The 230686-nt window shown below is 38.1% G+C and carries 222 protein-coding genes, 1 tRNA gene, 1 other RNA gene, 1 pseudogene, 2 riboswitches and 4 other annotated features (2 of these 231 cut by a window edge); of the genes and pseudogenes, 41 read left to right on the top strand and 184 right to left on the bottom strand.

Features of this window, described 5'->3' with window-relative positions; all coding sequences use genetic code 11:
• The 4 genes from aroE to ACIQXI_RS02270 all read right to left on the bottom strand — a co-directional run.
• Positions 1-495: the 5' portion of a shikimate dehydrogenase gene (gene aroE / locus ACIQXI_RS02285; protein ID WP_402921224.1), read on the bottom strand. Its footprint begins 336 nt before the window's first position; the window shows 495 of its 831 coding nt (coding positions 1-495); it begins with the start codon at positions 493-495; the stop codon falls past the left edge of the window.
• A 175-nt stretch (positions 496-670) separates the two neighbouring features.
• Positions 671-1774, bottom strand: coding sequence for a ribosome biogenesis GTPase YqeH (yqeH, locus tag ACIQXI_RS02280; RefSeq protein WP_402921221.1), 1104 nt, complete (start codon positions 1772-1774; stop codon positions 671-673).
• Positions 1771-2292: a YqeG family HAD IIIA-type phosphatase gene (locus ACIQXI_RS02275; RefSeq protein ID WP_402921218.1), complete on the bottom strand. Its 522-nt coding sequence runs from the start codon at positions 2290-2292 to the stop codon at positions 1771-1773. Before ACIQXI_RS02275 ends, yqeH begins: the two co-directional genes overlap by 4 nt.
• A gap of 36 nt (positions 2293-2328) precedes the next feature.
• Entirely contained in the window at positions 2329-3111 is a 783-nt protein-coding gene (locus tag ACIQXI_RS02270) for a phosphatidylserine decarboxylase (RefSeq protein WP_402921215.1), read from the bottom strand.
• Between the two features lie 136 nt (positions 3112-3247).
• On the opposite strand from ACIQXI_RS02270, the gene pssA reads away from it, so the two are divergent.
• Together pssA and sigK are read left to right on the top strand one after the other, a co-directional pair.
• Positions 3248-3748 (top strand): CDP-diacylglycerol--serine O-phosphatidyltransferase, encoded by a 501-nt coding sequence (gene pssA / locus ACIQXI_RS02265; RefSeq protein WP_402925623.1) that lies wholly within the window; start codon positions 3248-3250, stop codon positions 3746-3748.
• Between the two features lie 85 nt (positions 3749-3833).
• The gene (sigK, locus tag ACIQXI_RS02260) at positions 3834-4541 is read left to right on the top strand and encodes an RNA polymerase sporulation sigma factor SigK (RefSeq protein WP_402921212.1); all 708 of its coding nucleotides are present in this window, start codon (positions 3834-3836) and stop codon (positions 4539-4541) included.
• 382 nt (positions 4542-4923) lie between these two features.
• Here sigK and mtnN read toward each other — a convergent pair whose 3' ends face one another.
• From mtnN to recD2, 16 genes are all read right to left on the bottom strand, one after another.
• On the bottom strand, positions 4924-5616 hold the full coding sequence (gene mtnN / locus ACIQXI_RS02255) for a 5'-methylthioadenosine/S-adenosylhomocysteine nucleosidase (RefSeq protein ID WP_402921209.1): 693 nt from the start codon (positions 5614-5616) through the stop codon (positions 4924-4926).
• Positions 5617-5790: 174 nt separating this feature from the next.
• The gene (locus ACIQXI_RS02250; protein WP_402921206.1) at positions 5791-6453 is read right to left on the bottom strand and encodes a YrrS family protein; all 663 of its coding nucleotides are present in this window, start codon (positions 6451-6453) and stop codon (positions 5791-5793) included.
• A gap of 109 nt (positions 6454-6562) precedes the next feature.
• Positions 6563-7051, bottom strand: coding sequence for a transcription elongation factor GreA (gene greA, locus ACIQXI_RS02245; RefSeq protein ID WP_402921203.1), 489 nt, complete (start codon positions 7049-7051; stop codon positions 6563-6565).
• A gap of 185 nt (positions 7052-7236) precedes the next feature.
• The gene (gene udk, locus ACIQXI_RS02240) at positions 7237-7875 is read right to left on the bottom strand and encodes a uridine kinase (protein ID WP_402921201.1); all 639 of its coding nucleotides are present in this window, start codon (positions 7873-7875) and stop codon (positions 7237-7239) included.
• Complete coding sequence (locus ACIQXI_RS02235) at positions 7875-9155, bottom strand: peptidase U32 family protein (RefSeq protein WP_402921198.1); 1281 nt, start codon at positions 9153-9155, stop codon at positions 7875-7877. The genes udk and ACIQXI_RS02235 overlap by 1 nt, the downstream gene beginning before the upstream one ends.
• A gap of 14 nt (positions 9156-9169) precedes the next feature.
• Positions 9170-10102, bottom strand: a complete 933-nt coding sequence (locus ACIQXI_RS02230) for a peptidase U32 family protein (protein ID WP_402921195.1) — start codon at positions 10100-10102, stop codon at positions 9170-9172.
• 5 nt (positions 10103-10107) lie between these two features.
• On the bottom strand, positions 10108-10740 hold the full coding sequence (locus ACIQXI_RS02225) for an O-methyltransferase (protein ID WP_402921192.1): 633 nt from the start codon (positions 10738-10740) through the stop codon (positions 10108-10110).
• Positions 10741-11015: 275 nt separating this feature from the next.
• Entirely contained in the window at positions 11016-12134 is a 1119-nt protein-coding gene (gene mltG / locus ACIQXI_RS02220) for an endolytic transglycosylase MltG (protein WP_402921189.1), read from the bottom strand.
• Between the two features lie 356 nt (positions 12135-12490).
• The gene (locus tag ACIQXI_RS02215) at positions 12491-13018 is read right to left on the bottom strand and encodes a DUF1292 domain-containing protein (RefSeq protein ID WP_402921186.1); all 528 of its coding nucleotides are present in this window, start codon (positions 13016-13018) and stop codon (positions 12491-12493) included.
• 126 nt (positions 13019-13144) lie between these two features.
• The gene (locus ACIQXI_RS02210) at positions 13145-13453 is read right to left on the bottom strand and encodes a DUF1292 domain-containing protein (protein WP_024363115.1); all 309 of its coding nucleotides are present in this window, start codon (positions 13451-13453) and stop codon (positions 13145-13147) included.
• Positions 13454-13470: 17 nt separating this feature from the next.
• Entirely contained in the window at positions 13471-13887 is a 417-nt protein-coding gene (gene ruvX / locus ACIQXI_RS02205; protein ID WP_024363116.1) for a Holliday junction resolvase RuvX, read from the bottom strand.
• A 2-nt stretch (positions 13888-13889) separates the two neighbouring features.
• Positions 13890-14156, bottom strand: coding sequence for an IreB family regulatory phosphoprotein (locus ACIQXI_RS02200; protein WP_024363117.1), 267 nt, complete (start codon positions 14154-14156; stop codon positions 13890-13892).
• A gap of 87 nt (positions 14157-14243) precedes the next feature.
• Positions 14244-16904, bottom strand: a complete 2661-nt coding sequence (gene alaS, locus ACIQXI_RS02195) for an alanine--tRNA ligase (RefSeq protein WP_402921183.1) — start codon at positions 16902-16904, stop codon at positions 14244-14246.
• A gap of 348 nt (positions 16905-17252) precedes the next feature.
• Complete coding sequence (gene hpaB / locus ACIQXI_RS02190; RefSeq protein WP_402921180.1) at positions 17253-18689, bottom strand: 4-hydroxyphenylacetate 3-monooxygenase, oxygenase component; 1437 nt, start codon at positions 18687-18689, stop codon at positions 17253-17255.
• Between the two features lie 416 nt (positions 18690-19105).
• Entirely contained in the window at positions 19106-20809 is a 1704-nt protein-coding gene (locus ACIQXI_RS02185; RefSeq protein WP_402921177.1) for a polysaccharide deacetylase family protein, read from the bottom strand.
• A 21-nt stretch (positions 20810-20830) separates the two neighbouring features.
• The gene (recD2, locus tag ACIQXI_RS02180) at positions 20831-23272 is read right to left on the bottom strand and encodes an SF1B family DNA helicase RecD2 (protein WP_402921174.1); all 2442 of its coding nucleotides are present in this window, start codon (positions 23270-23272) and stop codon (positions 20831-20833) included.
• 191 nt (positions 23273-23463) lie between these two features.
• Between recD2 and hisA the strand changes: the two genes are divergently transcribed.
• The 3 genes from hisA (at position 23464) to ACIQXI_RS02165 (ending at position 25462) form a co-directional block, all read left to right on the top strand.
• Entirely contained in the window at positions 23464-24231 is a 768-nt protein-coding gene (gene hisA / locus ACIQXI_RS02175) for a phosphoribosylformimino-5-aminoimidazole carboxamide ribotide isomerase (protein WP_402921172.1), read from the top strand.
• Positions 24228-24515, top strand: a complete 288-nt coding sequence (locus ACIQXI_RS02170) for a hypothetical protein (RefSeq protein WP_402921169.1) — start codon at positions 24228-24230, stop codon at positions 24513-24515. Before hisA ends, ACIQXI_RS02170 begins: the two co-directional genes overlap by 4 nt.
• Before the next feature lie 206 nt (positions 24516-24721).
• On the top strand, positions 24722-25462 hold the full coding sequence (locus ACIQXI_RS02165; protein ID WP_402921166.1) for a GTP pyrophosphokinase: 741 nt from the start codon (positions 24722-24724) through the stop codon (positions 25460-25462).
• A 205-nt stretch (positions 25463-25667) separates the two neighbouring features.
• On the opposite strand, the gene ACIQXI_RS02160 is transcribed toward ACIQXI_RS02165, so the two are convergent.
• The 4 genes from ACIQXI_RS02160 to cymR form a co-directional block, all read right to left on the bottom strand.
• Positions 25668-26327 (bottom strand): tetratricopeptide repeat protein, encoded by a 660-nt coding sequence (locus ACIQXI_RS02160; protein WP_402921163.1) that lies wholly within the window; start codon positions 26325-26327, stop codon positions 25668-25670.
• A gap of 79 nt (positions 26328-26406) precedes the next feature.
• The gene (gene mnmA, locus ACIQXI_RS02155; protein ID WP_402921160.1) at positions 26407-27531 is read right to left on the bottom strand and encodes a tRNA 2-thiouridine(34) synthase MnmA; all 1125 of its coding nucleotides are present in this window, start codon (positions 27529-27531) and stop codon (positions 26407-26409) included.
• An 88-nt stretch (positions 27532-27619) separates the two neighbouring features.
• Positions 27620-28765 (bottom strand): cysteine desulfurase family protein, encoded by a 1146-nt coding sequence (locus ACIQXI_RS02150; protein WP_402921157.1) that lies wholly within the window; start codon positions 28763-28765, stop codon positions 27620-27622.
• Between the two features lie 95 nt (positions 28766-28860).
• Positions 28861-29280, bottom strand: coding sequence for a cysteine metabolism transcriptional regulator CymR (cymR, locus tag ACIQXI_RS02145; protein WP_402921154.1), 420 nt, complete (start codon positions 29278-29280; stop codon positions 28861-28863).
• Between the two features lie 135 nt (positions 29281-29415).
• On the opposite strand from cymR, the gene ACIQXI_RS02140 reads away from it, so the two are divergent.
• Positions 29416-30705: a replication-associated recombination protein A gene (locus ACIQXI_RS02140; protein WP_402921151.1), complete on the top strand. Its 1290-nt coding sequence runs from the start codon at positions 29416-29418 to the stop codon at positions 30703-30705.
• Between the two features lie 520 nt (positions 30706-31225).
• Here ACIQXI_RS02140 and ACIQXI_RS02135 read toward each other — a convergent pair.
• The 17 genes from ACIQXI_RS02135 to hisS form a co-directional block, all read right to left on the bottom strand.
• Positions 31226-31747, bottom strand: a complete 522-nt coding sequence (locus ACIQXI_RS02135) for a hypothetical protein (RefSeq protein WP_402921149.1) — start codon at positions 31745-31747, stop codon at positions 31226-31228.
• A 222-nt stretch (positions 31748-31969) separates the two neighbouring features.
• A complete protein-coding gene (locus ACIQXI_RS02130) occupies positions 31970-32356 on the bottom strand; it encodes a hypothetical protein (RefSeq protein WP_402921147.1) in 387 nt (128 codons plus the stop codon).
• Between the two features lie 273 nt (positions 32357-32629).
• A complete protein-coding gene (locus ACIQXI_RS02125) occupies positions 32630-33391 on the bottom strand; it encodes a tRNA threonylcarbamoyladenosine dehydratase (RefSeq protein ID WP_402921145.1) in 762 nt (253 codons plus the stop codon).
• Between the two features lie 168 nt (positions 33392-33559).
• Positions 33560-34537, bottom strand: coding sequence for an N-acetylglucosamine kinase (locus ACIQXI_RS02120; RefSeq protein WP_402921142.1), 978 nt, complete (start codon positions 34535-34537; stop codon positions 33560-33562).
• Positions 34538-34611: 74 nt separating this feature from the next.
• Positions 34612-35694, bottom strand: a complete 1083-nt coding sequence (locus tag ACIQXI_RS02115; RefSeq protein WP_402921139.1) for a DUF871 domain-containing protein — start codon at positions 35692-35694, stop codon at positions 34612-34614.
• Positions 35695-35720: 26 nt separating this feature from the next.
• On the bottom strand, positions 35721-37052 hold the full coding sequence (locus ACIQXI_RS02110) for a PTS sugar transporter subunit IIC (RefSeq protein ID WP_402921137.1): 1332 nt from the start codon (positions 37050-37052) through the stop codon (positions 35721-35723).
• 36 nt (positions 37053-37088) lie between these two features.
• The gene (locus ACIQXI_RS02105; protein ID WP_402921135.1) at positions 37089-37409 is read right to left on the bottom strand and encodes a PTS sugar transporter subunit IIA; all 321 of its coding nucleotides are present in this window, start codon (positions 37407-37409) and stop codon (positions 37089-37091) included.
• Positions 37410-37421: 12 nt separating this feature from the next.
• Positions 37422-37733 carry a PTS sugar transporter subunit IIB gene (locus tag ACIQXI_RS02100; protein WP_402921132.1) on the bottom strand — a complete coding sequence of 104 codons (312 nt, stop codon included), beginning with the start codon at positions 37731-37733 and terminating at the stop codon, positions 37422-37424.
• A 247-nt stretch (positions 37734-37980) separates the two neighbouring features.
• Complete coding sequence (locus ACIQXI_RS02095; RefSeq protein ID WP_402921129.1) at positions 37981-39156, bottom strand: GNAT family N-acetyltransferase; 1176 nt, start codon at positions 39154-39156, stop codon at positions 37981-37983.
• A gap of 39 nt (positions 39157-39195) precedes the next feature.
• Positions 39196-40908 carry a phosphoenolpyruvate--protein phosphotransferase gene (gene ptsP, locus ACIQXI_RS02090; RefSeq protein WP_402921127.1) on the bottom strand — a complete coding sequence of 571 codons (1713 nt, stop codon included), beginning with the start codon at positions 40906-40908 and terminating at the stop codon, positions 39196-39198.
• Entirely contained in the window at positions 40902-41171 is a 270-nt protein-coding gene (locus ACIQXI_RS02085) for an HPr family phosphocarrier protein (RefSeq protein WP_402921124.1), read from the bottom strand. The genes ptsP and ACIQXI_RS02085 overlap by 7 nt, the downstream gene beginning before the upstream one ends.
• A 17-nt stretch (positions 41172-41188) precedes the next feature.
• Positions 41189-41908 carry a sugar isomerase domain-containing protein gene (locus ACIQXI_RS02080; protein WP_483869714.1) on the bottom strand — a complete coding sequence of 240 codons (720 nt, stop codon included), beginning with the start codon at positions 41906-41908 and terminating at the stop codon, positions 41189-41191.
• A gap of 4 nt (positions 41909-41912) precedes the next feature.
• The gene (locus ACIQXI_RS02075) at positions 41913-42635 is read right to left on the bottom strand and encodes a GntR family transcriptional regulator (protein ID WP_402921119.1); all 723 of its coding nucleotides are present in this window, start codon (positions 42633-42635) and stop codon (positions 41913-41915) included.
• Between the two features lie 16 nt (positions 42636-42651).
• Complete coding sequence (nagA, locus tag ACIQXI_RS02070) at positions 42652-43833, bottom strand: N-acetylglucosamine-6-phosphate deacetylase (protein ID WP_402921116.1); 1182 nt, start codon at positions 43831-43833, stop codon at positions 42652-42654.
• 377 nt (positions 43834-44210) lie between these two features.
• Positions 44211-44412: non-coding RNA, 6S RNA (gene ssrS / locus ACIQXI_RS02065), on the bottom strand.
• Between the two features lie 137 nt (positions 44413-44549).
• Positions 44550-46319 carry an aspartate--tRNA ligase gene (gene aspS, locus ACIQXI_RS02060; RefSeq protein ID WP_402921113.1) on the bottom strand — a complete coding sequence of 590 codons (1770 nt, stop codon included), beginning with the start codon at positions 46317-46319 and terminating at the stop codon, positions 44550-44552.
• A gap of 18 nt (positions 46320-46337) precedes the next feature.
• Positions 46338-47603, bottom strand: a complete 1266-nt coding sequence (gene hisS / locus ACIQXI_RS02055; RefSeq protein ID WP_402921111.1) for a histidine--tRNA ligase — start codon at positions 47601-47603, stop codon at positions 46338-46340.
• A gap of 120 nt (positions 47604-47723) precedes the next feature.
• Positions 47724-47966, bottom strand: a binding site (T-box leader).
• Positions 47967-48129: 163 nt separating this feature from the next.
• Here hisS and ACIQXI_RS02050 point away from each other — a divergent pair.
• Positions 48130-49710, top strand: a complete 1581-nt coding sequence (locus ACIQXI_RS02050) for an N-acetylmuramoyl-L-alanine amidase family protein (protein WP_402921108.1) — start codon at positions 48130-48132, stop codon at positions 49708-49710.
• Positions 49711-49906: 196 nt separating this feature from the next.
• Here ACIQXI_RS02050 and dtd read toward each other — a convergent pair whose 3' ends face one another.
• The 5 genes from dtd to ACIQXI_RS02025 all read right to left on the bottom strand — a co-directional run bounded on the left by dtd (position 49907) and on the right by ACIQXI_RS02025 (position 56282).
• Entirely contained in the window at positions 49907-50347 is a 441-nt protein-coding gene (dtd, locus tag ACIQXI_RS02045) for a D-aminoacyl-tRNA deacylase (RefSeq protein WP_402921105.1), read from the bottom strand.
• Between the two features lie 70 nt (positions 50348-50417).
• Positions 50418-52613: a RelA/SpoT family protein gene (locus ACIQXI_RS02040; RefSeq protein WP_402921102.1), complete on the bottom strand. Its 2196-nt coding sequence runs from the start codon at positions 52611-52613 to the stop codon at positions 50418-50420.
• A 207-nt stretch (positions 52614-52820) separates the two neighbouring features.
• On the bottom strand, positions 52821-53735 hold the full coding sequence (locus ACIQXI_RS02035; RefSeq protein ID WP_402921099.1) for a pseudouridine-5'-phosphate glycosidase: 915 nt from the start codon (positions 53733-53735) through the stop codon (positions 52821-52823).
• 4 nt (positions 53736-53739) lie between these two features.
• On the bottom strand, positions 53740-54831 hold the full coding sequence (locus tag ACIQXI_RS02030) for a carbohydrate kinase (RefSeq protein WP_402921096.1): 1092 nt from the start codon (positions 54829-54831) through the stop codon (positions 53740-53742).
• A 194-nt stretch (positions 54832-55025) separates the two neighbouring features.
• A complete protein-coding gene (locus tag ACIQXI_RS02025) occupies positions 55026-56282 on the bottom strand; it encodes an MFS transporter (protein WP_402921093.1) in 1257 nt (418 codons plus the stop codon).
• A gap of 157 nt (positions 56283-56439) precedes the next feature.
• On the opposite strand from ACIQXI_RS02025, the gene ACIQXI_RS02020 reads away from it, so the two are divergent.
• A complete protein-coding gene (locus tag ACIQXI_RS02020; RefSeq protein ID WP_402921091.1) occupies positions 56440-56892 on the top strand; it encodes a MarR family winged helix-turn-helix transcriptional regulator in 453 nt (150 codons plus the stop codon).
• A 193-nt stretch (positions 56893-57085) separates the two neighbouring features.
• Here ACIQXI_RS02020 and ACIQXI_RS02015 read toward each other — a convergent pair whose 3' ends face one another.
• The 4 genes from ACIQXI_RS02015 to recJ all read right to left on the bottom strand — a co-directional run bounded on the left by ACIQXI_RS02015 (position 57086) and on the right by recJ (position 61307).
• Entirely contained in the window at positions 57086-57436 is a 351-nt protein-coding gene (locus tag ACIQXI_RS02015; protein WP_402921088.1) for a DUF3139 domain-containing protein, read from the bottom strand.
• Between the two features lie 26 nt (positions 57437-57462).
• Positions 57463-57921: a hypothetical protein gene (locus ACIQXI_RS02010; protein ID WP_402921086.1), complete on the bottom strand. Its 459-nt coding sequence runs from the start codon at positions 57919-57921 to the stop codon at positions 57463-57465.
• Positions 57922-58440: 519 nt separating this feature from the next.
• Complete coding sequence (locus ACIQXI_RS02005) at positions 58441-58953, bottom strand: adenine phosphoribosyltransferase (protein WP_402921083.1); 513 nt, start codon at positions 58951-58953, stop codon at positions 58441-58443.
• 14 nt (positions 58954-58967) lie between these two features.
• Positions 58968-61307 carry a single-stranded-DNA-specific exonuclease RecJ gene (recJ, locus tag ACIQXI_RS02000; protein ID WP_402921081.1) on the bottom strand — a complete coding sequence of 780 codons (2340 nt, stop codon included), beginning with the start codon at positions 61305-61307 and terminating at the stop codon, positions 58968-58970.
• A 186-nt stretch (positions 61308-61493) separates the two neighbouring features.
• Between recJ and ACIQXI_RS01995 the strand changes: the two genes are divergently transcribed.
• Complete coding sequence (locus tag ACIQXI_RS01995; RefSeq protein WP_402921079.1) at positions 61494-61853, top strand: hypothetical protein; 360 nt, start codon at positions 61494-61496, stop codon at positions 61851-61853.
• 128 nt (positions 61854-61981) lie between these two features.
• On the opposite strand, the gene trpA is transcribed toward ACIQXI_RS01995, so the two are convergent.
• The 9 genes from trpA to ACIQXI_RS01950 all read right to left on the bottom strand — a co-directional run bounded on the left by trpA (position 61982) and on the right by ACIQXI_RS01950 (position 71952).
• The gene (trpA, locus tag ACIQXI_RS01990) at positions 61982-62773 is read right to left on the bottom strand and encodes a tryptophan synthase subunit alpha (RefSeq protein WP_402921076.1); all 792 of its coding nucleotides are present in this window, start codon (positions 62771-62773) and stop codon (positions 61982-61984) included.
• Complete coding sequence (trpB, locus tag ACIQXI_RS01985) at positions 62770-63981, bottom strand: tryptophan synthase subunit beta (protein WP_402921074.1); 1212 nt, start codon at positions 63979-63981, stop codon at positions 62770-62772. Before trpB ends, trpA begins: the two co-directional genes overlap by 4 nt.
• On the bottom strand, positions 63981-64595 hold the full coding sequence (locus tag ACIQXI_RS01980) for a phosphoribosylanthranilate isomerase (RefSeq protein WP_402921072.1): 615 nt from the start codon (positions 64593-64595) through the stop codon (positions 63981-63983). The genes trpB and ACIQXI_RS01980 overlap by 1 nt, the downstream gene beginning before the upstream one ends.
• Entirely contained in the window at positions 64592-65383 is a 792-nt protein-coding gene (gene trpC / locus ACIQXI_RS01975; protein WP_402921070.1) for an indole-3-glycerol phosphate synthase TrpC, read from the bottom strand. Before trpC ends, ACIQXI_RS01980 begins: the two co-directional genes overlap by 4 nt.
• Positions 65380-66411: an anthranilate phosphoribosyltransferase gene (gene trpD, locus ACIQXI_RS01970; RefSeq protein WP_402925620.1), complete on the bottom strand. Its 1032-nt coding sequence runs from the start codon at positions 66409-66411 to the stop codon at positions 65380-65382. The genes trpC and trpD overlap by 4 nt, the downstream gene beginning before the upstream one ends.
• Complete coding sequence (locus tag ACIQXI_RS01965; protein WP_402921068.1) at positions 66411-67781, bottom strand: chorismate-binding protein; 1371 nt, start codon at positions 67779-67781, stop codon at positions 66411-66413. The genes trpD and ACIQXI_RS01965 overlap by 1 nt, the downstream gene beginning before the upstream one ends.
• A 101-nt stretch (positions 67782-67882) precedes the next feature.
• Positions 67883-68195: a binding site (T-box leader), on the bottom strand.
• A gap of 345 nt (positions 68196-68540) precedes the next feature.
• Positions 68541-68738 carry a hypothetical protein gene (locus ACIQXI_RS01960; RefSeq protein ID WP_402921066.1) on the bottom strand — a complete coding sequence of 66 codons (198 nt, stop codon included), beginning with the start codon at positions 68736-68738 and terminating at the stop codon, positions 68541-68543.
• Positions 68739-68990: 252 nt separating this feature from the next.
• Complete coding sequence (secDF, locus tag ACIQXI_RS01955) at positions 68991-71258, bottom strand: protein translocase subunit SecDF (RefSeq protein WP_402921063.1); 2268 nt, start codon at positions 71256-71258, stop codon at positions 68991-68993.
• Positions 71259-71613: 355 nt separating this feature from the next.
• Positions 71614-71952, bottom strand: a complete 339-nt coding sequence (locus ACIQXI_RS01950; RefSeq protein WP_402921060.1) for a post-transcriptional regulator — start codon at positions 71950-71952, stop codon at positions 71614-71616.
• 93 nt (positions 71953-72045) lie between these two features.
• Between ACIQXI_RS01950 and ACIQXI_RS01945 the strand changes: the two genes are divergently transcribed.
• Positions 72046-73563 (top strand): putative polysaccharide biosynthesis protein, encoded by a 1518-nt coding sequence (locus ACIQXI_RS01945; protein WP_402921057.1) that lies wholly within the window; start codon positions 72046-72048, stop codon positions 73561-73563.
• Here the strand turns inward: ACIQXI_RS01945 and ACIQXI_RS01940 are convergent.
• The 8 genes from ACIQXI_RS01940 to ACIQXI_RS01905 all read right to left on the bottom strand — a co-directional run bounded on the left by ACIQXI_RS01940 (position 73560) and on the right by ACIQXI_RS01905 (position 80765).
• On the bottom strand, positions 73560-74195 hold the full coding sequence (locus ACIQXI_RS01940; RefSeq protein WP_402921054.1) for a DUF421 domain-containing protein: 636 nt from the start codon (positions 74193-74195) through the stop codon (positions 73560-73562). The two genes, ACIQXI_RS01945 and ACIQXI_RS01940, sit on opposite strands and share 4 nt — an antisense overlap.
• A gap of 141 nt (positions 74196-74336) precedes the next feature.
• Positions 74337-74603, bottom strand: coding sequence for a preprotein translocase subunit YajC (gene yajC / locus ACIQXI_RS01935; protein WP_402925616.1), 267 nt, complete (start codon positions 74601-74603; stop codon positions 74337-74339).
• Positions 74604-74749: 146 nt separating this feature from the next.
• Positions 74750-75895 carry a tRNA guanosine(34) transglycosylase Tgt gene (tgt, locus tag ACIQXI_RS01930; RefSeq protein ID WP_402921051.1) on the bottom strand — a complete coding sequence of 382 codons (1146 nt, stop codon included), beginning with the start codon at positions 75893-75895 and terminating at the stop codon, positions 74750-74752.
• A 91-nt stretch (positions 75896-75986) separates the two neighbouring features.
• Positions 75987-77033, bottom strand: a complete 1047-nt coding sequence (gene queA, locus ACIQXI_RS01925) for a tRNA preQ1(34) S-adenosylmethionine ribosyltransferase-isomerase QueA (RefSeq protein WP_402921048.1) — start codon at positions 77031-77033, stop codon at positions 75987-75989.
• A gap of 18 nt (positions 77034-77051) precedes the next feature.
• Positions 77052-78056 carry a Holliday junction branch migration DNA helicase RuvB gene (gene ruvB, locus ACIQXI_RS01920; RefSeq protein WP_402921045.1) on the bottom strand — a complete coding sequence of 335 codons (1005 nt, stop codon included), beginning with the start codon at positions 78054-78056 and terminating at the stop codon, positions 77052-77054.
• 18 nt (positions 78057-78074) lie between these two features.
• On the bottom strand, positions 78075-78695 hold the full coding sequence (gene ruvA, locus ACIQXI_RS01915; protein ID WP_402921042.1) for a Holliday junction branch migration protein RuvA: 621 nt from the start codon (positions 78693-78695) through the stop codon (positions 78075-78077).
• 113 nt (positions 78696-78808) lie between these two features.
• Complete coding sequence (locus ACIQXI_RS01910; RefSeq protein ID WP_402925614.1) at positions 78809-79642, bottom strand: phosphotransferase; 834 nt, start codon at positions 79640-79642, stop codon at positions 78809-78811.
• Positions 79643-79676: 34 nt separating this feature from the next.
• Positions 79677-80765, bottom strand: a complete 1089-nt coding sequence (locus ACIQXI_RS01905) for a LysM peptidoglycan-binding domain-containing protein (protein WP_402921039.1) — start codon at positions 80763-80765, stop codon at positions 79677-79679.
• Between the two features lie 143 nt (positions 80766-80908).
• On the opposite strand from ACIQXI_RS01905, the gene ACIQXI_RS01900 reads away from it, so the two are divergent.
• The gene (locus tag ACIQXI_RS01900; protein ID WP_402921036.1) at positions 80909-81439 is read left to right on the top strand and encodes a transcription repressor NadR; all 531 of its coding nucleotides are present in this window, start codon (positions 80909-80911) and stop codon (positions 81437-81439) included.
• Between the two features lie 217 nt (positions 81440-81656).
• On the opposite strand, the gene ACIQXI_RS01895 is transcribed toward ACIQXI_RS01900, so the two are convergent.
• From ACIQXI_RS01895 to ACIQXI_RS01810, 18 genes and pseudogenes are all read right to left on the bottom strand, one after another.
• Positions 81657-82049 (bottom strand): thiol-disulfide oxidoreductase DCC family protein, encoded by a 393-nt coding sequence (locus tag ACIQXI_RS01895; protein WP_402921033.1) that lies wholly within the window; start codon positions 82047-82049, stop codon positions 81657-81659.
• Between the two features lie 22 nt (positions 82050-82071).
• Positions 82072-82950 (bottom strand): prephenate dehydratase, encoded by an 879-nt coding sequence (pheA, locus tag ACIQXI_RS01890; protein ID WP_402921030.1) that lies wholly within the window; start codon positions 82948-82950, stop codon positions 82072-82074.
• 328 nt (positions 82951-83278) lie between these two features.
• On the bottom strand, positions 83279-83734 hold the full coding sequence (locus ACIQXI_RS01885) for an ACT domain-containing protein (protein ID WP_402921027.1): 456 nt from the start codon (positions 83732-83734) through the stop codon (positions 83279-83281).
• A 24-nt stretch (positions 83735-83758) separates the two neighbouring features.
• The gene (gene obgE, locus ACIQXI_RS01880; protein WP_402921024.1) at positions 83759-85048 is read right to left on the bottom strand and encodes a GTPase ObgE; all 1290 of its coding nucleotides are present in this window, start codon (positions 85046-85048) and stop codon (positions 83759-83761) included.
• A 5-nt stretch (positions 85049-85053) separates the two neighbouring features.
• Positions 85054-85581: a Spo0B domain-containing protein gene (locus ACIQXI_RS01875; RefSeq protein WP_402921021.1), complete on the bottom strand. Its 528-nt coding sequence runs from the start codon at positions 85579-85581 to the stop codon at positions 85054-85056.
• A gap of 137 nt (positions 85582-85718) precedes the next feature.
• The gene (rpmA, locus tag ACIQXI_RS01870) at positions 85719-86018 is read right to left on the bottom strand and encodes a 50S ribosomal protein L27 (protein ID WP_004226673.1); all 300 of its coding nucleotides are present in this window, start codon (positions 86016-86018) and stop codon (positions 85719-85721) included.
• The gene (locus ACIQXI_RS01865; protein ID WP_402921018.1) at positions 86015-86371 is read right to left on the bottom strand and encodes a ribosomal-processing cysteine protease Prp; all 357 of its coding nucleotides are present in this window, start codon (positions 86369-86371) and stop codon (positions 86015-86017) included. Before ACIQXI_RS01865 ends, rpmA begins: the two co-directional genes overlap by 4 nt.
• A gap of 16 nt (positions 86372-86387) precedes the next feature.
• On the bottom strand, positions 86388-86696 hold the full coding sequence (rplU, locus tag ACIQXI_RS01860) for a 50S ribosomal protein L21 (protein ID WP_010860053.1): 309 nt from the start codon (positions 86694-86696) through the stop codon (positions 86388-86390).
• A gap of 14 nt (positions 86697-86710) precedes the next feature.
• Positions 86711-86786, bottom strand: a sequence feature (ribosomal protein L21 leader region).
• Between the two features lie 45 nt (positions 86787-86831).
• Entirely contained in the window at positions 86832-87443 is a 612-nt protein-coding gene (locus ACIQXI_RS01855; RefSeq protein WP_402921015.1) for a site-2 protease family protein, read from the bottom strand.
• Positions 87433-87987: a peptidoglycan DD-metalloendopeptidase family protein gene (locus ACIQXI_RS01850; protein WP_402921012.1), complete on the bottom strand. Its 555-nt coding sequence runs from the start codon at positions 87985-87987 to the stop codon at positions 87433-87435. Before ACIQXI_RS01850 ends, ACIQXI_RS01855 begins: the two co-directional genes overlap by 11 nt.
• A 126-nt stretch (positions 87988-88113) precedes the next feature.
• Positions 88114-88911, bottom strand: coding sequence for a septum site-determining protein MinD (minD, locus tag ACIQXI_RS01845; protein ID WP_402921009.1), 798 nt, complete (start codon positions 88909-88911; stop codon positions 88114-88116).
• A 1-nt stretch (position 88912) separates the two neighbouring features.
• The gene (gene minC / locus ACIQXI_RS01840; protein WP_402921006.1) at positions 88913-89581 is read right to left on the bottom strand and encodes a septum site-determining protein MinC; all 669 of its coding nucleotides are present in this window, start codon (positions 89579-89581) and stop codon (positions 88913-88915) included.
• Positions 89582-89610: 29 nt separating this feature from the next.
• Positions 89611-90135 (bottom strand): rod shape-determining protein MreD, encoded by a 525-nt coding sequence (gene mreD, locus ACIQXI_RS01835; protein WP_402921003.1) that lies wholly within the window; start codon positions 90133-90135, stop codon positions 89611-89613.
• Entirely contained in the window at positions 90135-91046 is a 912-nt protein-coding gene (mreC, locus tag ACIQXI_RS01830; RefSeq protein WP_402921000.1) for a rod shape-determining protein MreC, read from the bottom strand. Before mreC ends, mreD begins: the two co-directional genes overlap by 1 nt.
• A 13-nt stretch (positions 91047-91059) precedes the next feature.
• Positions 91060-92079, bottom strand: a complete 1020-nt coding sequence (locus tag ACIQXI_RS01825) for a rod shape-determining protein (RefSeq protein ID WP_402920997.1) — start codon at positions 92077-92079, stop codon at positions 91060-91062.
• Positions 92080-92869: 790 nt separating this feature from the next.
• Positions 92870-93028 (bottom strand): annotated as a pseudogene (locus ACIQXI_RS01820) (JAB domain-containing protein); the annotation flags it as partial.
• A gap of 341 nt (positions 93029-93369) precedes the next feature.
• On the bottom strand, positions 93370-94383 hold the full coding sequence (locus tag ACIQXI_RS01815; protein ID WP_402920995.1) for a DUF4236 domain-containing protein: 1014 nt from the start codon (positions 94381-94383) through the stop codon (positions 93370-93372).
• Between the two features lie 571 nt (positions 94384-94954).
• Positions 94955-98251, bottom strand: coding sequence for an nSTAND3 domain-containing NTPase (locus ACIQXI_RS01810; RefSeq protein WP_402920992.1), 3297 nt, complete (start codon positions 98249-98251; stop codon positions 94955-94957).
• Positions 98252-98414: 163 nt separating this feature from the next.
• On the opposite strand from ACIQXI_RS01810, the gene ACIQXI_RS01805 reads away from it, so the two are divergent.
• Complete coding sequence (locus ACIQXI_RS01805) at positions 98415-99107, top strand: AbiTii domain-containing protein (RefSeq protein WP_402920989.1); 693 nt, start codon at positions 98415-98417, stop codon at positions 99105-99107.
• Positions 99108-99431: 324 nt separating this feature from the next.
• Here the strand turns inward: ACIQXI_RS01805 and ACIQXI_RS01800 are convergent, their stop codons facing one another.
• Positions 99432-100739, bottom strand: coding sequence for an RES family NAD+ phosphorylase (locus ACIQXI_RS01800; RefSeq protein ID WP_402920987.1), 1308 nt, complete (start codon positions 100737-100739; stop codon positions 99432-99434).
• 229 nt (positions 100740-100968) lie between these two features.
• Positions 100969-101151, bottom strand: coding sequence for a hypothetical protein (locus tag ACIQXI_RS01795; protein ID WP_402920984.1), 183 nt, complete (start codon positions 101149-101151; stop codon positions 100969-100971).
• A gap of 125 nt (positions 101152-101276) precedes the next feature.
• On the opposite strand from ACIQXI_RS01795, the gene ACIQXI_RS01790 reads away from it, so the two are divergent.
• From ACIQXI_RS01790 to ACIQXI_RS01780, 3 genes are read left to right on the top strand one after another with little or no spacing between them, the layout of a single operon-like run.
• Complete coding sequence (locus ACIQXI_RS01790; RefSeq protein ID WP_483869713.1) at positions 101277-101486, top strand: hypothetical protein; 210 nt, start codon at positions 101277-101279, stop codon at positions 101484-101486.
• Positions 101487-101490: 4 nt separating this feature from the next.
• On the top strand, positions 101491-101742 hold the full coding sequence (locus tag ACIQXI_RS01785; RefSeq protein WP_402920982.1) for a hypothetical protein: 252 nt from the start codon (positions 101491-101493) through the stop codon (positions 101740-101742).
• Positions 101726-102568, top strand: a complete 843-nt coding sequence (locus ACIQXI_RS01780; protein WP_402920979.1) for an AAA family ATPase — start codon at positions 101726-101728, stop codon at positions 102566-102568. Before ACIQXI_RS01785 ends, ACIQXI_RS01780 begins: the two co-directional genes overlap by 17 nt.
• 204 nt (positions 102569-102772) lie before the next feature.
• On the opposite strand, the gene ACIQXI_RS01775 is transcribed toward ACIQXI_RS01780, so the two are convergent.
• The 26 genes from ACIQXI_RS01775 to ACIQXI_RS01650 all read right to left on the bottom strand — a co-directional run bounded on the left by ACIQXI_RS01775 (position 102773) and on the right by ACIQXI_RS01650 (position 137262).
• Positions 102773-103492 (bottom strand): toprim domain-containing protein, encoded by a 720-nt coding sequence (locus ACIQXI_RS01775; RefSeq protein ID WP_402920976.1) that lies wholly within the window; start codon positions 103490-103492, stop codon positions 102773-102775.
• A complete protein-coding gene (locus ACIQXI_RS01770) occupies positions 103455-104930 on the bottom strand; it encodes an AAA family ATPase (protein ID WP_402920974.1) in 1476 nt (491 codons plus the stop codon). Before ACIQXI_RS01770 ends, ACIQXI_RS01775 begins: the two co-directional genes overlap by 38 nt.
• A gap of 821 nt (positions 104931-105751) precedes the next feature.
• Positions 105752-106309 carry a RadC family protein gene (gene radC, locus ACIQXI_RS01765; protein WP_402925609.1) on the bottom strand — a complete coding sequence of 186 codons (558 nt, stop codon included), beginning with the start codon at positions 106307-106309 and terminating at the stop codon, positions 105752-105754.
• Between the two features lie 32 nt (positions 106310-106341).
• Positions 106342-106935 carry a Maf family protein gene (locus tag ACIQXI_RS01760; protein WP_402920971.1) on the bottom strand — a complete coding sequence of 198 codons (594 nt, stop codon included), beginning with the start codon at positions 106933-106935 and terminating at the stop codon, positions 106342-106344.
• Between the two features lie 98 nt (positions 106936-107033).
• Complete coding sequence (locus ACIQXI_RS01755) at positions 107034-107690, bottom strand: hypothetical protein (RefSeq protein WP_402925606.1); 657 nt, start codon at positions 107688-107690, stop codon at positions 107034-107036.
• 312 nt (positions 107691-108002) lie between these two features.
• Positions 108003-109265 carry a bifunctional folylpolyglutamate synthase/dihydrofolate synthase gene (locus tag ACIQXI_RS01750; protein ID WP_402920968.1) on the bottom strand — a complete coding sequence of 421 codons (1263 nt, stop codon included), beginning with the start codon at positions 109263-109265 and terminating at the stop codon, positions 108003-108005.
• Complete coding sequence (locus tag ACIQXI_RS01745; RefSeq protein WP_402920965.1) at positions 109262-110554, bottom strand: bifunctional folylpolyglutamate synthase/dihydrofolate synthase; 1293 nt, start codon at positions 110552-110554, stop codon at positions 109262-109264. The genes ACIQXI_RS01750 and ACIQXI_RS01745 overlap by 4 nt, the downstream gene beginning before the upstream one ends.
• Positions 110555-110695: 141 nt before the next feature.
• Entirely contained in the window at positions 110696-111100 is a 405-nt protein-coding gene (locus tag ACIQXI_RS01740; protein ID WP_402920962.1) for a hypothetical protein, read from the bottom strand.
• A gap of 92 nt (positions 111101-111192) precedes the next feature.
• Positions 111193-111293: riboswitch (cyclic di-GMP riboswitch) on the bottom strand.
• A gap of 125 nt (positions 111294-111418) precedes the next feature.
• Positions 111419-114064, bottom strand: a complete 2646-nt coding sequence (locus ACIQXI_RS01735; RefSeq protein ID WP_402920959.1) for a valine--tRNA ligase — start codon at positions 114062-114064, stop codon at positions 111419-111421.
• A 177-nt stretch (positions 114065-114241) separates the two neighbouring features.
• Positions 114242-114494: a binding site (T-box leader), on the bottom strand.
• 277 nt (positions 114495-114771) lie between these two features.
• Positions 114772-115437 (bottom strand): valyl-tRNA synthetase, encoded by a 666-nt coding sequence (locus tag ACIQXI_RS01730; protein ID WP_402920956.1) that lies wholly within the window; start codon positions 115435-115437, stop codon positions 114772-114774.
• Positions 115438-115732: 295 nt separating this feature from the next.
• A complete protein-coding gene (locus ACIQXI_RS01725; protein WP_402920953.1) occupies positions 115733-116182 on the bottom strand; it encodes an SRPBCC family protein in 450 nt (149 codons plus the stop codon).
• Positions 116183-116306: 124 nt separating this feature from the next.
• On the bottom strand, positions 116307-117599 hold the full coding sequence (gene hemL, locus ACIQXI_RS01720; RefSeq protein ID WP_402920950.1) for a glutamate-1-semialdehyde 2,1-aminomutase: 1293 nt from the start codon (positions 117597-117599) through the stop codon (positions 116307-116309).
• Complete coding sequence (hemB, locus tag ACIQXI_RS01715) at positions 117600-118580, bottom strand: porphobilinogen synthase (RefSeq protein WP_402920947.1); 981 nt, start codon at positions 118578-118580, stop codon at positions 117600-117602.
• A 2-nt stretch (positions 118581-118582) separates the two neighbouring features.
• Entirely contained in the window at positions 118583-119338 is a 756-nt protein-coding gene (locus tag ACIQXI_RS01710; RefSeq protein WP_402920944.1) for a uroporphyrinogen-III synthase, read from the bottom strand.
• Positions 119328-120260 carry a hydroxymethylbilane synthase gene (gene hemC, locus ACIQXI_RS01705; protein ID WP_402920942.1) on the bottom strand — a complete coding sequence of 311 codons (933 nt, stop codon included), beginning with the start codon at positions 120258-120260 and terminating at the stop codon, positions 119328-119330. Before hemC ends, ACIQXI_RS01710 begins: the two co-directional genes overlap by 11 nt.
• Positions 120261-120278: 18 nt before the next feature.
• Positions 120279-121106 carry a cytochrome C assembly family protein gene (locus ACIQXI_RS01700; protein WP_402920939.1) on the bottom strand — a complete coding sequence of 276 codons (828 nt, stop codon included), beginning with the start codon at positions 121104-121106 and terminating at the stop codon, positions 120279-120281.
• Positions 121107-121327: 221 nt separating this feature from the next.
• Positions 121328-122692: a glutamyl-tRNA reductase gene (hemA, locus tag ACIQXI_RS01695; RefSeq protein ID WP_402920936.1), complete on the bottom strand. Its 1365-nt coding sequence runs from the start codon at positions 122690-122692 to the stop codon at positions 121328-121330.
• Positions 122693-123001: 309 nt separating this feature from the next.
• On the bottom strand, positions 123002-125929 hold the full coding sequence (locus ACIQXI_RS01690; protein ID WP_402920934.1) for an S-layer homology domain-containing protein: 2928 nt from the start codon (positions 125927-125929) through the stop codon (positions 123002-123004).
• A gap of 17 nt (positions 125930-125946) precedes the next feature.
• A complete protein-coding gene (locus ACIQXI_RS01685; RefSeq protein ID WP_402920931.1) occupies positions 125947-127395 on the bottom strand; it encodes an S-layer homology domain-containing protein in 1449 nt (482 codons plus the stop codon).
• A gap of 79 nt (positions 127396-127474) precedes the next feature.
• Positions 127475-129127, bottom strand: coding sequence for a hypothetical protein (locus tag ACIQXI_RS01680; protein ID WP_402920928.1), 1653 nt, complete (start codon positions 129125-129127; stop codon positions 127475-127477).
• A gap of 166 nt (positions 129128-129293) precedes the next feature.
• Positions 129294-129467 (bottom strand): YjfB family protein, encoded by a 174-nt coding sequence (locus tag ACIQXI_RS01675; protein ID WP_080653334.1) that lies wholly within the window; start codon positions 129465-129467, stop codon positions 129294-129296.
• A 208-nt stretch (positions 129468-129675) separates the two neighbouring features.
• On the bottom strand, positions 129676-130257 hold the full coding sequence (yihA, locus tag ACIQXI_RS01670; protein WP_024363208.1) for a ribosome biogenesis GTP-binding protein YihA/YsxC: 582 nt from the start codon (positions 130255-130257) through the stop codon (positions 129676-129678).
• Positions 130258-130261: 4 nt separating this feature from the next.
• Positions 130262-132586, bottom strand: coding sequence for an endopeptidase La (gene lon, locus ACIQXI_RS01665; RefSeq protein ID WP_402920926.1), 2325 nt, complete (start codon positions 132584-132586; stop codon positions 130262-130264).
• A 231-nt stretch (positions 132587-132817) separates the two neighbouring features.
• Positions 132818-134089, bottom strand: a complete 1272-nt coding sequence (gene clpX, locus ACIQXI_RS01660) for an ATP-dependent protease ATP-binding subunit ClpX (protein WP_402920923.1) — start codon at positions 134087-134089, stop codon at positions 132818-132820.
• A 603-nt stretch (positions 134090-134692) separates the two neighbouring features.
• A complete protein-coding gene (gene tig / locus ACIQXI_RS01655; protein WP_402920920.1) occupies positions 134693-135982 on the bottom strand; it encodes a trigger factor in 1290 nt (429 codons plus the stop codon).
• A gap of 290 nt (positions 135983-136272) precedes the next feature.
• A complete protein-coding gene (locus tag ACIQXI_RS01650; protein WP_402920917.1) occupies positions 136273-137262 on the bottom strand; it encodes a CDC27 family protein in 990 nt (329 codons plus the stop codon).
• A 198-nt stretch (positions 137263-137460) separates the two neighbouring features.
• On the opposite strand from ACIQXI_RS01650, the gene ACIQXI_RS01645 reads away from it, so the two are divergent.
• The 6 genes from ACIQXI_RS01645 (at position 137461) to qoxD (ending at position 143758) form a co-directional block, all read left to right on the top strand.
• Positions 137461-137925: a hypothetical protein gene (locus ACIQXI_RS01645; protein WP_402920915.1), complete on the top strand. Its 465-nt coding sequence runs from the start codon at positions 137461-137463 to the stop codon at positions 137923-137925.
• A 265-nt stretch (positions 137926-138190) separates the two neighbouring features.
• The gene (locus ACIQXI_RS01640; protein WP_402920912.1) at positions 138191-139033 is read left to right on the top strand and encodes a DUF2785 domain-containing protein; all 843 of its coding nucleotides are present in this window, start codon (positions 138191-138193) and stop codon (positions 139031-139033) included.
• A gap of 933 nt (positions 139034-139966) precedes the next feature.
• Complete coding sequence (qoxA, locus tag ACIQXI_RS01635) at positions 139967-140905, top strand: cytochrome aa3 quinol oxidase subunit II (RefSeq protein WP_402920909.1); 939 nt, start codon at positions 139967-139969, stop codon at positions 140903-140905.
• Between the two features lie 27 nt (positions 140906-140932).
• The gene (gene qoxB / locus ACIQXI_RS01630; RefSeq protein WP_402920906.1) at positions 140933-142876 is read left to right on the top strand and encodes a cytochrome aa3 quinol oxidase subunit I; all 1944 of its coding nucleotides are present in this window, start codon (positions 140933-140935) and stop codon (positions 142874-142876) included.
• 1 nt (position 142877) lies between these two features.
• Positions 142878-143477 carry a cytochrome aa3 quinol oxidase subunit III gene (gene qoxC, locus ACIQXI_RS01625; protein ID WP_402920903.1) on the top strand — a complete coding sequence of 200 codons (600 nt, stop codon included), beginning with the start codon at positions 142878-142880 and terminating at the stop codon, positions 143475-143477.
• Complete coding sequence (gene qoxD, locus ACIQXI_RS01620; protein WP_069508640.1) at positions 143477-143758, top strand: cytochrome aa3 quinol oxidase subunit IV; 282 nt, start codon at positions 143477-143479, stop codon at positions 143756-143758. Before qoxC ends, qoxD begins: the two co-directional genes overlap by 1 nt.
• Before the next feature lie 107 nt (positions 143759-143865).
• On the opposite strand, the gene ACIQXI_RS01615 is transcribed toward qoxD, so the two are convergent.
• Both ACIQXI_RS01615 and ACIQXI_RS01610 read right to left on the bottom strand, forming a co-directional pair.
• Complete coding sequence (locus ACIQXI_RS01615) at positions 143866-144288, bottom strand: universal stress protein (protein WP_402920900.1); 423 nt, start codon at positions 144286-144288, stop codon at positions 143866-143868.
• A 53-nt stretch (positions 144289-144341) separates the two neighbouring features.
• Positions 144342-145421 carry a PQQ-dependent sugar dehydrogenase gene (locus ACIQXI_RS01610; protein ID WP_402920897.1) on the bottom strand — a complete coding sequence of 360 codons (1080 nt, stop codon included), beginning with the start codon at positions 145419-145421 and terminating at the stop codon, positions 144342-144344.
• Positions 145422-145559: 138 nt separating this feature from the next.
• Here ACIQXI_RS01610 and ACIQXI_RS01605 point away from each other — a divergent pair, with 138 nt between their 5' ends.
• On the top strand, positions 145560-145973 hold the full coding sequence (locus ACIQXI_RS01605; protein WP_402920894.1) for an NUDIX hydrolase: 414 nt from the start codon (positions 145560-145562) through the stop codon (positions 145971-145973).
• A gap of 71 nt (positions 145974-146044) precedes the next feature.
• Here the strand turns inward: ACIQXI_RS01605 and ACIQXI_RS01600 are convergent, their stop codons facing one another.
• The 13 genes from ACIQXI_RS01600 to ACIQXI_RS01540 form a co-directional block, all read right to left on the bottom strand.
• Positions 146045-146458 carry a YugN family protein gene (locus tag ACIQXI_RS01600; protein WP_402920892.1) on the bottom strand — a complete coding sequence of 138 codons (414 nt, stop codon included), beginning with the start codon at positions 146456-146458 and terminating at the stop codon, positions 146045-146047.
• 556 nt (positions 146459-147014) lie between these two features.
• Entirely contained in the window at positions 147015-147218 is a 204-nt protein-coding gene (locus ACIQXI_RS01595) for a cold-shock protein (protein ID WP_402920889.1), read from the bottom strand.
• A 235-nt stretch (positions 147219-147453) separates the two neighbouring features.
• Positions 147454-147834 carry an SET domain-containing protein gene (locus ACIQXI_RS01590; protein WP_402920886.1) on the bottom strand — a complete coding sequence of 127 codons (381 nt, stop codon included), beginning with the start codon at positions 147832-147834 and terminating at the stop codon, positions 147454-147456.
• 197 nt (positions 147835-148031) lie between these two features.
• Positions 148032-148199, bottom strand: a complete 168-nt coding sequence (locus tag ACIQXI_RS01585) for a hypothetical protein (RefSeq protein ID WP_402920884.1) — start codon at positions 148197-148199, stop codon at positions 148032-148034.
• Between the two features lie 16 nt (positions 148200-148215).
• Positions 148216-148599: a hypothetical protein gene (locus ACIQXI_RS01580; protein WP_402920881.1), complete on the bottom strand. Its 384-nt coding sequence runs from the start codon at positions 148597-148599 to the stop codon at positions 148216-148218.
• A gap of 274 nt (positions 148600-148873) precedes the next feature.
• On the bottom strand, positions 148874-150082 hold the full coding sequence (locus tag ACIQXI_RS01575; protein WP_402920878.1) for an SH3 domain-containing protein: 1209 nt from the start codon (positions 150080-150082) through the stop codon (positions 148874-148876).
• A gap of 97 nt (positions 150083-150179) precedes the next feature.
• Positions 150180-152573, bottom strand: a complete 2394-nt coding sequence (locus tag ACIQXI_RS01570) for a sensor domain-containing protein (RefSeq protein ID WP_402920875.1) — start codon at positions 152571-152573, stop codon at positions 150180-150182.
• Positions 152574-152585: 12 nt separating this feature from the next.
• Complete coding sequence (locus ACIQXI_RS01565) at positions 152586-153764, bottom strand: beta-ketoacyl synthase N-terminal-like domain-containing protein (RefSeq protein WP_402920873.1); 1179 nt, start codon at positions 153762-153764, stop codon at positions 152586-152588.
• Positions 153765-153972: 208 nt separating this feature from the next.
• On the bottom strand, positions 153973-154173 hold the full coding sequence (locus tag ACIQXI_RS01560; protein WP_402920870.1) for a hypothetical protein: 201 nt from the start codon (positions 154171-154173) through the stop codon (positions 153973-153975).
• 167 nt (positions 154174-154340) lie between these two features.
• Positions 154341-154679, bottom strand: a complete 339-nt coding sequence (locus ACIQXI_RS01555; RefSeq protein ID WP_402920867.1) for a hypothetical protein — start codon at positions 154677-154679, stop codon at positions 154341-154343.
• Between the two features lie 156 nt (positions 154680-154835).
• Positions 154836-156647, bottom strand: a complete 1812-nt coding sequence (locus ACIQXI_RS01550; protein ID WP_402920865.1) for an ABC transporter substrate-binding protein — start codon at positions 156645-156647, stop codon at positions 154836-154838.
• 25 nt (positions 156648-156672) lie between these two features.
• Entirely contained in the window at positions 156673-158169 is a 1497-nt protein-coding gene (locus ACIQXI_RS01545; RefSeq protein ID WP_402920862.1) for an ABC transporter permease, read from the bottom strand.
• A gap of 13 nt (positions 158170-158182) precedes the next feature.
• Positions 158183-159613 (bottom strand): ABC transporter permease, encoded by a 1431-nt coding sequence (locus tag ACIQXI_RS01540; protein ID WP_402920859.1) that lies wholly within the window; start codon positions 159611-159613, stop codon positions 158183-158185.
• 166 nt (positions 159614-159779) lie between these two features.
• Between ACIQXI_RS01540 and ACIQXI_RS01535 the strand changes: the two genes are divergently transcribed.
• Both ACIQXI_RS01535 and ACIQXI_RS01530 read left to right on the top strand, forming a co-directional pair.
• A complete protein-coding gene (locus ACIQXI_RS01535) occupies positions 159780-161516 on the top strand; it encodes an ABC transporter ATP-binding protein (RefSeq protein WP_402920857.1) in 1737 nt (578 codons plus the stop codon).
• A 198-nt stretch (positions 161517-161714) separates the two neighbouring features.
• The gene (locus tag ACIQXI_RS01530) at positions 161715-161888 is read left to right on the top strand and encodes a YjcZ family sporulation protein (protein ID WP_402920854.1); all 174 of its coding nucleotides are present in this window, start codon (positions 161715-161717) and stop codon (positions 161886-161888) included.
• 270 nt (positions 161889-162158) lie between these two features.
• On the opposite strand, the gene ACIQXI_RS01525 is transcribed toward ACIQXI_RS01530, so the two are convergent.
• Genes ACIQXI_RS01525 through ACIQXI_RS01510 form a run of 4 tightly spaced genes read right to left on the bottom strand, consistent with a single transcriptional unit; the run spans position 162159 to position 165444 of the window.
• Positions 162159-162680, bottom strand: a complete 522-nt coding sequence (locus ACIQXI_RS01525; RefSeq protein WP_402920851.1) for an NUDIX hydrolase — start codon at positions 162678-162680, stop codon at positions 162159-162161.
• Between the two features lie 52 nt (positions 162681-162732).
• Positions 162733-163299, bottom strand: coding sequence for a DUF4256 domain-containing protein (locus ACIQXI_RS01520; protein WP_402920849.1), 567 nt, complete (start codon positions 163297-163299; stop codon positions 162733-162735).
• Positions 163300-163345: 46 nt separating this feature from the next.
• A complete protein-coding gene (locus ACIQXI_RS01515; RefSeq protein ID WP_402920847.1) occupies positions 163346-164164 on the bottom strand; it encodes a hypothetical protein in 819 nt (272 codons plus the stop codon).
• Positions 164161-165444, bottom strand: a complete 1284-nt coding sequence (locus ACIQXI_RS01510; RefSeq protein ID WP_402920844.1) for a DNA methyltransferase — start codon at positions 165442-165444, stop codon at positions 164161-164163. Before ACIQXI_RS01510 ends, ACIQXI_RS01515 begins: the two co-directional genes overlap by 4 nt.
• 274 nt (positions 165445-165718) lie before the next feature.
• Here ACIQXI_RS01510 and ACIQXI_RS01505 point away from each other — a divergent pair, with 274 nt between their 5' ends.
• Complete coding sequence (locus tag ACIQXI_RS01505; protein WP_402920841.1) at positions 165719-166147, top strand: hypothetical protein; 429 nt, start codon at positions 165719-165721, stop codon at positions 166145-166147.
• 154 nt (positions 166148-166301) lie between these two features.
• Here ACIQXI_RS01505 and ACIQXI_RS01500 read toward each other — a convergent pair whose 3' ends face one another.
• The 3 genes from ACIQXI_RS01500 to ACIQXI_RS01490 form a co-directional block, all read right to left on the bottom strand.
• Positions 166302-166745 carry a YfmQ family protein gene (locus tag ACIQXI_RS01500; RefSeq protein WP_402920838.1) on the bottom strand — a complete coding sequence of 148 codons (444 nt, stop codon included), beginning with the start codon at positions 166743-166745 and terminating at the stop codon, positions 166302-166304.
• A gap of 483 nt (positions 166746-167228) precedes the next feature.
• Positions 167229-168659 carry a MocR-like pyridoxine biosynthesis transcription factor PdxR gene (pdxR, locus tag ACIQXI_RS01495; RefSeq protein WP_402920835.1) on the bottom strand — a complete coding sequence of 477 codons (1431 nt, stop codon included), beginning with the start codon at positions 168657-168659 and terminating at the stop codon, positions 167229-167231.
• A gap of 280 nt (positions 168660-168939) precedes the next feature.
• A complete protein-coding gene (locus tag ACIQXI_RS01490; protein WP_402920833.1) occupies positions 168940-169938 on the bottom strand; it encodes a choloylglycine hydrolase family protein in 999 nt (332 codons plus the stop codon).
• A gap of 121 nt (positions 169939-170059) precedes the next feature.
• Here ACIQXI_RS01490 and ACIQXI_RS01485 point away from each other — a divergent pair, with 121 nt between their 5' ends.
• Complete coding sequence (locus tag ACIQXI_RS01485; protein WP_402920830.1) at positions 170060-170290, top strand: phosphoglycerate mutase; 231 nt, start codon at positions 170060-170062, stop codon at positions 170288-170290.
• A gap of 256 nt (positions 170291-170546) precedes the next feature.
• Here ACIQXI_RS01485 and ACIQXI_RS01480 read toward each other — a convergent pair whose 3' ends face one another.
• Positions 170547-171731, bottom strand: coding sequence for an MFS transporter (locus ACIQXI_RS01480; protein ID WP_402920827.1), 1185 nt, complete (start codon positions 171729-171731; stop codon positions 170547-170549).
• Between the two features lie 108 nt (positions 171732-171839).
• On the opposite strand from ACIQXI_RS01480, the gene ACIQXI_RS01475 reads away from it, so the two are divergent.
• Complete coding sequence (locus tag ACIQXI_RS01475; RefSeq protein ID WP_402920824.1) at positions 171840-172223, top strand: winged helix-turn-helix transcriptional regulator; 384 nt, start codon at positions 171840-171842, stop codon at positions 172221-172223.
• A gap of 54 nt (positions 172224-172277) precedes the next feature.
• Here ACIQXI_RS01475 and ACIQXI_RS01470 read toward each other — a convergent pair whose 3' ends face one another.
• Complete coding sequence (locus ACIQXI_RS01470) at positions 172278-173123, bottom strand: aldo/keto reductase (RefSeq protein WP_402920821.1); 846 nt, start codon at positions 173121-173123, stop codon at positions 172278-172280.
• A gap of 253 nt (positions 173124-173376) precedes the next feature.
• Complete coding sequence (locus ACIQXI_RS01465) at positions 173377-173604, bottom strand: hypothetical protein (protein ID WP_402920819.1); 228 nt, start codon at positions 173602-173604, stop codon at positions 173377-173379.
• 229 nt (positions 173605-173833) lie between these two features.
• On the opposite strand from ACIQXI_RS01465, the gene ACIQXI_RS01460 reads away from it, so the two are divergent.
• Positions 173834-175216 (top strand): SMI1/KNR4 family protein, encoded by a 1383-nt coding sequence (locus ACIQXI_RS01460; RefSeq protein ID WP_402920816.1) that lies wholly within the window; start codon positions 173834-173836, stop codon positions 175214-175216.
• Positions 175217-175315: 99 nt separating this feature from the next.
• On the opposite strand, the gene ACIQXI_RS01455 is transcribed toward ACIQXI_RS01460, so the two are convergent.
• The 13 genes from ACIQXI_RS01455 to pnuC form a co-directional block, all read right to left on the bottom strand.
• Positions 175316-176605 (bottom strand): DUF1963 domain-containing protein, encoded by a 1290-nt coding sequence (locus tag ACIQXI_RS01455; protein WP_402920814.1) that lies wholly within the window; start codon positions 176603-176605, stop codon positions 175316-175318.
• 51 nt (positions 176606-176656) lie between these two features.
• Positions 176657-177079 carry a DUF6678 family protein gene (locus ACIQXI_RS01450; protein ID WP_402920811.1) on the bottom strand — a complete coding sequence of 141 codons (423 nt, stop codon included), beginning with the start codon at positions 177077-177079 and terminating at the stop codon, positions 176657-176659.
• Positions 177080-177226: 147 nt separating this feature from the next.
• Positions 177227-177478 carry a hypothetical protein gene (locus ACIQXI_RS01445; protein ID WP_402920808.1) on the bottom strand — a complete coding sequence of 84 codons (252 nt, stop codon included), beginning with the start codon at positions 177476-177478 and terminating at the stop codon, positions 177227-177229.
• 44 nt (positions 177479-177522) lie between these two features.
• Positions 177523-178539: a hypothetical protein gene (locus ACIQXI_RS01440; RefSeq protein ID WP_402920805.1), complete on the bottom strand. Its 1017-nt coding sequence runs from the start codon at positions 178537-178539 to the stop codon at positions 177523-177525.
• A gap of 17 nt (positions 178540-178556) precedes the next feature.
• Positions 178557-179612, bottom strand: a complete 1056-nt coding sequence (locus ACIQXI_RS01435; protein ID WP_402920802.1) for an ankyrin repeat domain-containing protein — start codon at positions 179610-179612, stop codon at positions 178557-178559.
• 217 nt (positions 179613-179829) lie between these two features.
• On the bottom strand, positions 179830-180207 hold the full coding sequence (locus tag ACIQXI_RS01430) for an Imm10 family immunity protein (RefSeq protein WP_402920799.1): 378 nt from the start codon (positions 180205-180207) through the stop codon (positions 179830-179832).
• 345 nt (positions 180208-180552) lie between these two features.
• The gene (locus ACIQXI_RS01425) at positions 180553-180861 is read right to left on the bottom strand and encodes a hypothetical protein (RefSeq protein ID WP_402920796.1); all 309 of its coding nucleotides are present in this window, start codon (positions 180859-180861) and stop codon (positions 180553-180555) included.
• Complete coding sequence (locus tag ACIQXI_RS01420) at positions 180848-181261, bottom strand: DUF6508 domain-containing protein (protein WP_402920793.1); 414 nt, start codon at positions 181259-181261, stop codon at positions 180848-180850. The genes ACIQXI_RS01425 and ACIQXI_RS01420 overlap by 14 nt, the downstream gene beginning before the upstream one ends.
• Positions 181262-181316: 55 nt before the next feature.
• Complete coding sequence (locus ACIQXI_RS01415; protein ID WP_402920791.1) at positions 181317-181601, bottom strand: hypothetical protein; 285 nt, start codon at positions 181599-181601, stop codon at positions 181317-181319.
• A gap of 41 nt (positions 181602-181642) precedes the next feature.
• Positions 181643-182200, bottom strand: a complete 558-nt coding sequence (locus tag ACIQXI_RS01410; RefSeq protein ID WP_402920788.1) for a riboflavin biosynthesis intermediates N-glycosidase — start codon at positions 182198-182200, stop codon at positions 181643-181645.
• Positions 182197-183090: an NUDIX hydrolase gene (locus ACIQXI_RS01405; RefSeq protein ID WP_402920785.1), complete on the bottom strand. Its 894-nt coding sequence runs from the start codon at positions 183088-183090 to the stop codon at positions 182197-182199. Before ACIQXI_RS01405 ends, ACIQXI_RS01410 begins: the two co-directional genes overlap by 4 nt.
• A gap of 36 nt (positions 183091-183126) precedes the next feature.
• Positions 183127-184128: an AAA family ATPase gene (locus ACIQXI_RS01400; protein ID WP_402920782.1), complete on the bottom strand. Its 1002-nt coding sequence runs from the start codon at positions 184126-184128 to the stop codon at positions 183127-183129.
• The gene (gene pnuC, locus ACIQXI_RS01395; protein ID WP_402920780.1) at positions 184125-184805 is read right to left on the bottom strand and encodes a nicotinamide riboside transporter PnuC; all 681 of its coding nucleotides are present in this window, start codon (positions 184803-184805) and stop codon (positions 184125-184127) included. Before pnuC ends, ACIQXI_RS01400 begins: the two co-directional genes overlap by 4 nt.
• Positions 184806-185134: 329 nt before the next feature.
• Between pnuC and ACIQXI_RS01390 the strand changes: the two genes are divergently transcribed.
• The 5 genes from ACIQXI_RS01390 (at position 185135) to ACIQXI_RS01370 (ending at position 189168) form a co-directional block, all read left to right on the top strand.
• On the top strand, positions 185135-185626 hold the full coding sequence (locus ACIQXI_RS01390; protein ID WP_402920777.1) for a hypothetical protein: 492 nt from the start codon (positions 185135-185137) through the stop codon (positions 185624-185626).
• A 419-nt stretch (positions 185627-186045) separates the two neighbouring features.
• Complete coding sequence (locus tag ACIQXI_RS01385; protein WP_016993944.1) at positions 186046-186255, top strand: hypothetical protein; 210 nt, start codon at positions 186046-186048, stop codon at positions 186253-186255.
• Between the two features lie 12 nt (positions 186256-186267).
• Positions 186268-186630: a spore coat protein gene (locus ACIQXI_RS01380; protein WP_402920774.1), complete on the top strand. Its 363-nt coding sequence runs from the start codon at positions 186268-186270 to the stop codon at positions 186628-186630.
• 21 nt (positions 186631-186651) lie between these two features.
• On the top strand, positions 186652-187788 hold the full coding sequence (locus ACIQXI_RS01375) for a zinc-dependent alcohol dehydrogenase (RefSeq protein ID WP_402920771.1): 1137 nt from the start codon (positions 186652-186654) through the stop codon (positions 187786-187788).
• A 567-nt stretch (positions 187789-188355) separates the two neighbouring features.
• Positions 188356-189168: a hypothetical protein gene (locus ACIQXI_RS01370; RefSeq protein WP_402920768.1), complete on the top strand. Its 813-nt coding sequence runs from the start codon at positions 188356-188358 to the stop codon at positions 189166-189168.
• A 405-nt stretch (positions 189169-189573) separates the two neighbouring features.
• Here the strand turns inward: ACIQXI_RS01370 and ACIQXI_RS01365 are convergent.
• A tRNA-Arg gene (locus ACIQXI_RS01365) sits at positions 189574-189647 on the bottom strand.
• Positions 189648-189872: 225 nt separating this feature from the next.
• On the opposite strand from ACIQXI_RS01365, the gene ACIQXI_RS01360 reads away from it, so the two are divergent.
• Both ACIQXI_RS01360 and ACIQXI_RS01355 read left to right on the top strand, forming a co-directional pair.
• Positions 189873-190622 (top strand): SDR family NAD(P)-dependent oxidoreductase, encoded by a 750-nt coding sequence (locus ACIQXI_RS01360; RefSeq protein ID WP_402920765.1) that lies wholly within the window; start codon positions 189873-189875, stop codon positions 190620-190622.
• Between the two features lie 80 nt (positions 190623-190702).
• Entirely contained in the window at positions 190703-191371 is a 669-nt protein-coding gene (locus ACIQXI_RS01355) for a hypothetical protein (protein ID WP_402920762.1), read from the top strand.
• A gap of 79 nt (positions 191372-191450) precedes the next feature.
• On the opposite strand, the gene ACIQXI_RS01350 is transcribed toward ACIQXI_RS01355, so the two are convergent.
• The 5 genes from ACIQXI_RS01350 to rph form a co-directional block, all read right to left on the bottom strand.
• Positions 191451-191615 carry a DUF2639 domain-containing protein gene (locus ACIQXI_RS01350; RefSeq protein ID WP_402920760.1) on the bottom strand — a complete coding sequence of 55 codons (165 nt, stop codon included), beginning with the start codon at positions 191613-191615 and terminating at the stop codon, positions 191451-191453.
• A gap of 155 nt (positions 191616-191770) precedes the next feature.
• Entirely contained in the window at positions 191771-193240 is a 1470-nt protein-coding gene (locus ACIQXI_RS01345) for a protein adenylyltransferase SelO (protein ID WP_402920757.1), read from the bottom strand.
• A 142-nt stretch (positions 193241-193382) separates the two neighbouring features.
• Complete coding sequence (locus tag ACIQXI_RS01340; protein WP_402920755.1) at positions 193383-193886, bottom strand: metallophosphoesterase; 504 nt, start codon at positions 193884-193886, stop codon at positions 193383-193385.
• Between the two features lie 12 nt (positions 193887-193898).
• The gene (locus ACIQXI_RS01335; RefSeq protein ID WP_402920752.1) at positions 193899-194492 is read right to left on the bottom strand and encodes an XTP/dITP diphosphatase; all 594 of its coding nucleotides are present in this window, start codon (positions 194490-194492) and stop codon (positions 193899-193901) included.
• A 1-nt stretch (position 194493) separates the two neighbouring features.
• Positions 194494-195243 (bottom strand): ribonuclease PH, encoded by a 750-nt coding sequence (gene rph / locus ACIQXI_RS01330; RefSeq protein ID WP_402920749.1) that lies wholly within the window; start codon positions 195241-195243, stop codon positions 194494-194496.
• A gap of 174 nt (positions 195244-195417) precedes the next feature.
• Between rph and trhA the strand changes: the two genes are divergently transcribed.
• Complete coding sequence (gene trhA / locus ACIQXI_RS01325) at positions 195418-196059, top strand: PAQR family membrane homeostasis protein TrhA (RefSeq protein WP_402920746.1); 642 nt, start codon at positions 195418-195420, stop codon at positions 196057-196059.
• A 46-nt stretch (positions 196060-196105) separates the two neighbouring features.
• Here the strand turns inward: trhA and racE are convergent, their stop codons facing one another.
• The 7 genes from racE to ACIQXI_RS01290 all read right to left on the bottom strand — a co-directional run bounded on the left by racE (position 196106) and on the right by ACIQXI_RS01290 (position 201757).
• Positions 196106-196903 carry a glutamate racemase gene (gene racE, locus ACIQXI_RS01320; protein WP_402920743.1) on the bottom strand — a complete coding sequence of 266 codons (798 nt, stop codon included), beginning with the start codon at positions 196901-196903 and terminating at the stop codon, positions 196106-196108.
• A 10-nt stretch (positions 196904-196913) separates the two neighbouring features.
• Entirely contained in the window at positions 196914-197366 is a 453-nt protein-coding gene (locus tag ACIQXI_RS01315) for a MarR family winged helix-turn-helix transcriptional regulator (protein WP_402920740.1), read from the bottom strand.
• Positions 197367-197440: 74 nt separating this feature from the next.
• The gene (locus tag ACIQXI_RS01310) at positions 197441-197662 is read right to left on the bottom strand and encodes a helix-turn-helix domain-containing protein (protein ID WP_004226437.1); all 222 of its coding nucleotides are present in this window, start codon (positions 197660-197662) and stop codon (positions 197441-197443) included.
• 203 nt (positions 197663-197865) lie between these two features.
• Entirely contained in the window at positions 197866-198324 is a 459-nt protein-coding gene (locus ACIQXI_RS01305) for an acyl-CoA thioesterase (RefSeq protein ID WP_402920737.1), read from the bottom strand.
• A gap of 212 nt (positions 198325-198536) precedes the next feature.
• On the bottom strand, positions 198537-199316 hold the full coding sequence (sdhB, locus tag ACIQXI_RS01300; protein WP_402920735.1) for a succinate dehydrogenase iron-sulfur subunit: 780 nt from the start codon (positions 199314-199316) through the stop codon (positions 198537-198539).
• A 5-nt stretch (positions 199317-199321) separates the two neighbouring features.
• Complete coding sequence (gene sdhA, locus ACIQXI_RS01295; protein ID WP_402920732.1) at positions 199322-201076, bottom strand: succinate dehydrogenase flavoprotein subunit; 1755 nt, start codon at positions 201074-201076, stop codon at positions 199322-199324.
• 72 nt (positions 201077-201148) lie between these two features.
• A complete protein-coding gene (locus ACIQXI_RS01290; protein ID WP_402920729.1) occupies positions 201149-201757 on the bottom strand; it encodes a succinate dehydrogenase cytochrome b558 subunit in 609 nt (202 codons plus the stop codon).
• Positions 201758-202027: 270 nt separating this feature from the next.
• On the opposite strand from ACIQXI_RS01290, the gene ACIQXI_RS01285 reads away from it, so the two are divergent.
• A complete protein-coding gene (locus ACIQXI_RS01285; RefSeq protein WP_402920726.1) occupies positions 202028-202462 on the top strand; it encodes a YslB family protein in 435 nt (144 codons plus the stop codon).
• 157 nt (positions 202463-202619) lie between these two features.
• Here the strand turns inward: ACIQXI_RS01285 and ACIQXI_RS01280 are convergent, their stop codons facing one another.
• The 13 genes from ACIQXI_RS01280 to zapA all read right to left on the bottom strand — a co-directional run bounded on the left by ACIQXI_RS01280 (position 202620) and on the right by zapA (position 217893).
• On the bottom strand, positions 202620-203852 hold the full coding sequence (locus ACIQXI_RS01280) for an aspartate kinase (RefSeq protein ID WP_402920723.1): 1233 nt from the start codon (positions 203850-203852) through the stop codon (positions 202620-202622).
• A 103-nt stretch (positions 203853-203955) separates the two neighbouring features.
• Positions 203956-204134: riboswitch (Lysine riboswitch) on the bottom strand.
• 107 nt (positions 204135-204241) lie between these two features.
• Positions 204242-206032: an excinuclease ABC subunit UvrC gene (gene uvrC / locus ACIQXI_RS01275; protein WP_402920720.1), complete on the bottom strand. Its 1791-nt coding sequence runs from the start codon at positions 206030-206032 to the stop codon at positions 204242-204244.
• Between the two features lie 141 nt (positions 206033-206173).
• Positions 206174-206485: a thioredoxin gene (gene trxA / locus ACIQXI_RS01270; protein ID WP_024363864.1), complete on the bottom strand. Its 312-nt coding sequence runs from the start codon at positions 206483-206485 to the stop codon at positions 206174-206176.
• A gap of 177 nt (positions 206486-206662) precedes the next feature.
• A complete protein-coding gene (locus tag ACIQXI_RS01265; RefSeq protein ID WP_402920717.1) occupies positions 206663-207640 on the bottom strand; it encodes an electron transfer flavoprotein subunit alpha/FixB family protein in 978 nt (325 codons plus the stop codon).
• A gap of 46 nt (positions 207641-207686) precedes the next feature.
• The gene (locus ACIQXI_RS01260) at positions 207687-208460 is read right to left on the bottom strand and encodes an electron transfer flavoprotein subunit beta/FixA family protein (RefSeq protein ID WP_402920714.1); all 774 of its coding nucleotides are present in this window, start codon (positions 208458-208460) and stop codon (positions 207687-207689) included.
• Positions 208461-208570: 110 nt separating this feature from the next.
• Positions 208571-209344: an enoyl-CoA hydratase gene (locus ACIQXI_RS01255; protein WP_402920711.1), complete on the bottom strand. Its 774-nt coding sequence runs from the start codon at positions 209342-209344 to the stop codon at positions 208571-208573.
• 14 nt (positions 209345-209358) lie between these two features.
• Positions 209359-209940 (bottom strand): fatty acid metabolism transcriptional regulator FadR, encoded by a 582-nt coding sequence (locus tag ACIQXI_RS01250; RefSeq protein WP_402920708.1) that lies wholly within the window; start codon positions 209938-209940, stop codon positions 209359-209361.
• 179 nt (positions 209941-210119) lie between these two features.
• Positions 210120-211811 (bottom strand): AMP-binding protein, encoded by a 1692-nt coding sequence (locus ACIQXI_RS01245; protein WP_402920705.1) that lies wholly within the window; start codon positions 211809-211811, stop codon positions 210120-210122.
• Between the two features lie 548 nt (positions 211812-212359).
• The gene (locus ACIQXI_RS01240) at positions 212360-212773 is read right to left on the bottom strand and encodes a DUF350 domain-containing protein (protein WP_010860124.1); all 414 of its coding nucleotides are present in this window, start codon (positions 212771-212773) and stop codon (positions 212360-212362) included.
• Between the two features lie 21 nt (positions 212774-212794).
• Entirely contained in the window at positions 212795-215161 is a 2367-nt protein-coding gene (locus ACIQXI_RS01235; RefSeq protein ID WP_402920702.1) for an endonuclease MutS2, read from the bottom strand.
• An 18-nt stretch (positions 215162-215179) separates the two neighbouring features.
• Positions 215180-216889, bottom strand: coding sequence for a DNA polymerase/3'-5' exonuclease PolX (gene polX, locus ACIQXI_RS01230; RefSeq protein WP_402920700.1), 1710 nt, complete (start codon positions 216887-216889; stop codon positions 215180-215182).
• Between the two features lie 192 nt (positions 216890-217081).
• Positions 217082-217627 (bottom strand): CvpA family protein, encoded by a 546-nt coding sequence (locus ACIQXI_RS01225; protein WP_402920697.1) that lies wholly within the window; start codon positions 217625-217627, stop codon positions 217082-217084.
• A 5-nt stretch (positions 217628-217632) separates the two neighbouring features.
• The gene (zapA, locus tag ACIQXI_RS01220; RefSeq protein WP_402920695.1) at positions 217633-217893 is read right to left on the bottom strand and encodes a cell division protein ZapA; all 261 of its coding nucleotides are present in this window, start codon (positions 217891-217893) and stop codon (positions 217633-217635) included.
• 135 nt (positions 217894-218028) lie between these two features.
• On the opposite strand from zapA, the gene rnhC reads away from it, so the two are divergent.
• Positions 218029-218955 carry a ribonuclease HIII gene (gene rnhC, locus ACIQXI_RS01215; RefSeq protein ID WP_402920692.1) on the top strand — a complete coding sequence of 309 codons (927 nt, stop codon included), beginning with the start codon at positions 218029-218031 and terminating at the stop codon, positions 218953-218955.
• A 262-nt stretch (positions 218956-219217) separates the two neighbouring features.
• Here the strand turns inward: rnhC and pheT are convergent, their stop codons facing one another.
• The 6 genes from pheT to ACIQXI_RS01185 all read right to left on the bottom strand — a co-directional run bounded on the left by pheT (position 219218) and on the right by ACIQXI_RS01185 (position 227372).
• Positions 219218-221635 carry a phenylalanine--tRNA ligase subunit beta gene (gene pheT, locus ACIQXI_RS01210; protein ID WP_402920690.1) on the bottom strand — a complete coding sequence of 806 codons (2418 nt, stop codon included), beginning with the start codon at positions 221633-221635 and terminating at the stop codon, positions 219218-219220.
• A 12-nt stretch (positions 221636-221647) separates the two neighbouring features.
• On the bottom strand, positions 221648-222685 hold the full coding sequence (gene pheS, locus ACIQXI_RS01205; RefSeq protein WP_402920687.1) for a phenylalanine--tRNA ligase subunit alpha: 1038 nt from the start codon (positions 222683-222685) through the stop codon (positions 221648-221650).
• Positions 222686-223215: 530 nt separating this feature from the next.
• Positions 223216-223980 carry a TrmH family RNA methyltransferase gene (locus ACIQXI_RS01200; RefSeq protein ID WP_402920684.1) on the bottom strand — a complete coding sequence of 255 codons (765 nt, stop codon included), beginning with the start codon at positions 223978-223980 and terminating at the stop codon, positions 223216-223218.
• Positions 223981-224064: 84 nt separating this feature from the next.
• Positions 224065-225057 carry a sensor domain-containing diguanylate cyclase gene (locus tag ACIQXI_RS01195; RefSeq protein ID WP_402920681.1) on the bottom strand — a complete coding sequence of 331 codons (993 nt, stop codon included), beginning with the start codon at positions 225055-225057 and terminating at the stop codon, positions 224065-224067.
• Between the two features lie 29 nt (positions 225058-225086).
• Positions 225087-225881 (bottom strand): alpha/beta fold hydrolase, encoded by a 795-nt coding sequence (locus ACIQXI_RS01190; protein WP_402920678.1) that lies wholly within the window; start codon positions 225879-225881, stop codon positions 225087-225089.
• Positions 225882-226022: 141 nt separating this feature from the next.
• On the bottom strand, positions 226023-227372 hold the full coding sequence (locus ACIQXI_RS01185; protein WP_402920676.1) for an FAD-binding oxidoreductase: 1350 nt from the start codon (positions 227370-227372) through the stop codon (positions 226023-226025).
• Between the two features lie 158 nt (positions 227373-227530).
• Here ACIQXI_RS01185 and ACIQXI_RS01180 point away from each other — a divergent pair, with 158 nt between their 5' ends.
• From ACIQXI_RS01180 to ACIQXI_RS01170, 3 genes are all read left to right on the top strand, one after another.
• Positions 227531-228928 carry a glycoside hydrolase family 18 protein gene (locus ACIQXI_RS01180; RefSeq protein WP_402920673.1) on the top strand — a complete coding sequence of 466 codons (1398 nt, stop codon included), beginning with the start codon at positions 227531-227533 and terminating at the stop codon, positions 228926-228928.
• A 151-nt stretch (positions 228929-229079) separates the two neighbouring features.
• Positions 229080-229238: a YfhD family protein gene (locus ACIQXI_RS01175; protein ID WP_172772364.1), complete on the top strand. Its 159-nt coding sequence runs from the start codon at positions 229080-229082 to the stop codon at positions 229236-229238.
• Positions 229239-229250: 12 nt separating this feature from the next.
• Positions 229251-229442 (top strand): small, acid-soluble spore protein, H family, encoded by a 192-nt coding sequence (locus tag ACIQXI_RS01170; RefSeq protein ID WP_402920671.1) that lies wholly within the window; start codon positions 229251-229253, stop codon positions 229440-229442.
• Between the two features lie 91 nt (positions 229443-229533).
• Here ACIQXI_RS01170 and ACIQXI_RS01165 read toward each other — a convergent pair whose 3' ends face one another.
• Positions 229534-230686, bottom strand: partial view of a putative bifunctional diguanylate cyclase/phosphodiesterase gene (locus ACIQXI_RS01165; RefSeq protein WP_402920668.1) — the 3' portion only. The gene runs 998 nt beyond the window's last position; the window shows 1153 of its 2151 coding nt (coding positions 999-2151); its start codon lies beyond the right edge, outside the window; the stop codon is at positions 229534-229536.

Genomic DNA, 230686 nt, shown 5'->3' with positions numbered 1-230686 from the left:
TAATTCATCAATTATTGCCTGTGCATTGCCCACTGTACGGTTGGCAATCGTTAAATTCGTGTACCCTTGTTGTTGCATGGCAAAGGCGATACCACGGGCTGCTCCGCCTGCTCCAATTAACAGCACGGGTTTGTCTTTATGGGATTGGCCGACCGCTTCTTCTAGTGAGCGCACAAAACCAAGTCCATCTGTATTGTAACCTTTTAACTTACCATCTCGTGTGCGTACAACGGTATTGACCGCGCCCATTTTTTGCGCTAACTCATCTAGCTCATCTAAATAAGGAATGATTGCTGTTTTATGCGGAATGGTTACATTCCAACCACTTGCACCTAAAGTTTTTAAAGCAACAACAGCTGCCTCTAACTGATCTGATGTCACATGTACTGGAATATAAGTAGCATCGATTGCCATTTCCTCATACCAACTATTATGCATTGCTGGTGATTTAGAATGCTCAATCGGATCGCCAATGACTGCAAACCACTTCTTCATGTCCTAGACCCTCTTCTCTTCTTATCTCTATCATGAAATACCCTTGCATAAATTGCATTCAATTTTTCGAGCCTGCTCGGGTAAGCTCTTAATAAAATGTAATCGTGGGCATTCACAGTTGTTTATTGCATTAGACATGCATCCTTCACTTTACCGCCATGAAGGATGCAGCTCGTTAAATAAGTGATGGACGAATGGATACTTGTACACCTTTTGGCGCATATGCAGCAATGACGACATTGGCATGCTGTACTGTAATCCAACCAAGACCAGAAAAAACAACATCTGTTTTTGCTTCTTTAATTGAAAACTCATGACGAACTAATTCTGGTAGCTTGTCGATAAAGTCTGCAGTTGGCGGTGCTAGTAATTCACCCTTATGCTCTGCGTATAACGCATCGGCTTTTTCTAACTTTGTGCGGTGGATTGGCAGATCATTTGCCACATGGATTGTAAATGCTGAACGTTCACCTTGTATAAAATCAAAGCGTGCAAGTGCACCAATAAATAACGATTGACCTGGATTTTGCTGATACACTTTCGGCTTAATTTCTTTTTTGGGCATAATATATTTTAGTTCACTTGCATCAATATAATGTGCCATTTGATGGTGATTAATAATCCCAGGCGTATCATATAATGCACTACCATCATCGAGTGGAATTTCAATCATATCCAATGTAGTACCAGGGAAATGAGAGGTAGTAATAACTTCTCCTTCACCCGTAGCCTGTTTGATGACGCGGTTAATAAACGTGGATTTCCCGACATTTGTACAACCTACTACGTAAACGTTTTGGCCATTGCGATATTGATCAATAGCCTCCATAGCTTCAGCCATTCCTTTGCCTTTATGTGCACTAACTAGTAGCACATCTATTGGTTGTAAGCCTAATGCCTTTGCCTCACGTTTAAGCCAGTTAATAACCTTTTTCGGTTTTACTGATTTCGGTAGTAAATCGGCTTTATTTGCTACTAATAGCACTGGGTTTTTGCCAACAAAGCGATGCAGCCCTGGCAACCAGCTACCATTGAAGTCAAAAATATCAACGATTTTTACGATTAAGCCTTGCTGTGTTCCAAGACCATTTAAAATACGTAGAAAGTCGTCATCTGTTAATGACACAGGTTGAATTTCATTGTAATTTTTCAAACGGAAGCAACGTTGGCAAATGACCACGTCTTTTTCTAATGATGATGGGGGTGCGTACCCTACTGCTGTTTTATCTTCTGTTTGAATTGTCGTACCACAGCCAATACAATTTGGCATTTCGTTCATTCTTTTTCCTCCCAAGTAATTATTCCTTTACGTTTTAAATCATTGAACACACGACGCTCAACGAAACGATTAAATTTTGTTACGAGCCCATCCGATTGTGCAACTGGTTTTACTAAAATAGTATGCAGTCCTAAACGGTTGGCACCCATTACATCTGTTAATAGCTGGTCTCCTACCATTACTACTTCATTTGGACGTAATCCTAATTGTATTACGGCACTGTAAAAGGCATTACGAAGAGGCTTTCTCGCTTTATGAATATAAGGAATTTCAAGCGGATCAGCAAAATGCTTTACGCGTGCTTCTTTATTATTCGATGCAATAATAATGCGAATACCTGCTTCCTTCATAATACGTAGCCAAATAATGAGCTCTTCTGTGGCATCTGCACGATCCCATTCCACAAGGGTATTATCTAAATCTGTAATAATCCCTTTAATGCCTAGTTCTTGAAGCTTTTCTGGTGTAATTTCAAAAATGCTTGTCACAAATTCATCTGGTAATAAAAAATTATACAAAATAGCGACCCCTAATCTAAACGTATTATTCGACCATTATAGCATATTTGCAAAGGCTTCACCCATGCGAATTGGACTTCCTTGCACAACATTATCCGTAAATGTAATGGCATCTTTTTCAAATAGCATCACGACTGTTGAACCAAAGGAGAAATAACCGACTTCTTCACCTTTTTGCCATTGCGCCGATGTATTTGTCAGCACGATTGAGTTAACAAAGGTAGCACCGACTTTTATAAAGGCCACATGCTGCTCATTTGCCACTTTTAACTCTGTTACAAGACGATAGTTGTGGGAAATTGGCTTTTTGCCATATGTCAGTCCAAGCTGATTGACTGGGAAAGATGTTTGGCCAAGTGTATATTGGCGTAAAACTGTGCCATCAATTGGGCTATGGATACGATGATAATCAGCAGGACTTAAATAAAATACAATAAAATGTCCATCAGCATATTGTGCAGCGCGATCTTTATTGCCTAGTAAATCTTCCAGGGCATATGGCTTGCCTTTGACAAGAAAAGTCATATCCCATTCGATGCGTCCGAATGATTCCACTTTTGCATCCACTGGACTCGTGAAGACTAAAGGATTTTGGTCAACTGGTCGTGCATCCGTTAAAAGCTCTCTTGTAAAAAAATCATGCAAACTTGAAAATTGTTGCGGTTTTTTTGAAACTTCTTCAAGGTTAATATCGTATATTTTCATATAGCTTGGAATTATTCGCTTACTCCACTTCGCTTTAGCAATAGTTTGTAAAAGCTGGGAAGATTGTTTGCCATTCGTTAATTCTATTAAGCGTTGGTATAGTTTTTCTTTCATAAAGCAAAACCCCTATCGATTAAATTAGACTGTCAATTTTTTCGCATCCGAAGTATAATGGTACAATATCTTAAGTGCAAAGGAGTGATCCGCCTTGTTTTTTTATCACAAGTTGGTGGATACGACGGTTAAGAAAATGAAATCGCACGCAGCAAACTTCATTACTATTAGTAATATGTCTTTTGGTGGCGCGGCTATAATGGCCACTTTACATGAATACTATAGCTATAGCGTCTTGTTTATCTTTATTGCTGCTCTTCTCGATCGTTATGATGGGAAAGTAGCGCGCGCGCTCGGACAAGTGTCTGAGTTAGGTAAACAATTAGATTCTATGAGTGATATTATATCATTTGGTGTAGCACCTGCATTATTAATGTATGAAGTTGTGCTCGTAGACTTTGGTTTCGCGGGCATGATGATGACCGTTCTTTATATCGTCTGCGGTGCGATGCGATTAGCTCGCTTCAACATTAGTGAAGCAAACGGTTATTTTACTGGGCTACCGATTACAGCTGCTGGTACGCTATTAACTTTAACGTATTTTGCGTCAAATACGTTCCACCCAGCTTTTTATCTTTTCTTTCTTCCCATTTTAGCGTTACTAATGATTAGTACATTCACGTTAAAAAAAGTGTAACAGCATTTGCTGTTGCACTTTTTTTCATTGAACGCCGTTTCTTAACATATACTGTCGAAAAATGGGGAAAGGATGAAATCATTCAATGAGCGGAATTTTTACTTCTATGTTGCAGTTATGGTTTGAAATCCCTGCACTATTCGGTTACTTAAAGGGGCAAACATTCCATAAACCCTTTTCTAAAGAAGAGGAAGCTGCTTGTATTGAACGATTTTTAGGTGGTGATGAGCAAGCGCGTCTTGATTTAATCGAGCGCAATATGCGACTAGTTGCACATGTGGTTAAGAAATTCCATCCAAAGCATGAGCAACTCGATGACTATATTTCCATTGGTACAATCGGTCTGATGAAAGCTGTTGAAAGTTATACCCCTGATAAAAAAACACGCCTCGCTACGTACGCAGCTCGCTGTATTGAAAATGAAATTTTAATGCACTTACGGACACAGAAAAAAGTACAAAAGGATGTATCTTTATTTGAACCAGTTGGTACCGATAAAGATGGCAATGCATTGCAAATAGGTGACATGCTACAATTGGATGAAGAAAGTGCAACAGAAAAATTAGAACATAAAGAGCATGTTGCACAGCTGTATCAATATTTGCATATGCTGGATGACCGTGAGCTTGAAATTGTCACACTCCGCTATGGCTTAAATCAACACGATGCCTTAACACAAAAAGAAATTGCTGCCCGTTTAAATATTTCTCGAAGTTATGTATCTCGCATTGAAAAGCGAGCACTCATTAAACTCTATCAATTTTACAAAAGAGATCAAAAGTCTATTGAGTAATTTATTGTAATGTGTTATTCATAAAAATTCAATGTCGAAAATTATGAAATTGTTTTCCTCCGGCCAACTAGGGCCTCACAGCCCTTCTATGCCGTCGTATTTCACGGTAGTTTCTTTGACAACAAAAAGCTCCTTTTTAGCTTTAACAGCCTCAAAGGAGCTTTCTAAACAGGATTAATGAGTCGTATCTGTAAGCTCAGCCGAAATAAGCGTACCGATTAGCATCGTAATGATGACAACACCTGCTGTTAAAAATAGCATCATAAATACCTCCCATCTAACTATGAAGAGCATTAATTATTGCCATTGTAGCATTGCAGAGATGTTACGACTGTGATTTTTCTCACTCTTAAACTGTTGATTTTGTCTATTTCATGTAAATTTAGAGAGAGGCAATCGCTTTTAAGACAATTTGTGTAGAGTGCTTCGCTGCTACTGGTAAGAACTCATCAAAGCTGATGTTCGATTCTTTTCCGGCAATATCTGATAATGCGCGAATAACAACGAATGGTGTGCCGAATTGATAGCATACTTGAGCAACAGCGGCCGCTTCCATTTCAACAGCTTTCATTTGAGGAAAATGTTGACGCACGGCTTCCACACGTACAGGATCATTCATAAAAGCATCGCCTGAACAAATTAAACCAATACCATATTGGTGTTCTCCAACTGCTTTTACGGCTTCTTCTGCCACTTTCATTAGCTTAGCATCTGATTGGAAAGCAGCAGGCATACCAGCCATTTGACCAATTTCATAACCGAATATCGTGACATCGACATCATGATGGCGTACTTCATCAGAAATCACAACTGCCCCTACTTCTAGTGACTCATCATAGCCACCAGCAGAACCCGTATTAATTACTACATCTGGTTTGAATTCATGCAATAATATTGTTGTAGACATTGCCGCATTGACTTTGCCAATACCGCTTTTTAATAAAACGATTTCTTTTCCTTCATACGTCCCTGTTGTGTATTCACTGCCTGCAATGGTTGTACTTGACGCATCCTCCAAAGATGCACGTAATAACTCCACTTCTTCTTCCATTGCACCAATAACTGCGATTTTCATGAATTCATTTCTTCCCTTCTAGTATCCTACTTACTTAATTGATGCCATTGTCAAATCGGCATCTGAATTTGCTTCATCCTTCACAATCAATAAAACATCAAGCGATTGTTGCACTATTAAAGGTAGCACATTTTTAGTCAATAAAGATAAAAATATTAAAATCAGCCACTTTCGTTAATAGGCCCCTTCTAACGTATTCAATTGTTCTAGTTTCACAGGTAGCCAGCCTTCGTTATCAATCCATTCCATGCTGACACGATACATCTCACTTTTATCTTTTGTAGAAACCGTCGCAATTGCTTTATTAGCACCACCATTATTTTGCACACGCCAAACAATCATATTATCATTTGTAATACCGGTAACAGCAGTAACAGTCGCAAGCTTCTCAGCCCAATCCACAGATTGACTATCATATGATGACACATGGGCACCTGTTTGCGTTGTAGGCGTTGGTTTCCAATTTTTATCTGTCACAACACGCTCCACGATAGGATCGTCTGACGTTGTTTCTACTGCCGTATTTTGCTCAGGTTGCTGTTCTTCCTCTGATTGTTGGTCTTCCTCACCAGATTGCTCATCCTCAGTTCGCTGATCGTCTTTATCTGAGCTATCATTCTTTGTTGGAGGTTCCTTGTCACCATCGTCGTTCTTTTGCTCCTGAACCGCTTCCTCGTTCACGTCATCTTGTGCGTCATCTTGCCACTTAAACACATACATTGCCGTTAAAACAATCAGTATTATGACTATGCCAATTAAAACATTCAATATTTTATCTAGCTTTTTATTGCGAGATGGCTGTAAATGACGACTGCTTCGTGTTTGTCGTTCACTCATGAAGTCTCCCCCTCTCTAGCCATTATTCTATCAAGTTCCACTCCGCTTGCAAAATAAAAACAGTTAGCTTCCCCTAAGAAAGAGAAGCTAACTGCTTGTACAACTGTAATTATTTAATTGAAAGAATTTTTACTTTCATCTCGCCGCCAGGTGTTTGTACTACTACTTCTTCACCTTCTGCTTTGCCAAGTAAGCCTTTGGCAATTGGTGATTCATTCGAGATGCGGAATTCCATTGGGTCTGCCTCAGCTGAACCGACAATCGTATAAGATTCTTCATCAGAAGCTGGTTTACCATCGATAAGTTCAACGAATGTAACCGTTTTCCCAAGAGAAACTACACTGTTGTCTGTTTCATCTTCAGTAATAATGACCGCGTTGCGAATCATTGATTTTAATGTAGAAATACGACCCTCTAAAAAGGCTTGTTCTTCTTTTGCTGAATCGTACTCAGCGTTTTCAGAAAGATCTCCGAAATCACGTGCAATTTTAATACGTTCTACGATTTCTTTACGTGTTTCTGTTTCTAATTTTACTAATTCTTCTTCTAATTTTCGTTTACCCTCTGCAGTCATTGGGTACTGTTTTTCGTTTGACAAAGTACTTCACTCCTTATTTCATCAATATAAAAACACAAAACTCGATCAAATGCTTAGTTAATGCACTTAATCGAATTTTATTATTTTTAATCCATTTCAAAATACGCTTTGACCTAATAGTATGCATGCCTTACAAAAATATGCTTTGAAATTCATGTAAATATTGTCAATACCACTCTATCTTATTACAATACGTTGTCAGTTTCAAGAATAGTTTTAATTTTCGTTACCATCAAATCAATGGCAACTCCATTTTCTCCACCTTCAGGAATAATGATATCAGCATAACGTTTAGTCGGTTCAATGAACATATTATGCATTGGGCGCACGGCGGATAAATACTGCTCTATGACAGAATCTGTAGTACGTCCACGCTCTTTAATATCTCGGAGAATACGACGAATAATGCGTAAATCAGAATCCGTATCAACAAATAGTTTAATGTCCATTAAATTACGTAAGTCCGCATCCTCTAATACTAAAATTCCTTCTAGTATAATGACATCTACTGGCTCTACATGGATAACTTCTTCAGCACGTGTATGCTGTACATAGTCATAAACAGGCTTGTCAATAGGCTGACGCTTTAATAATGTTTTTATATGGTCAATTAATAAATCATTATCAAACGCTAAAGGATGATCATAATTCGTCCCTAAACGCTCTTCAAATGTTAAATGACTTTGGTCTTTGTAGTAATAATCTTGTTCAATTACAACGACAGAATGCTCGCGGAAAACATCATAAATAGCACGTGTCACACTCGTTTTACCTGAGCATGAACCACCAGCGATTCCGATGACAACAGGACGCTTGATTGCCATTAATTATTCTCCTTTCGCATCATGTTATGCGGTTGAAGTGGTGTCTCACATTTAAATTTAACGATTTGTAATGGATGACGAGCCGCATCTAGACTATTGCCATCCTCATCCCAAATTTCTCCCATTGTCATGCGGAAATTTTCGATTTCAGGACCAAAAAATTCTACTTCATCACCAGGTTTAAAATAGTTACGTTGTTGCATCGTTACGATTTTTGTCTCTGGGTCATGCGCTAAAATAAGCCCTGCAAATTCGTACGTTGTCTTACGACCATGCTCACCAAACATTTGCTCCTCGTGTCCTGGTGCATCATGGAAAAATGCCTCCGCAGTGTCACGGTTCGCACATTTGTCTAACTCTTCTAACCATTCACGTTTAATTTTAAAGTTTTCAGGATCTGCACAATAAGCATCAATCACTTTGCGATAAACAGATACAACTGTAGCGACGTAGTGAATAGATTTCATGCGACCTTCTACTTTCAATGAGTCAATGCCAAGTTCAATCATATGCGGAATCGCTTCAATTAACTTTAAATCTTTCGGACTCATTGCAAACGGTGCATGATTATCATCGAAAAGCGCCTTTTCCTCACCATCTTCTAGTTCGTAAAGATCATAGTCCCATCGACAAGATTGGCAGCAGCCACCGCGATTCGAGTCACGTGCTGTCATATGGTTTGACAGTACACAACGGCCTGAATAAGCGATACACATAGCGCCATGAACGAATGCTTCGATTTCAATATCGACCTTTTCCTTCATAAGCTTCATTTCTTCGCCGCCAACTTCACGCGCTAACACCACTCGATGTAAGCCTTCTTCTTTCCAATATTGCACAGCTTTCCAGTTTGATAAAGACTGTTGTGTCGAAAGATGAATTTCAAGTTTCGGTGCAGCCGTGCGACATGTTTCAATAATAAGCGGATCCGCAACAATAATGCCGGTAACGCCAGCTGATTCAATATCTTTTAAGTATTGCTCTAAGCCATCCATGTTTTCATTATGGGCAAAAATATTCGTTGTTACGTAAATTTTCGCACCGTATTGATTGGCAAAATCGACACCTTCACGCATCTCTTCAATAGAGAAATTATCCGCGTTGGAACGTAAGCCGAATTCACGGCCGCCAATAAATACTGCGTCTGCACCATAGTGAACAGCTACTTTTAATTTTTCTAAGCTACCTGCAGGGGCAAGTAGTTCAGGTTTTTTTGTAATGACGCGCTTGCCGTCAACTATTTCACGAATTTTGTCATTTTGTTCTAATGCCAATGCCATGTTCTTGCCACCTCCTAGTAAACTGTTTCTTTGAAGATAAAGCCAGTATCGAGTGGTCGAATAGCAGGCTGGATTTCTTCAATTTTAGCCAATAGATCATCTTTAATATCGTCGTATGCATCTTCAGATTCGTCAAAATATGTGTCAATTGCTTGACGATATGCTTCCGTTACAGTGACTACATAGGCTGGCGTTTGTAAGACACCTTCGATTTTAAGTGAATCGATGCCTGCTTCAAACAACTCGCCCAACTCATCAATAATACACATATCATTTGGACTGAATATATGCGTACCGTTGGCATCCTCATAAATAGGGTACTTATTGTTACGCTCGTCATCATGAAGGAACATATTACGGTTTTCTTGGCGGTTTTCAATCTCCATCACTTTATCTTGGTATAAGAAATAATGACCAAGTAACGGACGTTTTGATTGGAACATACATGTCATGCCATGAACTTGTACTTCCACTTCGACTTCCGCATTTTCTTTAATTTCTAGTACTTCTTCTAATGAAAGCTCACGTGCTAGCACTGCTCGTGTTGCACCACGTTTACCCCAGTAGTTAGCAGTAAACCAGTTTGTCGCTGTTGTTTCTGGGTTCCAGTGTAATGGAATTGTCACACCTTGCTCACGACGCACAATAATTACTGCAGGGTCACCGTAAATTAAACGGTCAACACCAATACGTTGCATTTCTTTTAAGTATTCGCCTAAGGCATCTAGTTTTTCATTATGGAAAAGTGCATTCACTGCAACATAAACCTTTTTGCCTGCTGCATGAATTAACTTTGTTGCTTCTTCTACTTCGCTGACAGAAAATTCTCCTGCTAGACGAAGACCAAATTGTTGTTCCCCAATGACAAAAGCATCTGCTCCAGCTGTTAACAATGCTTTAACATGGTCCACTGATTGCGGTGTGACAAGCAATTCAGGTTTTTTCATAGTCGTCACCTCTTCAAACATAATAATAAGCCATCACCGACTGGTAAGAATGCACTTGTATAGTCCGGATGGTGCATAATCCAATCAGTAAAGTTTTTTAAATTTCGAATCATAGTCCGCTTGCGACGTGGCACGTCCTTCAAGTCCAAATCCGACAAGCCATGCATATACATATTGTCGATATACAAGACGCCCCCGGACTTTACAAGAGGAGCATATTTTTCGAAAAATCGTTGATATTGTCCCTTCGCTGCATCAATAAAAATCGCATCGAAAGTTGTGTCAATTGCCTTATCATCCACTTCTAAGGCATCGCCTTCAATTACTGTAATACGATTTGCAACTGATGATCGTGCAATATAAGCTCTTGCTTTTGCCACACGCTCTTCATCACGTTCAATCGTCACAATATGAACATTCGGCAAAGCGTCTGCCATACGGATTGCTGAGTAGCCAATTGCCGTGCCAATTTCTAATATTTTTGACGGATTTTGAATACGAAGCAATTGATTGAGTGCATCGATTCCAGCTAGTTGCATAATTGGGACATGATTTTCTTCCGCATATGCTTCCATTTCTAAAAGCAAGTCATTACGTGGTTGAATAAATGATTGTATATATGCATCCGATAATTCCATTGTAAAATTCACCCTCATTTAAAAGGAAACGAGCACTTTCCCGTTGTCCAAACTTCATCGTCACTTTCCTACAAAAAGAAAAAGACCAAACGTGATGTCTTGGTACTTTGCCATACAAAAATGAGCAATTGTTTGTCGATTGCACGAAACAATTGCCACCACGTATTAATTGATTAAAAATCACAATTTATAATAGCACGAAAATAGAAGGAAAGCTATTTTTCTTTCCTTCTACCCATTTTAGTGTGCTATATTTCGCCACTAATTACTTACAACTACTTAATATATTGAGCTTTCTTTTGCAAATGCTCATCATATGTTTTCGAGAAGTGGTTAACTCCATCTTTATCTGCTAAGAAATAAAGATAATCCGTTTTGCTCGGATTTAACGCTGCTTCAATCGATGTTTTTCCTGCACCAGCAATTGGGCCTGGCGGTAAGCCTTTATTTTTGTAAGTGTTATAAGCATTTTCTACTTCTAAATCTTCATATAACACGCGGTCTTTATGTGAACCAAGTGCATATAAAACAGTTGGGTCTGTTTGTAATGGCATCCCTTGTTCAATACGATTATAGAATACGCTTGCGATTGTTTCACGATCTGTTTGCGCTGTAGCTTCTTCCTCTAATAAAGAGGCAAATGTTAATAGTTGATGAACAGACATTTGTTTTTCCGCTAGTACTTCACTGTAATTTTTCACAACATTATTCATCGCCGCTACCATTTCTTCCGCAATTGATTCTAATGAAGGCTTTTCTTCAAAATACGAATAGGTTGCAGGGAATAAATAACCTTCTAAGTCATAGCGAATATTGTCCGCTAAAACTGCGTCTGTCACTAGTTCCGGATAATTAGCCATCATTTTTTGAACAAATTCTTCACTTGTCACTAAATCCATAAATTCTTTTTGTGTATATGGCGTTTTCTTTTCAACGATTTTGCCAATTTGATCTAATGTCAGACCTTCTGGCACTGTCATTGTAAAGATTGGTTCACGATACACCTTCCCTGTTTTTAAGCTTTCGATAAGCTCGTCCAGTGTCATTGCTTGCGTTAAATCATAATTACCTGCTTGGAATTGTGATTCATTTTTAAACTTTGCATAGTATTTAAAGACTTTTGCATCTTTAATAACGCCCTTTTTCTCCAATAAAGCCGAAATCGAGCTTAAACTAGAACCAATTGGAACTTCCACAGCTATGGTTTTTGTTGCATCCGGGTCCACTGGTTTTAGTGCGCTTTTTACGTAGTTGTAACCCATTAATCCGATAATGCCAAATACTAAGACAAACGTAATGGCTATAATAGCTACTATTTTTCTCACGACTTTTACCTCAGACTTTTTTTTCTGCATTTTTGTAAACATTTCTTGCTTCTTTGAACCGTTATCCACGGGTTTCCCCCCTATCACTATTCAATATCATACTAGAAATCAACTTTTACGACAAACAGAAATGGATAATTCGGGGGAATTTGCACTTATAAAAACATCTTTGTCCATTCCTATCGCTGATAAAATCGCGCAAATCGCTTGTAGCAGCCGTACAAACGCCGGTAAAACCGTGCGAATCGCCGATAGGTGCAACCAATCGCCGGTAGCAGCCCTATAGTCAACACTAGCCCTTATTTAATCACTATGGTCGCGTAAGTACACAACAAAGTTAGACGTTCACCTAGGAGTCGTTACGGGCTTTATCTTGATAAAAAAAGTATACTCGAAGCCATCGAGTATACGTTAGACCATACTATCTACAAATCATTCAAAATATCTTCGACAAAATCCCATTCTTCATCTGTTTCAATCGGTAGCAAATCCTCAATTGATCCATCTGCTCCAGGTACATACTGTGCAGCGAAAATATCTCGCTCTTCCATCGGCTCATCTGAGACAGCAACATAGAGAACATAGGATTTAGCAAATTGTTCAGAAGCAAATGTATGAATGACTTCGCACAGCTGATCTGTTCCATCCTCATTCGTCACCGTAATAAGTTGTGGTTCTTCCTGGAATTCATCAAGCAGTGTGAGCACTACTTCATTAATCATTTCCCATTCACTTTCTGATTCAACAGGCTGTAAATTAGTCATTTCACCGTTGTTATCATCATAATCAAATGTCATCGCTGAAATATCTCCAGGAATTTCTTGTCCATTTTCATCGATTAGTGAAAACAACACGTATGATTTTTCCTCCGCATCAAATGTAAAAACAACACGACATGTTTGCTCTTTACCATTTTCACCGATTATGATAAATTCTTGCGTTTCTTCGTTCATTTGTAGTCCTCCCTTTACTCTCTATGTGTTTATTCTTACTACTTAAGTATGCAAAGTAGATGGCGTAAAAAAAGAACAAGGACCGCTTGTGCCATCCTTGTTCCTTACACTCTGAAATGAAAACAATTATTCTTCGTCTTCGTCCTCTAAAGCGTTTAAAACGTCTTCTACCATGTCCCACTCTGCTTCTGTTTCAATCGGTGTTAATTCGCCATCTTCACCGTTTTCAGATGGTACAAATGAAGATACGAAGATTTCTACAGAACCATCCTCATCTTCTTCAGCGCCTACCATTGAGTAAAATACGTAAGATTTGCCGAATTCAGGAGACTCGTGAACGTGAATTACTTCGCAAAGCTGCTCGTTTCCGTTTTCATCAATCACTGTAATGTGTTGTACATGTAGTTCTTCTTCATGGTTGTGCTCGTGTGCCATGTTTGCCACCTCATTAATTAATTTTTGCTATCTAAATAGCCTTGTAAAATCATCACAGCCGCCATTTTATCAATGACTTGCTTGCGTTTTTTGCGACTTACGTCCGCTTCGATTAGCATGCGCTCGGCAGCCATCGTCGTCAAACGCTCATCCCAAAGTTTAACCGGTAGTGAGAAAGTTTCTTCTAATAACTTTTTATAGTTTTCAGAAGCTTCACCACGCGGTCCTACCGTATTATTCATGTTTTTCGGGAATCCTACAACAAATTCAGTGATAGTATATTCCTTCACTAGCTCAGCAATACGGTCGATGCCGAATTCGCCATTTGCTTCATCAATTTTTACGGTTTCAATACCTTGGGCCGTCCAGCCAAGAGCGTCGCTTATTGCAACGCCAACTGTTTTCGACCCAACGTCTAATCCCATAATTCTCATTTCTAGCCCTCGTTATTCTTTTTGATATAAAATTTAACAAGCTCTTCTAGAATTTCGTCACGCTCTAGCTTGCGAATTAAATTACGAGCATCCTGATGGCGAGGAATATACGCCGGATCACCAGAAAGTAAGTAACCGACAATCTGATTGATAGGATTATATCCCTTTTCCTCTAGTGAAGAATGTACTTTCAACATTACCTGCTTGACTTCCTGTTCCATTGATTCTTCTGGAAAATTAAATTTCATCGTTTGATCAAATGAACTCATGACCAGCACCTCGCTTTCAGAAATAAGGAGATGTGCAAAGAAGCTCATCTCCAATTTCTCTTTATTATAACCGATTTTGCGTATTAATTAAATGGATTTAACGTAATCATACACAGAAAGTAGCGCTTCATCAAGTTTTGATGCTTCTTTTGCACCTGCCATCGCCATATCTGGACGACCGCCACCTTTACCGCCACAAGCTTCTGCCACCATTTTCACAATATTTCCTGCATGGTAATTGCCACCAACTAAATCTTTTGTGACACCTGCACATAACATCACTTTATCGCCATCAACTGCTCCTAATACGAGAACTGCTTTGGTCATTTTACCTTTTAAATCATCCATCATTTGACGCAGTTGATTATTATCTTTTGCTTCCACTTTTGTTGACAGTACTGTGACATCTCCAAAAGTTTGTGCAGCATCGACAATTGCACCTGCTTGCGCATTAGCAATTTTTTGTGATAATCCTTCATTTTCGCGTTGTAATTCTTTGTAGTCTGCTTGTAAAGCATGCACTTTTGTCACAATATCTTTCGGATTTGCTTTTAATAGTGCTGCTGCATCATTTAACAGCGCCTCTTCTTCTTTCACTGCCTCATACGCTACTTTACCTGTTACAGCCTCAATACGACGTGTTCCTGCGCCAATACCACCTTCAGAAACAATTTTAAAGAAGCCTATTTCAGAAGAACGTTTTACATGGATACCACCACAAAGTTCGATTGAATAATCACCAATGGAAACGACGCGAACGATGTCTCCGTATTTCTCACCGAATAATGCCATTGCGCCCATTGCTCTTGCTTCATCAATCGCTTTTTCTTCAATCACGACTTCAATATCTTCCCACACTTTTTCATTAACAATACGTTCAATTTGTTGTAATTCTTCTTTTGTTACTTGACCAAAGTGAGAGAAGTCGAAACGTAAACGATCTGGGCCAACATACGAGCCTGCTTGGTTTACATGATCTCCTAAAATATCTTTTAGCGCACGTTGCATAATATGTGTTGCTGTATGGTTTTTAATAATGAGATTACGCTCATCACGATTAACAACCGCTTTTACCGCATCTTCAACATGCATCTCACCTGATTCTACAAGTACAGTGTGTAAAGGTTGGCCATTTGGTGCTTTTTGTACATCTTTAACGATTGCCGTAAAACTGTCATTGGCAATTACACCGCTATCTGCGATTTGTCCACCCATTTCAGCATAGAATGGCGTTTTTGCTAAGACAACCAACGCTTCTTGCCCTTCTGAAGCGACCTTCGCTACTTGTCCATTGACAATTATTGCAGCAACTTCAGTTTCTACTGATAATGTATCATAGCCAACAAATTCACTTGCCACTGTTAAGTTTGCTAACACTTCATTTTGCACTTGCATAGAATCGACGTCTTGACGGGCTGCACGTGCACGCTCACGTTGCTCGTTCATAGCCACTTCGAAACCTTCGTGATCTACTTTCATGCCAACTTCTTCCGCATATTCTTCTGTTAATTCAATCGGGAAGCCATAAGTGTCATAAAGACGGAATGCATCTGCACCCGGAATATAATCATGTCCCGCTGCTTTTTGTGCTTCAACAACTTCGTTAAAGATTGCAAGACCGCCATCTAATGTTTCATGGAAGCGAATTTCCTCGTTTTTAATAACACGTTGGATAAATTCACATTTTTCCGTTACTTCTGGGTAGAAATCAACCATAATGGCACCCACTGTAGGTACTAATTCAAACATAAATGGTTTTTCAATGCCAATTTGTTTTGCATAACGTACTGCACGGCGCAGTAAACGACGTAATACATACCCACGCCCCTCATTTGAAGGAAGTGCGCCATCTCCAATAGCAAATGCTACAGTACGAATATGGTCTGCAATCACTTTGAATGGTGTATTAATATCTTCTTCAGAGCCGAAGATTTCACTTAACGCTACTTCACCAGGACGTTTGTATTTTCGATTAGCAAATTGCTCAATTCTTTCAATAATTGGCATAAATAAATCTGTGTCAAAGTTTGTTGGAACATTTTGTACTACAGAAACGATACGTTCTAAGCCCATTCCTGTATCAATATTTTGCTTCGGTAATGGTGTATAAGTACCATCTGGATTGTGGTTGAATTGAGAGAACACTAAGTTCCAAATTTCTAAATAACGCTCGTTTTCACCACCAGGATACATTTCTGGATCATTTTCATCTGTGCCATATTCTTCTCCACGGTCATAGAAAATCTCAGAGTTTGGACCAGATGGACCTTCACCGATGTCCCAGAAGTTGCCTTCTAAACGAATTAAACGTTCTTCTGGAATGCCAATTTCATTATGCCAAACATCATACGCTTCTTGGTCTTCTGGATGAATCGTAATCGATAAAAGCTCAGGATCAAAGCCCATCCACTTTTTATCCGTTAAAAATTCCCATGCATAATGAATAGCTTCTTTTTTGAAGTAATCACCAATAGAGAAGTTCCCTAGCATTTCAAAGAATGTATGGTGGCGCGCTGTTTTCCCTACATTTTCAATATCGTTTGTACGAATTGATTTTTGTGCATTGGTAATACGTGGATTATCAGGAATGATACGACCATCAAAATATGGTTTCAAAGTTGCTACACCTGAGTTAATCCAAAGTAATGAAGGGTCATTAATTGGCACAAGAGGTGCTGACGGTTCATGGTGATGTCCTTTTTCTTTAAAAAATTCTAAATACATACGGCGAATTTCTACTGCTTTCATGTGAAAAGTTCCTCCTCTAATAGTGGAAAATTACGATATGTCTCCGCTTATACGCATAAAAAAGCCCTCATCCCAAAAAGGGACGAGGACTTTGTGTATTGTCTCGCGGTACCACCCTAGTTGTAAGTATCTACATACTTACCTCTTTAGCACTTGTAACGTAAGTGAACGGCAGGGATTAACTGCACTCTGGAGTAGCTTTCGGCACTTGTGGACGTGAGGATTTTTTCAGCCTAGAAATCCCTTTCTTCTACACGCACAAATACTTACTTGTTCCATCATCGTTTTTTCTCTTTTATAACGCACATTATAAAAAAATTATGTTCTTCTGTCAATCATTGCAATACATTAATGGTCATTTTTAAGAAAGTTTTCTACTCGTTGGACAAATTGTTCCCGATTATACGATTGATAAAGCAAGCCTGATAAGCGGACAGGATCTCCGAAGAAAAATCGTTCATATAACGTCTGTCTTGTGCCAAATGTACTCATCGTTAAATCCCATGCTAGGCGGAATTTTTTTACACGCTCTTCTCCACCATCTTTAAATGACTGTAAATAATGCTCTAAGTCACCATCATCTGCGGCAAATGCTTTTTCACTTGGAATGGACATTAATCCGCTTGCACCTAGCAATTGGATAATTTCCGTAAAGGTTGGATAAACTTTCGGGAACACATGAATGGCCACTTGTAATGTTGGCTGATCAGGTCTTAAAAAGCCATAATCATCCCTTTTTGCCTCTAGTTCCGACTTTAGTAATAAAGCCTTCATCGTTTCTAACGACACAATAATGTCCACTACTTTTTGTTGTACATGCTGATAATCGCCGATATTTATCGTATCTACAATGGATTGTACGACACCTAAAACAAATTCAGTTTTAGCAATTTGACGAGATAATACTTGATGTAAGGAATAGGCTTGGAAGCCACTGATATTCATAAAGCTATTTGCGACTTCGTTATTTTCATAATAAAATACGCGCTCCCATGGGACAATGACATTATCAAAAACAACAATGGCATCCATTTCTTCAAAGCGAGCGCTTAATGGATAATCGTATGTCGATTGACCGCCGACAAATGATTGTCGACATAAAAATTTTAAGCCTTTTGTATTACTCGGTATAGAAAAGCCAAAGCCCTTTTCTTTATCAACTCCGTTTGTTGATAACACAAGGAGTTCGTCCGTTATACCACCTTGTGTTGCAAGCAATCTTGCCCCTTTAATTACTAAGCCTTGACTCGTTTTATCTACAATTTTAGCTGCTATGATCACATCTTCATCTTCATAATAAAATCTTTGGCGGTTTACTTGTGGCTCAATAAATGTATGGGTCATAGTTAAATCATTTTCACGTGCATATTCATAAAATTTTAACAAATGATCCGCAAAACAATTGGGCTTACCTTTTAAATATTCAGCTGCTGAGGCTAATGCCATTAATGTGGTGTTCATATAATCAGGACTTCTTCCCATAAATCCATGATTAGATAAAGCCCACTGCCGAGCAGCATGACGTCTTTTCACTAAATCTTCAGCCGTTGTTACTTGCAAAAAGGACATCCCAACCCGCTGCTGACTCGTTGGTGACACATAAGTCAAACTGTCACGTAACTTGTCATCATGCTGCAAATCAAAAAGCTTTGCCTGACTTTGCATAACACCTTTAAATGCAGGATGTTCAGAAACATTACCTGTAACAACTTCCCCATCTATTGATATATACGTTTGCAATGCATCGATGCGTTCAATATATTGCTGGCCTGTAATTGCTGGCATACATTCACCCCTAAAAGATTACCTATGTTTTTAATTCTCATGTAGTATATGACCTTTTAGGCTGAATCGTTCCTTTGCTACTTTTACAAGCTCTAAATACGCAGCCGAAAAAAAAAATAAAGAAGTGTTAGATGGTCAAAGCATTCTAACACTTCTTTACTATGTGGTTGATGCCCGCTACTGCGGTGCTTTGCACTCAGCACACGTAAGCCGCATCCCTCGCTTACGCGCAGAATGCCCTCACGTTGCGTGCGTTCTGAGCAGGAGTCACCGCCTTCACTACCATCAACTAGAATTCAAATGTAAATATCATCTTGTCTAAAGAAGAAGTTTTCAGTTCTTCTCAACACTATCACTTTTAAAAATCATTTGTACTTTTCGCAACGGTTACAATAGTAAAGGCGACTATTGTGTAATTATTGTGCGTAAGGTGAGACCATTTTTTTGTATTGCGCAAGGCTCGTTTGTTGATCGCTGTATAGGCGTTTAATTTGGTATACGTCATCATATGGATTGTTATAACCTGGTCTTGTTGAAAAAGCCATTGCAAACCCAGCTTCTTTTACTGCATAAATTGTATTGGTCGTATATTGTCCAAATGGATAAGCAAATGCTTTCGCTTCAGGAATAATGGTTAAACTGCGCTTCAAGTCTTGTACAACTTCATGATAAGGGATAAGTAGCATTTTACCTTTATTGCCAATCATATCGTGTAAATTATAGGTGTGCGATTCATACGTAAAGACATCTTGCATACTCGCCATGTCTTGCCGTGAAAGTGCCTGTAAATCATTATAATTAAACAGTTGCTCCGCCGGCGAATATTCATTACGATAAGTAATTAAAAATTGTGTTGCCTGAAAGCCATATTTTTTTAATATTGGGTAGGCATATTCTCGTGTAGATAATAAACCATCATCAAAAGTTAGAACAATGGAATATGCAGGCAATGTAATTTCATTGCGCATAAAGCGCAATAAATCCGCCGTACTTACCGTTTCAAATTTTTTATCTTTCAAGTACTTCATTTCATTCGCAAATTGTGTATCGGTCATGGTCGTACTAACGTTTGTAAAGCGTCCAAGTTCATGTGCTTTTAATAAATGGTGATACATCATTACAGGCACACCACGATCTAAAGCTACCTTAGAGCTGTGAATATACCCTTCACGTCCTCCAATCGTAGTCACATACCAATTGGCCTCTTTTCGTAATATAGGGTAACGTCGATTGATATCAAGCTTTGCAAATGGCTGTAACTTATTTGCCGTACGGTCATAAATTTCGCTATTTCCTGAAATCGGAATAAAATATTGATTATTTACCGCATTATCCTTGCCACTATTTTTATAATTAGCTGTATTAACAAACTTTACTTTGGCCTTTTCAGCATAGACAAATGTCTTGCCCCAACGCACTTGAACATATGTTTCATCTCCTACGCTGGCCACTTCAAGTTGCTGACCTTTTAACAGCGTGGCAATTGCCATCGGTTGTTCTCGACGAAGATCATAAAGAATTGTATTTTCTAACGCTTCAATATAACCATTTTGTTTACTCGGTGGTGTGGGTGTTGGCGTGGGTGTTGGTTTTGGCTTTTCACTTGGCTTTGTAGTATCTGTAGTTTGCTGGCCTTTTTCTTCTTTCACAACACTACTATGTACATAACCTAGTCGTCCGTTCACCGCAATTCCATACCAACTGCCCATTTTGCTATAAATAGGAAATTGAACACCTTCTGATAAAGTTGCAAACTGCACTAGCTTATTGCCTGTATTATCATAAATAGGCGTTACTTTTGTTGCTACAATAAAGTCTTTTATTTTAGCAACAGACGGAACAGTATTTTTATATGTAGCGGCAGGGACAACGGTTGTGTAACGTTTATCCACGTATCCGTAATTACCCCCCCAACGAATTTGCCACCAATTGGCTCCATAATCTTTTGTTACTTCAAATGTTTGTCCTGCCGATAATGTTCCGACTTGTTCAAGCGCGCCCGAACGATTATCAAAGACTGTTGCTTCCTCATTCACTTGTATCACAATATTGCTAGCATGTGCCTTTTGTGCAAATGGCAATAACAGCAGAACTAGAAGCATTAATACAATGCGTTTCACTTTCTTCACCTCATAAAGTTTTCATTCATCCATAAAATCGTACGGAGAAATACCGTCCATACCAATCATCGGATGTATAGAAGGAAGCGTTTCTACAGTAAGCTGCAGAACAGCTATAGAAGCCTCTTGTTGGTCTTCTACTTCCTTTGTTTCCCCTGTTATCTCTTCTACTTCCACAACCTCATTAAATGCTTCCATTGGGTTTAGCCTTGCTCGAAGAGAGGTAAATCGTTGCAAATCATCTGTTCGTTGTAAGCCATTCGCTAAGACATCTGGCTCACCGCATAAAATTAAGAAGTTTTTCGCCCGTGTAATACCTGTATACAATAAATTACGACGAAGCATTTTAGAGTAGCCACGCACAACCGGCATAATGACCGTTTGAAACTCTGAGCCCTGTGATTTATGAATAGAACAGCAATAAGCCAATGTTAACTGATTCAAGTCGCTACGTTGGTAAGTAACTTCGATGCCGTCAAATGACACGACTAGCAAATCTTGCTTATCAATCGTTTCTTTTGCTTTAATAATACTGATAACTTCTCCCATATCTCCGTTAAAGACATTACTTTCTGGCTGGTTTACTAGCTGAAGTACTTTATCTTTAATGCGATATGTAACATCGCCAAAGACAAGCTCCTTCCTTGAACCTGTATCATTCGGATTTACTAGATCTTGTATCATTTTATTTAAATTATCAATACCAGCCGGTCCTTTATACATTGGCGCCAAAACTTGAATATTACGGATTTCCTGGCCTTTTGCCACCGCACTTTTTACAACTTGCGTAACAACGTTTGCCACTTGATCTGATGAAGCTTTAATAAATGAACGATCCGATGTTTTCATTGTCAAATCTTGCGGGATAGTACCTCGCTTAATTTGATGGGCAAGCTCAATAATGGTTGAACCTTCCGCTTGTCGATAAACATCTGTCAATTCAACAGTAGGGATTTGTTTTGAGGCAAGTAAATCTTTCAGTACTTGGCCTGGTCCTACTGGAGGTAACTGATCCTGATCTCCTACAAATACGACTTGAACATCCTCATGCAAGGATTTTAATAATTGATGGGCAAGCCATGTATCCACCATCGACATTTCATCGACAATAATCAGTTTACCAGTTACTTCACGCTCCGTTTCTTCTTCTTTCTCCTGCCCAGTAAAGCCTAGCAAGCGGTGAATTGTCATAGCTGGTAATTCCGTTGATTCTGCTAAGCGTTTAGCAGCTCGACCTGTTGGCGCACATAAAATAATCGGGAATGGCTCTTCTTTTTGTGCATACTCCTTAGGATTGAGCGATAGGCCATGAAGCTTGGCGTATACTTCTACGATACCTCTGACAACTGTCGTTTTCCCTGTTCCAGGACCTCCCGTTAGTATCATCACAGCCGAATTAAGCGCTTGTTCAATCGCATTTGCTTGCGTTTCAGCATATGTAACATTGAGAAACGCTTCCGTATCACCGATAGCCTTGCGAATTTCATCTTTACTAAAATGTTTCGCCTGACTATTGCGTTCAGTTAAGGCAATAATTTTTGATGCAATGCCAATCTCTGAAAAATAGAGGGATGGCAAATATAGTCTTGTTTCTTCACCGTATATTTTATTGTCATCGCGCATTTCAATACATGCTTTAGAAATTGCTTCAAATGGAATTTCTTGACGCTGGCTTTGCTCAAGCATACCTTTTACTTGCGGTAATACATGCTCTGCATCTAAAAATACATGACCATCCGATAATGCAGCTGTATTTAGAATATGTAAAATAGCCGCCTTAATACGGTCTGGGTGATTGCCCGTAATACCTAATTTTGCACCAAGCTCATCTGCCCGGAAAAACCCAACACCATCGACATCTTCAATAAGTCGATACGGATTTTCCGTCAAAAAATCAATCGTTTCTGTACGATACGTTTGATAAATTTTCATACCGAGTTGTGGGCCAAATCCCCATTCGTTCAGTTGGATCATAACCCGTTCCAAGCCAAGATTTTGCTCAATCGTACGATGGATAACTTCCTTTTTTTCCGCAGATAAACGAGGTACTGCATCAAGGACATTCGGATCTTCTAATATACGACGGATTGCATTTGCACCAAGTTTTTCAACAATTGTTTCAGCGGTTTTCTTGCCAATTCCAACGAATAAGTCACTTGATAAGTAGTGAACGATTCCTTGCTCAGTAGCGGGCACTTCTTTCGTAAACGTCTCAACTTGAAATTGTACACCATATTTTGGATGTTGTCTCATAATACCTGTAAAACGGTATTGTTCATCCATTTGCAGTTGAGGAAAATAACCAACTACTATAATTTCCTTATCGTCATATTGCAAATTGGTTTCTTGAATTTTCACCCGTACGATAGAGTACATATTTTGCGAATTATGAAAAATGGAGACAATAGGACGTCCGAGAATAAATAGCTTATTCAGCTCAAATAAATTCAGATTTTCAGTCATTATCGATTCGCCCCTTCTCATTGATTTCAATCTTTTTATTTTACCACAGCAAGTTAAGAAAAATCGTTTTATCAACAAAATCCTAAAAATTTTTAACATAATTTTGACAAATGATGATTTACCGCTATTTTAACACTAAGCATGCTATGATATTAATTATGAACTCGTTGTTTGGAAGGAATGTGGAGCGATTGGAATTTAGACCATGCATTGATTTACACGATGGCAAAGTAAAACAAATTGTTGGAAGTACGCTAGGGCACACAGATCAAGCAGTGATTGAAAATTTTATTTCTGATTATGACGCGAGCTATTATGCGAAGATGTTTGCTGACGACCACTTAGTGGGTGGTCATGTGATTATGCTTGGCAGTGGCAATGAACAAGCCGCATTAGCCGCCTTGTCTGCTTATCCTGGTGGCTTACAAGTAGGGGGGGGCATTACTTCAGAAAACGCAAAAAAATACATAGATGCTGGTGCTTCGCATGTTATTGTGACCTCTTATATTTTTCATGATGGCAAACTAGATGTACAGCGTTTAGAACAACTTGTACAGGCGATTGGTAAAAAACACTTGGTGATCGATTTGAGTTGCAAAATGCGCGATGATAAATGGTTTGTTGTGACAGATAAATGGACGAAATTTAGTGACTTTGAAGTGAACGCAAAGACCATTGCCTATATCGAGCAATTTTGTGATGAGTTATTAATACACGCTGTCGACGTAGAAGGAAAAAAAGGTGGTATGCAGGAAAGTCTTGTGCAAGACTTAGCTGCTTGGACATCCATTCCAACAACTTATGCGGGCGGTGTGCGGTCTTTGGCCGATTTAGAAAAATTTAAAACTATATCCAATGGTAAGCTTCATGTCACAATTGGGAGCTCTCTTTCAATTTTCGGAGGAGATTTACCATATAAAGAAGTTGTACACTATTGTAAAAAAGGCGGGATACTGTGAAACTTATTTATAATGAATATGTATTTCCATTTAAAGAGACCAATTTAGAACGAATTATTGATGGCAAATATTTCAAAGTAAATACATTAGATGACTCTTTATCATTACAAATCCAATTGGATAACGAACAAATGTTACTGGAGTTTTCTAAATCATTAAAAGCAACTTGTAGCTTTCTGCGCGATCAAGAAACAGAGCCTTATATCGGCACTTATATCGACTTACAATTATTTGTTGATGAATTTAATAAGCGTTACAATTTAAATGCTAAAATTATTGTTTAACATTACGTAGACACAATACTTCGAGAGCTCCATCTTTCGAAATATTGTGTTTTTTTACTAGCGAATCGTCACTATACTTGAGGTGCATAGTAAAAGTAGAGCACAAATTTTTCATTATCCCGTCTTTTTGATAAGCTTGCATGTAGCAATACTACTTTAGCCAACATGGCAAGAATGACTTTTCGAAAGAAAGGATTTATTAAACTATGAAAAATGAACTGGAAGCTATTACTTATAAAACACTTCAAACTGAACTTACTCGCTTCTTTTTGGCTTATAGATCTGCAATTAACGAAATTGAAACGAAAATTAATATTCTACAAGAAGAATTTAAACTTATTCATGAATATAATCCAATTGAACATGTCTCTACTCGATTAAAATCACCCAAAAGCATATTAATCAAAATGCAAAAAAAAGAGCTCCTTCCTGACATCGCTAGTATTCGCGACAACATTCGTGATATAGCGGGCGTCCGCATTACATGCTCTTTTGTCGAAGATATTTATAAAATAAGTGCGATGCTGCAAGCGCAAAATGATATTGAAGTCGTCGAAGTAAAAGATTATATTGCTTATCCGAAAGATAATGGCTATCAAAGCTTGCACCTTATTATTAAAATTCCAATTTTTATGTCTGACCGAATGGAAAAAGTCTATACGGAAATACAAATACGAACGATTGCAATGGATTTTTGGGCAAGTCTTGAACATAAAATTTACTATAAATATAACAAAGAGGTACCCGCACATATTCGCATGGAATTAAAAGAAGCAGCACTACAAGCTGCTGAATTAGATCGTAAAATGGAACGACTTAATAAGGAAATCAATATTTTAAAGGCCAACGAACAAGAGCCATCACTTTTAGAAACAACACCGATTGCCCATTTAGCACAATATTTATCGCAGCTCACATTTGATAAGACAGTTAAAGATAGCAAATAATGACTCAAGCTGAACAAAAGAGAAAAAGTGTTAGATTGACTGAAATCAATCTAACACTTTTCACACCGTTGATGTCTGCTACGGCGGTGCTTTCCGCAGGAGTCACTGCCTTCGCTACCATCAACTAGAGTTCTATTCTTGCAAAAGAAAGAATGGGTGACAACTTTGTCCTTGTTTCATATCTTCAAGTTTAGCCTCACCAGCTTTAATTAAATCGTTGGGCAATCATATCGTAAATATAACGTGCTTGGTCATATTCTGGTTGAATCGTAAATGCCTGCTTCAAATGATACATCGCGTCTTCTGTTTGTTCAGTAGAGACTGCATATAAAACTCCTAAATTATAATGAGCATCTGCATTATTCCAATCCTGTTCGATTAAATAATCTAATTCCTTTTTACCTTCTTCAAACATTTCTAATGCACAGAGCACGATTGCATATGCCAGGCGAATTTGTGTATCATCGGGCGCAATTTCAGCCGCTCGTTGTAAATAAGGCAATGCAAGCTTCGGATTTTCCATTCGCTCAAAACATTTCCCCATCATATAATAGACATCAGCACCTGCTATTTTGTGCTGTACCGCGTGCTCATATAGTTTTAACGCCTCTGCATATCGTTCAGCATTATAATATAAATTGGCTAAACCATAATACGCAGTAGCAGCTGTTTCATCTACAGTTATTGCCTTTTGAAAGAAACGTTCAGCTCGCTCTGTATCATCTAATACAGCTAATAAATTCCCAAAGTTCACATAACCAATCGCATTGTCCGGCTCTGCTTCAATTGCTTGGGTAAATAGTTGTGCAGCTTCCTCATACCGCTTCTCTTGAAAAGCCTGAATGCCCTGCTCATTAAAATCCAAATTCATTCACCTCTATGTAGCGAAAAGACTGCAAATCTTATCGCTTTTTCATTCTAGTATATTGCAGTCGTTTCACATTTTATCCAACATATGTTAGTTTTTCGTTATTTTTAAAAACTTCATCGATTGTTCCGCCACCTAAGCAAACTTCTCCGTCATATAAAACAACAGCTTGTCCTGGTGTAATGGCACGAACTGGTTCAGCAAACACAATATGTGTACGACCGTCTTCTAAAATTTCTACCTCTACAGGTGTATCTGTTTGGCGGTAGCGGAATTTCGCAGTACATGAAAATTTCCCGGGCAATTTTTTTGTCGAAGTATAGCCCATTTTCACAGCTGTTAATGATGTTGAATACAATGCATCGTTATGGAATCCTTGTCCGACAAGCAATACATTGCGTTCTAAATCTTTTCCAAGTACGAACCAAGGCTCACCGTCTCCACCTATGCCAAGGCCATGTCGTTGCCCTAATGTATAGTACATTAAACCATCATGTTGGCCCATGACAACGCCATCCATTGTTTCCATTTTTCCAGGCTGAGCAGGTAAGTATTGACTTAAAAATTCTTTGAAATTACGCTCTCCAATAAAGCAAATTCCTGTAGAATCCTTTTTCTTAGCTGTAGCAAGACCAGCCTCTTCTGCAATCTTACGCACTTCTTTTTTCTCAATATCTCCGATTGGGAACATAACGTGCGCTAATTGCTCTTGTGATAATTGGTTCAGGAAATATGTTTGATCCTTATTGTCATCAATACCACGGAGCATACGGACTTCGCCATCAGCACTACGATCAATGCGTGCATAATGACCTGTTGCTAAATAATCAGCACCAAGATCCATGGCATGTTCTAGGAATGCTTTAAATTTAATTTCCTTATTGCACATAACATCTGGATTTGGTGTACGTCCTGCTTTATATTCTTCTAAAAAGTATGTGAAAACTTTATCCCAATATTGCTTTTCAAAATTGACTGCATAATAAGGAATGCCAATTTGATTACATACTTTAATTACATCTTCATAATCTTCTGTTGCTGTACAAACGCCATTTTCGTCCGTATCATCCCAGTTTTTCATAAAAATACCAATAACTTCATATCCTTGTTGCTTTAATAAATAGGCAGCAACAGAAGAGTCTACCCCACCTGACATGCCGACGACGACACGAATTTGTGAAGGGTCACGTGTTTCGATCATTGTGGTCACCTTTTCTTTTTTCAATTCATTTAAACCGAATATTGCATTGCGCGAACAAAGCATCGATTGACATTATAAAATAGCCAAATTATTTTGCGAGCTTTTTCACAATTGCCGCTGTTTTTTCTGCTGCTTGGCGCACAGCCTCTTCCGTTAAGCCTTGTCCAAAGCTAAAGCGTATTGAGTTACGTAACTCCTCTGCACCTTGTCCATACATGGCAACTAACACATGTGAAGGATCAATTGTACCTGCTGTGCAGGCAGAACCGCTCGATGCATAAATACCAGCCATATCAAGGTTTACTAAAAATGACTCTACCTCTGTATTAGCAAAGCTGACGTTCAAGACGTGTGGAAGGACTTGTTCAGTATCGCCGTTCACATGAAATACTAGCTTCTCCTGTGTAAAGACTTCAAGCATAATTTGTTTAAAGCGATTGTACAGTGTTCGCTTATCATCGCGCAACTCACTTGCATTTTGAGCTGCGGTTGCAAAGCCTATGACAGCAGGTATATTTTCAGTACCTGCACGGCGTTTTTTCTCTTGAGCACCGCCAAGCGCATAACTAGCAAGAGGTGTACCTGTTTTCTGATAAAGGAAGCCAATTCCTTTTGGCCCATTTATTTTATGGGCAGATACACTTAATAAATCAACTTGTAAAGCTTCAACATTAATTGTCTCTAAGCCATAAGCTTGCACAGCATCTGTATGGAACGTCGCCTTATGCTCACGCAACAACTCACCTATTTCAGCAATTGGCTGAATTGAACCGACTTCGTTATTACCATACATAATGGTTACGAGAATAGTATCTTCACGAAGCGCTTCTTTCACCGCTTCTACCGTGATTCGTCCATTGGTATCCACTGGCAAATACGTCACTTCAAATCCATCACGCTCTAACTTCTCACAAGTATGTAACACCGCATGATGTTCAATCTGAGTTGTAATGATATGCTTTCCTTCAGCAGCACGGGCTGTCACCGTTCCAATAATCGCTGTATTATCTGCCTCTGTACCGCCGCTTGTTAAAATAATTTCCCCTGACTTAGCACCTATCGATTGTGCAAGAACATCTCGCGCATTGTCTAAATATTTACGCGCCTCTCGTCCTGCCCCGTGAATACTCGACGCGTTGCCATATACATTACGCATCGCTAAGGTCATGGCGTCTATTACCTTGTCATTCATTGGCGATGTCGCTGCATGATCAAGATAGATGTATGAATTCATGTTGAAAACTCCTTTATACGCAAACACTAAAGCACGGTTAATGATAGCGCCGTTTGTTCATGGTTTATCCTTTAAAGTGCTTTAGCATAAAAATTTTAAATATAGAACATATAGCCGTCTACTACATTTTCTTCTGTATGCTGGGCTAAATCTTCAATCGATGTTGTATCTAACACGTTTTTCACCGCATCTCGGATTCGAAGCCAAAGCTCACGTTGAGGTGCTTCCTCATTTTCGATACCCTCTACTGGCTGAATTGGCCCTTCTAAAACACTGATTACATTGGCTGCAGAGATTTCACTTGGTGGATTTGCAAGCATATAACCACCATAAGCACCGCGCACACTTTTTACTAACCCTGAATTGCGCAATGGCGATACAAGTTGCTCTAAGTAAGCTTCTGACAGCTCCTTTTCAGCAGCAATTTTACGCAGTGGTATTGGCCCTTCCCCATAATGTTTTGCCAATTCAATCATAATCGTGAGACCGTAACGGCCCTTTGTCGAAATTTTCATTTTATCACCCTCAATTAGTCTAGTCAAAATACTACCAACAGTATATCATAATCTCCGCTTGAAGAACTCGGAAATACACTTAGGACGTTATGATATACTATCATTTAGAACAAATGGACGAAAGGGGATATTCTTTTGCATAATGAACCACTTGCATATCGGATGCGCCCATTAACGCTAGATGAAATCATCGGTCAACAAGATTTTGTCGGTCCTGATACTGCGCTTTACAAAATGATTCAAAATGGACATGTTCCATCGATGTTATTATACGGTGAGCCAGGCATAGGGAAAACCTCTATAGCCAATGCCATAGCTGGAAGCTCTAAACTACCCTTTTTCGCACTGAATGCGACACGGGCTGGTAAAAAGGACGTTGAAGATATTGTCCAAGAAGCTCGAATTTCCGGCAAAGTCATACTGTTTTTAGATGAAATACACCGTTTTAATAAACTACAACAAGATACATTACTTCCACACGTAGAAAATGGCTCGATTGTTTTAATTGGGGCAACAACTGAAAACCCTTATCATGATGTAAACCCTGCGATTCGCTCGCGTTGTGGGGAAATTCATCAGCTAAAGAAATTAACAACAGCTAATTTAGTTGAACTTATTCAAAAGGCACTGACAGATGACAAACGCGGACTAGGAAAATATCATTTTGCACTGATAGATTCCCAAATAGAGCATATTGCGACAGCCGCGAATGGAGATGCACGTAAAGCTTTAACATTACTCGAATCAATCTATTATGCGAGCGATGAAGTAAATGGACAAACAGTCGCAGCTGATCATATTATTGAGCACCTTATTGGCCGCATTGGTGTTTATGGCGATAAAAACGGCTCACAATTTTATAATTTACTATCTGCCTTACAAAAATCAGTGCGAGGCAGTGATACGAATGCAGCATTATATTATTTAGCGCATTTACTGGAAACAGGTGATTTAGTTGCAGTGAGTCGCCGTTTGCTTGTCATGGCCTATGAAGATATCGGGCTTGCTAACCCGCAAATCGGGGCGCATATGCTTGCCGCTGTTCAGGCAGCCGAACGCCTTGGATTACCAGAAGCACGCATCCCTTTAGCAAGTGCTGTTATAGAAATGTGCCTTGCTTCAAAATCTAATTCAGCTTTAGTGGCGATTGATGCTGCAATTGCTAGTATCCACGCCGGAAAAACGGGCGATATTCCCCATCATTTACGCGATGCACATTATGAAGGGGCCAAAGATTTAGGTCATGTTGGCTATCAATATCCGCATAACAGCCCCATCGGTACGTTTGGCGGCTGGGTAGATCAACAATACTTACCCGACGAACTTGTTGGGACAGAGTTTTATCAACCTGTAATTGCAGGAGAAGAAAAAAGAATGGCAAGCATTTACGACAAGCTGAAAACTTTCCGCAACAGTAAAAAGTAATGCTGAAGGTGCCAGGCACTCAAACAATTTACTATGCTAGCCATGTATTTGATAATTTCCTAAGTAAAAATCCACACAGACTCCTGCGGGATCGCACGCAATGTAAGACGCAACTATCGGCGCCTTAGCGACGGTTGCGGCTTACATCGTGCCCGCGGAAAGCGTAGTGGATTTTTACGATTTAAAAAGCTGTTAGGGTGCTTAGGAATTGCTCAGGTGCCAAGCACTTTTTTTGCACCCTCCTTGCAAGCAAGTAACCTAAGTAAAAATCCACGTAGACTCCTGCGGGATCGCACGCAATGTAAGACGCAACTATCGGCGCCTTAGCGACGGTTGCGGCTTACATCGTGCCCGCGGAAAGCGTAGTGGATTTTTACGATTTAGAAATCCCTTATTATACGAAGAGACATCGAAATAGGAGCACCTAGCACAGCAATCTATCAATTAACGAGTCGGTTCCATTAAAATGACATAAAAAAACCATTGTCGCTATGTTCTTCGACAATGGTTGAACCCCTCATTATGAATGTATCATTTCTTTCTCAACAAACATTTTAAATTGATGTAAACATTGCTTGACGTCACCTTTTTGAGCAAGCACATTATTTTTTAAAGTCGTTACCTTATCAGAATCTTCAACAACCTCGTCATACAGGGCAATAATAGCAGTCAATAACTCTTCGTTTTCTTCCTGCTCAATGCTCGGTAAAGAATAGGCAGCATTCGTTAATAAACGTTCTACTTTTTCAGGTGTTTGTTGTAACTCATTTGAAGAATAATAAATAGACGCTGCTAAAAAATAACATAGTTTGGCACTGCAATCGATAAACAAATGCCAATACGTATTAGCTTTTGGCAGTTCACCTGCTCTAGCCTCTAAATATTCCTTATAAAATGTCATAACTTGTGTATATAAAGGCGATAAAGCTCTCATAGCTTTTTTGTAATTATTGGACGTATCCAAATAGTCAAATACAATACTATTCATTTTCTCTTGAAGCTTGACAATATCTAAATGATCACGAATTACTTGTATTTCCATTGTATCACTCTCCCATGTTCTCATTTGTTTTAACAAACGCCATTTCTACTTCCCCTAAGCAGACTTGAACATTCCAAACAAACCGACCTTTTGTATATATATATTGGAATTATTCAAATTATAGCAATAAACTAAAAGAAGAAGTGAGCACATGAAAAAAATAAGGCATTTTCGTGAATTATTAGCATTTTGTGTACGTAAGAATAAATTTTTTTGGTAAAATTAAACTCTTTGTATATAAGTATCAAATAAAAATTGTTCTTTATCACGATCAATTATTTCAATAATGCTACCGTTTGCATATTTTTTAATCCGTTGTTTTGGACTATAAAAATACACATTATTTGTAATTAACCACTGGCTTAACGTCAGCTCTGTCGCCGCTTGTTGTTCTGTTAAAATCTTTTTATGACGCAGTATATCCGCCATTTTGTAAAAACCATCAGATAGTTCATAAGCAGATACATCGAAATTAAAAACAGGTGTCACCACTTGTCCAATATCAAAAATATGTATCGTCTTTCTCGCCTCATCAATCGCTAACTCCACTGTGCTAATTTCATCGAATAGATTCAATCCTCTATATTCCATTTGATAAATTTGCTCCATAATTAATGAATGCCCCCCTTTTATAACAGCCCTATTGTAACATAGAAAAAGTGCAAGACTGTCGCACAATTAACATAAGGAAGCATTTTTAGTCATTATTACTGCTGATTTTCTTGTCTAAAAGAAAAGAATCTGCTGATTTTCTTAAAAAAAGTAAGCGTTGCTCGTCACACAACGATAATTCGTTGGTACAAGCTAGCGACTTTCCCAGGGAAAACCTTGCAGATTCTTCTTTTAATTGTTAGTTAACAGCACAAATAGGATGCGTTTGTGTTAGCCTTGCACACGCGTTATTTTCACATCTTCTACAATTTTATTAACGACCCAACTTGCGGCGATTAATCCCGCAACAGAAGGAACAAAAGCGTTAGATGAAGGGGGCATTTTCGCTTTACGGATAGCTGCATCAGGTTTTCCGACATGCTCTACGACATCTGGACGTACGACAATTGGGCTTTCATCAGAGAAAACAACAGTTACTCCTTTGTGAATACCATCTTTACGTAATTTTGTACGAATCACTTTTGCTAATGGATCGGTATGCGTTTTAGAAATATCCGCAATAGTAAAGCGGGTTGGGTCCATTTTATTGGCCGCACCCATACTTGAAATAATCGGGATGTTACGCTTTAAGCATTCTTTCATAATATGGATTTTATAAATAACCGTATCACTAGCGTCAATAACATAGTCGATGCCTTGTGCAAAAAATTCTTCATACGTTTCTTCCGTGTAAAACATGTGCATATCAATGACTTCACACTCTGGATTAATATCGGCAATGCGCTCTTTCATCACACCAGATTTTGATTTACCGACCGTTGATAGATACGCTACTAATTGACGGTTGACGTTTGTAATGTCTACATTATCTTTATCAACTAAAATAATGCGACCAATCCCACTGCGCGCACATGCTTCCGCTGCAAATGAGCCGACACCGCCGACACCTAGAATGGCTACTGTTGTATTTTTTAATTTATCGAGTCCCTCAGTCCCTATCGCGAGCTCGTTACGAGAAAATTGATGTAACATCCTTACACACTCCATCTATCGAATTTTTATTAGTAAACCTAGTTATATACTAAGATAAAATCAAACCTATATTACATTCTATCATGATATTGTTCAAGTGGAAATTGTCAAAAACATACGCGCAAGTGTTGTACTAAAAAATTCGAATTAAATATTTTCCCATTCCAATTAGCCCATTTTCGTACGATTGGCTTGAAATGCTTGAACAAACTGCCTATCTAATTGTATTTGTGCCATTTTAAATGCCCCTACAACTGCCCCACCAATCGGCTCTAATGTAGGTAACATAAAACGCAATGGTAGCTGATTTACTAACGCGCATTGTTGAAGCCGAGGCACAATCATCTTGTTATTTGCAAAAACACTGCCCGCTAATACGACTGGCACATCCCCTTGCGCCCACTCCATACTGGCATAGCATGTTTTTATCGCTTGGAAGTATTTATCACAAACGTCTTGCACGATTCGTTTTGCTATGTCATCGCCTTGCTGTGCAATCTGAAAAACATATTTGCCAAGCGGTGCAATAACTGTTCTTGGATGTTCTGCCCCATAAACCGACTCGATTACTTGTGGCACACATTCAACCGCAAAATGTTGTACTATTACTTCCGTTAATGCTGTAGGTTGTGCTCGCTGATCGTAATTTTGAAAAATTGCCTTTAATGCTTGAATACCTAAATCATAGCCGCTTCCTTCATCATCAAAAAGATACCCCCAGCCGCCCACACGATTGCACTTACCTTGATGATTAAAGCCCATCGTAATGGCTCCTGTACCAGCTATTTGCACGATGCCTGCTTGTCCCAGTGTACCCGCATAGAGTGCTATTAAAGCATCATTTTCAATAACAACGGTCGTCGACGTATCAACATATTGTCGAATAATACGCTCGACTATGCCTTCTGCTTGCTTTTCCTTGACCCCAGCCATACCCGCAAAGCAACTATGTATAGCCGTAAAGAGGTGTGGCGTCTGCTTCCGCAAATTTTGTAACAGGTCATGAACTGTTGCCTCAAAGTCATGTGCATCCATTGCTGTAGGATTACTACGTGACGTCATTACTTGAGCATAAATCGTACCCTGTTCATCACAAATTACGGCACATGTTTTGGTGCCCCCTCCATCGATCGCCAACACGTACATTTTATTTGCTCCTTTCTATACGAAAAAGGATTAAGCACAAGTTGTTGTCGGCTTAATCCCTTTTTCTATCGCAATTATTTTGTAAAACCAAATGACGCCCACGGTTGAATTTGCGCTAGTAAGAAGCGTTCTTCTTCCACTACTTTTGCCACGACATTGGTAGAGCCCGCATTTGGCATTTCCTTTAATACAATTTGCAACTCACCTTTATAACGTACATCCAAATTGTTATCGATTGTAACATCACCTGGTTGCAATGCGTGTGTATCATGGACAGGGAATTCGCCATTTTTATATTTTACGCGTGATTGCGTGCTGCGAATGACGTAATCCGATACGTCCCCACGATTGAAATGTGGCTCCTTGAATAATACAGTTTCCTCTAAAACGGTCGTTTCAGCACACGGTACAACTTTCAGCTCCAACTTATGACGATTTAATTGTCCCAATGCTTTTAGCTCTTCTTCCGAGGCATACATATTGCCAATAATACAATCATCGATTAAGCCTGTATGCCATAAATCTTTTGCTTGCACAGTAATCGGTAAATCGCGATGCTCTTCAAGTGTTGGTAGACCATGCTCGGTTTTTTCCCAAGGACCGTATAGTGCATGTTGAGAAGAAATCATCGCCGCTGTTCGGATATGATTGGCTTTAAAATTTTTCGATGTGGCAATAAAATGCTGGCGTGACAAACCTGTAAATCGTCTTGGATAAAAATTATGACAGCCTATAATATGATCACGGTTCGCTTGGTAGGATACGATATTATTGACATATTTCGTGCCATTACTAATATTGAGTTCAATTTTTAATTGACTATCATCGAATGACATGAATGCTTCCTCTTGACCTGAGAACCCCATATCTAAGCGCAATGCCGCCAAATGGTAGTGCTCTTTAAAATAGGCAATATCTTTATAAGTTAAGCCTAACTCTGTAAAAACAGCCGGTGCAATATCAGCAGAAATATCAAAGCCTAGCTGTTGGGCAAAATAATTGATTTGCTGTAATTTACGTTTCTCCTTGTCATCATTTAAAGATAAGAGACATGTAAAAATACGGTCAAAACCATTTTCATGTGCTAGCTGCACATACTGTTGCATTTCTTCTAGCGTGCTATGCTGTGGATAGAGTGAAATTCCTAACCTTCTCAATCGATAATACCTCCAATGCTAAGCGATTACACTTCTACTTTTGGATTCTCTGTTATACTTTCAGGCTGTAGTGCTTGTGATTGCTCTGCCTTTTTTTGCTCTTGTTTTGCAATTCGATTCGCCATTGCTAAGAATGGCAAGTAAATACAAACTGATATTACAATTAACACTAGACTTAAAACAGCTCCAGCCCAAGATTGTGTTACTAAAAATCCATTAATAATCGGCGGTGTAGTCCAAGGAGCTGCAACAGTTGCCGCAGGAACCCAACCCCACTTTGTTACAAAGAACGCAATTGTTACGTTTACCATTGGCGTTAAAATAAATGGTATAAATAAAATCGGATTTAAGACGATTGGTAAACCAAATAGTAACGGCTCATTAATATTGAAGAGCCCTGGTGCCGCGGATAATTTTCCAACAGTATTATATTGCTTATTTTTCCGTGCAATAATGAAAATCGCGATAATAAGTGCAATTGTTGTACCCGATCCACCCATATTGACGAATGCATCAAAGAATGGCTTATTCACGATATAAGGTGCAACTTTACCAGCAGAAATGGCTGCAACGTTGGCATCAATTGCAGGTAAATTAATCGTTTGCATAAATGGATCAATAATATTCGCACCATGAACACCTAGCGTCCATAAGAATGCTGGTATAAAAGCTAAGATTAATGCCGCAACCCACGTATTTGTTAAGCCCATAAACGGCTCCTGAACCGTAGAGTAGAATGAACCCACAATATCCGGAATGTCAAAACCTGCAGAAATAATTGTACGAATTAATGCGAATACCCCAATTGTAATAATTGCTGGCAGCAATGCTGCAAATGATTTCGAAACGGCTGGTGGTACACCATCTGGCATTTTAATAAGTAGTTTACTATTGCCTGATAATCTACAAAATACTTCAGTGGATAACAAGGACACAATGATGGCTATAAATATCCCGCCTGTTCCAGTTGTTAAGCCTGTTAAACCGCCTTCTCCAAACGTACCGAATGTCATATAGCTAGAAAGACTAATAACCCCGGCCGACAGACCGTCTTTGTTATAACTTTTGGCTAAGTTATAAGCAATGGAGAACGCGAGTAACAGCGACAGAATCCCAAATGTCGCACCCCAAATATTACCGCCCCATTGCGTCCATGTTTCATGCTTCCAAATGGAGTCCAGTGCATTTTGATAAAAATCAATTGGTAAATTATTAATTAAAACAGCTAACGAGCCTACAATTGTCAGTGGCATAATTGTAATAAAACCGTCACGAATGGCAACTAGATGACGTTGACTCCCAACTCTTGCAGCGACCGGCACAAATTTTTCTTCTAAAAATCGGAACATTCCACACACTCCCTTTGCTTTTTATTGTGACATCAAAAATTGATGTTATTCCCCTTTGATTTGTTCATACAGTTCAATCATTTCTTGCGCTAGATCCCTAAATGTGATGGCATTCATTAAGTGATCTTGCGCATGAATTAGCAGCATGGATACCTCCACTTTTTCTCCCCTTGCTTCTTGCGTTAACAATGCTGTTTGTGAATGATGAGCTTCAACTAATGCTTCATTTGCTTGCTTTATTTTTTCCTTTGCTTCCGCAATTTGACCCTTTTTCGCTAGCTGAAGTGCCTCCATGCATTCACTTTTTGTATTACCACTATGGACAATTAATCCCATTATGGACTGCATCATTGCTGTTTCTTCCATTGACTTGCCTCCTCACCCAATCAGCTTCAATGCTTGTTTTAAGACATTTTCACCGTTCATCATGCCGTAATCCGCCATATTGATAACATCAATCGGGAAATTTAATTCTTTAAATTTTGTTTCAAATGTTGATTTTAAGTAACGAACTTGCGGCCCAAGCAATAGTACATCCGCCTTTTTATTTGCTAAAACGGAATCTACCTCACTTTCAGCTATGGCAAAAATATCAGCCTCAATATTTTGTTCCTGCGCAGCCTTCTGCATTTTGGAAACTAGTAAACTCGTGCTCATCCCTGCAACACACACTAACATAATATTTTTCATCGTCAGCACTCCTTTGTTGTCTTTATTTGTTTTAGTACCATTTCTTAATTTGACGACTGTCTTGAAATCGCTTTCTTATAATGAGAATAGCACCAATTGGTATATACCACAATATAGTTTTTTCTCCATTTTATTCCGATTGTTAGCTCAAGAAATAAGTGGGCTATTGCTTCGATACTTGTTAATAAATGGATTACCCCAACTGGTATAGTCCAGAAAAAACTACAAAAAAATTTTATTTTCCCACTTAAAAATATTCATAAAACATTGGCTGCTTTGCCGGAATTGCTTTGTTCCAATGACTGATTACCTCATCTGCAAGCTCTTGATTGCCAAAAGTAATAGCATCTTTCACTGTTAAATAACCAACCATCATGGCGGAAAATAAGTTGATTGGTAATGTTAGCATATGCTTTTCAGATTCGGAATTTGCCTCAATTATGGACACATGACCATCTTTATTTATCTTGAAAATATGCTCGTTCCACGGACAAAAGTGATCCTCAAGACGTACGTACAAAGTTTGTTGTAATTCCGCCCAAGGATAGCGTTGCATAAAAGAAAAAGCATCTACAATTCTGACCATAACGTCTTGTATCACTTTTTTCGGGAATTGCGGATTAGCAAAATTAAACCCAAAATGACGGTCATTAGCCGTAATGCCTTCAATCGTGTGGACACTGGCTGCATGAGCTGTTACAAAACGCCACAGGGCTTGTTCAGCGGCTGGATTATCGGCGATTAAATCATGAATCGTAAAGATGCCATCTTGAATGGTATAGCGTAGATAACCCGCTATGTCACTTGCTAGATAACATGCCGCAAAGTGACTTTCAGGCGACCTTCTTTCAATACGCTTCCACCACGCCGCGTCACGTAACATACTGCCATTTGTAACGCTTGCTTGCTCATTATGAAAGCTTTGTATTGCTTCAAAAAGTGTCTTATCTGGCCATTCAAAGCTCATCCGCTTCACCACATCTAATTGTTTACCGAAATCGGGAAACTGTGCTTGAGGAATGGCATAATGCAACTTATCAACAAATAATTCCCAGCCGAAATAGCGGTAAAAAGAAACTGAAAAGGGCGCTAATACAGAAATAGTTTGCCCCTGTTGGCGCATTTCCTTTAGGGAGGCCGTCATTAGTTTTTTTATTATCCCTCGCTGACGGTACTCCGGATAGGTAGCTACAAATCCTATCCCACCCATGTCGTAATTTTCACCATGTATCGTCATATTTAGCGGAAGGATAAGTAGTTGCCCAACGACCTTATCGCCGTCGTAGGCGCCTAATGTTGTGCTATGTTCAATCCAATAGTGAAAATCGTCGCGACGTGCACCGCTATATTTATTTGGAAAACAATAATCTCGTAAGCGATGAATTTGTTGGTAATCCTCTGCTGGAACGTTTCGTATGTCCATAACACCCTCCTAATTTTCAGAATATTCAAAACAAATAACTTAAATGCTTACATTTTGTTGGATATATGCCTCCACATCCGTGGCTGTACCTAGCATTAAAATACGCTCCATATGTGGCACTAACTGCTTGTGTGAAAGTTTAGCTATGTGTGCTCTCGTTTTCAAAATAGCAGAAGCATTCATAGAAAACTCATCTAAGCCCATTGCGAGTAATATAGGAATTGCTATACTATCTGCTGCCATTTCTCCGCACATCCCTACCCATTTCCCCTGTTTATGGGCAGCATCAATAACATTTTTAATTAACCTTAATACAGCTGGATGATAGGGCTGATATAAATACGAAACATTTTCATTCATGCGATCTGTTGCTAACGTATATTGAATTAAATCATTTGTCCCTATGGAGAAAAAATCGACTTCCTGTGCAAATAAATCAGCAATCATCGCAGCGGCTGGAATTTCTACCATTATGCCAACTTCAATTGTTGCAGCTACGGCAACGCCTTGTGCTTGCAATTGCGCTTTTTCCTCTAAAAAGATTCTCTTCGCCATGCGCCATTCATCCAACGTGGCAATCATTGGGAACATAATTTTCAAATCGCCATACACACTGGCTCTTAGCAATGCACGTAACTGTGTGCGAAATATTGCTTGTTGGTCTAAACAAATACGAATAGCTCTATAGCCTAAAAAAGGATTCATCTCTGCGGGTAACTGTAAATAAGGAAGATGTTTGTCACCACCAATATCCAATGTTCGTACGACTGTTGGCTTACCCTGCATTTTTTCAAGTACCGTTCGATAAGCATGGAACTGTTCCTCTTCGTTAGGGAGTTCCTGCCGTCCCATATACAAAAACTCTGTCCGGAATAAGCCTATGCCATCCCCAGCAACATCCATGACCTTTTCTACATCCTCAGGCTTGCCGATATTTCCAGCAATCTCTATATGACATCCGTCTGCACTAATGCTCGGTTGTGTACGATAGTGCAAAAGTTCGCTTCGTTCTTGCTGAAGCATTTGTTGCTGTTGCTCATAAAATGCTGTTATTTCTGGTGTAGCATTTAGAATGATTTTGCCATTTGCGCCATCCATAATAATAGCTGAGCCATGTTTGATTACCTGTGTGGCCGTTTTTGCACCAACAATGGCTGGAATATCTAACGAGCGCGCAAGAATAGCAGAATGCGACGTTCTACCACCAATATCGGTGATAAAACCTTTCACATATTGAGGGTCTAACTGTGCCGTCATGGATGGTGTTAAATCTTCGGCTACAATAATAACATCTGTCGACAAGCGACTTATATCAAGCATCTCAACTTGTAATAGATGAGCGAGTAAGCGCTTCGACACATCTTTGATATCAGCCGCCCGCTCTTGCATATAGACATTGTCCATTCCTTCAAACAATGCAATAAACATATTCGATACTTCATGTAGTGCATATTCCGCATTACAGCCTGTTTTAATTTTTTCTTCAATAGCTGCTAACATTTCTGGGTCTTCTAACAATAATAAATGTGCAACAAAAATGGCCGCCTTGTCCTCGCCGAATTTATTCCGAGCATTTGTTAAAATTTCTTGTAAATCTGCCTTCGTTTGCACTAGCGCAGTTTTTAAACGCTCCAACTCTGCCTCTACATCTGTAATCACCTTTTGCTCGAATGACAAATCTGGTTCAACTAAACAATATGCATTAGCAAATGCAATGCCTTCCGAAACGGCAATACCTTGAATTTCTAACATTCCTCACCAATCCCTTTAGTTACAATAACATCTGTCACTGTTTGCATAAGCTGTTTTGCATCTTCCCCTTGCGCCGTAATCGTAATCGTACTTCCCGTTACGATTCCTTGCGCCATCACTCCCATAATGGACTTTAAATTGACTGACTTATCATTGTAGGTTAACTGAACATCACACGCAAAAGGTGTCACAGCTGTTACTAGCAACGCTGTTGGTCGAGCATGTAAACCTTCTGGTGTTGTAATTTTAAAAGTTTTTTTCATCGATATCCCTCCAAAATTTACTCAAAATTAATACGAGATTGATAGTTTGCAATCATCATCTCATTGTGATGCTTATTCGATTCAACATTATTACTTTCGAAAACAGGCAATACTTCCTGACAATTAGCCAATATTTCGATAACTTGACTGAATAACGCTTGCAAAATAGCAGAACCAATCACTGTGGAAGCTGGTGCATACTGCATTTGTTGATGATGCAATAGACCATCTCCTATAGGAATATGAGTGTTAATGACCATATCAACAACATCCTCTAAGCGCTTTCCACTGCTATGACGCGTTCGTTGCTCACGATATTGCAGCGATTGCATAGACATAACAAGGACACCTGACTGTTTTGCTAGTAACGCCGCATCTATTGGGGCATTATTACGTCCCGAGGTGGAAATAACGATGCAAACATCATGCTCTTCAAAATGAAAAGCATCCTTATGTCTAGCTATAATTGTTGGGTCTTTTTCATTTTTAGACGATGTTAAAGCCCCTGCATGTAAAGTTAACGGTTCAACTGTAATGGGACGTACAGGCACAAGCCCTCCAGCACGGTAAAAGGCATCTTGCGCTAACAGATGTGAATGTCCACTCCCAAATAATTGGACGATTCCACCACGTTGAAGACGTGAAACAATCATTTGTGCTGCTTCTGCTAATAGCGTATTTTCCTGCTCTAGCACAAGATCTAAAAGCCTCTGTAGTTCATGAAAATAAGCACGCATCTTATCACCTTTTAATTTCACTAATAAATTTGTATCGATCAGCTCGATAAGTACTTCGCACAAGTTCGAAAGGCACACCATCTGCTAAATAACTTGTTCGTTTAATAATTAAAACCGGTGCAGCACTATTTATTTGTAAATACTTCCCATCTTCCTTTGCCACAATAGCTGCTTCCATTTGTTGAATAGCATTGCCGATTTTTTGATGGAATTTCGCTTCAATAAGCGCATACAACGAACCCATTATTTTCTTTTCATCTAATTCAGGATATACTTTCACTGGAATATAGGTTCTTTCAATTGCCATCGGTTTTGAATTAGCACTGCGTATCCTCGTCACGAAGAATACTTCCTCACCCGGATCTAGCATGAGATCGCCTGCAATATCTATTGGCGGGACAATTTTTTCAAACCGCAGTACTTTACTACTCGGTTCCATTCCTCTTGCACGCATATCTTCTGTGAAACTTGTTAACCCCATTAATGGCTGTTCCAATTTTGGATTAGCGACATACGTCCCCCTGCCCTTTTCACGATACAGCAATCCGCTATTCACTAAATTGGTAATGGATTGACGGACGGTCATTCTACTAACATCAAATTGCACGGAAAGCTCTCGTTCTGATGGAATATTTTCACCAATTTTATATTCCTCTAAATAAATCCGTTGCTTTAAGATTTCTTCTATTTGTATATAAATTGGTATATGAGAATTTTTATCTAACAAGCCTTGCACCTTCCTATCACATGTTTACTGTACATTTCTCAAATACAACTTTTCCCTGACAAATAGTTTTTTCTATATTTAAATGTTGATCTAACAAAATGACATCCGCATCATAGCCTTCTGCAATACGGCCTTTAGTACTGAATTGTAGCTGTTGTGCCGCATTTGCTGAGGACATGGCTACAAGCTCTGGCAACGAACAGTTTGTGACCGTTTTCATATTTTTCACTGCTTGCTCCATCGTTAAGACACTACCAGCTAATGCGCCATTTGGTAAATGGGCACCGCTTGCTGTGACATGTACCGTTTGACCACCTAAATCATAGTCGCCATATTGTAAGCCTTTCGCACGCATCGCATCGGTAATTAAAATAATTCCTTCGGCTCCTTTTACTTTGTAGGCAAGTTTCACAGCACTTGGATGGCAATGGACAAAATCTGCAATAATCTCCACTTTGACAGCATCTTCAACGAGTACAGCACCTACAACCCCTGGATCTCGATGATGGAATGGTCGCATTTGATTGTATAAATGTGTTGCCTGTCTCACACCAGCCGCTACTGCTTGCTCTACTTCTTCAAGCATGGCGTCTGAATGTCCAATTGATACAATTACCCCTTGCTTATGGAGCTCTTCAACAAATGCCATACCACCTTCTAGCTCAGGTGCAACGGTAATTTGTTTAATGCGGTTGTTACTTAATTGTTGCCAAGAAGCAAACTGTTCGCTAGATGGCATAATCATATAATCGATTGGCTGCGCTCCAGCTCGCTTCGTTGAAACATAAGGGCCTTCAACATGGACACCTAACAACTGTGCCTCACCGTCCCCATTTTCAAAATGTGCAATGGTCTCCAATGCATTTTCAATCGCTTTAGGCGCTTGTGTCATTGTCGTAGCAAGAAAGCCTGTAACCCCTTCTTGTACTAATGAACTCGCCATCTGATGAAGCGCTTGCTGTGAAGCATCCATTGCATCATGGCCTGCTGAACCATGTATATGCATATCAATATAGCCGGGGAATAATAGCCAGTCTTTGCCCTTGCCCTCAATATATTGTTGTGCCTTATCAAATAATGCTTCGCCAACTTTAATTATCTTGCCATCTTCTATGAATACATCCCCGGTAAACGGCTTGTCATCATAGTTAACGATTGTTACATTGGAAATTAATAATGTGTTGCTCAAGTGGAACACCTCCGTTGTACTATTTTTAGGAAGTATACTGTTTCAAGGTATGACAAACTAGTTTGGTATAGTTGTCTATACCAATTATAGTATGCCAGTAGTAAAATAAAAAGTGAATTTTACAATTTTTATTATTTTTCTTTTTATTTAACATTTTTTTGCGGTTTTCTAGGCTTGCATCGCAAAAAATTAGACAAAAAACAAGAAAAAGAGTTAGATTGACTTTGGTCAATCTAACTCTTTTATTCTATGGCGGTGCTTCCCGCGGTACAAGCGCAGGCTCGTTGCGTCTTACATGGTGTACTGGTCACGCAGGAGTCTCCGTCACCACTATTATCGATAGTAGACGCTGTTAATATGTTGTAATGCTAGTACTCTATGTATGGACGAATCCCGATTGTGCCGTAATGCCAATGTAACATTCGTTTTGAACCCGCAATTTGCAGGTGGGTGCCCGCTTTATAGCTTTAAACGTCCCTCTCCAATGGGGCTTGTTTGCCACTACAAAATTAGATGGCTCCCGACGATATAGTGTTCGGTCAAAACTGTTAAATAGAGTCAGCAGTTAGACAAACACATCAGGATTCGTATTACAGATATCATAACACCATATTTCTGATAATTCAAACGATTTCTAAGAAAAAATCAATAACTTCTAAAAAACACAAAAAATACCTAGATTTCCAACATTTTTTGCTAGATTATCTAGGTATTTTTTATTGTTTTTATCGTTTAAATGTTTTAATCGCTAAGCTCAATTCGCTTAATTGATCTGGAGAAACCTCACTTGGAGCATCTGTTAATAAGCAACTTGCACTTGCCGTTTTCGGGAATGCAATTGTATCACGTAAATTCGTACGTCCTGCAAGTAACATAACGAAACGGTCAAGACCAAATGCAAGACCTGCATGTGGAGGAACGCCGTATTCAAATGCTTCTAATAGGAAGCCGAATTGCGCTTGTGCTTCTTCTTCCGTGAAACCAAGTAGTTTAAACATTTTTTCTTGTAAATCACGCTCATAAATACGTAGTGAACCACCGCCAAGCTCATAACCGTTTAACACGATATCGTAAGCTTGTGCACGTACTGCAGCAGGATTTGTATCCATTAACTCGATATCTTCGTCAAATGGACGTGTGAATGGATGGTGGGCTGCTTTGAAGCGACCATCTTCTTCTGAGTACTCGAATAACGGCCAGTCTGTAATCCATAAGAAGGCAAATTGTGATTCATCGATTAAGCCTAAATCTTGACCTAATTTTGTACGAAGAGCACCTAGAGATGCTGCAACGACATCTGCTTTGTCGGCTACGAATACTAAAATATCACCGATTTCAGCACCCATACGCTCGATTAACGCAGCCGCTAATGCTTCATCGAAGAATTTTGCGATTGGACCATTTAGCCCTTCTTCTGTTACTTTCAACCAAGCAAGGCCTTTTGCACCGTAAATCCCAACGAATTTTGTCAGCTCGTCCATATCTTTACGAGAGTATTTATCTGCCGCGCCTTTAATGTTGATACTTTTCACTTGTTTGCCTTGTGCTACTGTATCAGCGAACACTTTGAAATCACAGCCATCAAACACATCGTTTAACGCAACTAATTCTAAACCGAAGCGAACATCTGGTTTATCTGAGCCATAACGATCCATTGCTTCTTGGTATTTCATGCGTTGGAACGGTGCAGGAATGTCAATACCTTTTACATCTTTCATCACTGCTTGAATTAAACGTTCGTTCATTTCTAAAACTTCTTCTTGTGTTAAGAAGCTTGTTTCGATATCCACTTGTGTAAATTCAGGTTGGCGGTCAGCACGTAAGTCTTCATCGCGGAAACAACGCGCAATTTGGAAATACTTTTCAAATCCAGCTACCATTAATAATTGTTTAAATAATTGTGGTGATTGTGGTAATGCATAAAACTCACCTTCATGAACACGTGATGGCACTAAATAGTCACGCGCACCTTCTGGCGTAGATTTTGTTAAAATCGGCGTTTCAACTTCTAGGAAGCCTTCATTTTGTAAAAAGTTACGAATTGTACGTGTAACGTCTGAACGCATTTTAAATGTATCGAACATCGCTGGACGGCGTAAATCTAAGTAACGATATTTTAAACGTAAATCTTCTGATACGTCTGTACGATCTTCAATTTGGAAAGGTGTTGTCTTCGCTGTATTAATAACGATTAAGCTTGTCGCTTCTACTTCAATTTTACCGTTCGGCACATTTGGATTGATTTGATCTTCAGAACGAAGCAGTACTTTTCCTTCTACTTCGATTACGTATTCGCTACGCACTTTATCTGCTAAAGCGTGCGCTTCAGCTACATCAGGACTAAAGACAACTTGTGTAATACCAGTACGGTCACGTAAGTCGATAAAGATTAATCCACCTAAATCGCGACGACGTTGCACCCAACCTTTTAATACAACGTGTTCGCCTTGTAACGTTTCAGAAAGCTCGTTACTAGCATGTGTTCTTTTTGCCATTTTGTATTTCCTCCAACATCATTTATTTAATAAGTAGTTCACTAATTCTGAGAAAGCCACTTTTTGTTGCTCCCCAGATGCCATATGTTTTACTGTTGCTGCTTGCTCTTCTATTTCTGTTTCGCCTAAGACGATTGTATATTTAGCACCTAAGCGGTCCGCAGATTTCATTTGAGCTTTCATTTTACGATCCAAATAATCCATGTCCGTTGAAATACCTTTTGCACGGAATGAACTTGTTAGCTCTACTGCTTTTAGCTTCGCTTCATCCCCCATGGCAATCATGTAAACTTCCAGAGCTGATTCTGTATCAAGCTCCACTGCTTCCGCTTCAAGCGCTAATAATAAACGCTCGATACTTAACGCAAAGCCAATGCCCGGTACATTTGGACCACCAATTTCTTCTACAAGGCCATTATAACGACCACCGCCACAAAGCGTTGTAATGGCGCCAAAGCCATCTGCTGTTGACATAATTTCAAACGTCGTATGGTTGTAGTAGTCAAGTCCGCGAACTAAGTTTGGATCTACTTCATAAGAAATACCTAGCGTATCAAGATACGTTTTTACTTGGGCAAAATACGCTGCAGAATCTTCTGTTAAAAAATCAGTTAAAGCAGGAGCCGTTGCCATTAATGGGTGCTCACGGTCCACTTTGCAATCTAAAATACGCAGTGGATTTTTTTGTAAACGATTTTGACAATCCGAGCAGAATTCATGAATATGTGGCTCAAAATGATTAATTAACGCTGTGCGGTGTGCATCACGCGTTATTTTATCACCAAGTGAATTAATGACTAATTTCAAATCCTTTAAGCCTGTTGATTCATAAATGTCCATTGCTAATGCAATGACTTCTGCATCGATGGCAGGATCTGCTGAGCCAATTGCTTCAACGCCGAATTGCACAAATTGACGATAACGACCAGCTTGTTGACGTTCATAACGGAACATTGGCCCTAAATAAGAAAGCTTTACAGGTTGATCAGGTGCACCAAACATTTTATGCTCAACATATGCACGTACAACGCCAGCTGTATTTTCAGGTCGCAATGTTAATGAACGACCACCTCGGTCTTCAAATGTATACATTTCTTTTTGCACTACATCCGTTGTTTCACCAACACCGCGTGCAAATAAATCAGTTTGTTCAAAAATAGGTGTACGAATTTCGTTATAGCGATAAACACGACATATATCACGAATAATCGCTTCGACTTTTTGCCATTTCTCAGATTGTCCTGGCAATATATCTTGTGTCCCTCGTGGCACTTTAAAACTCATGTAATGACCTCCTTTTCCAATTGCTTATGAAGCAGCCTTCATATGTAAAGAGCATTGTGAACAACCTTTGTACCTGAGAAAGAAAGCCAACAAAAAAAGCCCTCGCCACCTTGCACTATTGCAAGGGACGAGAGCTGTATATGCTTCCGCGGTTCCACCCTAGTTGACGCAAAAATGATATTACGTCCTCCTCATAATCGGGTAACGGCCGATTCCGTTTTTTCCTACTAAGCATCCCTGTTCAGAAAAAAGCCTCTCAAGTGTTATTCGCCCTATACGTTTTTGTAGGAAAGATTGCAGCCTAAGTCTTTCCCTCTCTTTTCCAATAGAGGTATATGCTACTTGCTTGGTCATAAGCGGTTAATCATTTTTTGATTACCCTTTATGTTAGTCACTACGTATGATAATGTCAACTGTTTTCTTATTTTTCGAAAGTCAGTTGTTAAAAAAACGATTTCTGTTACCATTTTCCCTCGAATTTTATCATAAAAGCATGGTAAAATAGAACAAGAAAAGGAGGGGTCCGATGACGACAAAACTTATACATAGAATCATTACCTTTGTCCTAATATTAGCGTTAATGATCCCGAGTATTAGCAACATAGAAAGGGCATTTGCTAATACAGGTGATCTAAAAGTAACTGGAACCATACTTCATTTACGCGAAGGACCTGGGCTCTCTTACCCGATTATTACAACTTTAGAGGAAGGAGATTCGCTGACTTCGATTGGTCGTGAGGGTGACTGGATTCAAGTCAAAGCAGGTAATTACGAAGGATGGGTCGCCTCTTGGCTAACAGCTTCAATCAATGAGGAACAAACGGTTGATAAAACAGTTATTTCTCAAGTTGACCGTCTGAATATTCGAACTGAACCAGATATTTCATCACCAGTTCTTGGACAACTATCAACAGGCAATCAGGCCGCTTTAATAACTGAAAATGGTGCATGGGCAAAAATCAACTGGAATGGCCTAGTTGGTTGGGTTTCGTCTGATTATGTGACAATCAATGAAGCAACTGAAAAAACAACGCCAGAAGAAGTAGTAGAGGTATCTACAACAACCGAACCTAAAAGCACTACTTTTACAATTTTAGTGGATACACTGAATGTCCGTAAAAAGCCAGATTTAACATCAAAAAAAGTGGGAACTGTTTCGAATGGGCAGTCCTTTAAAGTACTAGCACAAGAGCATAACTGGGTGCAAATTCAATACGACGATAAAAAAGCGGGTTGGGTATATAGTTTCTACGGGACATTTTCAAATACGGTGAAAACAGTTTCAACAACTACATCATCTTCACCAGCATCTACATCAGCACTTGAATCTGTCACGATTATTTATAATGGGACAAACTTACGGACGGATGCGTCTACCACGGCAGACGTTGTAGAACGTGTCGATGCCGGCCAAACGTATCCAATTGTAGGGGCTAAAGATGATTTTTACGAAATTCAATTAGCAGATCAAACCGCATTCGTGGCAAACTGGGTAGTCTCGACATCACAAAATAGCGCAACGGCGGTTAGCACGCCACAGTCTGAACCTCGAAAAAAAGGCACTTTAAACGGACTAACGATTGTAGTGGATGCTGGTCATGGTGGCAATGACCACGGTACAACTGGACAGCGAGGCACGGATGAGAAGGATATTACATTAAAAACAGCATCGCTTCTTGCTTCCAAATTAAGTGCGGCAGGTGCCAATGTTGTGATGACACGGGAATCAGATGAATATGTTGCACTGCGCAAACGAGTGTCGATAGCACACCAACATGAGGCTGATGCTTTTATTAGTATTCACTATGATGCTACTGATAATAGCTCTGTTTCTGGTTTTACCTCCTATTATTTAAATTACAACCAAAAAGGGCTAGCCGAAGCAATTCATAATGGGCTAGCTAGCAAAATCAGCTTAAAGGATAGAGGTACACAGGAAGGAAACTATTTAGTACTTCGTGAAAACCGACAAAAAGCAGTACTGCTCGAGTTAGGTTTTCTTAGTAACGCGAATGAAGAGCGAATTATTACAACGGCAAAATTCCGAGAACAAGCGACACTTGGAATTTACCAAGGTATTTTAGATTACTTTAATGCAAATGAATAACATAGAGGCTAGGACAAATTAAAAAAAGTGTTAGATTGATTGCCGTCAATCTAACACTTTTTGCTTTGCCGTAAATGGCTACCGTTTCTTGGTTCCTCCAATGGCATCACCGCAAGCTATATGCATTTTGCAGTAGTTCCCGCTATCCTCAAGCAACATGTCCTTATTGAATAACCAGGTATGGTAGAATGTCACGTTATTTTGACTCAAGCAAAATGGTCACTGGCCCATCATTTGTCAATGCTACGTCCATCATTGCACCAAAAATACCTGTCTCTACTTGTAATCCATAAGCACGTAAAGCCTCGTTAAAAGCTTCCCACAACGGTTTAGCGATTTCCGGCCTTGCAGCACTCGTAAAACTTGGACGATTGCCCTTTTTAACATCACCATACAATGTAAATTGGGATACAGATAGAATCGCACCACCATGCTCTAAAATGGAATGATTCATTTTCCCTTCTTGATCTTCCCATAAGCGTAGATGCGCGATTTTTTTTGCTAAATAAGCAACATCCTCTGCTGTATCGTCATGTGTAATGCCCACTAGAAGCACATAGCCGTGGTCAATTGCACCAGTAACTTCTCCTTGTACTGTGACAGATGCTGCCTTACTACGCTGTAAAACTACTTTCATACTGTAAAACCCCTCACTCTAGCAAATCTGTTCCACACGGCATTTTAACTGTAATGAAACAATGCGCCAATTAGTTAATAACACGTTGTACGGAATAGATATCCGGTGTTTGTTTAATGCGCTCAACAACCTTGTGCAAATGAGAAATATTTGATATCGAAATCGTTAAATGTATGGTTGCAATTTTATCGCGGTCTGCACGGCCACTCACCGCTAAAATATTTGTTTTCGTTTCGCTAACGATTTGCATCACTTCATTTAATATACCTGGTCTATCAAATGCAGAAACTTCGATATCAACAGGATACTCTTTTTTCTCTGGTGTCAGCCCATGCTCCCATTCAACCTCAATGATACGCTCCTGCTCATCCTCAATTAGGATATTTGGACAGTCTGCGCGGTGTACAGAAACGCCTCGCCCTTTCGTAATAAAGCCGACAATGTCATCTCCAGGTACAGGTGTACAGCAACGAGATAATCGAATAAGCATATTATCAATGCCTTTAACAATAACGCCTGATTCTGTACGTTTTTGTGGCAGCGAGTTTTTCATTTTTTGTTCAATTTTTTCAAGCGCTTCTTCTTGTTCACGCTCTTTTCGACGTTTTTCGGCTAAGCGATTGACCACTTGTTGTGCCGTTATACCATTCATACCAACCGCAGCATATAAGTCTTCTTCATTTGTATAATTAAATTTATCGCAAACACGTTTTAAGTTTTCCGCTGACATCGTTTCTTTCATATCGAAATCTTGTGAGCGAATTTCTTTTTCAATCATCTCTTTCCCTTTGATGATATTTTCCTCACGAAGATGACGCTTGAAAAATTGCTTAATTTTATTTTTTGCTTGTGAAGATTGCGCAATTTTTAACCAGTCGCGACTCGGACCAAATGACTGCTTCGATGTTAAAATCTCAATGATGTCACCTGTTTTTAATGGTGTATCTAGCGGTACCATCTTACCATTGATTTTGGCTCCAATTGTACGATTGCCGACTTCTGAGTGCACACGGTATGCGAAATCGATAGGTACAGAACCAGCAGGCAATTCAATAACATCTCCTTCAGGTGTAAAAACGTACACCATATCAGAAAATAAATCGAATTTTAACGATTCCATAAACTCTTCTGCGTTGGAAGACTCGTTTTGGAATTCTAAAATTTCTCTAAACCACGTTAATTTTTGATCGACATTTTGCTTTTCAATATCAATCTTTTTCCCTTCTTTATAAGCCCAGTGAGCTGCAATCCCGTACTCTGCAATTTTATGCATTTCTTTCGTACGAATTTGCACTTCTAATGGGTCACCGTAAGGACCAATAACGGTCGTATGCAACGATTGATATAAGTTTTGCTTTGGCATCGCAATATAATCTTTAAAGCGACCAGGCATCGGCTTCCACAATGTATGGACAATTCCTAACACTGCATAGCAATCTTTTATGCTATCAACAAGAACGCGAATGGCTAATAAATCATAAATTTCATTAAATTGTTTTTTTTGCAGCACCATTTTTCGATAAATGCTGTAAATATGCTTTGGACGCCCATACACATCCGCATCAATTTCAACTTCAGAAAGCTGGGATTTCATTTCCCCCATAACATTGTCTAAATAAGCTTCACGTTCATCACGTTTCTTTTTCATCAGGCTGACAATACGGTAATATTGCTGTGGATTTAAATATCGAAGTGCAGTATCCTCCAGCTCCCATTTTACTGTCGAAATCCCTAGACGGTGTGCAAGTGGTGCAAAAATTTCAAGTGTTTCTTTTGAAATACGGCGTTGTTTCTCAGCAGGTAAATGCTTTAACGTTCGCATATTATGCAGACGGTCTGCAAGCTTAATCAAGATAACGCGAATATCTTGTGCCATCGCGACAAACATTTTGCGGTGATTTTCCGCCTGCTGTGCTTCTTTCGATAAATATTTGATTTTCCCAAGCTTCGTCACACCGTCAACGAGCATTGCTACTTCCTCACCAAATTCACGCACTAAATCATCACGTGTAAATTCCGTATCTTCCACAACATCGTGTAAAAAACCGGCTGCCACGGTTGCCGGATCCATTTGTAATTCAGCTAAAATACCGGCAACTTGCACTGGGTGAATGATATACGGTTCACCAGAGCTACGGAATTGCTCAATATGCGCATCTCTCGCCAATTCATATGCTTTTTTCACGAATGCGACATTTTCCTCATTCATGTAGGATTTGACTAACTCAAAAACGTCCTCAGGAGTCAAAATTTGCTCTTTCGCCATAACATGTCCACCTTGCTCGTCAAATTTTTCAGATTAGATATAAACTTTATTGTATAAAAAATAGAGGGCGATTGTAAAGGGACTGTGTCATTTAGTTTAGATAATATCGTGAACAGTTTGTGTTAATGAGAAAAAAATACATTTTAATGAACAAAAAGACCCTTTGCAAAGCCAATTAGCTTTGCAAAGGGTCTTGTTATTTACTAGTTAGTTTGCTTTGTTGTAAGCAACCGCAATTTTCGCGCCAACTACTGCATTGTTTTTCACTAATGCAATGTTCGCTTCAAGGCTCTTACCTTCTGTTAATTCTTTTACTTTGCCAAGTAAGAATGGTGTTACGTTTTTACCTTGAATACCATTTTCTTCAGCTTCTACTAAAGCTTTTTCAATGATATTTGTGATAAATGCGTGCTCAAGCGCATCCGCTTCTGGGATTGGGTTAGCAATAACAGCGCCACCTTGTAAGCCTAGATCCCATTTAGCACGTAACATTGCTGCTACTTCTTCTGGTGTATCAAGTTTGAAGTTTACATCAAATCCACTTTGACGAGTGTAGAATGCAGGAAGTTCTGCAGTGCCGTAGCCAACTACTGGTACACCTTTCGTTTCAAGATATTCTAGTGTTAAACCGATATCTAAAATAGATTTCGCACCTGCACAAATAACAGCTACATTTGTTTGGGCTAATTCTTCTAAGTCTGCTGAAATATCCATTGTTGTTTCAGCACCACGGTGTACACCACCGATACCGCCTGTTACGAAAATTTCAATGCCTGCTAGCTCTGCACAAATCATTGTTGCAGCAACAGTTGTTGCACCTAATTTTTTTGTAGCTAATAAATAGCCTAGGTCACGGCGAGAAGTTTTCGCAACGCCTTGTGCATTACCAAACATTTCAAGTTCTTCATCAGATAAACCGATTTTAATTTTACCGTCAATTAATGCGATCGTTGCAGGTACTGCACCGTTATCACGGATAATTTGCTCTACTTCACGTGCTGTTTGCACATTTTGTGGGTACGGCATACCGTGTGAGATAATTGTTGATTCTAATGCAACAATTGGTAGACCTTTCGCTTGTCCTGCTTTTACTTCTTCTGATAATACGATGAATTCTTTCATGATGTTATTCCTCCATTTCACTTTTCAACAATTCTTCTGACAATTCAGGTCTTACTGTGTACGGCGACGCCAATGTATTTTTAGCATTTGTTAAGCCTGCATCAATACACATGTCAAAGGATTGACCCCTTAACCAACCGTGAATAACAGCACTTACAAATGCATCACCTGCACCCGTTACATCTTCAATTCTGTCGATTGCTTTCGCGCCAAAATGACGTGGTGCAATCTCTGTCGAAGCAGCATAAACACCTTTGCTACCTGCAGTAATAATGACATGCTCGGCACCTAATTGAAGAAGCTTGTGAATCGCTTTTTCATAGCCTGCCTCATCCACAATTGTATGACCTACAATTGTCTCAGCTTCGTCAGTATTACAAATAAACCAAGTCACGCCCTGCAATGTATCCGGTAATCGATTCATTTTTGGTGACGATACCGGTACAATGACAAATGGAATTGCCCGCGCAATCGCTACTTGTTGGATGTAAGCTACCGTTTCTTTCGGACAATTTAAATCCATAATAAAGCAGCCTGCATTCATTAGCATGGCCTCGTTTTTCTTCAATAAACTCGGCACTAATAAATCATAAACATCCATGTTCGCAACAGCTAAGGCAAGCTCACCTTGCTCGTCCATAATCGCAGTATAAGAACCCGTTGTGGCTTCTGGTAACTGCTCGACATAACGCAAATTCATAAACGACTCTGATGCTTCTTGGATTACTTGCCAATCTGCATCCTTACCAGCTGTCGTGAGTAACGTTACCTCATGATTAAGTCGACCTAAATTTTCCGCAATATTGCGACCAACCCCACCTACACTGAATGAGGAGCTAGCAGGATTGGAAGTACCAAATTGCACGGCCCCTTTTACATGAAATTTACGATCGAGATTAGCTCCGCCGATACAAATAATTTCATTTTCCTCAGGTAAAATATAAGCACGGCCAACAATTTTCCCTTGCTTCGTTAAGCTCGACACTAAGTTTGCAAGTACTGGACGGGACAGATTCATCTTATCTGCCATCTCTTGCTGAGACATAAACGGATTTTTGCGAATTAAAGCCAGTACCGCTTGTTCTCTTTCATTCATAGCATCACCTTTTATTATATTTGTTTGTATTATAAACTTTTGTTTGAATAAAGTCAAACTTTTCTTATTCTTGCCTTTCTAAAAGGCTTTGACAGCAAAAAAATAGCACGCTAGATAACTACCTAGCATACTATTTGTACTTTTCATGTTGTTTATACGATTATGTTTAATCGGTAGAATTTATACCTCAGACTTTAGTGAGCTAATTTAGTCAGCTTTTGTTTTTTCACAATAATAACAAATAGACTTGCTAATAAACAAAAAACACCTGCTAAGAAAAATGCCCATGTGTACGAATTGAAAAATTTATAGATTAAACCCCCTCCGTAAGCTGCTACTGCAGCGCCAGCTTGATGGGAGGCGAAAATCCATCCATAAATGATGCCACTTTTTTGTGCACCAAAAATTTGTCTAGAAATACCGATTGTTGGCGGTACAGTAGCAATCCAATCTAAACCATAAAATGCCGTGAACAGTATAAGCAATGTTATTGAGCCTTGCGCTAGGGCAAACGGAAGGAAAACTAATGAGGCTCCTCTTAAAAGATAATACCAAAACAGTAACCAACGATTATCGAAACGATCAGATAGCCAGCCTGATAATGTTGTGCCAACTAAGTTAAACACGCCCATGAATGAAAGAAAGGAAGCGGCTGTTACTAAAGGAATGCCAAAACTAATACAATAAGATACAAAATGGGTTCCGATTAAACCACTTGTAGATAAACCGCAAATAAAAAAACTGCCAGCCAACAGCCAAAATTCTTTTACTTTCACCGCTTCAAATAAACCATTAAAGGCAATAATGATTGGATTTTTCTTATTTGCTACTAGACTTTCTGCTCTTTCTTCCTCTAGCCCATATGGTAGAAGACCGACATCCGTCGGTTTATTTTTCATAAACAGTAAAATCATCATAAACATGATGGAACTTAACACGATAATTAATACTATTGCCCATCGCCATGAGGATTTTTCAATAATCATAGCTAATATCGGCAGAAGCACTAATTGTCCCGTTGCAGTACTTGCTGTTAATATGCCTAGCGCAAGTCCTCTTCGTTTCTCGAACCAATTATTTGCTACAAAAGGACTTAATACAGTTAGAAATAGACTGGCTCCAAGACCAATAATAAAGCCCCAAATAATCATTAATTGCCACGCTTGCTGCATCAATAACGTAAGCGCAATGCCCACTATTAAGACTGCCATAGCCGCTAGCATCATTTTTTTTAAGCCAATAACTTCGAGTAGTGCTGCCATAAATGGACCAGAAATACCATATAAGAAAAGACTAATAGCAAAAGCCATAGCTATAACCGAGCGATCCCAGCCAAATTCCTGTTCAAATGGAGCGAGAAAAACACCGGAAGAAGATAAGGTGATGCCCGCTACAATAATCGAGAAAAAAGTGATAACTAAAATAATCCAACTGTAATGAATACGTTTCATAAGCCACCTGCATTTCGATAAAAATAGTAATTTTTTCAATATTTAAACTATATGTATATACATATAGTTTAATGAATTAGTATTTTGGTTGTCAAGAAAAAAATTCCATTTAGTGGTACAATAATTATTAACGATAAAGTGAAAAGGAGATCTAGTTATGGAGAGAAATTACATAGACATTGACTATACTCAAATTTGCGTATGTGCAAATCTTAGAAAAAAAACTAGGGTCGTTACGCAACTGTATGATAAAGTACTTGAACCTACTAATTTAAAAGTTACGCAATACTCGATGCTAGCAAATATCGCCCAACATAAAGCAGTTACAGTAAGTCAATTAGGTGAAATTCTATTACTTGATCAGACTACCATCACTCGTAATGTCAATCTTTTGAAAAAAAATGGCTATGTAGAAGTGAAGCGTAATCCACAAGATGGGCGAACAAAAACGATCTCTTTAACGACTACAGGCCTCCAAAAATTAACGGAAGCAGCTCCTATTTGGATGGATATTCAGGAGAAAATCATCCATGATATTGGACTCGAAAAATATAAAGACTTTTATGAAACGCTAAAAAAAATTCAACATGTCGTAAAATCCTACGAATAATTATCAGAATTGTTTGAGTGCCTGGCACTTGGATGATATTTCTGAGGTAAATGCACAAAAAACCCTACAATTCGTCGTTAAATCACAAAGAGCCCGTGGTATTTCTACTAGAAATACCACGGGCTCTTGTTAATAATGTTACTTAGTGCTATTTAGTCGTATACAAAACTTTAAAACCTTTATGTACCCTGAATTAGGAACGATTGTTTTTATAAGGGTCATAATTTTTCAAATCTTCTATTGGGACTTTTATTCCGCGAATATCATAATACTCAAACTGTCCTTTAATATCATGTGCAAAATAAAGATATACTATATTAGGCTCATTTTGAAAAGTTACTTTTACATAATAATTAGGTATCCCGGTAGTCCATTTACTTTCAATCATAAAAATATCAGATTCATCGTAACCTTTTTCCTCAATTAGATAATCCATTACTTTATTAAGTGAAATATGCTTTTTTACTTGAATGTACACAAAAGGTGTTAAACATAATAGAAGTACAATAGACAGGATAATTAAAAATTTTTTAATAATTACCACTCTCCCTAATATAGTGAAAGCTTGTTTTATTTAGTAGTGAACGAACCTACATTAGTAAAAATACTAGCATTTTTAATGTGACCAGGTGTTACGAAGGCTGTACTAGAACCTGTTAGACCTAAATTAGTAATATCTCCAGAATTGCTATAGAAAAATGCTTGCCAAATAAACTTAGAACAGTAATTAGGAGAAAGTGTGTTCAATGGCTGTAAATTAATAATATCATAAACTTTAGCATAAGAATAAGCATACGCTGCCCAATCCGCAGCCCCTTGTCCTCCAGAACGAGGTCGGTAAATATAAATTGTTTCATTTGCTCCATGTCGACTACTATAGGTTTCGACTGTATCTCTCTTCCCAGCCACTTCATCTACAGGATTAACATGATATATTCTATAGTCAGGACCGACAATACCTACATGTCCAACAATTTTTGTAGACGTCACTAATGATTTTGTAGAATATAAAACATCCCCTATTTTCATTAATGTTTTTGTGCCAGGATAGTAGTTTTCATTTTCTACAGCATTAGGGGAAATCCAATTATTCGGAATTTCTATCTGATCAGCATAAATAATCTCGGTATTCTGCTGCCTCTAGTTTTCGAACTAAATGGTCTTGTGGCACCAATTGGTCAATTGTCAGCATTTCTAATTATTCACGTTCATTGATTTGATTCTTCGTCATCATTTTCCATCATCTCAAATAGATTAATTTATTTTATAGTAGACGGTTAGCATTACATATAAAGTTGATTGGAGCGGAGGGCGGGCGACTCCTGCGGGAACGCACAGTACGTAAGACGCAACAGACCGCGCGTTAGCGAGGGTTGCGGCTTACGATGTGCCCGCGGAAAGCGACCGCCCATAGCGGAAAGCAACGGCAGTAGTCAACACTTTTATATTATTTTTTTTTAAAAAAAGGACTGTAGGCAAACTCGAAAATCTTCGAGTTTGTCTACAGTCTGAAGCTGTCCCAATTATAGCGACAGCTTTTTTTTAGTATTAGTATTGAATTAACGTTTTCACGTTTAAATCGCCTAATTTTGCACGACCATTTAGTTCGTTTAGTTCGATTAAGAAGGCACAGCCTACAACTTCTCCACCTAATTCCTCAATTAAGCGTACAGTTGCTTCTACTGTCCCACCAGTTGCTAATAAATCATCACAAATAAGCACCTTTTGACCTGGTTTGATGGCATCTTTGTGCATTGTTAATGTATCTTTACCATACTCTAAACCGTAATCTGCACTAATTACTTCACGTGGCAATTTTCCAGGTTTACGAACTGGCGCAAAGCCAATTTCCAGCGCATAGGCAACCGGGCAACCGATAATAAAGCCACGAGCTTCAGGACCTACGATAATTTCTGCCCCTACTTCCTTGGCGTATTCTACGATTTGATCCGTTGCATATTTGTAAGCTGGACCGTTATCCATAATTGTTGTAATATCTTTGAAACTAATGCCTTCTTTTGGCCAGTTCTCAACCGTTGTCACGTATTGCTTTAAATCCATAGTACTTACTCCTCCTACGAAATGGTATTCGCATATAAATTTAATCGTTCATCAAACCATTGTTTTAACTCTATATAAGGTGCATAGACAAGTTTTTGTTCCAATTCAATCTGTTCTGAACGTTGTTTGTAAGACGGTGCCTCCGTTAATGCCGTTTTCGGTACATTGACGTTGACAGTCGTCAGTCCACTCTCCATTTTAACAAAATTAAGTTCAAAAAACACCTGTGTCATAAATTTTAATGCTTCTAATGGCCAACCCGTATGCTTAGCCAAATCTGACAAATGCATGTCCAATGGAAATGCAGGACGTTGCTTTAGAAATTTATAGTACCACGCAAATTGTTCACGACTAGGCATGCCATTGAAATACTGTGAATCCGGCATATAAAAATGAGCATAAATACGCGTAGGTGCAGTTTTTTGTAAAACATTTTCTAATAATTGAACATGCTGCGGTAAATCCAGCAACACAATATAATCGGTTTGCTCCACATTGGCTAACATCTCATCAATCAATATAATGGGCACACCAAGCAATGATTGATAGTAGCTAATCGTCTCTGGACGGAACGCAAAAAAGTTTGCTTCCTCTTTTGGCACTGTATGTAGCCAACGTGATGTTTGACGAATGCCACGAATATCAAATAATTGCCATTCTGTCGTTTGGACATCCTCAATCATAAATTGTGGCTTTTTTCGCCCTTGCCACTCATTAATTTGAAGATCACCTGTAAACGATACTTTTACACCATATGTCAGCTCATTGTACAGATGCCCTTTATTAAAGCCTACACTATCCAATTTCTCCAAACCGTCTGTTAATTCCATCTTAATATGATTTTCAGCGGCGCCAATTTTACGCATAGTGGCAATTTCCACATCTTCAAGCACGTACACTGGTTTCGGGAAATCTGTACCGAATGGGCCAAGTGTTGCAATCTCTTCAATAGCATCCACGGAAATTTCATCTATTTTAAGTGGGATATCAATTGACAAAATCGGTGTTAGTTGCTCTTCTGTTAAACATTCTCTTGCCTGTGCATCCAAGCGCGCTCGCAGTTCATCCACATGTTCTAGCGGTAACGTCATTCCTGCTGCCATTGGATGTCCGCCAAAATGCGGTAAAATATCTCTATTTTTCGCCAACTCATTATACAAATGGAATCCTTCGATACTACGTGCAGACCCTTTTGCTGTCCCCTTCTCAAAATCTAAGGAGAGCACAATGGTTGGACGATAATAAAGCTCAACAAGTCTCGAAGCGACAATCCCTACAACGCCAGCATTCCAGCCTTCTCCCGCTACAACTAACACAAGAGAGTCTCCAATTTTCTCATCTGCTTCAATAAGAGCAATTGCCTCATCTGTAATACTTTTGACAATATCTTTGCGCTCTGTATTACAGCCATTTAATTGTTTAGCCAGTGCTGCTGCCTTTGTTGTATCTTCTGCCATTAATAACTCGACAGCAGGAGAGGCTTCGCCAAGTCGCCCCACTGCATTTAAACGTGGTCCAAAATAAAAGCCAATTGTTTCTTCATTTATTGTGGCTTGCTCAGCACTTGCCACCTCACACATCGCCTGTATCCAAGGGCTAAGTGAACGACGCATTTCTTCAATGCCACGCTTCACAAGATAGCGATTTTCGTCCACTAACGGTACTAAATCAGCCACAGTCCCGATCGCTACAAACTCAAATAAATGTGTTGGTAGCTCTCCGTATAGGGCATGCGCTAATTTAAACGCCACCCCAACTCCTGCCAGCTCACCAAATGGATAATGCCCTTCTGGTACACGCGGATGTAAAATGATATCCGCTGGTGGCAATTCCTCACCTGGTTCATGGTGATCTGTTACGATGACATCCATCCCAAGTTCTTTTGCCACTCGAATCGGTTCAAGACCTGAGATGCCATTATCCACCGTTATGATTAATTGAACGCCCTCTTCATAGGCTTCACGAAATAATGTTTCACTCGGTCCATAGCCGTGTAAAAAGCGATTTGGTATTTTAAAAGACACATCTGCACCAAGGTCTAGCAATACATTGAGCATTACTGTTGTACTTGTCACTCCATCGGCATCATAGTCTCCATAAACTAATATTTTCTCATTGTTTTCAAGTGCTTGCTGAATGCGCGCGACTGCTTCTGTCATGCCATGCATTAAAAATGGGTCGTGGATATTCGCTTCTGTCATATTTAATAAGCTTTCTGCCTCAGCTGATGTTGTACAGCCTCGTGCCGCCAAAATTTTTGCCGCAATTGCAGAAAGGTGTAAGTCATTTTGTAATGTTTGTACAAGTTGTGCGTCGGGACGCTCTACCTGCCATCTTTTTTTCGATAAAATCATTTCTCTCACTTCCTCACGAAGGCTATTATACCGAAAATCAAGCACGTACGCACTACTCACTAACTTACTAGTTTTATCCTGATTGAATAAATTATCTACAAAACAATCATGGAAGTGCAAAACTATTATTCACATATAATATATTATTCGCTATAATCATTTAGATGTATGAGAGAAAGTAGGTAAGTGATGATTGAAATTTTTTGGCTATGCTATTTAGGATTTTTAGCAATAGCTTTAATTGGAATATTTTTAAAAGAGGGCTATAAAACTTCTTTTGGTATAGTTGATTTTGTTTTTTCTTTAATAACATGGATCGGTCTATTTTGTTACGTTGCTCATTATCAATTCCTTCCACTAGTTGTATGGAAATTGGTCTTTATCTTTGGCTTACTATTTGATGTTGGCTATAGTTATAAAAAGTTTAATGAAGAAGTACGTTATGATGGTGAACCATTCTATGTTAAACTAGCTATTTTCGGCATCACATTGAGCATCCTGATTGGCCCATTATATGTTGGATTATTCAATTATGCTTTTAAATAATTATCACATAAGACAAAAAGTGTTAGTTTGACTACAGTCAATCTAACACTTTTTAGCTATGTCGTTAATATTCGCTTATTCAACCCAAGAAAAGTGCCAGGCACCCAAACAATTTACAAACAATTCTATTAACGCGCTGACGTCTCAGGCACACCTTTTGACGCTGCGACTAATGCTTCGACTTTAGCGACATTGCCTTCATGTAAAGCCGCTACAATTGCACTGCCAACGATTACGCCATCGCCAAGTGCTGCCATGCTCACAACTTGCTGTGGTGTTGAAATACCAAAACCAGCTAAAACCGGAATATCACACATTTCACGTAACCGTTCAAAATGACCTTCTAAATCATCCGCAAAGCTTGCACGCGCCCCCGTAATACCGTTTACTGTTACTGCATAGACAAAACCTTGACTAGCCGCCGCAATACGAGCAATTCGCTCTGGGGGACTTGTTAACGATACAAGCTGTACAATATCGACGCCATGGGGATTTAACGTTTGACGTAAAATAGCACTTTCCTCTAAAGGTACGTCAGGTACAATTAAGCCCTTTATCCCCCCTGCCGCACAAGCGCGTGCAAACTCTTCCAAGCCATAAGCTAATACAGGATTAAAATAAGTCATGACGACTAATGGCACTGTGATTTCTTGACGGAATGAGGCTAGTGCTTCTAAAACATTACGCAATGTTACACCTTGCGCTAAAGCACGTTCTCCTGCTTGTTCAATGGTAGGCCCGTCTGCAACAGGATCTGTAAAGGGAATACCCACTTCAATCGCTGTAACACCCATCTTTTGTAATGATAATATTGTAGGCTTTAATGTTGAGAGTCCACCATCTCCTGCCATAATATATGGAACAAATGCTTTATTACCAACGTTTTTCACATGTTCAATTGCTTGCTGTAACATTATCATAATTCCTCACCTCCAAGTACTGCACGCACAGTATGGACATCCTTATCACCACGACCTGATAAGCAAACAACAATAATATCATGTGCATCCATTTCTTTTGCCAGCTTTGCTGTATAGGCAATCGCATGGGCACTTTCCAACGCTGGTAAAATCCCCTCTGTACGGCTTAGTAATTGTAAACCTTTAAGCGCCTCTTCATCTGTAATAGAATCAAACTTGGCGCGGCCGATATCATGTAAATAACAATGCTCTGGCCCCTTGCCAGGATAATCAAGTCCAGCTGAAATGGAATGTGCCTCCTGCACAAAGCCATTGTCATCTTGTAGTAAATACATATACGCTCCGTGTAAAACGCCTAACTGGCCGCCGGCAATAGCTGCTGCATGCTTGCCGCTATCAAGACCGCTACCAGCCGCTTCTACACCATATAATGCAACTGCTTCATCATCTACAAATGGATGGAACATGCCAATTGCATTGCTACCGCCACCTATACATGCAACCACCGCATTTGGTAATCGTCCTTCTTTTGCCAGTATTTGCGCTCTTGTTTCCACACCGATTATACGTTGGAAGTCACGCACAATTTTCGGGAATGGATGTGGCCCTAATGCTGAACCTAAAATATAATGGGTATCTTCGACATTCGTCACCCAATAACGTAGTGCCGCATTGACTGCATCTTTCAGCGTTTTTGACCCTGTTTCCACCGACTCTACTTTTGTACCAAGTAGCTCCATTCGGAATACATTTAATTGTTGGCGTTTAATATCCTCGGCGCCCATAAAAACAACACATTCTAAATTTAACAATGCACAAGCAGTAGCAGTTGCTACACCATGTTGTCCTGCACCCGTTTCCGCCACTATTTTCTTTTTCCCCATACGTTTGGCAAGAAGCGCTTGCCCAATTGCATTATTAATTTTATGGGCGCCAGTATGATTTAAATCTTCACGCTTTAAGTAAATTTTCGCTCCTGCAAGTTCTTGTGTTAAATTTTCTGCATAATATAGCGGTGTTTCACGTCCTACATATTCCCGTAAGTAATAAGCTAGCTCGTCTGTGAATGTTGAATCTGCCATTGCCTCGTCAAATGCCACTTCTAGTTCAATTAAAGCAGTCATTAATGTTTCGGGCACATACTGCCCACCAAATTTCCCGTAACGTCCTTCCTTTGTCGGTACACTATTTGCTATTGAAACTACCATTATAAGCTCCCCCTTTTTACTGCATGTAAAAACGTTGCTATTTTTTTCGTATCCTTACTACCCTCTGTCTCCACACCACTAGAAACATCTACCATGTAAGGGCCGACAAGTGACAATGCCTCATGAATATTTTCTATTTTTAAGCCACCTGCTAAAATTAACTTTTCATGTGGAATGCCAGCTGTCTCAAGCAATGTCCAATCAAACGTATGGCCACTGCCACCTTTATAGTCCGTGCCAGGCGCATCGAATAAATAGTAGTCGACATCATAGCTAGTAGCTGCTTGCACATCTTCAGCGCAATGGACAGACAATGCTTTAATGGAAGGATAACCTTGCTGAACAATAAACTCTGGCGTTTCCTCACCATGATATTGCACATAATCTAATGGCACGCTAGAGACTGCCACACGTAGTTCCTCAGGCGTCGGATTGACAAAAACACCAATTTTCCGTACACCTTCAGGTACATGCTTTGCTAATTGTTGAGCCTGCTCAATGGATACTTGACGTCTACTTGGGGCAAAAACAAAACCAATGGCATCGGCTCCTGCTCGCACGGCAGCTTGCACATGTTGGACTTCTTTCAATCCACAAATTTTGACCTTCGTCATACGGATGCCTCCGCTTTAGGTACTTGTAATAGTTGCAGTGCAGCTCCTGCATCGCCACTACGCATTAACGATTCACCTACAAGAACAGCACTTGCCCCCATCGCCGCCACCTTATTAGCATCTTCGTTATTCCAAATACCACTTTCACTAATGAGCACACGTTGCTCCCCAAACGGAAAGACTGCTGCAATGTCTTTTGTCCGTGCTAGATCGACTTCAAATGTGCGTAAATCTCGATTGTTCACACCAATTAGCTTTGCCCCTACAGTGAGTGCCCGCTCCAGCTCCTCGACATCGTGAACTTCAACTAACACTTCTAGATGTAAACTAGTGGCGTATTGATATAAATCTTGCAACGTTGCATCGTCAAGTGCTGCGACAATTAATAAAATAATGGATGCACCAGCTGCTTTCGCATAGCAAATTTGTACTCGGTCAATCATAAAATCTTTACAAAGAAGTGGTGTTTGAACTGCGTTCGCAACGGCTGCTAAATCTTCATATGAACCTTGAAAAAACGTCTTATCCGTTAAAACCGAAATGGCAGCTGCGCCAGCGTTGGCATAGATTTTTGCCTGTTTTACTGGATTAGCTCCCTCCGCAATAAGACCTTTCGATGGAGAAGCACGTTTCATTTCTGCAATCACTTGCAAAGTATCAGCCATTTTTAACGTTGTAAGTAAAGAATCGCGCTTGCTGTCGTTACTAGTCGTCAATGGATTTGACTGTGCAAGTAATTCGGCTACTTCTATTTTTTTCTGTTCGATAATTTTCGTTAATATATTCATTGCCCAATCTCCACCTCTTTAATGTTCTCACTATAAGCGACTACTGCTTGTAATTTCTGTAATGCACGACCACTGAAAATACTTTCCTTCGCCATCTCCACACCTTCTTTGACGGTGTGGGCTATGCCGTGGCTAAACAAACCAATTCCTGCATTTAATAAGACCGTGTCAAAATAGGCACTTTGTTCCCCCGCCAGCAACTTGCGCATAATAGCTGCATTATCGTGTGCATCTCCACCGCGAATTGCTTCTAAAGGGGCATAGGGAAGTCCGACATCCTCTGCTGTTAAAGAAAATGGAATTAAGTCCCCCTTATCCACTAAAACAAAGGTATTTTGACCAGCAAGTGATGCTTCATCCAATCCTTTAGGGCCCGAAACGACAAGTGCTCGCTGCCTGCCAAGCATTTGCAAAACCGAAGCATATTCCATCACAAAGTTTGGACGATTTATTCCTGTAAATTGTGTTGCTAAAGGGACTGGATTTGTTAGTGGGCCGACGAGATTAAAAATTGTTGGTTGCCCTAAAGCTCTGCGTACCTCTCCGATTCGCTTCAATTTCGGATGCACATTCGGTGCATATAGAAAGGCAATGCCTTCTTTCTCTAAGAGTGCAGTCGTTTGTTCAATCGAAATATTTGTGTGAATGCCTAAAGCTTCTAACACATCCGCACTACCTGATGCAGAAGAAATTTTACGATTACCATGTTTGGCCATTTTCACACCCGCGCCTGCCAAGACAAAGGCTGAAGCAGTACTAATATTAAATGTATTTAAGCCATCGCCCCCTGTACCGCAGTTATCCATATATAGGCCATCTTGCGCTGGTACTTGCAGTGCAAACGAACGCATCACCGTTGCTAACGCCGCTACTTCATGAGCTGTTTCGCCTTTTTGGGATAAGCTGATTAAAAAATGGGCAATGTCTTGTTGGGGCGTTTCCTGTTGGAACATCCATTGCGCCGCTTCAAACATTTCCTCATACATTAAATGTTGGCGCTGCATTACCTTTCGTTGAATATTTTCCATCATTCCACTCCACCTCCATTTTCTAAATGATGTAAAAACAACTGTTGTTCTGTATTTATTTGTTTCACTACATTCTGGACATTTGAATATTTGGTCACTATGACAGTCGATTGCATATGCATTGCCTCCTGTTCAATAACAATTGATTTGCCTGTTAATGCAAAATCTAAATGTCCATTAAAGCCGATAAAGCCAATAGCGCCACCAAAAACGGCTGGTAAATTTTGATCTATTTTTTCTAAATGACGTTCTTTAAGTTGTGCAGGTATACTGCTTACTGGGGGTAACGTGGCCGCCAGTACATCTACTGCGTGAAGCATCGGCAAAAGTTGCCCCTCGACTTGTGATGTCATATGCAATGCTTGCTTTAAGCGCTCAATTCTCATCGCGTCAATGACCTCGATAGAATCACGATAACAAACAGTTGCGAGCTCCTGTTGTACAGCCGTAACAAGAACTGTATGTGATTTCCTCACCTCAGCATTGTCGTACAATTTGCTTTCATGTTCTAAATCTTCAACAGTAGTCCCCCCTCGTGGATAAAAGCCTTCCGTTGGGGACGCAATAACGCGTTGGCCTTTTACTTGAATTAAACTTTCCGGTGATGTCCCTAGCACAATATGGTCATCAAATGTTACATAATACATATACGGTGCAGGATTTTTTTTTCGTAATTGACGATAGAGTGCAAATGCATCGCCCTTGATAGTTGCTAAGTATTGTTGAGACAGGACTACATGACAACGCTCATCGTTTAATGTGTTCGTTAAATTTGTAATAAACTCTTCCCGCTGTTGATTTGATACCGTCTTTAACGCTTGATAGAACCATGTTGTTTCTTCCCCTTCCTTGCCTGTTAACAACTGCTGTGCCAATTCTTCTAAGTTGGGTTCTTTTGTTTCAGCATCAATGTTCGTATAGATTAATGTCACTTCATCCGTTACATGGTCAAAAACGACAATCGTTTCATACACATGGAAATGGACATCTGGAAACGTCAACATCTCTTCATTACTTGCTATGCTGTTCGTAGCATGCTTGCCTATATAACCGATAGCGCCACCTGAAAATGGAAACTCTGTCGTATTGGAAATACGTGGCATTAAGCGCTTCAACAAGGTGAAAAGGTCGCCTTTATGTGTATACGTTTGCCCTGTTTTATAGGAGAATTCTTGGATTTCGTCCCCCACACCTTTATATGTTTTTCGTGGATTGGCACCGATGAAAGAAAAACGTCCTGCGCCTTCATGTTGTGCTGAACTTTCTAGCAAAAATTTATGCGTACCTTGTAAGCGTCTAAATATTAAAATAGGTGTTAACGAATCCCCATTAATCGTTTTCATCTTTGTTCTAGAACTTGTTGTTTGCATATCGACAAAACTCCTTTATGAATAAATAATTTCGCATATTACGAGTTTGGAGAAATATAAAACAAAACAAAAAAGCCCTCTGCAAAAAGGAATTCCTAATTGCAGAGGACGATCATGACCGCGTTGCCACCTCATATTAGAGCATTATGCTCTCACTTATGTGCTTCATTTTTACCTATCGTAAATAAAATCTAGCGCTGTGTTTTTATGCGCAAGATTTACAGGCATACCCCTAAAAGACAGTTGTAGGTCAACTGTTCAAATGGAAGCACCCCCGATAACGTGGGGAATCCGTTTGCTATTCTGCATAGCAACTCTCATAAGTCCATTCACATAAGCTACAAATCAGTTTTCACCGCCCACTGACTCTCTAAATTGCACACTTATGCTACTACTCTTATTCAACAATTTCTCAGCTATTCTCGTCTATGCTCTGCTCATCTGTTCTTAGGCTAATCTCGCTCCCGAGACTTTCTACCATATCCGAACGAAAAGTTAGCCTTATTCTATGCCAACCTACAATAATTGTCAACCAATTCTGACGAAAAGATGATTTTCTTTTTTCCTTCTTTATTGCCATCTAAGCACTAAACCTTTCTTGTTCATAGACACTAAGCTTTTCGTTTCAGTATGCTCGCTTTTCGCGGAGTATGGCGTAAGCCTCCTCCTGGGCAGACCTCCACTACATAATATTGCGTAATATCCATAAAAAAAGCGGCTGTAGATAGTTTCGTCTACAGCCTGAAAACACTAGTTTGCCTAGTATTTGTGATTATTTTTTTCTACTTTCACTTTATTATTTTTAGATAATAGCACCATTAAAATGGTGGCTGCCAACACTAAAATTACTAGTAGAATCATTCTTTTAATTAAATCTAGCTCATTATTAATTATTAAAAAACCTGTTGCTAACCCAACAACGATAGCTAAAAACGTCATTAAAAAGCTTGTCTTCATAAATCATCCCTCTTTCTCTAATTTGTTTTTATGATGAAGCTGAAACTTTTGAGCATAGATAAAATACATATACCCTAAAAAGCCTTTAATAAGTTATTAACCTTGCACACGTTACAGGAAGAACATCTTGTTCATTCTAATTTAGCAAAACTTATTTTTTTAATCAATTAACACCCTAGCTGCCAGTAGTTTTCAAACGCACAAAAAGAGCCCTCTCAACAATAGTTGAGAATGGCTCTTTTAATGTTGTGATTAAACAGTAGGTTCGTCAGTTCCCCATTGTTTTTTCTCTTTTTTACGTAATTGACCATCTGATTTTTTCATCTCACGCACTTTTAATGAGTACCAGATTTGGGCTGCAATACAGATAGATGAATACATCCCTGTAATTAAACCAATTAATAACGCAATAGAGAATGTTTCAATAGATGGTGCACCGAAAATAAGAAGTGACACCACTACGATAATTACTGTTAACACCGTATTAACCGAACGGCCCATCGTTTGACGTAACGATTTATTAACAATGTTTGCTAAAACTTCACGGTCTTTAATTGTATCGTATTGCTCTAAGTTTTCACGCATCCGGTCAAATGTAACAATGGTATCGTTAATAGAGTAACCAACAATTGTCAGGACGGCTGCGATAAACGTAATGTCTACTTCTAAACGCATAAAACTAAAGACAGCAATAATTAGGAATACGTCATGCAGAAGCGATACAATCGCACCAACACCCATGCGCCATTCAAAGCGAATTGCTACATAAATGATGATACCTAGTGCAGCAAGTACTAATGCTTTAATAGCATTTTTTACAAGCTCTTTACCGATTGTAGGAGAAACGGTACTTACGCCAGGCTCATGGCCATATTTCTCGCCTGCAACTTTTTTGAATTTTAAAATGTCACTTTGTGATAAATCATCTTTATAACGGATAACCGCCATTTTACTTTTCTCACCTGAAAGGACAATATCATCAGATGGGAAACCGATGCTAGACACATAAGTTGAAACTTCTTCTTTTGTTAACGTTTGATCCGCTTCAATTTGCACGCGCGTACCGCTTGAGAAGTCAATCCCAAGATTCAAACGGAAAATACCTAGTACGATAATCCCGGCAACAAAAATAGCCATAGAGAACGTATAGAATTTTTTGCGGTTGTGTACAAAGTCAAAACGGTCAAATTTCGTTGATAAATCTAATGTACCGATATTTTCATCCAAGCTATGTTGTTTAGATTTTGGAATACCAAACCATGCTGGATTATTAAAGTAACCGCTGTTCACAAGCAATCCAAGTAGCACACGAGAACCCCAAACAGCTGTTAGGAAGCTTAGTAAAATACTAATAATTAATGTTGTTGCAAATCCTTTAACAGAACTTGTCCCGAAATAGAATAATACTGCTGCTGCTAATAATGTTGTTAACTGTGCATCGACAATCGCTGATAACGATTGTTTGGAACCAAGCTGGAATGCTTGTTTGACAGAATAACCAACACGTAGCTCTTCTCGAATACGTTCTGCGGCAAGAATATTGGCATCGACTGCCATCCCTATACCGAGCACGATCGCGGCAATACCAGGCAATGTCAAAACAGCATTAATCCAGTCGAACACAACAAGGACTAGGAATGTAAAGACTGCAAGGGTAATGATTGAAATAAAACCAGGTAAACGGTAGTAGAATAGCATAAATAGGAAGATGACTATTACACCGACAATACCTGCAAACACTGTGCTTTTCAATGCTTGGTCACCAAATTGAGCGCCTACTGATGTAGAATATATCTCCTTCAGCTTCACTGGTAGTGCCCCTGCATTTAAAATACCTGCTAAATTTTTTGTTTCCTCAACAGTAAAATTACCGCTAATCATAACATCCGTTGTATTTAATGTTTGGCTAACTGTTGCTGCAGATGCATAGCGAGGTTTCGCTTTTTGTGATTCTGCTTTATAAGAATCGACACCTTCTTCAAAGTCTAACCAAACAACAAGTAAATTTTGGCCTTGTGGTTTGGCAGCAATTTTACTTGTAATATCCGCAAATTTTTTCGCATCTTTTAACGTTAATGACACAATAGGACGGTTTTGTTGGTCAAAGGAATCCTTCGCACCATCAGCTTTTAAATCATCACCATCTAATAGTAAATTATCATCGACATCACGGAATGTTAAATTCGCAGAAGTAGATAACATTTTACGAGCGGATTCTTGATCTTCAACCCCCGCTAATTGCACACGAATACGGTTTTTGTCTTCAACCTGAATGCTCGGTTCACTTACGCCGAGTGCATTGACACGGTTGCCGAGAGCTGTTGCCGTTGCCGTAACAATTTCCGGTGTAATTTTTTGTCCTTCTTTTAATTCTTTGACCTCATAAAGTACTTCAAACCCGCCTTGTAAATCAAGACCAAGCTTAATGTCCTTTAAGACGCCTTGTGCAGTCGTACCCATGGTTGAAAAGAATAACACCATTAGCAGCACGAACGCCACAATTCGACTTCTTAATTTCATCTATAAATCCTCCTCGAATTGGTGCAAGGGCATCCCTTACACTGCAAACAAGTATACTAGCAATACCTTTTGAAACCTGAATTCCTCCTTTTCCTCTAGAATCATGTAGCCTGTGCTTCAAAAGGTTTGCTTACTTATTTCAATCGTTCAATAACGCGCAATTCCCGTACTAATAGAAGATGTACTTCCATTTCATTATGAATAGTAAGCGGAACATTTATGTAGGGAAATAAAAAACCCTTACCACTTTTACTGCCTGTTTTTTTCGACATGGCTTGTACAAAGTAAAAAAGCGCAACACACTTATTATGAAACACGTTGCGCTTGGTGTCAATTCAACACTGTAGTATTCTTATTAATCTTTTACAGAACCGACAAATTCTTCTTGTGTTTTTAATGGCCCAAGCAATGATTTTAATTCTTCCGTGTTTATTTCTGCAAACCAATCATCACTTTGCAAAAACTCTACTTGGTTGAAAGATACAATATCAGAAGGTGATACTGCAAAAATAGTAGCGATAATCTCATATAAGCGCATTTGTTCAATATTTTTTTTGCGCCATTTCTTTTCTACACAAAAACGCCATAATTCTTCTGCGGTGATCGCATCATATTTATAATACCGAAACTCTGCAATCTTACTATCAATTGCCGGACGAATTTTTTCAAATAGTTGTGCATGTTGCATACTCATTTTGAATCATCTCCAATCAAAGTTGTATCGTAAGAAGTAATTGCATACAAATAGTGTAAATGAATTTTTGCGGCTTGAGAAGGGACGGATGGCATGAGTTCTTTTGTTCGAGGTACACTATTTTTAATGTTTGTTATTTTTTTATCTAAACTTTTTGGCTTCTTTTATAGAATGCAGTTTATGCGTATTGCGGGTGAAGAAGCAGTCGGCATTTATATGACCGCCTATCCTGCATTTATTTTCTTCATCTCACTCATTCAACTTGGACTACCTATCGCTGTTGCTAAAATTGTAGCAGAATTACTAGCAAAAAATAAGCGAGAAAGCATTTTTGGCGTTATGCGTACAGCAATCATTTGGTCATTTATTGGTATGATTGTTTTTATGCCACTCCTTGCACTGACAATACCTTATATTTCTACTACGCTGTTACATAATGAACAAACAACTATTACACTGTGGATTGCACTCTTTGCTGTGCCTGTTTCAGTTGGTTCAGGATTACTACGCGCTTATTTACAAGGCGTTGCGAAAATCACACCAACTGCTTGGGCACAAATGCTTGAACAAGTTGTTCGTATTGGATTTATTACCTTTATGTTACCGCTAGTTGCTGCTTATAATAATGCCGCTATTACTGCAGCATCTGCCATGGGAATTACGCTGTTAGCCGAAGTCGTTGCTTTCTTGTATTTATGGCTCCATTACACGGTTTCTAAGAAAAAATTATTACCTAAAAAGAGCAAAGTGGAATCCTACCCTGCTTCACCTATGCTTCGGGTTGCGGTGCCTTCAGCAGGAAGCAAGCTCTTTGGCTCTTTCACTTGGTTTTTAGAGCCTATCATTTTTTTAAAGGCATTGACGATGGCAGGATTGACTGCATCGGCTGCTACCATTTTATATGGCGTTATTTCCGGTGTTTTAGTGCCCCTACTACTATTTCCTGCTTTTGTCTCTACCGCATTGTCCATTGTCCTGATCCCTGCAGTTAGTGATGCCGTCGCACGCCAACATAACGCACTATTACAAGAGCGAATTTCTGTTTCGTTACGCCTATCTTCCTTGGTCGGTTGCTTCGCTGCCACGTACTTTTTCGTGCACGGGGACGACTTAGCAATGAAATTATTTCATTTAGAAGAAAATAGAGGCTATGTGAAAATTTTAGCTCCCATTTTTTATTTTTATTATATTCAAAGTCCACTTCATTCAATTTTACAAGCCGTTGGTGAAGCTCGTGCTGCCATGATGAATTCGATTTATGGTGGTCTTGGAAAATTGTTCGTTATGTTTGTACTGGCCTCCCAACCTGGCATTCAGGAAAAAGGCGCAGTAGTGGCAATTGGCTTTGGCGTTTTATTAACATCGTTCTTGCATATCGCGACCGTGAGACAACGCAAAAATTTACGTGCGGGCTTCCGCATGTTTGTTGTTCCTTATAGTTGTTTTATTGCAGTTTGTATTGCTCAATATTTCTTTATGCAAATAATGCCACTACCATTGCTTTTAAGTAGCTGTGTTACTTTATTTTTACTATTTACGCTATTATTAATGACTAACCAATTACGTTTTACAGACTTCCACTATCTTCGTAAATTAGCGAAGAAGGTTTAATGTTCCTTCAATTGGATATGAAGTCGACTGTCCTCCCATATACAAAAGAACACAGTATTACTATCATGGATATTGTTTTTAGCTAACTCAGCCATTAACCAATCCACATCTTTATGGATTAGTAATAAATGTCGATCTTGTATATCACCATCAATAATAAGTGGATAGACAAATGCCTTTTCATCTTTTTTATACACTGAAAGATTGCCTGAAGGCTCTAAATAGGCATACGCTATTTCAGTCACAGAAGAGATCCCATTTTCTCGTAGTTGCTGACATAGATCATCTAAATTATAGCGATGCTTGCGCATTTCACTTTCTTGGATGATCCCGTCTTTTACGAGCAGAGCTGGATCTCCGTCAACTAAATCACGTATTTTTTTATTTTTTAATGATAGATAAGCACTTAATATTTGGATAAAGAGCAAAATAATAATTGGTAAAATGGCATTAAATAATGGATTTTCGTAATCATCAAGTGCAAAAGCTGCAACTTCTGCAATTAAGACGAACACGACTAAATCAATTACGGATAGTTCACCCACTTCACGCTTACCCATTAAACGAAAGACGATTAGTATAAACACATATAAAAAGCATGTTCTAAATATAATTGTCAAATATTCTTCCATACAGACACCCCCACCTTATCAAGGTGACCGTATCGGCAGCTTTTTATACAAAAAGCCATGTCAAAAATGTATTCTTTTCGACATAGCTTTGAAAATTGCAAAGGCGTTGTCCAAAATTATTTGGGACAACGCCTTATAAGATTATGCTTGGTCCTTTACGACACGTCCAATTGCTTGGCGGTCAAATTTAACGCGCACATTATCAGCGATCACTAACGTGACACCAGTGTCCTCGATTGAGTCAATAACACCATGCAAGCCACCGATTGTAATAACTTTATCTCCGCGCTGTAAGCTACTTTGCATATTTTGTGTTTCTTGCTGTCTCTTTTTAGCAGGACGGATTAAAATGAACCACATTGCCACGAACATTAAAATGATCGGTGCAAAACCTAATATCGATTCCATATTCAATTACTAGCCCCCTTTCCAAATCTCACTTTTTTAGTATAGACTATTTCACCCTAAAAAAGCGATGGACAAGCCCAAAAATTTTCTATATTATCAATAGTTTTTCTATAACAGGTAAATATTCGCTAAACCACATTCCATTTTTAGAAGTTTTTTGCATCCGGTCCGTTAAAACCGTATTTTTCAAAAAACGCTTCACGAAAATCACCAAGGCGATCTTCACGAATAGCCTGACGCACTTGCTTCATAAGATTCAGTAAAAAATGTAAGTTGTGATAAGAAGTTAAACGAATACCAAATGTCTCTTCTGTACGTATTAAATGACGTACATAAGCACGAGAATAGTTTTTACACGTATAGCAATCACAGTTTGGATCAATAGGACCGAAATCACGTGCATATTTAGCATTTTTCACGACTAAACGGCCTTCTGATGTCATTAATGTCCCATTACGAGCAATTCGCGTTGGTAATACGCAGTCAAACATATCAATGCCGCGAATTGCACCATCGATAAGCGAATCTGGTGAACCAACACCCATTAAATAACGAGGCTTATTTTCTGGCATTAATGGTGTTGTAAATTCTAGCACTCGATTCATGACATCTTTCGGCTCACCAACTGATAAACCACCGATTGCATATCCTGGGAAATCAAGCTCTACTAAAGCTTCCGCTGAACGGCGGCGTAATTCTTCGTATTCTCCACCTTGAATAATGCCAAATAAACCTTGATCTTCTGGACGTGCGTGCGCTTCTTTGCAACGTTTTGCCCAGCGAGTTGTTCGGTCAACAGATTTTAACATATAGTCATAGGTTGCAGGATAAGGTGGGCATTCATCAAACGCCATCATAATATCTGATCCTAAATCATTTTGAATTTCCATCGCTTTTTCTGGGCTTAAAAACAGCTTATCCCCGTTTAAATGATTGCGGAAATGGACGCCTTCCTCTTCAATCTTACGGAATTGGCTTAGCGAGAATACTTGGAAGCCACCTGAATCCGTTAAAATTGGACGATCCCAGTTCATAAATTTATGCAAGCCGCCTGCTTCTTTCACAATATCATTACCTGGACGCAGCCATAAATGATACGTATTTGATAAAATAATGCCCGCATTCATTTCTTTTAATTCCTCTGGGGACATTGTTTTAACAGTTGCTTGCGTGCCCACAGGCATAAATGCTGGCGTTTCAAATGAGCCGTGTGGAGTATGCACGATGCCAAGTCGTGCCCCTGTTTGCTTACATGTATGAAGTAATTCATAACGAATTGCTGGTTGTGTCATAAAATAATAAATCCTCTCTTATCTAAAGTAAAAACAGTACTTCGATGTTATTCTTGATTATTCTTTTGAACAAATCATTTTTTACAAAAGTTTATTTTTGTTGTGAACGTGGACGTATAAACATAGCGTCGCCAAAACTAAAGAAGCGATATTTTTCTTCCACAGCTTGATTGTAGGCGCTTAAAATCGTATCCTTCGTCGCAAGTGTACTAACGAGCATCACTAATGTCGATTTTGGTAAATGGAAGTTTGTAATTAAACCATCCACAATTGTAAATTGATAGCCTGGATAAATGAAAATTGATGTCCACCCTTGCTCTGCACGCACTTCCCCATATTTAGAGCCAATAGTTTCAAGCGTACGAGTAGATGTTGTACCGACAGCGATAACATGTCCTCCATTTGCTTTCACACGGTTAATGGTAGCTGCCGCTTCTTCTGTCACACTGTAAAATTCAGCATGCATTTCATGATTTTCGATAGAGTCTACGCTCACTGGACGGAATGTCCCAAGACCAACATGCAATGTGATAAAAACAATTTCAACGCCTTTAGCACGCACTTGTTCTAATAATTCTTGCGTAAAATGAAGCCCTGCTGTTGGTGCTGCAGCCGAGCCACGCTCTTTCGCATAGACTGTTTGATAACGCTCACTATCATCTAATTTTTCTCGAATATAGGGTGGCAATGGCATTTCGCCAAGTTGCTCTAATATTTCATAAAAAATACCATCGTATTGAAACTCAAACATACGACCGCCGTGATCTAGCTCAGCTGTACAAGTAGCAGTTAATAAACCGTCACCAAATGTCACAACAGTTCCCACTTTCACGCGTTTCGCCGGCTTGACAAGTGTTTCCCATTCATCAGTGCCTGCAGTTTGCTTTAAAAGCAACACTTCAATATGTGCACCTGTTTCTTCTTTCACACCCATTAAACGTGCCGGTAATACTCTTGTATCATTCAATACAAGACAGTCACCTGCTTGTAGTTCATCTACTATATGAGCGAAGTGATGATGCTCAACTTTTTCTGAGCCCGGTGTCACGACCATTAAACGACTTGCCGTACGATCGACAAGTGGGGTTTGTGCAATAAGCTCCTCTGGTAATTCAAAATCAAAATCTTCTACACGCATGAAAAAAACTTCCTTCTTTTATGTTTGTTGTGGATAGTCATATCCAAAATGTTCGTAAGCAAGATGCGTTGCAACACGCCCACGCGGAGTACGTTGAATAAAGCCTATTTGCATTAAATAAGGCTCGTACACATCTTCTATCGTTACACGTTCTTCACCGATGGAGGCAGCAAGCGTATCTAAACCTACTGGGCCACCACGGAAGCGCTCAATCATATTGGTCACAAGCTTATGGTCAATATGGTCAAGCCCTCTAGGATCGACTTGTAAAAGCTCTAGCGCTTGCTTGGCAAGGTCCTCCGTTATCATACCATCTCCAAGCACTTGTGCATAATCTCGCACTCGTTTTAGTAAACGGTTTGCGATTCGGGGTGTACCACGTGAGCGCCTTGCCATTTCACTTGCTGCTACTTGTTCAATATCCACATCAAATAAATGGGCACTTCTGACAACAATTTCAGCAAGTGATGGATTATCGTAATACTCTAATCGTAGCAGTACACCAAACCGGTCTCGCAATGGAGCAGACAATGCGCCCGCTCTTGTCGTTGCCCCAACGAGGGTAAACGGTGGCAAATCAAGACGGACAGAACGGGCTTCAGGGCCTTTTCCAACAACTATGTCTAAACAAAAATCCTCCATTGCTGGGTACAGCACCTCTTCAATTGCACGTGGGAGACGATGAATTTCATCAATAAATAACACATCTCCCGGTTCCAGCGAGCTTAAAATTGCCGCTAAATCTCCTGGACGTTCAATGGCAGGACCACTCGTCATACGAACATTAACATTCATTTCATTTGCAATTACCACGGCTAATGTCGTCTTTCCCAATCCAGGAGGACCATATAATAGTACATGATCTAAACTTTCCTGACGAAGCTTCGCCGCTTCAATGAAAATTTGTAAATTCTCTTTTACCTTCTGTTGCCCAATATACTGTGTTAATTTTTGAGGTCTTAGAGATAATTCAAATTGTTCATCGTATTTGCCCGCTTCACTTGCTATCATGCGTTCTGACATGTACCTGCCCCCCTTTTGTTATTTTAACTTTAATAGCAGCTGCAATGCTTGCTTCATGTAGGCATCTGTTGTTTCAAGTTTGTCATTGTCTTCAAGTTGCGGTCGGATTTTTGCAAGCTCTTTTTCTGAATAACCAAGTGCCATTAATGCTAAAATGGCTTCTTCTAGTTCATGCTTATGCGGATTGACACCAAATAACGGTAACTCATCTTCTGCACTAGGTAACTCAATTGTCTCTAGTAAAGAGCCAAGTTTACCTTTTAAATCTAGAATCATTTGACGAGCAGTCTTTTTGCCGACACCTGGGAATTTCACTAAAAATGCTTCGTCTTCACGTTCGATGGCGCTAATTACTTGTTGTGGATTGCCAGTTGCTAAAATCGCTAGCGCACCTTTAGGTCCAATACCCGACACTAAAATTAATTTGCGGAATAGTTCTCGTTGATCCAAATTTGGAAAGCCATACAATACTTGAGCATCTTCACGAACATGCAATTGAACGTAAATTTGTTGTTCTGCTGCTGACGTTCGAAAGGCAAATGGATTCGGTGTATTCAGTTGCCACCCAATGCCATGTTGCTCAAGTACGATATACTCAGGCGTTATACGTACTATTTGTCCTTTTAAATAATCATACATGGTAAATCCCTCACATTCATCGTCTTCGATTATAGCATATAGCGAACGAATGCTCGACTATATTCAATGGCGAAAATGCCGTTCACATACAAAAATGACCGCCTCGGAGACGGTCATTTCTTCATCACTCTATCAATATCGTACCACAGTTTTGGCCAGTATGTTAAGGCTCGCTTCGTAAACGGTATTAAATAATCTAAAAAAACTAGCTGTTGTTCCAACGGCAAGTCTATAGCAAATAACCATTCTCGCAACAGCTCATTCGGAAATTTTAAGCGATGGTACTTTCTCTTATCTAACCGTTGAAGCTCTGGTAATTCTTTTAAAAGACTATCAAAATCATAATCTACTGCCGGCAACACTCGATGCAACCATAATATATATTCATCATCTGCTTCTCCTAGGTGTGCTAAATCAAAATCAATTAAGCGCAATTCACCATCTGTACACCATAAGAAATTATGATGAACAACATCGCCATGCAACAGTGTTATATCTTTTTCCGGCACATCTTCTAGTTCCATTAACTGCAAAGCCTTTTCACTAAAGTGAATAATTTGCTCCACTTCTTCTTTTGTTAAAAATGCACGAAATTCACTCCGTCTGCTTTTAAAGCGCATGTGTCGCATCTGCCATTTTAAAAGCTGTGAGAAGGTATGCAGACCTGGTACTCGTTGCCACGCAATTTTTTGATTTGTATCATGTAAGGAATTTAATAGCTTAAGCGATTGTTCTCTATCTTTTTTATGGGCAAAATTCGCACTGTGACTTCCCTCTTGCCACATTTGAACGATTAGTTGCTCATCATCACTTTTAACTAAAGGCAGGACGAGTGAGGGCTCTAGTCGTCCAAGTTGGCGATGAATTGCCCTCACCTTATTCGCTATTTCTAGCTGTTTTGCTCGTTTTACAAAATAATGCTTGGATTGATATTTATACTTCCAAATATTAGGTTTTACTTCCTCGACAATATACGCTTTTTTACCATCGATAAGGCGTCATCCCGCCTGGGAAATAGTGCGGTGACATCCATGGTCCTCCTGAAGGACATGGCGGCGGGCAGTGACAAGGGTCAAATTGCCAATTAGGCATTGGCATCATGACAGGTTGTGATCCACATCCACAAGGTTGCCCCATACCATGTTGTGCACCACATCCGCAAGTTTGACCCATGCCATGTTGTGCGCCGCATCCGCAAGATTGGCCCATGCCATGTTGTGCGCCACATCCGCAAGTTTGACCCATCGGCATCATTGGCATCATTGGCATCTGATCGTATTGTGGTTGCATTTGTGGCTCATTAAAGAATGGTGATGAGCTCGATTCTAAGAAATTCGCACCTTCAACTTGTTGTGGCATCGGATGTTGTGGCATTGCACATGGCATAGGTTGTTGTGGCATTGCATAAGCCTCAACTTGCGGTTGCATAGGCATATGCCACCACATTTGCTGATGCATTGGATGATGCATTGGCTGATGACAGCTAGAGCAATGTGGCACCATTGGCATTTGTGGTACATAGTGAACCGGTGGTGGTGCTGGTGCTGGCGGCGGTGGCGGCGGTGCTGGCTGAGCTACTGGTGGCGCTGGCGGCGGTGGTGCTGGTTGCGGCATCTGCGGCATCTGCGGCATTACTAATTGTTGATTCCAGCTCAATTCTACTGGCTGTGGCATCCACATCGGTTGCTGTGGTTGCGGCATTGGCATCGGCATCGGGATTGGTATAGGAATCATCTGTGGCTCAGGCATTGGCATTGGTGCTGGTGGTTGAATAACAATAGGTGGTGGTGCAGGCATCGGCTTTTGCACCTCTTTTTTGATACTTTCCTTGCTTGGTCTTGGCTGTGTAGGCATCTCTTTATGCATTTGCGATTCCTTATGTGTTTCTTTATGTGGCTCTCTATGTGTCTCTTTGTTTATTTTTTCAGGCAAAATAATTTCCATGCCGGGAACAATATAATCAGGGTTGGCAAGATGAGCATTGAGTCGCTTTAAGTCCTCAAACGAAATACCGTACTCCTTCGCAATCTTCCACAATGTATCTCCCTTTTGAACAATATGAATACGCAATTTTTTCCTCCCTTCCTCTCTACGTATCATATGTTCAATGTTTCATTTGGATACAAAAAATTCGCGCATGGTGGAAATGCTTCATGGTACACTAATGCTTAAGGAATAACGTTTCCTTTATTACTAAGCAGAGGTGATCTTTTATGAAAAAAATGTTAGGCGAGGAACGCCGACTGCAACTTTTAGAAATGCTAAAAAAAAGTAACACACCTATCACTGGGACAGACTTTGCTAAATTTGCTAATGTTTCTAGACAAGTCATTGTCAATGATATGACATTATTAAAAGCTAGAAATGAACCCATTATTGCAACTAGCCAAGGTTATATTTATATGCATCAAGAGCAACTTGTTCATACTGTTGAACGAACAATCCCATGTTTTCACTCACCTGAAGACGCCAAAGATGAATTGCTAACAATTGTGGACTGCGGTGGTACGGTGAAAAATGTCATTGTTGAGCATCCCATCTACGGTGAAATTACCGCTTCTTTCATGGTCTCCAATCGGCATGAAGTTGAACAATTTGTACAGCGTGTAAACGACACACAGGCTAGCTACTTATCTGCACTTACAGGCGGCACTCATCTTCATGTTATTTCAGCACCTTCTGTTGAAACTTTAGACTTAATTGAACAAACCTTGCAAAAAAAAGGCTATCTCGTGACTGATTAACAATTCACAGCTACGTACAGAATTGACAACGAATTCAGAATTGTTTGGGTGCCTGTCACTCAACATCAGAAGCCGCAACTGTCGCATTCGCGTCTCCAGTTGCGGCTTTTATTTTGTACATTTCCAAAAGTTCACGTACATTTTCACTTTAAATGAGATGCACCAATTAAACTGACATTAAATTCAGAATTGTTTGCGTGCCTGTCACTCTAAAAAGTCACTCCAGAAATCGCTCTCGTTGTGACGGTGTTGGTAATTGACAGACTTGCTTTTGGCCAAATAGGCGATAACGATTTTTAGCAAAAAGCTTATATGCGGCATTGCGTATAAAATTTGGTATAACAATCAGTCCGTAGCACACTGGCCATAAGCCATCTAAACGGCGACTAATTTTCAGTGCCGCTGTTGACTCAACATAAAATTTTCCTTGCTCAATGTAAACAACACTATCTATATTTACAGGTATTTTGTATTGTGCTAGTAACGCCTGCCCAACGTCACTCTGAAGCGAAGCAAATTTGAAAAATGCAGCTCGGTCGCGCTTCATTATAAATTGCACACTGCTATTACAAAAATGACAAACGCCATCAAATAATATAATGCCACCCACACAATTCACCTCTTCTAGCTTTTTATTCCTCGTCTGATGTTAAATACGTAAAGTATGTACCAAGGGATTTTACTTTGCAGCCAAGAGCCGCTAGCTCCTCCATTGCCCCTCGCATCATTGGTTCTTTTTCATCTGCTAAAACATCAATCATAAAGAAATAATCGCCAAGACCTGTTTTTAATGGCCGTGATTCAATTTTACTTAAATTTAATTGGCGCCATGCAAATACGGATAAAACTTGGTGTAAAGCCCCTGATCGGTCTGTCGGCAATGTAATCATAAAAGTTGTTTTTGCTTGCCCTTCTGATAACTCCTGTGGCAGCCGTTTGTTTTGCTTGGATAACACAAAGAAGCGAGTATGGTTAAAATGAAAATCATGGATATTGTCTTGCACGATATCTAGTCCGTATTTCGCTGCTGCTGCTGCATTCCCTACGGCTGCAATACAGTCATCTGGATTTTCCGAAACAAATTTTGCTGCCGCCGCTGTTGATGTAGTTTGATGTAACGGTACATCACTGAAACGGTAAAATAAATATTTATGGCACTGTGCCAACGCATGTGGATGTGAATAGACCCCTTTAATTGCTTGCCAATTGTCCTTTTGCGCTTTATTGACCATTAAATGTTGTTGAATTTTTAGTTGTAGCTCACCAGTCACATAAAGTGTTGCCTCATGGAATAGATAATCGAGCGTCAATGGGACTGAGCCCTCCAGTGCATTTTCTAAAGGTACTACTGCTAAATCTACCTTGCCCTCTGCTACTGCCTCAATGCATTCAGGTATCGTTGCACATGGGACAAGCCAATCAGTTGGGAAGATAGATTTTGTTGCTAAATATGTAAATGATGCTTCTGGTCCTAAAAATGCAATTCGTTTCTCCCACTGCTGCTCTGTCATTGAAAATGACCTCCTTCACTATAACTTATAGAATATGAAACATTTTTAATGTTTGGAAAACTCCGCATAAAAAGAAAAGGCTTTATATAAGCCCCGTAAAAATATGATTGTGATTCCTATATTCACTTTAAAATACCGTGAATTAAATCAATATACAAAAATAATTTCGCAGTACTTCTGCATTATAGCGACTTAAGCGAGACCTCACAGAGGCTTGACTTCAGCTTCAGCGAGGCTTGCTCATCGCATGCGGAAAGGGAGCGAAATTTTGTATTAACAGCTACTAATATTCACTGTAACAGACAAAGGGGCATTGCAAACTGCCCCTTTACAATGCACCAGAACTAATAACCTCAGCTGACTCTACAAAATCTAATCGTTTAAGTTGTTGTATTAAGTCATCGAGTTCAGAAGTCATACTCGTCACATCTAAAGACAACGTCACATTCGCACGTCCTTGAATCGGTATTGTTTGATGGATTGTCAGTACATTACAATGTGAATTTGTGACAGTTTCCAATAGCTTAGCTAATGTTCCTTTTCGATCTTGAAGCTGTAAAAAGACAGTTAAAATACGCTCTTGTACAATTGAATGAAAAGGAAAAACAGCATCGCGATATTTATAAAACGCACTTCGCGATAAATCTACTTGCTTTACCGCATCCCAGATGGAGGAAACAGTACCACTTGAAAGTAAGTGTTTTGCCTCCAACGTTTTTTGCATAGCATCTGTTAATACATCTTCACGAACTAAATAATATCGCTGATTCGCAACATTTTTCATACGCTTCCCCCTAAAACTCCTGTTCTAATCTATAAATTCAAACTCAAATTCTTGCAGACGAACTGTATCACCATTTTGTGCACCACGCTCGCGTAATGCCTCATCCACACCCATACCACGTAATTGACGAGCGAAACGACGAATACCATCTTCACGACTAAAGTCTGTCATTTTAAATAGACGTTCAATCGAATAGCCAGTAATAATAAATGCACCATCATCATCACGTGTAATCTCGAAGCCTTCACCTTGTGATTCATGCTTGTACATCACTGTAGCGTCTGATTGCTCCTCTACATCCTCAAATAATGGGAATTCCGGCGTTACTTCAAGTAAATCTGCGATTGCAAATAATAATTCTTTTAAGCCTTGGCGTGAAATCGCTGAGATTGGGAAGATTTGTACATCCTCTCCTACCTTTTTGCGGAATTCCACTAAATTTTCTTCTGCTTCTGGCATATCCATTTTATTAGCTACAATAATTTGAGGACGCTCTGTTAAACGTAGATTATATTGTTTTAACTCCTCGTTAATTGTTAAATAATCTTCGTACGGGTCACGACCTTCCATTCCTGACATATCGATCACATGAACAATGACACGTGTACGTTCGATATGACGTAAAAATTGATGTCCTAACCCTACTCCTTCATGCGCACCTTCAATTAGTCCTGGTAAGTCAGCCATGGCAAAGCTTCGGTGATCCTCTGTTTCAATCATGCCTAAATTCGGTACGATTGTCGTAAAATGATAAGCACCGATTTTTGGTTTTGCTGCAGACACAACAGATAACAGCGTTGATTTACCAACACTTGGGAAACCTACTAAGCCAACATCTGCTAATACTTTTAATTCTAATATAACATTTAATTCTTGTCCTGGCTCCCCTTTTTCAGAAAGTTCAGGCGCTGGATTCGCCGGTGTTGCAAAGCGGGAATTTCCGCGTCCACCACGACCTGCTTTGGCGATAATCGCTTGTTGACCATGCTCTACTAAGTCTGCGATAACTTCCCCTGTTTCTTCATTCATTACAACTGTACCTGGTGGCACTTTGACAATTAAATCTTCAGCGCGTTTACCGTGCATCCCTTTACTCATCCCGTGCTCACCACGGTCTGCTTTGAAATGGCGTTTATAACGGAAATCCATTAACGTACGTAGGCCTTCTTCTACTTCAAATACAACGTTACCTCCGTGACCGCCATCACCACCAGCGGGACCACCATTTGGTACATATTTTTCACGGCGGAAGGCGACCATTCCATCACCGCCATCGCCACCTTTTACATATATCTTGACGTGATCGACAAACATTTAATTCACTCCCTATTTGCACTCAACACATATTGCCAGCACGTATTCGTCTGCACAATTGTTTGAATGTCGAATTGTTTCAAACCTTTTTCGGTGAATGCATCTGCACTCCACAGTCCATTTAGCGTAAACGTCAAAACAAATGTATGATCGTCTACACGTACATCGAGCGCTAGGCTCTGCTCCGTAAACGGATCTAATGTATCATAAACATGCATAACTGTTTTGTTTAAGTACTCTACAACATCCTTGTCAATATTATTCGTGACTGGTTTTTTGATCTCACCATTAAGCTCCAGCGGTAACGCAGGAAAGCGCCACCCTGCTGTTTGTAGCCACTCCATTGTTTGTGGTAATTGTAGACGATTCATGATAGACAATACTCGCAGTTGTTCCGAATAGTGCTGGATAAGTTCTTTTGATTCATCAATTCTACCTAAATCTAAATTCATGCGAATTAGTTGAAGTTGATTCACATAATCATGATTTGCAAAACGTAATACCTCACTAATGGTTAGTGATTGATTGTTCATCCCATTCACTCCAATAAAGTTATCTTAACTAGTATAACAAGTTTTGATGTATTTTTCCCTTAATTCTTCATTGAAATTTAGCCAAAAAAAGGACTGCAATAAATGCAGTCCTCCGCTTTATGTTTACTGTATTAAAATTAAGCTTCTTGTGGAGCTGGGTATACAGATACTTGTTTGCGATCGCGACCTAAGCGTTCGAACTTAACAACGCCATCAACTTTAGCAAATAGTGTATCATCACCACCACGACCTACGTTTGTACCTGGGTAAATTTTTGTACCGCGTTGACGGTAAAGAATTGAACCACCAGTTACGAATTGGCCATCAGCACGTTTAGCGCCAAGACGTTTAGACTCAGAGTCACGTCCGTTTTTAGTAGAACCTACCCCTTTTTTCGATGCGAAAAGTTGAAGGTCTAATGCTAATAACAATTTCATTCTGTTGCACCTCCTACTTGGTTGTAGTTGATTTGGATATATTGTCCGTAATTTTGCACCATAGAATACACTTGAGCAGTCATTACTTGGACAATCAATTGTAGTTTTGTATCAATTTCAGGTTCTAAATCTGTCGGTAAATCTACCTTAAGATAGCCTCCACCTTCAGCTGCTTGTTCAACTTCTGGTTGTAATTGTAGTAGAGCATAAATCGCATTTACCGTACCAATGGCAATAGTAGATGCTCCTGCACATACTAAATCTTTACCAGATTCGTCGTACTCAGCATGTCCTGAAAATTCAAATGCAGACACATGTCTATTTTCATCATGATGTATCGTAACTTTTATCAAGTGTTACACCTCACAATTAAGCATTGATTGATTCAACAACTAATTTTGTATAAGGTTGACGGTGACCTTGTTTACGACGGTAGTTCTTTTTAGCTTTCAATTTGAAAACAACGATTTTCTTTTGACGGCCTTCTTTAACAGCTTTAGCTGTTACAGTAGCGCCTTCTACGAATGGAGCTCCAACTTTAACGTTTTCGCCACCTACGAATAGAACTTTATCGAAAGTTACAACCTCGTCAGCTTCTACGCCTAATTTCTCAACATAGATTTCTTGACCAGCTTCTACTTTGATTTGTTTACCACCAGTTTCAATAATTGCGTACATTTTACTGCACCTCCTCTTAGACTCAGACTCGCCTGTTTATAAAGGTGATCGAATGATACTTAAACCTTATCAGAGCGGTTGTAGTAGCACGGGTGCTACAAACAATAACATTAAAATACTACCACATGAATTCTATCACGTCAACCTGTTCATTACATATTTCTCAAATGCTAAACGGTATTTTCGATAGTTCCATTCTTTTAGCACTTGTAGCCATATAAATAAGCAAAGAATCGCTAGAAAAACGGATTGTGGCAAAGTCATTAAAGTTATAATAAATAGTATAGTAGCAAAAATGAGAGAAAGCGAGTAATAATATTCAAATAAGCGCGCACTTGGATAAACTAAAAATAAACTTGCCAGGATGATCCTTCCTCCGTCTAGTGGAATGATTGGCAATAAATTAATAATTAGTAACACCAACTGCACATTCACGAGTCGAGTCGCAATTAAATCTGGCATGAAAAAAGCAAGGCCAATCCCCAGTATTGTGGCGATTGGTCCTCCTAATGCAATCCAAAGTAGTGAAGATGCTTGCACAGCTGCTGGATTTTCAAATTCAATTTCCCCTCCATACGGTGCAATAACACATGATTTTATTTTCACGCCGCATAGCATCGCGGCCAATAAATGGCCTGCTTCATGCCATAGCAATGAAGTTAATATAATTGCATAATAAGCAATTTGGCCACTGAAAATCATGACCAATATCAGAGGGATACAAAGTAAATGCAATTTAACTTTCATCGTTCTCCGTCTTTTCAAGCCACTGCACAATTTGTTCTAAATTATAATGGGTATTATCTTTTTCAATTGAGATATAAAGTTGGCCTGTCTGCTTCATACCGATTAAGTCATTAGCCTGCACGTTCGTGTATGGTAGTTGTGCTAAACTATCGAGCATTCCATAAGATACCGTTGTGCCATCCTCATAGCTAATTGTCATTGTTTTCCCAGTATATTTAGTATGACCCGTAAAAACAACGAGACCGCTTTGCCCTGAATAGACAGGGAGACCAACATCATATTGTAACAAAAACCCCTCTTTAAAAACTTGCGCATTCGTAAACGTTAATAGTTCAGTTTGCCCAATATCGCTCGAAACCATAATTGTTTCTTCTTCTTTTTTTAACAAACTTTTACCGAGCTCACTTAAATAGGTTATATCTGCTGATGTCGTGACAAGCTTTCGTATAGGCGTCTTCATTACACCTTGATCTTCTAATCGAATTACAAGCATGATTGCAGCCACAAGTAAGATCATGACCATCCATTTCCATTTTTTAAACAAGCTCTCATCCTTTTTTCACACTATATGAGGCGGCATGTCCATTCATGCACGAAAAAGTGCCAGGCACTCACACAATTCTCACACAATTAAAAAACCTTTCCGTGCATAGGCACGAAAAGGTTGAGATTATCTTGAAAATAATGCTTTTAGTTTTGAGAACATACCGCGATGCTCATCTTCAATTGCCATTAGCGGCACAGATTCACCTAATATACGACGGGCAATATTACGGTAGCCTAAAGATGCTTTATTTGTCGGGTCCATAACGACCGGTTCACCTTTATTTGATGAGGAAATAACACCTTCACTATCGACGATAATACCTAATAGGTCAATTGACAAATGTGTTGTAATCTCATTAACGTCCAGTGTATCGCCGTTTTTCATCATATGCTGACGAATACGATTAATAATAAGTTTAGGTGCTGTAATGTCCTCTTGTTCAAGCAGACCAATAATGCGATCCGCATCCCGCACTGCAGAGATTTCTGGTGTTGTTACGACAATTGCATGATCTGCACCGGCAACTGCATTGCGATAACCTTGCTCAATACCAGCAGGACAATCAATTAAAACATAATCATAGTCTCTCTTTAACTCTTCTACTAAGCTCTCCATTTGCTCAGGTGTAACAGCATTTTTATCTGTCGTTTGAGCAGCAGGTAATAAAAATAGTTTATCATCTACACGTTTATCTTTAATTAATGCTTGATGGATTTTACAGCGACCTTCCACAACATCAACTAAATCATAAATAATGCGGTTTTCAAGACCTAGAATAACATCTAGATTTCTTAAGCCGATATCTGTATCTACTAAACATACTTTTTTCCCTTGCAGAGCCAATGCAGTCCCGAGGTTAGCCGTTGTTGTCGTTTTACCGACACCGCCCTTACCTGAAGTTATGACGATCGCTTCTCCCACACTAGCTTCCTCCCTTAGACCCATTTAATAATGGTCGGATATTTTTTAACGCATGAATTTGATCGTATGCAATACGCCCATCATAGCCGATAAATGCACAAGCCATGTCTGCTTGGTTAATAGCTTTTACATGCTCGTCTGACATGACTTCAACTTGATCAGCAATCATAATATGTGTGGCTTCTAAACGAGAGGCAGCAATAATTGCCTCCTTATTCCCCTGTACACCTGCATGCACAATTCCCTTTAGTCTGCCAAGCACATATACATTACCACCTGCTTCTACTCGACCGTTCGGATTCACATTCCCCACAATTACAATATCCCCCGAGGCACGTAGAACTTGTCCCGATCTGACCACTCCTACATATGTATCTTGTTGGCTTTCTATCATTTTCTTGTTGCTTTCATGGACAGTCAGTACTTCACTTTGCACTTTTGCTACAATTAACTCTTCTGATTCTTGAACAATTTTTACAAGCTCTTTTACCTGTTCATCCGAACAGTATCGATAGCCTAAATGTAATTGTACATCTACTTTACCATCGATACCGCCTTCTGAAACTTTTCGTTTTAACTCTTCTACTAACTCGGTATACGAACATTGATCGTCTAAACGGAGAACAAAACCGTCCTTTGTTCCCTTCATATTAACTAATTGTTTTTTCATGAATGCCTCACCTCACGTTGCTCTTGATATTAAGAAACTTCACGTGCTCTCTGTAAGACACGCGCATTAATTAGATACTTGAAGGCCCAACCAAGAATCATTAAAAATAAAGTATTGGCAATGATTGTTGGCAGTAGTCGTGATTGTAAGAAATCCGTTAACGGTATCGTTGTAAAAGCGATTAGATAGAAGAATTGATAGAGTACAAATTCTAAAATTGCTACTAAAACAACTGAAATAGTTGTTGTCACAACTAAGTGCTGATGAATTATCTTCACGATAGACCCTGCTAAAAAACAAATTAGCGGATAGAGTACCGAATATAATCCAATAATATCAATGTAAAACACATCATACAAGACACCAAAAAAAAGTCCATACATTACCGCACGTTGACGGCTGTAATAGATGGAGATAAATATTAAGTATAAAATTAAAAATCGGGGTACTAGATAGTAGATATGCCCACTCACTTCAATCGGTGAAAGCATGGCAAACACTGGTTCTAGTAGAAATAGTACTACTGCAACAGAGGGAATAAGAAAACGAACCATTACTTTTCCCCCTCTTCAGTAGCCTTTTGTGGATTTGTTAAATCTTCATTCGATGAGTCCCCATCAGAACCATCAATCACTGTTATGGATCTTTTAGCTATGACAACATTTTCTAAAATCGAAAAATCTGCAGATGGTTTTACATAAGCCATTTTTGTTAAACCAAAATCATCTGTGCTTACTTCAGTAATTTCTCCGATTGGTACACCTTTAGGGAAAATACCACCTAAACCAGAAGAAACTACTTTTTCGCCTTCTTTCACATTTAAGCTAGAATCGATTCGCTTCATAATGAGTTCATTTCGTTCTTTATCAAAGCCCTCGATTAAACCGTAAGCCTCTTTTTCTCCTAAAACCATCGCAGAAACACGATAGTTAGGATTATTTGTATATAAAAGCTCTACTTCAGAGGTGAATGGAGTCACCAACGTAATTTTACCAACTAGCCCTTTCGCTGTCATAACTGCCATGTTTTTTTCTACTCCATGAGAAGAACCTTTATTTAAAATAATTTTTTCTTCCCATTGGTCAGGATTTCTAGCAATAACCGTCGCTTGAATTGGATCAAAAGCTTTTAAACTAGCTGAATTAGAAAGTTCTAGTAGCTTTTCATTTTCAGATTTTAATACCAATGCTTCGGCTTGAACAGCTGCAAAGTCTTCTAAGCGTGCTTTTAAACGTTTATTTTCTTCGTACGTGTTTAAGAGGGAGTCAATATTATTAAAAATACCTGTTATGTAATTCGCCGGCTTCGCAACAATAGATTGTGCGACGCCGACAGTATCTTTAATAATTTGCTCTGGTAAAGTTGCATTCGTCCGATCTCGTAATGAGAAGCTAATCAATGCCACAAGAAAAACCATGCCCACTAGTAGCAGTATTACTTTCTTATTGAAAAAAAACTGTGGCATTGCCTAAACCTCCTTACCCTTTTACTTGTTGTTGACGAATTAAATCAATATGATCTAAAGCTTTACCTGTCCCAATAGCTACACAGTCTAATGGATCTTCAGCAATAAACACAGGCATATTTGTTTCTTTACTAATAACTTTGTCTAAATTCGTTAATAATGCGCCACCGCCTGTTAAAACAATACCTCGCTCCATAACGTCAGCAGATAATTCTGGTGGTGTTTGTTCCAATGTTTTTCGTACACCGTCAATAATAGACGATACCGCTTCACGCAATGATTCTGAAATTTCATGAGAAGAAATTTCAATCGTTTTTGGTAAACCTGTTAAAAGGTCACGACCTCGAATTTCCATTTTTTCTTCAGGGCCTTCAGCAAATGCTGTACCGATTTCCATTTTCACTGCTTCTGCAGTACGTTCACCAATCGTTAAGTTATACGTTTTACGGATATATGAAATAATGGCTTGATCCATTGCATCCCCACCGATACGAACTGACTCACTTGTTACGATACCGCCTAATGAGATAACTGCTACTTCAGTTGTACCACCACCGATATCAACAACCATAGACCCTGTTGGATCCCAAACTGGTAAGTTCGCACCAATAGCTGCTGCAAATGGTTCTTCAATTGTAAATGCTTCTTTTGCGCCTGCTTGACGTGAGGCATCAATTACTGCACGTTGTTCAACCGATGTAATACCGTATGGCACACAAATCATTACATTCGGTTTTTTCCAATTACCGCCAGAATTTTTACAAGCTTCTTTTAAATAATATTCGATCATCGCCGTTGTAATATCATAATCAGCAATAACCCCATCTTTCATCGGACGAATCGCCACGATAGATCCAGGTGTACGACCAATCATATTTTTCGCATCATTACCAACTGCAACGATGTCCCCTGTTTTTGTATTTTTCGCTACTACAGAAGGCTCGCGTAAAACGATCCCCTTCCCTTTAATAAAAACTAATGTATTCGCTGTGCCAAGGTCAATCCCGACATCTTTACTACCTAATCCAAACAAATTGTGTACTCCCTTTCTATTTAAGCCATACTATCGTTGACATAAAATCATACCGTTCATTATAACGGATAAACGCAAGAATTTGTAGTGCCACATACCTCTTCTTGCAGAAATCTTACTATTTTAATTCCCTCTTAAACTAAATATAGTACGTATAGATTAGCATATTATTTTTTTTCATGTAAGACAACGGATTATAGGCTACCAATTTTTGTGAATGCTATAATATTTCTACGAATACAATAACGTCATCCAACAAAAAAGGTTCATTATAAATTGAACTATTATTAAAAATGATATAACTATACTATCTTTAGATTATACTATAAAAACTTTATCATATAAAAATCGCCACAGTCTACAGAAGTATTTACGGTCTCATGCAAAAAAAGAAGACCTTTTTTGCATACGCGCTGACAATAGAAAAAGTGTTAGATTGACTGTCATCAATCTAACACTTTTCTCTAGTCGTTGATGTATGCTTCAGTTAATGCTTCCAGCTTAAGCACACAGAAAGCCAAAATTTTACTATATTACTTGTTCTAAAAAAGAAGTCAACACGCTCGCTACCATCAACGAATGCGCTTCTCTATTGAAAGTGTCGCTAGTTTTCTAGCTGTGCACGTAGCCTAAGATGCAGGTTGCTTGGCATATCGTTTGTTCCTTCTTAGCAGATGAGGCCCTGTACTTCACTATGTACAAATCTTTTAGGCTCTCCTAGTCGTGCATAAACAGAACAACTTCTCCACTTTACCTAGCATAATTTGTTAGACTTTTTTGTAGGCTAACGCTAAATAAAACCTTTTTCTTTTAAGCTAATAAATTGATGGTCACCGATAATGACGTGATCCAATAACTCAATACCAATAATATAGCCTGCTTCCTGAATTCTTTTGGTTACTTCAATATCCTCCGGACTCGGTGTTGGCACACCACTTGGATGGAAATGGTTTAGTTCGTATTAAGTATGTTCATAAATTAATTTATTTCTAGAAACATTACTTTATAATTTTGAATCCAACTTTTCATATGTAAATTACTTAATTTATTTCTTTTATATATCTTAGAAATTATTTAAATCTACTTCAAAGAATTTTATTAGTTAAATTTCAAAAAAGCCCTTGTGACCAAGGACTTTTTTGACAATAAGGGACATTTCCTTAGTATATTTTAAGTGACGGACCCAATTAACTAGAGATAAATGCCCTATAACTTTCCAACGACTATTTGATAATTATTGCCCAGAGAACCCAGCTAAATACATGTTGGCTTTGCCAAACGAGTTTGGATTCAGTTATTAATGTTTGTATTTGAAAACATAAGAACCGTATTCAAACCATACGTAGATTTTAATTCTATTTGTCCATATAAACAAATTGGCAATTGCACGTTATCTTTAAAACGCTTATCTGGTCCCCCATTTTTGTTTACATACTTCCAAGTATGCCCTACTACTTTTGCATCCATCGGTACAACTTCACTCTCAATGAAATTAGTAGTATGAGTATATGTATTTATATCTGAATAATTAAGTACACCCACCTTGTTTTTTTGTATGATAAATAATTTGTCTGGCAAAAATACAAGTGTTTCTTTGCCCGCTATAAAAGTAGCAGCAGGTGTATTTGCTTGAAAAGGAAATGGTACTTTTTTAGTGCCAATGCAAGGTGTTCTCTTAACTTCATTAGAAGCACCAGAAGAATACTTCCTGTCAATAACTTTGTTTGACTGCATTATTCTCCAAATCTTCTTGCTATCAGTAACATTGAGCATAGGTTCTATACGTTTAGCTACAACTTCTTTCTGATCTTCGTCGATTATATACTCTAAATCCACCAGCCCCTTTGTTTTAACATAAATTTTAAGGCCAACAAAACCAAAGAAGAGTATTAAAAATATGGGCATACTAAAACTCACCAATAATGTTAACCAAATCCCTATATTAGAAATTCTATTTACCATTAGTGTCTTTCGGATAGCCGATAGTATGTCTTCTAATCCTTCAGATACCATATTCGTTGTTACACTATTAACAATTTCTTTGGTCTCATAATGATTTTTATGAATGTCATTATTGTATTGCTGTGGTTTTATATTATTGTTGTTTCTTCCGTTTCCCTTGCCTGTTTCGTCTACAAAAGATATTCCCGTTCCAGGAATAGAAGCTGTCCTACGAGTAGTTCCTTTTGCAGTTTTTGTTACTCTGTAGCCTTTAACGCCCCAACTGTAACCAACTCCTGAATTGCTAATGTTAACCCTGAATCCACCACCTAAATTGATGCTTTTTCTATATCTAATTCCCATGATGATACCTCCATTACTCAATTAAGTTTGAATGTGGTAATCATATATTTTTTTGTAATATTTTACAATAAAAACTCAGAGGTTGTATTGAGACACGCAGGGAAAGTTTCACAATTGACTATCATCTGTTTTTTTACTTCTTCCGAAAATAGGAGGATATCTTGAATAATTTCTTCATATTTTATATTTAAAGTAGATGAAATGATTGTAATTGTCCTCTTCAAAAATACCTAGAGAAAGAAGTAAATGCCAGTATGTTTTTTTATATTAGGTTATTAGGTTCTACCAAGATAAAAAGACGTTTTAAACTTTGTTCTAAATAATAAATTTTCCTCTCTAATTCTTGAAATTTTTTTGCTGTTCATCTTTCACGTTAATTCCTCGCGCACCCATAATATGGCGCTTTTTGGAGTAACGTATTGACTTCTTACAATATCAACAAGAACATAAGAGAAAAATCCTGTTTAATACTAAAACAGGATTTTAATCAAATATCATTCCAAACTATTAGTTCCTTTTTATTAATTATTAGACTTTGTTTTAAAGCTAATGTCAGCTTCTTTACTAAGTATTAAATAACTAAATCTATACTTAACGTGCTCTCTTTACCTTTTGTCCATTTATAATTATCTATTTCAGCTATTACATAATTTAAAAAAGCAGACAACTCTACGTTATCAGAAATCAAAACGATTTCCTTCAATAAATCCCTAAAAAGATTCACTGATTTTCTTTCTCTATGATGTTCAAACTGCGAGTCCATAAAATAAGATTTTAAAGTTGTTTTTATATCATCTATTTTTAATGACTTACTAATACCATTTATGAACTCTGGATAGATTTTTATAATTTGAATTAATAAATTTGGTGTATCATCCCACTCTATCGGATGCATTAATAATAAATTTTTTATAATAAAGTTTTCATTTTGTTTTATTATCTCCTTACATTTATACAGGTTCTTTTTAGAATATTTTTCCAAAAAATATGCAGCTGTATTTGCAGAATTCCCATCTCTATTGAACAAAACTATTTTTTTTGATTTTTCATGAACTTTATCCATTATTGGTAGTGCAGCAATTGCTATTTGTGGCTGAAGATATTCCATTTCATCTAAATGACTTTCAATAATAGTATATACATCGTCTCTAAAAGCATTTAGCATTGCAACAAGCAGAATTAAATCTCTAGGTTGCGTATCCCATAGCCCACTGGTAGTTTTTTTAAGCCTAGTTAAATCTATTTTAGTTATGGCATTCTTTACTTTATTTTCATCTACAGAAATAATACTAGTAATTAAGTCGTAGATAAAACTCCATTCTCTTCCCAAACCATTCATTATACTTTCAGTTAAATATTCTTCAGCTATTCTATCCGAAAATGCTTTTAGACGTTCTTTTTGCTTTCTATTTCTTCTTGGCTTAGTAAATAGTTCATCTCCCCAAAATATATATCTAAATGAATAATCAAGTAGTGAGTTTATAGATTCAGGAAAATTGTATTTAAAGTTTTTCTCAAAACTATCTAGAGCAGAATAATATTCTGATATCGCATAATCTTCATCGTATAGAAATAGTGCTACTAACATTTTCGTTGTCGATTGTACATTATCTAAAGGACAATTTTTTAATGCAGAAGAGATTTCAGTTTTTGGTAGATGTATTTTAAATTTCTCCACCCATTTTTTAGTTTGACCAATCCTTAATCGATCTAAGAAGTTAGCCCAAACATACAAACTAGAAGCATTTGCTTCAATTTCAGATAAATTCTTAATAATGTTTTCTATGTTTAAAGAGTTAACAAAATCCTTTTTCAAAGCCTTATCTTCATTAAAAAAGTTATTTAACAGATTGCTATTTGCATATGCTGTAATTTGATTAGTGTTTTCTATAATTTTTCTGAAATCTAAAGGTTTATTCTCAAAAATATATTTAAAATTATACTTATTATTAGCACTTAATAAACGCTCCATTACAAAGCTACCAAATCTAATACTTTCACTTTCTGTTTCAATAAACCATCTATTTATTAACTCAGAGATTATTTCTTCAGTGAAAATCTTTTTATGGAATACAGTAGAAATATTAAAGGCCCTCGTTAGATTTATAAAAAGATTAATTCCTTGAAAACTAATTTGTTCATCTAATATCTTTTCTTGAATTAATTGAATAAATTTATCTTTCTCTTTAGGGTCTGATTCCGAATAAAATTTAATCACTAATCTACAAGCCATTTGTAAATGTAATGTTCGATAGCCAGTTTCTTTTATGATCATCTTTTGCTTTTCTAAAAAACTCAAATTATGTTCTACCTTTTGCTGAGACTGTTCCCATTCTTTGCTTACTTCAACTAAATTTCCAAATGATATTTCTTTATCAATGGACACTAGCTGATGGACCGCAATTAATGCCAATGTAATATCGCTTCTTCCTTGTTTTTTTATTATAAAGAAATTGGTACTTATGCTATTCCAGCCACCTCGTAAATAAAAGTTAAATAACCAAGGTGTTTCCTCTCTTTTAGCTCCTTCTAATAAGTATTCATAAGGCGTTTCCAAATATAAATTACCTATCTTGATATCCTCACGTATTCTATTCAAAATTGGCACGATAGTCTTTTCATTCGCTTTATAATGAGTGAATAAAGTTTCTATAGCTGACTCCCTAGTAATTATTATGTTTTCAAGTTCTAAATCAATATCACTGGAAATTGTCATAGTTATAATTAATTTCTTATCTTCAGTAACTTTATCTATTACTCTTTCAAGTAATAGTCTATCGATTTGATGTGCATCATCAATAATATAAACAGTTTTATAATTCGAACTTGATAAATTTAATTCGGTTTCGACAGATTCATTTATTAACTTCTTAATTTCCCAACCTAATTTCCTATAATCATTAGCCAGCTGATAACTCATTATCGATTTACCAAAGCCTGGTTCACTTTTAATGATCACAAACCCTATTGTTTCTAATCTTTTACTAGCTATATTAATTTGAGGAAATCTTGCACATGAATCTACATCCGTAGGCCTTAACCTATAACCAAGTATTGCATTTTCAATACCTTTTTTATTGTTAAAGTCTACATTCTCCCAAACATTATTTGGATTGCTTGGTATTTTATTCACTAAGTAATTTATAGCTTTCGATGCAGTAAGTGCTATTGAGTCTGTTGAGAAGGGAGAAATTCTAAAAACTTTACTATCCTTATAATTAGGCTTTAAAGCCTTCTCTACAAATACTTTATCGCTCTCAGAATATCCCAATATAACTATATCTAAAAAATAGTCTTTCTTTATAGAATTAATTATTCCTAATTCTTCATCTGTAATATCACCATCTTCATTCGGTAACAACCAACGACCTTCTAAATTCCTTACATCTCCATGAGGTTTAATTAACTGAATTCTATTTGAATTAATTCCAGTACCATAAATACGTTCCCAAGATGTTTCAAGTAAATCATCCCAATTCAAAGAAACAACTAATTTTATGTACCCATTATGAATTAATTTACAAATCCCTTCATGCACTTCCGAAATATTTTTATTATGATGATCATTAATAGATTTAAACTGCTCTTTTAAATAATACAATGCATTCTCATTATTTTTAATAAAATCGAATGATTGCATGATTTTTTGAGTATCGGAGCCTATAATATCTTTTGCATCTATATTCTCATCAAATCCCATTTCTATTTTTAATTCTTTATATTTATCAATAACTCTCCAGATAAAAGTTGGAAATTGCGCATAAAGTGGCATACCTGATTCATATGAGCCTCCTGCACCAATAACTAATATTGCACCATGTACACGCATATCATCAGCTAATTCATCTATACGAGCGATATAATCCATACAGGTTCCTCCATTCTTATAATATTTAGATTCACGATAAATATTTTTGATAATTATAATATAAAATATTATATCCTATTATATTTTATATTTTCCCATAAGTTACTTTTAACCCCTATATTGGTTTATAATATTAATATTGAACAACGAAAGGAGTCCATAGATGGCTAGAAGCAATTTGTTAAAAGATGTTGTCAGTAATAGCGTTAGTTTAGAGAACATTCTACTTAGACTTAAAATAATTTTAAGTGATTTAGAAGATGGCAGTATTTTAGAATGGATTGATGGTGAAGTTAGCGGATATAAAGAATATGATAGCGTACCTCAATACAGAATAATTGAAGGAAGAGCTAAGGGGACATTCTTGGTAAATCAGAGTGCAAAGTACACTAATGCTCTCGTACCATTGAACTTCACAAGATTACCTGGAGAGTATATTCAAGAAATGTTAACTCTTAACGTCCGAGACGGAATCTCAACAATAGAAAAAAACCTCATTTCGGAAAACAGAGATCAACTTGGCCGACCAATCCCTACAGAATTATGTCACAGCATTTCAACACCCCAACTACAAATTGTAGCTATGGATGTTATGTATGCTGCTAATGATTTCGAAAGTATAATTACCTATGTTAAGAATAAAGTTGTAGATATAATTTTAACTCTTGAAAAAAACTTTAGCACCGAAGCTATTGATACATTAGATATTTCAGAGACGATAGATAAATCTCCTAATATCAAACCCGAGTTAGTATCTGTAATTCATAATCTAGTATATAACGATAGATCAGTAGAAATCGGTGATAACAATAAAGTTTCTCGATCTAAAATTGGCTCATTTTTTAAGGGGAAATGAATTATGAAGATTAAAATTGGTAATAATAACAAAATATCTAATTCATTTATTGGTGAAAAAAATGAACTCGTATCAGAAAAAAATCATTCCAAAAGTTGGTTCGAACGGCATCCAATCTTAGTATCGATGTTCATAACGTTTATATTTGGATTCTTATTCTTATTTTCATTTTGGGACAAAATAATTAATTACATTGAAAATCAATTTAATTAAAAATGCTAGGACATCAGATAAACATGTCCTAGCATTTTAAGAGCTTGACACAAAACATGATTTTACATTTATGTTAAATATTTTTCAACTAATTGCATTTTTTGTTTTTCTTTAAGTTTGCCATCTACCTTCTTTAAAAACAATATAATCCTCTTCATTTTCATAATCAAATTTCGAATCAAATTTTTCATTAACAGTTTCAAATTTCACTTTTTCTACCCTCTTCAAAACACTACTACCTTGTTTGTATTCTGCCTTGTTAGGGTTAAAAATCACTAAATTGTATCCATTATTATTAGAAATCGAGCTATTAAAACAAATTCCATCAAATCCAATTTTTCTAAATACTTCAGTAATTAGTTGCGTAAATAGATAGCCTTCTTTTTCCTCTGGTGTAATTGGTATAGAAAATTTTGCTGCTATATTACTTAATAAGACATAATCATCTAGTAATCTATCATTCTTAAAAAAATGCAGTAGATTTATTTTTCGAAAATCAGCAATTCTTATATCTTCCAATAAACTAAATTCTCCAATTGAAACATAATTACTTGGGTGAGGTCTTATTTCAGATATAGCCGTTTCACTATCTGAACTTAAATATAAATAGGAGACATTAACCCTGTTCAACCGACCTGCTGTTGCTTTCGGTGGTGGTGGGCAAGAAATATCTGCACCCATATATGGTACTTTAATTACTCTATCATTAAAATCAACATCAAAATCTATCCCGCTATCCTGATAAGCTATATGGTTGTTATACCCAATTCTAGCACGGAAATATGACATCTGCTTAGTAAAATCCCTATTATTTTCTATGAAATGAGATAAGGCTAGAAACTTCTCTATTAATTCAGATTCTAATATAAAATGATTCTCACTTTGAAGTCTCAATTCATAATTAGTAAAGAGTGAAGATACATCCTTCGTCAATTTAATAAAAGGGGAATACCCTTCATTTGCTCTTTCTCTACCACTCAAGGTTGAGGGTCCGTTAAATAAGGACACTTCATTGCCTTCATGTTGGTCAGTAAATAAATTCTTCTCAAATATAGTTTCAAAAAGTAGATCTATTCTATGACAACCATATCCCTCTTCAAGTTCTACCCAATCAAACTCATCATTTTCGTTATATATATGGGTTAATATAGGATTTTCAATATATAATAAATGTGGTAAATTGTTAACTCCTCCCCAAAAGCTACTATATTCAAATTCTGAAAAATAAATTCTTACCAATGCCCTTACTAATGTTCTTATTTCCTTGTTCCAATAAAAATCAACTGTCATAAGATTTTCTTTTTTACATAATATACATGTTTGATTGTAAATACCTTTTTCATTTATATACTTCTTCAAAAATTCATCTTTTGCACAGTTTGTACAGATACTTAAGATATTAATTTTAAAATCTTGCATAATAATTACCACCTTATGGATTCTTGTTACTTGTAATCTAAACTATTATTAGGAATAATATTCAATATATTTCATTACTCATTCACCCAATTTTACCATAAAAATTAAATATGTTTGTTTGGATTTTCAATTAAATGAACTTATTGTTGAATAAAAAAACTGCATTCCATACAGGTTTTATCAAACTCGTAAAAGCACCCTGAGTAGTCATCGGTTAACCGAACCTCTCTTACCGAATGTTTGTATAAACATCACTAACAAAACAACAATAATCACTATTTAACGCACCTAAACCCGCTTTATCAATAAGTTCATCAATACGTTTTATTAATTCCTCCATTCTTTCCTTTGGAACAATGTAACCCCCATTTTCAGCAATAATAATTTTTCTTCTTTCTTTTTTGTTATCCAATAGTCACACCCCCGGTTCATTATAATTTACATAAATAAGCAAATTATTCGAATTTCACATATAAAGATGATATACAAGTTATTCTTAGATTTAACATTAATACATTTAAAAATGCATATAGCTTGATGGATCTACCTAAAATGAAACTTAATTATTATGCCATAAAAGTAGGAGAAGCAAAAGAAACGGATCTAAATGTTGAAAATGAAATGGCTGTCGATGGGCAAACTGCTCGTCTTTCACCAATAGAAGTATTAGGACATGTTGAAAGTACTGATCAAAATCGCGACTATTTAAAACTATATGATGTAATTCTTGCTGGCGTGGAGGTATAGTGTATTGAAATTTAGAATATTTAATGGTCCGAAGAAAGAATTTGATAAAATGGTCCCCATTGAAAATGTTTTAACACTTTCAAATTTAGTAAGATCGCTGGACCCAAAAGAAACTTCATTTTCAGAGTCCTATGGTTGTTATACATTAGCAGTATATTCAGATGAGTATTCAGGTGTTGCAGACTTTTTCATTGAAGGTTTTTTAATTTATAGCTTATTATTTGCTGAAAAATTTGGGTATGAAGAGGCTACATAATCCACCCGCGAAAATCTTACATCAACTTCAAACATCGCAAACTGAATTAGAAATTTCCATACATGATTATAAGTACTCTAAGTTAAACTTGAGTCATTTAAGAGCTATAAAACAGGACTTTGATAATATTATTTATGGACAATCTAATGTTAAAAATGAGCTTCTCGCATCATTATACAGTATGACTAACAAAGGGGAGCACAAACCAACAGTAATTATGCTGTATGGCCCTACTAGTGTAGGGAAAACGGAGACAGCTAAATTTGTAAATAAGGCAGTTAATTCAAAGAAAAAATTGTTTAGAAAACAGTTATCAATGTTTCATAATGAAAACTTTATGAATTATATATTTGGTGATAAAAGCAATTCCTTTGCCAAAGATTTATTAGATAGGGAAACAAATATCATTTTGTTAGATGAATTTGATAAAGCTCACCCAATGTTTTATAGCGCATTTTATCAATTATTTGATGAAGGTGTTTACACTGACAAGTTTTATGAGGTTAATTTAGAAAATACAATCATTTTTTGTACTTCAAATTATCGAGATGAAAAAGAAATAAGAAAAAACTTGGGTGACCCAATTTACTCACGCATTGACCATCTTATTAAATTTGATGAGCTTAGTGATATTGCAAAAAAAACTATTATAGATAGAGTCTATGAAGAGGAGTTAACTAAATTTAGTGAAGATGATCAAAGAGAAATTGAAAAGTTAGATATTAAGTATAAACTTAAAAATAAGGTTACTTTACTGAGTAATGCTAGAGAAATTAGAAAAATTATGATACAAACAATGTCATATACCCTTATTGATAAATTATAAATTTTAATTGATTCTGATAACTGGAAATATATATATATATTAGTTTACAAGTAGTGATTATTAGAGCTTGAGAGGTGGTTCTGCTTTATTGTAGTGAAATCACACAATTTTTTAGCAGAATTAATAAGTATGGTCTTACTCAATAGTAATAATAAAATCCAAGTAGTCATATATAAGACTACTTGGATTTTAAGTATGTATTATTTACTCACTGAAATCTTTAATGAATATATTTACATTTGAAACTCCATTACTAAAAAAATCAGTTTCATTAGAAATTAAATGCCATGATTCCTCATAGTTATCTGACACTTTATTTGAGTCATCATTAACAAATTGCTTAAAATCTTCTAGATTAGGATATTTTTCAACAAAATTGTCGACACACTCCCACTTATCATCTATATCTTCAATTATTTCATTACTAAGAAAATGTTCTAGATTAAGTGAATAAAAATATAATCGGTATTTAATACCGTTTATTTCATTTGTATTAATTAGAATATCTTGTTGATCTTTTTTATTTTTCCATGTTTCAAATAATTTGTTTTTAGAATACTTATTTTTAACGATAATTCTTTTTCTATGGCTATCAAAGTAATAGGTTTTATCACCAAAGTAACCCTTAGGTTGTATATGATAGTCATGCAAAGGAATATATATCCCATCTATATCGCATAGTTGAATAATATAGAAAATATCTTCATCTGTAAGGAAGTATTCTTGTTTAACTTCTTCTGTAACTTCCTTAATAATTTCGGTAGCTTCCTTCCCGAAGTTCTCTTCTTTGGTAAAGACATCGCCTCTAGTGACATGAATTTTAACTCTTTCTGGATCAACAATCTCCTTTATATATGAACTAAATACAGCTAAATCCGTATCACCTTCAACTATTAAAATCAAAACCTTTTTCTGTGGATTCATTAATTTTACTCTCCTGTAAATTTTTTTTCATTTTTTTATAAGTTCTTCTGAAATTATTTTGAATAGAAAAAGTATCTGTTTGAGCATATAAGTTCTCGGAGAACCCACCTAATTGAATTGCTTTTAAATATACAGCTCTTAAATTGTTGGTCTTCTTAACATTAGTAATTTTTATATAACGATTATCAGGGTTAGTGGTTGTAAATACAATTTCCTCAGGATTAAGTACTTCTAAAGCTCGTAAATTATGTGAAGTAAATATTAGCAGCCCTTTAGCGCTAGAAGACATAACAGATACAAGTTCACCTAGTAAATATTCAAATATCCCACTGTCAAATTCATCTATAACTGCTGTTGCATTCGGTGTATTATAGACACTAATAAGAGTACTTAATATAGAAACAATTTTTTTAATCCCATCTGATTCACATCTAAATGGGAATTTGTGTCCATTTCTATTAGCCATGATCTCTATAGAATATCCGTCATTTCCGTCTTCTAACTTTCTTTTTTCGAGTTCTTCAATTTCTATTGTAAGATCTGGAATTATATTTGGTAATACACCATTTATTTGTTCAAATATTATATTAGCTAGTTCAAAGTGTTTTTTCGAAATAATAGAACTTTTATTAGATGGTAAAGGTAAAGTTCCAGATGCATTTGATGAAGCATTGATACCAACAGAGAAAGAAATAGGAAGAAGTATGTTAGTATAAATCATACCTGAAAAATCATTCGAGTATATAAATAAGTTTCTAGCAAAATCAATAGAGAGTAAATTTAGAACCTCTCGCAATTCGTCTAGCATCCTTTTATTTTTATATTCCTTTATAAATTTCCTCATTCCAGTCCCAAATATAAAGGATTCTTGGTTTGAAATTGACATAGCTTTAACATATTCTAATTTACTAGAATTGATTTTGTTTTTAGGAAACAGATTTTTTGTAATTAATGGATAGTCTTCATTTTCGCTCTCATAACCTAGTAACACTTTTTTTCGACTGTTTGTTTCTAAATTTCTAGTTTCTAACTTTTCGGAAACAACCTTAATAGATATTTCACCTTTTTCGTTCTCTTCATTTATTAGGTTTTCGTTTCTCAAATCTTCGCTGGTAGCTCTTCTTAGCTCAACTTTATAATATATTTCTCTTTCTTTAGGAACTTCAAATATTATTTCAATTGTTGCTTCAGAACTCAAAGGTAATAAGTCTATTACGTTCTTTTGCATTTTTCTTCCGATAAAAAGTGTTTTAATTATATCAAGTGCATTTACCAATGCAGTTTTTCCTGAGCCATTTTGACCATATAAACCAATAATATTAAGAGGTTTATCATTTTTGAAAAAATCTATAGTTCCACTATTTATATTTTTAATGTTTTCAAGGCGAATTTGTTTGATTTTAATTGTTTTATTAATCTTCTCTAAATGGTTATACATCATCATTTCCTCCTTAAGGTTAATCTTATATTAAAGTATATTGTTTGAAATTTCAATTCACAGAAAAAGAATTATTTATTCCTTTTTCACATTTATTATTGAGTTTTATTCACCCTTTTATACATCTTATTTAAAACTTATTTATGTTATATTGCAAAATTCAATCGAATCTCTACTTTTAAATCGTTATCTTATGCCCAGTTTTTAGGGAAAGGAGTATATTCTTTTTGTCATTCCTAAAAGATTATGTATTATATGGATTTCGGTATGTTTTTCTATTCAACCTCTTATAATCATTTTTTATTACTTTATTTTTGTTTTAAATATCTCTATCTGTCCACTAAGGAAATAACAGCCTTCTCTTTATTATCACCTTACTCGTGATTTACTTTTATTCACCTTATTACTAAAAATATGTGGAAATGGATAAAAACATACATAAAAGTATAAGATGTTGATATTAAGCTAAAGGGACAATTATCTTTATAATAACTGTGTTTTAAAACAATTTAAGAATAATGTATACATTCATATACAAATAAGATTAGGGGTGATTAAAATAGCTGAGACATTCCGTCGTGGTAAAATTGAAGATTATATTAACAGATTAGAATTAAGAAAAGAGATTCTGATTAGGCAATTAAGACAAAATGAATTAGCATGTTTAAGAGAAAATCTAATTGGACAAATACAATCCATAGATTTTATTTTAAATGAATTAATAAAAGAATTTAATATAAATGTGTAATTGAAGAGTATACAAATGTATACTTTTTTAATTTCGCCTAAAATGATTAGGCGAAATTAAAAAAAGCTCTAGTTCACAATAAAATGGTTTTTCGCCTAAAATAATGTTTGCCTATTTGCGATAAAATAATCGAGGCAGCAGAACGTTTGACAGCTTCGCGAAAAATTTCTCTTGGATGTACAATGGAAGCATTCAAACCGCCGATAAAAATCGTCTTTTTATGCATAATTTGATTTTTCACATCGAGAAAAAGGACAACAAAATGTTCCTGACTCAGTGAGGTCATATCCGGCATTAAATAGGCAGCGGCATCTTGCGGAGAACGAACTGTATACTTGTCATCATTTTGCTTTTGAGATAGGCGCCTTCCTAGCTCTATTGCAGCTAAAATTTGTATTGCCTTTACCTCCCCAATACCTTTTATAGCAAAAATTTCTTCAATTGTTGCATGTTTTAAATGATGTAAGCGTTCGAATGTACTTAGAACACGGTTTGCAAGTACAAGGACTGACTCCTCTTTCGTGCCTGTCCTTAATAAGATGGCCAGTAGCTCCTGATTCGATAAACTCATTGCACCTTGCCTTAAAAGTCTTTCATGTGGTCGATCTGCTATATTAACGTCGCGAATCATCATATCTGGTAAAACATCTGTTGACAACTGCTTCACTCCTTCGCAAATTGGATAATCTGTCGTGCCACCAATTGCGCAAACAACGCTGCAAGTGGTAAGCCCACAACATTGTTATAATCTCCTTCAATTCGCTCAACTAATAAAGTCCCCGCTGTTTGAATACCGTAGCCGCCAGCCTTATCATAAGAATCTCCGGATGCTACATACGCTTCGATAAGTTCTTGCGATAAAGTACGGAATACAACAGCCGTTTCTTCAACAATGGTTGTTTCTAATCCACTTGGTTCAATAATGGCTACAGCAGTCATGACCGCATGACGCTTGCCTGATAAACGCGATAAGTGAGAAATTGCTTCCTCACGTGTTTTCGGCTTATGCAGTAGTTCATCATCAAAAACGACAATCGTATCTGCACCGATAATCGTGGCATTTGGCACTTTTTTTGCGACATCGCGTGTTTTTAGAAGTGCCACACCTTTTACATAATCTTGCATCGTGGTTGCTTGGACGCTTGTCTCTTCTACATCACTCGTGACAATTTCAAACGGAAGGTCTAGCATAGCCAGTAATTCCTTTCGTCGTGGTGAAGCGGAAGCAAGCACTAATTTATGATTTGTTTCAAACATGATTTCACCATTCCTCCTTGTCTCTATCATAACGGAGAATAAGGTATTTGAAAATTTTCAAAAAAGCAAGATAATGCACTTTTAACGCTATTTTCTAGTTAAAATTTTGTTTGAAGACAAGCATTTTTAGACTTATAATGGGCGAAAATCTGTAAGCGAATAACGCTTGAATCACTGGAAATAGTCGTGGCAGCCTTGCCAATACTTTGCCAATCTGCCGGAAGGGTTGAATCCTTTGTCGCTTCGCTAAAATTTAATTTTTTAGTATTTTTATCAGCTAATACATTAATTACTTCAGCGATTGTCGCCTCTTTACAACTGTCGCCATTGACGCTAAATGCTTTTTTAAATGTTGGGGGATCTTTTAAAAAAACTAAGTCATTTTCATCTGTTACCACGCTTGTCCACACATAGTATTTCCCGTCTACTTCTACAACGGCACTTTCTTGCAATGTAGGATGCTCAGCAACGAAAGCACTCGCACTTTGGTAATTAGAAAAAACACCTGCTTGACTCGCATAAAACATCGTGGAGTTAGCAGTACCTCCTGCCGTCGGTATTGTCTCCGAATTTGAATTTGAATCTGCACCAGCTTCTGCTTGTCCGCTTTCATTTTGTGCTACTTCACTGTCCTTTTTTAAAGAAAGTTGGGTACTTGCTTGAAGAACGCCTAAAAAAATGGCTACACCAAACAGCCCGACAATGCCACCAATTAACATTGCGCGCACAACTTGTTTTCTTATTACCTGACTCACAATTTTCAAACGATCATCACCTCTTGTTTCAACCTATCAAAATGAACGTAAAAAAAGACGAGACTGCTGTCGCCTCGTCTAAAAAATTTATCGCTAATTCCTAGCAAAATTCGTCTTAATTTTCAATGCTCGTCAGCTTAAGAAATCAGGCCTATTTTGTAGATTCCCCCTATTTGACGGCGAAAGCAGAACATAATACAAGGGCAACAAACACAACACCTGCTAGAAATCATAAGTTGCTTTCGGTAGAAGTATGACGAATTGTTTGTCCTGCTAGCAAAGTCATATACATAATTTGACTTCATATCGTAATTATTTTTTGTTTGGTGCAAGCAATTGCCTACGCACCTCTGTTAATAAATATAAAGAGCCTGAAACAATTGTTCTACATCTCTTCTGTGATTGCTGTTGTAAAAATGAAATTGTATCACTTAAAATCGCTTTTTGCTGGGCATTGCTTATTGCTAACAATTCTTGTGCAGCCATCGCACGTGGATTGGCAAAATCAACGAAATAAAATTGATCACTGATTTGCTCAAAGTTTTGTAACACTTCTTTGACATCTTTATCGCCCAAAATGCCTATCACGAAAGTAATCGACTCATTAGGATACTGTTGACGAATCGTTGCTACCAATTGTTCTGCACTAGCAGGATTATGGGCACCGTCAAATATAATATAGGGCATGACTTCTTCAAATCGGCCTAGGATGCGAGCACCTTCAATACCGCGACGTATGCTTTCCACATCCACGGCAATATTTCGTACAGCAGCCACTTCGATAAAAGCAGTAATAGCCAATGCCATATTATTCGCTTGATGCGGCCCTTTCATTTGGCGTGTAAGATTCGTGATATATAAATGTTGGTCATCATTTTTATAGCACTCATTATGGTGCTTTTGCTCAATTGTAAATTGTTGATTTAACGCAAAAATAGGTGCTTGATTTGCATGAGCTACTTGCTCAATAACTGTCTTCGCTTCTCTTGGTACTTCACCGATTACGACAGGACGCTGTGGCTTAATAATCCCTGCTTTATGTTGGGCAATACTTTCGATTGTCGATCCTAAAAATTTTGTATGTTCAAGGGCAATACTTGGAATAATAGAGACGATTGGTAGCACTACATTCGTACTATCTAATAAGCCCCCCATTCCCGCTTCGATTAAGGCAATATCGACATCACAATTCACAAAATGCAAAAATGCAGCGACTGTTAAAAGTTCGAAATCCGTTAGTTTTCCACTGAGCCCAGCATGTTTCATCTGTTGAAAAACACAATCCATCTCTGCCTGTGAAATACATTGTTGTGTTACTTGAATTTGGTCATGCACATCAACAATACAAGGAGACATAAACTTCCCTACTTTTAGGCCATGCTCATGCGCAATCGACTCTAAAAATGTGAGGGTTGAGCCTTTACCATTCGTCCCTGCAAGATGCACAATTTGCAATTTCCTTTCAGGGTTCCCAACTAACGCTAAGGCTTCTTCTATAGCTGTTAGTCCAGGCTTAATAACATCATCACTTGTTAAAGACCATCGTTTTTTATAGTCATCAAATAAAGGAATCATCGCATTTCCTCCTGCAACCACTGGCGCACTTCCGCTATAAAATAAAGTGAACCTGTAATAACGGCAATATCTTGACGCTCCTTGTTGTGAATAACCTCACGGACAATGGTTTGCCAATTCGTATCATACTGTTTGTCCTTGTGTGTTGACAGCTTCGCTAATTGTTCAGCTGGCATGGCATTTGGCAAAGCAATTTGTGTAAAGGACATAGATGTTGCGACTGTATCCATTAAAGCAATACTATTGGCATGATCCTTATCAGAAAGCGCCGCGTAAATGAAGTGATATGGTTGATTTGGATAGACCGTTTGCAGTGTTTGAATTAACGCAGCTGTTCCTTCTGAATTATGTGCACCATCTAGCACAATATAATTTGCAAACTGTTCGAAGCGCCCTGCCCACTGAGCATGTTGTAGTGCCTGACGAATAGATTGTTCAGATAGGGCAACATGACCTTGCTCGTGTAATATATTCATCGCGGTAATGGCCAGACTAGCATTTGCCATTTGATGCGCGCCCGCCATTTTTAATTGAAGCCCATTGATGGCAACTTTAGCACTACGATAATCGAATGATTGACTAGTCATCTCCTGCTGATGTGCCACGACTGTAAAATCCTGTCCTAACACCAAACATTGCGCGTGACGCTCTTTAGCAACCTTTTGAATAACAGCAAGTGCTTCTTCATTTTTAACCCCTACCACAACGGGTACACCTTCTTTAATAATCCCCGCCTTTTCAAAAGCTACCTTGGCAAACGTATCACCTAAAAATGCTGTATGTTCCAATGAAATCGTTGTAATAATGGACACGAGTGGCGTTATGACATTGGTCGCATCTAAACGACCGCCTAGCCCTGTTTCAATAAGTGCAAAATCCACTTGTTCCTCAGCAAAATATTGGAACATAATAAGTGTTACGACTTCAAAAAAGCTAGGATAGTCGCCAGCGTAATGTGCTTCAATTATTGAAGCAATATTGTTCATATACTGTAAAAATTGCTCGTCAGAAATTTGACCTCCATTTATCGTCATACGTTCATTGACGCGTGATAAATGGGGCGAAGTAAAGGCACCTACTCGGTAGCCTTCATTCTCTAACATTTCCCGCAACACATTAACCGTGGAACCTTTGCCATTGGACCCTGCTAAATGGATCGTTCGTAATGTGTCCTGTGGGTTTCCTAAATGAGCCAATACTTCACGCATCATTACTAATGGCTCACGTTTATGGTCAACCGCCTTTAATGAAAAAATAAAATCTGTACATGCTTTTATCGTTGTAAACAAAAGAAACACTCCCTCTCACTCTAGTATAAAGGGTGCCAGGCACACAAACAATTCAGACACAATTTTAAAAACACACAGAAAATCACTAAAGGAGTGAGCATCTGTGTGTTTTTAACTAGTTTTTTTCAAAAAAACAGCAAATTATTGTAATTGATGAACGCCTAATAATGCACCCATATCGTCTAAAATAATTTTTGCATCATTATTTAATAGCGGCAAAACATCTGGTCGTTGTACTAAATCAAGCGAGTTTTTTAATGTTCTTTTTAACATTGAAATATCAAAATTTGAACAGTATTCATTGATTTTATTAATAATAAGCAAATCTGTACGCGTTAACGTTTTCTTTGCAGCATTTTGTTCGTTGCTACTATTCGCCAATACATGTTTAATTAATACACGTCCACTTGCGTTTAATAGGCGATAGTACTTCGCTTCGGAAAGCTTTAGTAGATTCGCCTCAATCAATCCTCTTGCATTAACAAAATCTAAATCATCACAGGCTTTGTTTACCTTTACAACAATTGTTCCAATATTTCCTGACATGTTAAACCTCCTGTTATCCTTTTTCACCTTAAAGAAAAAAGACCATTCTATTAAACATAGAATAGCCATAAAAATTAAGAAACATTACATTTCATGGTAACCAGGCGCTCGTAGCGAAAAAAATACTGCATCTTTTCACCTTAGATCCTAGGCTTTGCGTCCTAACCTTTCGGATAGTTTGCCTTTATCTATTTTACTAACTATATTGTATAATACTATACAATATTTCCTAACTCAACACATATCTTTCGACGCATAACAAGAAAAACAGCAGGGGACTATTTCGTCACCTGCTGTTTTTTACAAATTACAATGCAATTACATATTTTTCAATTCTTCTAAACGTTTTAATACAACTGCATGTTTTTCTTCATAGTCCGCTAATTTTTCGCGTTCTGCGTTTACCAATGCTTCAGGTGCTTTGGAAACGAATTTCTCATTCGATAGCTTACCTGTAACAAGCTTTACTTCTTTCGCCCATTTTTCTAATTCTTTTTCTAGACGAGCGATTTCTTCCTCTAGATTAATTAACCCTACAAGTGGTAAAAATAGCTCAGCACCCGTCACCACGGCTGTCATAGATTGACTTGGCGCCTCTAAGCCTTCACCAATTGTTAACGGCTCAGGATTACAGAATTTTTCTAAATAGCTTTTATTCGCTTCTAGAATAGCAACAGTTGCTGCATCTTTTGCAGAAATAAATAATGGTACTTTTTTGCTCATTGGTGTATTAACTTCCGCACGAATATTACGCACCGAACGTATAATATCCATAAGGAGCTTCATATTGTCTGCTTCCTCAGCAAAATGAAGGTCTGTGCGCACAGTTGGCCATGCTGCCACCGTAATGGACTCACCTTCATGCGGTAAGTGTTGCCAAATTTCTTCTGTAATGAATGGCATAAGCGGATGTAGTAGACGCATCGTTTGGTCTAGTACGTAAGCTAAAATTGAACGAGTCGTTTTCTTCGCTGCTTCATCTTCACCATTCAATGGTAATTTCGCCATTTCAATATACCAAGAACAGAAATCATCCCAAATAAAGTTGTATAGCTCACGGCCAACTTCACCAAATTCATAGCGTTCTGCTAATGATGTTACACGTTCAATCGTTTCATTTAAGCGTGTTAAAATCCACTTATCTGCTACTGATTTTTCACCAGTTAAGTCGATTTCATCATATGTCATACCATCCATATTCATAAGTGCGAAACGGGAAGCATTCCAAATTTTATTCGCAAAGTTCCATACAGACTCTACTTTTTCTGTTGTATATCGTAAATCTTGACCTGGCGATGAACCTGTTGCTAAGAAATAACGCAGTGAGTCTGCACCGTAGTTCTCAATAACATCCATAGGGTCTACACCATTGCCAAGTGACTTACTCATCTTACGTCCTTCACCATCACGTACTAGTCCGTGGATTAATACGTCTTTGAAAGGGCGTTGTCCTGTAAATTCAATACCTTGGAAGATCATACGGGATACCCAGAAGAAAATAATATCGTAACCCGTTACAAGCGTACTTGTTGGATAATAACGTTGATATTCTTCATTTGCCTCATCAGGCCAGCCCATTGTAGAAAATGGCCATAGTGCAGATGAGAACCATGTATCTAATACATCTTCATCCTGTGTCCAATTTTCTGCATCAGAAGGTGCTTCTTTCCCTACGTAAATCTCACCTGTTTCATTATGATACCAAGCTGGGATTTGATGTCCCCACCATAATTGACGAGAAATACACCAGTCACGAATATTTTCCATCCAACGAGAATAAGTGTTTTCAAAACGTGATGGAACAAAGTTTACTTTACCTTCCTCGTCTTTTTGCAGTTCTAAAGAAGCATCTGCAAGTGGTTGCATTTTTACGAACCACTGTGCCGAAAGGTAAGGCTCTACCACCGCACCAGAACGTTCAGAGTGCCCTACAGAGTGCATATGCTCTTCAATATTGATTAGGACACCTGCTTCTTGTAAATCTTTAACGATTTGTTTACGGCATTCGAAACGATCCATCCCATTGTATTTACCGGCTAGTTCATTCATTGTACCGTCTTCGTTCATTACCAAAATACGTTCTAAGTTATGACGGTTACCAACTTCAAAGTCGTTCGGGTCATGAGCTGGTGTCATTTTTACTACGCCTGTACCAAATTCCATATCAACGTAATCGTCTGCTACGATAGGAATTTCACGGCCAACGATTGGTAAAATAACCGTTTTACCAATTAAGTGTTGGTAGCGCTCATCTTTCGGGTGTACCGCTACACCAGAGTCACCAAGCATTGTTTCAGGGCGTGTCGTTGCCACTTCCACATAGCCTGAACCATCTACTAGCGGGTATTTCATGTGGTAGAATGCACCTTGTACATCCTGATAGATTACTTCAATATCTGATAAGGCTGTTTTTGCTGCAGGATCCCAGTTAATAATACGTTCGCCACGATAAATTAAGCCCTTTTCATATAATTGAACGAATACCGTTTTAACGGCATCAGATAGTCCTTCGTCTAATGTGAAACGCTCGCGAGAATAATCTAATGCAAGGCCAAGCTTCGCCCATTGCGCGCGGATGTGCCCAGCATACTCTTCTTTCCATTCCCAAGTTTTTTCTAGGAATTTTTCACGGCCTAAATCATAACGTGTAATATTATCTTCACGTAGTTTTGCTTCTACTTTTGCTTGTGTTGCAATACCTGCATGGTCCATTCCAGGTAACCAAAGGGCATCGTACCCTTGCATGCGCTTCATACGGATTAAAATATCTTGAAGCGTTGTATCCCATGCGTGACCTAGGTGCAATTTACCCGTTACGTTCGGCGGTGGAATAACGATGGAATAAGGTTCTTTTCCGCTTTCAGGCTGTGCTTCGAAAAATTTACCTTGTAACCACCATTCATAGCGACCCGTTTCAATTGACTGCGGATCATATTTTGTCGGCATTGAAATGTTTTCTGTCATATAGACTCCTCCTGTTGTTAAAAAATATTTGTCATGTTAGCTTTGGCAAACTTTAAGACCACTCGCCTTAATATTGCAGTGTATGCACACCGCATAAATCAGTGACTATTGCCTGTGGCTTATTTGCTAATCATATGTATCCATCTTTTTAGCAAATAAAAAAACTCCTATCGTCAACAAAAGGACGAAGGAGTTTAAGTTCGCGGTACCACCTTTAATTCCAGCAGCATTAAGTTATATACTTACATATCATAAGCTTAAGACAGCTGGCTCTCAATTCGTTAACGGTGTTTAACCGGCTTTAACTACTATTAGTTCACTAAAGCTGCTCGAGGGCTACGTTCAATTAAGTACAGATAGAAACTTTTCAGCTACCGTTTCCTCTCTAAAAATGCACAAATAATTTACTCTTCCCTGTCATAGCATCCATATTCGACTTTCAAAATATTGTACCGCAAAATCATCTATTTTATCAAGTGATTTAGTTAATTTCAGCTAGTCTTACAAAGTAAATAGAAAAGGAAGTGATTATTCAAATGCGACGACGTAAGTATAACCCTTGGCTTTTACCACCATGGCTTCGACAATTCCGATTTTATTGTAGAACAATCATTGTACCAATTTGTGGTTTTCAGTTTATACGTGTCATCATCATCCCAACTTCTGGCGACCTTATCATCTTATTACTTTTACTGCTTCTATGCTATTTACTTTTGAAAGACATCATTTGATATACGAACTTTAAGCGGTGTATAGCCTTCTGTTAAGTCCCAGATCATCGAAGGTACTTCATTCCAGGAACTTGATTCACGCACGGCTGTGTGGCTGGAAGATTCTCTTAGCACTATTTTTTGCTCGGCTGGTGCTGATGGCTTAGCTTTTACAGTTGCTTCTACAGATGTCGGTTGCTTTACTTGAACAGTTTGCTCAACAAACGTAGATTCTTCCACTGGCGCTACAACAAGCTGTTCTTCTAAAGCACTGATATTTTCTACTACTGGCACTGCCTCACTAAATGTACTCGTCACGGTCCATTCTAATTGGCACGTTTGATTGGACAATACCGGACGAACGTCCTTTACCATAATATCTTTAATGGCTGCATCTTTTGGTAAATCTACATTTAATGGCACTGCATATTCGAAATAACCTGTGTCACCTTGTACATCGAGTGCATCAATACTAATTAAATCATCCGCATCCATAAAAGATTGCATGTCTTGAAAATCAAAGCGTACATGCGCTGTAATATGATAAATACCATTTAATCTCAGTGAATCTTCTAATTGCATTGACTGCCATTGTGGCTTTATTTGTACAGTTGCAATTTCTGTAGGGCAACCGTACCCCGGAAAACAAAATGTCTCACGCATCTTCCAAGTTTTCTGTTCGATAATAATCCCTCCCTTTGCATCATATGAATCACAAAAGGAATGTATGCTAGTCAATAACGGGTAAACAAAGAAAAAGTGTTACATTGATTGTCATCAATCTAACACTTTTTCATCGTTGAAGTCCGCTAGGTAGTTGCTTGCTGATGGATTATCGGCGATTTGCATACATTTATCAGCGGTTTCGACTGTTTTAACGGCGATTCACCCGCTTTTATCAGCGATTCCCTTAGAGCTACCACTTTGCCACCATTAGCTTCCTACCATCTGTGAATGCTTATACCGTCGTTACCATTTTAATTTTATTCGCTACGCGATCAGTCAACATTTGTGTAGCTTTCGGTACGATTGGTTTAAAGATTGGGTTTAGTACAGGTCCAGCTAAGCCCCCTGCCGTAACTTCCAAAAAGCCTGTCATTTTTGTATTGTTTGCATCAATGCTTTCTGCTAGGAAATAGCCGTTTCCTGTAAAATTATCTGATAGACCTTTTAATTCGAAAGTTACTTTTGAAGGTGCTGTCCACTCTAAAATTGTAATCTCTACTTCTACTGTTTTTTTCAGTACACCAACATTACCTTTGAATGTCCACGTAGAGTGTTTTTCATCTAGCATCGTATGTGCGTTATAACCTGGGACAAGCTTTGCCCATTTTTCCATGTCACTAACAAATTCCCAAACATGTTCAATTGCTACGGGTACTTCTACTGTATGTGTGCCTGTTGCCATTTTAAAACCACTACTTTCTTTTCTGAATAGCTCTATTATAAACTAAAACGCCCACTATTTGGCTATGCTGAAAGTTTTAATTTTGACAAAAAAAAGCCACCCCAAAAGGATGGCTGTAAGTATGTTATTGTGCTAATTGTGCAAACACTTTATGGAAGGCATCAACTGTTTTCGCGATATGCTCCTCAGTATGTGCTGTCGAAATAAACAATCCTTCAAATTGTGAAGGTGGCAAGAAAACCCCTTCTTCTGCCATTAAGCGGAAGTATTCAGCAAATAATTGTAAATCTGACGTTTTCGCTGAAGCAAAATCGATGACATCTTCATTTGTAAAGAAGAAACCAATCATTGAACCAGCTCGATTTACAGTATGTGGAATATTATAGGTTGAAGCTGCTGCTCGGAAACCTGCTTCTAATTGATCCCCTAATTTTTTGAAATATTCATAGGAATTTGCATCAAGGCGAGATAATGTTTCATAACCCGCAGTCATAGCTAATGGATTACCTGATAATGTCCCCGCTTGATAAATCGGACCAGCTGGTGCTACTTGTTCCATCACTTCTTTTTTACCAGCGAAAGCACCTACAGGAAGCCCACCACCAATTACTTTTCCAAGCGTTGTCATATCTGGTGTTACGCCAAAGTAACCTTGTGCACAACCATAATCGACGCGGAAACCTGTCATAACCTCATCAAAGATTAATAATGCCCCGTGTTTAGTTGTTAGTTCTCGTAAACCTTCAAGGAATCCTGGTTGTGGTGGAACTACACCCATATTTCCTGCTACTGGCTCAACGATAACTGCTGCAAGCTCAGACCCGAATTTTTCGAATACTTGTTTTGCACCTTGTAAATCATTATACGCTACAGTTAATGTATTACGCGCAATGTCTGCTGGAACACCTGGGCTATCAGGTAAGCCTAATGTTGCAACACCTGATCCAGCTTTAATTAGCAATGAATCGCCGTGCCCGTGATAAGAACCTTCAAATTTTAAAATTTTATCGCGGCCTGTCACACCACGCGCTACACGTAATGCAGACATCGTCGCCTCTGTTCCAGAGGATACAAAACGAATCATTTCCATGCCTGGTAGACGCTCCAGCACTAACTTAGCTAAACGATTTTCTGTATAGCTCGGTGCACCGAACGAAGAACCTTTTGCTGCTGTTTCAGCGATAGCTTGTACAACATCTGGATGAGTGTGTCCTAAAATTAAAGGTCCCCATGATAATACGTAGTCGATGTATTCATTGCCATCAATATCTGTAATTATTGCACCGTGCCCTGATTCCATGAAGATAGGGTCCATATTCACAGATTTAAATGCACGAACAGGACTACTAACACCGCCTGGCATTAAGTGAATTGCTTCTGCATATGCTTGTTTTGATTTTTCGTAAGAACGCGCCATTTATTTTCCCTCCAACCAACGTGCTACATCTTTAGCGTGATACGTAATAATTAAATCTGAACCTGCTCGTTTCATACCTAACAATGTCTCCAACACTACTTTTTTCTCTTCAATCCAGCCATTAATAGCTGCAGCTTTAATCATTGCATATTCACCTGATACGTTATAGGCAACAATCGGTAATGTATAGTTATTTTTCATATCTCGAATAATATCTAAATAGCTAAGGGCCGGCTTCACGATTAAGAAATCTGCACCTTCTTCAATATCTGATTCAGCTTCACGGAATGCTTCCATACGGTTTGCTGGATCCATTTGGTATGATTTACGATCACCAAACTGTGGCGCGCCATCCGCTGCATCACGGAAAGGACCATAGTAGCTTGATGCATATTTAACGGCATATGACATAATTGGTACATTTTCAAAGCCAGCTTCGTCAAGACCGGTACGAATCGCAGCAACAAAGCCATCCATCATATTCGATGGCGCAATAATATCTGCTCCTGCTTTTGCTTGAGATACTGCCGTGCGTGCTAACACATCAAGAGAAGCGTCATTTAAAATCTGCTCGCCCTCAATTAAGCCACAATGTCCATGGTCTGTAAACTCACATAGGCATGTATCTGCAATCACTAAAAGTTCCGGATAACGCTCTTTAATAAGGCGTGTAGCTTCTTGCACAATTCCATGATCATGGAAGGCTCCTGTGCCTACTGCATCTTTTTCTGCTGGTAAGCCGAATAAAATAACAGCTGGGATACCTAAAGCAACCACTTCATCAACTTCAGCACCTAGGTTATCTAACGAAAACTGAAAAACACCTGGCATAGAAGGAACTTCATTTTTAATATTTTCGCCTTCTATAACGAAAATGGGATAAATTAAGTCCTCTTTGTGTAAATAAGTTTCTTTTACCATAGATCGAATCGTTGCATTTGCGCGTAAACGACGATGTCTGTGAAATTGTAAATTTGTCATGTTCATTCCTCTACTTTCGTTAATTCCTCGATGACTGCTTGCATTGTATAAACACTCGGCATAATGTCAACAGTAGCACCGTGGTTTATAATAGCTGCTTCTGTAATATGACCAATTGCCGCCACACGTACCGCTTCCCAACCAATAACGGAAGCAACCTCCATTGCATAGACATCGACAGCGGAGGGGCTTGCAAAGATGACTGTGACATCTAGATGTTGCTGAATACAGTCAATAATTACTTGTTTTTGGTCGTGGCGCTCAATCGTTTCATAAACCGTCCATTCCTTTAATTTAAAGGGCAAACCTTCCTTTAATGTTTTTTTCGCTTTTTCTCCACGAATAAATAAACATGTTGGCTTGTCCCCTGCAATTAGTGGAAACTCTTTAACAAATACATCTGCACTAAATACCGAAGGCATAAAGCTCACTTGAAAACCTAACTTCTCTAATGCCTCCGTAGTTTTTGTTCCTATCGATGCAATTTTCCCTTGAAAATGACTTGCACGTAATTGACTGCGAGTCATCTTCTTTGCAAAAGCATCGACCGCATTTTGACTCGTAAAAATGAGCCAGTTAAATTGGCGCGCACATTCTAAATGCATGCCGTCATTTCTATCAATAATTTCGCAAGTTTCTATTAATGGGGCAAAGACTGCCTGACCACCTAACGTAGAAATATCTTCAACAACTGTTGCTGTTTTAGACGTTCCGGTTAAAATAATTGTTTTACCTTGTAAAGGTAAATTATTTTGCATCTTGCTCTGCCTTCACACGTTGAATTAACGCATAGGCACCTTGCTTCGTTAACATCTCCGCAAGTTCATTTCCGATTGCTTGTGCATCAGTACCCATCACCGTCTCTTTATAAATAACCGATGCATCCGGTGCGGCAACTAAGCCTGTCAGTGTAATTTGTTCCCCATTTAACTTAGCATAACCTGCGATAGGTACTTGGCAACCACCGTCCATAGCAGCTAAGAAAGCTCGTTCTGCATGCGCTTCTTGCCATGTCGCATTATCTGTTATTTTTGCAAGTTCCGCTAATAGTTCTGTATCGTCTTTACGGCATTCAATCCCTAAGGAGCCTTGCGCAACCGCTGGCAGACAATCCTCAACAGATAAAAATTCTGTTACGACATCATCACTCCACCCAAGTCGTTTTAATCCTGCTGCGGCTAAAATAATAGCATCGTATTCTTCCGTTTCAAGCTTTGCTAAACGAGTATCTACATTGCCACGAATCCATTTGATTTCAATGTCTGGACGCATCGTTAAGAGTTGAGCACTACGTCGAAGGGAACTTGTCCCCACTACCGCTCCTGCAGGAAGATCTGCAAATTTCACATGACCTTTAGAAATAAATGCATCACGCGCATCCTCTCGAGGAGGTATGCAACCAATGACTAAACCTTCAGGTAGCACTGCAGGCATATCTTTCATAGAATGGACAGCAAAATCAATTTCTTTATCGAAAAGCGCCTGTTCAATTTCTTTTACAAAAAGCCCTTTACCGCCAACTTTAGAAAGTTGAACATCTAAAATTTGATCGCCTTTTGTCACAATTTCTTTTACTTCAAATTCAAACGGCGCACCTGCTGCCTTTAGTTCATTGATGAACCAATTTGTTTGCGTTAATGCTAATTTACTTCTCCTAGAACCTACAATAATTTTTCTCAACAGTCTCCAACCTTTCTTCTAATACCATAAATGGAATCGAGATAAGCTACTTCCTAAAAAGAAGTTTACGACCACCAATAAATACGCATAAATATGTACCCATGCATAATTAGTGCCAGTCAACTTACTTTTACGATTCACATATAAAATACAGCAATATAATACTAAAATGATAAAGGAACCTATTATCTTCGCATCAAAGATCGATAAACTCTCTAACCTTAATAATGCCCATTCAAACCCTAAAATTAAACTAATAAATAACATTGGAATACCTATAAAAAATGAAACATTCATCCAACTGCTCGTTTGCTGTAGTGATGGCAAACGCGTCCATAATTGAGACCATTTCTTCTTTTTTAATAAGCGATATAAAACTAAATATAATATCGCAAAAACAAAAGTTAACGTGAACGCAGCATATGATAAAATCGCAAATGATATATGAATAAATAGCATTTCCGAAATTAATGTATCTCCTACTGCTCCTGTTGGTCTTTTTGGCATGAATGTAAAGATACTAGCAAAAATAAAACCTAATATATTAATAATAAATACTGGTAAATCGACTCTCGCTATACAGTGGAGAATAATCGATAATGTGACAAGCAACCAAGAATAGAAAAGGATTCCCTCGTACAAAGATAAAATCGGGAAACGCTTCGTTTCTATAAAGGTTAATATAATAATGGCACTTTGAATTACCCATACAAATGAAACAAGCCAAAAAGCAATTCGCCTTGCACGTACTTGCTTATAAAAATAATCAGTGAAATAAAACACTAGACTAATCGCATACAAAACGATCATCACTTCGTAGAGTCTTGTCATTGTCAAATCAGCCAATGGACATCCCTTCTTTATATCAAAAAGTGCTAAAGTTACTATAAACAGTATCCCAGCCTAAAAAAGACGTTTTCGTATCTTTAGTTTACCATACAGATACGAAAACGCCTCATGTAATTTCAAGTTCGCACACGCCAGTAAAAGCACCAAATTCGTGGTTTCACCTTACATGACTCACTTTGTGAGCCTCAAAGATTGTGGAGCTCGAATGTCTAGACATCTTAGAAAGAGTACTTTGGTTCAGTAGGTGTTTGCGATGACTGTAAACGTTCTTTACGCTCAAGCTCTTGCTTGTTCATCATATCCACTTCTACTTCCACAGCATCCTCAATGCCGAAAATTTGTTGGAATAAACGTAACTGTTCATTTGCTTTTGGTGAGTTGGCCATTTCTTTAGCTTGTAGAATAGGCTCTTTTAACAATTGATTTATAATTGATTTTGTATGCTTGCTTAAAATCTTACGTTCACGATCCGTTAACTCTGGCATTTTATTTTCAATGCTGAACATTGTTTCTTCTTGGATTTGGTTTGCTTTTTTACGTAATGCCGAGATAACTGGCACGACACCCAGTGTAGCAAACCAATCTTTAAATTGTACAACTTCTTTATGAATCATTTGCGTAATTTCAGATGCCGCACGTTCACGCTCTGCTAAGTTCGCTTCTACAATACCTTGTAAATCATCGATATCATATAAGAACACATTAGGTAGATCGCCAACACGTGGATCAATATCACGTGGTACCGCAATATCAACCATAAATAACGGTTTCCCTTTACGTAAACGTTCAACAAGTTGCATTAATTCATAATCAATAACAAAATCAGTTGCACCTGTAGACGTAATTAAAATGTCCGCTTCAAGTAGCGAGCATTGTAATTCCCTCATCGATTTTGCTTGGCCCTGGAATTTTGCTGCTAAAGTTTCTGCTTTTTCAAACGTACGGTTAATAACGGTTACTTTTCCAACGCCATTGCCATATAAATTTTCTATAGCTAGTTCACCCATTTTGCCTGCGCCTAAAATAGCAACATGCTTGCGTTGTAAAGATCCGAAAATTTTCTTTGCTAATTCTACTGCTGCATAGGAAACAGAAACTGCATTTTCGCCAATTGCTGTTTCACTATGTGCACGTTTGGCAAATGTCACCGCTTGTTTAAATAACTGATTGTAGACCGTACCTGTCGTCCCAATCTCTTGTCCATTTAAGAAGCTTTTCTTCACTTGTCCTAAAATTTGCGTTTCACCAAGCACCATTGAATCAATTCCAGCAGTTACTTTAAACAAATGTTCTAATGCCTCATCTTCTTCTCGAATTGTTAAATAAGAAGAAAAAGTCTCCACAGGCAAGTTGAACCAATCTGCTAAAAATTGCTTTACATAGTGTCGTCCAGTATGCAATTGATCGACTACTGCATAGATTTCTGTACGATTACAAGTAGAAACGATTACGTTTTCCAATATACTTTTTTGTTGTTGCAGCGCTTCCATTGCTTGTGGTAGCTCGCTCTCTATGAAAGATAGCTTTTCACGAATTTCAACTGGCGCTGATTTATAATTCAAGCCTACTACAATGGTATGCATGAATAACACCTCACACGTTCTAATTCACAAGTCTCATTATAGCACAGTTCGACAATAGTTCACCTAAAATTTGTGAACATGTCATGAAGAACTATAACTCGTTTTTAAATTAGAATTATTATAAACTGAGTTTAACAAATTATACGTTGTGTTTCAAATTTAAAAACTGCACTTAAAGCGAGGCACTTTCTGCTTAGTAAAAATAGAAAACGATGGTTCCATCATATAGTGTAAAAAAGACTGTAGTACGACTCACCTATATTAGTGAGTGCGTCTACAGTCTAGCTAGCGCTATAATAACGCCTTTAATTAATTTGTAATTGTTACCGTTTGTTGCGAGATAATGTTGCCATCTTTATCATAAGCAAGATATTCAATGTCACTATTCACTTTAAAGTCATTCATAGTTTGGACATTTTTCGTCAACATAAACACACTATCACTGCGTTTTTGAAGTTCAAATTGCACATCGCCACTTACAGACGAATAACGTACAACGACTTTGGCTACATTTGAACAATTACTATCAATTCTTGCGTTCATCGTAATATAGCCTTTTCTTATCGTAACTGTTGCTTCTTCAAATAAATCATCTGGATTGATACAACTTGAAGGTGACGTTTTACATAAGATAGAATCAATTATTTTTTGAGCGACCTGATGGAATTGGTAATTATCAATGGCATGATAGTAAATGCCTCCAGTTTCCTCAGCTACTTGTGAAAGCGTCGCCTCATTTATTTGATTTTTCTTACCCATACTTACTGTATAAATTTTAATACCTTTCTTTTTCGCATCATTGATAACTTTAGTCATTTTGGATTTGCTAGTTTTTCCATCAGACACGACAACAATGGATTTGGACGTTTTTGTATCATTTGAGAATTTCGTAAGAGCTAATTCTATGCCTGTAAAAATATCGGTAGCGCCCTTCTCTTTCGACGTACGATATAAGTCTTTCTTCAAGACATTTTCTGCACTACCTTCTCCTAATACAGTGGCACTTGTATTCGTTTCAATGACTATATTATTTTTAGCTTGGATTTGGTTGATTAATTCTACCATTTTTTTGCCGCGATAATTCGTTTGGTCAATACGCTTCATAGATGATGAGTAATCGACAACGTATGCGACTTCAGTAGATAATGTACAAGCATTTTTACTAAAGTAAGGATTTGTATAAATGTCTTTCGTAATTGTTTTATCTGTAATCTCTTTTAACATCGTTGCATAACGTGGATCTACTTTATTAACGAGCGTAGCTTCTATTTTAGACTTTCCATAGATGATGGAGTCAAAATAAGCTACTGCAGTCCCTGGACCACCAGTATTATTCAAATAATCTGAAGTGTTCGTAACAAAGGATGCCGTTTTCTCCACACCATCAAATTTAATTTTAACAGTTCCTTGATAGTCCGTAATAATTTCTCCGCCCGGACGTACTAACGTTACCATTACTTGTGTATATCGATCTTTCCCGTTTGGTCTTGAAGCTGCATCCGCACTTTCTTTCAACGCCTCAACACGTTTTTTATAGGCTTCTACTTGTCCTAATAATTTACCACCTTGGTATTTTAATAACACTGTGCGTTCATAATTACTTAAGCTCATTAGTATCGCATAAATTTTCATGACACTATCATAGTGCTCTAATGTTAAATTCTTTTCTTCCGGCATATATTTCGGGCTCATTAATTGGATAATGGCACCAACCGGATTAATATTTTCAACTTGTGACGCAATATTATCATCGATTCCTTGGATGCGATAGATTGGACGGCCATCTTCTGAAATCATGTACATAATTTCTGTTTTAGCTGGAGACGTCACTGAATCTTTTAAACGGTCATTCAGTATTTTTTCAAATAAGTACACAGAGATATTGTAGTTTTCAAATTGTAAAATGGCATTCTCATAACCTACAGCTGGATACTTCGGATCTGAACCACCATACTGTAAATAAATATTTTCTACTGCCCCTAAGGCATTTGTAACATTTGTTTGTTGGCCAATGCTAAATTTCTTATCATCCGCATCAGGATCTAATGGCACTGGACCATAAACATCAATTAGATTTTCTGTGAAAAACTCCGGTGGCTTTTCGTACTGCACATAAGGTGGCGTTACACTGCCGTTATCGTCTGTATTCGTTGGGTCATACACTTTAAAATCGATGCGCAGTTCTGGCTGTGGTAAATAACGAACATGTGCATTTAATTTTTCACCTACAAGACATTTCATACTAGGGTCTGTATTATTAATGAGTTCAAATGTGATTGTGTCACGCACAGATTTTGTTAGCTTTTTCGCTTTAACAAATGCTGTTACAGTGGAACCATCTGATTGTACGTTACGCACAGACTCCCCAGCTGCATTGACAATATCTGCTCCGTATGCAGACGTTACACGGAACGTATAAGACTTATCATCGGCAATTGGGTCACCATTACATGCTTTAAGAGATACTGTAATTGGCGTCATATCTTCCCCATTTGCAATTAAATCTGGCTTTTCCACTTCAATGCTTTGTAATGCGTTATTAACATTGTCAGGACCTGTAAAATCACTGTCATTATCTGTAGGCACTTCAAAGTCACCGCTATTAGAGCCCATAAAACCTGCTGGTAACGTAATCTTATCATTATCGCGACCTGCAGCAGAGCGTTTCAATCCTTCTACAGCAAAGGAATCATTTTGAACTATACGATATAAAAATACTGCTGCATCACCGCGCGATAATTTCGTAGACGGGTTAAAATCAGCAAATGTTTTTTTACCTGTAGTTCCAGTTGAAATATCCTTTGTATATAAATATTGAACTGCTTGTGGTTCATCTAAATCTAATCCTTTAAACGCAGCATAGATACGTGCAAAATGGCCACGCGTAATAGACTTCGAACGATTCGCCATTACATGTGTTCCATCAAATGGCAAATAAAAATCACTATAAAAATTATAAGCAACGCTGTCGTTATACGATAACGCATAGTTTTTATCCAGCTTTGCCATCATTGTCACAAGTTCTCGTTCGGTTACTTGTTCATTTGGTAAAAAGTTATTCGCACTGTTTAATGATAATAAATCATTATCGACCGCCCACGAAATAGCTTTGTATTTACTGCTGGATGTCGGGACATCTTTAATCGTTGTAGCAGCAAGAGAGACCGTTGGTGTTACAGTCATAAAGGCTAGTAATAAACTAGCCAATACGAGCAATGCCTTTTGCGCAAATTTCATTTATTTCAGTCCTTTCATTAGTTAAAGAATAAAATATCATCTCGATAGTTTTGTTTTAAATCATCCTCTAAATAGTTTAAGAAGCGTTCAAGTACAACGGATGCTTGTGCGCGAGTTAACGGTTGATTTGGATTGAATCGGCCAGTTACCGGATCTCCTGTCATGAGACCAAGCTCATTGACAATATAAATGCCATCTCTTGAGTAGTCCGGAATTTGTGCATCATCTACAAACTTCGTTACATAACCAGGTTCTGGCGCTTTATTTTCAAGCCCTAATGCACGTACAAAAATTGCAGCAGCTTGCGCGCGTGTAATGGCATTATCTGGTTTGAAATAATCCGGTGTTACACCTTTAATAATGCCTTTGTTCACAGCTGATTCAATATAACCATAATCTTTGATTGTACGCTTCACGTCTTTAAAAACGCTGGTAGTCGGTTTTTTTGTAGGCTTTTCATCCAACACACGAAGGTCGACTGCTTTCCCAATCGCAATTGTAAAGTCAATTCGTTTCATTGGTGTATTTGGGGAAAAGAAATTACTTGTATCCGAATAAATCCCTAATGAATATAGCTTGTCAATTGCGCTTTTTGCATAGTGATTCGATAAATCACGGAATTTAGGAATAATGAGACGTTCAATCGTCGGCGTATATTCTGCATTCAAATCAACTTTGCCTTTTTGTCCAGAAGCTAAGTCATACGTATATTCTGAAATGACATCCTTTTCACTAACAACTGCATAGCCCCCATCAAAACTAGCTAAACTACCTGGGTTTTCCTCATAGTTAAGAACACGCGATTTACTCGTTGAATGACGATTTTTAACATGACTTGTTGTGCCATCACTATACGTATAAACTGATTCTGTAATTTGCGTTTCAGTAGCACCCCAGAAATTTTCATAGCCTGCATGACGGCTATCTGTATCTATTGTTACCGTATTGGTTTTAGCATTTTTGCCTGAGCCAGTCTGATAAGTAAATGTCTTTCTCGAAATAACATTACCGGAAAAATAATCAGAGGCTGCACGGTTATCTGTCACAGTTCCTTGAGAAAATTGGTAGTCGGCTAATGTATACGTTATTTTTCCTACTACAATTTTTTCAGAATATTTTTTTACAACCCCATTGGATGTTTTTTGTCCAATCGTATCATAATTGACAACATCTGATTCATACGCAATATTTCTCGTTAATGTCGCTCCATTACTTGCAGTTAGTTTTAAATTATACGTTTCTGTTAACTTTCCTTTTGTTTCTTTTTGTGTAATTTTAATATCTTTACTCGTACCTTTAAAAATGATAGGCGTCCCAGTAATGAACACTGCTTCCTCATATGTATATTCATTTTTTACAGCACCCGTCGTTTCCACCGATGCGGCAGAGGCATCTGCGAGCATACTCGTCCCCATAGCGAACACCATAACAATGGCAAACAGTACTTTCATTAAATGTTTTCGCATCTGTTCTTTTTCCCTCTCTTTCTTCCCGTGCATATGCACAGATGAAGCTATCTCATAATACAGAGATAGCTTCTATCTATTAATCAACTAAAATGAAATGTGCTTTTACAAATCGGTCAGATAATACAACTAGACGATCAGATGGTTCCAAATCAGATGGTTGAATTACTTTCCCTGCTTTTATAAGCGTCGCTTGATCAATATTCATATCGACCATTTCGCCCGCTTCATACCAACGGCCGTTTTGCCATTGACTGACACTTTTCACATTAATCGTAGCTGGATATGTTGATTTTACTGACTGTAATTTACCTACTAACATGAGTGGGGCTACTGGTTTTGCATTATCTAACATGTGTAATGCTTGTACGTGCCCGTTGTTGACATAGAAGTAGCCATAATCACCTTCAGATAAATACAGTTCAATATCTGGCATCACGCTATATGTTTTATTACCATCATCAACCATTGCCTTTGTTGAATTACTAACAGATAATACGGTACTTGCTGTTTTTTTGAACACATTTGATTCAATTTTCATTGCATCATCAATTTTAATTAGATAACCATCCGCTTGAGCTAAACGTCCATAATATAATTCATGGGATGCTAAGTTTGGTGACATAAAGCTATCACTCGTTACTTCCACAACTTGTGCATAATGATCACGAGCAGCACCATCAGTTATGACAAACGCCGTTCCATATGCCAATAATCCTGTTGGTTGAATAAAACGACCATTACGAATTAGGATCGAGCCATCATGGAAATACAGCGTGCCAGCAGATTTAAGTTTTAATAATTGATAGTCTGTATCAACTGAAATCATTGGCTCATAGTACGTGCGTTCATTGTTTTTCAAGACGACAATCTTTTCAATGACCTCTTTGCCAAATTGTTTAACCGTTGCATAATAGGCTACACTACCAACGTAATTTTTCAATTGGCCTTTTTCGATTTTTGTATTGCCAACGTAAATTGGCACTTTGCTCGAAAAGTTCATTGTTGAAAGAGCTGTTGTCGTTGTAGAACCAAATTGCCAGTTTACAAAGGCATTCTGATTTTTCACCGTTAATTTGTTGGTATTAATATTAACCGCTTGAATTTCACCTTTATAAAGATTTTCAACTACGCTTCCTGTCTCGCTAATATCGACTTTTGTGACAATAGAAGTGCTGGTATTTTTTAAGTGAAGTTTTACCCGATCACCTATATACATTCCACTAATATCAATCGATGAGGAACCCTTTTGGAAAGCAGTGTCCTTATTTAAATAATATGTAGTTTCTTTTCCGATATCTGGTTTCACCATAACAAACAAACCTTTTGGGTCAATGCTTGTAATGACGCCTGCAACGGTTCTTGCATTTTGTGCGATTACCGTCGATTCCTCAGACATATTGGACGTACCACGAAGCTCAACTACACTACGAAGTGAAATTTGCGCTTCTACTTTCATGCCCATTTTAAAGCCTTCAATCGTTGTTTCTGTGTTATTAATGTACAGGCGAGCATTGTTATTGATATTGTACGTAACTTGACGACCGCTAGTATTTTCTAATGTGATTTTACTAAGTTGTTTTTCTACTTGCCCGTTTGCATTTGTATATTCTGAATAGGTTACATCTACGAAGGTTCCTGTTACTAACTGTGCGGCTTGGACAGTTGGTAATGATGGCAAACTAAATGCCATTAATAATAGAACAATCAATATGTATGGAATCTTCTTCAACAATTCCCGCCTCCTTAAAAAAATGTTATTTATAAATAGTATATCGTATTATTGGTAGTTTTTCGTATTTAAAAAGTTACATTTTAACGTGCTTTTCTATTATTTTAAATCTACCATTAGACATAAAGGTAGAGGTAGCTTCCAACTTCAAGCTACCTTGCCATCATCATACTTGGATGTCAATTGTATGTCCTGCTGTTGGATGTGGAGCATCTAACATTTCAACTAACTGTTCAGTATTTTGTTGTTGCATCTCCATTGCTTGTTTCGTAACAGCTAAAGAGACATTTTGCATAAGATTTGATTGATTCATTGCGATTGATAAAGCTGCAATATCCATTTTAGTCCACCTCCTATATGATTTATCGGCTCCATTTAGCATTCATCAAGTCATTTCCACATATTTGTCCACAACTTTTAAACTAGTAGTAGTAGAGCTTCAGTTGCTCTTTTACATAACCGGGCGGCGAAATAAGCGATAAATTCTCATTTTTCCACAATAAAAAAACATCTACTGTGCTACATAAGACGCAATAGATGTTTTTTGATTACATTTTATTTTCAATCGTACGCCAAGCTTCTTCAAAACCGATACCTTTTTCAGAAGAGAATACGATAAGCGGATCATTTTTATCCATATCAAGTGTTTCCTTGACAACTTTTTTGTGCTTATCCCACTTACCTTTTGGAATTTTATCTGCCTTCGTTGCAATCACGATACAGGGGATACTGTAATGTTTTAAAAAATCGTACATCATACGATCATCAGCAGTTGGAGGATGACGTAAATCAACGATTTGTACGACCGCTTTTAATTCTTCACGGCCAGTAATATAACGTTCGATCATTTTCCCCCACGCTTCACGCTCTGTTTTAGAAACTTTGGCATAACCGTATCCCGGAACATCCACGAAAAACAGTTGTTCTTCTATTTTGTAAAAATTTAGCGTTTGAGTCTTCCCAGGTTTAGAAGAAATACGCGCTAACGCTTTACGCCCAATCATACGGTTAATGAATGATGATTTCCCAACATTTGAGCGACCTGCTAGTGCAAATTCTGGCAGTCCATCTTCTGGGTATTGGTCCGGTCTTACTGCACTTATGACCATTTCGACATTATGGACTTTCATTTCCTTAAAAACCTCCGTCCAGTGCATATGCTAATACTTCATCAGCAGATGACACTAGTTTAAATGTTAATTGTTCGCGTACACTTTCAGGAATATCTTCAATATCTCGTTCATTATCTTTTGGACAAATAATCGTCGTTAATCCTGCTCTATGTGCGCTTAATGTTTTTTCCTTCAATCCGCCGATTGGTAATACACGGCCACGCAGTGTAATTTCACCTGTCATACCTACTTCACGACGAATCGGACGATGTAAAATTGCTGAAACAATGGCTGTAGCCATCGTAATACCTGCTGACGGGCCATCTTTCGGTACTGCTCCCTCAGGAACATGGATGTGGATATCATGTGTTTCAAAATATTCTGAGTCAACATCGAGCTCTTCTATTTTTGTTCGTACATATGATAACGCAGTTTGCGCAGATTCCTTCATGACATCTCCGAGTTTCCCGGTTAGCTGGATTTTACCCTTACCAGGCGTTAAGGATACCTCAATTTGCAACGTGTCACCACCGACAGTAGTATAAGCGAGCCCTGTTGCTACACCAACTTGATTTTCTTCTTCCGCTTGTCCATAGCGGAAACGGTGCTTACCAAGATAGTCGACTAATGATTTCGAGCTAACTGTAACACGTTTCTTTTCACCAGAAACAATAACTTTAGCAATTTTACGGCAAAGTGTGGCGATTTGACGCTCAAGGCCACGGACACCTGCTTCACGTGTGTAATAGCGTATAATGTCCAACACTGCTTCATCCTTAATTACCACTTGCGTTTTCTTCAAGCCATGCTCTTTTAATTGCTTTGGAATTAAATGATTTTTTGTTATTTGTGCCTTTTCAATTTCTGTATAACCAGCAATCGAAATGACTTCCATACGGTCTAATAAAGGTCCTGGAATGGTGCTTAAATCATTTGCTGTGGCAATAAATAAGACGTTTGATAAATCGTACGGTTCTTCGATGTAATGATCGCTAAACGTATTGTTTTGAGCCGGGTCTAGCACTTCCAACATCGCAGCTGCAGGGTCTCCCCTAAAATCATTCGACATTTTATCAATTTCATCGAGTAAAAATACCGGATTAATCGTACCCGCTTTTTTCATTCCTTGAATAATACGGCCTGGCATTGCTCCGACATACGTACGACGATGTCCTCGAATTTCAGACTCATCGCGCACTCCACCTAAAGAAATTCGAATAAATTTACGATCTAAACTTTCCGCTATGGAGCGTGCTAACGAAGTTTTACCAACCCCTGGAGGGCCCGCCAAACAAAGAATCGGTCCACGTAAAGAATTTTTCAACTGACGCACAGCTAAATATTCAAGTACGCGCTCCTTCACTTTTTCTAAACCATCATGATCACGGTTTAAAATTTCCTCTGCATGTGCAATATTCATGCGATCTTCAGTTGCCTCTGTCCAAGGTAAGGCCACTAACCAGTCAATATAGTTACGAATGACGCCACTTTCCGCACTTGCACTAGGTAGCTTTTCGTAACGATCAAGCTCTTTTAACGCTACTTCTTTTGTCGATTCAGGCATCCCTACTTCTTCGATTTGCTTACGCAATTCAGCGACTTCACCAGTTTTCCCTTCACGATCTCCAAGTTCTGTTTGGATAGCCTTCATTTGTTCGCGTAAGTAATATTCCTTTTGCGTACGCTCCATTGACTGCTTTACTTTTGTATTAATTTTCTTTTCAAGGTCCAGTACCTCTTGCTCATCATGCAAACGAATAATTAAGTGATCTAATCGTTTCTTGACATTAAGCATTTCTAAAACTTCTTGTTTATCCGCAATTTTGATTGGTAAATGCGAGGCAATAATATCAGCAAGACGGCTTGGTTCTTCAATGTCAGCCACAGTATTGATTGTTTCTGTTGTTATTTTGTTGGAGGATTTTGCGTAGCGTTCAAAATATGTTAACAATGTACGCATTAACGCCTGCGTTTCCACATCTTTTTCCACTTTGTCCTCTTTAACATCAATATCAACAACTGTATATTTATCGAATGCTTGATAGTTGGACCACGTTGCACGCGCTACACCTTCCACTAAAATACGTAGCGTGCCATTTGGCAATTTTAGCATTTGCTTTACATAAGCCATTGTACCAACTTGATATAAATCCTGTTCTTCTGGCTGTTCATCGTGCATTTCTTTTTGTGTTACCAATAAAATCAATTGGTCCTCTAACATCGCATGTTCTAGCGCCGCTACAGAACGATTTCTACCCACATCAATATGTAACACCATCGACGGGTATACTAAAAGTCCACGTAAAGGCAATAATGGTACATTTGTTGTTTTTTGAATTGTTACCATGCGGGTATTCACCTCCGTCAAAATTTTCTTGTTCACAATCCCGCGCTTCTAGTATGTGTTTAAAAAACCGATTCACACTATCTATTCAAACGAGCCAAAAATTTCATCTATTTACAGTCGTCAGCTTTATGTATGAATAAAAAGCTGACTCTCGATATGTGCGAACATTGCACAATCGAAGTCAGCTAAGTTACTCTTTTTTTCATAACAATAGACAGCTACGTCTGTTTATTATGCCGAAGTTTTTGTGTCGCTACCTTCATCGAGTTCAGTGCCATCTTCAAGAAGCAATTTCGGTTTCTCTTTATCCGTAATTGTTTTTGCCGTAATGATACATTTTTTCACGTCATCACGTGATGGTAGTTCGTACATTACTTCCAGCATTGTTGACTCAATAATTGAACGAAGACCACGTGCACCTGTTTTACGCTCAATTGCTTCCTTTGCAATTTCAGAAAGGGCACCTTCATCAAACTCAAGCTCAACACCATCTAGCTCCAGCATTTTTTGATATTGCTTCGCTAGCGCATTTTTTGGTTCCGTCAAAATTTGTACAAGTGCAGCCTCATTCAGTTGTTCTAGGCTTGCAAGTACCGGTAAACGACCGATGAATTCCGGAATCAGACCAAACTTCAACAAATCTTCTGGAATTAATTTCGACATTAATGAACCTTCGTCCACTTCTTCCTTATTAGGATCTGAGCCGAAACCAATTACTTTTTCACCTTGACGACGTTTAATAATGGATTCAATACCATCAAAAGCACCGCCTACGATAAATAAAATATTTGTTGTATCGATTTGTAAAAACTCTTGGTGTGGATGCTTACGTCCGCCTTGTGGAGGTACACTTGCAACAGTGCCTTCTAAAATTTTAAGTAACGCCTGTTGAACCCCTTCACCAGAAACATCGCGCGTAATCGAAGGATTTTCTGATTTACGTGCAACTTTGTCGATTTCATCGATATAGATAATCCCTTTTTCTGCACGTTCGATATCATAATCTGCTGATTGAATTAATTTTAATAAAATATTTTCAACGTCTTCACCCACATACCCAGCTTCTGTTAAAGAAGTAGCATCTGCAATTGCGAAAGGAACGTTTAGTATACGTGCTAAAGTTTGAGCTAATAATGTTTTACCGCTACCAGTTGGGCCGATTAACACAATGTTCGATTTTGCTAATTCCACATCATCAATTTTACTATTTGTATTGATGCGTTTGTAGTGATTGTAAACCGCAACCGCTAAGGCTTTTTTAGCACGCTCTTGTCCAATTACATATTCATTTAAAATCGATAAGATCTCTTTTGGTTTCGGAATATCTTGAAAATCGATTTCTTCCTCAACACCTAGTTCTTCTACAACGATTTCTGAACAAAGTTCGATACATTCATCACAAATATAAACACCGGGACCTGCAACTAGTTTACGTACTTGTTCTTGTGGCTTGCCACAGAATGAGCATTTTAAATTGCCTTTTTCATCATTAAATTTGAACAATATGTTTCACCCCTATTCAAGCTACAATCTTACAAGATTATTGAACCATTATCAAATAAATTGATTGTAACATTTACGTCATGGCGCAAATGCCTCTAGATTTTGAATTATTTTCAAGTTTTCAAGCAGCAGGACAGTTAGCTAAGTAATGGCAGCATTTGCGCATAAACCATTAACCGCTGTTTGCTCGTTTTCATGCCGATAATTCGTGTTGATGCGACCAGTTTGACTAACCCATGACCACTGCCTGATATTTAGCTTCATTGCTCAGAAGTTGAAGCTCCCTCAATCGTAAAACCTAAGTGCATTCTTTCTTCATTAATGAAGGCGATAGTACTACTGCTACTTTTCGGCTTTACTACAAATGAAGTTAAAATTTAGCATCGTGTAATAAGTTTAACAACAATACTATGTATAAGATATTAACTAAAGTTGCCTCCAAAAGTATAACAGTTAGTAAAAATCAGACTAACTTTTTGTCTCCTCGACTGTGAGAGGTTGGGGCCCCTTTAGCCTAAACTAAAAAGCTATGTGTGATAAAACAAGGTACGGTTTAACGCCGTACCTTGTCTTGTTATTTTTTTATCTAGTTACGTAAAAATCTTATTCAGTAATTTTAGCGTTTTCCACTAAAAATTCAACTGTTTTTTGAATTTTAATATCATTTTCAAGAACAGCAGTACCGCCAAGAGCGCCAGTAATTTGTTCTTTTGTCATGTTGAATTGAGCAGCCATTTTTTCTAATTCAGCTTCGATATCAGCTTCAGTAGCTTCAATTTTTTCTGCATCAGCAATTGCTTCAAGTGTTAAAGAAACACGTACGCGATTTTCTGCTTCTTCTTTCATTTGACCACGTAAATCTTCTTCTGATTGACCAGAGAATTGGTAGTAAAGATCTAAGTTCATACCTTGCATTTGTAAACGTTGACCAAACTCTTGTAACATGCGATCTGTTTCTGAGTTAATCATACCAGCTGGTACTTCGAACTCTGCATTGTCAGCAGCTTTTTCTACTAATTCGTCACGAAGTGTTGCATCTGATTCTGCTTGTTTTTGAGAAGCAGTTTGTTCTTTAATTTTTGCACGTAATGCTTCTACGCCTTCAACTTCTGGATCTAATTCTTTTGCAAACTCATCGTTAAGCTCTGGAAGAACTTTTGTTTTAACTTCTTTCACAGTTACTTTGAAAGTAGCTTCTTTACCAGCTAATTCAGCAGCATGGTATTCTTCTGGGAAAGTAACAGCAACATCTTTTTCTTCGCCAGCTTTAACGCCTACTAATTGCTCTTCAAATCCAGGAATGAATGAACCTGAACCGATTTCTAATGGGTAATCTTCACCTTTACCACCTTCGAAAGCTTCTTCACCTACAAAACCTTCAAAGTCAATTACAGCTGTATCGCCTTCTACGATAGCTTCATCTTCTTTAATTTCAAGTTCAGCTTTACGTGCTAATTGTTCTTGAATTTGCGCTTCAACTTCTTCTTCTGTTACTTCAACTGGAAGTTTCGTAACTTCTAAGCCTTTGTATTCGCCAAGTTTTGGTTCTGGTTTCACTGTTACTTGAGCAGTGAATGAGAAATCTTGACCGTGTACGAAGTTTTCTGTACCAGAAATTTCTGGGTAATCAACTGGCATAATACCAGCTTCGTCGATAGCTTTTGAATAAGATTCTGGCACGATGATTTCTAAAGCATCTTGATATAAAGATTCAATTCCAAAACGTTGTTCAAACATTTTACGAGGCATTTTACCTTTACGGAAACCTGGTACGTTAATTTGTTTTACAACTTTTTTGAATGCTTGGTCCATTGCTGCATCAACTTCTGCAGCTGGTACTTCGATTGTTAGAGTACCGATATTACCTTCTTGTTTTTCCCATTTTGCTGACATGTATAAATACCTCCAAAATAATCTAGTTTCAATTACCATAACGTAATTGCGTCCGGATTTCGATCTCTCGATAACTTTTTGTAAAAATCCGCAACATGTGTCAAAGACTTAGTATAAAGTAATAGTTTTAAACACCTTACACAACACTAAAAACCTTTGACATTTATCCACCTACTTTGTCAAGAAGGGGATATCGGTTGAATCAAGTTTAAATGTTAGACAATTTATTCGTAACTACGATTTTGACAACCATTTTAGTATATCATAGATGCGTATAGTTTCAACTTATTTCATACTTCATGGAGTTCTGTTAGTTTTTCTAACATTTGTAAAAAGTCGATAATTTCATCGTCCATTTCTTGACCATTGCCAAGCATTGCTTGAACAAAATCGATGTAACTATTAGCTATATCCTCCGCTTTAAATGGATGCCATTCAAAAGGATATGTCACAATGGCATGCTTAGCCATTAAATATTGTACCATTTCTAACGTTGATGGGTCTTGCTCTAATTTAGATTCTATCATTTTTTTCACTTCAACATACTGCTGTAGTTGATTAGGCAACGCCAGTTGCGTTGGATTGATTACTGTTGTTTGTTCAAATTTCGTAACAGCCACTTCCAGTGATACCTCTTGTTCAACAAGTAAAATAAGAGCAAGACTTTGGACAAATGGATGGATATCCGCGCATTCGATAATGGCCTTTAACGCCATTTTTAACTGCCTTACATTCGTATCCATTAATCGATGCAGTCGCAAAGACTGTTCATTTGGCGTTAATGCCTTAAATTTTGCTAAATCATACTCTTGCTCTTCTATTAACTCTTGTACATCTTCTCTTTGTTGAAGGTTTTTAGCCACTTCACTATTAATTTGTTTTAAACGTTCAAACTTTTCTAGTTGGGCTTCTGGAAGTACCTTTTCTTCAATTAAGGTAGTAATAATCGCTTCTACTTGGTGGTATTCCTTCAATTGCATACAAATGGTAATATATAGCTCCATCACTTCCACATACATAGAGGTGCCCATAGCTAATAACTGCTCACATACTTCTTTTGCTTTTACATATTGCTTTAGTTCATATAATGAATATGCATAGACACTTAAGGCTTTTTCATCCCCATTTTCATATAGAAACGCCTTCTCAAAGCACGCGATAGCATTTTCATATTGATATTTTTCCGCGAACATATGGCCCTCCCGAATTAACATTTCAGTTGCGCCAGGAAAAACAACAACATTGTCATGTTTAATAACATGACGCTTTTGCTTTGCCATTTCACTCACCTCTTTAACTCTACATTTTTAAAATTGTTTATTATTTACAAAAATAATTGAATTTCTATTCATATTTTTCAATAAATTGAATTATAATTAATAATACCCACCATAAAGATGCTTCATAACAAATAGTTCTTCAACTACATAACCATAGTCAACTAGAAGAAAACAAGTTGTTCACAAGGAGTGTAAGTCATGCCATTAACGGATACATTTACTGAATTTGATAGTCGTATCTCCCCAGCATTTGAGTCACTATCAATTAAAGTTATATCAATCACAACAGCACACGGCCCACAACAAGATTATTCAATTGACTTCGAGTTTTTTACGCACACAAAAATCAATCCATTTTCGCAAGAAGCAACGACACATATTTCGAGTATTCAAGGACATATCCCCGGTTCCATTTCAATCGGGCATCATCAGGATTCACTTTTTATTATTCCCCAAAGTGTCGATATTGAATGCAATTATAAAATTCTGCACATCGATACAAAAGATATGGAACGAATTTTACAGCATCCTCAACCCACTCTCCATTACAGTGAGTGGATTTTAGATGCCATTAAAAACGCAAGTATTTTGGTAGACTTAAAAACAAATCAAAATTCAGTTATCGAATGGCCACTTGGCATAAAATCAGCTGTTATATTATAGGAAGCTAAACAAAATTCGTGTATGTACATCATGCTTTTGCAACCGACTAGCGCATAATCAATTCCTTTGTCTTAGACATACTTTAAGTATGTCTTTTTGTCGTCCTTCAACACTAATCCTATTTTCGTTGCGCTATAATCATATCAGCTTTCCAATGATTCCGGTATTCCTATTGTGAAAGTAACCATTAAAAAATACACATCTGATAAATTTCTTTCGTAAAGCATGTATAATAACAATTAGATTTACAATTGGAGGCATTTTCATGGATATAAAAGAAGCATTACAATCATTTTCTTCTATGACAAGTTCAGCACGACAAGCGTTTTTTCAAAAAGAGGGCGACTGGCTGCTAAAGGAAATGTTAGCACACATCGGTTCTACAGATGAAAAACTTCGCGATCGTCTTATATACAGAACATTTGTCGACTTGCTCAGTGATAATTTTCTAAGTCCACAGCAACTTCAATATTTGTTTGATACGGCAACAAGTGATGATTTCTTATATGCCGATATCGGCGAACAGATAGGGGACAGTGTCTTTACACGTTCTTTTTCTGCATTACTTGTTGCTAACATACTAACTAAAGATAGTGAACTTCTTATTCTAGATGATAGTCACTTACAATTGTTCTTCAAAAAAATTGGCCGTTATATGTTACTTGAAAAGGATACAAGAGGATACGTGGAAGGAAAAGGTTGGGCTCATAGCCTCGCACACGGTGCCGATTTAGCTGCTGCAACAATCAGACATCCTAAGTTTGATTGTCAACATGCGCCCGCCATTTTACATGCTCTAAAACTAGTAACTTGGAAAGATGTAGTTTATGTCAACGATGAGGAAGAACGCTTTGTAAATATTTTCGAGGCATTATTAGAACGCAACTATTCCGAGGATGCATTATCCGAGTGGGTGGAGCAAGCTTTTGATAAGTTTGAATTGCACTTAGTCACACAAGGCTACAACGAAAGCTTTTTCAGCGGACGAACTTGCACTTTAAATACGATGAAGACTTTGTTTTTCGCTTTAAAAATGAGAAATTTAGCCCCGAAACTTCAAAACACACTGTATATACATGTAGCAAAGTGGCTCAAGCTCGGTTCTTAAAATACTTTTAGATGTCAGGACAAAACAGCAAAAGTGTTAGATTGATCGCCATCAATCTAACACTTTTTATATTTCAGTTAAAGTCCACGAATGCTACAATGCTCACATTTCCCATGTACTCATTATATGAACTAACATAATATGTGCAATTTCAATATTGACCCATCACTACTTTTAAACTATTCCAACTTATGACATTACCGAGAATGAGCCGTAATATCGATATACTAATATTTGTAATTTATAGAAATCATTCAATTATTTTAACATAATTTTAATCAAGTCCCAAAATACCCCTTAATAATGATTCCTTTCATAGAAAATTTATCCTTTAAGGCATACAAAACTGTCTTTTTATATACTCCTTTTTTTAAAAAAATGCAACTAAAAACAATCAAAAACATTGTTGTGCCACGGATTTTATTACAAATCATCGTCTAAAATGTGAAATGATAAATTTCACAAAAAAAATATTTACTTAGTTAAATATGATAAACGCAGTATTTTCAACGTTTATACAGTGCTAAATTATTATAACCTTAAAATACCAATAGCAAAATAGCTTTTTTTGTTCAAAAAATGTTCATATTCACCCCCTATTCGTTATCAATTTTATAATTAATTATTTTTTTTTCTAGTGAAGCGGGCGTATAATCCTATATGCAAACAAAGACATGATGTGACCATCGACATTGAATTTTTGTCTAATTCATGGTGCAATCATCATCGTGTTTATGAACGCTTGCAACAGACCAATCAAATACTAGACTTTACGTTTCATATAGAAACATGCAATTGTCTTTGTAAACACAACAGTACTTGATTGGTACATCAGTAAAAAGAGGTGACCTCAATACCCACTATTTGTAAATGTGCATCAATACTACTACACATTAAATTTATGAATAGCCGTTTTATAGAAAGGAGTCAAACATGAATAAAAAATTAAGCTTAATGTTTTTAGCATTTGGCGCTATCGCAATCCTTTCTGGATGTGAACCATTAACAGTTTTCAATCCAAAAGGACCGAATGCTCAAACATTATCAAACACAATTATTTTATCCATTATTACAATGGCAGTTATTTTACTAGTCGTGTATGTGCTTTTCGCGTTTATGTTAACAAAATATCGTGCATCTAAAGCATCTGCCGATTATGAGCCACCTCATGAAGAAGGTAGTCACGTATTAGAGATTACGTGGACAGTTATTCCTATTATTATCGTAGCATTCCTAGCAATTGTTACTGTTAAGACAACTAGTACGGTAGAATCATCACCAGAAGGTTATGACAATAAAGAACCTCTAGTTATTTATGCAGCATCTTCAAACTGGAAATGGCACTTTAGCTATCCAGAACAAGGTATTGAGACTGTGAACTATGTAAACATTCCAACTGATCGTCCAATCGAATTCAAATTGTATTCTTTCGGACCAATCACAAGTTTCTGGATTCCACAGTTAGCTGGTCAAAAATATGCGATGAGTGACATGTTAACAACTATTCACCTTGCAGCTGATGAAGTTGGCTCGTTCATGGGTCGTAACTCTAACTTTAACGGTCGTGGATTTGCGGAAATGGAATTTGAAGCACAATCTATGACACAAGCAGACTTCGATCAATGGGTTAAGGACGTAAAAGCGAACGAAAAACCATTAACTGAAGAAAAATTCAAAGAACTATTAGCAGCTGAACATGTAGGTCGTTCAAGCTACTCATCTACTCACTTAGATTTCAGCCCAGCACCAATGGCACATGGTGATATGGATATGGGGGGTATGGATCATAGCGACATGGATATGTCTGATGAAGACATGAATCATGAAGATATGGACCATTCAACTGATGCCGAATCAACACATTCACACTAATTTTCAAATTTGAAAGGAGCGCATCCTATGAGTATGGAAGAATTATTCCATCCACTGCAAGAACCGATGATTTTAGCGGCAGCTATCAGTATCGTAGTTGGTGCAGTTGTTGTCGTAGCAGGCCTTACGTATTTTAAAAAATGGGGCTACTTCTATAAAAACTGGCTATCAACAGTCGATCATAAAAAAATCGGTATTATGTATATCGCCGTAGCATTATTAATGCTATTCCGCGGTGGTATCGACGCACTTTTAATGCGTGCACAAACAGCTGTTCCTGATAACGGACTTCTTGATGCACAACATTATAACGAGATTTTCACTACACATGGTTTAATCATGATTCTATTTATGGCGATGCCATTTGTTATCGGTTTAATGAACATCGTTATTCCATTACAAATTGGTGCACGCGACGTTGCATTCCCACGCCTTAATGCAGTTAGCTTCTGGGCATTCGCTGCAGGTTGTGGTTTACTGAACCTATCATTCATTATTGGTGGTTCTCCGGATGCAGGTTGGACAGCTTACTTCCCATTAGCAAGCACAGATTTCAGTCCAACTGTAGGGAATAACTATTATTCTTTAGCACTACAATTATCAGGTATTGGTACGTTATTAACGGGTGTGAACTTCATCACAACGATCTTTAAAATGCGTGCTCCTGGTATGACATTAATGAAAATGCCAATGTTCTCTTGGTCAATTTTAATTACAAACGTTATTATCGTATTCGCGTTCCCAGTATTAACTGTTGCGCTTGCATTAATGATGTTAGACCGTCAATTCGGTACAAAATTCTTTGCTATGACAGACGGTGGTATGGACATGCTTTGGGCCAACCTATTCTGGGTTTGGGGACATCCTGAAGTTTATATCGTTATCCTACCTGCCTTCGGTATATTCTCTGAAGTTATTGCGACATTCGCACGTAAAAACTTATACGGTTATAAATCAATGGTAATGAGTATGGTTGTCATTTCATTACTATCATTCTTAGTATGGGCCCACCACTTCTATACAATGGGTCACGGCGTTATGGTAAACAGTGTATTCTCTATTACAACAATGGCGATTGCTGTTCCAACCGGGGTTAAGATGTTCAACTGGTTGCTCACAATGAGACACGGTAAGATTCAATTCACTACCCCAATGCTTTATGCACTAGGCTTTATTCCAATCTTCACTATTGGTGGGGTTACAGGGGTAATGCTAGCAATGGCAAGTGCCGACTATCAATATCACAATACGATGTTCTTAGTTGCCCACTTCCACTATGTATTAATTCCAGGTACAGTATTTGGTGTACTTGCAGGTTACCACTTCTGGTGGCCAAAAATGTTCGGTTTCCGTTTAAACGAAAAATTAGGGAAAGCTGGTTTCTGGTTTATCGCTATCAGCTTCAACGTAACATTCTTCCCTCTATTCATTTTAGGTTTAGATGGTTATGCTCGTCGTATGTACACATACTCAGCTTCAACTGGTTACGGTCCTTTAAACATGCTATCGTTCATCGGTGCACTTGGACTTGCAGTCGGCTTTGCGTTAATCTGTTATAACATTTACTACAGCTGGAAACATATGCCTCGTAACGAGAAAGCAGATGTTTGGGATGGTCGTTCATTAGAATGGGCTACTCACTCTCCAGTTCCTGAATACAACTTTGCAGTAGTACCAACTATTTCTCGTTTAGACGAGTTCTGGTTCGCGAAAAAAGAAGGTCGCGATATTACTGCTGGTAAAATTGAAAAGATCCACATGCCTAACAATACAGGTACTCCATTCTGGACAAGTGGTTTCTTATTCCTAGCAGCATTCTTCGCTGTATTTAGTCTATGGATTCCAGCCATTATCAGCATGCTTGTTGTATTTGGCTTCATGGCTCATCGTTCATTTGAAGATGATCATGGTCGTTACATTTCAGTTGAAGAAATTATGGAGACTGAAAAAAGTTTGAGAGGTGATAAATAATATGAAAATCGATTCTTCACTTCCATTAGAATATAGTACAGAGGAAAACCGCTTAAAGATTTTTGGTTTCTGGATCTTCCTTGGCGCCGAAATCATGTTATTCGCTACACTCTTTGCTGTCTATTTCACGCTTCACACTCGTACAGGTAGTGGCCCAGACGGTGCTGAGATTTTCGAGTTAACACCAGTTTTACTAGAAACATTCTTACTACTAGCAAGTAGTTTCACAATTGGTCTTGGCGTACACGCTATGCGTCTTGGCAATAAAAAAGCAATGATGACATTCTTCATCATTACACTTATTTTAGGTATTGGTTTCTTAGGTATTGAGATCGATGAGTTCTTCACTTATGTTCATGAAGGTGCAACGATTACAACAAGTGCATTTTTATCTTCATTAATGACTTTACTTGGTACGCACGGTGCCCACGTAACATTTGGTTTCTTCTGGGGCGTGGCAATTTTAATCCAAGTGGCTCGTCGTGGCTTAAACCCACAAACGGCTAACAAAGCGTTTATCTTCTCACTGTACTGGCACTTCCTAGACGTAGTTTGGATTTTCATCTTCAGCTTCGTCTACTTGAAAGGACTGATTAGCTGATGAAGGAATTATTCCCAAAACAACATGTGATGGGCTTCGGCTTCTCACTGTTACTAACAATTATCGCTTTAGCAGTTGTGAAATTTGATATGTCTTACAACATGGCATTTGCAATCCTATTAGTGACTGCACTTGCACAAGCAACTGTTCAATTAGTATTATTCATGCACATCGGTGAATCTGAAGATAAGAAAACATTATATACAACAATCTTATATTCAGTATTCGTCGCTGTTGTGACAATCCTTGGTACATTATTCGCAATGATCTGGGGTTACTAATAAAAAGAGCCGAGAAAATGGTCATCATTTTCTCGGCCTTTTTTTATCGCTAACTTTCGCAATCTCCTAAATTGATTCTCTTGGTATGAACAATACTTTATACTAACTTAACGAACAATCAAGACATCACATGAAGCCATACGGACGATACGTTCAGCAACTGAGCCAAGTACCATTTTCTCTAATTGATTTAACCCTGTTGCACCACATACAAGTAAGTCAACAGCAGGAAGTTGAGTCAAAATACTTTTCGGTGATCCGGTTTCTACAATCGCTAATACTTCCGTTACATGTGCTGCTAGCGCATCTTGTTTTAAGTTTTCTATTTTACTAAAATGCTCTTCTTTTAATTTCTCCGCATATTTTAAGTCATATGCTGTAATCGCACCAAACGATTTTGTGTCAATTACATTAACTAATTGTAGTGTTGCCCCATACTCTATTGCTAATTTTACCGCCCTTTCATAGGCTTTAATCGACTGTTGTGAAAAATCGATAGCAACAGCGATTGTCTTATAATTCGTGGCCATTATTGCTCTCCTCCATCTTTTGCTTAGAATTCAAAGTTTTCAAAATCATTATATCATAGTGGTATTCGATATAATTTATCATCATTATTTTGTGGGTTTCCACGTCCATCTGTATTATTACTGACAAAATAAAGATACTCCTCATCTATTAAAATATCTCGAATCCTCCCAAGCCCGGTAATTAGTTCTCTTTGTGTATTCGTAGCAAGATTAAATTCCAGTATCGCAGTACCTCTTAATGCAGCCACATACAACTTGTTATCAAAATAAGCCATACCGGAAGGAGCCCATGTTGTATGACTGCCTGACGTAAATAATGGAGCTATCATGCCTTGGTGTGTTTCCGTCCCTTCAATAATTGGCCAACCATAGTTTTGACCTGCTTCGATGTTATTTATTTCATCATTTGCACTGTTACCATGCTCACTAGCATATAACACGCCATCTGACGACCATGCTAACCCTTGAGGATTACGATGCCCATAACTGTAGACTACTGAATTCGGAAATGGATTATCCTGTGGCACAGAGCCATCTAAATTCAAACGCAAAATTTTCCCTTCTAAGGATGATGGGTCTTGTGCGACTGACGCTTGCACAGCATCCCCCACTGTTGCGTATAGCTTGCCATCAGGGCCCAATTTCAGGCGTCCACCATGATGAAAGGTACCACTTACAATATGATCAAGTAGCAATTGCTCTTCATGCCAAACATCGCCCTCTTGTCGAAGTGTCACAATACGATTAAACTGTTTATCACCATGGACATACGTATAATAAGCGTACGCAAGCTTTGATTGTCTAAAATCTGGCGCCAAGACAAACCCTAATAATCCGGCTTCAGCTGCTGTCGCCAATTCCTTTTTCAAACGAACTTGTTGTCTGTCCATTGTGCCCTCTTGTATTTTTACAATATGCCCTGTTCGCTCTGTAATGTAAAACATATTTTCAAGCTTTTCAATTGCCCATGGTATGTCTAAATTATCTGCAATTACTTCTATCTCCACATTGTTTAGTGTTTGAATAGCTGTATCATTCTCCTGCGCCTGATTTTTTGATTGCGGTTGGCTATTTGCTGAACACCCTACCATCATAATCATCATTAATAACAGAAAACCGCTTCTTCTCTTCAATCACATTCCCTCATTTCTCTAAAGTTATTTTATTACAAATCTAGCCCTATTATTTAAAACACTGTTTACTTTCCATTTAAATTCCAATAAACTATTATGTACATATTTAGCTTAAAAAAGAAATGAAAAGGAGAGACAATGGAAGAAGTTAAAGTCGTCTATGCATTAATTAGAAATCACAATAATCATGTATTAATGGTTCTCAATCATGAAGGACATTGGTCCCTTCCTGGTGGAAAAGTGGAAGCGCACGAAACACTGATTGAAGCTACTATTCGGGAAGTTAAAGAAGAAACTGGCTATAATATAGAAGTAGGAAAGTTACTCGCGGTAAATGAAGCCAAATTGACTCTTCGAAATCATCATGCTTTATTTTTTACATTTGAAGCGCAAATAATAAATGGTGAGGAAGAAATAACATTGCCTGATGAAATAGCGCAAATTGAATGGGCTGCTATTGACATAGCCAACCTTCGAATGCCTTATTATATAGGTGGAATGAACAAGCTTGATCATCATCATGCACTTTATCACTATGAAGGTCTTGTATAATTTGACGTTTTTAAGCAAAATAAAAGCCACTACTTTTAAAAAGTGTGACTAACGTTATGTTGGTGTAAAGTCTAGTGAAAATAAGGAAGAACTTTTTCCGTAACTACCTTTTCACCAACTTGTATCCATTTACTTTTATCATGGATATGTCCATCTTTATCAAGCGGTTCTTGGAATTGACTCGCTCCTGTTGCATCAAGCAATGAGCCCTCATCATAATCTAAGCCTACATTTACAACATGCTTAATAACAAAAGGGTTTTGAAAGCGAATTTGCGCATCATAAAAATCTAGTTCTCCTTGTGTTACGATAAAAGGTACACGCAAATAGATTGTTTCGCCTCCCTCACTCGATAAAATTGTATCAAAGCTCCCTTTGTGATACTCCCAATTGCCTCCAATAGTAAACCCATGTCTCTCAATATGATCACGTAAATAGCCAAAACCAATTTCTTTGCCAACAATACTCGATTCAATTTGTAACAATGGTATACCCTCCTTTACTTTGACTTCAGTCTATCCTAAAGATATCAATACCAAACCAACTTCTCCATATCCAAAAAAAATTGATGGAGGTAAAAAGAAACAAGTATTAGCTTGGCTAAAGTCAATCTTTTTGCTACATCATTGTTGTTCGCTACAGTGGTACTTTCCTTACAGCGCCACGCTACCCTTGCTCAAACAAAAAAGCCGTGTTTTATGTTGGAGTTACCTACTTCTCTCCCCAACAACTGGATTTAGCTTCTAAATTTTATAGTGATTGTTAAAAACATGATGGCTGTATGGAGCTTACAAATTGAGGACAAGTTTAAAGGCCTTTATTCACTTCTCTATTAACTTTTTATCTAAGCTAAAGAAAAGTATCAATTAATTATTAAAAGGCGCTAAACAAGCATTTAAGAGGCTTTAATTGGCGAGCAAATTGTTATTAACTTTAATACAACTAATATACGCTCCATGTTACAGGAAAAAGAAAAAACTGTAGGCAAACTCAAATTTCTTTGAGTTCGTCTACAGTCAATTATCGTTAGTTTAATAAAAATTAAAGTTTTACGATGTTTGTAGCTTGAGGACCACGTTGGCCATCTTCTACTGAAAATTCAACTTTTTGACCTTCGTCAAGTGTTTTGAAACCATCACCTTGGATAGCTGAGAAGTGAGCGAATACATCGTTTCCGCCTTCTACTTCGATGAAACCAAAACCTTTTTCTGCGTTAAACCATTTTACTGTACCTTGTTGTGTCATTTAAATGACCTCCATATAATTGTATTTAATAATATCCGATTTCCTCAAAAGAAAAAAATTCACATATTACAAAAAGTACCGAATACACGATGACTCTTTGTAACATGTGAATTCATTGTTTCTTCGTAAACCATTTTATTAACTTCATTATATTATATAAAATCTCATTTGTCTAGTGCTAACATAAAAAAATCCCCGAACAAGTTACTTGTTCGGAAATTCGCTACTGTAATCCTTATTTTTCCTCGTTAAACCACAGTTGATCTTGATTATCTACTTCGCCATTATAATTAATACATATTTCTTCCCCTGCTTTAATATCTTTGTAAGCAAAGAAATCGAATGTTTGGTTTCTAAAATTAATCTCATACGTTGCATTCGGTTCATATGAATGATTAAACAACATTCCATAGCCTAGCAGTATTGCGGATTGTCCTATGCCATATTCAAAAGCATAGTCAGCAAGCAAAGTTTGCTCAATGTATTGATGTTGTTCATTTGGATATGAAATAACAGGTGCTTCGTGTAAAAGTGCTCCTTTTGGGATATCACATGTAGCAAATACCCCTCTATTGAATTCTCCATCACTTATTGGAGATGTTTTAATTTCAATCATAATTTGTTTGTCTCCTACTCACTTTTAAAATATACTTACTAACTGTACCACTAATTTGGTCCATGAGCGCATTTTTTTGTTTTTTTTGAACATTTTTTTCAAGTTAAATACATAAAATAGACATTTCATACAATATGAATAGCAAAAACATAAAAAAATCATGCAGCATTCCTATTGAAAGGCGCTGCACGAGAAAATTAATTTTTAACTTTATTGTTTAATAAATGATTAATAATAACAATGATAATTATTAATCCTATAAAAGTACCTGTACGGTTTGGTTCAATGGAGAAAAATGTTGGAAGGACGTATAAATTGACTATAAAAATTATAGTTGCTAATAGTAATAAAAATCGATATATCATTTATAGTCTTCACTCCTTACTGTCTCCAAGGTACTCCTACAAGCTCATATATATTCCCAGATGAATCTAGATATAAAGAAGCTCTAGTTCCTGCCCATGTTATTTCTCCACTAGTTTTTCCATGACAAGTTGCTCTTTTTAACCTAATCATATTGTTTGGTTTATTATCGTACACATCTTCTTCTGAATACTCGACTGTTTTTGTTCTAACTCCATTCTCGATTAAATATTTATTTACAGCTATTTTTTCATCTCTTGTATTCTCATTCAATATCAAACTTTCATATTCATAAAGAATTCCGTCATCTTCAATAATTGAAAATATAGTTTTTAATTCACTTGTTTCAATAAAGTTTAGATTATTTAAAACTTCTTCTATTTCTTGATTGGTTAACTCCATATTATTCTCTAACTACTATTAGCCTCTGCGTTTCCAACATAATTAAACATTGGAAAGAATGTGGAAAGCAATAAATTTAATGATAACAAAATACATATTTTTGTTTCATATAAAAAAATCCTCCCCATAAAATATTTTTATTTATTATAAATTCTCATTACGAATATTTCAATTTTTTTGCTAATTCAACATTTTACTAAAGAGCGTTTTCGTTCAATAACAGAAACACTTCTTTTAAATCAACAAATTATACAGACTTTCCTAATAGATCATGCTACAGTTGAATCCAATAATTGTAACGACCCTTCACTAAACCTTTTGCAATAATGTAGTCACCAGCTATGACAACATTTTCAAATGTTTTATAATTACCTGTTATATTTAACGCAAATTGCTCATAAATTTTGCTCACTTTTTGCGCTTGGCCATTAATATAGAATGTATCATTTACTTTTAACGGGAACTGAATCATCAATTTTTCATCTTGAAGTTCGCTTTCTAAATGATAGGTTAGCTTCTTATTCACGACTGTATAGCTAAGTGCACCATCTAATTGTTTGCCTCCACTAATTTCGTCATCATTTACTAGTTGGATCGTTCCTTGCCAGCCATTACTAGAAGTCGGTGAAAACTCGGCTAAATAGTAATCTGGTGCTGTTTGTGATAAAGAAATCTTTTGCGTTGCATCAAATAAAATGGCCGACGGTTCAGCTAAACTTAGTAATTCCTTATCAACGATTGGCGTCTTTGACAAAGCACTTGCAGGGAGGTATCCATATACTTTATTTTTAGACACATATGCGCGTCCATCAGTTGTTGTGAAATAGACTGCAACCGATGTCCCAGGTTTTAATGACTGACTTTGCCATCCCGGACGAACAGATAAATCCACTATTTGTTTTACATATTGTATTGTTCCTTCAGGTAAATTCGAAACATAGTCTTGTGGTACATAGCCCCATACATAATCGATTGTCGTATCCGTTCTCGGATTGTATTCTACTTTTACATAATCCCCGCTTACTTCGACTACTTTAAAAACAGCTCCATATGGCGCTTGCATCATCGTTTTTGCTGAACGATTCGGGGCTTCTTTAAGCGAAACACCTTTTGCAGAATTAGCAAAAATAGTTGTTCCAACAGTAAACTTCACTCCTGATACTTGTTGTTGAATCGCTAACGGTACTTCCTTATAAATAACTAAATCTGTTGCTTGTACACGATAGCCTCCGCTCATTTTATATACTTTACCAACAGTCGAATACTCATGACCATAAACGCGGTAAAATTCCCCTTTTTTCACAACGAGTGATGTAAATGTGCCATCAGCATTTTTTTTATATATTTTCACATCTTTTGAAAAGGTCAATTTACCCGTTTGCCCTTTCGTAATCTCCGCTCCATCCCAGATAACTTTTGCTTCGGTAGTAGTTTGAAAACTGATACATAGAATAAAAGTCAATAATACAATCCATTTTTTCATACTTATCACTGCTCCTTCTAATCTATTGTGATGGTTACAAACAAAGGCTCTCTCCTATAGAGAAAGCCCCGCGAAATTCACATGCTTTTTGCGTACATCAGTTGACCGTAAGCCATTGCATTTTAAATGCTGTAACAGGGAGCGGTTTGCTAAACAGATAACCTTGTGCATAATCACAGCCTATTTCAGCTAAAAATTGATATTCCTCCGCGCCTTCTACTCCTTCAGCTATTACTTTTAAATCCAACTGTTTAGCTATTGCTACAATTGTTTTGACAAGTGCTTTGTTTTCATCATCTTGATTCATTCCAATGACAAAGGATTTATCAATTTTCAAATTATCCAATGGATATTTATTTAAATAACTAAGCGATGAATAGCCTGTGCCAAAATCATCCATCGACAAACTAATACCAAGTTGTTTTAATTCGAATAATTTTTCAATCATAGACTCCGCATACATTGCAATACTTTCCGTAATTTCTAGAACAATGTAAGATGCGTCAAGTGAAGCATTCACTATCGCATTTCTCACTTGTTCTACAAATGTTGGTTCAAGCAACTGCTTGACTGATACATTTATACTTACTTTCAATTGTGTATTTGATTCCTTATGCCAAGAGGCAGTTTGGGCAATAGCTGTATTCAATATCCATTTACCGATTGGAATAATCAATCCTGTTTCTTCCATAATAGAAATGAATTCATCGGGTGTAACATGACCAAGAACCTCATTGTTCCATCTAATAAGCGATTCCATGCCAATAATATTATTGGTTTTCACATCCATAATTGGCTGATAATAAAGTTCAAATTCCTCATTATCTAATGCTGTACGTAACTGCTTTTCAATCATCATCTTGCGGTAGAAATGTTGTTGCATTTCTGAAGTGAATAACTGATAGTTATTTTTGCCGCGTTCTTTAACATAGTACATCGCTGTATCTGCATGTTTTATTAATGTATTGGCATCATAACCATCATTCGGGAATGTGCTAATCCCAATACTTGGCGTAATAAAGAACTCGCTGCCAGCAATCCAAAAGCCTGTTATAAATTGTGCCAATAATTCTTTAGCAAATGCCTCGCTTTCAACGGCATTGTAATTAGGAAGTAAAATTGTAAATTCATCTCCACCAAGACGATAAATATTTGCCTCGCTATGTTTTTCTTGGAGCAATATTTCAATGCGTCTTGATACTTCAATTAATAAAAGATCCCCAACATCGTGACCGAGAGTGTCGTTGATATATTTAAAACGATCTAAATCGAAAAATAATATACCATTTTCACTCGACTCTAATTTCGCCTTTTCTAACAGGGCAATTAAATCCTCATTAAACATTCTTCTATTCGGTAACCCCGTTAAGGCATCATGATTCGCTTGAAATTTGATGTCATCTTCATATTGCTTGCGCTCCGTAATATCTGTTGAGACTGCAAGCAACGCTGAACGCTCGTTTAACTGAATCGGTACTTTCACTGTTTGTACCCAGACTACTTCTCCAGATGCTGTTGTAATAGCTTCCTCTTTAATAAAATGCTTTTCAGGTAGCTTGAACGTCTTCTTCTCTCGATCGATACATTCTTCCTCATCTGTCAATTCCGCTAATAAATCACCATCTGTTTTACCAAGCATGTCTTGAAAACTAAAACCCATTAACTGAGCATAAGATTTATTCATTAATGTATAGCGACCATTTTCATCTTGCGCGTAAATGTAATTAGGATTTAAATCAATGACTCTAAATAAGAACTGCTTTTGCTCATATAACTTTTTATTCATATTATTTACAATAGCCAGATGCATTCGACTCGATAAAATCAGGATCGATATAGCAAAAACCAAAATGGCAATTGAACTTGGATACAATCTTGAACTTGGAAACATATTTAAATAGCCAATCGCAAAGCCAATGGCAGTGAAAATATTAAAATATAATAAAAAAGAACGTTCACTTTTATTTTGTACATCCAAACTAATTAACAAACAAATAATCACTGTGACGATAAAAAGAAAGACATTAAAATTAAAAATCCATGCTAACTGTCCATCCACGGGAAAATAAAATTTACTAATATCTATTTGAATTAGATCTAATTGACGAATCCCCTTAGGGCTCCATCCGATTATGTAAACAAGTAATGCAAATGCATAAGATAGGACCACAGTCGTACGATTAACAATACAACCCCATTTTTTCTGATACTCTTTTGGTAGCATATCGTGCACAATGGTATATCCAACATAAAAAATTGTTGGTGTTAACATTATAGAACCAAAACGAAAAAGCTTAAAGAATAGCATAATGGTCTCACGGTTAAACAATTCAACTGCATATAAAAATGACACATCAATGTGCCAAAACGAAGCTAACAGAAGGAATAAGAAAATAATTTTTGAAAGTTTATTTTTTTTGAATAACACTAAAATCGTAATTCCAACACAGACTGGAATACAAGATAACAAAAGTAAAAAAATAAAAAACATATAAAGAGCCTCCTATGTAAGTGTCAGTAATAAACAAGCATTATTCCCGCTACTTCCATGAGTAGTTATACATACAGACTCTACTGCTTGGTACTTCGTTTCAAAAACGATTGGTGTATCCTCAAAGCCATGCCCAGTTGTTTTAATGGTAGGCGGTATAAAACCGTATTCCATTGACAACAACGATGCAATGATTTGCATGGCTCCCATCGCTCCAAATGTGTGGCCTATCATTCCTTTTATGGACGTAATCGGCACATCATTACCAAAAGTCTCTTTTAAAATCAATCGCTCGATCTGATCATTTATGTCTATACCAAGTGCCTGACTGTTAACATAGCTTGGTTTCGTAGTTCCAATTGTTTCTTGAAAAACATCCAGCATATGTCTACCTGAAATATCGGAAGTTAATAGTTTTTGTCCTTCATTTCTTGAAATGACACGTTCAACTTTGCCATATATTTTCTGTCCACGTGCATTTGCAGATTGTCTCCGCTCTAACACCAATACGCCAGCACCCTCTGATAAAACAAAACCGCTATGCTGCGTTGAAAACGGTACACCGGCTTTTTCAATTAAAGTCTCCGTAGAAAGTGATCTTATTTTTTTAAAGCCATTTATAGTCCATTGGCCTAAAGGGGCCTCTGTGCCTCCAACAATACAAGCATCTACAGTTCCAGATTCTAATAGCTGTTTCCCTATTAAGATAGCATCTAAACTTGCAGTACAGCCCGTAGTTACTGTAAAGGCAGAACCATTTGAACCGATAGCTTCCGCAACAGCATTTGAAAGCGTATGGGTATCAACAAGGGAAACCCCATGTACCGGGAATTTCTTTAAATCAAATGCATCCTTTGCATATTGTTCAATTTCGAGAATTGCACCAGCAGATGTCCCCATAATTACCGCTATTCGATGGGGTTGAAAATCATGCAATTTTGACATGTCCGATGCATCCAAGGCAGCGGCAACAGCCATTCTGACAGAACGCGGATATCGCCGGTAATTGACGCCATTGATCTCTAGAAAACTATCTTCTACTATTCCTGCCACAATATTAGCATGTGACTGATGATCATTGTGTAAAATGCTCTGTGTACAAATACCCTTTTCTAGTACATTTAAAAAACTATTTTTATCTAATATTCCAGGCGCTTTTATGCCATATCCTGTTATGACTATGTCGTCCAATACTATCACCTTCACATTTCGACTTTATTTTATTATATACAACAAAAATAGACATAGTCTATATTGACAAGTCATAAGTTCTATGTGAATGTTTTAAATGGATAATTTGTATCACTTTTAAGCAAAATACCGTAATAATTTAAGAAGGAATTTTCTTTTCAGCTAATAGTTTACAAGGTAGATTAACATAAATTGTGAAGTGCTAGGATTAATTGACGATTCTTTGGTTATATTCAACCCATTTTTCCATCTCTCGTTCAACAGCTCGATTTTGCCATTCAAACCACATGCCACTACATTCACTGCAATGACTTTCTACTCCGCTTTTACGATGCGCATCTTTACATGTAAAGACGGTTTTTTTACGACAGCTGTAGCAGTAAAGTTCTTTATCTTGATAAAAATCCAACGCAATCAACTCCATGTTTTTACATGAAGTTTTAGCCAAGTAGCTTGTATTTTATTCGTCCTACTGCTTTAGAAGTTGCACTTCCCCTTTTTGGCATCACCTTTTGAAAATGAAAAACCTTTCCAACCATTAAATAAGTGGTTAGAAAGGCTTTTATGACTATAGTATTACGTTTCACTAGGTGGAATAATGCCTGCAATTAATAGGAGAAAGAATACTAATCCAATTAAACAAAATAGTGCTGAGGCAAAAAATATCGGACCTTTCTTTGCAATATATTGCTCACTTTTTTGCATGATGCCCGTTTGTGCAGTAACTTGAACTTCATTGTATCGAGCCATTGGCCCACCACTACTTAAAAAGTAGAAAATTCCTCCTGCAATAACAAAACCAACAAAAAACATAATTTCAATAAATCTGATAGAAAAAAATGATGCAATACAATACGTAATAATAGCTTCTACAATCAACGTCACAAATATTATCATACTATTTTTCTTGCGCATAACTACTCCCCCCTTTCGCTTTCTCCTCCTTATACGATTTAATTAGCATTTAGTTCCATTTTTTTAAAAAATACATTGTTAGTCAACATTCAAAGAAAAACACTTCAAACCCTATTGATTAGGATGTGAAGTGCTCTATATAAAGTGCCTATTACCTTATTTACTTGCTTTATATGCACTTAGGAATTCTTTTACCTTCGATGTATCAGCTGTTAATTTTAAACCTGTATCAACAAGTGGTGAAACAGTGGATACTGCTGGCTTTTTATTACCTTGGTAATAACTAATAAATTCATCTTGGTTGATCGAATACAGAATAGCTTTACGCAAGTCTACCGATTCAGATACTTCACGACCTTTTGGGTTAATTAATAAATATGAGACAGCATTACTGTCAGCTGTTTTTAACGTTAAGTTTGCATCGCCTTTGACTACGTCAATTTTCGTTTCTGGTACAGATTGTAATACGTCAATCTCTCCATTACGCAATGCAGAAAGTGCGCTGTCGTTATCTTCAATGAAACGTACACTAATGTTATTTATTTTTGGTTCGTTTTCCGTACCTACTTGATAAGCTGGATTTTTGACAAATGTTGCTTCATAATCATTTTTTTGCACTAAAATATAAGGTCCAGATGCCGCTAAGTGATTTGCATATGTTGCCCCTTCTGTAACAGTTGCTTGGTCACCGTACGCAACATTGACATTTGGATCATAGCTTGCAACGTCAAATGTGTTAATTGCTTTAACTGCCGCTTCTGACACGATGCCCCCTGATTGGTGCGCTAAATAGTTTAGTACTTGCGGGAAAGGATTTGGCGTTGTAATTTTCACGACTTGATATTTACCTGCCGCATTGTCTACACTCGCTTCATCCGTCACAACTTGCGCAATCGCTGCTGGCAGTTTATCAGATAATTCATCTAAGACTGATTTCCCATCAGCTGTTTTCACTGCTTCAAGCGCCGTAATATCTGAAACAATTTCTACAGAATCAATATTTTCATGGATAGAGTATGTGCGGTGATCTGGCACTGAATTTTGATCTTTCGCACGCTCTAATGAGAATACTACATCTTCAGCAGAAACTAAATCGCCCGTATCTACCGCTTTACCATTATCCACTTTCGCAAAATGTATATCGTCACGTAATACAAAATAGTATTCTTGGTTATTTTCAGATATAGCGTGATTATAAGATAGTGAGCCTGTTGATACAACCTCATCCGTATCCGATAAGTTCACTAATCGCACATACATATTCGTATTTAGTGTATTAATAGAACCATCATTTCCTTTAATCGGGTCAAGAGAAGTTAAAGAAGAAATCCCTTGGTGTAATACTAATGTATCTGTCGCATTTTTCGCCGTATCTTTAAATGCAATAGATTCCCATGCTTGTGCACGTGATTTTGGTAAACGTACCGTATCTGGGTTTACTTTTGTCGAATAAATACCTTGGAACTTTTGAGAAATGTATAATGGTGCAATATACGCATTATCAAATACTAATGCTTGCTCCAGCTCTTTATATTTCTCTTTTGCAGCATCGCCCGTTAACGTACTTGCTTCATCAATTAATTTATCGACTGTCGCATCGGCAGTGACACTATAATCGCCACCTGTTTTGAATAAACCTCTTACGGCATAGTCTGGATTACCTGTTACTGTCGTCCAGCTAGAAATCGCCACATCATAGTTTCCAGCATCTTTTTGAGCCGAGTAAGAACCGAAATCAGGTTGAATATTTAACTTTACATCAAAGCCATTTTTCACTAATTGATCGCGTACAATATTCATATCCTGCTCTTGAGAAGCCATACCTAGCACTTCAATGACGGGTTTGGTACTTGCTGAATCGGCCTTATCCCCTTTATTTTCAACATTTGATTTCGTTTCTACACAGCCAGCTAAAGCGACCGCAGCAACGGTTGCCGATGCAGCAACAGTAAATAATTTTTTGTTCATCTGTCTATTCCTCCAATATATTTATTTAGTTTGTTTTAGGATCAAGTGCATCTCGTAGCCCATCACCGAAAAAGTTAAACGATAAGACGAGTAGCATAATACATAGCCCTGGGAAAATCGCTACATACGAATTAGTTTCTAAATACGTACTACCAACTTTTAAAATATTGCCCCACTCTGGTATATGCGGCTCTACGCCAAGTCCAAGGAAGCTTAAACTACTCGTTGAAATAACCGCTCCACCAATTGTTAATGTCGCCTTGACAATCATTGGTGCAAGTGAGTTCGGTACAATATGCTTAAAAATAATAGCCGCATCCGATACTCCGAGCGCTCTTGCCGATTCAACAAATTCATAATTGGCAATTTGCATAACATTCGCGCGCATCGTCCGTGCATATGTCGGGATGGCCCCTACACTCAATGCGATAATTAAATTCACTGTGTTTGCACCAAACGCTGCAATAATAGCAATCGCCAGTAAGATACCTGGGATAGCGTACAAAATATCTAGTAAGCGCATAATGATATTATCTGTATTTTTTCCGTAATAGCCTGAAAATGCACCAAGTGCGCCTCCTATTACGGCTGGAATAATCGTTGAAAAGAAGCCTACAATTAAGGAGATTTGAGCACCAAACACGATTCTTGAAAACAAATCTCTACCGAAATTATCCGTTCCTAGTGGATAATCTAAAGAAGGTGTTTGCAATAATGCACTGTAATTGTTTTGCACGGCAAAGTCATAATCAAATGTCCATGAACTAACGACCGATAGTGAGAACATAAAAATAATGAAAAACATACCAAATACAGCCATCGTATTGCGCAATATTTTATTCCATATTTTTTGCCATTTTTCAACTGCTGACGGATCTGTATTGCGTGCTTTTTTTATTAATGTCCAGCCGAGCAAGACTGAAAATATATTGCCCGTTACAACAGGTACTAGTAAGACAACGCCAAGTGGCATCATCCATTTAGGCGCATTGCTTAACGTAACATTTCGTGCGACGAGTACAGCCATTACCGCATAGAGTACTGCCAGTACTAAAAATGCACCCATCGCTAATAAAAATGTATCTACCACATACGGTTTAAATAAATTTAATGCTGAAATAACAAGAATAAAAATTTGGGTAATGAATGCATAGACAGCAAAAGTATATTCTGCTGTTTTATTTTTTGTTGCTAACATAAAACCGAAGCCTGCTGCAAATACATTGCCCACAAGTACGGTTAGCATTAATGGGTAACCTAGCAATCTTGTTCGTCGTTGAATTTCTCGTTGTTGTGCTAAATCCTTTTTGATTCGCCACGTTGCCAACCATATATATAAAGTCGTACAGGCATAAATAACAAATAGCCCAAGGACATAAGGTCGCCAAATACCATTAGAAAAATTAACACTATTAAGTAAAAACAGCACTGAAAAAATAGCAGAAAAGACAATGGTAAACTGTGCATTGACATATTCTTGTGTTATTTTCATAAGCAGCTTTACATTTGATATGAATTTCACAATATACCCTCTCCTAAGATTTCTTCATTTTTGAACGAATGCGTGGATCAAAAAACGCATAAAGCACATCTATCACCATATTGACAATGGAAATGGTAATGGCAATATAGACAACCCCACCAAGAATGGCCGGAATATCAGGAATAAACTGTTTATCGACAATATAGCTTCCGATACCGCTAATATTAAATACTTTTTCTGTAACCGAAGCACCGCCAAGCATCCCGCCAAATAACAGGCCAATTACTGTTACAATCGGAATCATTGCATTCCGAATCGCATGTTTTGTGATGACTTTGCGCTCACTCAAGCCTTTCGCTTTTGCGGTAATAATATAATCCTCATGAATAACTTCAAGCATGCTCGACCTTGTCATTCGCGCAATGGATGCAGTAATAGAAGTACCTAATACAACAACCGGCATGACAATGGATAACCAATTGTTTGGATTATACGTAGCTGGGAACCATTGCAGTTTTAACGAAAACGTTAAGATAAAAATAAGCCCTTGCCAGAAGCTTGGTATGGATAAACCAATAAGTGCGATGAACATAAAGGCATAATCTGCGAAGGAATTCGGTCTTACGGCAGAAATAATGCCAACAGGAATGGCAATTGCTATCGCCATTAACAATGAAAATAGCGCAATTTCTAATGTAACTGGAAACTTATTCATAATACTTTGCGTAATATTTTCTTTACCTTCAAATGAAGTGCCTAAGTCAAACGTAAATAGTCCAGACAAAGAATGCCAAAGCTGCACTAAATAAGGCTGATCTAATCCATAAATTTTATTAAAATTCGCCACTTGCTCAGGTGTTGCCTCGATACCTAGCAAATTACGTGCTGGATCAAATGGCGATAAATATAAAATTGTAAAAACTAAGGTCGCTACCCCTACAATAACAAACGCACTTTGGAATAAACGTTCAACGATAAAACGACTAAACGCATTGCTACATAAAACAAGAAAACAATACATGAAAATACCCGGAATAAATGTTACGGCAAGAAAAATAGGATTCTCGAGTAGTTTACTAAAATAATTGGTATAGGATTGTTTTGCTATCCCATCGCTTGTAAGTATTTTCTCTACTTCTCTCTTAAGCTTTTGTTCAGTTAATTGATTCACTACCGAGGCAAGTTGCTGGTCATTTAGCGATTGCTTAAAAAATGCTGCCTTCGTTTGTTCCTGTTGCCTATAATCCCCTTCCCATGCTTGCATTTTCCCTTGCGCGATAAGTTGTTCTTTCGTTTGTACAAACTTATGAGCATATGAATGTTTATCCTTTTTTAACAAATATAAAAAATATGTAACAACATGCACTGGAAATCCTAGTAAAAATAACACAAAAGAATAACTACTTTTTGTCGTCATTTCATTAAAAATTTGCTTAAAATAATAACTTTCATTAAACTTTCTAATATTCTGAAAATTATTCATGTATTTCCTCCTTTCTTCGCTTACTATAGTAGTAAGGGATGAAAATAAAATAAGATCATTTACATCATACGCTATATTGTACAATACCTACCTGTATAGTATAGTATGTATGAACGACCACATTTCGTCAATAACAATATTTCAAATTTATTAAAGGATGAGCACGATGACTGAGAAAATTCTTGAAATACAAGATTTACGCGTTTCTTTTATTACGGGAGAAAGCGAGTTTGAAGCTGTAAAAGGAATTAACTTTTATGTCAATAAAGGGGAAACAGTCGGCATTGTAGGGGAATCTGGTAGCGGTAAAAGTGTAACGGCTCGCTCTATTATGCGCCTACTTCCATCCCCCCCATCTTTTTTAAAGTCGGGTACAATTCTTTTTCAAGGGGAAAATTTAGTGACGCAATCTGAAAAGCAAATGGAAGCCATCCGAGGAAAAGATATAAGTATGATTTTCCAAGACCCGATGACTTCTACGAATCCAACAATTCGCGTCGGTGAACAAATTGCTGAGGGTCTAATGAAGCATCAAAAAATGTCCAAAAAGGAAGCCTACGACAAAACGATTGAATTGTTAAAATTAGTTGGCATAAAAAATAGTGAGGAACGTTATCAACAGTACCCACACGAATTTAGTGGCGGTATGCGACAACGTGTTATGATTACGATGGCCCTTGCCTGCAACCCTTCTCTTTTAATAGCAGATGAGCCAACAACGGCACTTGATGTCACAATCCAAGCACAGATTTTGAGCATTATGAAGCAAATGCAAGAACGTTTAGGTACTTCTATTATTTTAATTACACATGATTTGGGCGTCGTTGCTGGAATGTGCGATCGGGTGATTGTTATGAAAGAAGGAGAAATTGTAGAGGAAGGCACGACGGAAGAGATATTTGCCAATCCGCAGCATCCTTATACAAAACGTCTGTTAAATGCTCTGCCGAAGCTTCATGAAAAAAAAGAGCCAAAGCAACCACCAAATATTGAAGCGGGTACAGATGTCAATGTACCATTAGTTGAAGTGCGCAATCTTTCTAAGTACTTCGATTTAAAGAAGGGTGAACTTTTAAAGGCAGTTGATGACTTATCTTTCCGTATTTATCCTGGAGAGACACTCGGCCTCGTTGGGGAATCTGGTTCTGGCAAGTCCACAACAGGACGCACCATTTTACAGCTCCATGAACCAACAGATGGCGAAGTGTTGTATAAAGGTGTGCCGGTTACACGCTTATCTAAAAGTGAATTGAAAAGTATGCGCCGTCATATGCAAATTATTTTCCAAGATCCTTACTCATCACTAAATCCTCGCAAAAAGGTGCTCGATATTATCGGTGAAGCTTTGGATGTACATAAATTAACGAATTCAGCAGAAGGACGTCGCGCCCGTGTAGAAGAATTACTGGAACTAGTAGGCTTAAAAAAAGAGCATGCTTTACGCTATCCACATGAATTTAGCGGAGGGCAACGTCAACGTATCGGTATTGCGCGCGCATTAGCTGTCGAGCCAAATTTTATTGTCTGTGATGAACCGCTGTCCGCTCTCGATGTGTCGATTCAAAAGCAAGTGGTAGATTTACTAAAAGACTTACAACAACGATTAGGTTTAACATATCTATTTATCGCGCATGATTTGTCGATGGTGAAACATATTAGTGATCGCGTTGCCGTCATGTATGGAGGGAAAATTGTGGAATTAGCTGAAAGTGAAGAACTCTATGCGAACCCACAACATCCTTATACTAAAATGCTACTGCATTCCATACCAATTCCGAACCCAGCCATTGAAAAACAGAAGAAACGGCAAGTGATGTCCGAGGAAGAGTTGATGATTAATCGTTTTAATTTAGACAACACACAGCTTGTCGAAGTATCAAAGGACCATTGGGTGGCGATGTAGCCAATAGTACTATCTAGTGGCGATTTTGAAGGTTTTCGTGGCGTTTTCCGAGAATTTCGTGGCAATTCCAGTCGATATAATGGCGATTCTCGTATTTCTATGATTCTAGTAAATGGATTTTTCTTAACCAAATGGATAAACACCCCTCCACTTCTTACCATTGTACATATTATAGATGGAAGAAAGGAGGGATTTTCCATGGGATACTACGGTGGAAACGTTGGTGGCAACTGGAATAATAATTATTGTGGAAATAACTATGAGTATGGTAATAACAACGGATACGGTTCAACATTTGCACTAATCGTTGTGTTATTTATTCTTTTAATTATTGTCGGCGCTACTTTTATCAATAATAGAGAAGATTGCTAATATAAATATACAGATTTATCGCACCTCTCTAATAGCAAAGGGTTACTCCCAGCCTGGTGACCCTTTTTATAATTTTGACTAATCATGCGTGCAGACATCAAGTACTTTAAAGGGAAAATAGACGACTTGTTGTTTTATTCTGTATGTATTACTTACTCCTTCGAACTATATTCGTTTCAATTATGCTACGAAAACATGAAAACAGTCACTCATGCAACTAGTGCAATGAAGTGACTGTTTTTCTTTATATCTTCTATGAACCACTCAACCTCACTTTAAATGCTGACCGTAATATTTTTTCAACGCTTTTAATACAAATGTTTCTCGAGGTAGCCATCTATTGTTCTGTGATTCATTCAGTAGGCTTTCATTTTGTTTAATCGCATCATCTAAGGATACCCACTTTGCTGTGAATTGCTGAGCCAATTCGTAAGCTTCTAATTGTTGGTCAATTTTCTGTTCATCTATAAGCTCACATAAATAATAGTGGGACATCATCTGAAATAATTGGTTGTCGTCATCCACGTCTACAGTTTTTTCACTAATAAAACCTACCTTCGTTTGAACGCGACAATTCACATATCCTGTTTCTTCTTTTACTTCCCGAACCAGCCCTTGACTATGGGTTTCATTGTCCTCGAGACCCCCACCTGGAAATTTATAATCACCCTTCTCCGAATGTACGAGTAAAATTTTCTGGTTATTTATTATAATTGCCCTAACCGCTTCTCTATAAATAGTGTTCGTGCAATGGTTACTAGTTGTTTGCTCAAATATTTGGCTGAAAATCAAATTATCACTCCCTTGATAAATAAAAAAGAGCTGTTGCAACAGCTCTTAACACTCAGACTTTTAGCGCGCCACGGAAGCCTCTCGCAGCATAGTAGGAATCTGCACCATTATGGTACATAAAGACCGTATCATAGCGACGATCACAAAAGATGGCACCACCAAGTTTTCGAATATGTGCAGGTGTTTGCACCCAACTGGATGTTTTTAAATCAAAAGTGCCTAATTCTTGCAACGTTCGGTATTGTTCCTCTGTTAATAGTTCAATGCCCATAGCCGTGGCCATATCGATTACGGTATTTTCGGGCTGGTGCTTCTTCCTTGATTCTAATGCTTCCCGATCATAACAAAAACTTCTGCGACCTTTCGGGCTTTCAGGTGCACAATCATAAAAAACGAATTCACCTGTATTGTCATCATAAGCAACTACATCTGGCTCCCCGCCCGTCACTTCCATTTCATTGAGCGACCATAGTTTGTCCGTCTGCGCTTCGATTTTTGCTTGGACATCTGCCCAGTTAAGCCCTTGATGACGATTCATATTTTTCTCGAATCGGTCTTGCAACGTGTGAAGTAATTGCTCACGTTGTTCGAGTGTTAACTCATTATTATTCGTTGACATCGTTGTGTCCCCCTCATTATTTAAAGTCATGTGGATAATGTGATGATTACTTATCCTTCAGTAAACCTTCTGTACTTAAGATATACTTTGTCTGCTGTTCAATACTTGAAAACGACTCAGTCGCAAAAAACACACCATTAATATGTTCATCTTTTAACCTTGTTTGTAAATTAATATGTTCACTTGTAAAAGGGTAATAAATAATGGAATAAAAGCTCGCATTCGGACAAATTTTTTTAAATTTTCTTGCCTTATTTATAATTTCATCTGCCCTTTTATGAATATCTTGTTTCGCTTCAATTCTCCTTACATCAATTCCTATTTTAAATGGTGCACTTGATGGATGTACAGCATCTAATTGAAAGTTTTCTCCATCACATTCAAATTTTATTTTTTTAAAATCCTCCGTTACAGCATGCTTTTTTAAAATCGTAAGAATAGCTTTCTCCCAACTACCTTTAAATTTTCTAATTTCTTTATCTACATAAAACCATCTATCCAACTCACAAATGGCAGGGATGGCGAGTTCATTTGGCAACATTGGTTTTATATAACCTGCTAAAATAGCGGCTTTATCCTCTGCTAACTTTTCACCATAAGTGTCAATTGAAATATCTAAATCACGCTTAATCGCTCGTCCCGCAACATTGACTGTAGCAAGGATTGATTTTACTACAATAGGGAATGCACTAAATGCTTTTGCTAATTCGCCAGCAGTCATATTGCCAAAATGAATAAACGGTACTTCTTTCTTAAAGATAAAAGGTTCAAATGCTTGTAATAATGCATTTTCAACGATAGTTTGTCTTTGAGGCACCCCATCAACTTGTGCTACTTGATCTCTATGGCTACTATAGTCCGTCAACTTTTCCCCTTCTTTCTAATAAGTACAGCATCTTCAAAGTAAATTTTATTTTTCACATATTTAGACGATTTCGTATTTACATTAGCTAAATGATGTCTCACAACATCCCGTTTAATTATCTCTGCTTCTAAATGAAGTGACTGTGCCATTTCCACATACATTTCCCCTAATTTCGCTTCTACATCTTTGTAATACGAGGATTGTACGACAAGACAAGCATAGCCATTTGGTTTTAACACTCGTTTTATTTCGAGTAAGGAAGCAAATGCATCTCTAAAATACTGTAAAAATATAGGGAGGTAATAACTTTTAGAGGCTTTAGCATGATGTTCTTTCACCTGATTCAAAAAAGTGCAAATAGATTGTCCCCATTTATCGTTCATCACGATGTTTTTATCAGCTATTACAGGAGCACCCATCGTAGCTCTTCGAACTCTATCAAAATCAGTATGTTTTCTATAACCTAAAAACAATAATTCTGGTTTCGTTGAAACAGCGTAATCAATCCGCGTTAAGTACGGTGGAGAAGTAATAATATAGTCTGCTGCACAATCAGGAAGAACCATTTTTCTACTGTCCCCTTCATAAAATGAAGGGATGGCATTTTCAAAATTAAAAATATTAGAGAAATATGTCTCTAAATCTTTTATCATGGCATTTACATAATGACAAAATAAATGATATGTATCGATTTCGTTCACTTTCGAGCTTTCATTTATGAGCCACGTTGGATTTTTACCCTTTTTGAATTTGCCTACGTCTCGTAAGCATCTAAATAAAACAGCAACGAAAAAAGCTCGTAAAGTATCGGTTAATGTTTGATTGGACAGGCTACTTTGCTGTTTACAAACATCCTCAATCGCTTGTTGAATCTTATTTAACGTATTTAAATCTTCCGCACTGATAAATTCTAGCGTATCCTCATTATGTAAAAATTCATCTTGGTTTAGTTTTGTAGTAGAGGCTTTTTCCGTAATATCATAGCCAATTTCCTCGAGATTATAGTCAATTAATTGTCTCGTTTTAGCTTTTGAAAAAATGACCATGACAGGGTTAATATCTATACCTAAAGACTTGATACCTCTCTTTTGGCACACTAATGCCGTCGTTCCACTGCCCATCCATGGATCTAGCACAATCGAGCTTTCATTTGCACCAAAATAATCGAGCATATCTTCAACGAAGTTCTCTGAGTAGCTAGCGTAATAGGGATGCCAATTATGAATACCGATTCGTTCATTCTTCCCTCGCTTAGCTGATCTAATATTTTCTGCTAACATATTGACTGACACCATCCATTCAAACACAATGTATTAGAAATAATTTACCAAACTATAAAAATTAGTAAGAAAATTACATGTAATTCATGTATTATTAGGGGTAGTACAACTGCCAGTGGGCAGACACTCATTTTATAAGACGAGTTTATCGGCAAAAACAGCCCTCGTCAATTTGCAAATAATACGCTATAAAAATATTATTATTTTTCATAAAAGAATTGCAAATGCTATTTTTACTTAAGAAATTATTTCAAAAGGATAGAGAGGTATTAAGTTGAAAATATCAACTGTAAAATTAACGCTTGTTTCACTTTTACTGATAATCGGGATTGCAAGTTTCTTTGCCCTGAAAAACCACGATTATACTGCCACAGATATACTAGAAGACGCTAATTTTAATACCGAATATCCAGCTGTCACAGTGCATCAAGTCGATAGCAACAGTAAAAGCACTTTCCATGAAATTAAGTTAACAAAAAAAACACAACAGGAGTTACTAGAAGCTTTTCACAGTACAACATTTGAAAAAGCATCAGCAACCTCGCTTACATACGATTACCGCATTGAATTCATGTTGGCTAAAGGTTATGTGATATTACTTGATACAGACAATAAAAAACTGACTGTCAGTGGTACAAATGAACACTATGCCATAACAAGTGACAACGCTTTTCTCTCTATTTTAGAACGGGAGACAAAATAAAAAAAGTGTTCGATAGATTGACCGCAATCTATCGAACACTTTTTCTTTTTAACGTTTACTCTACATAGCGTGGCTTTTGTACTACGTTTTATGCATTCTTTGAAAACTAGTCGGCTGAACTGTACCCCGCAACTAGTTATAGTAATGTATTCTACTAATGCAAACCTTCTGTAGACAATGAATAATTTTGCAGATAATCTGAACTTACACTATAAGAAACAACTTTATCCTTATATTTCTTCACTACATCCACGTGGTTATCATAATTAAAAACTAAGAAATGGATATCTTTGTTGCCCTTTTTTTGGTTGATGACGTATGGTGTCACATTCGACTCTGGCTCTAAAAATAATTTTTCATTGCCTGGGAAAATATAATGCTTTTTTAAAAAGGATGCTTGATTAAAATAGTCAGTAAATCGATTTTTTTCGGCTTCTTCTAAATTTTTACCGTTATAGGTTACTGTCACATCTTTTGCATTCAATTTTTTATGCAGCTCAAATTTGCTTACAGTCCATGCCACAGCTATACTAGGAGGACTCATGATTAATTTAACAATCGATCCAATGACTACTGTCAAAATTAAACCCCATGTCATATCATATCAACTCTTTCAATCTTTTTATTATGTGAATAGCAAATAATGTTTCACTAGTTGGATGTATATCATCCACTTCTCCATGATAAAAGGATTTATCGTGATAATAACCATCCACTTTAGCGCTTTTTTAACCATCCACTTCTATCAACTTTTTTCAGTCTTCCTTGAGTATTTGGACTAAAAAACAGCCTATTCAACACCATACCACATAGGGTTTGAATAGCAAATGAAAGTATTGTGACATAATAAAAATAGAGCATTGCTCCAACCTGAGGATTGGAGGGCTGCTCTATTTTCTTGCGTTTCTGCTAGAGTGGGAACGACTCTAGATGATGAAATGAACGCGGTACAAAATATAATAAAAGTTAGCCGCATTCTATATGTTCTTTCAGCAGCTAATGCTTTTCCCTTTGTTCATCATACAACTTTTCTAAAGCATTCAAACCATCCACTCCTTCACATTTTTCGTCATCCATTTATCTATAAACTACTCAAAGCTTGTGCAAACCTTTTAATTCCTTCGTCAATCGATTGTTCATCTTCTCTTGCGAAAGTGAAACGCACAAAACCATGTTGGGAGCCCATTGTAGAACCTGGCACATAAATAACACCTCTTTTAATGGAAGCCTCTAGCAATTGGGTTTCATTAAAATCTTTAAGAACTTTACACCATATATGAATACCACCTTGCGGCACCGTATATTCCACAACACCCTTTAAATGCGCGTTTAGACTTTGTATAATTTGATTTCTTCTTTTTTCTAATTTTTTCACTAAACCATTCATATGGTTATCAAAATTTTCTGATGCTAAAAAGTCATTAGCTATCCACTGCGTGTAGCTAGCATGACCAAAGTCAATTTGTTGCTTTGCATCCGATAATCTTTCAATTACGGATGTAGGACCTATAATCCACCCTATTCTTAAACCTGAAGCTACAATTTTCGATAAAGAGCTAATGTATAATACGTTACCATTGATATCCATTGATTTAAGAGGCGCTATTTTATCGCCAGAAAAAGCAGTTACACTATAAGGATCGTCTTCTACTACTGGAATCCCAAGCTTTGAAGAAATATCTAAAATGGCTTGTCTTTTCTTTTGACTTAAGATGTAGCCCGTTGGATTTTGAAAATATGGATTTAAAAAAATCATTTTAATGCGGTGTTTTTTATATAATAACGCAACATCTTCGGGTTGGATGCCATCTTTCATTACCGGTAAATAATAGATTTGGATACCTGCAGATCGAAATGTCGGTAGATTGAAATTATATGAAGGATCTTCAATGGCAATAGCATCACCTGGCTTTAATAAACATTGGACAATTAAATGTAATGCTTGTTGCGCCCCTGATGTTATTAGGATAGAAGAAGGATTCGTATCAATATCGCGATAGTCTTTCACGTGTTTGGCAATCGTAGATCTAAGATTTTCATTGCCTTGTGGATGGTCGTATCCTAAGCTCCCAATAAATGATCGTGTGGCAGTAATCTCGCTTAAAAACCTTTTAGGGAAAAGGTCTTCTGATAACTCCCCCGAAGCTAAATTAATTAACTTATGTTCAACAGCTTCTTTTCGTATTTTTTGTGTGACAGGTAAACTAGGTAAAAAAGAACCCGCTTCAATATAGCGATTCCAACTTGGAATACGTTTTTTAGTAATTCCCCATATATCTTTACTAATGGTCGTACCGCTACCTCTAGTTCGTTCAATTAGCCCTAACGATTCCAATACATCATACGCATGTACAACAGTACTGCGATTTAAATTGAATGTATTTGCTAAATATCTTTCTGATGGCAATGGTTTATCAGCTGGAAATGTACCATCTGCAATGCCCTTTTCTATATACTCTGCCAGTTGTTTATAAATAGCTTTCTTCGCTTGTCTATCCGGTTTCCAATCCATCTATATGCACCTCATCATTTCTATCAAACTGTCTTTTTGCACGATGATGCAAGCTAAAAGATTATATAGTAATATAGGTTTGTTTGTCACAAACGAGCCACTTCACCACTATTTTAGCCATCCACTTTACAATTCAACCGTTACCCTAATGGCAGTGCTAGCGCAATTTATTTAACAAATGGCGAAGAAAATTCCTTTTTTTATCCGAGCTAACTCTAGACAAAAACGTAAATAGGCCAGTTGCTCTATAATAAACAGCAACTGGCCAGTATGTTAGTCCTTAATTTAACGGTTTTATATCCTGTTGTCGATCCCATTCAAAAAGCATTAAATCATGGCTATTTAAATCCTCCTTTAATAAGGATACAACGGCAATTCGACTATTATCATAATGCTTAAAATAATAATTTTTACTTTGTGCACACATCGCAGAAGTGTAGATTGTATAATCTGGGCTTCCTTCTTTATTCAATACAACACCTTTCGGGATATTTACCGAGGAGAGAATATGGAACAATGTCGTGACGCCATCAACTTCATTTTTCGCCTGGTTCGTATACTTCTTCCAATAGGCCACACGGAGAAATCGAGCAGATGGTGTGAAGTCCCCTGGTATACCTAGCGCCCCTGCCCCTTGGCCAAATGGTGTCAATGTTAAATCGCCCATTGTAATATCGTGTGGAGGATTTGGGGTAACACCAATATAAGCTCTTAAATTTGTTTGGTGCCATTCATAACCAGGGCTATTGGTCATAACCCCAATCGTATGTCGGTGAATGGTTATACCTGATTGATCGGGTTCTATGACAACCGTTTCACCAGAAGTATCCGTAAATGTATAGTGAAGTGGAGGCGCAAAGCCCAGTATATTATTTGCCTCATTTAATAACGTAAAAGTACTTATTTTGTTTATTACATCATCGATTGATACACAACTTCCTAGCACTTGGGATACTACATATATTGGATTAATGCCTCTTGTGCCTTCTTTCGCTTTGTCTGAATAGGTCGCAAAGGAAGCGTAATAAAGCATTGCCCCTATCAATCCTTTTTCATTAACACCATCGTACATAACGGGCGAACTAAGTTCCGTGCTGCCCATGCCGATAAATGCATAAGGATTGCTAATAATGAGCTCATTTCCTTCAAGCAATCGAATGCCATATTTCCGTGGCACAATCACCACTTTACTATCTGACTCTATTGTAAAATCCATTGTTCTAGCAAATAATGTTTGTTCATCTGTTGTCCGTATGGATAAGCTACTACACCCTAACATGCAAACACTCCTTCTTTCTTATTTAGGTTGGGGAACATTATCGCTTACAAAAATTTCATCCAACATAACAAGTTGGTTAATTATTCCTAATATTGTATTATGTTCTTAGGGGTGATTAGTAATGGATGAAATCGACATTATCAACAAGGAAGCAATTAAAACTGATTTGGCGCTCATTAAATCTTGTTTACGATTAATAAATCAAACAGTCACTTTAAGTAAACGCAGAGGGGAAACATTTCACGCATCAGAAAATGAAGAATTACATATGTTAATTTCCAAAATTGATCGGGACTTGAACAAAATCAAATACAATATCCAATATGAAACATCGTCTCCGTTCAACCGTTAAAAGAAATTCCTCTTTAAAAAAGAAGCCATCAAGAGCTTCCTAAGCCAATACTAATGATGATATGACGACAACTCCGAAAAGTTGTCGTCATTGTTACTATTATGCACTGTATGTAAATGAAGCATTCGCAAAATTTGCTCAACAACTAACCTCGCTAATACACTATTATTGACAAATCCCTTTTTCTATAGCGCTCCAATTGGAGATTTTCCTTAAATAAAAAAGGAAGCTTCGATAAGCCTCCTTTTTTACAACATCACTTTTCCTTTTTTTCAATAAGTAACCATAAAAGAGTCACTATCGCTGCAAACATTACCATCAGAAATCCATAAAGCGGTGTCTGTGCTAATGATTGATGGTTAATAATAATGCCGCCAACATAGGACCCTAAAAATATACCTATATTGAAAGCAGCAATATTTAATGCAGAAGCCATAGATATAGCTGATGGCACATATTTTTCAGCCAGCATGACTGCATACAATTGCAAGCCTGGGACATTCATAAACATAAAGAGTCCCATAAGTAGCACCACCAGCAATCCGATAACAGGTGACGCAAGCGTAAAACTAATGCCAAGTAATGCAATGGCAAGCCCAACAAAAATAATAAAGATTGAACGTAATGGATTTTTATTTGCGAATTGTCCGCCGAGTGTATTACCAATCGCTACACAAATACCGTAAACAATTAAAATGATAACAACAGCATGTGGTGAATATCCCATATATTGCTCTAAAATAGGTGAAATATAAGTATAGGCAACAAAGGCTCCACCATAGCCAATGGCAGTAATAAAAAGTATTAATAACATACGGAAATTACCTAATACTTTGCCAATATCACGTAATGAGATTGGATTACCCTTTGATAATTGACTAGGCACAAACAATGCATTACTAATAAAACCGATAACGCCAATGACGACAATAAAGATAAAAGACAGACGCCAGTTCATTACTTGTCCAATAAATGTACCAAGTGGGACACCTGTTACTGTAGCTAATGTTAAACCAGTAAACATAAAGGCAATAGCACTTGCTCGTTTATTCGGTTCAACTACATCTGCTGCAATAACAGATGCAATCGACATAAAGACACCATGTGCTAATGCAGAAATAATGCGCCCTATAATCAGGACAGAAAATGTAGGTGCTAAAGCTGCTGTTAAATTACCAACTATAAAAATGGCCATAACGAGCAATAATACTGTTTTGCGACTAAGGCGTGAAGTTAAAGCTGTTAATAATGGCGCTCCAACCGTAACACCGAGTGCATATATCGAAACGGTTAAGCCTGCTGTACTTAACGTTATCCCAAAGCTCTCTTTAATTAATGGTAGAAGCCCAACACTAATAAATTCAGTGGACCCTATACCAAATGCACTAATTGCTAGTGCTAGCAATATTAATTTAGCATTTGGTTTTGTTGAGTGTGACATATAAAATCTATCTCCTTTGATTTTCCTTTTCATGTGTAGTACTATCCATACATACTTAAATGATCTATATAGTACATTTAGTTACTTTTAAATATGGCGGGGGTTACAATGCAAAAAATATATAATATTGGTGTGGAGGCGACACTGGAAGTAATCGGTGGAAAATGGAAACCGGTCATTCTGTGTCATTTAAACCACCATGGAAAAATTCGAACAAATGAATTTCGGCGATTAATTCCAAAAATTTCTCAAAAAATGCTTACTAGTCAATTAAGAGAATTAGAGCAGGCTGGACTAATCAATCGCAAAGTCTTCAATCAAGTACCACCAAAAGTTGAATATTCCTTAACGCCTTATGGTGAAGGAATGGAACCTATTTTGAACATGCTTTGCACTTGGGGCGAAAACCATGTTGAAGTATTACAGGAAAAAGGCGAAGATGTTATTTTAAAACAACGTGATGAAGATATCGCGATGCAACAAACATCGTAATGAGGGAAGAAAGAGACTGTCACATATTAGACAGTCTCTTTACCTTTTGCGTGCTTATAGAGCAAAGTCGAATTCATCTGGGTTTGGTCCAACACGTTGTTCAAGATTCATCGCATTGATGATTGCCATTTCTTCATCTGTTAATGTAAAATCAAAAACATCAGCATTTTGCATCATGCGTTCTCTACGCACAGATTTAGGAATTGTAATGACCCCATGTTGTACATCCCAACGTAAAATAACTTGAGCAATTGATTTTCCATATTTAGTAGCGATTTGTGCAATCGTGGCATCTTTAAGAAGCCCACCTTGCATGAGTGGTGCCCATGCTTCTAATTGAATTTGGTGCTTATCACAAAATGCGCGCAGCTCCACTTGCTGTAAGCGTGGATGAAATTCTACTTGGTTGATAACAGGTCTTATACGCGCAAATGTTAATAAATTTTCCAAATGTGCAACAGTAAAATTACATACGCCGATTGCTTTAATCTTCCCTTGATTATATAAATCTTCAAGCGCTCTCCAAGATTCTACATACTTTTCTTTACCTGGCCAGTGGATAAGATAAAGATCTAAATAATCTAATCCTAGTTTTTGTAGGCTCTCTTCATATGCAGTCACAGTTTCTTCATAGCTTAATCCGTCATTCCATACTTTTGATGTAATAAATAAGTCTTCACGACGTAAACCAGTAGATGCTAATGCTAGTTTAATACCTTGCCCTACGCCCGCTTCATTGCCATAAATAGCAGCCGTATCAATACTGCGATAACCAACCTCGATAGCGTTTTTCACCATGTCAGCAGTGGCATCATTTTCTACTTGAAAAACCCCTAATCCCATACCAGGCATTTGTAAGCCGTTATTTAATGTGATTGTATCTTGTAAATGTTGAATCATTTTTATTCCTCCAATATGTGTTTCTTAATTGCTTTCCTATTATGCAGTCCAGATAGCGTCAAAAAAAGTACGCACAATTTTGTTTCATAGTAACGTCGAGGTAACATTTGTGAATTGGCAATGATGAGCGGGCTAAATTTTTTTCTTTAATTGTTAAATGAATTAGTAAAATAAATAACTAGCAATAGAGATAACTGAACAATGAACAAAATAAAAAGCCACTCCCATATCGGAAGTGACTTCAGTTATTCGATTAATCAAAAGTGACTACGTTTTGCACGACGGTTACTTTATAGACCTCTTTCGTACTAATAAAGATTGTTTTAAAATTTTCAGTTTCGGTAAATGCATACCACGACTTGTTATTGAAGCCATTAGACATATCTTCCACAAATGTTTCTTGTCCAATATTATTTTTAATTTTATATTCTTCCTCACGACTTTCATTGAAGTAAAACTTCACTGTGTATTCATAATCCATGACCAACACCCCCTGTCTATCCTTAGCATGGGACAAATGGGGAGGAAGTAATCATTAGGAGGATAAGTATAAAAGACACATCGTATTTTTTATTAAGTCCTGCATATTTTATGCCTGCTGCTATTACTTGTCCCGTTACACTTATGGTAATCTTCTAGAATCTATGATTCATAGATGGTACAATTTTCAAGGAATAGAATTTCAGATAGAAAATCATTTGGAGGTAGACATGGAACAAAAGCTTATTGAGCAATTGAACGAGTGGCATGAAGTAGACGAACATCAGCAAATTGTTGATTCGCTTTTAGCAATTCCTGAAGAAGAGCGGGACTATCAATCCATTAGCATGTTAGCTAGAGCCTATAATAATCTAGGGCTTTACGAAGAAGCGCTTAATCATTTTTCTAACATAGCTGAAGCTGGTAAACTGGATTCGCTATGGCATTATCGGGTAGGCTTTGCTCTTTATCATCTACAGCGATATAAGGAAGCAACGCAAGCTTTTAGCGAGTCAAATCAATTATTGCCTGGAGATCCAAGTACAGAGTATTTTTTAAGAGAGAGTACTCGTAAAGCAAACAAGCAACAAAAAGAGGAACTACGGCTTGCTAAAAAGAAAGACTCCATAGCACGTGGCGATTTTGCAGCGCACAAGAGTCCTTTTTCAGACATGTCTCTAGCAGATTTTTGGGATGATAGTGAATACGCAAAATCATCCTATCAATGTGAGCCACCGACAGACGAACTAATCGATTCAATAGAGAAAGAACTTGGCTATAAGCTCCCCGCCTCTTATATTGCCTTAATGAAACAGCACAATGGTGGGGTACCGAAGAACACTTGCTTTCCAACTGAGGAGCCGACTTCCTGGGCTGAGGACCATATTGCCATTACTGGTATTATGGGTATCGGGCGCGAGAAAGGCTATGCCCTGTGCGGAGACCTAGGTAGTCCGTTTATGATTGAGGAATGGGGATATCCAGACATAGGAGTAGTAATCTGTGACTGTCCATCAGCGGGTCATGATGTCGTGATGTTAGACTATCGAGCTTGTGGTAAGGATGGTGAGCCTGAAGTGATTCATGTCGATCAAGAAGATGATTATGAAATCACTTTCCTTGCCGATAATTTTGAAGCATTTATTAGAGGTTTAGTGAGTGAAGAGCGCTATGATACTTCTGAACAAGACAAAGAAGATGCACTCGCTAAAGTAGCGCACGGTAAGTTTTCTCCTATGTTGGAAGAGTTATGCGCTCGCGTAACCGAAGTAGAACAAGTGGAACGAAAAATCCGCAGCATCTGTACACAAATTGTCGAAGAGAAAGGCCATTTCAGTTTTCATGCAGATGCATTATCCTATGTCATGTATGATGTGCAGTTTTGGTTATATACCAAGTCGTATCCGGATACTACTTACGATCAATATGTATCCGCTTATCAGAACATCATCGCATTTGGCGGAGAATTCGGGCAAGGTGGCTATGCTCCAGGCTTTATTACAGATTGGCTGGAACGACGTAAGAAGGAAGGACGTATCGTCCAGAGTCACGGGAAGATTCACTTTACCGATAGCTATAAAGATGCCGTAATAAATATGTTAAAAGAAGCCTAATGGCTGTATAGATGTAAGCTTAAAATGAAAAAAGCCTGCTTTCATAGCGGGCTCTTCTTATGTTTTGTTTTACTTTATTCCTTAAAGGCTAATCGGTCATCAACTTTGCTGATATGCCGTTGCTGTCATTTTGTCTGTTGGACATAAAAACATATAAAAAATACCTTCTGCATATTGGTCGAAATCCGCATAATCAATCTGCCCGATATATTGCATTCTTCGTTCACAACAAGGACAAACTGGATACTCCGGCTCTTGTACCCAAGTTGGATGACCGCCAATCTGCGAATCCAATTGTGACATCGTCCAAACCGCAGCATAATACGGTGATTGCGGCTCATATGAAAGAACTAAACTAGGTGTCGTTTCCGCTTCGCTGATTAGGTTATCTATATCTGGAAGATAATCAGGTTCTTGATTGTGGCGGCTCCAAACAGGCACACCATGATTGTCCAACTCCATGTATATAGTGCTAAAGCCCCCACATACATCACAAGTTATGACCTGTAGGTTCTCTATCTGCAAGTTTAAATATCGTAATGCCGGGTGGGAGGTAGCTACGTCCATCAACTTCATTAACTTCCTATTGCACCATGGACATGTTGAATGGCTTGACTCTAGAAAATGGGCATGATGTTTTTCATTGGCATCTTCACCCTGTTGGTCTACTTGTCTAATCGCATAACATAAAGGGTTTATTAAATTTCGCTTCTTTCCGTCTGGTGTAAGCTCCCATCCTCCATCAAGCGCATACGTTTCAGGCGTTACAAACAACTGCTCCACCCATGTTGGAGGCTGCATTTGCCATTCCCGAAACTGCTCTGTAACAGCAGTATCACCGATCCATCCGAGTACTAAAAGGAGAAAATTACGGTTGTCTTCATCCCATTTCACTTGACCTAAAAGCTGATTCCGAATGTTTTGTGAAGCATCTTTAAAAAGAATCGGATTATTAAACATGCCGCGCTCTATCAGTGCAGGCAAAGCAACGGATATATTAACATCCCGGTAACACACCAGTGATAATAAAATATCTTGTGCTTCACTTTTATTGTTAACAGCGAGTAATTCCAATGCATATTTCAACATACTGTCCGCTTCTTGGTCTGATAAAGATATGTACACCTGCTCCATGCGTAATGGAAACGAAACATATTGGACAAGGGGGTCATACTTTCTAGGCGCATGCATCACCTTGAGAATGTCAACATAATCTGTTAATCCTTCATAGAGATTGACCGTTTTGCGGTGCTGTTCAATATATGCTTGTTGTTTTTTTCGTTCCTGCTCTTGATAGCAGGGCATGCAGATTCCGCCTGTCTTGGCTGCGGTGCTCGGCAAAATTGTTGCATTGCAACCTTCCGTCTTACATGGTATTCGTTCTGTCATATTAGATTCCCCCCTTTATTGTCAGCAGCTAACATTGCCTGCCACTGGGCTTCATGATGTTAATATACTTGTATCTACTAGGTAGCCGTAAATGTAATAGGTATCGTTCTCTAGCCGGTATGGAATGGATAATGACTTTAATATATGAACAAAATCATCTGTGATATCAATCAGTTCTGGTGAAATGAGTCTACCTCGATGTTTCAAATACCTTGGCCTTACTCTAATCCATTCGACACTGTAAAATGGTTCAATGCCCTCTTCCCAATCTCCCCAATACCACACATCCGTTTCAAATTCTTCTGGGTGTCGGATTTCTTCTAACAAATACTTGCATTGGTATGGTGGCGGAAATAATAACGTATTTATAACGGCATCTTGCAGTTCTCGCCACTTTGTATTATTCATAATCGAAACTAAATTTCTCTCTGCAATGGCCTCCATTACTTTCATTTTGTTTTGGTTTGCTATCATATTAAAACCTCAGTTCGATAAGTTATTGTATGAATCGCATAGGACTAGCTTGGAAATCGCTTTGCCAAGTTCCAGTGAACATTCACAACATGCAGTGAAATGAGAGAAGCTGCCAAACTCCACAGTTTCACTGCTGAATCCAGCATATCAAGGTGTCGAGCCCTTTCGCTCATGGTATAGCCCGAACGCATAAGCTCCATTTAACACATTCTCTTGTAACCGATCGACAGAAATATTGGAAAGTTGATGATCCCCTACATGATCTCCATCATTCAATAATTGATTATATGTTGCCGCGTTTACGCTGACGCCTACCGCCTCAAAAAAAGACAATCCGATGTTTAAAGAGTTGATCGCGCTAATATTCTCAGTATGATAAATCGCGATTCCTGTAATCAAGCCAGGCACCTCATATTTTTCATGAGTAACAGTATTATTAGGTGTTATTGTTCGCCCAGAGTTTCTAATACTAACGTTAGAATATTCCTACCCTCATTCTTAAGATCACCGTTCAAATACTCTTTCATATATGGGATGGCTTGTGCTCCAAGCGCAACGAGTTGTTCATAGGCTTCATAATCTGTTCGCCAAAAACTTTTCATACTACCTTCTCCAAATTCTCCTCCTTCGATCACATTGACCCAATGTTTTACTTGTTGATCAAGGGAGAGTTGGTGGATAGCATCGACAGCGGACTGAAATTCCTGATCTTTACTCTTTAGGTCAGGCATTGCTTTATACAATTGGTCTAAGGGTACACAGTTTCTGACAAGTTGGCTTAGTGTCAAATAATCACCACCAACGCCATCCGCCGCTGATACGTAGGCAATAAAGTCCTCTGTTTGCTTTAATTGTTTTAAATCGTGCTGCAAGCGATGAATGACATCAATGGCAATTAAAAATAGCTCCGAATCGATTAACGTCTTTTCAAATATATAATTCTCCTTATTGCTTAAATACTCAGGCGTTTCTTGGCTAATACAGCTGTACATTTCAAGATAGCTTTCAAGACGATTTGGCATCTCTTCAAACATAAAAGGATAATCACCTTCACTAAATTTACATGAACGATAGACCTGCTCTTTTGTTTGATTATAAATCTCGTCACCCGTTCTCCTATAATTTTCTTGATAACTTTCGTAACACTCTGCAACACTTTGCTCTAAAGAAGCGCGATTATTAATGTAGACTAAATAACTACCATTATAGCTATCAGTATAGATAGAGAAAGTATAGACATCCTTGTTTCTTCCTTCTTCTATATAGCTCGTGATAGCCAATTTGCAGAAGTCATAAAGCGCATTTTCAATATCGTTTCTGCTAACGAATATCCCTTCATAAGAAGCAACTGTCGAGATTTCCTGAATAGTTTGATCTGTTGAGCAAAGTAGAAAAACACCCTTACCTTCCAATGCTCTTGTCCCACTGATTAACCTTCCAATTTGAACATCATAACTCATTGTGATATACATCCCCTTTACCGTTTATAGTCGGGCTGTTCCAACGTAATAGGATTCACATTACTAAGCACCCAGCTTACTGCTAGTTCACATAGTCTCGCTGGCTCATCATCACCATGTCCATTGTGAAGTGCCCTGATTAATATTTCTGCCTCCTGAAGTGCAGCATCATTTAATGGTGTACCCATGCTAAAGTAATGATTTAGACGATTAAGCATTTTACGATATTGATTATCCCAGTTAACTCCACCGTTATCTAAAATTTCGTACGACACTTTACCCGTAATACGGATAACCTCACCCTGTACCGTTTTCGCATGTCCTTGGGATGGTATTAATAAACGCCATAGTTCATGATGTTGTGCCTGCCATCCCTTCGTAGATACTGTTATTGGAGAGACGCCATCATGCATCGTTCTTAGCCCTACTGGTGGGACATCAAAGAGTTCATATAGCTGTAATAGTGCTTCATCTGTTTGTGTAAAATAGTCTTTGTTAAAGCCTTCTCTATGGAATTCAAAGTCTGTTCCAATTCGCTTTATAGATTTTTTCATTTCCTCCGTTACGGTTACGCCAGCATGAAGCAAAATATCGGCAACTTTCGCCATATTGACGATATCAATGTTTTTACACATGGCCAAAGCTTTTTCTAAAGGCGTCTGCTTCATGTTATTTTCTACGTTAATATTTGCCCCTTTGGCAACCAACGTCTGAACAGCATGTGGATGACAAAAACCTGCAGCGGCAAATAAAGGTGTCTCGTCTTGATAATCACTAGCTTCTATATCTGCACCTAGGTTAATCAGCAATTCCATCGTATCGTTTGAAGTTATTGCATGTTTATGTAGAGCCGTTCTTCCATAACTGTCACTAGCATTAATATCCGCTCCCTGTTCCACGAGCCAGCGCACCAATTCATGCGGTATATTGAAAAAGCTCAAGGCTGTTTCTTTACTGTAACCGCCACGAGCATTTAATTCGCATTGCATAAATGCCTGTTGTAATGCTGATAGATCACCTGCTTCAATTAGTTCATCGAAATTTTTCGGTAAGGTCTTTTTCTTCTTGCCCATCTTTATTTTCTCTCCTTACGTCTCGTTTTTCATTTTCCTTTATAACTAAATTTTACCACTCATTCATTTCTTGTCTATTTCCTGCAGCCGAAATAGTGCCATACGAAGGTGAAAAACTCTATCATCAAGCCTTTATACCTGGAGCGTGTCCGGGAAAGTTGGAGAATGTCTGAGGGGTGTCTTAAGAGGGGCGCTATTCTTTAGTACATTCTTGAATCTATTTCACTTCAATAACTATCTCTTGCTCGGCATTAAGCTTATGAAAGTGACTAATTAAAGAATTAAATTGATTTTCATCTAATGCATACTCAATGTCTATGGAATCAGTGCCCAGTGAATTTGCAGTCTCTTTTGATAAAATAATAGAAATTAATTTTTGGCTAAGTCTGATCCTTACTATTCCTCCATACGCTGCTCTATTTTCACTATTAAGTGTAATATGAACCTTATTGAGCATCGGTATGTCATCAATAAATAACGACTTTTGAAATAACACATAGTCTTTCGTGTTAAATTCATCATCTGCAAAACCAATGATTATTGTCTCATCCTCAATACTAAAATAAACAAATGACGCTTTTAGTAAAATGGACATTGAATTGCTCCCTCCCCCAACATCTAGTTTAATTCGCAAAGCCGCATAGCAAGATACAATTAGACTTTTTATCGTGTATTTCTGCTTGCCAATAATGCAGATCATTAATTTCTCTATACTCTAGTTCTTTAGCTAGCTTTTTTACATTGGTCCTAAATGGCTTTTTCAAAAATACAACAATGCTATCAGGGGGCCATCCTTCCCACGTCTCCGTAATTTCATTCCCAAGCAATAATTCATTGTGTAATATAGCTTTCAATTTTGCTGAAAGGCCTTCAATATGTTCTTGCGTGATATTGTTATAGATAGCTATCCCTCGTTTCTTTTTATTAATCTTAACGATAATTAAATAAATCCGTCTTCGGGTTCACCAACCTCAAACCCTACTATTTTGGTTGCCTCCACTTTAAATCGCTCTATCCAAGAATGCCAATCTTCCATTTCCATCTGTGCAAAAAAGGATAACCCACTTGGTTCTACTGAGGCCATAATAAAAACATCATCCTCTTCCTGCCCAAACCAATAAGGAATGCCATTTGTATATCCTATCCACCCGGGCATACGCTCGTATACATTCGTCATCCTGTCCCACACTTCAGATGGTAAGTTATACCATATATTTAAATTGCATTGTTGTGCTTTACTGATACTCATTTGTGTCCCCCCTCTCCATTAATTCTTTAAGCCTTGTTAGTATCTTTGTTACATGTCCATTGATAATGACGCCTTCAAATAGTCCTTCCGTAAATCGATCTCCACGTATATAACTGGTCATCAATTTTCGAAGTGAAGCTAAATCTGCTTTCATAACATGCTCTTCTAAATCATTTGCAATTTGCTTAAAAGCTTCATTTTCATGCAACCAACTCTTCCAATCGAATACAATGAGAAAATCTGTATTACATAGTTCATCGTGAAATTGTCGGATTTCTTCACATGCAAGCATATTCCTTTTTTCGTTTTCACTCGGCATTGCGTCTAGCCTTTGGAAAAAATCAAGAAATTTAACTAACTTAATTAACGTTTCATTGTTTATTTCTGGAAGCTGCGACAACCTATTCACCTCAATTCAAATTTTAGGAATTCATAGTTCTAAACAGCAATTTCCTTTATTCATTTTCTAAATCACGAAGAAGTGACGTATCCAATTTCTCTTTCCCTAAATAACCGCTACATATAACTGGGCGGTTAATGATGTCATACAGTTTTTTTAGATCTGAAATATCCTCTTTCGTCCATGTTTCAAATGAGTCAAATTCCGCCTTCGAAATTTGATGGTACTCAGGGGAGTCTGTTACCCCTGTTAAAACCTCATAGGCATAAATACTTTCGCCAAACTTGCCGACAGATTGGTATCTTCCTGTTTTTAAACGGACATATTCGGTATATCTCAAGGTCAACACCACCCTTTCTTTATTTTCTCTTACCGTAATCCTTACTTCTCATGCTTTAGCAACTCGTCTCGCGCTTCCATCAGCGCGAACCCTAGCAGGTTTGTGCCCCGCCATTTCATTGGATTCTCCACATCTAGATTCGACTGACCCATACCTATTCCCCATATACGGTCTCTCGGGCTTGCTTCGACTAGGATGCGGTTCTTCGTTGATTTAAGATAATCAGCCAGTTGCGGATTTTGCGAAAATTTCGCTAAGCTTGCTCTTTTGACAATGCCATAGCATTCCTTATCCCAAATAGCTTTGTCAAAGTTTCGAACCGCACGCCCAAAAGCTTTCATCTCTTTTGGATGCTTCGCTTGAAGGATAGACGCAAGCATTTCGTCATCCCCAAACAACCTTGCCTTCTCAGCCATCATAAACTGCTCGGCGCAAGAATATTGCGTTCCTTCTACTGTAAACGGGCACATCCACCATTGACTGAAGCAGCTTTTATCGACAATCCCGACCTTAGAAGGCGTATGCCCCCAAAAAAACAAAAATTTAAACTTTTGTCCCTTGCTATATGCTATTTTTAATTCATCTATCTTGTAAATCATCCTTCATCCTCCCAATTTCTCCGATACAAGCGAGATGGCCGATGCCCTGCATTTTCGGTGTATTGATCAGTCTCCGCCACAAGATCGGCCACTTTACGTCGGAATGCCGCCTTCAACAGTTCTTTATCCAACACGACCTCATAAACTTGCTGTAGTTCTGTTAAAGTAAATAACTTCGGCATTAAATGCAGTGCAATATCCGTATAATTTACTTTGCCCCGCAACCGTTCAATAGCACAGGCAATCATCTTTGCATGGTCAAATGCTAATCCTTCATTCGAGACAATCTTAAAATCTGTACCAGTCGATGTCGTCTTCGCAGTAATTGTCTTTGCTACGACCGCTGAAAGTTCTTCTTCTTCACTCCTTAATATAAGTTCGTATTCCAGCGTTTTCATGTAGCCGTCCTCAATTAGCACTTTTTCTTCCTTCAGTGGTCGATAAGTGACTTTGAACCAGGCAGCGTCTACCGCATCATCGCCTGCCTTTAGTTCCAACTTATCGCTATTAATCAAAGCCATGTAGCTGCAGCTTATCACCCACGTTCTTGGGTCACGCCCAATATCGCTAAAGGTATACAACTGCTCCAAATAGACGTCTTCTACGCCCGTCTCCTCTTGTAATTCCCTTACTGCTGCCTGCTCCGTCGTCTCATTTGAGCGGACAAAGCCCCCAGGTAGCGCCCATTTGCCTATGAAAGGATGCCCTGCACGACGAATCAGTAGAACGCGTAGCTCTTTTTCCGGTAGTTTGCGATAACTGTCCGCCTCCTCTTCCGTCACAGTAAAAATAACCATATCCGTCGTCACTGAAGGACGCTCATAGTCTCCTACCTTGTACTGTTGCAAAAATTCACGTTCTGTCAGTCCATCTTTATCTAACAAATCCAATTGACTTGCCTCCTTTATATTGATGCATTAAGTTTTTTACTCTCCGAAATAGTTTCCATAGGGCGCAAACTTCGCCAGTACTTCGTCAACTTTGTGTATACGTTCCTCCAGGCTTCCTCGTAGCGTAATATAAGGAATCCGTCGCTCCTTCAAATCAGCGATAATCTGTTTATGGAAAACATGCCGCTTCTGATCTCCGCTGCGGTCCCACGTATCATCATAAGGTATATCGTCATCGCATAGGAAAAACAAATCGTAGCGCTGAGCATTCTCTAAAGCGAGCCTTGTTAACAAATCCGGGGCCTTGCCGTGGTAATCTTGTGCAAACATATACGTCGTAATGGCATTCGTATCGACAAAAAGATAGCGGTTCGCAGCCAGCAATGCCTGTTCTTCACGCTCAATATGACCGACCGCAATGTCATCGAACGCTTCAAAGGCAATTCGGCGGTCCACTTGATGTTCAGTCCAATAATCACGACCATATTCGCTTGCGAACGTCGTGCCATACCGCTGAGCAAGTGCTTCAGTAATTGTCGACTTACCTGTGGACATGGCGCCAACGAAAACAACTTTCGTAATTAAGTCTCTATATACAATATCACTAACAAAATCTCTGTATTTATAAGGATTGGAACGAACCATCGTTGCTGAAATAGGCACTAGCTCGCGCGCTTCATCCACTCGTCTATCTACCGCCCCCAAAGCGACGCTCATATGTTCACCGTAAAACTCACTTGAGTAAAAATGCGTTACTTGCTCCCCGTTCAGCACACCGAGTATATACTGCTCTTCCCGAATCTCATGCTCTCTATCATCCGAATAGCCGTCTGGACCATCCCAAGCTTCGATTACTCGCACTTGCGGATAGAGCTTGCGAATCCAATTTGCTCGGATATGAAGCGGAATTGGGCTGACCGTCGTTTCGTAAATAATGACGATCAATTCATCTACCTCTTGTAACGCCGTTTCAATCATAAACTGATGCCCTTTATGCAGCGGGGCAAACTTCCCCAGTGTAAGTCCTAGCGTTTTCATAGCGCCACCTCCTTAACCACTTTATTCCAAGTATAGTATCCATAAAACGCGTTGACCAGATATGCGCTCCACATCACTATCATCAGCAAGCCATCACCACTACCATCCAGCATCCGAATCACCCACAACAACACTGTGAAAAGATTTAGCACGATATAAACTAGCCACTGTTCCTTAAATCTTCGAACCATTAATATCGTCGCTACAATAGAAAGCACTGTCGTAGTTGCATCGATGTAAGGCGAATTTTGACCTGGAATGAATGACAGCCCAAAGCCTATTAGCAAGCAGCCGATCACACTGCCCATACCAATTAGCAGCAATCCTCTTGGATCCAGTTGTCGCATAACTAGCTTGCCATCTTCTTGGCGGTTATTTTTCCACATGTAAAAGCCAATGACATTCATCGGAACGAAAAATAGTAAATTTAGCATTACCTCTCCAAACAAACCATTGATAAAAGCCAAATACGTGTAACCGACCGTATTGTACATACCGAATACATAACTCATCAAGTTGCCTTTCGCCGCAAGCACTACGCATAACACACCGGTAATAAAAACTGTAAATCCAAATAAGGAATCCTTTGACATCACCGTAAACCCGACAGCGATTGCAGTAAACAGCACTAACCATGTCATTTCAAAAACATTCCAGCTTCCTACTATCTTCTTCATCTTGCATCCCTCCATTTTTGATAAAGCAATTTTTCTTAGTATCATTTTGTTAATAACATTTTGTTACTATCAAAATTAACAGAAAATCTTGCAAAGGTCAAGAAAATATTTCCTGTTTTTTTGTAGGATGATGATTTTTATTATTTGGTAATGGTGCAATATGGGGACATAAATCGTCTCAAAACCGTTTCATCGCTACGTCCATACTTACTTCTTCACATGGTACACTTTGGAAATGATACCAGTTATACTAAAGAGGATGTGTAAAAGGGGAAATTGGAACGCTCGAAGCAATCGAACTATCAAGCTCAGCAATGGAGGTAGATTAGATGGATGATAAAAGCTCAAAAATGGAAACTTATTTGAATACGAAGGATATTGCCAAACGTAATACGTTATTAAAGCAATTAGTATTTGACTTACCAGAGGACGGAAAGGACTTTTTTCTAAAAGCTTATAAAAAGGAACGTTATTTAGATATGCGGCTGACTGCCATTAGAGGTTATGCTGCCTTTGCAAGTGAAGAAGAGGTAACCCTTTTAATGAAAAAAATGTTGGAAATCTTACAAAAGCGTCCGGAAAGTACCCCATATAATTATCAGGAATATGAAATTTTACGATCTGCTTTTTTAATCCCTTACTTGCTAGACAACTATTCTTATAACTGTTTTCATAACTTTAATGAACAGTTAAAAAAGCAATACGATGCCATGCCCGAAGTTTTCAAAGGCATCTTTACATGCGACGCTAAAGGTGAACATATCCAACTCATTCCCCCAGCAGTCGTCCAAAAAAACATTGAACATTTCTTACGAGGTTGAATAACGGTACTCAAAGCTAGCGCTATTTAGCATTTCGTTCGTACTATTCAATACAACTGGATTTTACTCCGTGATCATTTGATTGATAGAAACACTATATTAAGTGCCAAATAATGGACTTGTATGCATGACTTAACTTCATGTTGCAAGTCTTTTTTCATTCGTACTCGCAGCTGACTAGGAAGTATAGTATCGACTGTGGCACATCTCCTTTTTTCCTATTAAATTGTGGTCATTGACTTACCCTCGTCTTATACCAATATATTTTTCTTTTCATATTATCACGGTAATATCGCCATTTAACATTTGAAATTCTTACTATCAATATAGTTTTAGAAATACAGTTCTATAGCGAATTTGTATAAATAGACTTGCTATAGGGCAAACTTTTTAAAGAAAAAACTGGAGGTGCAAATGACGTGTTTGAGAAAAAATTAGCGCTTCATGAAACAATGGAATTTCATGAAGTCATTAACTTTATGACAACAAGTTTACTTAAATCGAAACTGAGTCAAGGTGTGGTCTTTGATGACGATTTAAGAGCATTATTAGATAAAAATGTAAAATTATCGACTCCAGCACTCACTGCTATGGTTAAGCTCTACTCTAAATCAGAATTAGAATATTAGGAGGACAATGCTATGAAAGACTATTTAGATCCTATCAATTCAATTGGCATGCCTGAGCTAACTGATTCGGGGGTTGCTCTGGAGTTTTTACTTACAACAAAGACCGGTATTAGAAATCTTTCCATTGCCTTAACAGAAACAGCTTCCCCTGCTCTTCAAAAAATCCTAAGAACTCAACTCGATGTCATGGTTGATTTATATTTCGAAATTTCTGAGCTGATGGTAAAAAAAGAATGGTTAAAACCTTATGATCTAGAAGGGCAAAAAGAATTGGATATTAAATCTGCAGAAAATGCGATTAGTATTGCACAGTTGGATTTATTCCCTAAAAACATGAATCGAAAAGGATTGTTCCCTACTCCACCGAAAAAATAAACGAAAAAGAGGGATTTTATAATGAAAGCTGTCACTTTTCAAGGTATAAAAAATGTTGAGGTTAAAGAAGTACAAGATCCTAAAATAAAAAAAGCTGATGATATTATTGTTCGTTTAACGACTACTGCCATTTGTGGGTCAGACTTGCATTTAATCCACGGAATGATTCCGAATATCGGAAAGGACTATGTCATTGGCCATGAACCGATGGGCATTGTAGAAGAAGTTGGCAAGGATGTGACAAAGGTTAAAAAGGGCGACCGAATTATCATCCCTTTTAATATTGCATGCGGTGAATGCTGGTTTTGCAATCATGAATTAGAAAGTCAGTGTGATAATGCAAACGATAATGGCGAAATGGGTGCTTATTTTGGTTATTCAGATACAACAGGCGGTTTTCCGGGAGGACAGGCAGAGTATATGCGTGTTCCATATGGCAATTTTATTCCGTTCAAAATTCCAGAGCAATCCGAAGTGCCTGATGAAAGTCTTGTGCTCCTTGCCGATGCTGCCTCTACTGCTTATTGGAGTGTAGAAAATGCCGGAGTAAAGAAAGGTGATACTGTCGTTATTCTTGGCTGCGGACCCGTTGGACTATTAGCACAAAAATTTGCTTGGTTGAAAGGTGCCGAAAGAGTCATCGCAGTTGACTATATTGGGTATCGTCTTAAACATGCAAAGAAAACAAATAACGTTGAAATCGTTAATTTTGAAGACCATGAAAATTGTGGTGAATATTTAAAAGAGATCACCAAAGGCGGTGCAGACGTTGTCATTGATTGTGTCGGGATGAGCGGAAAAATGACGCCTCTCGAATTTCTGGCCAGTGGCGTAAAACTCCAAAGTGGTGCTATGGGCGCCATTGTCACTGCCAGTCAAGCAGTACGTAAAGGCGGCACTATCCAAATTACCGGTGTTTATGGTGGTCGATACAATGCCTTCCCACTCGGAGATATTTTCCAGCGTAATGTGTCAATTCGTACTGGACAGGCCCCCGTTGTTCATCTCATGCCTCATGTCTATAACTTAATCGCTGACGGTAAAGTGAATGCCGGAGATATCATTACACACGTCCTCCCTCTTGAAAAAGCAAAACATGGTTATGAAATATTCGATACAAAACAGGAAGACTGTATTAAAGTGGTTTTGAAACCTTAAATATAGCGGTAAAAATGAAAAGCGCCTCAAACCCTTGATATTAAAGGATTTGAAGCGCTTTTTAGTTGGTTCAAACTTGTTCTATCTGAACCTTTAGACGTCCTTGGACAAAAACATTGATAAATCAATGACTATAATGTTTACCTTTTTTATACCCTACTTTTTTTTAGACAACCTATTTCTGTGTAGTATTTAATATTTATTCTTCTGCCCATTTAACATCATGTAATTTTTAATTAAAATAACAATATAAATTGAAAGATGGTGTTATTTTATGTAAAACTGAAGAAATCAAAATCCCACTAATTAAAACAGGAAAAACTGTAGCTGAAGCACTTGGGACATCATTACAAAACTTGTCTAATAAAATTTGCAGTGTCGATTTTAAAGTGATTGAATTAGAGAAAGTAGCAAAAATATGCTTAGTAAAATTCCAATATAACTCCTTATTAGAATATAAAACAAAATATAACAAAAAAGTAAACAGATAACTAAATGGTTGTCTGTTTTTTCATATATACTTTTAACAACATTTTCCCTAAAATGGATATGAAGGGAGATTTTTATATGGATAATTTATTTATGATTTTATTTTTAATTAGCTTATTGGCTTTACCTGTGTTTGCCGTTAGGTCAGTTATTGCATTTGTAAAGAAGGATGGTATGAAAGGGAAGAAAATGCTGAAATTCAGTGGTATTTCTTTTGCCGCTGTAATCGTTACAACTATAGGCTTTGCAGCTACGGCAGACACTGTAGAAACTACTAAAAAAGAAGAGAAAAAAGTGGAAACTGTAGCTAAAGTTAAAGAAGAGGAGAAAGAGAAACCAGAAGAAAAGGCTACACGTGAAGCTAAAGAAGCTGAAGAAAAAGCCTTAGCAGCACAAAAAGCTAAAGAAGAAGCTGAGGCTAAAGAGAAAGAAAAAGCGAAGGAAACTGAAAAACAGGTAGAATATTTTAAAACAAATACCCAACCATTTATCAATGAACTTACAAGTTCTTATGATAAAGGTTGGAATGATGTGTGGCAACCTACTTTTGAAGCGATAAGTGCAGGAAATACAGATATATATAAAGCTTATGAAAATATGAAAGCCTTAAAAAATTATTACAGAAATTTAAGCACCAATATGAATAATATTCCTGTTGAGGGTTTATCTAAAAAACACCAAAAATCACTTAAAGGCGCTATGAATGACCTTAGCTATGCTGCTGTAAGTAGACAAATGGCTGCGGAAAAATCTATGAAAATGTTTGATGAAGGTAACTATTCTCCTTCTCACATGGATAAAATAAAATCAGATATCGCTTCTGCTGATTCTCGGATGTTGTCTGCTGTAGTTGTAATCACTTCAGTAAAGGCTGAGTTAGGAATAGAATAAGAATCACATTGGATAAAGTCACTCAATAGAGTGGCTTCTTATTTTTATCTAAATAAATTAGTTAGGAAATTTTCCACTTTAGTTTTAAGAGCTCGAAGGATTTACAATATGGTGTGTAATGACAGTGGGTCATTAGGACACTCAATTATTCAAACAACACTGGACAATTATTCACTCATACTAAAAGAATTGGAAAAACGCGATGAAGAAATTGCAATTAACATTTATTCATCCTAATTTTTTGTTCACCTTGTTTACATTTTGTTACCTAATTTATATTTTATATGTTTTTCTATGCGATTTTTGAAATCTTTAAAAGAAAAGAAAAACGCCTAAAACCCAGTATTCTCAAGGTTTTAAGCGTTTTTCTTTTTGGTTTAAAATCAATCTACGTTTTGCTAAAAACGTCCCAGGAGGGATTCGAACCCCCGACCGACGGCTTAGAAGGCCGTTGCTCTATCCTGCTGAGCTACTGAGACATGATGTGTTTTCCTAAATAACTTTTCTCTTAGGAAAGACAATATTTATTATATGTCGTTTATAACATAAAGTCAACATTAATTTTACTATGAAGGCAAGGTTTGCCTTGCATCTATTATATACCCATTTATTATATGAATCTATATCTTTCTTTATGCGCTTTTAATACAGTACAATCACATTTTTTGCTAAAATAATGAAAACGTAAAAGAGGAGGTATGCGTATGTTTGAACAATCTGTTGTAGTGGTGACAGGTGGTGCACAAGGCATTGGTAAAGGCATTGTGCAGGCCTATGCACAGCGTGGTGCTAAGGTGGTCATAGCAGATGTCAATGCAACGCTTGGGAAACAATTAGCGCATGAATTGCAGGCGCAAGGTTATGCGGTGTTATTTATTGAGACGGATGTTGCGAAAGAACAGGATATCGTCGCCTTAATGGTACAAACAGTTCAACATTTTGGTACGATTACAATTTTAGTGAATAATGCGGGTAAGTTTCAACACGTATCTCCATATGATATTACGTTCGCGCAGTGGCAAGATATGTTGCATACTAATTTAACGAGTGTTTTATTTTGTTCGCGAGAAGCAGCAAAAATAATGCGGACAAATGAACAAGGTGGTTCCATTGTTTCTCTAGCCTCTACACGGGCGTTTATGTCTGAGCCCCATACGGAAGCATATGCCGCTTCAAAGGGCGGTATTGTGGCGTTAACACATGCTTTAGCACGTTCTTTGGGGCCAGATCAAATTACGGTTAACTGTATTTCTCCTGGATGGATTGAAACGGGGGATTATGAACAGTTACGGACGATTGATCATGCCCAACATGTATCTGGACGTGTTGGTATGCCGGAGGATGTTGCGCTAGCTTGTTTGTATTTAACAAATCCCGCAAATCGCTTTGTTACAGGTATTAATCTAACTGTCGATGGTGGTATGACGAAGAAAATGATTTATGAAGATGAATGAACGCTCTTTAATTATGCACATTAAAAGATCGCGTCGAGTACTCTACAATAGAATGAATTTTTTGAGGGAGTGAACATGCGGTGTTTCCTTATGCAAATGGCTCTTACGGGAATTCTTTAAGTGCCCTTTATACTGCTCCATCCAACCAGTATACGGCGCCTATTCGGCACTTTTTACAACCGCAACAGGATAATCGAAAGTGTATAAGTAAAGCAGAATCTGATTTTATGGCGATGAATCGTCTGTTGTGGATGGAGCATGTCAATTGGACGAGGATGACGATTATTAGCATTGTCTTCGGTTTGCCTGATTTACCGTTTGTGCAAGCACGTCTGTTACGCAACGCGACGGATTTAGGCAATTGTCTGCGCCCATTTTACGGCGATCAAATAGCCGATCGCTATGCAGCACTAATCAAAGAGCACCTAGTTATTGCAGCACAGTTGGTCACAGCAGCGAATAAAGGTGATGCAGCAACAGCAGCTGCAAAAGAAAAGGAATGGTATCGTAATGCCGATGAAATTGCTGTCTTTTTAAGTACGATTAATCCTTATTTGACGAAAGAAGCCGTACAGCAAATGTTTTATAGCCATCTAGCTTTAACGAAAAAAGAAGCGGTGACGATGATTCAAAAAGATTATCAAACGGATGTGCAAGTATTTGATGAAATCGAAGCAGAGGCACTCGCCATGTCGGATATGATTGCAATGGCCATTGTCATGCAGTTTTGCTACCGCTTTTATTCATAATGGCTCCAATAAAAAACCAGATTCATAGACAATGCTTGTTGTCCATCAATCTGGTTTTACGAATATTTAGTGCCCGAAGCTATGATTGCTCTATATCTGTTTGGTGTGTCTCGACATAGCGGTAATATAAATTACGTAATTCTGATTCTTTAAACTTCCCTAGATGGGTTTTTAATTGAGGATGCACTAAAATCCCCTTTGCGCGTAGCTCCTTGACAAACCAACCTTTAGAATATTGATGCACGTTGCACAGTCCCCTTTTCTGTTATTCATACATAACGTATGCTCAAAGGTTTTGCGCTGTTACCGTTCTCCTTTTCATAAAAGAAAAAGTGTTAGATTGATTGCAGTCAATCTAACACTTTTTGGATTTGCTCAGCATAGTTAGCTTTTAGTCGTTTATGTGCCACAAAATGTTTGGTATGGACAGTCTGTTAGGGCTGGGAGCTTTGTATACTCTTCTTGCTCAGCTGTATAAGCGTATGGTTGGGATAATGCTTGTAATAGCTTATTCATTACTTGATAGTCGCCTTGTGTAACAGCGGCTTCTAACGCCTCTTCTACTCGATGGTTGCGAGGAATAATAGCCGGATTATTATCGCGCATTAACTGTTGAGATGCCGCTTCACTTTCCTCTTGTCTTTGGCGTCTTGCTTGCCACTGTTCATACCATTTTTTAAATTCTGCACACTCAAATAGCGTTGTGCCTTGACATTTATTTAACGTCAGCGCCCGGAACGTATTCGTATAGTCTGCTTCGTACTTTTCCATGAGGGTTAGTAGTTCATCTACCAATTTTCCATCCTGCTGTTCTTCGTTATAAATCCCCAGTTTAGCGCGCATGCCCTTTAGCCAGTTTGTATTATACAATTGTGGATATTGCTGAATCACTTCTTGAGCCAATGTTACTGCCTCTTCTTCGTTATCATGAATAAGTGGTAGCAGTGATTCCGCAAATCGCGCAATATTCCAAGCGCCAATAGGTGGCTGATTGCCGTAAGCATAGCGACCTTGGCGATCGATTGAACTAAACACGGTTGCTGGATTGTACGTATCCATAAAAGCACAAGGGCCATAATCAATAGTTTCGCCACTAATCGTCATATTATCCGTATTCATCACACCGTGGATAAAGCCAACTAACTGCCATTTTGCAATAAGTTTAGCTTGTCTCTCCATCACTGCCTGAAGCAACTTTAAATAACGATTCCCTTGTGTCATGTCAATCATTGAATAATGCCGTTCGATGGCGTAATCAGCTAGTATTTGAAGCTCTTCCTCGCTACCCCATTGTGCCGCAAACTGAAATGTTCCGACACGCAAGTGACTGCTCGCAACACGCGTTAAAATTGCACCGGGCAGTTCCGTTTCACGTTGAATTGTTTCTCCCGTTGTGACGACAGCTAAACTACGTGAAGTCGGAATGCCGAGTGCATGCATCGCTTCGCTTATAATATATTCCCGAAGCATGGGACCGAGTGCCGCACGCCCATCTCCGCCTCGCGAAAAGGGAGTGCGACCTGAACCTTTGAGGCCAATATCATAGCGTTGCCCTGTAGGTGTAATTTGTTCTCCTAGCAGCAATGCTCGACCGTCACCTAACATATTAAAATGCCCAAATTGATGTCCTGCGTAGGCCTGTGCAAGCGGTAATGCGCCATTAGGTATGTCATTGCCTCCAAGCATGGCAATGCCCTCTTGACATTTCAGTGCCTCACTATTTAAGCCAAGGGACTTAGCAACAGCTTCATTAAAAATGACCAATTGTGGTGATTGCACAGGATTTAATTGCACAGGGCTATAAAATATACTTGGAAGCCGCGCATAGCTATTATCAAAATTCCATCCAAAGTTGTTTTCCTTTGTCATTTTATCCCCCTTTTCTTTAGTTTTACTACTATATTGCAATTCATGCTTGGTCGTCACGCCCAATCCATATATCGCACATAAATATAAAAACGCTTAAACTTTCTTATGGTAGAATGTTAAGCGTTTTTATATCTTTTATACCTTAATTCCGTCTAAATGTGTGCTTCGAAATGCATTCATTGTCATCAGTAAAAAAATCCACCTGAAAATAATCATCTTGTATATCGATAAGCGCAAAGCTTTTTTCATTGCGCCCTCTCGGCTTCAATAGACTGCCTGGATTAATAAATAGAACATCATCAATCATTTCGGCGCCGAGTACATGTGAATGGCCGAAGCAGGCTATTTGCGCGTCGACTTCTTTTGCTCGATATGACAATGATAAAATGGATGATTTAACATTAAATAAATGACCATGTGTGGCAAAAACGATCGCATCCCCCACTTGAAGGACGACTTCATCTGGATAAGCTTTATCGATATCACAGTTTCCACGTACTTTTTTCATGCCATCTAGTGCAACATGAGAAAAGGGCAGTTCACTATCGCCACAATGAATCATTGTTTCAATAGATGGATAAAAACTGCGTACTTTATCAATGACATGGCTATCTCCATGAGTATCACTCATCACTAATAGTTGCATGGATATCACCTCTTACTTAATAAGATTTGGCAATTGTTCCTTTAGCTTGCGAATGGCATTTCCACGGTGCGAAATAGCACCCTTTTCTTCAGGTGTTAACTCAGCCATCATACGATTTAAGCTTGGTACGAAAAAGACTGGGTCGTAGCCAAAGCCATTTGAACCGCGTTTCTCACGTGCAATGACACCTTCACAAGTACCAAATACTGTTGTTGTGTCAAAATCAGGACCTGCAATGGCAATGCAGCAGCAAAAGCGAGCTGTACGTTTAGCATCTTCTACGTCTTGTAAATTATGCAGTAGTTTTACCATATTGGCCTCGTCATCGTGATCTCCTGCATAACGCGCTGAATAGACACCAGGTTCACCATTTAACGCATCGACAGCTAGGCCGCTATCATCTGCAATAACAATAGAACCTAACTCTTTTGCTAAAGCTTCTGCCTTTAACACTGCATTTTCTTCAAAAGTTGTGCCTGTTTCTTCTATTTCCATATTTGGCGCAACATCAAACATCGTTACCACTTCATAACCAAGTGGCGCAAATAATGCTTCAAAGTCTTTCGCCTTGCCTTTATTTTTTGTCGCAATTACAACTTGTTTCATCTTAATCATTTCCTCCTACTTTAAGAGCAATTTCACCAAGTGCTTGTTTTTGTAGCTCAATCAACTCTTGGATTCCCTTTTCACCTAATGCAAGCAAGTCATTTAATTCCTCACGTGAGAAGGTTGCTTCTTCCCCTGTGCCTTGCAATTCTACAAAGCGACCTGCACCAGTCATCACGATATTCATATCAACTGCTGCATCGACATCTTCTACATAATTTAAGTCTAGAACAGCCCCTTGTTCGGCAACAATGCCAACACTTGTAGCCGCTAAAAAATCTGTTACAGGGAATTTTTCTAATTGTTTTTCTTCAGCAAGCTTAGCAATTGCTTGTGTCATAGCGACAAATGCACCTGTAATGGATGCGGTACGTGTACCACCGTCCGCTTGAATGACGTCACAGTCGATCCATACAGTACGTTCTCCTAACGCCTCTAAATCGACGATAGCACGCAATGCACGCCCAATAAGTCGTTGGATTTCCATTGTACGTCCGTTTACTTTTCCGCGTGATGATTCACGTGGTGTACGTTGTGCTGTAGCGCGAGGTAGCATAGAATACTCAGCTGTAATCCATCCTTTTCCTTGGCCGCGTAAAAAACCTGGAACTTTATCTTCAACTGTTGCCGTACAAATTACTTTTGTATTGCCAACTTGGATCAATACTGAGCCTTCTGGATGCAATAAATACTCGCTATCCATTTTTACAGGACGCAATGCATTTGCATCTCTACCATCAAATCTTGTCATAATTATTCGTGCCTCCTAAAATCTTTCGCGCCCTTATTTTATCATATTTTATATTCGTGCGACGATTTACTAACCGTACTATATGATATTTATCATATAAATTGCATTACATTTTCCTCTACAATGAAAATTTCATCATGTTATAGTAATATAATAAAGAAAGAGGTGATGGTCATGTCTCAATCAACAATCGAGCATAATAGTTATACCATGAAGGAAGAATTTTGGAATGCCCTAACACATGGAATCGGTGCATTTTTAACTGTTCCTGCTACCCTTTTATTAGTGCATAAAGCTTTAACAACTGGTACAAGTACGGAGCTTATTAGTTACATTATTTTTGGTGTTTCGATGTTTTGTTTATACATAGCATCGACCTTATATCATGCATTGCCAACACATAAGGTACTTTTAAAAAAATTAGATCATAGCTCCATTTTCTTATTAATTGCAGGAACTTATACACCAATTGCATTAATTGCGGTTGGCGGAAAACTCGGCTTGAGCATTTTTATTATCGAATGGGTACTAGCCTTTATTGGCATTATTTTAAAACAATTTTTCGTCTATCGTTTTAAAAAAGTCTCCTTGCTTGTCTATATTGGCATGGGATGGCTCATTATTTTTGCCTATAAGCCATTAGTTGCCTATATCTCATTTAAGGGCTTTATGGTACTGTTACTCGGTGGTATTTTTTACACCGCTGGCACTTATTTTTACAAAAACAAAAGTATTAAGTACAACCACGCTATTTGGCATGTCTTTGTCATGGCTGGTAGTGCGGCGATGTTTGTTACTATCTATTTATTTATGTAAAACAGGATGCAAAAAAATCAGCCTAGCTCGTAAGCTAAGCTGATTTTTATTTTAAAGTAATACGGTTTATGTCAAGCGTACCTTGTTCCAGCCAATTTTCTGCTATCGAACGGAAAATTGGCACAGAACCCGTTGCATAAAATTTATGTGCGGGCTTAGCATTTGCATCTGCTAAAGTGCCATTATACGCAAGCATTTCCTCAACATCCTTTGCTGTTTCTTCCGCAGAAGATAGCACGAAAACATCTTCTCCGACAACAGCTTCAATTTGTTTTTGCAAAATCGGATAATGCGTACATCCTAAAATGACCGTATCAAATTGTTCGTTTTTTAACGGTTTTAAGCCATCAGCAATTAAATTATTGGCAAATTCGCCTTTATATTCGCCACTTTCTACAAGTGGTACGAATGTTGGACAAGCCAATGGAATGATGTGGGTAGACGTATTCAAAGACAATAAGGCTTCTTCATACGCCCCACTCTTAATTGTTCCTTCAGTTGCAAGCACAACGACTTCATGTCGCTTCGTTTTCTTTACAGCTGCACGTGCGCCAGCATTAATAACGCCTAGTACCGGAAAAGGCATATTACGTTGTAAACTTTCGAGTGCTACTGCAGTCGCTGTATTACAAGCAATGACTAGCATCTTAATATTCATTTTCTCGAGCGCTTTTGCCATTTGCCAAGTAAAATTTCGTACTTCCTGACGAGTTCGTGGACCATAGGGACATCTTGCTGTATCACCAATGTAATAAATCGTTTCATTTGGTAATCGTTTGATTATTTCTTTTGCTACGGTTAAACCGCCTACTCCTGAATCAATAACGCCTATCGGGGCATTCATACTTTCCGCCTCAATCCTGTTTCATGTGTACATGTAGTTTTTCTAAATAGCTTGATAATTGCGCGACTTCTTGTTCGTTAAATTCTACAAGCATTTCCTTCAAATATTGCTGTCTTTTTTCTATAACTTCTTGAATAATACGTTCGCCTTTTTCGAGAAGATGAACGACAACAACCCGGCGATCATTTTCATCTCGCACGCGCTTGACTAATTCATTTTTCTCCATTCGGTCCACTAAATCTGTTGTTGTACTAAAAGCTAAGTATAAACGGTTTGATAAATCGCCAATTGTAATATCTCCAAGCTCTTCTAACCACTGTAATGCAACAAATTGTGGCGGCGTAATCGCATATTGCGAAACAATTTCCCTACCTTTTTGTTTCACAATGGCCGCAATATAGCGTAATTCCTTTTCAACCGTTGCAACGGTTTCAGGTGAGTGCTTTGTTACTTCATCCGACATATAACTATTCCACTCCTAAAAATACGTTGAATAGTTCTATTTTGTCGTTTTTTTTATGAAATAGCAAGTGTCCATTAGTCTAATTTGAATTCTTCTAAGCGTAACAGCTCAATTAACGCCTGAGATCGATTTGTTACACCTAGCTTTTGAATTGTATTGGAAATGTGATTGCGCACTGTTTTTTCACTAATACCAAGTTGCTCTGCAATATCCCTCGTTGTTTTTTCAGCTAATAAAAGCGCAAATATTTCACGTTCTCGGTTTGTTAAAAGAGAACGATGATGAGAGCCATTCATTTTCAGTCACACCCTCCTCCCCCGCACGTATTGTAACTTATGTTAAGGAGTGATGAGCGGTGACGGCTATTTTCATGAATACACGTAGTTTCCACAAAAAAATCGAATGTTCTTCTATAAAAGGCCAAGAAACGAATTAAAAAAGAATTAAAAATGTCTCATCCGCAATTTACGTACAGCCGAAGCAGCATGCTTTTTGTAAGTTAAATTCTTGCCAAAGCAGCTAAGCGCACTTTTTCATCCTCTGCTAGTGGGACGCTCTTTCCTGTTCGCGGGTCCATTTGTACAATGGTACCTCGTCCGGTAAAGCAAACCTTATTGTTTTGGTTTTTCGCTAAGTAATGAATATCCATTGAAGAATTTCCTACAGTGGCTACCTTTGTATAGATGCGCAATACATCATCAAAGTAAACTTGCTTGCGATAATCACATTGTAAATCTGCTACAATCGGAATACCCTTAACTTCATCATCCGTTGCAGAAGGCATGAGTAGGCCGAGATGTCTAAAATATTCTATTCTAGCTTGTTCAAAGTATGTAAAGCTAACTGTATTGTTCATATGACCATACATATCCGTTTCTGAAAAACGAACACGGACCTCCGTAAAAAATGAAAAATCGTCCAACCATTTATCAAAATCTTTAATATAACTTGCTTTCATGTAACCATCCCCTTTAAATTTATTCCCCTGTGATACTCTTCCTATTTTACTAGCATAAAAATGAATACAAATTCATTATAAAGGAAGATGCTATATTATGATAGAAAAATCAGATATTTCAGCCTTTATTCTTGATTCTGCTACTATCCTCTGTCTAACAGTCTATAAAAAAACTCCCATACACGATTGTGTATGGGAGTTGCCATGTACTATTAGTCAACGTAGTGGTCAGAACCGAAGAAGTTACGGAACATTTGCACTGTTGTTGCACGGTTTAAAGATGCGATAGATGTTGTTAAAGGAATACCTTTAGGACAAGCAGCTACACAGTTTTGAGAGTTACCGCAGTTAGCAAGACCGCCGTCACCCATAATTGCATTTAAACGTTCGTCTTTAATCATTGCACCTGTTGGGTGAGTGTTAAATAGACGTACTTGTGATAATGGTGCTGGTCCAATGAATGCAGCTTTCTCAGACACGTTTGGACACGCTTCCATACAAACCCCACAAGTCATACATTTAGATAATTCATAAGCCCATTGACGTTTACCTTCAGGCATACGTGGACCTTCACCTAAATCATAAGTACCATCGATTGGTACCCATGCTTTCACTTTTTTCAGTGCATTGAACATACGATCGCGGTCAACTTGTAAGTCACGTACAACCGGGAACGTTTTCATTGGCTCAAGGCGAACTGGTTCAGTCAATTGATCAATCAGTGTTGAACATGATTGACGAGGACGACCATTAATAACCATTGAACAAGCACCACAAACTTCTTCAAGACAGTTCATGTCCCAAGAAACTGGTGTAGTTTTTTCACCAGATGCTGTCACCGGGTTTTTTTGAATCTCCATTAATACAGAAATTACGTTCATACCATGACGGTAAGGAACTTCGAATTTCTGCCAGTAGCCTTGGCCACCTTGTGTATCTTGACGTAAAATTTCAACTTTTACCATTCTTCCAGTATTAGCTGCGATTTCCATAATCCTTAGTCTCCTTTCGCAGAGTAGTCACGTTTACGTGGTGGGATTAATGATACGTCTACTTCTTGATAAGTGATGATTGGCTCGCCAGTAGCTGGATCGAATTTCGCCATTGTTGTTTTTAAGAAGTTTTCATCATCACGTTGTGGGAAGTCTGGTTTATAGTGCGCACCACGAGATTCATTACGAAGTAATGCACCTTTTGTCATTACTTTCGCTAAGTAAAGCATGTTTTTCAACTGACGTGTAAAGTGAGCACCTTGGTTACTCCATTTTTGTGTATCGTTGATGTTGATGTTTTCCCAACGTTTTTGTAATTCGCCAAGTTTTTTATACGTTTCTTCAAGTTGGTCGTTAAAACGTACAACTGTCATTGTAGCTGTCATTAACTCACCAAGCTCTTTATGAAGTAAGTAAGCGTTTTCTGTGCCGTCCATTTTCATGATAGCATCCCATTTCGCTTGCTCTTCTTTAACACGACCATCGTAAATATCTTGTGATACATCTTCAGCATGCTTTTTCAGATGTTTAACGTAATCTACTGCGTTTGGACCAGCAACCATACCGCCATAAATAGCAGATAATAATGAGTTAGCACCAAGACGGTTTGCACCATGTTGAGAGTAATCACATTCACCCGCTGCGAATAGACCAGGAATTTCAGTCATTTGGTTGTAGTCAACCCATAATCCACCCATTGAATAGTGAACTGCAGGGAAAATTTTCATTGGTAATTTACGTGGGTCATCTCCTACGAATTTTTCGTAGATTTCAATGATACCACCAAGTTTTACATCTAATTCGTGTGGATCTTTATGAGAAAGATCTAGATATACCATGTTTTCGCCGTTGATTCCAAGCTTTTGGTTTACACATACGTCGAAAATTTCACGTGTAGCAATATCACGTGGTACTAAGTTACCGTATGCAGGGTATTTTTCTTCTAAGAAGTACCAAGGTTTACCGTCTTTATAAGTCCAAATACGTCCACCTTCACCACGAGCAGATTCTGACATTAGACGGTTTTTATCGTCCCCAGGAATCGCTGTTGGGTGAATTTGAATGAACTCACCATTCGCATAAGAAGCACCTTGTTGGTATACGATAGAAGCAGCAGAACCTGTGTTAATAACAGAGTTTGTTGTTTTACCGAAGATAATACCAGGGCCACCAGTCGCCATAATAACAGCGTCTGCACGGAATGATTGAATTTCTTCTGTACGCATATTTTGTGCTACGATACCACGACAAACGCCGTCATCATCGATAACTACACCAAGGAATTCCCAGTGCTCATATTTGTTAACTAAACCAGCTACTTCATGAGAACGAACTTGCTCGTCCAATGCATATAGTAATTGCTGACCAGTTGTTGCACCTGAGAACGCTGTACGGTGCATTAACGTACCACCGAAACGACGGAAATCAAGTAAACCTTCTGGTGTACGGTTGAACATTACACCCATGCGGTCCATTAAGTGAATAATACCAGGAGCTGCATCACACATACCTTTAACTGGTGGTTGGTTCGCTAAGAAATCCCCACCATATACTGTATCATCAAAGTGAATCCAAGGAGAATCCCCTTCACCTTTTGTATTTACGGCACCATTAATTCCGCCTTGCGCACATACAGAGTGTGAGCGCTTTACAGGAACTAATGAGAATAAATCAACTTCAGTACCAACTTCAGCTGCTTTAATCGTTGCCATCAGACCAGCTAAACCGCCGCCGACAACAATTATTTTGCTTTTCGCCATGATTATTTCTCACTCCTCTTAAAAAATTGCAATGATTGCATGCACTCTTATAGTAGCTTCTATTATATTAAATTAAACGAAAGCTAAAATAGCAGCCACACCAACTACACTTAAAATTACGAAAAGAATGTTTGTTACATAAGTAGCAATCTTTTGAGACTGTGGTGATTGTGTAATACCCCAGCTTACTAAGAATGACCACAAACCATTTGTTAAGTGGAACGTTGCTGATATAATACCAACAATGTAGAATCCAAGCATAAATGGATTCGCAACGATATTTGCCATCATGTCGTAATCAACGTGTGTACCAAGCGCTTTTTGAATACGAGTTTGGAAAATATGCCATGCAATGAAGATTACTAAAAATACACCCGTGAAGCGTTGTAATGAGAACATCCAGTTACGGTATGTGCTAAAACGCCCCGTATTAGGTGTTGCTGTGAATGCAATGTACACACCATAAAATGCGTGGAACATTAATGGAATGTAGATGACAATCCACTCGACTAGGATAAGAAATGGAATTTTTTCCATTACTGCGGTAGCATCATTGTAACTCTCTGCTCCGCCTGTTGCTGTAAAGTTAATGAATAGGTGCATCGTTAAAAACAGACCTACTGGAATGATCCCAAGTAGAGAATGTAAGCGACGCCATAAAAACTCTCGATCTTTCGACAAGACTGTTACCCCCCTTAGTACTTAAAATAGCACACCAAAAGTCGTCACCATTTTGTAAATGATACTCCATTGACTGTGTATTTCATCATGGTACAATATTATGACATGTTTATTGTACTCTCAAGAGCTACGAGCGTCAAGGTAACATAGAGTTTTTGCTAGCCCTTATTATAGAAGCAATCTAGTACATAACGTGTCGTTTTTTCTCGAAAACTCTATCTTTACATTATCGGCGCTATTATAAGAAAATTCTAAGAAAGAAGGATTTCTATGTTAAATAATCCATCTAATACAATCTCATCATTTGGATATGAGTTAATCCGTGATCACATCCTATCTTCTATTCTCGGTAAACATGAAAATGACGTACTTTATTGGGCTGGAAAGGAACTTGCACGGAAGTTTCCTTGTAAAAGTCAAGAGGAACTTATCACATTTTTCGCAGATGCGAGCTGGGGTACTCTTGAATTAACAAAGGAATCTAGAGATGGACGTATTTTCCACTTAACGAATGAACCGACACTATTGCAAATTCATAATCGCAGTTTCAGATTAGAAGCAGGTTTTATTGCTGAACAAATCCAACAAGCAAAAGGTTACCTCACTGAATGTTATGATGAGAAGCGTGAAAAGCAACAGCTCATCACGTTTACAGTTAAATGGGATGTTAAAGAACGCATTATGCATACAATACCAAATGAATAAACTAGGATAACAGAGAGAAAGTGTTAGATTGGCTGCAATCAATCTAACACTTTTTTCTACTTTTTTTATGCTTTTCTGCCGGAATCACTGCTATTTAATTCATACTAAATAACACATAAGATAGAATCGCCAAGGTGGTATTCCCTATTCATAATGTTTATGAATTTTCGAGAATGTCCTCTGCTAAATTAAACTCGTCATGTAAGGCGTTTGCAGCGCGAATCATCTCGTCTTGTGGCACTACAACCGACACTTTAATTTCCGATGTGCTAACCATTTTCACTGCTATATCCTCCCGGCGTAAACGGTCAAACATACGAGCGGCCACTCCTGGATTTGATGCCATACCTGAGCCTATAATGGACACTTTCGCTAAACCAATTTCAAAATCAGCAAAACTAAAACCGAGTGACAATTTGCTATCTTCTAGTACACGTAAAGCATCAGCAAATTCTTCTTTTAAAATAGTAAACGATACGGATGGCTTCACACCTTCAATAATGGCTTGTACTATTATATCTACATTAATGCGATTTTCTGCCAATATCGCAAACATATCTGCTAATGATGCAGTGGAGTATGTATCATAACCAATCGTAAGGCGAATGACATCCGACTCATAAGCAACACCACGTACAATTAAATTTTTCTCCATTACAACTTCCTCCTTCAATAAAGTACCATCTATCTCATCTACGCTCGAACGGATAATAACCGGGATTTTAAATTTCTTGGCGAGCTCCACTGCCCGCGGATGTAAAATATGTGAACCTAAATGAGATAACTCAAGCATTTCATCATATGAAATCTCCATTAATTTTCTTGCTTTTTCAATATATCGAGGATCTGCAGTATAAACGCCATCAACATTTGTATAAATATCTACACGTTCTGCTTCTAATGCCGCCGCTATAGCGACTGCTGTTGTTTCAGCTCCACCCTTACCAAGTGTGGTAATATCGTGTGCGGCATTTATCCCCTGTTCTCCTGCAACGACTACAATTTGCCCTTGCTTCATATGCTCTTGCATGCGACGTACATCGATATCGTCGATACGAGCATGAAAATGTTTGGCATCCGTCTGCACACCAGCTTGCCAGCCCGTTAATGACACTGCATCATGGCCCGCCTCCTGTAAAGCAATGGCAAAAAGTGCGCTTGAAAGTTGGGAACTCGTCGACAGCAGTACATCCATCTCTCGTTTTGAAGCCTCATCTGATATTTCTCTTACCGTTTTCGCTAATTCTTTTGCGGTACGTCCCATCGCAGCAGTTACCACTACTACATGATAACCAAGCTCTTTTTTAGCTATTGCGATGTTAGCGACCTCTTGAATACGCTCGGTTGAGGCAATCGCTGGCCCGCCGAATTTCAGTACAATACTCCTCATCTTCATCATTCTCCTTTTATCGTTTCGTCTCTAGAACAGCAAAAAGGCAGCCCTCACATAACGTGAAAGCTGCCTGCAACATGTACAATAAAATAGCTTGCGCATGTGTGATAGCTCTCCGAAACGTCAAGATTCGACAGTCTTACATCTATTAAATGCAAAACCAGCAAAGTATCGGAAACAACAATACTTCACTTCGGCAAGCTCCCCTTTCACACATTATCACTGGATTTGTCCATCCTCCAATGTGTTACTATTGAATCTTGCACCTCTATCATCACTTATAATAGTGAATATTTAATTTTTACCCTTAGGAAGGTATTCCTTTGGGCATGGTAGAACATGACTACATTGCCATTTCTACAATCTACCTCAACCATAGCATATGTCTAATCCTTTGACAATGACTGTTGCTGAAAATAACTGTATATGCTGTTGGCTAAGTTTGCTGGCATCCCCGCTTCTTGTAGCGCAAGTTCACTTGCCTCACGAATTTTTTTGACAGAGCCAAAATGCTTTAATAATTGTTGCTTGCGCTTTGGCCCAATCCCTTCAATACCATCAAGAACTGATTGAATAGCATTTTTCTCATGCTGTTGACGTAAAAACGTAATGGCAAAACGGTGTACTTCGTCTTGAATGCGCTGTAGTAAATAAAAGCCGTCACTCGTTCGTTTTAATCCAATCACTTCTGGCGGATCACCAAATAACAGCTGTGATGTATTATGCTTATCATCTTTCGCTAAGCCCGCAATTGGAATGACAAGACCTAGTTCATCTTCTAGCACCTCTCGTGCCACTTCCATTTGTCCCTTACCACCATCAATTAGCACTAAATCAGGTAGTGGCAAACCTTCTTTTAATACCCGCGTGTAGCGGCGACGAATAACTTCTTGCATTGCCCCGTAATCGTCATGCTTTGCAGCAGTTCGTGTTTTGTATTTACGATATTCCTTTTTAGCAGGTTTACCATCTATAAAGACAACCATTGCTGATACTGCATCCGTCCCGTGCATATGACTATTATCAAATGCTTCAATACGAAGCGGCACTGAAATTCCCATGGCTTCGCCCAAAGCTTCACATGCACCAATTGTTCGCTCTTCCTGGCGTTCAATCAATTGGAATTTTGCTGCAACGGCGATTTCGGCATTTTTCATAGCTAATTCAACGAGCTCTTTTTTCTGTCCGCGTTTTGGCGTCAGTACTTTTACACCTAATAACTCCGTTAAAATGGCTGCATCAATAGAATGCGGAATGAAAATTTCCTTTGGTTTAATATGCTCTGGTCTTTCATAGAAGCGCCCGACAAATGTTAAAAATTCTTCCTCAACATCCTGATAAATCGGAAAAATCGATACATCTCGTTCAATCAGCTTCCCTTGACGGACGAAAAACACTTGCACGCACATCCAGCCCTTTTCAACTGCATAACCAAAAACATCTCGGTTCGTTGTATCACTGGACACAATTTTTTGCTTTTGCATAACGGTTTCGATATGGGCAATTTGATCGCGAAACTCCTTCGCACGTTCAAATTCAAGCTGTTCTGCCGCCGCCATCATTTTCTCTTCCAGCTCTTTTTTAACAGACTCAACGCCACCATTTAAGAACTTCGTCATATCTTCAATCATATCGTGATAAATTTGTGCATTAATATCTTTCACACAAGGTGCTAAGCATTGTCCCATATGATAATACAAGCAAACCTTTGAAGGTAATTGTACACATTTGCGAAGTGGGTAGAGTCTGTCTAACAGCTTTTTCGTCTCACTTGCTGCATATGCATTTGGATATGGCCCAAAATATTTAGCTTTATCTTTTTTTACTTTACGCGTTGTAATAAGTCTTGGGTGTTTTTCATTCGTAATTTTTAAATATGGATACGTTTTATCATCCGTCAGCATGATATTGTATTTAGGATCGTGTAGCTTAATAAGGTTTAACTCCAGAATAAGCGCTTCTAAATTAGAGGATGTCACAATGTACTCGAAATCCTCAATTTCTCCAACGAGACGCTGCGTTTTTCCTTCATGAGTTCCAGTAAAATAGGAACGCACTCGGTTTTTTAGTACCTTTGCTTTACCGACATAAATAATTGTCCCTTGTCGATCCTTCATCAAATAGCAGCCAGGCTGATCAGGTAAAATCTCAAGCTTCCGTTTTATTAAATCATTCATCGCCTACCTGCCTCCCTTTTGCGCATTGCCCTTTTTACATCATGCATGAAAAAGGAGCGTATAGCGTTATCTTATCTTTTATTATATAACGAAAAAAAGCCAAGCACATCTAAAGATGGCTCAGCTCTTTTTTAAAACAAATTAAGCATGTTTTGCGATAAATGCTTCTAAAGCTTCTTTTGGTTGGAAACCAACAGTTTTGTCTACTAATTCACCATTTTTGAATAAAAGCAGTGAAGGAATAGACATGATTTGGTATTGTGCTGCAGTACCTTGGTTGTTATCCACGTCTACTTTGACGATTTTAGCCGCACTACCAGCAGCATCCATTTCTTCAAGAACTGGACCAATCATTTTACATGGTCCACACCAAGCAGCCCAAAAGTCGACTAATACTAAGCCTTCTTTAATATCATCTTGGAACGTTGCATCTGTTGCATGTACAATTGCCATTTGAAATCCTCCTTAATCTTACTACGCTTGTAGTATAGCATGGATAAATTAGCTTGAGCGAACAATCTGCCTGTACTGTATAATTTAGGTTCTACGTCAATGACCATCCATTGTTTTGCTATGTATGGACCCTTTCGCCCATTCAATACAGTTAAAAAGCTAGGGATAAACCCTAGCTTATGCGTTCACTTTTAACGCTTTAAATTCTTCGATTAGCAATGGTACTACTTCGAATAAATCCCCTACAATACCATAGTCAGCTACCTTGAAGATATTAGCTTCTGGATCTTTATTAATAGCAACGATTACTTTCGAGTTTGACATACCAGCTAAATGTTGAATCGCTCCTGAAATACCTGCTGCGATGTATAGGTCAGGTGTCACTACTTTACCTGTTTGACCGATTTGCAGAGAATAATCACAGTACTCTGCGTCACATGCACCACGAGATGCACCAACTGCGCCACCAAGTAAATCAGCTAATTCTTTTAATGGTTCAAAGCCTTCTTCTGATTTTACACCACGACCACCAGCTACAACTACTTTCGCTTCTGAAAGATCTACGCCTTCTGATGATTTACGTACAACTTCTTTAATGATTGTTCGTAGGTTCGTAATGTCAACAGCAACAGAGGAAACATCGCCTGCTTTACCTGCCGCTTTCTCTAAAGGAGCAATATTGTTTGGACGAATTGATGCTAATACAATACCCTCTTTAATTTTTACCTTTTCAAAAGCTTTACCTGAATAGATTGGGCGGATGAATACAACATCATCTCCGGCACCTTCAATTGCTGTAACATCCGATACAAGACCTGCTTGTAATTTACTCGCAATTTTTGGAGATAAATCTTTACCGTTTGCTGTATGACCAAAGACAATACCTGCTGGATTTTCTTGCTCAATGACAGCAAGTAATGCTTGTCCATAGCCATCTGATGTATATTGTTTTAAATGTGGATGCTCTACAGTAACAACACGATCTGCACCATGCTCAAATAATGGCCCTGTTAACCCTGCAACCGCATCTCCTAAAAGAACACCAACAACTTCGCCACCATCAGCGATTTGTTTTGCTGCAGCAATTGCCTCGAAAGATACATTACGTAAGCTTCCTTCACGAACTTCACCTAATACTAATACTTTTTTTGACATAGTATATTCCCTCCGTTACCCTTTAAGATTCGATTTGCGCTAACACTTAAACTACTTTCGCTTCTGAATGAAGTAGGTTGACTAGCTCTTTTGCTTGTTCAGCAAGCTCGCCTTCCAAAATACGACCTGCAGCTTTTTGAGCTGGTAGGTAAATGTCGACTGTTTCTACTTTTACTTCAACATCATCTTCATCGATATCTAAATCATCTAATTCAAGCTCTGCAAGCGGTTTCTTCTTCGCTTTCATAATGCCTGGTAATGATGGGTAACGTGGCTCATTTAAACCTTGTTGAGCAGTTACTAGTAGTGGTAAAGACGTTTCAATCACTTCTGAATCCCCTTCGATATCGCGCACGATTTTTGCAGATGTGCCATCGATTTCAAGGTTAGTAATTGTTGTAACATAGTTGATGCCTAATAAATCTGCAACACGTGGACCTACTTGACCTGAACCACCGTCAATTGCCACATTTCCTGTTAAAATTAAGTCAGCATCTTTATCTTTTAAATACTCTGCTAAAATGAAAGCAGCAGCATTTTGATCTAATTCATCTAAATCATCTTCTGTATTAATTAGTACCGCTTCGTCGGCACCCATAGCTAACGCTGTACGTAATTGCTTTTCCGCATCTTCGCCACCGATCGTCACAACTGTTACTTTACCACCAGCTGCGTCACGAACTTGGATTGCTTCTTCAATTGCGTATTCATCATAAGGATTAATAATGAATTCAGCGCCGTCCTCTTGGATTTTACCACCTGACACAACGATTTTTTCTTCCGTATCAAACGTACGTTTAATTAATGCAAAAATGTTCATATTTCATACCCCCTGCAACGTTTTTTAAATTCCCAAGTAAACTTGTAAATATTATATATTTTCAGCATCGACAAGCTCCCCTTTGTGTCGTTATCAATACTGATGGTAAACTATTTGCCAGTAAACACAGGCTCGCGTTTTTCAAGAAATGCTTGAATGCCTTCTTTGGCATCTTCTGAAACAAAAACTGTACCGAAGGATTTCGCTTCTGCTTCAACACCCTCATAAAATGAAGCGGGTTTCGCATATTGCAATGCTTGAATTGCTTCTTTTAAGGCAATTGGACTCTTCTTCGCAATTTTTTTCGCTACCTTTAATGTTTCATCAAGTAATGCTTCATCTGTAAATGCACGGTTAGCTAAACCCCACTGCACAGCTTCTGCACCTGAAATCGGTTCGCTTGTAAACATCATTTCTGCTGCTTTTGCCACTCCAACATAACGTGGTAAACGTTGTGTGCCACCAAAGCCAGGTATTAGCCCTAGTTGTAGTTCAGGTAAGCCTAGTTTTGCAGTTTCAGTTACAAAGCGCATATGACAACTCATAGCTAGTTCTAGCCCACCGCCAAGTGCGGCACCATGAATAGCTGCAATGACTGGCTTAGCAAATGATTCAACACGTTCGAATACTTGCTGCCCATTACTTGCAAGCTTTGTAAATTCCGCTCCAGATTGCACTTCTGTAAATTCTTTAATGTCTGCACCTGCTGAGAAGAAACGGCCTTCACCATGAAGTACAAGGACACGTACTGTGTCATCGTTTTCTACGGCATCAAGCACAGCATCTACTTCAGCAATGATTCCGCGAGATAGTGCATTTGCTGGAGGACGGGCAATTGTCACAATCGCTACGCCATCTTCTACTTTCCAACTTAGAAATTCCATTTCTCCACATCCTTTTATGCTTTAATGCCGTTCAGTATTAATGCCTGAACTTTTGGAACTTGTTCCATCAAATCATATCGATAGTCATTCATCACCCACGACGTAATGGTTTCGTCTATCGTGCCAAATACCATTTGACGCGCTAAGCGCACATCCATCGTTTGGTTGAACTCACCTGTAACCATACCGTCAATTAAAATCTGATCGAGCAATTGTAAGTAATCTCTTAAAACACCATTGATTTTTTGCCGTAAATCTTTGTTAGATTGTCGAAGTTCTAATTGCGTGACGGTTGCTAGGGATCGATCTGTAGCTAGAACTTTAAAATGGTTTTCAATCATTCTTGAAAGTTTGTCTTTCGACGTACTTCCATTTTCTATTATATCTTGTAATGACTCTACAAAAACAGCCATTTTTTCATTAAAGACAGAAATTAATATATCTTCTTTATTTTTAAAATATAAATAGATCGTTCCATCGGCTACCCCTGCTTGTTTAGCAATCTTCGATACTTGCGCTTGGTGATACCCATTTTCTGCAATAACGAAGACAGCTGCATCAATAATTTGCTTATATTTTGGCTTATCTCGTTTCAATTTTATATCACCACCTAAAAACATACATACGCTTCATTACTTCCATATTTATCTTGATTGATCCCTCCATACGAGGGGTATTTTCCTGCAAACAAAAAAATATGAAAATATGAATGGTTATTCATTCATATTTTCATATTATATTTTACATGGACGCTTGTCAATACTTTAACACGTAGTTATTTTGCTTCTTTATTCGCTATTTTTGTTTTTTCTTCATCTACTAAGGAACGACGTAAAATTTTTCCGACTGCTGTTTTTGGTAGTTCATCTCGGAATTCATAATAGCGTGGCACTTTAAATGCAGCTAAGTGCTGACGACAGTATTTATTTAATTCGTCTTCAGTAATCGAATATCCTTCTTTTACTACAATATATGCTTTCACCGTTTCTCCTCGATATGGATCTGGGATACCTGCTACTACGCATTCTTGGATTTCTTCACGTTCATACAAAACTTCTTCGACTTCACGAGGATAAATATTAAAGCCACCTGCAATAATTAAATCCTTTTTCCTGTCGACCACATAGAAAAATCCATCCTTATCCATATAGCCAAGGTCACCAGTTAAAAACCAACCATCTGCAAAAGTGGCAGCCGTATCTTCTGGTCGATTCCAATATCCTTTCATAATTTGAGGTCCTTTAACGGCAATTTCACCGATTTCACCGACTGCAAGTTGTTCCGTATCACCAGTTCGTAAAATGACCGCATCCGTGTTTGGCCACGGTAAGCCCACTGAGCCAATGACACGTTTCCCCCAAATAGGCGTTGCGTGCGTTACTGGAGACGTTTCGGTTAAGCCATACCCTTCGACAAGCTTCCCCCCTGTGACCGCTTCAAATTGTTCCTGTAGTTCTACTGGTAATGAAGCAGAGCCACTTAAACATGCCTTAATAGACGATAAATCATATTTAGCAATATCCGGATGATTTAATAAACCAATATATAAGGTCGGCGCTCCAGGGAATAATGTTGGTTTTTGCTTATCGATTGTTTTCAATGCAGTTTCCGCATCAAACTTTGGCAATAATACCATTCTATTTTGGGTGAAGACAGTTAGTAGCATCACCGTTGTCATTCCATAGACATGGAAAAATGGAAGCACGCCCATAATGGTTTCCTCGCCATGGACACATTGATACATCCATGCATCACACATTGTCGTATTGGCAATTAGGTTTTTATGCGTTAACATGACACCCTTTGGATAGCCTGTTGTTCCACCTGTATATTGAAGCAAAGCTAGGTCTTCTTCAAAATCGAATGGCACATCGATCATTTTGACAGGTGCAGATTTCATTATTTCTGTAAATAAGTGATTTTGTCCACTATGCTCAACTTTTACGCTAAAGCCGTATTGTTTCTTTTGAATAAATGGATATACTAAGTTTTTTGGGAATGGTAAGTAATCTTTGATGGCAGTTACAATGACATTTTCTAGAGCGGTTTCTTTCATGATTTTCATGACGCGTGGATACAATATGTCCATTACGAGGATGACTTTTGCACCCGAATCGGCCATTTGGTATTGCAATTCACGTTCCGTATAAAGTGGATTCGTTTGTACGACGACCGCACCGGCATACATTGCACCATAGTAAGCGATTACACTTTGGGGTGTATTTGGTAGCATGATTGCCACACGGTCTCCCTTCTCTACTCCTAAGGCTTGTAAGTAGTTCGCGAACTTAAGTGCAGACTCATATAACTCGGTGTACGTCAAATCCTTACCCATGAAATGAATAGCCACTTTAGTTGGCTTTTTTTCATAGGCACGTGTCAAAAACTCTTGCACAGGAATTTCCTCAAACGTTAAAGACGGTGGTACTTCTTCAGGATAATTTGCTAGCCACGGTTTTGCTGTCATACGTCCTCTCCCCTTTGTCCCAAACTTTGTAAATACTTAATTTAATTATAATGAAAAAGAAATACACTTTCAAACACAAAAATAGAAAATAAATGCATTTTCGATTAATTATTATGCATTTCACAACATTTATATAACTACTATCTAAAGGTTATTTTGTTATCCTACCTAATGAATATACATTCATTGTTTCGTTTTATCTAGAACTGAAACGCTTCAAATTTCTATTTTAAAATAACAGTTTATTTCATTGTAAATTCTTTTATTGCCGGGAATTGTTGTGTTTTTAGCAGTTTATTGACGATATAGTCCCTGTCGATGGGGGTTTCCACTGCTTTATTGGTAATTCACTTTCTGTTTATGGCGATGCCGTCAAATTTTAATTGTTCAAAAAAAAACTGTAGATAAAACTTGAACATTTCAAGTATATCTACAGTTTTTTTTGCATTATAAACTTACACGGTTAACATATAATAGACACCAACTGCCAAAAATGCGATGCAGACTACGATTAGAACTTTCGCTAATTTTTCCATCTCATAACACTCCTATGCAATACTTGCCCCAATAACGAACGATAGACCGACTGAAATCGTAAAGGAAATAAAACCTACTGAGCGATTGTCATTGGCAATTTCTTGATCCACGTTAAAACGCGGTGTCATAAATTCAAATAAGAAATACGCCACAATTAGTAACGTAAAGCCAAATAGTCCCCAACCAATCATCTCACTAAGCGTACTATGGCGAGCAATAGAATAACGGAAAATATTGCAAATACCTAATATTTTGCCGCCCGTAGCAAGCGCCACAGCCACATTACCATTTTTTATTTCTTCCCAATTTTTATATTTCGTAACGACTTCGAACAATGCCATCGAGACGACTAAACATAACACAACAACACTAAAATATCCTGCCGTTTCGATAATTGGATATCGCCAAAAGCTAGAATTTAGCATTTTCTCCGTCCCCTTTACAGCTTATTTCAACTCCACTACAGTGACGCCAAATCCACCTTCGCCTGCTTCTCCAAAACGGAAGGATTTCACCCGTTTGTGTTTTTTCAGGTAACTTTGAATGCCTTGACGTAATGCACCTGTTCCAACTCCGTGGATTATCGACACTCTGCCATAGTTTGCAAGCAGCGCATCATCTATATATTTTTCAGTACGAATGATTGCATCCTCATAGCGCTCCCCACGTAAATCTAACTCTAATTTCACATGGCTATCTCGATTTTTCACACCAGCTATTCGTTGTACAGGCTCTTTCTCTGGTTTAATGTATTCCAGGTCTGTATCAGCAATTTTCATCTTTAAAATGCCCATTTGTACAACCCATTCCACATCCGATACTTTTTCAAGCAAAGTTCCTCGTTGACCATAGCTTAACACCTTTACCTCATCGCCGACAACCAAGTTTTGTGCACGCGCCTTTACTTGCGCTGCTTTTTTCAAGACTTTGTTGTGCTCAAGCGGTGTCGCCTCTTCTAATCGTTTACGCGCCTCAATCAACTCATGCTCTTTTACTACTTGATCAGCGTTTTTGCGCATTTCTCGTAGTTCGGCAATAATGGATTCCGCTTCTCTTTTCGCTTCATCCACAATTTTACGCGCTTTTTCCTTGGCCTTTTTATCCAGTGCTTCTTTGCGCTCTTCATATGCTTGAAGCTTGTCCTGAAGCTCTTTGCGTAGTGCCTCGGACTCTAATAGTAAATCGTGAGAGCGCTCAGCATCGTCTTCGGATTGACGTCTTGTTGCTTCTAAAGAAGCAATCATCGATTCCACCTCATGTCGATCAGTACCTGTAAAGTTTTTAGCACGATCGATAATCGATTCTGGTAAGCCAAGACGACTCGAAATTTCAAAGGCGTTGGAGCGACCTGGCACCCCAATCAGTAAGCGGTAAGTCGGACTTAACGTCTCAATATCAAATTCTACACTTGCATTGGCAACGCCAGGGCGATTATAGCCATATGCTTTTAATTCAGGATAGTGCGTCGTTGCCATAACACGAGCGCCACGACCATGCACTTCATCTAAAATAGAAATCGCTAAGGCAGCACCTTCTTGCGGATCCGTGCCGGCCCCTAATTCATCGAATAGCACAAGTGATTCATGATCAAATTGCTGTAAAATGTCGACAATGTTTACCATATGAGACGAGAATGTTGATAGCGATTGTTCAATTGATTGTTCATCACCAATATCTGCAAAAAGTTGCTCGAATACCGCTAGTTCTGAACCATCTAATGCCGGTACTGGTAACCCAGCCTGTGCCATCAACGTACATAGGCCAACTGTTTTTAAAGTAACCGTTTTACCACCCGTGTTTGGTCCTGTAATGACAATGGCTGTAATGTCTTTACCAAATTCAATGTCATTAGCCACAGCCGTTTCAATTGGTAATAGTGGATGCCGTGCACGTACAAGTCGGATATAGCCATCCTTGTTCATTTTCGGCATCGTGCATTTATTCGCCTGACCATATTTGCCTTTTGCTAGAATAACATCAATTTCACCTAAAATTTTTACTAAGTTAAATAAATCAGGTGCCACTTCCTCAACCATTGCACTTAAAGCAAGCAAGATGCGGGCAATCTCAGTTTGTTCTTTCATTTTCAGTTGATGAATTTCATTATTCGCTTGTACAACCGAATCCGGTTCGATAAATAATGTTTGACCAGATGACGATTGGTCATGCACAATGCCGCCATAATGGTGGCGATATTCTTGTTTAACAGGAATAACATAACGGTCGTTACGAATCGTTACAATGGCATCCGACAGCATTTTTGATGCATTGCTCCCACGCGTTAAGCTTTCAAGCTTCGAACGCACTTTAGCCTCTTCAGCGCGCAACGATTGACGAATGGAACGCAATGTTTGGCTGGCTGAATCTAACACAGCACCGTTATCATCTATACAGTTATTAATTTCATGCTGTAAGCCTGTAAGTACAGGCATCATTTCTTTTTTAGCAATAAAATGAGGAATTTCAACGACTTCCTCGGACTCTAAATCCTCCAGGAAATTACGAAGAATACGGCTAGCTCGAATTGTGCTAGACACTTCCATTAATTCCATCGCTGACAGCATGCCTCCAATTTGGGCACGTCTTGCAGCAGGACGCACATCAAAAATACCACCCATTGGCACATTGCCTTTCACACGTAAAATGGAGAGTCCCTCATCCATTTCTTCTAGCAATTGCACTACTTTTTCATAATCAGTTTGTGGTACAAGCTCATCAATAGCAGATTTGCCAATTGAAGAAGTACAGTATGTAGCCACTTGTTGACGTACTTTGTCATATTCTAGTGTTTTCAATGCGCGTTCTGCGATCACTGAGAACACCTCCTCAACCTATTTATTTCGTCGAATGAACGCCTCAAACTGTTCCCGCGTCCATGTGTTGACAATCATATCTTTTTTTAGCCATGCCTTATTTGCATAACGCACGCCAATATCCATAAAACGTAAATGAGCAATATCATGGGCATCGGTATTAATCGCAACAGGTACACCTGCCGCAACAGCCATTTCTAAATGCTCCACACATAAATCTAATCGGTAAGGATTGGCGTTTAACTCTAAAATTTTACCATATTCCTTCGCCCATTCAATTAACTGTGCTATATCTGGATTATAACCAGCACGGTCCTCAATAATGCGACCTGTCGGATGGGCAATCATATGCACGTATGGATTTTGCATCGCCGTGTGTAAACGCGCCATAATTTTATCCTGAGATTGTGTAAAACTGGAATGAATTGAGGCAATAACAAAATCTAATTGACGTAGCACTTCATCATCAAAATCTAACGAACCATCTGGTAAAATATCCATCTCTGTTCCTGCATATAAATAAAAGTTTGGATGGGCTTCATTAAATGCGTCAATTTCCGTTCGTTGCTTTCCTAACCTTGCAGGTGTTAAACCATTTGCCACTTTTAAATACTGAGAGTGATCTGTAATAACGCCATATTGATACCCGCGTGTAATTAATGCCTCGCCCATTTCCGCAACAGAATACGCACCATCTGACCATGTCGTATGCATATGCAAATCGGCAACTATATCCTCTAGCTTCACTAAATCCTTTACTTCATGTTGGCGATCAAACTCCGTTGAACCTGTTCGTAAGCTAGGTGGGATAAATGGCAAATCAAAATGTGCAAAAAATGCCGTTTCGTCTTCAAACGTCAGTACAGAACCATCTGCTTGCTCTACACCGTATTCACTAATTTTCTCACCACGAGCTTTGGCAAGTTGGCGCATGCGTACATTATGATCCTTTGAACCTGTAAAATGATGCAAGGCTGTCGCATACTCTACATCTTGCACTAGGCGAAAATCAACACTTACAGGATCCTCTAAATCTAAAATCACAGAAATTTTTGTATCCCCTGCAGCCACTACTTCTTGAATCGCAAGTTCACTTAATAATTTTTCACGCACTGCCTCCACCTTTTCCGTGACAACGATAAAATCAATATCTTTACTCGTTTCTGCTGCTCGGCGGAAGCTTCCAGCTACGGAAAAACGTGTTACTTCTTCCATACTACCGAGAAGTGCTTCAATTTGTAAAACAACAGGCTCCAGCTGCCAAATTGGCAATCGTTCCGAACGATTGGCGAAATTCGCTAGCTCTTTTAAAATTTTTTCTTCTGTTTTCGCTGCAAAGCCTGCTAGTTCGCGTACTTTGCCGGCCTCACATGCAGCTTGTAAACTTTCAGCCGAATCAATACCTAGCTCCTGATGAAGCTTAGCAATTTTTTTGCCACCTAAGCCAGGCAACTTCAATAATGGCAGTAACCCTTTTGGTACGATTTCTTGTAATTCTTTTAAGAGACTAGACTCTCCTGTCTCAATTAGGTCTTCAATAACAGCCGCCGTGCCTTTACCTATTCCTTTTAACTTTGTAACATCTTCCATTTCACTTAAGGAACGCTCGTCACCTTCAAGTGCAGCAGCAGCTTTGCGAAAGGCGGAAACTTTAAATGGATTTTCGCCCTGTAACTCCATATATAATGCAATTTTTTCTAATGTACGAATGATTGTTTTTTTGTTCATTTTTGAATTCCCCCTATCGTAAAAACACTTCCCTCTAGTCCGAGAGAAGTGCATCATTTACTATTGCCTATTCATGACGGTTGTGCATGCACAAAACAGCTGTGTCCTAACAGCACCTTTGCCAGTTAGCAGATTTCTACGGACAAACAAGTGAACACTACATTCAATTTTCCATGCGTAGATTTCCAATTGTTAAGAAGCATGGAGGTAAATATACCACCATTTTTGGAACATCTTCGTAATAATCGGCGTATGTTCCAACATGAGGCCTGATAAGAACGACTTCGACATTAAATTTTGCACCAAATCAAGTGGTACTAATGCCAAAACATACAACACAATAAACAAAATTAAATAATTTTCAATCAAGCCAAATAGGGCACCAAGCCATCGATTCACCATATTTAACACTGGTAAATATGCAATAAAATCAAAAATAGATGCCACAATTTGCAATGAAATCTTCACCACAAAGAAAATAACTGCGAAGGCAATGACGCGGTAAAACGTCCGGTCTAAATCCAAGCTGTCAATGACAACGGCAAGGCTCCCCGAATCCGTAACACCTGGATATGGCACCCAAAACACAAATTTCTGTGCTAATGGCTTATAATAAATATACGCAACAACGAGGGCAACGACAAAGCTGACAATATGCATCATTTGTACAATGAAGCCGCGTTTTGCCCCGACTAGCAGTCCAACTACTAGAACTACTAATATGATTAAATCTAGCATTCACTTCAACCCTTTAATTTTTTCAATTCTTCTTCTAGTAATTCTATTTGCTCTTTTAAGAGTAAATATTCGTGCACCGTATTTACAGCTGTAAGGACGGCAAGCTTTGTGCTATCAAGTGAGGGATTATGTAAATTCATTTCGCGCATACGATCATCAACAATAGAAGCGACAAGTCGCATATGTCCAATGGATTCGGAGCCGACCATTTTATATGTATGACCATATATTTCCACAGAAATTTTGTTCTTTTCTTGATTTTCCATAGTCGCACCCTCCAATAAAATCTTTTTGCTCACTATTTTATCAGTAATGAGCAACATCCACACAAAAAAGCTATATATTATCATACCATGAAAGGTATAAAATTGTGAACAATGAGGATAGAAAGGAACGGTTAAATGTCAAATATTGTACTTTTAATTTCAACAAATGCACAAAAAGAGGTGATGTCTTATTACGCAAGTTATTATGTGGAACGCAAAGCTCCAGGTGTTGTCTTTGCTGCAAAACTACCTGATACAGCGATTACGATGTATAAATCAGGGAAATGTATGTTTCAAGGAGGCGGCGCTGAGCGTGAAGCGGCACGTTGGAGTACTTCAGGGGTAGCCACTACGCAAAAGTCTTCTGCTGTTGGGACAAAAGGGGATAAGCTTCCGGATGGTTTTGCGTCAATGTCTGTGCTTGGTTCTGATGAAACAGGAACTGGTGATTATTTCGGTCCGATTACCGTGGCAGCCGTTTACGTTCCCTCTTCCAAAATAGAACTCATAAATGAGCTAGGTGTGAAAGATTCTAAAATGCTCACAGATGATTATATGCGCAAAATAGCACCTGATTTACGTGCCGCTTGTGTTCATAGTGTGCTTGTCTTACGCAACGAAAAATATAATGTATTACAGGCAAAAGGCTACTCTCAAGGAAAAATGAAAGCGATGATGCACAATAAAGCACTTGGACATACACTGGCTAAAATGGCTCCCGAAAAACCTGCACATATTTTAATTGATCAGTTTGCCGAACGTGGCGTCTATTACAATTACTTAAAAAATGAGCGTGAAGTGGTCAGAGAGGACGTACTTTTTTCAACGAAAGCGGAACAATTGCACGTGGCAGTCGCCACCGCTTCCATTTTGGCACGTGCGGCTTTCTTAAAGGAAATGGATCGACTGAGTGAGCTCGCTGGCGTAGAATTACAAAAAGGCGCATCTAGCAAGGTTGATGCCTTAGCTGCACGCATTTGGCGTGGACAAGGCGAGGAATTTTTACGCTCCATCACAAAATGGCATTTTGCCAATACGGAAAAAGCTCGGAAGTTAAAATAAATTTAAAAGGTCTTCTGCCGTTGATTTCCGCTTCAGGCTGGACGCTTTCCGCGGGCACACACGTAAGCCGCAACCCTCGCTAACGCGCGGGGATGTTGCGTCTTACGTGTGTGCTTTCCCGCAGGAGTCGCCAGCCCTCCGCTCCAATCAACTAAATGAGTAATAAAAAAGACAAAAGGCACCAAGAGTAAACTTCTTGATGCCTTTTGTCACACTTTAAGCTGTCTATACTTTCGAGACAGCTTGTTAAAATTAGTACAAACTAACGCACTTCTGTTCCTTCAATTGTCGCAATTGCTTTTAACACTTTATTATGTGCAGCAACTACTTCATCATCTGTTAACGTGCGCTCTGGATCGAAGTATGTTAATGAGAAGGCAACAGATTTTTTACCTGCTTCCATTTTTTCACCTTCATAAACATCGAACACTTTGATATCTTTTAACAGTTTCACACCTGCTGAACGAATAGCAGAAATAACTTCACCCGCTGCTGTTGCACGATCCATAACTAGTGCAATATCACGAGACATTGCTGGGAAACGAGGAACTGGTTTATAGCCAAGTGGTGCTTCACTTGCGTTTGCTTGTAATAGAGCAACTAAATTCATTTCCATCACATACGTATCTTTGACACCCCATGTTTTTTGCTCCGCAGGATGTAAACCACCGATTATACCTACTTGTTCGCCATCTAATAAAATGCTAGCTGTACGCCCAGGATGTAGGCCTGCTACTTCTGATTTCACAAATGCAATACGCTCTGTTAAACCAAGCTTACCAATTACACCCTCGATAATACCTTTTAGGACGAAGAAGTCTACTTCCTTTTTCTCGCCTTGCCAAGCATGATCTAACCATTTACCTGTTAACACAGCCGCAACATGCTCTTCTTCATACGGTAGTCCCTCTTCTGTTTGACCTAGGAAGACAGAACCAACCTCGTATAATGCCACACTATCTGCTTTACGCGCCACGTTATATGCTGCCGCTTCAATCAAATGTGGAATTAAGCTTTGACGAAGTGTTGAACGATCTTCACTCATTGGCATTAATAAGCGTGTTACTGGTTCCGCCTTTAGTGCAAAGCGTTGGGATAATGCATCAGATGTTAATGAATAAGTGACCGCTTGATATAGCCCTGCCCCTTCCATATAGCTACGCACAACACGACGATTCGCTTGATAAGAAGTCAATTGCCCAACTTGGTTGGCACCTTCTGGTAAAGTCATAGGGATTTCATCGTAACCATATAAACGTGCAATTTCTTCTACGATATCTTCTTCAATTTTAATATCTTGACGACGAGTCGGTGCATCGATAATTAATAAGCCATTTGCTGCTTCTACACCAAATTTTAATCGCTCTAAAATAGACAGCATATCTTCTAAAGAAATTTTCATGCCAAGACGTTCGTTAATAAAGTCTGGAGAGACTACAACACGTGCAGGCGTTTTATCTAACTCATCTACGATACAAGTACCTTCTAACACTTCACCGCCTGCTAATTCAGCTAGCAATGCAGCAGCGCGTTCAGCGGCAGGCACAACTCGGTTTGGATCAACGCCTTTTTCAAAGCGAGCTGATGCATCGGAGCGAAGACCTAGGTTACGTGAAGTTTGGCGCACTGTTAAGCCATCGAAATACGCAGATTCAATAACAACGGTAGTGGTAGATGCTGTTACTTCGGAATTTGCTCCGCCCATTACCCCTGCAATTGCCACTGGCTCTTTGCCATTTGTAATGACTAAATCAGTTGCCTTTAATGTACGCTCTTGATCATCTAAAGTGGTGATTTTTTCACCTTCCGTTGCTTTACGAACAACGATTTCACCTGTTGCTAAGCTATCGTAGTCAAATGCATGAAGTGGTTGACCATATTCCATTAAAACATAGTTTGTCACATCGACAACATTATTGTGAGGACGTACCCCAGCAGCCATTAAGCGATGTTGTAACCACATTGGTGACTCTGCAATTTTGACGTTTTTCACAACTTTCGCTACGTACATAGGGTTCGCTTGTAAATCTTCTACGCGCAGCTTTAGTAAGTCTTCCGCTTTTTCAGAAGAAGTAGAATAAGTGATTTCAGGATACTTAATTTCTTCGGAAAGAATGGCACCCACTTCATACGCTACACCTAACATTGATAGGGCATCAGAGCGGTTTGGTGTTAAGCCAAGCTCCAGCACTGTATCACGAAGCCCTAAAAGCGCTAGTGCATCAGCGCCTACTTGTGCATCTTCAGGTAAAACATAAATGCCTTCTGCATATGCTTTCGGTACTAACTTGCCTTCAATACCAAGCTCTTGTAATGAACAAATCATGCCGTTTGATTCGTGTCCACGAAGTTTTGCTTTTTTAATTTTAATGCCACCTGGTAAATGTGCACCTGGACGTGCAACGATGACTTTTTGACCTGCATCAACGTTTGGTGCGCCGCAAATAATTTGCTGTGGCTGTTCTTCCCCAACATCGACTTGGCAAATATTTAATTTATCGGCTTCAGGATGCTTCTCTTTTGATACAACATAGCCGACAACGATTTTATCCATACCGCTCGCACGGTCAATTACAGCGTCTACTTCTATACCAGAACGTGTAATTTTTTCTGCTAATTCTTCAGGCGCTAAACCTTGTGTACTTACATAATCTTTTAACCATTCTAATGATACTAACATTTATAGTCCCCCTTACGCCTCTGTTCGCTCGAATTGTGATAAGAAACGTGTGTCACTTGTATAGAAATGACGAATATCGTCGACACCATATTTCAACATAGCGATACGCTCTGCACCAATACCAAATGCGAAACCAGAAACTTTCTTCGGATCATAACCAGCCATTTCAAGCACATTTGGATGTACCATACCCGCGCCTAAAATTTCAATCCAGCCTGTGCCTTTACATACGTTACAGCCTGAGCCACCGCATTTGAAGCAAGAAATGTCCATCTCAACAGAAGGCTCTGTGAATGGGAAGAAACTTGGACGCAAACGAATTTCACGATCAGCACCGAACATTTTTTTCGCTAATGTATCCAGTGTTCCTTTAAGGTCACTCATACGAATATTTTCACCAATGACTAAACCTTCAATTTGCATGAATTGGTGTGAGTGTGTTGCGTCATCATTATCGCGACGGAATACTTTCCCTGGACAAATTATACGAATTGATTCGCCCTTTTTCGCTTCCATCGTACGCGCTTGTACTGGAGATGTGTGTGTACGTAATAATATTTCCTCGGAAATATAAAATGAATCTTGCATATCACGAGCAGGATGTCCTTTTGGTAAGTTTAACGCTTCAAAGTTATAGTAATCCTTTTCTACTTCTGGACCTTCCGCTATTTCGTAACCCATGCCGATAAATAAATCTTCAATTTCTTCAATGACGCGTGTTAATGGATGACGGTTACCTACTTTAATGGCACGACCAGGTAATGTAACATCAATCGACTCACTTGCTAATTTTTCGGCAATAGCCGCTTCTTCTAATACATTTACTTTTGCTTCTAGTACCGCTGTAACATTTTCACGAACTGTATTTACCAAAGCACCCATTTTCGGACGCTCCTCAGCCGATAATTTCCCCATTCCTTTTAGTAAATCTGTAATGGGTCCCTTTTTCCCTAAATAAGCGACACGCACATCATTTAATTCTTTTAAATTTGCTGCTGCTTCAATTTTTGTTAACGCTTCTTGCTCTAACTGTTTTAATTGCTCTTCCATGTGTAAAACCTCCTTGTTCATATCAGTGCCTCTATGCATAAATGGCACAAAAAAACTCGCCCCCAAAAAAGGGACGAGGACATATTCGCGGTACCACCCTAGTTATTGTACGCTCATTTCGCACAATCACTTCATTGACATAACGACTCGATTGAAGCCGGCTTACCTTTACAGCCTTTTTACTTGCTGGTCCCGGTAGCTGCTCGCAGGATGAATTCAACATTGCATTGGTTCGGCGCTGGCTCTCAATCTCCGGCCTACGCTCCCTGTCGTCCATTCACAATCTTTACTACTTCCCGGTCAAAGCATTTCACTATAGTTCATTACATTTTAAATGTGATTATACATTAAGATACCACTGCAAAGCAAGGGGCATCTGTTCAATCCTCACTGCAGGATTTTTGCTATCAGCGTTTGCGGAAGGCTTATCGGCGATTTATTTCAGTTTATCAGCGATTCCTGACGTTCTATCGGCGATTTCTAGCATATTATCGGCGATTTCAACTGGTGTTACGCACGTAAAACAAATTTTATTTTACAAACCCGTATAACACAATTCCTGTAGCAACAGCGACATTTAATGATTCTGCTTGTCCGAAAATCGGAATAATGATATTTTGATCTGTCATTGCTAATAACTGTGGATTAATGCCACTGCCTTCATTGCCCATCATAATCGCAAAAGCACCAGTATGCTGAATTTCATGATAAACAACAGCATCCTCATCTAGTGCTGTCCCAAATACAGGTACACCATTGTCCTGAAGCATATCAATCCATTCCCCTAATTCCCCACGAATGACTGGAATATGAAAATGTGATCCTTGTGCAGAACGTAATGTTTTCGGGTTATACAAATCTGCACAGCCCTTCCCAAGAATCACTGCATCCAGACCAGCAGCATCCGCTGTTCGAATCATTGTGCCGATATTCCCTGGGTCTTGCACAGCATCGATTAGCAACACTTTGCGCCAAGAAGCCATGATATCTTCTTCAACCGTCAACTGCTTACATACAGCAAAAACGCCTTGTGACGTTTCTGTCTCAGCGAATTCCTTTGCTACAGCAGCCGTCACTTCCACCATAGCGACATCATCGATTGGCCAAAGTAATGGTAAATCAACGCCCTCACGCACAATCAGTTGTAATACTTGCTCATTATTTTTTAACGCTTCTTCTACTAAATGGAAGCCTTCAACTAAAAACTCACCAGAACGTTCCCGCTCTTTTCGCGTCGTCGCTAGCTTCTTCCAATATTTCACTAACGCATTTTGCGTAGATTCTATTCTCTTCATTGTAACTCGTACCGCCTTTTTCCTATTTACTGCTCATTATTATACAGCAGAAAACAGCAAATTACATAGTTCAATAAATTGTAGCTAATTGTCAGAATTGTTTGCGTGCCTGTCACTATGACTGACCCTGTTTCTGCCGTTTTCTTTTGATATATACAATGCTTCATCCGCTTTTTTCAAAATCGTTACATCGTTATCCTTGTCCGTTACCGTTGCAATACCGATACTGATTGTAATACTTCCAGTTGGCCACTGCGCATGTTCAACAGCTTGACGTAATTGCTCGGCAATTATTAGCGAGTCATGAACCCCTGTCTCCGGTAAGATGACAACGAATTCCTCCCCACCATATCGTGCCACAATATCTGCTTGACGTGTTTGGTCACTTAACAGCTGTGCCAATTGGGCAAGTACCTCATCACCTACTTGATGCCCAAATGTATCGTTTACCTTTTTAAAATGATCGATATCCAAAATTAAAAGTGAGAACGGTTTGGCTGTTTTGTTGAATAACACAAGTTGTTCATCTAGCTTCTCTTGGAAAAATCTCCTGTTTTTCAACCCTGTTAACTTATCCGTAGCAGCTAGTTCTACAAGTGTTGCGTTTATATGCAGTAGCTCCTGTTGTTTTTGCTCAATTTCCAGATGGATTTGCTCTAATTTCACTAATGCCTGATCCTTCTCTAAATATGCAGCCTCTAGTTGCTTTTTAGCCGAACGTAATTCTAATTCATAATCAACGCGCTTTTTCATCGGCACTAAAACGCAATCGATACATTCTACCTCTCCCGCCACATATTTTTTACCGTTTAACAGAAAAGGGATGGCCGCACTATTACGATGCTTTAAACTAATAAATAGTTCTTCCACATGATCATTGAGATTGATAGTTGGGTAAAAATAAGAATGAAAAATCATCTTATTAGGCATAGACATTAGAAATTCAATATGCTGGTGTAGTAAATCCACCCGTTCATAACCCATCCACTCCAGAAAGGTCTGATTCACCTCAGTGATGACTCCATCTTGCGTAATCGCGATAAAGCCACAAGGGGCATAGTTCAATCGTGTATCCATGTCTTATAAATTATCCTTTCATGTTTTCATTAAAGAAATTGTGTAATTAACTGAATCGTTTCCTCTGGATGGCTAATATGTGGGTAATGTCCTTTTGCCTTCATTAATTGGAAAGTACTCGCTTTTAAATGTTGATGTAAATATTCACCAACTCCAATTGGCACGATACTATCATCCGAACATTGCATAATTAAAATTGGGACACTAGCCTTTGATAGGTCATTGCGATGATCCGACAAAAATGTTACTTCAGCAAATTCTCTAGCAATGACCGGATTTGCTGATTTAAAAGTTTGTTCAAGCTCATTTGTTAGCTTTGGCGATTCAGGATTATTCATAGCAATAGGCGCTAAAAAGCTAGCCCATCCAGCAAAGTTCATTTCCATCATTTCTAGTATCTCAGTAATATCATTTAGTTCAAATCCTCCAACATAGCCGTCCACATCATTTAAATAACGCGGTGAAGGACCAATCATAATTAATTTTTTAAAATAAGCTGGGTGTTCAATGGATGCCAGCATACCGATCATTGAACTAATAGAATGACCAATAAAAATGACAGATTGTAACCCAAGTGCTTCAATGATATCTAAAACATCCTGCTTGTAGCCATGCAGCGACTGATATTTTTGAGATTCATAGGCGTCAAGCTTAGAATTACCTGCACCGACATAATCGAATAAGATAAGTTGATAGTGCTCCTCGAATGCTGGTGTTATATAACGCCACATATTTTGATCGCAACCAAAGCCATGCGCAAATAATATTGGTTGCTTCCCTTTTCCTATTATTCTCACATTATTACGTACAATAACATCCATCATCGCATTGACTCCTTTAGAAATATATGTAATATCTCCATTTTGAAGGTGCATGCCATAATTATCAAGGAAATAATAAAAGTTAAACAAATAAAAAAGTAGAATGCATATTGAGTTGCATTCTACCATTCACATTGTCCAAGCTTAAAACCACTTTCTATTCGTTGGAATACTTTGCTGGAAGCGAAACACATTATGGGGATCGTATTTTGTTTTAACTTCCCTTAACCGGCTGAAATTACGACCATAATATGCAGCTGGCCAATTTTCAATCGATTGATCGGGAAAATTCACATAATCCCCCATTGTAAAAGGAGATAATATCCTTCTTAAGTCCTCAACCCACTGAACATTTTCCTTTTCATCTTCAGCGTTGTCCCATGACGTAATATATTCTTGGGCAATTAATGCATCTCTATAATAAAAGGCAGTTCGATTTGATGGAATTTGAGCTATAGCACCTCTTAACGATTGTTGCCAAATGCTTGCATTGCGATTAGGGGCATTTTCTAAAAATTGTTTCATTCGCATAATAGCTACATGCGGAAATGGTTTTTCAATAAAAGAACCAGATCTTTTACGAAGTGCTGGCTGATTGCCGCTCGGCACATCAAAAAATCGCACCGCTTTTATAAACGGTACCTCTTTTAGCCAGACTTCTGTTGGTGAGCCACTTTTCCTTAAAGGCCTTAGCAACTTTTTCAGCTCAGCAGCAGGACCAACAAAAATTCCTTGGACGACTACTTCGCCCACTTCCTTAGATTTTAGCTCTATTTGTGAGGTTAAGCGTTCATCCGTAAAAGGTGCCCATTTTTGCCAAGCATCAAAGGCAATCTCAAAATCATCCCACTCCCAGACAATTGCGAAAAGCGTCACATCTGCTATCGGTTGAAGTTTGAACGTAAGGGCCGTGACTATGCCGAAATTGCCCCCACCGCCACCACAGCTAGCCCACAATAAATCACTATTCATCTGACGGTTTGCTCTAATTAGCTCTGCTCCTTGATGACCACTCGCTGCTACCATTTCAATTTCAATTAAATGATCACAAGTAAGCCCAAATGGACGACTAAGCATACCAATGCCCCCACCTAATGTTAAACCAACAAGCCCTACACTGCTTTCAGTTCCTGCTGGTATTGTCATGCCATGTTCCCATAAAGCACGGTACACCTTGCCGAGATTAGCACCAGCTTCTATTCGAGCCGTTCCCTCCTCGTTATTAATTGCTACTTCATTCATTTCACTGACATCAATAATGAGACCATGATTAACGAGCGAATAATTTTCATAGCTATGTCGACCGCTTCGTAGTCGGAATTCTTCATTATTTTCCCTTACCCACTTTAAAGCATTGACTACATCTTTAGTCTTTTGACAAAAGACAATTTTACTCGGAAATTTCGGTAGACTTAAATTATTATTTGTTCTCGCTTCGTCGTAATCCGGATCACCTGGACTAACAATTCTTCCTGTGAGTTTTGCCTTCTTCAACGTACAGCTCCTTTCTCAACTGATACAATGCGCATGTACTATACTATGTATAACGAGCGAGAAAAAAATATGAATTTTGAAATGATTAAAGAATTCATCATGAGGAAGATCTTTTGTTACATATGATGCATTAACTAAATGAATTAGGGGGAAACCGAATGTTAATACATGTAGTAAGCGCTGGTGAAACACTTTGGCATATTGCAAACCGCTATGCAGTGCCTATGCAAGCTATTATTCAATTAAATGCATTATCGAATCCAAATCAACTAGTCATCGGACAATCACTCGTTATTCCTTCTGCCTATACAACCCATATCGTCAAAAAAGGTAACACCTTATCGTCCATTGCTCAGCAGTATAACGTACCAATGCAAGCTATTATTCAAGCCAATCATCTAACGAATCCAGATTTATTAACTCCCGGCACACAATTACTCATTCCTCCAACAACTCACACTGTACAAGCAGGCGAAACGTTAACACAAATCGCTAGTTTCTATGGCACAACCGTTCAAGCTATTATCAAAGAAAACAACATTACACATCCAAATATGATTTATGTCGGGACTGAATTAGTTATTCCAAGAAATAAACCAAGTATTGAAGTCAATGCATATACGTATCAGCCGTCTGAAGAAGCAATCCAGTCAATCAATGCAATTGGTGATCTTCTTACGTACTTTAGCCCTTTCGGCTATATGATTAAAGAGGACGGATCATTACAATCAATTAATGACCAAGCAATGATAGAGACAGCACAGTCGCAAAACATCATACCTATGCTTACCCTTACGAATTTTTCTTCAACAGAGACTGGCTCCAACCTAGCCCATGTTATTTTGTCTAATAGCCAATTAACAGAAAAAGTGATAGATAATGTCTTAAAGGTAATGGACGAGAAAGGCTATCAAGTATTAAACATAGACTTTGAAAATGTCCTACCAGCAGATAGAGAACATTACAACCAATTTCTCCAATCAGCCGTTGATCGCTTACATCCGAAAGGTTACTTAGTATCAACTGCACTTCCCCCAAAAACAAAACCAGGGGCAACCTATGAAGCCTTTGATTATGAGGCACATGGGAGAATTGCAGATTTTGTTATTTTGATGACCTATGAATGGGGCTATCGGCTTGGCCCACCACAGGCCATCTCTCCAATTAATGAAATGACAAAGGTTGTCCAATACGCACTATCTGTCATGCCTGCTAATAAAATATTTTTAGGCTTTCAAATTTATGCACGTGATTGGCTACTGCCACATGTCAAAGGGCAAGAAGCGGAAACATTTAGCCCTCAAGAAGCCTTAGCAAGAGCGCAACAATACGGGGCAACTATTCAATACGATCGAACAGCGCAATCCCCTTATTTTCGCTATGTTGACAAACAAGGAAGAAATCATGAAGTTTGGTTCGAAGATGCAAGAAGTGCCCAAGCTAAGTTCGACCTAATAAAGCAATTTCAGCTCCGTGGTGTAAGTTACTGGGCGTTAGGTTTTCCTTTCCCACAAAACTGGGTGCTGTTAGCAAATGATTTTTCAATTACAAAATAATCACTGCATTTATAATTTCCTATCAGGTAAGGTTTTATGAATACTCCATTGTATATAAAATTTTTCAACATGATATTCTTCCTTTTCCCATGATAAAAAAAGCAATTGCAAGCCATATTAAGAAATATCACATCGAAAGGAGCATGCAATCATGGGAAGAGATAATAAGCAAGGGCAAAGCAACAACAAAGGCTCACTACCTCAAACACCAAAAAATCAAAAAATTGCACCAAATAAAGTAAAAGAAGAGTTTTCCCAAGAGTTTACGGAGTTAATTAATTCTGTAACGAAAAACAAGCAAAAAAAATAAGGGGGACTTTACTTGGAGTATCTACGCGCACAAGAAATAGTTGCCTCTCCAAAGGAATATGAAGTGAGCTATAATGGCGTTTCCGTATGGATCGATAAGCTGCATGAAGATGGTCAAACAGCGACGGTTCATTTACGGCGCTCACTTGAGGAGCATTCTGAAGTCTCTATTTCGGAGCTAAAAGAAGAATACCTCGTGCATTAAATAGCTTCAATAAAAAATCCGCATTGTACTTGATTGTAGGTTGAGCAATATTTGCTACACCTATTAAAGTCCAAGCGGATTTTTCACATGTTTAAATACGATACTTCTCATCGTATTTAAACTGCTCTAATATTTCATCTGCATGCACATGTAAATCTTTAAACGTCGCGGTAAACTGCTCAGCAGAAATCGGTTTACTAAATAAATACCCTTGTATATAATCGCAATCACCTGCAATAAGAAAAGCGAGTTGCGCCACTTCTTCGATTCCCTCAGCCACAACTTTTAGACGCAAATGCTTAGCCATAGATAGAATCATGGACACGAGTGCTTCATCATTTTGGTCATGCTGAATATTATGAACAAAAGCGCGGTCAATTTTTAAACAGTCAATAGGAAAGTCTTTTAAATAGGATAATGATGAGTAGCCTGTCCCAAAATCATCGACAGCTATTTGTATGCCAAGAGCCTTTAATTCATGTAGTAACTGCGTCATTTGGTCAATATTCATTGTCATACTTTCGGTAATTTCTAATTGCAGATAGCTAGGGTCGAGATTGCTTTGCTGTAAAATCTCTTTCACCATTTGTACTAAATCTTGCTGGAATAACTGTCCGAGCGATAAATTAACTGCCACTTTCATTTTTGGTAGCCCTTGCGCCTCCCATTCCTTCGCTTGCAAGCATGCCTTTTCTAAAATCCACTTTCCGAGCGGAATAATTAGTCCAGACTCCTCTGCAATGTCAATAAATGTGGCGGGTGGGACAAAGCCACGAACTGGATGATTCCAGCGCACAAGCGCCTCAACTGACTCTATTTTTCCAGTTTTCAAATTGATTTGCGGTTGGTAATCCAAATAAAATTGTTGTTGCTCGAGTGCTATATGTAATTCTTGCTCTAATAATATTCGCTCTGTTACACCGGTTGACATATGCTGTTTATAAAAAAGATAACGTTGCGGTATTTGACTCGCTTCCCGCATCGCCAACTGTGCATGCATTAAAAATTGCTCAGCTGAACAGTTTTCTTCATTGTACGCAATACCAATATTGACATTGCCTTTGAGTGAAAAAAGCTGTACTTGCAATGGCCTATCCATTGTACTCTTTAAATTCATACAAAACTGGATAATTTCTTCCTGTGTACGAACATGATTAATATAAATAACAAATTGGCTTTCCCGTAATTTAGTCACAAAATAATGCGGCGGCAGCATTGCTTGAATCCTTTCTGCTATAAGCTTC

Origin of the sequence: Lysinibacillus sp. NPDC097195 (genome assembly GCF_044762075.1) — a bacterium.
GTDB lineage: Bacteria > Bacillota > Bacilli > Bacillales_A > Planococcaceae > Lysinibacillus.
This window is presented reverse-complemented; position numbering and strand designations above follow the sequence as displayed.

Coding starts and splice junctions, on each gene's coding strand:
- yqeH (WP_402921221.1), bottom strand. CDS start 1,774: ATGAACGAAATGCCAAATTGTATTGGCTGTGGTACGACAATTCAAACA.
- ACIQXI_RS02270 (WP_402921215.1), bottom strand. CDS start 3,111: ATGAAAGAAAAACTATACCAACGCTTAATAGAATTAACGAATGGCAAA.
- pssA (WP_402925623.1), top strand. CDS start 3,248: ATGAAATCGCACGCAGCAAACTTCATTACTATTAGTAATATGTCTTTT.
- sigK (WP_402921212.1), top strand. CDS start 3,834: ATGAGCGGAATTTTTACTTCTATGTTGCAGTTATGGTTTGAAATCCCT.
- mtnN (WP_402921209.1), bottom strand. CDS start 5,616: ATGAAAATCGCAGTTATTGGTGCAATGGAAGAAGAAGTGGAGTTATTA.
- ACIQXI_RS02250 (WP_402921206.1), bottom strand. CDS start 6,453: ATGAGTGAACGACAAACACGAAGCAGTCGTCATTTACAGCCATCTCGC.
- udk (WP_402921201.1), bottom strand. CDS start 7,875: ATGGCAATCAAGCGTCCTGTTGTCATCGGAATCGCTGGTGGTTCATGC.
- ACIQXI_RS02235 (WP_402921198.1), bottom strand. CDS start 9,155: ATGGCATTGGCATTAGAACAAAATGACAAAATTCGTGAAATAGTTGAC.
- ACIQXI_RS02230 (WP_402921195.1), bottom strand. CDS start 10,102: ATGAAAAAACCTGAATTGCTTGTCACACCGCAATCAGTGGACCATGTT.
- ACIQXI_RS02225 (WP_402921192.1), bottom strand. CDS start 10,740: ATGGAATTATCGGATGCATATATACAATCATTTATTCAACCACGTAAT.
- ACIQXI_RS02215 (WP_402921186.1), bottom strand. CDS start 13,018: ATGAACGAAGAAACGCAAGAATTTATCATAATCGGTGAAAATGGTAAA.
- ACIQXI_RS02210 (WP_024363115.1), bottom strand. CDS start 13,453: ATGGCACACGAGCACAACCATGAAGAAGAACTACATGTACAACACATT.
- ruvX (WP_024363116.1), bottom strand. CDS start 13,887: ATGAGAATTATGGGATTAGACGTTGGGTCGAAAACAGTTGGCGTTGCA.
- ACIQXI_RS02200 (WP_024363117.1), bottom strand. CDS start 14,156: ATGAGTTCATTTGATCAAACGATGAAATTTAATTTTCCAGAAGAATCA.
- alaS (WP_402921183.1), bottom strand. CDS start 16,904: ATGAAAGCAGTAGAAATTCGCCGTATGTATTTAGAATTTTTTAAAGAA.
- hpaB (WP_402921180.1), bottom strand. CDS start 18,689: ATGCCAGCAATTACAGGCCAGCAATATATTGAACGCATCGATGCATTG.
- recD2 (WP_402921174.1), bottom strand. CDS start 23,272: ATGACTGAAAATCTGAATTTATTTGAGCTGAATAAGCTATTTATTCTC.
- ACIQXI_RS02165 (WP_402921166.1), top strand. CDS start 24,722: ATGAAAAATGAACTGGAAGCTATTACTTATAAAACACTTCAAACTGAA.
- mnmA (WP_402921160.1), bottom strand. CDS start 27,531: ATGATCGAAACACGTGACCCTTCACAAATTCGTGTCGTCGTCGGCATG.
- ACIQXI_RS02150 (WP_402921157.1), bottom strand. CDS start 28,765: ATGAATTCATACATCTATCTTGATCATGCAGCGACATCGCCAATGAAT.
- cymR (WP_402921154.1), bottom strand. CDS start 29,280: ATGAAAATTTCGACAAAGGGCCGTTACGGTCTCACGATTATGATTGAA.
- ACIQXI_RS02135 (WP_402921149.1), bottom strand. CDS start 31,747: ATGGAAATACAAGTAATTCGTGATCATTTAGATATTGTCAAGCTTCAA.
- ACIQXI_RS02130 (WP_402921147.1), bottom strand. CDS start 32,356: ATGGAGCAAATTTATCAAATGGAATATAGAGGATTGAATCTATTCGAT.
- ACIQXI_RS02125 (WP_402921145.1), bottom strand. CDS start 33,391: ATGTTACATCAATTTTCTCGTAACGAGCTCGCGATAGGGACTGAGGGA.
- ACIQXI_RS02120 (WP_402921142.1), bottom strand. CDS start 34,537: ATGTACGTGTTGGCGATCGATGGAGGGGGCACCAAAACATGTGCCGTA.
- ACIQXI_RS02105 (WP_402921135.1), bottom strand. CDS start 37,409: ATGGAAGAAACAGCAATGATGCAGTCCATAATGGGATTAATTGTCCAT.
- ACIQXI_RS02100 (WP_402921132.1), bottom strand. CDS start 37,733: ATGAAAAATATTATGTTAGTGTGTGTTGCAGGGATGAGCACGAGTTTA.
- ACIQXI_RS02095 (WP_402921129.1), bottom strand. CDS start 39,156: ATGGACATACGAAACGTTCCAGCAGAGGATTACCAACAAATTCATCGC.
- ptsP (WP_402921127.1), bottom strand. CDS start 40,908: ATGTTAGAAATTCAAGGTATTGCCGTTTCGGAAGGCATTGCATTTGCT.
- ACIQXI_RS02085 (WP_402921124.1), bottom strand. CDS start 41,171: ATGAAAAAAACTTTTAAAATTACAACACCAGAAGGTTTACATGCTCGA.
- ACIQXI_RS02080 (WP_483869714.1), bottom strand. CDS start 41,908: ATGCGTGCTTATTTTCATGAACTACAGAGGCTTTTAGATCTTGTGCTA.
- aspS (WP_402921113.1), bottom strand. CDS start 46,319: ATGGCAAAAAGAACACATGCTAGTAACGAGCTTTCTGAAACGTTACAA.
- hisS (WP_402921111.1), bottom strand. CDS start 47,603: ATGAGTTTTAAAGTGCCACGAGGGACACAAGATATATTGCCAGGACAA.
- ACIQXI_RS02050 (WP_402921108.1), top strand. CDS start 48,130: ATGACGACAAAACTTATACATAGAATCATTACCTTTGTCCTAATATTA.
- dtd (WP_402921105.1), bottom strand. CDS start 50,347: ATGAAAGTAGTTTTACAGCGTAGTAAGGCAGCATCTGTCACAGTACAA.
- ACIQXI_RS02040 (WP_402921102.1), bottom strand. CDS start 52,613: ATGGCGAAAGAGCAAATTTTGACTCCTGAGGACGTTTTTGAGTTAGTC.
- ACIQXI_RS02035 (WP_402921099.1), bottom strand. CDS start 53,735: ATGAAAGAATTCATCGTATTATCAGAAGAAGTAAAAGCAGGACAAGCG.
- ACIQXI_RS02030 (WP_402921096.1), bottom strand. CDS start 54,831: ATGAATGAAAGAGAACAAGCGGTACTGGCTTTAATTCGCAAAAATCCG.
- ACIQXI_RS02025 (WP_402921093.1), bottom strand. CDS start 56,282: ATGAAACGTATTCATTACAGTTGGATTATTTTAGTTATCACTTTTTTC.
- ACIQXI_RS02020 (WP_402921091.1), top strand. CDS start 56,440: ATGGAGAGAAATTACATAGACATTGACTATACTCAAATTTGCGTATGT.
- ACIQXI_RS02010 (WP_402921086.1), bottom strand. CDS start 57,921: ATGAAAATAGGGGATGTTTTATATTCTACAAAATCATTAGTGACGTCT.
- ACIQXI_RS02005 (WP_402921083.1), bottom strand. CDS start 58,953: ATGGATTTAAAGCAATACGTGACAACGGTTGAGAACTGGCCAAAAGAA.
- recJ (WP_402921081.1), bottom strand. CDS start 61,307: ATGATTTTATCGAAAAAAAGATGGCAGGTAGAGCGTCCCGACGCACAA.
- trpA (WP_402921076.1), bottom strand. CDS start 62,773: ATGATAATGTTACAGCAAGCAATTGAACATGTGAAAAACGTTGGTAAT.
- trpB (WP_402921074.1), bottom strand. CDS start 63,981: ATGGTAGTTTCAATAGCAAATAGTGTACCGACAAAGGAAGGACGTTAC.
- ACIQXI_RS01980 (WP_402921072.1), bottom strand. CDS start 64,595: ATGACGAAGGTCAAAATTTGTGGATTGAAAGAAGTCCAACATGTGCAA.
- trpC (WP_402921070.1), bottom strand. CDS start 65,383: ATGAATATATTAACGAAAATTATCGAACAGAAAAAAATAGAAGTAGCC.
- trpD (WP_402925620.1), bottom strand. CDS start 66,411: ATGGAAAATATTCAACGAAAGGTAATGCAGCGCCAACATTTAATGTAT.
- ACIQXI_RS01965 (WP_402921068.1), bottom strand. CDS start 67,781: ATGCAAACAACAAGTTCTAGAACAAAGATGAAAACGATTAATGGGGAT.
- ACIQXI_RS01960 (WP_402921066.1), bottom strand. CDS start 68,738: ATGAAGACAAGCTTTTTAATGACGTTTTTAGCTATCGTTGTTGGGTTA.
- secDF (WP_402921063.1), bottom strand. CDS start 71,258: ATGAAATTAAGAAGTCGAATTGTGGCGTTCGTGCTGCTAATGGTGTTA.
- ACIQXI_RS01950 (WP_402921060.1), bottom strand. CDS start 71,952: ATGAGTATGCAACATGCACAACTATTTGAAAAAATTCGTCCGGCAATT.
- ACIQXI_RS01945 (WP_402921057.1), top strand. CDS start 72,046: ATGAGTTCTTTTGTTCGAGGTACACTATTTTTAATGTTTGTTATTTTT.
- ACIQXI_RS01940 (WP_402921054.1), bottom strand. CDS start 74,195: ATGGAAGAATATTTGACAATTATATTTAGAACATGCTTTTTATATGTG.
- yajC (WP_402925616.1), bottom strand. CDS start 74,603: ATGGAATCGATATTAGGTTTTGCACCGATCATTTTAATGTTCGTGGCA.
- tgt (WP_402921051.1), bottom strand. CDS start 75,895: ATGACACAACCAGCAATTCGTTATGAATTACTTCATACATGTAAGCAA.
- queA (WP_402921048.1), bottom strand. CDS start 77,033: ATGCGTGTAGAAGATTTTGATTTTGAATTACCAGAGGAGCTTATTGCA.
- ruvB (WP_402921045.1), bottom strand. CDS start 78,056: ATGTCAGAACGCATGATAGCAAGTGAAGCGGGCAAATACGATGAACAA.
- ruvA (WP_402921042.1), bottom strand. CDS start 78,695: ATGTATGATTATTTAAAAGGACAAATAGTACGTATAACGCCTGAGTAT.
- ACIQXI_RS01900 (WP_402921036.1), top strand. CDS start 80,909: ATGAAAAAAATGTTAGGCGAGGAACGCCGACTGCAACTTTTAGAAATG.
- pheA (WP_402921030.1), bottom strand. CDS start 82,950: ATGACAGAGCAGCAGTGGGAGAAACGAATTGCATTTTTAGGACCAGAA.
- ACIQXI_RS01885 (WP_402921027.1), bottom strand. CDS start 83,734: ATGAAAAATGTTGCGAATCAGCGATATTATTTAGTTCGTGAAGATGTA.
- obgE (WP_402921024.1), bottom strand. CDS start 85,048: ATGTTTGTCGATCACGTCAAGATATATGTAAAAGGTGGCGATGGCGGT.
- ACIQXI_RS01875 (WP_402921021.1), bottom strand. CDS start 85,581: ATGAACAATCAATCACTAACCATTAGTGAGGTATTACGTTTTGCAAAT.
- rpmA (WP_004226673.1), bottom strand. CDS start 86,018: ATGAAATTGTTATTAGCATTAGACCTTCAACTTTTCGCATCGAAAAAA.
- rplU (WP_010860053.1), bottom strand. CDS start 86,696: ATGTACGCAATTATTGAAACTGGTGGTAAACAAATCAAAGTAGAAGCT.
- ACIQXI_RS01855 (WP_402921015.1), bottom strand. CDS start 87,443: ATGAAAGTTAAATTGCATTTACTTTGTATCCCTCTGATATTGGTCATG.
- minC (WP_402921006.1), bottom strand. CDS start 89,581: ATGAAAAAACAATTAGTTAATATGAAGGGAACAAAGGACGGTTTTGTT.
- mreD (WP_402921003.1), bottom strand. CDS start 90,135: ATGGTTCGTTTTCTTATTCCCTCTGTTGCAGTAGTACTATTTCTACTA.
- mreC (WP_402921000.1), bottom strand. CDS start 91,046: ATGCCACAGTTTTTTTTCAATAAGAAAGTAATACTGCTACTAGTGGGC.
- ACIQXI_RS01815 (WP_402920995.1), bottom strand. CDS start 94,383: ATGGGAATTAGATATAGAAAAAGCATCAATTTAGGTGGTGGATTCAGG.
- ACIQXI_RS01810 (WP_402920992.1), bottom strand. CDS start 98,251: ATGGATTATATCGCTCGTATAGATGAATTAGCTGATGATATGCGTGTA.
- ACIQXI_RS01805 (WP_402920989.1), top strand. CDS start 98,415: ATGGCTAGAAGCAATTTGTTAAAAGATGTTGTCAGTAATAGCGTTAGT.
- ACIQXI_RS01800 (WP_402920987.1), bottom strand. CDS start 100,739: ATGCAAGATTTTAAAATTAATATCTTAAGTATCTGTACAAACTGTGCA.
- ACIQXI_RS01790 (WP_483869713.1), top strand. CDS start 101,277: ATGGATCTACCTAAAATGAAACTTAATTATTATGCCATAAAAGTAGGA.
- ACIQXI_RS01780 (WP_402920979.1), top strand. CDS start 101,726: ATGAAGAGGCTACATAATCCACCCGCGAAAATCTTACATCAACTTCAA.
- ACIQXI_RS01775 (WP_402920976.1), bottom strand. CDS start 103,492: ATGAATCCACAGAAAAAGGTTTTGATTTTAATAGTTGAAGGTGATACG.
- ACIQXI_RS01770 (WP_402920974.1), bottom strand. CDS start 104,930: ATGTATAACCATTTAGAGAAGATTAATAAAACAATTAAAATCAAACAA.
- radC (WP_402925609.1), bottom strand. CDS start 106,309: ATGATTCGCGACGTTAATATAGCAGATCGACCACATGAAAGACTTTTA.
- ACIQXI_RS01760 (WP_402920971.1), bottom strand. CDS start 106,935: ATGTTTGAAACAAATCATAAATTAGTGCTTGCTTCCGCTTCACCACGA.
- ACIQXI_RS01750 (WP_402920968.1), bottom strand. CDS start 109,265: ATGATTCCTTTATTTGATGACTATAAAAAACGATGGTCTTTAACAAGT.
- ACIQXI_RS01740 (WP_402920962.1), bottom strand. CDS start 111,100: ATGTCAGGAAATATTGGAACAATTGTTGTAAAGGTAAACAAAGCCTGT.
- ACIQXI_RS01735 (WP_402920959.1), bottom strand. CDS start 114,064: ATGACAGAAAACATTTCAATGCCGACAAAATATGATCCGCAGTCAATT.
- ACIQXI_RS01730 (WP_402920956.1), bottom strand. CDS start 115,437: ATGCGTGAGACATTTTGTTTTCCGGGGTACGGTTGCCCTACAGAAATT.
- ACIQXI_RS01725 (WP_402920953.1), bottom strand. CDS start 116,182: ATGGCAACAGGCACACATACAGTAGAAGTACCCGTAGCAATTGAACAT.
- hemL (WP_402920950.1), bottom strand. CDS start 117,599: ATGGCGCGTTCTTACGAAAAATCAAAACAAGCATATGCAGAAGCAATT.
- hemB (WP_402920947.1), bottom strand. CDS start 118,580: ATGACAAATTTACAATTTCACAGACATCGTCGTTTACGCGCAAATGCA.
- ACIQXI_RS01710 (WP_402920944.1), bottom strand. CDS start 119,338: ATGCAAAATAATTTACCTTTACAAGGTAAAACAATTATTTTAACCGGA.
- hemA (WP_402920936.1), bottom strand. CDS start 122,692: ATGCATACCATTGTAGTAGGCTTGAATTATAAATCAGCGCCAGTTGAA.
- ACIQXI_RS01690 (WP_402920934.1), bottom strand. CDS start 125,929: ATGAAATTTGCGCAAAAGGCATTGCTCGTATTGGCTAGTTTATTACTA.
- ACIQXI_RS01685 (WP_402920931.1), bottom strand. CDS start 127,395: ATGCGAAAACATTTAATGAAAGTACTGTTTGCCATTGTTATGGTGTTC.
- ACIQXI_RS01675 (WP_080653334.1), bottom strand. CDS start 129,467: ATGGATATTGCAGCTTTATCAATCGCAATGAATCAATCAAATCTTATG.
- yihA (WP_024363208.1), bottom strand. CDS start 130,257: ATGAAAGTCCATAATGTCGAAATGGTCATAAGTGCAGTAAGACCGGAC.
- lon (WP_402920926.1), bottom strand. CDS start 132,586: ATGGTAACAATTCAAAAAACAACAAATGTACCATTATTGCCTTTACGT.
- tig (WP_402920920.1), bottom strand. CDS start 135,982: ATGTCAGCAAAATGGGAAAAACAAGAAGGTAATATCGGTACTCTAACA.
- ACIQXI_RS01650 (WP_402920917.1), bottom strand. CDS start 137,262: ATGGCAAAGCAAAAGCGTCATGTTATTAAACATGACAATGTTGTTGTT.
- ACIQXI_RS01645 (WP_402920915.1), top strand. CDS start 137,461: ATGCCATTAACGGATACATTTACTGAATTTGATAGTCGTATCTCCCCA.
- ACIQXI_RS01640 (WP_402920912.1), top strand. CDS start 138,191: ATGGATATAAAAGAAGCATTACAATCATTTTCTTCTATGACAAGTTCA.
- qoxA (WP_402920909.1), top strand. CDS start 139,967: ATGAATAAAAAATTAAGCTTAATGTTTTTAGCATTTGGCGCTATCGCA.
- qoxB (WP_402920906.1), top strand. CDS start 140,933: ATGAGTATGGAAGAATTATTCCATCCACTGCAAGAACCGATGATTTTA.
- qoxC (WP_402920903.1), top strand. CDS start 142,878: ATGAAAATCGATTCTTCACTTCCATTAGAATATAGTACAGAGGAAAAC.
- qoxD (WP_069508640.1), top strand. CDS start 143,477: ATGAAGGAATTATTCCCAAAACAACATGTGATGGGCTTCGGCTTCTCA.
- ACIQXI_RS01615 (WP_402920900.1), bottom strand. CDS start 144,288: ATGGCCACGAATTATAAGACAATCGCTGTTGCTATCGATTTTTCACAA.
- ACIQXI_RS01605 (WP_402920894.1), top strand. CDS start 145,560: ATGGAAGAAGTTAAAGTCGTCTATGCATTAATTAGAAATCACAATAAT.
- ACIQXI_RS01595 (WP_402920889.1), bottom strand. CDS start 147,218: ATGACACAACAAGGTACAGTAAAATGGTTTAACGCAGAAAAAGGTTTT.
- ACIQXI_RS01590 (WP_402920886.1), bottom strand. CDS start 147,834: ATGATTGAAATTAAAACATCTCCAATAAGTGATGGAGAATTCAATAGA.
- ACIQXI_RS01585 (WP_402920884.1), bottom strand. CDS start 148,199: ATGATATATCGATTTTTATTACTATTAGCAACTATAATTTTTATAGTC.
- ACIQXI_RS01580 (WP_402920881.1), bottom strand. CDS start 148,599: ATGGAGTTAACCAATCAAGAAATAGAAGAAGTTTTAAATAATCTAAAC.
- ACIQXI_RS01575 (WP_402920878.1), bottom strand. CDS start 150,082: ATGAAAAAATGGATTGTATTATTGACTTTTATTCTATGTATCAGTTTT.
- ACIQXI_RS01570 (WP_402920875.1), bottom strand. CDS start 152,573: ATGTTTTTTATTTTTTTACTTTTGTTATCTTGTATTCCAGTCTGTGTT.
- ACIQXI_RS01555 (WP_402920867.1), bottom strand. CDS start 154,679: ATGCGCAAGAAAAATAGTATGATAATATTTGTGACGTTGATTGTAGAA.
- ACIQXI_RS01550 (WP_402920865.1), bottom strand. CDS start 156,647: ATGAACAAAAAATTATTTACTGTTGCTGCATCGGCAACCGTTGCTGCG.
- ACIQXI_RS01540 (WP_402920859.1), bottom strand. CDS start 159,613: ATGAATAATTTTCAGAATATTAGAAAGTTTAATGAAAGTTATTATTTT.
- ACIQXI_RS01535 (WP_402920857.1), top strand. CDS start 159,780: ATGACTGAGAAAATTCTTGAAATACAAGATTTACGCGTTTCTTTTATT.
- ACIQXI_RS01530 (WP_402920854.1), top strand. CDS start 161,715: ATGGGATACTACGGTGGAAACGTTGGTGGCAACTGGAATAATAATTAT.
- ACIQXI_RS01520 (WP_402920849.1), bottom strand. CDS start 163,299: ATGTCAACGAATAATAATGAGTTAACACTCGAACAACGTGAGCAATTA.
- ACIQXI_RS01510 (WP_402920844.1), bottom strand. CDS start 165,444: ATGTTAGCAGAAAATATTAGATCAGCTAAGCGAGGGAAGAATGAACGA.
- ACIQXI_RS01500 (WP_402920838.1), bottom strand. CDS start 166,745: ATGACATGGGGTTTAATTTTGACAGTAGTCATTGGATCGATTGTTAAA.
- pdxR (WP_402920835.1), bottom strand. CDS start 168,659: ATGGATTGGAAACCGGATAGACAAGCGAAGAAAGCTATTTATAAACAA.
- ACIQXI_RS01490 (WP_402920833.1), bottom strand. CDS start 169,938: ATGTTAGGGTGTAGTAGCTTATCCATACGGACAACAGATGAACAAACA.
- ACIQXI_RS01485 (WP_402920830.1), top strand. CDS start 170,060: ATGGATGAAATCGACATTATCAACAAGGAAGCAATTAAAACTGATTTG.
- ACIQXI_RS01480 (WP_402920827.1), bottom strand. CDS start 171,731: ATGTCACACTCAACAAAACCAAATGCTAAATTAATATTGCTAGCACTA.
- ACIQXI_RS01475 (WP_402920824.1), top strand. CDS start 171,840: ATGCAAAAAATATATAATATTGGTGTGGAGGCGACACTGGAAGTAATC.
- ACIQXI_RS01470 (WP_402920821.1), bottom strand. CDS start 173,123: ATGATTCAACATTTACAAGATACAATCACATTAAATAACGGCTTACAA.
- ACIQXI_RS01465 (WP_402920819.1), bottom strand. CDS start 173,604: ATGGATTATGAATACACAGTGAAGTTTTACTTCAATGAAAGTCGTGAG.
- ACIQXI_RS01460 (WP_402920816.1), top strand. CDS start 173,834: ATGGAACAAAAGCTTATTGAGCAATTGAACGAGTGGCATGAAGTAGAC.
- ACIQXI_RS01455 (WP_402920814.1), bottom strand. CDS start 176,605: ATGACAGAACGAATACCATGTAAGACGGAAGGTTGCAATGCAACAATT.
- ACIQXI_RS01450 (WP_402920811.1), bottom strand. CDS start 177,079: ATGATAGCAAACCAAAACAAAATGAAAGTAATGGAGGCCATTGCAGAG.
- ACIQXI_RS01440 (WP_402920805.1), bottom strand. CDS start 178,539: ATGAGTTATGATGTTCAAATTGGAAGGTTAATCAGTGGGACAAGAGCA.
- ACIQXI_RS01435 (WP_402920802.1), bottom strand. CDS start 179,612: ATGGGCAAGAAGAAAAAGACCTTACCGAAAAATTTCGATGAACTAATT.
- ACIQXI_RS01430 (WP_402920799.1), bottom strand. CDS start 180,207: ATGTCCATTTTACTAAAAGCGTCATTTGTTTATTTTAGTATTGAGGAT.
- ACIQXI_RS01425 (WP_402920796.1), bottom strand. CDS start 180,861: ATGAGTATCAGTAAAGCACAACAATGCAATTTAAATATATGGTATAAC.
- ACIQXI_RS01410 (WP_402920788.1), bottom strand. CDS start 182,200: ATGATTTACAAGATAGATGAATTAAAAATAGCATATAGCAAGGGACAA.
- ACIQXI_RS01400 (WP_402920782.1), bottom strand. CDS start 184,128: ATGAAAACGCTAGGACTTACACTGGGGAAGTTTGCCCCGCTGCATAAA.
- pnuC (WP_402920780.1), bottom strand. CDS start 184,805: ATGAAGAAGATAGTAGGAAGCTGGAATGTTTTTGAAATGACATGGTTA.
- ACIQXI_RS01390 (WP_402920777.1), top strand. CDS start 185,135: ATGGATGATAAAAGCTCAAAAATGGAAACTTATTTGAATACGAAGGAT.
- ACIQXI_RS01380 (WP_402920774.1), top strand. CDS start 186,268: ATGAAAGACTATTTAGATCCTATCAATTCAATTGGCATGCCTGAGCTA.
- ACIQXI_RS01375 (WP_402920771.1), top strand. CDS start 186,652: ATGAAAGCTGTCACTTTTCAAGGTATAAAAAATGTTGAGGTTAAAGAA.
- ACIQXI_RS01370 (WP_402920768.1), top strand. CDS start 188,356: ATGGATAATTTATTTATGATTTTATTTTTAATTAGCTTATTGGCTTTA.
- ACIQXI_RS01360 (WP_402920765.1), top strand. CDS start 189,873: ATGTTTGAACAATCTGTTGTAGTGGTGACAGGTGGTGCACAAGGCATT.
- ACIQXI_RS01345 (WP_402920757.1), bottom strand. CDS start 193,240: ATGACAAAGGAAAACAACTTTGGATGGAATTTTGATAATAGCTATGCG.
- ACIQXI_RS01340 (WP_402920755.1), bottom strand. CDS start 193,886: ATGCAACTATTAGTGATGAGTGATACTCATGGAGATAGCCATGTCATT.
- ACIQXI_RS01335 (WP_402920752.1), bottom strand. CDS start 194,492: ATGAAACAAGTTGTAATTGCGACAAAAAATAAAGGCAAGGCGAAAGAC.
- rph (WP_402920749.1), bottom strand. CDS start 195,243: ATGACAAGATTTGATGGTAGAGATGCAAATGCATTGCGTCCTGTAAAA.
- trhA (WP_402920746.1), top strand. CDS start 195,418: ATGTCTCAATCAACAATCGAGCATAATAGTTATACCATGAAGGAAGAA.
- racE (WP_402920743.1), bottom strand. CDS start 196,903: ATGAATGCCCCGATAGGCGTTATTGATTCAGGAGTAGGCGGTTTAACC.
- ACIQXI_RS01315 (WP_402920740.1), bottom strand. CDS start 197,366: ATGTCGGATGAAGTAACAAAGCACTCACCTGAAACCGTTGCAACGGTT.
- ACIQXI_RS01310 (WP_004226437.1), bottom strand. CDS start 197,662: ATGAATGGCTCTCATCATCGTTCTCTTTTAACAAACCGAGAACGTGAA.
- ACIQXI_RS01305 (WP_402920737.1), bottom strand. CDS start 198,324: ATGAAAGCAAGTTATATTAAAGATTTTGATAAATGGTTGGACGATTTT.
- sdhB (WP_402920735.1), bottom strand. CDS start 199,316: ATGGAAATCGCAGCTAATACTGGAAGAATGGTAAAAGTTGAAATTTTA.
- sdhA (WP_402920732.1), bottom strand. CDS start 201,076: ATGGCGAAAAGCAAAATAATTGTTGTCGGCGGCGGTTTAGCTGGTCTG.
- ACIQXI_RS01285 (WP_402920726.1), top strand. CDS start 202,028: ATGTTAAATAATCCATCTAATACAATCTCATCATTTGGATATGAGTTA.
- ACIQXI_RS01280 (WP_402920723.1), bottom strand. CDS start 203,852: ATGAGGAGTATTGTACTGAAATTCGGCGGGCCAGCGATTGCCTCAACC.
- uvrC (WP_402920720.1), bottom strand. CDS start 206,032: ATGAATGATTTAATAAAACGGAAGCTTGAGATTTTACCTGATCAGCCT.
- trxA (WP_024363864.1), bottom strand. CDS start 206,485: ATGGCAATTGTACATGCAACAGATGCAACGTTCCAAGATGATATTAAA.
- ACIQXI_RS01265 (WP_402920717.1), bottom strand. CDS start 207,640: ATGTCAAAAAAAGTATTAGTATTAGGTGAAGTTCGTGAAGGAAGCTTA.
- ACIQXI_RS01260 (WP_402920714.1), bottom strand. CDS start 208,460: ATGAACATTTTTGCATTAATTAAACGTACGTTTGATACGGAAGAAAAA.
- ACIQXI_RS01255 (WP_402920711.1), bottom strand. CDS start 209,344: ATGGAATTTCTAAGTTGGAAAGTAGAAGATGGCGTAGCGATTGTGACA.
- ACIQXI_RS01245 (WP_402920705.1), bottom strand. CDS start 211,811: ATGACAGCAAAACCGTGGCTAGCAAATTATCCTGAAGAAGTACCACCG.
- ACIQXI_RS01240 (WP_010860124.1), bottom strand. CDS start 212,773: ATGCTAAATTCTAGCTTTTGGCGATATCCAATTATCGAAACGGCAGGA.
- polX (WP_402920700.1), bottom strand. CDS start 216,889: ATGAACAAAAAAACAATCATTCGTACATTAGAAAAAATTGCATTATAT.
- ACIQXI_RS01225 (WP_402920697.1), bottom strand. CDS start 217,627: ATGCTAGATTTAATCATATTAGTAGTTCTAGTAGTTGGACTGCTAGTC.
- zapA (WP_402920695.1), bottom strand. CDS start 217,893: ATGGAAAATCAAGAAAAGAACAAAATTTCTGTGGAAATATATGGTCAT.
- rnhC (WP_402920692.1), top strand. CDS start 218,029: ATGTCAAATATTGTACTTTTAATTTCAACAAATGCACAAAAAGAGGTG.
- pheT (WP_402920690.1), bottom strand. CDS start 221,635: ATGTTAGTATCATTAGAATGGTTAAAAGATTATGTAAGTACACAAGGT.
- pheS (WP_402920687.1), bottom strand. CDS start 222,685: ATGGAAGAGCAATTAAAACAGTTAGAGCAAGAAGCGTTAACAAAAATT.
- ACIQXI_RS01200 (WP_402920684.1), bottom strand. CDS start 223,980: ATGAAGAGAATAGAATCTACGCAAAATGCGTTAGTGAAATATTGGAAG.
- ACIQXI_RS01195 (WP_402920681.1), bottom strand. CDS start 225,057: ATGGATACACGATTGAACTATGCCCCTTGTGGCTTTATCGCGATTACG.
- ACIQXI_RS01190 (WP_402920678.1), bottom strand. CDS start 225,881: ATGATGGATGTTATTGTACGTAATAATGTGAGAATAATAGGAAAAGGG.
- ACIQXI_RS01180 (WP_402920673.1), top strand. CDS start 227,531: ATGTTAATACATGTAGTAAGCGCTGGTGAAACACTTTGGCATATTGCA.
- ACIQXI_RS01175 (WP_172772364.1), top strand. CDS start 229,080: ATGGGAAGAGATAATAAGCAAGGGCAAAGCAACAACAAAGGCTCACTA.